Source organism: Natrinema sp. HArc-T2, from assembly GCF_041821085.1.
Classification (GTDB): Archaea; Halobacteriota; Halobacteria; order Halobacteriales; family Natrialbaceae; genus Natrinema.
Window position 1 is genome coordinate 453,788 of the sequence record NZ_JBGUAZ010000003.1, and the last position, 179,836, is coordinate 633,623.

A 179,836-nucleotide genomic window follows, 5' to 3' on the forward strand; every position below is an offset into this window, starting at 1 on the left:
CTGATCGAAGCCACGCCGACGAGAAACGCGAACGCATTGATGCCGACATCGACGAACGGAGAGGATGCGTCGACGAAAACGGCAGCCAGTGTGGCGAGTCCGGCTCCGACAGCCAGCGCGAACAGGATCGTATGGGTCGGCCCGCGGTGGTCGATCAGCGGGAGCCGATGATCGAAGTCGGGCAGCGTCGACAGCGCCACACAGACGAGACCGCCGACAGCGGCAATCTCGCCGTATCCCATCAGGGCGACGAAGGTGCCAAGAGGCGCGTACGCCGTGAGTGCACCACCGTAATGGCCCGTCTGATACATCTGCGACAGAAAACGGACGAACAAAACATAAACCCACCGCCGTTCGGTCTCTCGTCTGCGTTGCCTGCCTCGCTCGTTGGTCGCTCTCTGTCGAGTGTCGCCCAAACCGGTCCGATCCGACCGCTGTCGTTTTGCCTGCTCGTCTCCTTTTCCCGGTGTGCAAAACGTGACCGACAGGACGAGCAACCCGTTCGGACTCGAGCCACCCTTTGACCGCTCCGATCCCAACGATCGACCGGCGGTCTTCGGCTACGGTGACGCCAACGCCGATTTTCACGTGATCGGTGACTATCCCGGCGTCCACGGCGGCGAGTCCACCGGCGTTCCGTTTACCGAAACCGAGAGCGGACGTGCGATTCAGGACGTCCTGCGGGTAGTCGGGTTCGCCAGCGGCCCACGCGACGAACCCGTCCTCGAGAACTGTTTTCTGAGCTACATTCACATGTGCAGCCTGCCCGACGGGGAGGCGCCGACCGACGAGGACTACGCGACCCTCGAGCGCTTTTTCGACGCCGAGCTGCGCGCGATCAACGCACACATCCTTCTGCCCGTCGGTGCTCGCGCGACCGACCACGTCCTTCGAGAGTATACGACCCAGCGACGGCGGTTCGACCTCGAGATGGACGATCTCCACGCTACCGATATTCGCGGCCGCGGCTTTCTGGTCGTCCCGATCAAAGACCCAGTCGAGTGGTACGACGATGACCGTGAGGCAATTATTTCGCAACTCGAGGCGATTCTCGACAGCGATTACCGACAGACGAAAGGCGTCGCGACGACCGTCGGCTAAGAATCCGTCTTCGGCGCGAAAACGAGCAACGACGCGCATTCGGTGCGCGCGTGCGGCGAGATATCCTGATCCCCGTCGAAGCGGACGACGTCACCCGCCTCGAGCTCGTAGCTGTCGTCCCCGAGTGTGAGCGCGAGTGTCCCCTCCAGAACGTAGAGGACGACGTTCGACTCCGGATGGCGGTGTTTCGGCATGCGTTGGTCCGCCTCGAGCTGGAGGCGAACCGTCCGTGGTGCGTCGGTGTCGAATACCTCGGCATGTGGCGTCGACTCGAGTGCGTCTACTGACGTGATCTCTGGCATGGGTGCACTGTGGCGACTCGACTACTTGTATGTCCGGTCGAACACGTTCGAAGTAACTGATATCCACGGTCGTCTGCCTCGACCTGTCGTCGCGAATAGACCGTCCACACAGGCCGTGCCGGCCGATGAAGTGGCTTCCCAGCGAGTGTCGAACGAGCGACTCGAGGCTGCCGGCGAGAACGCGGGAAACACTAATCGGCTTCGATAGACACACTATCCGTGATGGACGTTATCAACCCTGCCACTGGCGAGCGAGCGGACACGATAGAAGAACAGACCGAATCCGACGTCGAGGAGGCCATCGAGCGGGCGTCGGCGGCGTTCGAGACGTGGCAAGACGAGCCGATCCGCAAGCGAGAGGAACTGCTCGCCGCAGCCGGCGACATCCTTCGCGAGAACAAACGCGAATACGCAGAGACGATGACCCGCGAGATGGGGAAGCCGATCTCGCAGGCGATCGCCGAGGTCGAGAAGTGTGCGTGGGTCTGCGACCACTACGCGGAACACGGAAGCGCCTATCTCGAGGCCGATTCCCACCCGAGTCCGCCGGGATCGGAGGTCAAGACGGTTTACGATCCGCTCGGCCCGATTCTGGCGGTGATGCCGTGGAACTTCCCGTTCTGGCAGGTGTTTCGCTTCGCAGCACCGCATCTCACGTCTGGCAACGTTGGACTGCTCAAGCACGCCTCGAACGTCCCCGGTTGTGCACAGACCATCGAGGACGTGTTCCGACAGGCCGGCTATCCCGATGGTGTCTTCCAGTCGCTGCTGATCTCCTCTGATCTGGTCGACGACATCATCGAGGACGAGCGCGTCAAAGCCGCGACCGTCACCGGAAGCGGTCCCGCAGGCCGCGCGGTCGCCTCGACGGCGGGCGACCAGCTCAAGAAGTCAGTCCTCGAACTCGGGGGCAGCGACCCTTTTATAGTCCTCGACGACGCCGACATCGACGATGCGGCCGAAACGGGCGCGTGGGCGCGCAACCAAAACGGCGGTCAGTCCTGCATCGCCGGCAAGCGCTTCCTCGTCCACACGGACGTCTACGACGAGTTCCTCGAGCGGTTCGTCAACGAGATCGAGTCACTCGTCGTCGGTGATCCGACCGACGAGGCGACCGACGTTGGCCCGCAGGCCAGAGCGGATCTCATGGACGACCTCCACGAGCAGGTCGAGGCGAGCGTCGAAGCCGGGGCCGACGTGCTCACGGGCGGCGAGCCGATGGACCGCGAGGGTGCGTACTACCCGCCGACCGTGCTGACCGACATCCCCGAAGGCTGTCCAGCCGACAGCGAGGAGACGTTCGGTCCCGTCGCCGCTGTCTACGAGCTCGACGACGAGGCAGCGATCGTCGAGAAGGCGAACGACACGGAATTCGGGCTCGGTGCGAGTATCTGGACGACCGACCGCGAGCGCGGCCAGCGGCTCGCACGCGAGATCGACGCCGGCTGTGTCTACGTGAATCAACTCGTCAAATCCGACCCACGAGTGCCGTTCGGTGGCGTCAAGGCGTCGGGCTACGGTCGCGAACTCGCACGAGAAGGAATGCTCGAGTTCGTCAATCGCAAGACCGTCTGGGTCGAGTAAGCGAGGGGCCAGCCACGAAACCGACTGTCGATCGAATCGGGTATCAGTCCGCCAGCCCGCTCATATCGGACCTGCCCGAACCGCTCGGCGTCGGTTCCGCGTCGGTGAGTTGTTGACGTCCTGATGCGACGAGTTCATACCGACGGCTGCCGACCGACCGGATGTCGCCCTGATCGCAGAGGCGATCGCACGCTTGCTCGACTGTCAACGGATGCTCGTCAAGCATCGCAGCGAGATCGACGACAGACAGCGGTCCCTCGTCGACGAGGGCCGCGAGGATCGCTTGCTCGAGCTGTCGTCCAAACATCTATCGGTCACGGGGTGTCTCGTCCGGCTCCAGTCGCGTTCGGGGGTCGTTTCGAACCGTGACTGTGCAGCCATCGGTCCCGTCACGCAGACTCGCCGGAGTACGTTGGTCGGTTCTCGCTCGTGGTGTAGCGTCGATCATCGTCCGAGTCATTGGGATGCGGTCGCCGGAGTCTCGCTCCGGTCGGATCCTGCTCTCGCTCGAAAGAGGGGGCAGCGACAGTATCAACGGCTGGCGGATTCTCACACCGTGGGAACCGTCAACGGCGTTCTTGCCGTGTGACTCCGTGGCTAGCTTCTCGAGGAAACACGTTTATTCGCGCCGAGATGAGACCACTGATAGATGGATCGCGACGAGGACCACACCGCGGACGGACGGACCAGAGACGCTACGATAACTGACGACCGCGTCGAACTCGGTCTGGCATTGCTCGCACGACTCGAGCACGAATCGCTCTCGCTCGCTGCAGTCATCGATCGAATCGAGACGATCACCAGCGACCCGACGGTCACGCGAACGATCCTCGATCAGGCTGAACTCCGCGGGCTGATCGAACGCGACGATGGGATCGTCCGTCCGAAAAGCCGCCAGTACGTCAGCTTCGAGCAGGACGTCATCACCAAAGAGGGCGACTTTACCTGCAAACGCTGTGGCTCCGGGCTCTCAACCGGCTACTTCATCGATCTCGAGGCCGGCGAACTCGGTCCCTTTGGCTCCTCGTGTATCCGAAAAGTGACTGGCCGGGAGTAATACGACTGGACAACAGTCAGTGAATACTCGATCGCGTCCCGATGGCTGTCGCTGTCGGCGACAGCAACTCGAGTGCGATCGATGTATGAATCGTTTTGTCCGGCAGTATAAGTCGAGGCCGTCGCCGGTCGCTGCCGCCGCGTGCTACCGACCCTGTCGAAGCTCTGCGATCAACTGTTCGATCGTCTCACCCTGTTGCTCGATGATCTCGTTTTGTCGCTCGACTGCTGTCTCGAGTGCTTCGAGGCGCTCGATGAGTTCGGAGTTGGGTTCGACTGTCGGAGTCACATGCTCGGTCGGCTGGTCCGTGGCATTGTCGACCTCGGTCGTTGTGTCCGCGTCGGTGGCTGTCTCGAACTGCGATTCGGTGTCGGAGCGAGTCGTCGCGACTGCACCACTGTGACCGTTGTCTGCCGATTCCGACACCGCGTGTGATTTCCGACCCTGCCGTCCATCGTTCGTAGTCGATTGGTGGCCCGGATCGGCAGTTGTGACGCCGTCTGAGTCACTGTCTGCGAGCGGGTCTGACTGGGCACCGGCTGTGTCGTCTGTCGTGTCAGTGGTGTCATCGTGATCGTCCGGCGCGGGTGGATCAGCATCGAGTGGATCGACGCCACTGCCGAAATCGACCGCGGAATCGCGACTGGGTTCGTCGTCGTCTTCGCCGACCGTCTCGTTGAGTTCCTCGAGCGAACTGACGTCGTGATATTCGAATAGCGCGCGTTTGAGCCGCTCTCGGAGGTCGTTCGCTTCTTCGTTGGGGGCTTTGATCCGCTCGGGTCGCCCGCCGACGGTGAGAACGATCTGGGTTGCGACGCTGCCGTCCTCGAAGGCCAGCTTCGTTACGTCGTCGAAGTGGTACTCCTCGTAATCGCCGTCCCAGACTGCACCCCCGATGTGTTTGACGAGGCGGTCACTCGTGATGATCAGGGTCAGCTCGCTAAAGCGATAGGTCTTGACGACCGTCTCGCCGGGCGTGGTGATCCCGTTGCCGCTCAACACGCCGGCGAGCACAGGATGAAGCACGTCGTCGGTCACGCTCGAGGGAACGGTAAACGCTTGCTCGCCCTCGAGGGCGTACTCGAGGACGAACTTCGTCTTGCGCCGACCGTCCGAAAGCGTCAGTCGGTCGGCATCGTGGGGGTAGTCGTCAGCCGATTCGTCGCTCAGGAGGCCGTCGGAACGGTAGACGATGGTCCGCGTCGGCGTGATGAAAAGCTCGTCGTCGCCGCCGAGTGAGACGCGCGCTGCGATCTCCTCGCCGTCGAGAGTGGCGGTGACGATACCAGGAACGCTCATGCCCCGGAGTTAGTAACACCGTATGATAAATCCGTGGGTCCGCGTTGCACGGCGGATTCGAATGAGAAGCTTAAAGAAATAGACGCCACTACTCCTAATTGAGCCCGGGTGGCTTAGCTGGACATAGCGCCGCACTCATAGGGTTCAGAGATTCGGTGCGGTTTCGCCTTGGAAGCCTCCGTGTCCCTCGAGGACTGCCGAGCCTCGAACCTGGGACATGCGGAGATCGAGGGTTCGGAGCCCTCCCCGGGCATTTTCCACAACGTTACAACTCGAGGGCAGTGACGACCCCGTCACTGCTCCCAAATCCCGCTACCTGCTGTGTGACCTGTCTGTCCGTGGTTGTCGAACCGCCGGGTGCGATTTCCGGCGAAGACGGCATTTGAGACTCAACACTGACTCCAAGCACGCGTTGACGGTTCGCCAACCGGATGTGAGAACGAATCGAACAGTCAGCTTCGCTCTTCTTCAGAGATGCGCCACCGACTCTCGACGTCAGTCGGGCTCTCGTCGGTCGCGAGGGGGACGGTCTCGTACAACTGCTCGAGATGGTCCATGGTGTAGTCGACCGCATACCGTTCGACGCCGGCTCTGGTGTCGCGGTCGGTTGCCAGACACGTCTCGATGGCCTCGACCATCGACTCGCGGTCGCCGTAGGTGAACCGTTCGCCGTTGTCGGGTCTGATGGTCCGGTCGAACGGCGCGACATCGGCGGCGGCGACGGGTGTCCCACAGGCGTTAGCCTCGAGCGTCGAGAGGCCGAGGGTGTCGGCAGTCGAAGCGGTGACGAACGTATCGATCGAGGAGTAGAAGACGGGGAGCTCTTCGCGGGGGAGAAAGCCCCGGATGTCGACGTTGTCCGGAGCGTTCTTCTCGAGACACTCGCGATAGGGGCCGTCACCGACGATGACGAAGTCGTACTGCGGCAGCGCCTCGGCGGCCCGCAGGATCTCGCTGACGTTTTTCTCCATGCTGAGCCGACCGCTGTAGCCGACGACCGTCCGATCGGGGTACCAGTCTTCTGCAGTTGGCTGGAAAAAGTCCATATCGATACCCACCGGCAACTGGACGTGTTCGACGTCGCGGTCGATCCGCTCGGTCGAGGCGGTGACGATATCGAAACTCCCGAGGAAGCTGTTCTCGACCGGCACGTAGAGATTCGAGAGTAGCCCCGCGACCGACTCGAGTTTGATGCTCTGGTGGAAGTACTCCTCGAGTGGCGTGTGGTGGGTGTAGATCGCCGGCAAGTCGTGTTTCCAGGCGTAGTACCGGCCGAGGATTCCGATGGGGGCGGGTCCGTGACAGTGGACGACATCGAGGTCGGGCAGCGTCGATGGCCGCCGGGTCAGCGGAATCCGATAGCCGGCATAGAAGGGGTTCGGCATCGAGGTCACCGGAACCTCGCGGTCGCCGGGTTCGTAGTCGCCATCGGGGTAGATGACGTACACCTCGTGCCCTTTCCGCTCCAATTCCTCGCGCCAGAGTTTGATCGTATACGTTACGCCATCGATCTCGGGAAAGTAGCTGTCCGTAAAGAATCCAATCTTCATTCAGACCACCTCCTCGTACAACGACTGATACTGGTTCGCGACCGCTTCGAGCGAAAATTCCTCGCTGCGGGCGACCGCGTTCGATCCGAGTTGCTCTCGAAGCGCCGGATCGCGGAGTCGCTCGAGGGCTGCCTCGAAGCCGTCGACGCCGTTTTCCGCGACTTTCAGGCAGTCCTCGCCGTCCTCGAGCCACGAGAACGTCTCGATGTCGCGGACGAGAAGCGGTTTGCCGGCGGCCATCGCCTCGAGCAATGCGATCCCCTCGTTTTCCTCGTGGGTCGGAAAACAGAAGATGTCGCCCGCGGCGTACGCACCGCGGATGTCGTCGACGTAGCCGGTGAACGTACAGTTCTCCGGGGCGTTCTCGATCAGCGCCGTCGTCTCTCGCCCCTTCAGGGAGAGATCCAGCGGCCCGAACCAGGCGAAATCTAGGTCCGGCAGCCGGCGGGCCAGTTCGACGAACGTTTTGAGTCCCTTGCGCTTGATGACGTGACCGACGAGGAAGACGGTCGGTGACTCGAGGTCGTACCGATCACGATACTCGTCTTCGAGCGATTCGAACCCCGCGAGTTTCGACCGGTCGACGCCGTTCGAGACGACCGTCGTCGGCACATCGGTGTACGTCTCGATCAGGTCCAGATTGTACTCCGAGGGGCAGACGAGCGCGTCGGCCAACCCGTAGGCCCACTCGAGATACGGCTTGAGCGGCTTCGCGAGGGCGTTCGTGAACCGAAAGCTGTCGCCGAAGTCCTCGGCGGTTACGTGTGTGTTCGCGACGACGGGCACTCCCTTCGATCGCGCCTGCCGTGCGTACCAGACCGAGCGCGGCCCCATGAGGTTACAGTGGAAGACGTCGGCCTCGAGCGTCGGCTCTGTCGTGTAGGTCAGGTCGAGCCGATCGAGCATCTTCCGCTGGTGGACGACCGACTCGTGGATGCCGCCAGTGACGTGGGATTCGAGTTCGAAGTAGTGACTGATTTTCATACCGGACCCCCTTCCTCAGTCGGACATGTTACTGCTGTCGCCGTGTGTTCGCAACGAGACAGTGGCGATCGGCGCGGTCGCTGCGGGTCGAGTGCAACAGTCTCACTCGACTTCGAGCCACGGCACTTCCATGAGCGCCGGGATGTACGTCTCGATGTGGTGTTCCCAGACACCCTCCTCGCCGAAGGCCTCGCCGTGGTCTGCAGTCACGATGACGGTGCCGTCGAGGTCGTCGACGAGGTCGGCGACAGACTCAAGGGCGATCCGCAGGTTCTCCTCGTAGAGGGCCATCGCCGCCTCCCGGGTGCCGTTCGTGACGACCTCGGTGGGATCGAGCTCGAGCCACAGCCCCGCCTTCTGTGCGAGTTCGCTGCCCTCGAGTTTGTCCTCGACTTTCGGGCGGATCGTATCGCCGAGTGATGCGAGTGCACCGCCGCCACCGTCCTCGCTTTGCTCGGCTTCCTCCTGTTTTCGAATTCCTTTCTGGATCTGTTTGAGCTTCTGGCCCTTGCCGCGTGCGAGATAAGGTGCGTGGGGCTGCATATAGTGGAGCACCGTCCGGTCGGCTTCCTCGACAGCGCCCTGATTGTTGTAGAACGCCTCCGCGATGCCGTCCGGCGGCACCGTGCCGAGATCGTCGTCCCAGCCCGATTTCCACACGTCGAAGACGTTGCTGATGTGATTCGAAGCCGACCACTCGTAGTCACAGCTGGCCCCCCACTTGAGTTCGTTCAACGGAATGCCGAGGTCGTTGATAAACGGGTTCCCCGAGAAGTACGCGAGATCGTGTTCCTCGGTGAAGGTTCGATAGGCCCACTCCGGCGTCGACGAGCCGACGCTCCGGCGCTTTTCCAGCGTCCCGTCGAGATACTCGTCGTAGACCTCGCTGAACACGTCGTACCGACACGCATCCAGCACGAGACAGTAGTCCCACTCCGACTCGAGGAAGTGCTGGTCGTCCATTAGTTGCGGCTATCTTTCGAGTCGACCTATGTATTCTTATTGGTTCCCGGAAAGTCACTCAAAACACGATTTTCGCGCCGGTCGCACCCTATACCGTCGGATGGCCCTCTTGCAGAATCGCCGTCGACGCGCTACTCGAGGTAGCCGAGTTCCCGAAGTCGGTCGCGAGTTTCTTCGTCGGCCTCCTCGAGAGCATCGGCCTCGTCGGCGTCGACGTCGGACGGATCGTCCCACGCGCCGCCGACGTTCGCTTCGAAGCGGGCGAGCGCTCGCTCGGTCGCGGCGACGACGTCGTCGTCTGCCGGATCGACCGGCGACTCCTCGTCGGGGTCCTCGTCGAGCCGATAGCCTTCGTCGGGAATCCGGTCCGCGCGGACGTATTTCGAATTCGTGCTCCGAGCGGCTCGCAGCCGCGAGTACGCGCGGTGGTCGTCGGGCAGGTCGATGCCGGCATCGCTGGCTTTCTCCTCTAAGTGGTGGAGTTCGATGACCGGCTGAGCGTACTCGACGAACGCGTAGTCGCCCGCGTCGTCGCCCTCGAGAACAGCCTGCTGACCGGCATCGGGATCGGCAGCCCCGTCGAAGGCGCGGTACTCGTCGGCGAGCAGCGAGCGTGTCGGATCACGAGCGACAGCACCGGCACCGTCGCCTGCCAGACCGACCGTCTCGGGATCGACGTCCAGTGTGTCCAACACGGTGTGATAGCAGTCGAGCAACTCGACGAGGTCGTCACGACGGTCGGCCTCGAGGTCGGGGTGTTTGACCAGCAGCGGGACGTTGATGAGTTGGTCGTAGAGGGCGAACTCGTGGCCGTAGAGGTCGTGTTCGCCGTGGAGTTCGCCGTGGTCGGCACAGACGACGACGGTGGTTTCTTCCCACTGACCAGTTTCACGCAGCCAGCCGAACAGCCGACCGAGTTCGGCGTCCATGTGGGCGATTTCGGCGTCGTAGAGGCTGCGGATGGCCTCCCACTCGTCGTCGTCGATGTCACGTGCGCCGGAGTTGAACTCCTTGGAGTTCTGGCAGACCTCAGAGGGGTCGACGCCGGGTGCGAACTCCTCGCGGTACTCCTCGGGCGGGTAGTAGGGCAGGTGGGCGTCCATCAGGTTGACGAACGCGAACCAGCCGTCGTCGCTGTCGCTGTCGTCGATGAAGGACTTCGTGCGGTCGATTACCGACGGCGTCTTCGAGTCGGCACCCTCGCCGCTGGCGAGTTTGGCGTGGGCCATCGCGCCGAGGTGGACGAGCTTCGACGCGAGTTCTCGGAGGTAGTCGTTGTCGTTGACCGCCTGCCACGCACTCGCCAGCGGCCCCGAGAGGACGTCACCGGGCAGCACCTCGAAAAACGAGTCCTGGGCATCGAACCCATCTGTGAGGCCCGTATAGGGGGTGATCCAGGCGTTCGAGGAGTAACACGCCGTGTCGTAGCCGGCCGCCGACAGAACCGACGCGAGCGTCGTATCGCCGTCAAGGTACGGACTTCCCTGATCCGCACCGTGCTGGCTCGGATACTGGCCGGTAAACAGTGAGGCGTGAACCGGCAGCGTCCACGGCGCGGGTGCGACCGCCGACTCGAAGACGGTCGCCTCCTCGGCGAACCGCGAGAGTGCCGGCGTCGTCGCCCGCTCGTATCCATATGGCTCGAGTCGATCCTTCCGGACCGTATCCAGAACGACGAAAAGGACGTTCGACTGGCGAGTCCTGTCCATTACTGGCCACACTTCGCTCCACGCAAATAAATCGATTGAAGGGTCCGACGCAACGTGTTCTATCGAGTCGGTGCCGATCAGATGTTTCAAGTTTACTGACGATTCATATCCGCCATGGACGAGCGAAATCGGCGGGCATTTCTCATCGGCATCGCCGGCGCGATCGCGGCCTTCGCGATCTTGTTTTTCCTCGTCGGTGCCCGTGACGTTCTCGACTCGTTGCTGTCGGCGACGCCCTCCTTAGTCGTTGCGACGTTTGCACTCGCGCTTGGCTGGCTGGCCGCCTGGAGTCTCATGTTGCGGACTGTGTTAGTCGCGCTCGACATCGAAATCCCGATCGGCAAGTCGTTTCTCGTCTATGCGGGGGCCGTCTTCGCGAACAACGTCACTCCGTTCGGGCAGGCCGGCGGCGAACCGATCGCCGCGTTGCTAATCTCGAAGACCTCCGACGCTCGCTACGAGACCAGCCTCGTCGGGATCGCGACCGTCGACGTCATCAACGTCGTCCCCTCGATCTCGCTGATCCTCGTGGGCGTCGGCTACTACGCGACCACCGCGGCGATCGGCCAGCGCCTCGAGACCGCCGTCGGCTCGGCAGTCGTATTGATCGGGGGAATCGTCATTGTGATGGCGCTCGTGTGGCGCTATCACCGGACGCTCGTCGATCGACTTCCCGCCATCGTCGCCCCCCGAATCGCACGGCTCGGATTCGACCGGTTCGATTCCGAGACGCTCGAGGAAGACATCGCCGACCGCCTGGGACGGTTTTTCGAGAACATCGAACGCGTCGCGACGGATCGGTGGCGACTGGCCGCCGTCATCGGCCTATCACTGTGTGGGTGGCTCTTTCAGACGGCTGCGCTTACGGTTGCGTTCGCCGCGATCGGGTACGATGTCTCGGCGTACGTTCTGCTCTTTGTCATCCCGCTTGCGAACCTCGCTGGTGCTGCGCCGCTGCCGGGTGGGCTCGGCAGTATCGAGGCCGCGTTCGTCACGTTGCTCGTGCCGACGACTGGTATCCCGGCGTCGGCAATCACCGCAGCCGTCCTCATCTTCCGTGGTGCGATCTACTGGATGCCGGTCCTGATCGGTGGCATGTCCGTGTCGGCGTTCGGCGTCCGAGCGGTACGATAATCGTCTGCTGGCCGACAGCGTCATTTTCGCCCGGCACTGATGGGTGGCCAACTGACCATGTACCGGGAGGGACACTCCGGCTTCAACGCCTTGCTCTATGCGCCGGTTCTTCCCATCGTGAGCCACGTCTGGTCGCTCAGGTTGGCACTGGTCGGCGCGCTCGTGTCTGTCGGGGTCGCCAACATCCCTGACCTCGATCAGCCACTGCCACACATACGCCATCGTGGACCGACCCATACCGTTTGGTTTGCGATCCTCGTCGGGCTGGCTGCCGGCATTGGGACCGCGCTTCTCGTCCCAGAGTCGCCGGTAGCGTTCCAGTTTGGATTCCTCGTCGGCACCGGCGGCATCCTTGCCCACCTCGCCGGCGACGTCGTGACGCCGATGGGAATCAGCCCGTTCGCCCCGATCTGGCGGTATCACGTTACACTCGAGTGGTTCAAATCCAAGAACAGCCGTATCAATCGGGCGTTGTTGCTCGTCGGTTCGGCGGCGCTGTTCGCGTCGCTGCTTGTGACGATTGGGCTGTCGGCGGTCGTTCCGGCGAGTTGATCGGTATCGGCCCCGTCGATCCGGAGTCACTCGGCTCTGGCTCCTCGAGGCTTAGACCGAACGCTGCTCGTTTGCGTCCCAGACGAGGAGCGCGAGCGACGCAGTCCAGAGTAAGACTGTCGCGGTCGGGCTATGGACCGGCAGTCCGGGGCTCCAACTCGTCCGAAGCGGGAACAGGAAGTCGATTCCCTTCGGCGAGAGTGAATCGATCGCGAGATGTGAACCGAGTGCCAGTCCGACGGCGAGCACGACGCGTCGACCGATCGTGGAAGTCTGCTGCCGCCCAACGGCGTACCCGCCAGCGACGACTGCCAGGGCGAACAGGGGCGTGTGGGTGATCCCGCGGTGAACGAACGGCCAGGCCCAGTCCGTTGGAAAGAGAAAGTCGGCGTCCGGAAGCAGTCCGAAGACGAGCCCGATCCACGGATCGGCGTCGGTGAGTCCGGCGACGAGGACGTAGCCGACGAATGCATGGGTCGCGAACGCACCGATCAGAAACACTGCACGCCCGATCTCCATCAGTAATCATTTCGGCTATTGGTACCACATAGCTTATGTTCTTCGAAGGCGGGAGCGACGGATAGACAAACGACCATACCGGCCTGTGATGCGCTCGAGTCGGCACGCCACGACATCGATTCGCGACTGAAACGGACTCCTGTCAGTCAGTGCCAGTGCACTCGCGACCCGCACTGCGGGCCCACCGAGACATCGTGGCAGCAGACCGTATGACGGCCTGCCGATCACCGGAAACGAATCAACAATGCTTACATTCGGGATGAACTACGCACAGGTTATGTATCCGTTGCAACTCGAGGGGACGCCGCCCTGGCTCGAGTCGATGCTAACGTCGGAGCTCGCGCTTGCAGTGTTCTTTGGTATCTGCGTCCTCGAGGGTGCGATGCTACTGCGATTTATGCCGAGCGAACTCGTCGTCCCGGCTGCACTGGCGCTGATCGGATCGTCGATGCCGAACGTGGTGGCGATCGTCGCCATTGCGGTCGCCGGCACGACGATCGGTCAGTTCGGCCTGTTCTGTCTCGTCCGCCGGGCTGGCCGGGAGTACGTCCTCCAAAAGCGCTGGTTTCCGGTCACCGAGTCACGACTCGAGCGGTTCGATGGCTGGTTTGATCGCTGGGGTGCGGTGGCCGTCGCGGTAAGCAATACGATGTTGTTCGTCCGCGGACTGTTGACCGTTCCGGCGGGACTCTCGGAGATGGACGGTCGCGCGTTCGTCGCGCTGTCGGCGATCGGCTCGCTCTCCTTTCAGTCGATTCTCGCGGCGCTGTACCTTCTCGGCGGGCACCTGCTGGCGTTGTAGCGCCCGTCTTCGAACCGAGGTATCCGGACCGCTGTTGGGCTGCCACCGCAGACTCATGATCAGTGACTTCGCACACGTTTCTACGGGTACTGGATCGAGTTACCGGCGCAACCGAACCGGCCTGCGGTTGCGTCGGCAACGACTGCAGGGATCGTCGAGTTCCTCCGAGATCAGAGAGTGAAAATACGGGAGCCTACTGAGGCGTGTCAATCCGGTTAGTTACTTCCCTTTCGGTAGACCGGCAGCCGGAACCTGACGCCGGCGTCGCGGAGTTGCCATCTGACCTCGAGGCCGGCCCACGAAAGCCCCGAAAGCAGTGCGACGCCGATCGCGGCGAACTCCGAGGACCCCATCCAGACCGGACTCACGAACAGCAGGGCGTTGTAGATCCGGTGTGGAAGGATCGATTCGATGAGGTCGCCGAGGAACGCAAGCGGGCTGACGTCGAAGCCGCCCCCGCCACTGCTACCGCCGCTGCTGGTCTCGGCTGCCGTTCGATTCTCGAGGTCGAGCGCCTGGGCGCTCTGGCCGCCCTCGCTTTCGTCACCGGTCTCGAGGCGTTCGGCTTCGTAGGGTAGCGACGAGCCGACCTCCCAGACGATGTCGCCGGACTCGTTGACCTCGATGACGCGATTGCCGTGGGTGTCTGCGATCAGCGTGTTGCCGTTTGGAAGCCGATCGGCGTCCCGTGGCCACTGGATCTGATCGTCTTCCCACAGCCAGGTCTGGTTCCACTCGCCGTCTTCGCGCTGGAACTCCTTGATCTGGGCGTTCTCGGAGTCAGCAACGAGAATCGCCGGCCCGCCCTGACTCTCGGGAATGTAATCGGGGTTGTGCTGTTCGTGGAGGACGTCGTACTCGTTTTCCGAGCCGAGCGTCCAGTCCTCGAGCAGTCCCTCTTCCCGATCGAGGAAGACGACCTGGTCTTGGTTGCGCAGACTGGCCATGATTCGGCCCTCCATCTGGCCCTCCTCGATGTACTCGACGTCGTTGATGTGTGCCCAGTCACGGGGCCAAGAGTGGCCTCCCTCGAGTGGGAAGTCGCTTTGGGCGTCCCAGAGCCACTCGACGACCTCTGTCTCGGTGTTGACGATGAAGACCTGATCGGCGACCATGTCGGCGACGACGAAGTGGGTCTCGTTGATGCGGTCGATGTCGTGCCACTCGCCGGCGTACTCCTTGTAGTCGTAGCGCTCGTAGAGCACCTCGACCTCACCCGTCTCGAGGTCGGCACGCTCGATGACGTTGCGGGTACACGGTGGAGCGCCACAGTTGGCTCCTTCGGTGTGAATCGTATCCGTCGCGGCGTACTCGACGGTTAACGGATCACCCTCGACGGGATCGGCGTCGAAGTACTTCGTCCGCGAGTTGTTGTAGTAGAGGACCTCACCGTTGGGCTGATAGGCGGTGATCGTGCCGGCACGGCCCGACTCGGTGACGACCGTGTGGTTCTCCGTCGCCGGTGCGTCAGGCACGTTTTCTTTCGAGGCCGTCGAGACGCCCCCGCCAGACGCGCTGGCGACGACGGCGGCAGACAGCAGGATCAGAACGACGAGCGCAGCTCGGACCCGGTTTCTCGTGATTTCAGACCGGACGCGCTCGAGCGACGGAAGCGATTGTTCGGTCACGGTATTCTCACCATCCCGTTTCGGTATGCCGTTTGGGGACTCATTGCCTTTTGTTTCCTGATCAAGATATTAGTACGTTGTTGAACGTTTTCTTCTCTCCGCCGGACGGGCAGTACATCGCGCCTGGCCCAACAGCGACTGGATCGGCGCTCGAGCGCTAATTTCGACGAGTAACGTGTATTACTCCTGCTCGTCCGCCCGTGTCGTCAGGACGGGCACCGGCGACGTGCGGATTACCCGTTCGGTGAAACTCCCGAGCAGGTGTCGGTCGAGACCGGTGTGGCCGTGTGTCCCCATTACGACGAGGTCGATCCCCTCCCCGTCGGCGTAGTTCGTGACTTCTTGCGGCATCGAACCCGTCGCAATAGTCGTCGTGACGTCGTCGACGCCCGCCTGCGTGGCGGTCGCCGCTGCCTCGTCGAGAACCGTCTGGACGTTCTCCTCGAGTTGCTCGGAGAGCTGTGTCGATTCCGCGTCGCCGACCTCCGGGAGTTCGTCGACGATAGACAGCAAGTGGAGTGTCGCACCGGTTCGCTCGGCGACCATCGATGCCAGGTCGAGCGCCGCCGTTGCGTGGCTGCTCCCGTCGGTCGGGACGAGCACGTCGGTGTAAGGATACGTCGGCGTCGCGCCGTCGGCTGCTCGAACTGTCATCACCGGCACTGGGCTGTGGTTTACGACATGATCTGTGACACTTCCGAGGACGTACTCTCCCAACCCGCGCCGACCGTGGGCACCCATCGCGACGAACTCGAACGTGCCGTCGCTGGCGTAGTCGACGATCGTCGGTCGGGGATCTCCCTGGACGACATCCGTGACCACGGAAACGCCGCGTTCCTCGGCGAGGGTGGCAGCTTCCGAGACGATCCCCTCGCCTTCCTCCTCGAGGACGTCGACGACCTCGGTGCCGAGTCGGGTGAGACTCGGCTGGTTCGTGTCCGCGACGTGGAGTAGATGGACGGTTGCGTCCCGTTCGCGGGCGATATCGAGCGTGTGCTCGAGGGCTGCGGTCGCGGGGTCACTCCCATCGACCGGGACGAGAACGTGAGGTGACATACCAACGCGTTCGTGCCGGTCCCGCATATATACTGGTGGACAACGGGCCGTGGCCAGCCGATTGCAGGATCGTCTGATACGGGCTCCTGTGAGACGGCCTGCTGTCACAAGTTCTCGGTGGGCCCGCGACCGTCCTTCGGGCCCACTGGCACCCACTGACAGGAGTCCGTATGAGCCATCGGCCACGAGTAGGTATTCAGTGGTGACTAACGGCACGTCGGTTCGCGATCTATCGAACGAAAACGGAGACGATACCGAGTCCGCAGACGGCGTCGTTGGCGTCGTTAGACGGCTTCGACGCGAATCTCGCCGTCTGCTGTGACGGTCACCTGACACTCGGTGTACTCGAAGGTCACTGAGCCGTTGGGCCGGAGACCATTCGCGCGCGGCTCGAACAGTCGCTCGAGCGCGTCGGCGTTGATCGAGTAATGAAGCGGCTCGAGCGCCGTGACGTCTTCGTTCAGGAATGTTGCGACGGCGTCCGCGACGGCGACGCTGAGCGGTTCGTCGCCGAGTCGATCGTAGTGTGCGGAATAGTGGTCCCCAATCTCGGTCGCCGATGATGGTGTACTCATCTTGCTCATAGCGTATTCGTACCCCCAGTACGGTGGTTGGAAGTCGTTTCCTGGTTCAAGAGTTGTTGTAAAGAACCTACTCGTTAACTGTGTAAGGGTCGCCACAGCAGGTGGTTAATCAGTTAACCCCGGTCGTGGCTGTGCCCTCGAACAGCACGGCGAAGAGTTTGCGCTCGACGGCTCGAACGTGCTTGTGGAAGGCAGGCGAGGAAATCTCGAGGGAGTCTGCGATCTCTTCGCCGTTTGCTTGCCGGGGCCACTCGAAGAATCCGCCGTGGTACGCCGTCTGGACGACCTCTCGCTGGCGATCGGTGAAGGTATCGAGCAACGCACTGCGGGCGCGGTTGGCCACCGTCGAACAGCCATCCGTCGCCACAGCACGGCGGGCGATCATGGACACGTCGGGACCGTTCCGGCTGATCCCGGTGACAAGGTCGCGAACTTCGACCGCGTCCGGGACACCGATGCGTGCGCGCCCACCCGACGCGTCGGCTACGAACTCGCGTAACTGCGCCCCGTGAGAGTCGGTAATCGCTCCCAGAGAGGGATTGGTTAACCGGAGTTGCAGCAACGTTTCGTCTTCGTGTTCGGCGACCGTGACGAGCTGCCTGACTCCCTCGACTGAGACGTGATCTTCGGCGTCGATCGACTCGTCGACCGGCCCATCGACGGCTGCGAACACGACCTGCGCCTCGCCGTCCCGAGCCGTCGCGCCCGCATAGCTCACGCGTTCGTCGAGAAACGCAGCCAGCCGACACAGCGTCGCATCCGCCACAACCTCGAGTTCTACTTCGGTGCGACCGTCGTCGACCAGCGCGTGCTTCCGATTGACGGCGTCGATCGCGTACGCGATCGTCTTGCCGAGGTCAGCGAGCATCGACCGAAACGGCTCATCGAACGCGTCACGCTGGTCGCCGTAGACCGACAGCACGCCGTAGAGAAACCCGTCGTAGACGAGCGGCACCGCGTACACACACTGTACGTTGCGCGAGAGTGCTTCACCGCGCCACGCGCCGTCGTGAACCGATGCCGCGACATTCTCGACGTAGACCGGCGCTTTCGTTCGCGCCGCCCGTCCCGCCGGTTCGGCAGCCGATTCGTCGACCGTCGTTACCGTCACTGCGTCGAGATACCCGCGGTCGCGTCCGGCATGTGATCGCGGCTCGAGGCAGTTCCCGTTCGCGTCGGGCTCGCCGAACCAGGCCAGCGAACACGCTTCGCGGTCGGCGAGACGAGCGGGCACGCCACGTTCGATCTCCGCCCGGGAATCGGCCATCAGGAGGAGCTGTTCGACGTCTCGGCGCATCTCGAGTGCGGCATCGAGCCGCTCGAGCCGGCGATCGTGCCGTTCAAGCTCGCGTTCGCAGTCGTGAAACTGCTGGCGCTGTCCGATCCGATCGAGCGCGGCTTCCGTCGCCACCGCGAACGGTTCGACGAGTTCGACGGCCCCGCTGACATCGGCGTAGGGCGTGCTCGAGACCGCAACGAACACGCCGTGTTCGCCAAGCGGGACCGTGAGTCCGCTGTGGGCGGCGGTTGCGTCGGGAGTTGCTGGCGACGGTCGGACGTCATCGGAAACTGATGGGGCACCGGTGACGAACGTCTCCCAGATGCTGCTGCCGTTTGGTTCGACCGCTGACGGCGACCCGAACGTCGATACGAAGGCCGACGACTGTGCTACCGGATGGAGTTCGTTGGCCCGATCGTCGAACCGATAGACGACGCCGTCGAGCTCGAGCACGTCGGCCACGATGTCGACGAGGTGTTCGCAGGCGGTCGTTTTCGAGTCGACAGCGAGCAAGTGACTGGTCGCCTTGGAGAGTGCCTCGAGTAGCTCCCTCTCCCTGACCCGGTCGGTCAGTGCTCGCTCGCGCTTGCTGTCGGCACATGTGAGCGTTCGCTGGAGCCGATGGGCAAGGAGCTGTGGCTTCTGGACCGACCGCTTGGCGACGATGTCGGTCGCGCCCTCGGCTCTGATATCGTCGACCGACTCGTCTGCAGTCGAATCGATCGCGTAGATGATCGGACATGCCCCGTCGACGGCTGCGAGGGCGGCACGTTCGTCCGTCAGGAGACACGTTGCTGTCTCGAGTCGGTCGTCCGTAATGTCGGACGCAGCCGAGACGGCTCCCGTGACTGTCACCGCCTCGTCTGCAAGTGCTGCCGTTGCCGTCCGAATCCACTCGGACGTGCCGACGAGGACGCACCCGGGCGTCGTCTCGGCATCCTCGAGACTGCGAGCCATACCCATGGTGGGGGCGGCGGTTATAAAAAGGTCGTGTCGATTCCCGTGTCCTTACTCGAGTGTGAGCGTGCCGTGTTCTGCCCGATAGCCGTCGTCGCACGACTCGATCGCACGTACGTCTCGGAGTCTGATCCCCTGTTCCATCTTGGTCACGACCGGTGTGTCGTAGTAGTCGGCTTCGTACTCGAACCCCTTGCCCTCTTGACGGCGACGTTCGACGAACTCCCGGTGGCGCTCGAGGCGGGCACGACCGACCGACCGTGACAGTGCCGGCACCTCGTCGACTCCCTCGTCGAACACCTCGAGAAACGCGTCCTCGAGTTCGATTCCGATCGAATTTCGACCGGCACACATCGCCGCGAGCGTCGTCGTCCCGGTCCCCCAGAAGGGATCGAGGACGGTGTCACCGTAGGCCGAGTACATACAGATCAGCCGGTAGGGAATCTCGAGGGGATAGGCCGCCGACCGCTCCCGGAGCTCGTCGTCGGTTTCGTGAAGCGTCTGTAACTCGCCGGTCACGTCAGTCCAGACGTCCGAGAACCAGCGGTTGCGTTCCTCCCAGAAGTAGGCAGCCTCGTAGCGCCGGTCGGCACCCGGCTTGAACTCCCGACGCCGGCCCCCCTTCCGGAAGATCAGGACGTACTCGTGCTCGAGGGTGACGTACGCGTTCGGCGGGATCATCCCGCTACCCATAAACTTGGCCGCGCTGTTTGCCGGTTTACGCCAGAGCACGTCCGGCAGCGGGTCGAACCCCCGGTCTTCGAACGCCGCGAGGACGCGCGCGTGGTTCGGGTAGACTCGAAAGCTGTCGTCGACCGACCGGGTCGCGTCGCCGACGTTGATACAGGCGATCCCGCCGTCGACCAGCACTCGCTCGAGTTCGTCCCAGACGGCCTCGAGTTGTGTGTGCATCGCCTCGAAGGCGGCCTGACCGTCGCCGGCGTCCAGTGCGTCGCCGATCGCAGGATCGAGCTCCGTAAACAGGTCGTCCCACATCTCGATCATCGGATACGGTGGCGATGTCACGACGAGTTCGACCGACTCGTCGGCCACGTCCGAGAGTGTGCGGGAGTCACCGACGACAACACGGTGAGTCGTCTCCATTGGCTTGACACTGTCGGCGTCTCTCCCTTAGCTTCTTCGTCAGCCGACGGTACAGGCCAGAAAATCAGCTGGTCGATCGCCCCCGCTCGAGCGGATCGTCCGTTACTCCTCGACGTCCTCGTCCGCTTCCTCGGCCTCGAATTCGGACTCGTCGGCCGTCTCGGGTTCGTCCTCGATGTCGGTCGCGGGCTCGAACTCCTCGATCGGTTCCCACTCCGCTTCCTCGTCCGATTTGAGCCGCTGGCGAAGGAACGCAGCCCCCGCGAGGACGCCCACTGCGAGCAGGAGTCGCGACAGCCGCGAGGGTGCGTCTGATTCGGTGTCGTCCGTCACCGTTTCCGTCACCTCCTCGGGTTCCTCAGCCGTTTCCCTGACGCTCTCGATGATCTCCGGTTGTTCGACGTCCTCGAGTGGCGTCTCCTCGAGCGTCGGCGACTGCCGACCGAGGAGAAAGCCGATGGCCGCACCGAGGCCAAACAACGCTCCTGCAAGCGGGAATCGCCCGCCTGAGCGTGCCCCCTCGGATTCCTCGACGGCCTCGAGGATCGTCTCGCGCATCGGAGACTCCATCCCTCGATTGACCGCTTCTTTTACGATGAGCTCGGATAGTGTGGCGTCCTGTTGTTCCGTCTCGGGCATAATCCGCTTCGACCACATCACTATACATAATTCTATCCCCCGTTTCCATCGAACGACCAACCCCGTCGTATCGTATGCATGAACTACTCGAGAAACCGGACGATATAACAGTCTGTTTACCGGTGACGATCGATCGTGCGTGAGCGAGTGAGACTGGCCAGCGCCAAGCAGCGACGCGATCGCCGTTCAGAAACCGGATCGAGAGCCGGTCAGCGATCCACGTTTCTGCTCGTGGCCGATTCCAAAGACGAGCATACGTGCGCGCGTGCGGGTACGAACAATTACTGAGCCAACGATGCGCCGCAATCGCTCGTCTGACCGTGTCAGTGATCGGTAAATCTGGCTCTTCGCACCCTATAAGACTCCCTCGGCACGCCGTCTCTGTGGCAATGGCTGGGAATGGCTTGCATAACGAAAGGGGACCCTGAGAGGAATCACACATGAGCGTCCTCCGCCAGCCCGAGGTGCTCGGCCGAACGGCCCGACAGCGCGTCGTCGGCGTCACCGCTGCACTCTCTGCGGCGGCTGTCGAAACGGTCGCAGTCGGGTGCTGGTTCAGCCTCGTCGTCGGCTCACGGACGACAGCGACTGCACTCGCAGGACTTGGCGTGCTCTTTTGTGGCTCGCTGCTCAGAATGGGGATCGTCGGTGTGGCGGTCGACGATCTCGGTGACCTCCTGCAGCCACAACAACTCGGCGTGACGGTCGCGCTCACGGCCAGCTGGATCGTCTGGCTGCTCGTTGCCGAACTGATCGGCGATTCTCTCGGTGTCGCCATCGCAGCGATCGTGTTCGCCGGCATACTCACCGGCCAGTTCGTCCTCGAGCGACGCATCTTCGAACAGCCAACCGATGGCTGGGCGTTCACACTGGCCGTTCCGGGACTGTTGCTCGCTGCTGGCGCATCGATACTGCTCGCTGCCGTCTGGTTTACTGACTGGGCGATCGCCTCGTCGCCGCACTCGCTTGGCCCGACGACGATCGTGGTTCGGATCGGTGCCCTCCATCTCGGCGTGTTCGTCTTCGGTCTCTTCGCGTTTCTCGCCCATCAGCGCCGATTCCAGCGCCTTCTCGGTCCCTGACGTGCGATCGCAACGTCCTCATACGACCGGCCGACCGTCAGCAGCCGACTCGAGCGCGCCCCAACGGCTGTCACCGCTGGTGTAGTGACAGCGTCTCGAGTCCGACCGCTGGCTGAGCCGGGTTGTCCGACAGTAGCAACCGTCGGTGGGTCGGTGACCTCACTTTCCCTGTGCACCCACGTTCTGGTCGCTCTCGAAAGAATCCGGATCCGGCTCGATTGTCGCGTACTGGACCGCCCGCCTGCCCAGCGTCGTCACCCGCGTCTCGAGTTTCGGATCGACGAACTCGCCGTCATCGATGGCGGCGCTGGCGTTCGGGATCGCCGCTTCGTGGGGAATGACCCACGCGTTCAGCGCTCGACAGACCGACCGCATATGCTCGAGTGCCGTCACAGGGAAGGCCCCGCCGGAGACGGCGAGCAAACCGACGGTCTTGTCCTCGAACTCGTCGAAGCCACAGTAGTCGAGCGCGGTCTTCAGCGGTGAGGAAAACGATCCGTGGTACATCGGCGACCCGAGCAGGATCGTGTCGGCTGCGCGGACGCGGGCTGCGAGTGCGTCTGCGTCGCCCGCATCCACACGATCGCGGTCCGCATCGAAGATCGGCAACTCGTACTCGCGGAGATCGAGCAGTTCGGTAGTCCCACCTGCCTGTTCGGCAGCCAAGAGTGCCTGCTCGAGTGCGATTCGCGTGTAGCTTCCCTCACGAAGACTGCCACAGAGTGCAGCCACGTGGACATCGCTGTCGCTCATACCTTCCTTGACGACTGGTTCGCACGAAAAGGTATCTGCCGGGATTGCGCGATTCGATGGCCCTTTCCCCTCGAAATTCGAACCGATTGTCGTGGTGTCGCTGCTTACCGTCTTACTCGAGGACGCACTGCCGCGCGTGCTGACGATCACGCTTCTGATCGGGGTGGGCGTCGGCCTGGCCAACCTCGCAGTGGAGTACGGCGTGGTCGAACTCGTCGCCCGCGTGGGCCGCTATCTTACGGAGCCAGCGAACCTGCCTCCGGAGGTCGGCACTGCCGTCCTCACGAACGCGGTCTCGGTGACCGCCGGCTATGGGATGCTCGCGGAGTTTCGCGAGGAGGGGCTGCTCGACGATCAGGCCACGCTGATCGCCATCGTCATCAACACCTTCTTCGGCTTCATCCAGCATATTTTCACCTACTACGGCCCCGTTCTCGTCCCGATCCTCGGGTTGCAGGTCGGCCTGATGTACGTCGGTGCCCGAGCTGGCATCTCGCTTGCTATTACGCTCATCGGCTTGCTCGCCGGGGCTGTCCTCTTGCGGGGAACCGACTACGACGGCGACGCCATCGAGCCCGATATGCCCGACGAGGACGAAGGCTCGCAGACGACCCGAGAGAAACTCTCCGCTGCCGGGCAGCGTACCTACGAGCGCCTGCGCTTGATCGTTCCCCGACTCGCGATCGTCTACTCGCTGGTCTTCGTCGCGCTCGAGTACTCGGATCAGATTCTCGAGTCCGTGGCCCCGGTCCTCGCCGTGTTCGCGTCCGTCGGCCTCGACGATCCGGGGGTGGTGCTCGAGTCAGTTGCCGGCCTGTTGGGGCTGCCGGGAGCCGCAGTGCCGGTGATCCTCGTCTCACTGGTCGATCCGACGACCGGCGCGATCACCGTTGCACCCATGATCGGTGACGTGTTGACGCCCGAGCAGGCGGTGATCACGCTGCTGGTCGGCAGCCTCGTCTCGCTGACGATCGGGACAGTCAAGCGCTCGATCCCGTTTCAGTTCGGCATCTGGGGGGCGTCGTTCGGGACGAAAGTGATCGTCGTCAACGTCTGTCTCAAGGCTGTGTTCATCCTCGTCGCGATCGGCGTGTTCTTCGTCGCCTGATACGGACCTCTGTCAGTCAGTTCCAGTGCAACCGCGACTGCACGGCGGTTACACTGGTACATTGGTACAGCAGACCGTATGACTGGGATGGTCGGGTGACGTGCTGTGCTGCTGTTCTGTATCTCGAGGGCCGAAAAAATCGATCCTATGCGCTCGCCGATGCAGTGGTCGACAACTGACGGCTGCCGTACGCCCCGGCGAGAGACAGGATCACGATGAGTACACCGGCGACACCGTTGACCCCGACCACCAGCGCGCGGTCAGCGCCGAGAACGAACGGTGCCGCGACGATCCAGATTCCCAGTACGGCGACGACGGCCGCGATGACGATACTCGGTGATCGGTGCTCGTTGGTTCGGTAGGCCTGAAACGCCGCGAGAAACGCCACCACCGCGCCAACGAGGACGTTCTGAATCCCCATGAAATCGGTAATCGTGAAGAAGACCGTCGACATCATGACGAACGCGCCGAGCACCGCCGTCAGCCCGGCGGTTCGCTGGACCAATACTGACGAATCGTCCGCGGATTGTGTTCGGCTCATACGTGGTTCTGCCATGTGCGCCGTATTTAAGGTGTATCTAGACCATCATGTATTTAATACATAATTGTATCTTACTAACCGGGATCTCCCGCAGCGATCACCCGTCACCGAGCGACCGGCGGGCGTGTCGCACGCGGACCCGGAAGGACGACAATCTTGCGCCCTTATCCAGTCGTGGGCCGCTGATGTGCACCATATTCTCGGGCAGGTAATAGCCTAATATAACGGCCCTCCAAGAAAGGGATGCGAGGGGCGGTCGATCTAACCAGATATCCTCGCTGCACCTGGGATCGTTCCACTGCCACCCATCCGGCGACGATCTCGGATCATATACAAGCAACCACCATTTGGGCAATGAGTGTGCTTGCGTCGGCCCTTAGCCGGCGTTTCTACGGTGACATCAGCCGCTTACTGGAGCCTGCAGCTATCGTCGCCACTGCGGGAGCGCTCGTCGCGCTCGAGGACCTGGCGACGGCCTAGACGACCGTCGGCCCAGCGTCGCAAGCACTCACCACTGCGGTCGTCGTGTTGCAGTCGGCGAGCTGCCCGTCGGTCGCGTCCCGTCGGCACGCGTACTCGCCGTCGGTCCTCATTTGCATGCTCGGACACACGGCCCTCGAACCCCGCGTTGGTTCGCCGCACTGAACGGCCCATCTCACCGATGACACGTGTCGATCAGCCAGCCACGACCGGGTGTTCAGACGATGGGTCGACTCGAGAGTTGCACACGACGAGTCATGGCTCGTGTGCAGATTCGGGAACCGGATTCTGTCGACGTGCGCAACCCTACTCGGTCAACCCAAGACTGGTAGTCCCCGATCTAAGGATTAGAAACCAGACAACACCCAACCGTAGTAGTCGGTGAAAATATCTATCGCCCCGTAGGCTACCGCCAAGACCATAGCTGCACAAATCAAGAGGAATATCAACACGATAGACACGATATACGTTAGAGTTTCAGAGTCCATAATACTCGATCAAAGGCTATCTGATAAAAAATGGTGGCAACTCATTTCTGGAATAACCCCCGTTTATCTGGATCAACTGGAACTCAATGGAGGCGGGGATGGGGCGCTGTAATTTTTTGGCACTGTCGCCTTGACGACCCCGTCCTTGTGCTGCGGGCCACAACCAAACCTGAACAGTCACCGATAGAATACAAAATGAATTGTTCGTCACTAACGAGGTGTGTCTCGGCAAGATACCTCCCTGCAGCAGCTACGTTATCGACGCAGACCCCCCTAATCGGGGCGGAAGCTCATTCAGATGGTTATAAACTAATCTAAGAAGAGGTTCGATTTGGTTCCACTCTGGGCCTTGGGTTATGGTGTGCTCATCACCATCCCAGCGTACGTACCCCTTCTCTTGAAGCTTCGGAAGGTGCACGTGATGCAGTTCGGCCTGTATGTTTTTCTCCTCAAACGCAAGACCTGAGACCTGTTGAAGCGGGAGTTCACCGTCATCTCGGCCCCGTTCATAGAGACTGAAAAGTAGCCGACGCCGAATAGGGTTACTTAATGCATCCAGTACTTCATCAGTTCCTTCATTACGAGAGTGACCAAGCATAGAGTGGTATAACTCAGTTATCCTATGTGAACTTTTCTGATGTTGTATAGAGTTTATCATAATTCGGTCGGTGTTAACGCTGATACCTGCAATTAGCGATAGATGAGTAGCCTGTAGTGAGCGTCCACTACTTTCGGAGATCGAGTTAGATCGCCTGTTGCATTCGCACCGTGTATTCAGCAGAGATCAACGAACGTTCTCTTTTTCAAGAGAATTATATTCAGTTAAATTACACGGGTCAATTCATCGAGACCGGGGTCTATCAGTTTCATTCACCTACCTGCAATAGAATCGCCAAACAGAGTTGCACATCGTAACCTGCACGACTGAAATATTAGACCCGACCGGGAGTGTTCTTTATAAGTAACACCCTTCAGTATGCGGGTTTGAAAGAAGTCGATGAGGAAGTGGGGTCGGAGGGATTTGAACCCCCGATCTACTGATATCTCCGGTGCGCCTCGGAACTCCAGAGGGTCATCACACGGACACTGATCAGGTGTCCGATCAGTATATCAGTCTGGAGTTTCGTCCCGGGCGCGTTGCCTCTGGAGTCAGCCGCCATGCCTGGCTTGGCCACGACCCCTCGACTCTCAGTTGGGGGATCTTACCTAAAGTGGTTTCGATTCGGACCGAAACCGCACTACAGCCACGGGGCCCGACCCGCGGTGTCCGTCGTCTCGTCGCCCGGATACGTCTCCGACTCGTCGTCGGCCTCCGCGACCGGGGCCTCGAGCTCGCTCGAGCCCTCGCCGTCCCCACCGTCGGGCACCGCACTGAGCTTGGCGGCGGCGTTCAGTTCCGCCTCCGGACTCGAGTCCGAGTCGCTCCCGCCGAGCGGCAGGTCGACGGCGAAGACAGCAGCGACGAGCAACGCGGCCAGCGGGGCCTGTCCGAAGGCCATCCCGAGCAGGGACAGCGGGAGCAGGCCCAGCGCGACGGCGCTGCCGAAGCGGAACCGGTCGATGTCCATGTAGGTCCGGAGGTAGGGCCCGGTGAGCGCGATCGTCAGCGCGAAGGCGACGCCGATGGCCGCGGCCAGCGTCGCGTTGGCGACGAGGACGGGGTCGGTCATCACCTGCACCGTCAGTCCGGACGGATCGACGCTGGCGACCAGCCCCAACCCGATGACGACGACGGGGTTGGGGAGGTAGTCACCGATGGTCGCGCTGGCGGTTTTGGCCGCGATGGCGGCAATCACCAGCGCTGCAAACCGTTCGAAGATGACGATGTCGACGAGACTCTCGAAAGTCGGCGCGAGCGCGGCCTGGACGGCTGCCAGCAGGATCAGCGGGACGCCGACGAGCATGACGACCGCCGCCTGCTCGCGGGGGGTGCCGTCCATCTCAGCGAGGATGACGGCGACGGTCGCGCTCCCGCCGAAGATCAACAGGCCGACCTGAATCGCGCCCAGCGGATCGTCGAGTGCGCCGGCTAAGATCAACGCGGGGAAGACACCGTCGACTAACGGGAGCATCATCACTAGCGCGAGCAGTCTCGCGTCACCGCCGACGATGCGCTCCATGCGGAGCGCGACCGGGTGCTGTGACGTACTCATCGGTCAGGGCCGATGGCCGTGACCCGAGGCCAGTGGGCGATAGGAGTGCCGATCCCATACCGATCGGTCCGCACACCGCTCGATCGAGTTGGGTTTCTGGCCATTCGCTGTGAGTTTCGATGTAAAATTCCCGAACGCAACGGTGGCGACGGAGTCGAAACTCGTCCGGCCAGCAGTTCGGGCGGTGGATGCACTCACAGCGTACATACCACAATTGAGGATGGGATCGTCAATAAACGTTGTGTGAGAGACGGTTTCACGACTTGGTAGTGTTCGGGCGGGATCGGACGGATCCGTACAGAAACGAACAGCGATGGCGTGGATGTGTGCACCTGTCGTGGTGATCGTCGTGAGTATCTCCGTCGGACTCGAGCATCGGCGAGGATCCACAACGGGGCACGATGACATACTACGTGAGCGGACGAATCGCCCACTGACGGCCTCGATAACCGTTCTCACCCGACTTTTATCTCGCAACGCTTTTCCCCCGGGACACCGGACAGTTTACATGGCGAACGACGTTCCTGAGCACGAGCCCTATTCTTCGAAACTACAGGTACCGGAAGCGCTAACGTTCGACGATGTCCTTCTTCGGCCGAAGGAGAGCCGCGTCGAACCCGACGACGCCGATCTCACCTCGCACGTCTCGAAAACCGTCGAGGTCTCCGTTCCGATCCTCTCGGCGGCGATGGACACTGTCACCGAGAGCGGCATGGCGATCGCGATGGCCCGCCACGGCGGGCTCGGCGTCCTCCACCGCAACATGAACGTTGACGAGATGGTCGAGGAAATCGAGCGCGTCAAAAGCGCCGACGAACTCATCATCCCCCTCGACGACGTCGTCACTGCCGATCCCGAGATGAGCGTCCGCGAGGTCGACAACCTGATGGCCCGCCAGGGCGTCGGCGGCGCACCCGTCGTCAACACCAACGGTGAGGTCCTGGGGATCATCTCGAGTACGGACATCCGGCCCCACCTCGAGGTCAACGAGGACGACCCGGTGACGGAAGCGATGACCGACGAAGTCATCACCGCGCCCGCTGACGTCGACGCTCGCGACGCGTTCGACCTGATGTACGAGCACAAGATCGAGCGCGTGCCGGTCGTCGACGACGAGAACCTGCTGGTCGGCCTGGTCACGATGCAGGGCATTCTCCAGCGTCGTGAGTATCAGGAGGCAGTTCGCGACGAGGAGGGCCGACTCCGGCTTGGCGTCGCCGTCAGCCCCTTCGAGCAAGACCGCGCGGAGGCTGCCGACGAGGCCGGCGCGGACGTTCTCTTTATCGACACCGCACACGCGCACAACCTGAACGTCATCGAGGGCGCTCGCGAGATCAAGGAGTCCGTCGACGCGGACGTCGTCGTCGGCAACGTCGGCACCCGCGAAGCGGCTGCGGATCTCGTCGACTTCGCAGACGGGATCAAAGTCGGCATCGGGCCGGGTTCGATCTGTACCACGCGCGTCGTCTCGGGAGCCGGGATGCCCCAGATCACCGCCGTCGCACAGGTCGCCGACGTGGCTGCCGAACACGACGTTCCGGTTATCGCAGACGGCGGCATTCGGTACTCCGGCGACGCCATCAAGGCGATCGCCGCCGGGGCTGACGCGGTCATGCTTGGCTCCTATTTCGCCGGCACCGACGAGGCACCCGGTCGCGTCGTCACGATGAACGGCAAGAAGTACAAGCAGTACCGCGGCATGGGCTCGGTCGGCGCGATGAAATCCGGCGACAGCGACCGCTACCTGAAAGACGAACCCGACGAGGACGACGAGTACGTCCCCGAGGGCGTCGAGGCCGCGACGCCGTACAAGGGCACCCTCAAGTCGGAACTCCACCAGCTCGCCGGCGGCATGCAGTCGGGAATGGGCTACGTCGGTGCTGAAACCATCCCCGAATTCAAGGAGCGCTCGGAGTTCGTCCGGATCTCCTCGGCCGGACAGGCGGAGAGCCACGCCCACGACGTCGTCATCACCGACGAAGCACCGAACTACTCGCCCGACGGCGAGTAACGACCTGGTCGTTCTGACACAGAGCGACACGAATTCCGTTCGGCAGATTCTTTCGATCGTCGACCCCCGTGAGCGGCTGGACGACTCGGTAGAACGACGGCGGAACAGCGACGCCGCGGCAGTGCTCGAGACCCTAGATATCTATCTCGGGCGTCGAAAACGCGCCTTCGTCCAGTTCGGCGTCGTACTCTTCCATCGCGGTTCGGACGATCGAGAACACACCCTGTTTGCTCCAGCGGGCGGTGTTGATCTCGAGATCGTAAAACGACCGGTCGGCGATGTCGAGGTCGTAGTACGACTGGTAGCGGCCGGCTTCGCTGACCTCGCGAACGCGCATCTCCGCCTCGGTCTCGGTGCGATCCTCGATGCGTTCGAGGCGGACTTCCTTGGGTGCGTCGAGCCAGATCCGCAGATCAGCGCGCTCGCCGGCCAGCCAGCCCGCTAGCCGGGACTCGAGGATGAAGGGTTTGTTAGCCGTGCCCCATTTCTCGGCGATCTGCTGGAGGCGCTGGTCTAACGCGCGGTCGATCTCGTCGGATTCGTCGGCTTTCGCTGTGAGTTGGTTTAAGCTCATGTCACGATCCTCGGCGAGTTCGCGGAAGATGTCGCCGCCGGAGACGTAGGGACAGCCCATCGCGTCGGCGAGGCGTTCACACAGCGTGGTCGCTCCACACCCCGGTGGGCCGGAGACGGTGATGAAGAGTGTCGTGTCGATTCGGTCGGTCGAACTGTCTGCTGTGGCCATACGTTGATCAACTCCATCCCCCGTGAAAAGGTTCTGCCTCAACCGACCACGAGAGCCAGTCCGGTTCGGTTCGAAGAGTAACGCCTACAGTCGTCCGCCCCCGAACGCCGGACGTGAACCGTCGGACGGTACTTCGAACTGCAGGCGTGACCGCAACTATCGGGCTCTCGGGCTGTGTCGAGGCGCTACAGGAACACTACGAGGGGAGCTTCCGGGGGGTGGTTCCGATCGAAATCTATAGCGAGGCCGAACGACCCTACGACATCACACTCGAGGCCTTCGAGCGGGAGACGAACCGCCAGACCTACGACGAGAGCTTCACGCTCACGGCCGGCCAGCGGGCGACGGCACCGCATCTCGACGCGACCGAGCAGCGCTTTCGTGTAACCAAGATCGATCGAGATGATCGCACTCGACAACTCACCAAAGAGGAGTCGATCACGCCGCAGACGAGCAGCGTGACCGTTCGGATTACCGACGACGATCTGATACTGGAACTCGACCGTGACGACGGGGGGACTGGATCGGCTGCTGAGTCCGACTCAGTCGACTCGAATTCGAGTGACACTGGAACGAGCACCAACGAGTCCGTCGCCGACCGATAACGGGTTCCTCGCCGCTATTGTATCGATCGCCATCCGACAGCCGCAGTGACCGATCAGGGGTACGGGTGAAACGCCCGCTCGAGACGCGGTTCGAAGCCCAGTTCGTCGGGCACCGTCCGCGCGCGCTCGCCGAAAAACGGCGCGTCGGTAAACAGCGGTTGCGCGCCCGGCACGACGACTCGGACGGCCTCGAAACCGAGTGCCTCGACGTCTCGAGTCGTCAGGCGTGCGGCGTAGGGTGTCAAGTTAGCGTCACGCACCCGTGAGCAGAGCTCCTCGAACCGATCGGCACCGGTCGGGACCGGATCTGGCCCGACACTTGCCGCGGGCACGGCCCGGTCGACATCGACGAACTCCTGTGCGCGCTCGGGGAACGCGGCGTACTCGCCGATCGCGCCGCCGGCATCGTCTGCCTCGTCGGGGCCGAGACTACGTAGCTCCATCCAGTTTTGCATGGCTTCCTCGAGCGCCGACGTCGCGGCTGCTTCGGCGTCGAGGCCGGCCGCCGAGCCGAGGGCGAACGCCGGCCACGCGTCGTCACCCGGCGAGATCGATCCGTCACCGTCGAGCGCGTCGGGCTCGCGATGGACGGCCACCACGACCACTGGCACGTCGATATCCTGGGTGACGAGCAGCGGCGTTACTGCAAGTCCCTCGCTCCGAGCGCGACGCTCGAGCGTGTCGAACGCCTCGGTTTCGACCGACAGACCAAGCGGCTCGAACGTCGAGTACCACGCGAGCATCGTCGCGTCGCGCTCGATCACTTCCGTCAGCCCGGAGACGAGCGCGTCGACAGTCGAGGAGCCCAGTCCCAGCCCGGTCGTGATCGCCGGGACCAGCGCCTCGCCGGGCTGGGGGAACTGGACCGCCGCGGCGGGCAGGTGTGTCTCCTCACCCGTCTCGAGGTTCTCTCCCGGAATCCAGCGGTGTTTGTCGCTTGAATCGTAGGTCGGCGCGTCCTCGGGTCGGACGAGTGCCGTCGGTGCGATCGCACGCTCGAGGTCGTCTTCGCTCGCGTGGACGAAGTCCGCCTCGAGATAGACGCCGGCACAGTAGCGCTCGAGGCCCTCGCCGACGGCTTTCATCAGTGCGGCGTTCCAGTCGTCGGCGACGCCGGCGGCCTGCCGGGGTGCGCTCGCATCGCTGTAGGCGGTCGTGTCCGCGACCGTCGACAGGTAGTAGGGTGCCGGGAAGGACTCGACTTCGGCGATGCTCGAGATGGGACCGACCCGATCGTCGATCGCTCCCTCGGCATGTTCGACCGCTGCCTCGAGGGCGAGCGTTTCGGCGTCGCGCTCGAGCGTGCGATCCCGTTCGTCGTCGGCACACGTACAGCCTGGGACGGGCAGTATCTGTCGGCGGGCGTGTGGGACCTCGCGTACCTGCCCAATGATCGACTCCTCGTCGCCGGAGAGGACGCGCACACACTCCCGGCCAGCGACCGCGCCGGCGAGTCGTGCTGCGGCGCGATCGGCCTGTGGATTTGCGGCGCGATCCTCGACGTTCGATGCGACGCGTGCGCGCAGACAGTCGAAACAGGCGGTGGCGGGTGCAAAGCCAGAGATGGCCGCGTCCACCCCCGGGAGTGGGTGGTTGCCGACCCCGCCGATCTCGACGGCGATCCAGGGCGTGCCGCCCTCGAGTGCGGCTTCGTTCGCCCGGTCGAACGTCGCCGAGCCGGCGACGTCGCTGACGACTGCAAAGCGAGCGTCGGCGAGCTCGCCGGGACGTGCCTCGCGGACGCCGACATCGACGTCATCGAGTGCGGTGACGACTGCTTCGCGGACCGGGTCGTCACCCACGACTGAGACTTGCATACCCCTATCTGCTGGGCCGGGCGGCAAAAACGCCCCGCTCGAACGTCGTCGGGGTCACCATGGACTCAGTCCTCGGATGGTGCCATCGAGTCGACGTAGACAAGTTCGTCCGCGTTCTCGAGCAACCGCACGCCCCAGGTGACGGTGACGGGGACGAGCGCGGTCGTAAAGACGGCGATGAAAACGAGGATCGAGAACAGCGACTGGTCGATGACGCCGGCCCCAAAGGCGACCTCGGCGATGATGATCTCGACGGTGCCGCGGCCGTTCATCCCGAAGCCGACGACCAGTCCCTCGCGTGAGGTCAGCGACGTCGGCAGCGCGAACAGCCAGGAACCGATGATCTTGCCGAGGAAGGCGATCGCGACGAGCCCAGCAAGCACGCCGATACTGTCGGAAAAGACGTCGAAGGTGATCTGGAACCCGACCGTGACGAAGAAGACAGGTGCGAAAAACCCCATCGCGAGGTCGTAGATGACTACGTGGATGTGTTCGTAGAGCCCGGGCTCGACATCGGACTGGCGGAGGAACATCCCAGCCATGAACCCGCCGATGATCATGTGCAACTCCGCGAGCGTCGCGAGCTGGGCGAACAGCAGGGAGACGAGCAATGCGAACGTAAAGGCGGTCGTCCGATCGACGAAGCCATAGCGCTCGCGCTCGCGCTCGATGTATTTCCAGGCGAGCGGCAGGAAACGATAGCCCAGCAGGAGCGTCACCGCGAAGAAGCCGATCGCCTGCAGGACGATCGTGCCGAGTTCGGTCGGGTCGAGCGCACCCGCGGTCACGTAGCTGTCGATACCGGCGAACACGATGAGCACCCCCACGTCCGAGGCGAGCGCACCGCCGAGTAACACGTTCGCGATCCGCGTCTCGAGCAAGTCGAGGTCCGCGAGAATGCGTGATTTCGTGGCCAGCGACGTGGCGGCCATCGCGAGGCCGAGAAACAGCGCCGCGCCGGCGGAGACGCCGAGCCAGACGCCGGCGATGTAGCCCAGGCCGAACGGGATGACGAAGGCCCCGAAGGCGATCAACAACGACGCAGGACCGAGTTCGAACAGTTCGCGGAGGTCGACCTCCATCCCAACGTAGACCATCAGGAGGAACACGCCGAGCTCGGACAGGACCGAGAGCAATTCCGAGGGGTGTAACACGCCGAGCAGTGCCGGACCGAACGCGATGCCGGCGAACAGCTCGCCCATCATCGTCGGATAGCCGACACGCTCGGCGAGCGCGCCGAACACCCACGCGACGGTGAGAACGAGCAGCAGGCTCAGCAGGTCGATGCTGACCGTCTCGACCATCCGCTACACCTCCGTGGTGGCTGTGGCTGGTGGGTGTTTCATCGACGCTCGACTCGGTCGAGCCAAACGACACACAGGTACTTTACTCGACCGGGCAGCAATTTGACTCCTGAAACTCGAGACGGCAGCCGTCTCATAGGGCTCTGCGTGGATATTCGGCGTTTCTCACGGGGAAAACGCCTACTTGGGAAACCGCACGACGAAAGAAACGATGAACTAGTCTGCTGATCCCTATCAGTCGTCAGTACTGGTCTCGAGTTCGGCGCCGGTCTCGAGGTCGTCGCCAAGCGCCGGTCCTGCCGGCCCGTCGGTCACGTCGGCGTCTCGCCAGGTGCCTCTGCGGTACCAGGCGTAGACGAGGGCGGCACCGAAGACGTTCGAGACGGCGAAGGCGATCCAGATCCCGCGGTAGTCGATCGCCTGGGAGAGGCCGTAGGCGATCGGGAGTCGGACCAGCGCGTAGGTCACGAGGACGATCGCCGCCGCGGTGAGCGTCTTGCCGGTGCCGCGGAAGCTGCCGTTGTAGGCCCGCATGACGCCGATGAACCCGAACGATGGAGCGACATACCGGAGGAACGTCACGCCGACGTCGATGACCTGTTGGTCGTCGGTAAAGGCGGTCGTGATCGGTTCTGCGGCGAGCCATGCCACGACGCCGAGCGCGCCGAGGACGACGAACATGGTGCGAGCGGCGAAGTTCGCGGCGGCTTCCGCACGCTCCGGTTTGTCCGCCCCGACGTTCTGGCCGGTCATCGTCTCGACGCCGCGGGCGACTGCGATCGCCGGAAGGAAGATCACCGAGAACACGCGCGTCCCGATCCCGTAGGCGGCGACGACGTAGGTGGGAAACAGACCGACGATCACCAACAGGAGGTTGATCGAGAGCGCACGGCCCATCCCCTCGATCGACGCCGGGAACCCGATGCTGACGAGTTTCTTCGCAAAGGTGAGATCGGGCCGCATCTGTCGGAGCCGAATCCGAACACCTCTCGCACCCTGAAACATGATCGCGAGGCCGACGACGAGCGCGAGCGCCCGCGAGAAGACCGTCGCGATCGCTGCCCCCTCGATTCCGAGTCGGGGGAACGGCCCCCAGCCGAAGATCAGGAAGGGGTCGAGGACGACGTTCAGCAGTACCGAACCGAACATCACCAGCATCGGCGTGATCGTGTCGCCGTAGCCCCGCATCAGCGCGATGAAGACGAAGAAACCGAACATAAACGGCATCCCGAGCGAGATGACCTGCATATAGTCGGTCGCAAGCGGCAATACGTCAGCCGATGCGCCCAGCAGCCCGAGCAATTCGTTGACGAAGCCGAATCCGACGAGTCCGAGGATCATCGCACCGAGCAACGACAGCGCCACGGTCTGTGAGGCAGCGTACTCCGCTTTCCGCTCCTCGTCAGCCCCGATATGCTGGGCGACGAGGACGCTCCCGGCGACTGACAATCCCATGCCGACGGAAATCAGCAGAAAGACCATCGGGAACGCGAAGCTGATCGCCGCCAGCGCCTCGGTGCTGTACTGGCCGAGCCAGAACGTGTCGATGAGGTTGTAGGCGGTCTGCAACAGGTTCGTCACGATGATCGGCAGGGACAGATAGAACAGCGGTCCTGCGATGTCGCCGGAGGTCAGATCGAACTCGTCGCGGCCCTTGAACAGCCCCGACAATCGATCGAGCAGGCTCATTTGCCGTCCCCCTCGTCTTCGACACTCGTCGTCGCTCCGTCACGCTTCACTGCCTCCTCCGGTCGCAGAACGTCGTCGATGTACTTGCGGACGTGGCGTTTCGTCTGTTCGGGCGACCGATCGACCGCTGCTGCCCGCATTTCAGCACCGTTGAAGACCGTAACGAGGAAATCAGCAATCTCGTCCGGATCGACGTCATCACTGAACTCACCCGCCTCGAGCCCGTCGGCGACGAGCGTCGCGATGCGATCCCGGAGTACGCGGTCGAACTCGCGCAGTCGCTCCCGGTAGGCCTCGTTGTACGGCGACTGGGCTTTGATCTCGAGGACCGCCGTCCGAAACTCCTCGGCGGAGTCGTCGGCAGATGGCGTCAACAGTTCGTCGACGAACTCGTGGAGCCGTTCGACCGGCGTCTCTCCGGGCACCGTTGCGGTCCGCTCCTCGAAGTTGTCGAGCAGATACTCGAGAAACGACTCGAGGAGGTCCTGTTTACTGTCGAAGTGGTAGTGGAGGGTGCCTTTGCTCTTTGTCGATTCCGCGGCGATGTCTTGCATCGTCAGCTCCGCGTACCCGTGTTTACAGAGGGCACAATATGTCGCCTCCATGAGGTCGTCGATCGTTTCGTCGGACATTCAGAACGGATCTATCCAAACTTACTGACTGGCCAGTCAAAAGGGCTTCGTCCATCGTCGCCGGTGGCTGAGAGCCACACGCAACCGATCTATGCGTCATCACCGGTGCCGAACGCTGATCCATTCGGGAAAACGAACACCGACCGGCTATCGACGAGGCTCCTCAGAAGCAGTTGACATCGCCAGCCAGTTCCAACCGGTCAGTGCTCGTCGCGCAATCGCTCGAGGACGTCTTCGGCGTTCTCGACCGCCTTCTCTTTCTTCGCGGGGTAGGCCTCGACTTTCCCGCGGAAAGTGATCCCGTCGCCGAGCCGGACCTCGCCCTGGAAGGCGGCCTGCTTATCGAGACGGAGGAACAGTTCGGTGTTCTCGGTGACCCGCTCGTCGAGTTCGTCGATCAGGTCGTCGAAGGACTCGAGGTCGGCCAGCCGCGAGAGGACGTGACGGACGTCGTCGGCGTTCTCGACGCGGGCCGAGAGCACGAGGATGCGGTCGCCGTAGTGGCCCTCGCTTTCGACGCGCTCGAGCTCGAAGGGCTCGTCGTCACCGTCAGGCAGGAAGGTTCGCAGGGCTTCCTCGACGCGTTTTTCGTCCTCGGTGGCGTAGCAGAACGTCCGTAAATCGACGTAGTGAAGCGGTATCTGTGGCATCTGCGGGTCGAATTTCGATATCGGCAGTGTAACGGGCTGAGCGAGCGCGGCTGGCTCGCGGTCGGTCTTACTCGTCGTCTTCGTCTTCGTCGGCGTCGTCGGCTGCCTCGAGGTCGTCCTCAGGGACGCCGGCTTCCTCGCCGTCCTCGAAGCTGACGGTGTAGGTGACGTCGCCGAACATCGACTCCATCGTCTGGATCACGGTGCCGGTTTCGCCGTCGAACTCGCTGTGCTCGTCGTTGAGAACCACGCGGTCGTCTTCCTCGAAGCTCATACCCGATGCTTCCCCGTCTGCGTGTAAAAAGGGACTGATTTGAAGTAAGACACAGATGTGATCAACCCTCTCCGAGTCAAACGTGGACATCGCCGTGACGTACCTCTCCCAAACGGATCGAGACAGATACTTCCACCCGTTCTGATTATACCGAATAAACACTTCAGTAAATTTCTTGTAGACTTCGGGGCGTAACAACATACCAGTAAATATATGTATTCTTAATTGGAAATTGGCGTATGCACCGCCGAAAATTCCTTACTACCGTCGGCACCACGGCTACCGTTGGTATTGCTGGCTGCACAGGCGATAGCTCGACGGACGAATCGAACGGCGAAAATAGCGATGGCGAAGATGGGTCCGACGAACCGTCGCTTGAGGACTTCTCGTTTCCGGAGCACGCGACGCGGGATGAACTCGAGGAGTCAGAGTTCGTTTCGGCACACTTCGATTACATCGAGAACGAGGGATCAGTGACGGTCAGACAGACGGAGGAGAACGTCTTTCGGGGGAATAGTTTCGAAACAGAGACCCAATCTCGAATCAGTTCTGACGGCATCATCTTTATCGAGGAGGATGAGGAAACGACGACGAAAGAGTGGACGGAGATCGGGAACTCTCGAGGCCTTATTCGGCGCGATATCGGCTTTCAGACGGTCTACCAGATTACCGACAACAGTCAAAATCAGCGAGCAGTCCTTTCCAAACGGAACCTGGACCTGGTCACAGGAATGTTCGACTTCGGTGAAGCCACATCGGCTACTGATATCGACGGAACGCTCGTCGCACGGTACGAGGCTGACTCCATTGCGGAGACACAGCTCGACGGATACAAGCCGTTCGGTGCTGACGAATTCACGAACGGAACCGCCTCGATTTTTATCACCGAACGCGGCGTCGTAAAACGGGCGACGTACGAAATCGAGTATCAGTCTCGCGGTAACGATGAAGCTCGCAATGTGGAAGTGACTTTCGCCAACATCGGAACGACGGACGTGTCCGAGCCGGAATGGGCGGAAACTGCCCGGAACGAGGGCCGAGCGTTCGAGGCGACGGTCACTGATGACGGATTTCTCAGTTTCACACTGGAGAGCGGCGACCCGGTCGCCGCCGGAACCCATCTCTTACTCAGCCCGCTGAGCGGAAGTCAGCATCTCTCGGTTCCGACGGAGATCAGTGTCGGCGACCGGCTCGTCGTAGCAACCACCAATGGAGACGTGTCGCTCGGCGTTAACGAAAAGCCGACCACGAGCAGCGACTTCACTGGACGGTTCGTATACTTCGAGATCCGTTCCGAGGCTGGCGTCACGCTGTATGAGGAAGACATCAACTTCGATCGAGATCGGTAATCCCGTCCATACGGATTCGATGCTGAAACGGCGGAGGAGATGAAACAGCGAGACTCGCCGGTTTCATCCGGACTCCTGTCAGTCAGTGTCGGAACACCCGAAGCCGGTCATGTGGGTGCGCCCGCGACCCACTGACAGCAGCCCGTCTCAGGCCTCGAGTTCGACGCCAAGTTCCTCGAGCAAGGTTTCGGCGGCTGCCTGCGAGGAGCCGGGGCCGCGACCGGTGATGAGATCGCCGTCGACGGTGACGCTGGTCTCCTGGTCGAGTTCGGCATCCCAGTACCCGCCGGCTGTTTTCACTTCGTCTTCGACCCAGTAGGGCAGTTTGCGACCGTCGGGCATGCGGTCGGCTTCGTCGATGATGCCCTCCTCCCACTCGTTGGGGAAGCCAGTCACGTCGCGGCCGTTGACGATGAACGCGCCGTGGCTGTCGCGGGCGAACGCGAGCAGGCCGACGGCGTGGCAGACGACCAGCGCCTTGCCATCGCCCTCGACGATGTCCCGGAGGAGTTCCCGTGCGTGTGTGTCCTGGTTGATGTCCCACTCGGTGCCGTGGCCGCCGGGGAAGACGACGGCGTCGTACCCTTCGGCGTCGGCCTGTGCGACCGAGATCGGATCGTTCAGTCGCTCGTCGGTCTCGTGGACCTCCCGGACGTGCTCGGCGGTCTCTTCGCCGACCTCGTCGGGGTCGATCGAGCGCTCGTCGATCACCGGTGGACTGCCAGAGGGCGTCGCGACCGTAATCTCGACGCCCGCATCCGAGAGCGTCTCGAGTGGCTCGACGCATTCTTCGCCCCAGTAGCCTTCCTCGCTGACAACGAACAGTGCATCCGTCATAGCCAGTGCTACACCGCGGAGCGTGAAAACTGCCAGCCCACCCGTCGGTTCTGCCGCAAGTCGGAGGGATAACATATCGAACTGGACGATCGTCTTCGCTGGTGAGGGTGGCTTTTTTCGCTCTCGGACACCTACTTGCGGTAGGTGAAACCATGGCAGATCGTCCCCGTCCGTTCGATGGCATCGAGGAACTACTCAACCGGTTGAATCGCCAACTCGAGACCGCTGCCCAGTCGTGGGAGAGCCAACTAGACAACCGGAGTCGACTCGACCTCTCGACGAGCGGTTCGGAGATGCAGCTTGACCTCGCAGACGAGGGCGACGCGTTCGTCGTCACCGTCGATGTCCCCGGCTACGAGAGCGACAATCTCGAGTTACGACTCACCGGGGAGACGCTGGCGATCTCGGGCACTCGAGAGCGAACCGAGGAGGTCGGCGGCGAGGACGAGACATACCTCCGTCGCGAGCGGGAGACGCAATCGTTCAGCCGCCAGGTTCGTCTGCCCGAATCGGTCGACGAAGACGCGATTGAGGCCAGCGTCAACAACGGCATCCTGACGGTTCGGCTCCCGAAGCGCGAGCCGAGCGAGGAGGCACACTCGATCGACATCGAGTAGCGGGCCACGTTCACGCTGATGGGCGTCTCGGGTTTGCCGGTCGTCGCATACGGACCGCTGGCAGTCAGTGCTGGCACAGTCACAACTCCGCTGCGGGCGCGCCGGGCACTCGAGACAGTAGTGTCCGTCTCACTCGTCGAGATGTAATGCATCGAAAAACCGCCGGGTGAGTCGATCGCCGATAAATGCGAGGAGTTCGTCGGTGTCGTCACCATCGTCGGCGAACAGTCCGAGTTCGATCCGACCGCCGGCCATGTCGTGATGACCGCCGACCGAACCCAGTTCGTCGAAGCCGTCTTGAAGCGTCTTCCCGAGGTTGACCCGCGGATCGACCGACCGACCGCTCAGACGGATCGCATCCTCGACGATGCCGTAGACGAGCACCGTGTCCACGCCCTCGAGATTGAGCAGGTAGTCGGCCGCCTGCGGCAGCGCGTCGGTTTCGCCGGTCGTGCCGACGCTCGCGACGAGCGCCGAGCCTCGTCGTTCGCGACTAGCGATCGCCTGACCGATCGCGTCGAGGGTCCCCGGCGAAAACGTGCTGCCGTACAGTTGTTCGAGGATCTCGAGGTCCGCATCGGGGTAGAGTGTCAGTGCGGCCTCGTACTCGCGTCGCGTCGGCTCCCGGACGAAGTCGAGGCGCTCGCGGTGGAGCGCAAAGAGGAGCGCCGACGCGAGCCGTTCGGTAATTTCGACCTCGAGCTCACGGAGGTACTCGACGAAGATCGTCGCCGTCGCGCCGTACTCGGTTCGTACGTCGACGAACGTCGCGTCAGCCGGCTCGCTGGGATGATGATCGACGATGATGTCCGGGACGACACTCGTCGGGACCTCAGTGTTTGCACCCGGTGTGCTGTGATCGACGAAGCTCAAACAGTCGTACTCCTCGAGGCTGGTCTTCGCGAGCGTCTGGAGGCTGATATCCAGCAGGTTGACGAACGCACGGTTTTGCTGGTGGGAGATCTCCCCGCCGTAGGTGATCGTCACGTCCGTGACGTCGTGATGGTGGGCGATCGTCTCGAGTGCGAGCGCGCTGGCGAGACAGTCCGGATCAGGGTTGTCATGACAGGCGATTGCCAGCGAGTCGGTCGCCTCGAGCACGGACACGAGTTCGGCCGCACGAGACATATCCGTAATACGCCGACGAGACGCTTGAAACCCGCGTCGGTCGTGGGCGACCGTGAGTCCCCGCCTCGCTATAGTAATAAAAACGATTCACACACTGATCGCACGATGACCCTGCGATCAGGTGTGCAGTGGCTTTCAGTTGTTACTCTAGTTCCCCGTCAGTGCCTCGCTCGCCGGCGCAAACTCGATTTCGGTGCCGCGTCCCTCCTCGAGTGCGCGATCGTAGAGCAGCGACGCCGCAGCAACCGTCTCGATGCCGGTGCCGCCGCTGTCGAAGACCGTAATCTCGTCGTCGCTTGCCCGCCCGGGGGCGGTCCCCGCGACGACACCTCCCAGTTCTGCGTGGACGTGCTCCTCCGTGATTGCTCCCTCCTCGAGCGCGTGGATGAACGAGCCGGCATCGAGCGTCGCTCGCTCCCGGAGGTCGGGGACGTACGTCGCTCGCTCGATGGTCGTCGTATCGAGTTCGCGCTTGTCCGGCGAGTACTGGCCCATCGCAGTGACGTGCGTGCCGGGCTCGAGGTCGTCACCGTCAAAGACCGGCTCGCTGGCCGTCGTCGCCGTGATCACGACGTCCGCCCCGGCGACGGCGGCTGCACTCGAGTCGACTGCGTGGACCGACGCCTCGAGCGCCTCGTCGAACTCGGCGGCGAACGCCTCGCGGTTCTCGGGGGTCGGCGAGTAGACGCGGACCTCGTCGAACGGTCGGACTGTCGTGGTCGCACGCAGTTGGCCCCGGGCCTGCGCGCCGGTGCCGATAACGGCGAGGGTTTCGGCGTCGGTGCGCGCGAGTTCGTCGACCGCGACAGCCCCAGCCGCGCCGGTCTTGAACGGGTTCATGCTCGCACCGTCAAGCAAGGCGAGTGGCGCGCCGCTGTCGGCGTCGAACAGCGGCGCCATAAACCAGGCGTCGCCGGCACCGAAGCCGGCGCTGTACATGTAGCCCCCCATCACGCCTGTCTCGGGGAGCACGGCGGCATAGCTGGTGAACATCCCCTCGGGATCGCTCCGGAGGAGTTTCGACCGCGGCTGTGCCGGTGCGCCTGCACCGCGCTGGCGATAGCCCTCGCGGACGGCATCGATGTACTCGGTCGGCGTCGCAAGGTCGGCAACGTCGGCGCTGGTCAAGAACAGAGCGTCGGTCATACGCAACCAGAGGAGACGAATCGAGGAAAAGCAATCGACCGCAGAGAGCAAAGAGCGGAAACGTGACTGGAGTTAGTCCGCGTTGAGCGGCGGACGTGCGGAGTTGGCCTCGTCGGAAACGTCTGCTGGCGTGTTAATGAACATCGCGTGTCCGATGATCGACATCGAGACGAGCGCGCCGACCGGAATTGCCGCCGTCAGCGAGACGCCGACGACGGTCAGGGCTGCGGTGATGCCGAGCAGTGCGACTGGGATGAGGCCAAGAACAATGTCGTAGTATCCAGTCATAATCTATCCTATAATAGGAGGAATAGCCATATAAGTATTTCCCATAATTAGCCCATGATAGACGTGTTTCCAACCCATAATCATTGGATTGTATCTTCATAACTTATGAAGTGGTTCCACATGATTGATTAGCTGATACAATACTCCCACTCGAATTTATGTATAATTCCTTTTGTATAAAAAGCGCGCTCAACAGCTTCCTAACGCTTGAAAAGCAGGCTATTTATCGCAGTATATTTGCGATCTGATGGTTCAGTGAGCGCCCGTAAAATCGAGTTCGCTCGAGGCTCGTAGGACTTACCGCGTTCGTGATATGAACAGGGCGTAGCCAAGCCGCCAGCCGAGCAAGGCAACGAGGACGGTGCCGGTAATGACGATGGGAAACGGCCAGGTCGTCCCGCCCTCGAACAGCGGCGAGCCGCGGATCATCAGCCCGACGTTCGCCGCTGCGATCCACGCAACGGTCGTCAGTCGGAGGTCGCCGATCCCGCTGGAATGGTCACGCGTGTAGACGCCTGCGAGCACTGCAACGGTGAGCCAGCCGATCACGAACGGGATGGCCGTCGCGAGCGATGCAAGCGGTTCGGCGATCGGGTTCCCGCCGTGTTCGACGTTGCCGAGGAGGACCAGCCCGACGACCACAGCGAGGTCCACGATGCCAGTGATGACCCGCTTCCGGTCGGGTGTGTTCTCCCGGGACCCGGTCTGAACTGCCGTATCCATACGACCGTGTGCGCACCGCGCACCTATTGGTCTCCCGGTTCGCCTCGGCAGAAACCGATCTGATACGGACTCCTATCAGTCAGTGCCGGGGAACCCGCGACCGCCCTGCGGTCGGGCCGGGAATTCGGGGCAGTAAACCGTATGACAGGATGGTGGCGCTCGGCGAGAGCCGATCGCCGAGTGCCGCCCACCGGACAGCGCATCATCGTGCGAGGTCTCCCCCGCACGATCGGAGCGTCAACGGACGGGTACTTTGTTAGCGGTGGCGTTCAGACATGGCCATCGTACCGTCTATCGCGGTTACACGGTAATACCGTATTACGACAGCCGAGGATACGGCCTGCTCACGATCGATCTCGCCCCACGTTAATCGATTCGTGACTATCTGCAAAAGAACTAATATAGGTCGACGCCGAATCGGTCTCGTGATGGCTGTGGTCGGCGACAAACGAGTCGGCTGTGACGGCTGTGGCCGAACAGTTGCGCTCGAGGAACTGACGACAGTGACGATGCCCGACGGCCAGCAGGTCGTCTGCTGTCCGGACTGTGAGCCCCACGCCAGAGCGGCCGCACAGAAGGGCGGGTCGCTCGATCAGCGTCGGGATACCTGTGATGGCTGTACCGGTACCTTCCTCGTGGCCGAACTCGAGGACGTGGTGCTCGATGATGGCACCGTCTTGACCTGTTGTCCGTCGTGTGCATCCGAGGCACCGACGGGAGACGATGACGACACGGCGTCGACCGACACTGACGGGCCCGCCGATGCCGGGACGGCGACCGGGCCCGAGTCAGCCGACGACGCTCAGTATCGCTGTACGCAGTGTCACGAACAGGTCTCCGAGGAGCCGTTCTGTGTGACGACGATCGACGACCGCACCGAGCGGCTGTGTGCCGAGTGCAAGGCCAACGCCGAAGATCGTGGCATCGTTGCGACCGTCGAGATGCGAAAGACCAAAGCGCGTGAGATACTCGGCGTGGAGCCGGACGTGACCGACGACGAACTCCGAGCTGTGTATCACGAACAGGTCAAACGTGCCCATCCCGATCGCAAAAGCGGTAGCAAATCCGCGTTTCAGCTCGTCACGGATGCGTACGAGCGACTTCAAGACGACGACTGACTATTCTTTGCGACCTCTGAACCCGACCGTCGCTGGATTAAAACAGTACGTCGAGTCGCAGGCTGCACACGACGCCGTCAGGTGTTTGCCATGTGTATACAGTTTCCAGAGCTTGGTCTGTCCCTGTTCGAGTTCGAGCGTGACCGGATGGCCACAGTCCGGGACCGTACACGGGAACCGAATGTACCAGTTCGGGACCGACAGCGCCCCAAGCGGTGCGAGCTCGCTTCGTAGCCGGGAGAGTAGATTGAAGATCGTCACTGTGAGGTCCGACCGATCGATCGTCACGCCGTCGACGTCACTGACGTAGCCGCGACGGCTCACTCCCTCTTCACGCAGCGGCAACACTGGAATCCCTTTCGCGACCGCATAGCCGATCTCCTGATCGATCCACGTGGTCTCGGCTGAGTCCTCAGTGAGGACTGCAACGACGACATCGCTGTTGGCAACGCGTCCCTCGAGTCGCGTCCGGGAGCGGACGGATTCGAGTTCCTCGAGCGCGATGTGGACGCCAAACGGGAAGTTCTTGACCGTCGAGAACAGGTCCTGGACGAGTGTGAGATCGCTCGGTGCGTGAGAGACGTACACCTGTTCCCCGGTCATGATGCCTAGGATAAGCAGTCGCCCGAACCGTTATTAAACTACGTCAGACTCGCATTTAACTGCTGTCGTGTTCAGGGCGGTAATTTTTGATCGTCGAGAGGACGCGTTTCGAAAACTCGAGTTGGGAGAGCTCCGACCCCAGCTGCTCGAACCACTCGCGTTCGACGTACCACCAGCCGCGGATGTCGTCGTCGGTCGTCAGTGACGTCACCTCCAGCCGACCCGGCGTCCACGAGCGTTCGTCACCGATCGTCAGCAACGTCCGCAATACCGCGCCGACCTCGTTGCGCGTAATTCTGGACGTCTCGGCGACGACTTCGTACTCGAGTTCGATCCCGGCACCGTCCTCGGCGGGCGGGTCGCCCTCGTCCTCGTCTTTCCACGCGAACGAGGTCAAGTAGATGCCGTGGCTCATCAGGCGATTCTCGAGCGTTACGGCGACGGGACGCTCTCCGGTTACCGAATCGTGCTCGGCGGTAGCCCGGTCGTCGGTCATACATGCTGTTCGACGGGCAGCGAGAAAAGTCGGTCGGCGACGCGCGTTCGCTGTTCGCTGCCGCTTGCGACCCGAATTACAACGGGGCGACGAGATCCTTGAGCGCCGCCGTTGGATCGTCGGCTTTCGCGACGCCGCTTGCGAGCAGGACACCTTCCGAGCCGAGGTCGCCCGCGGCGACGACATCGTCGCCCGTACTGATGCCCGCACCACAGAGAACCGAGACGTCGGCATCGACGCTCGCCGCAGCGTCGACGGCGTCCTCGACGACGTCGGGATCGGCCTGGCTGACCGGCGTGCCAGTCCCGATGAGTTCGGGGGGTTCGACGGCGACGGCGTCCGGTCCGAGCGCCGCGGCCGCGCCAATCTGGGCCGGGTTGTTCGCACAGACGACCGTCTCGAGCTCTGCTCGCTTGGCTGCCTGGACGGCACCGTCGATGTCGGCCAGTTTCAGCCGCTGCTCGGAGTGGTTGATCAGGGTGCCGACCGCTCCCGCGTCGGCGACGTGCTCGGCAAGGGTGTGGCCGGTGTTGCTGCCGTGCTCGATCGGATCGACGTGCTGGGCCCACGTCTCGGCGCCCGTCTCGGCGACGCGCTCGATGTGGGCGGTCGGCGGCGCGACGGCCAGCCGAGCGTCGGTGGTTTCGTTGACATCACGGACGGCCTCCGCGACGGCGACCGGATCACACGGATAGGTCTTCAGGTTGACTAGGACGAACATATCGGCAACCGCACCCGCACGGAAGAAATAGCTTGCGAGTCGGCGACGCGGGCTTCGAGACCGCTCCCGGGGTCAGTCTTTGCGCTTGACGACGTCGCCAAGCGTGTAACTGCCTGTCGCGGAGCCGCCGGACCACTCCGAATCCTCGCCAGAACTCCCCTGTGCGCTCAGGTTGATCTCGAGGAAGTTCTCGAGTTTGGACTGGACGCGGTCGCTCGGCAGCGTATCACCGCGCTCGATCTTGCGGATGAGGCTGGCTTTCTCGTTGAGTTCGTTTGCCAGCTCGGACTGGCTCAGCCCCTTGCTCTCGCGGGCGTTGCGGACGCGATCGTCGTAATCGGTCGCAAGCTCGTCCATGTCGTCGAACATGTCCGAGCGCCGCTGGCTCGAGCCACCGGAACTCGAGCTCGTCGACGTCGATGTCGACTGACTCCCACTGCTCGACGAAGACGAACTCGAGCCGGTCGAATATTTCGTCGACGTGCTCGAACTCGAGGTCTGTTTGACTTCAGTGCCGAAGTCCGTGCAGTTCGAACACACGTCTAGCTTCGCACCCTCGACTTTGATCGTCTTCGGGGACGACGTCTCGGCCCCACACATCTCGCACTGAACCATACCCAGTTCTATATCGTGCCGAGGGATAAAGCATGCGGCGTCGTTTCAGACCGAAGAACGGCCCAGGAAACGGCTCAAGACGCGCTCTCACTCGAGAGCGACCCAGGCGTAGTAAAAGCGCTGGAGTGCGGTCAGGTGGCCGACGACCGCCAGGAAGCCCAACAGCAGGCCGACGAGGGTAACGTCACCGACGACCGGTCCCGAGACCGGATAGGCCAGCAAGCCGACCAGTCCGATGATCGCCAGCCGGTCTGCACGACCGACGAGACCGCCATAAACCCGGTCGAGGCCGACGGCCTGTGCCTGCGTTCCGAGATAGGAGGTCATCACCACGCCGGTCACGGCGGCAAAGCCGAGCAAGTAGTTCTCGAGGCCCGCCGCCAGCCCGGCGATGACGACGATGTCCGCATAGCGATCGAGGACGTGATCCAGCAGGTCACCGGCGGCCGAGGCGACCTCCTGTTCGCGTGCGAGCGCGCCGTCGACGATGTCGAGCCACCCATTGAGAAAGACGAGCGCCGCAGCGACGGCGTACCAGACCGGATCCTCGAGGCCGCCGAGTGCGAACGCTCCAGCGGCGAGAATCGCCATCCCGAACGCGAGCACGCTCACACCGTTGGGAGTCATCCCGACGCGGTCGAATCCCTTCACGAACGGATTGAGGGCACCAGAGATGTACGGTCGGAACTTATCGAGCGTCATGTGAGATACTCCATGAAGTCGACCTCGCCGGCGCTTGGCTCACGCTCGCCCGCTACGACTGCGGCGAGTTCGTCCGCGACGGCCTCGGGGTCGCGGTCCGTCGTGTCGATCTCGTAGACTGATTCGAGGCCGTGTTCCTCGACTGCCTCCGAGAGGATCACGTCCAGCGCCTCGCTCTCGGCGTTTTCGCGCGCCTTCGCGTCTGTCTCGCCACGTTCGCGCAACCGCTCCTCGAGCGTTTCGGGGTGACACCGGAGCACGACGACCCGATCGGCGTCGAAGTGATGTGCGAGATGGGATTCGATCACGACGTCATCGCGGCCGTCGAGCCACGCCGCGAGTGCTTCGAGATCGGCGATCTTGCTTTCACGATCCGCGTCGACCTCGGTGTAGAGTGCCTCGTCTTCGAGGACCTGATTGAGATGGATCACGTCGAGGTCGGGCGTCGGCTCGTCCTCGCCGTCGCCGTTCAAGTCTGCCAGTTGGGACTCGAGCAGTTCCGTCGCGGTCGTCTTGCCGGTGCCGGGAGTGCCAGTGACGGCGACCCTCACGGATCGGCCACCTCCGCATCCGGGTCGTCGGCCACGTCCACGTCGAGGTCTTCGAGCACGTCGTTGAGCGTCGCGACCGCGCGCTCGGTCTCGGCTTCGGTGCCACAGGTGATACGGATACAGCCCGGGAGACCGAAACTCGAGCAGTCGCGAACGATGACCCCGCGCTCTTGCATCTCTGTGGCCACAGCTGAGGCGTCGCCGGCGTCGACGAGGACGAAATTGCCCTCGCTCTCCCAAACGTGAGCGTTGATATTGTCCTGCATGTACGCGCGAGACTCGCGGGTCGTCTCGACGGTGCGGACGACGTGTTCCTCGTCGTCGATGGCGGCGAGGCCGGCACGGCAGGCGAGTTCGCTCGCCGCGAAGGGCGTGTTCACGCGGGTATAGGCGTCGGCCCACTCACTGGGCACGACGGCGTATCCGAGTCGGACGCCGGCCAGCCCGTACGCTTTCGAGAACGTCCGCAGAACCGCCACGTCGTCGCGGGCTTCGAAGTCATCCCAGCCTTCGATCAGCGCGATTGCGCTCTCCCGGTCGGCGAACTCGCCGTAGGCTTCGTCGACGGCGATCAACGTTTCCTCGTCGGTTTCGTCGGCGAGTCGCTCGACTTCCGCAAGCGGCATCGTCGAGCCGGAGGGGTTGTGCGGGCTCGTCAGCCAGATCACGCGCTCGCCGTCGTAGGCCTCGAGGACGACATCGGCGTCCTGTCTGAAGTCGTTGGCCCGCGAGAGTTCGTACTCGCGGACGTCGCCGTGGTGGAACCGGGAACTCATCCCGTAATAAGCGAAGCCGGGTCTGGGGACGAGGATATCGTCGCCGGGTTCGAGTGTCGCCCGGTGGAGGTAATCGATCGCGCCGTCGCCGCCGTTTGCCAGCCAGACTTGCTCGTCGGCGACGTTCCGGCGGGCGGCGATGGCGGTCGTCAGATCGGCGTGGGCGGCTTTGGGGTAGGAACTCACGTTCGAGGCCGTCTCCCGGATGGCCACGGCGGCGGCCGGCGAGGGCCCGTGTGGGTTCTCGTTCGAGGCGAGTTTGATGAACTCCGAGGGGTCGCGCCCGAGTTCGCGGGCGACCTCCTCGATGCCTCGACCCGCCTCGTATGCGACGTGATCGGACAGGTCGCGCGGTTGCATACGGGAATCCAGTTTGTGACGGGTCTTAAGAGTGCTCACATATGGTCAACGTGGCCATCGTCGCCTGTCCGCGCTGCTGTGGTGTGTGCTGGTCGTGACGAACGACAGCTGTGTACTGACCGCTCAACGGAGACAGCAGTTGATTCCGTTACGGTGAAAAATATGGTGGCGCGGTCGGTCGTTCACTCACTGATGAGTTGGGTTTCGAGGGGCACGTCAGTGGTGATGACATCCATCAGGGGTGACGTCGCCTCGACGCGTTCGCGCAGTTCCTCGAGTTGTTCCTCGGGAGCATCGGTGGAGACGTACGTCGTACACCGGATCGTTTCGTAGCCGGGGCGAACGTCATCGGAAATTCCGAGGAAGCCACGGAGATCGACGTCTCCCTCCATCTCGAAGCGGAGGTCGTCGAGTTCGATATCCATGGCTGCGGCGTTCGCTGCGTAGCCGACACTGAGACACGATCCGAGTGCGCCGAGCAGGAGTTCGACGGCATTCGGCGCCGTTCGCTCTCCCAGAATCTGCTCGGGTTCGTCGCCCTGAAGCGTGAACTCACGGGTGTGGATCGTCTCGCCCGCCTGCTCGAACGCGTCGATCGTCGTTGTCGCCTTGAGGGCGTCCTCCCACTCGGTTTCAGCCCGGAATTGGAACCTGCCGACATCAGTGTCGTCGCTAACCGCTTCGACTGCCTCCTCGAGGGCGGACACGTCAACACCGTTGATTTCGGTCTTTTCAGTCGTTGCCATTACTGAATCACCATTGCACTCTACAACGAGCAAGAGCATAATCTAGCTAGGTACACTCACTCAAGCAGTCAGCTCTGTCCGTCGACTCTGTCTCTCAAGGTGTCACTCCGCTCGTAGCCGCTCTACGCGCTCGAGGCTATCGGCATCAGCCGGATCCTTGTCGTGGCGTACCCCCTGGAATCGCGGGAACCGCAGTGCATAGCCCGAGGAGTACGTCGGCGACGACTGAATCTCCTCGTAGCCGACCTCGAAGACGACTGCGGGCTCGATGTCGACGTCCTGCCCGTTTTCGGCAGCGATGTGGGGCTCGAGCAGCTCCGTTAGCTCCGCGAGTTTGTCGTCAGTGATGCCAGTCGCGACCTTGCCGACCGTCTCGAGGTCGTCGCCAGCCTGCACGGACAGTTCGAAGGTCCCGAGGAAGGTCGCACGCCGACCCTCGCCCCACTCTGCACCAGTGACGACGCAATCGAGCGTCTCCACGTCCGGCTTGCGCTTGCGCCAGTGTTTCCCGCGGCGGCCCGGCGAGTACGTCGAGTCGGGGTCTTTGAGCATGATGCCCTCGTGGCCCGCCTCGAGCGCGTCGGCGTCGATCGACTCGATCTCGTCGGGATCGTCGGTCAGCCAGAGCAGGGAGAGTCCCTCGACGTCCGCGTCGGCGGCGGTGCCGTCGCCGTCGGCGTGGCCCTCGGCGTCGGGGCCTCCCAACACCGACCGGAGCCGGTCGTGGCGGGTTGTCAGCGGCTCTGCGAGCAAGTCCTCGCCGTCGGCGTGCAGACAGTCGAAAAAGACCGGTCGAACCGTGACGTTCTCGCGGGCTTTCGCGACGTCGTGTTTACGGCGGAACCGCTTGAGGACCTCCTGAAACGGCAGCGGTGCGCCGCCCTCGTCGATCGCGACGACCTCACCGTCGAGGATCACGGGTTCCTCGAGCGTGTCGTCGGCGAACTCGACGACTTCCGGCAGGGCGTCGGTGATCTCTTCCATGTTTCGCGAGAAGACGCGGGTCTCCGCAGTCGTCTCGGCGTCGCCAGGATCGTAGTGTAACTGAATCCGTGCCCCATCGTACTTCCACTCGACAGCGGCTTTCTCCCACTCCTCGAGCGCGTCAGTGACCGTTCCAGCCTGTGCGAGCATCGCTTGGACGGGCCGACCGACCTCGAGATCCATCGCATCAAGTCCCTCGCGCCCCTTCTCGCGGGCGATTCGAGCAACCCGCCCGTAGTCGTTCGACACTTGTAGGGCGCGTTCGACGCGGTCTTCGGGCACGTCGAACGCCGCAGCGATGGCGTCGCGGACGGTCCCCTCGCCGACGCCGATGCGCATCTCTGAGAGGACGATGCGGGCGAGATAGCGCGCTTCCTCGCTCGAGCAGCGATTGAAGAGGCCAAAGAGCAGGTCGACCTTGCGGTCCTGGCTGCCCGATCCCTCGGCGTGGGCCAGATCCGCGAGCGTCTCGTAGACCTCGAGGACGGTGAGCCCGTCGCCACCGCCAGCGCCACCGCCGGTGAATGCATCGAGGCCCTGCTGGCCGCCGAAGTCGTAACTCGCCGCCACGTCGCCGATCTCGCCGACCTCGGCGAGTCGGTCTTCGACATCGTCTGCGCCCACGTTCGTTCCCGCCGCGCGGGCGATCGCCTCGTAACACGTACTCGGCCCGATATCGAGCGTCGTCGAGTCCCAGGCCGGAAACACCCGCCCCTGAGCGAAACGGGCGACGAGTTCGAGGGTCTCCGGATCGGCCCCCTCGTCAGCGTCGTCGCCGGCGTCGGCGAGCAGGTCCCGAACGTAGGCGACGATCTCGAGGTCGGCGGCTTCGGCGTCGATCGTCCCGGCGCGGTCGGCGAACGTGGCGAACTCCATCGGCGGTGTCTCTCTCCGGGAGGAGTAAAACGGTTCTGAGACGGGACCGTCCCGTGAACAGGCGCTCGAAACGTGGGCCAACGCCGAAGCGACCGGCGTCGCAGAGAAGCGGGCCGAAACGATCGGCTGGATACAGCCGCGTCCGAGGATGGGCTACTGGCTCGAGACGGTGATCTCGCCGTCGGCGGTTACGGTCACGTCGTAGCCGTCGTGGGTGAACGTTACGGACCCGGTTCGTGTGTCGCCGCTGTGGGTCGAACTGAACAGGGCATTGAGCGCGTCGGGATCGATCGTCTCGAAAAGCGGCGTGAGGACGCCGACGGTCTCCATGGCAGCACTCGCGTCCGAATCGGATGCGGATGCCACACCCTCTGCCTCCCGCAACGCCGCAATGACAGCGTCGCTCAGAGACTCGTCGTCAGCTGCGGTGTAGATGAGAGGGTCCTGACGAACATCGGCATCTGCGTGCATCGATCGATTTTGTCTCGTCGCCATCAGTATCCCAGTATGAATTGCTATTGATTGGTGACTCCCGGGGTTGAGTAATCAATGGTTTAAGTACCGATGTCGTTCGCGATCGTGCTCCGGACGAGCGCCTTCTGCCCGCGCCGAATGAGCGCCGAGAGCGCTTGGCTCGAGATTTCGAACTCCTCGGCCAACTCTTCTGCCGACGTCTCACGCGGCACCTCGAAGTAGCCACGTTCCAGCGCGCGAGATAACACATCACGCTGGCGAGCGGTGAGATCGTATTTGGCCGACGCTTCCGCATCGGTTCGATAGAGGCGATGCAGCGTAAACGAGAGGTCGGCCTCGTCACAGTGCTCACGATAGCTCGAGAGCGCCTCGCGGTTTGGGATCTGTGCGCGGTATTCCATCGTCGTCCCCGCCGCTTTGATCTCGAGAAACGTGATCCCGAGCTCGATCGCATCGGTATACGTCAGGCCACGCTCGCCCGTCGACGAGAGCGAGATCCGAAAGAGCCGTCGATCGGTCAGCGTCGCGAGCATCTCGAAATCGGTAATGGTCGGGTCGTGTGGAAGGACTCGGAAGAACCGATCGAGCTCGCTCTCCTGGCCACGTGCCCAGAGAGTCAGCCGCGAGTCGCTTTTCAGCGCCGGCTGCTCGTCTTCGACTTCGACGGTGACCCCGGGAGCCGCTTGCCGGGTCTCCAGCAGGATCGGATTCGAGAGCGTATACTCGGCAATGAAGCTCATACGAATCGCCCGTCGGGAGTTCTGGCAGTTCGTTCGGCGCCGTCAGATGACCACGGGGGCGGGTCATCGGCCACTGTCAGTCTCGACTCGCCGGTGTGAGTTCGAACTCGCATCCAGTTCGGATGGAGGATCGCAGAGAAAACATAATTTTTGTTGCTGTGTCGACATCTACCGCGTCGCCTTGATCCCGACGAACGAGCCGTCGCCGTACCCGTCCTCGATCGGCTCGGGACCGTCGATCTCCTCGAGCCAGTGATAGATCGTCTGGACGAACTCGAAGTCGGTAAAGCCAGCCGTCTCGAGTGCGCCGACGAGTTCATCCGTCGAGACGAACGTCGCGTCACGATAGAACGGATTCTGTGCTTTTTTCTCCTGGTATTTGCGACCGACGGGACTGTCCTTGTCGATGTAGCCAATCACGAGACTGCCCGACGGTGTGAGGATGCGGTCGGCTTCCGCGAGCGTTTGCGGGATGTCGTCGACGAAACAGATCGTCGTCACGATCAACGCGGTGTCGAAGCTCTCGTCTCGGAAGGGGAGCGATTCAGCGACCCCTCTGACCACATCGATGCCCCGTGCTTGGGCGTGCTCGAGCATCGCCCCGGCCGGATCGATGCCGACGTCTAACTCGAGAGGGGCGGCAAAGCGTGCGCTGCCGACGCCGATTTCGATCCCGCGCCCGAATTCCGGGATGAGTTGTCGCAGTGCGTTCAGTTCGGATCGGTAGGCGTCATCGTGAGCCTCGAACCAGTCTTCGTACCGGTCGGTGTGTGCCTCGAACGGGGCCGTTTTCGGCATACCTGTCCGTACGGCGCGTGGTACTACCAACATTGGGGCCGGAAACGCGACCGGAGATCGCGGAGATCGTAAGATCTCGAGGGGGTCGTGCCACGTACCGTTGGCGTCTCCATCTTCGTCTCCGGTGGGGTCGTGTGGAGTGAAGAGCAGTCTCTCAGCTAAGTCTGGTCCCAACGATGATTTATGCTCACAGCCGTCGTGGCCCTCTCTATGGCCGACTCCTCGGTTACCGTTCAGCACCTCGAGCGGCCCCCCATCTCGTCACGACCGACGGAGTTCGTCGAACGGAAAGGACTGGGCCATCCTGACACGCTCTGTGACGGGATCGCCGAAGCGATTTCACGGCAACTCTCACGGCACTACCTCGACGAGTTCGGTCGGATTCTCCATCACAACACCGACAGCGTACAGCTCGTCGCCGGAACGACCGACCCCGATTTTGGCGGCGGTGAAATCGTCGACCCGATCACCGTCATTCTCGGCGGACAGGCGACCAAAACCGTCGATGGACAACGGGTGCCGGTCGACGACCTCGCAGTCGACGCCGCACGGGAGTACGTCGACGCAACCATCGAGGAGCTGCCGACTGACGCGATCGAATTCGAGTCGCGTCTCGGCGAGACGTCCGCCGATTTGAAGGCGCTGTTCGACGAGCAGAGTGTGCCTCGAGCAAACGACACCAGTATCGGCGTCGGCTACGCGCCGCTGTCCGAAACGGAGCGTATCGTCCGCGAGCTCGAGGCGGCGATCCGCGAGGGCGTTCCGGCGGTCGGCGAGGACATCAAGGTGCTGGGCTGGCGCACGGACGCCGACCTGCGGCTCACCGTCGCTGCTGCCGTCATCTCCCGGTACGTCGCAACCGTCGAGGAGTACGTCGACGTCGTCGCACAGGTCGAGGATCTGGCCACCCGCTACGCAAGCGACCGCACCGAGCGCGATGTCCACGTCGATGTCAACGCCGCCGACGACATCGACGCGGGGACCGTCTATCTCACCGAAACCGGCCTCTCCGCCGAGATGGGAGACGACGGAAACGTCGGGCGTGGCAACCGTGTCAACGGGCTCATTACGCCCCACCGGTCGATGAGCCTCGAGGCAACAGCCGGCAAGAACCCGGTCAGCCACGTCGGTAAGCTCTACAACATCGTCGCGACGAACGCCGCAGAACGGATCCATCGAGAACTCGACGCCGAGTACACCGGGGTAAAACTCCTCTCTCAGATCGGCACACCGGTGACGGACCCCCAGGCCATCGACGTCGAGACGACAGTCCATGACGACGAGGCGATCCGACGGCTCGTCGCTGCTGAACTCGAGGGTGTCGACACACTGTCTCGTGACATCGTAGCCGGCGACGTGCAACTGTTTTAGCGCTGGTCGACGTTGGCTCCGTGAGGTGTCACAGTGACGGAACGCCGACTGCGAACCAGTCGATCACGGGACGACCCCCTGACTGACGGCGGCTTCGAGGGGGCCGGGACGCTCGTTGGGCTCGCGACGCGAGACGGCGTCCTTCTGGCAGCCGACACGCGCACGAGCCAGGACACCGTCGTCCGCAGCGAGCGCGTCCGAAAACTCGCGCAGGTCCACCCGACCGCCGCGATGGGATCGTCTGACGACCTCGGCGCCGTACAGTCGTTCGTCCGAACGGTTCGGCTCGAGGCCGACCGCTACGAGACCGAACGTGGCGAGCCGATGACGCTGTCGGCGCTTGCCGCGACTGCGGCCGAGGAACTCCGGTCGGAGTCCGCAACGGGGACGTTCGTCCTCGGTGGTGTCGACGACGACGGCTCACACCTCTTTGAACTGTCTCGAGATGGCGGCCTCTTCGAGGACGAGTCCGTCGTCGTCGGAAGCGGGCGGGAAATCGCCGCTGGCGTCCTCGAAGCCGACGCGACGGCAGCGCTCACGATGGCCGCGGGGCGACGGCTCGCCGGTCGTGCCCTCGCGAGCAGTGCCGAGCGTGACACACAGACCGGCGTCGAGGTGCACGTCGCCGAGATCACGAACGCCGGCGTCGAGACGACCGACTACGAGGCGGTCGCCGATCTCTTGTAAGGGCACCCAGACGGACCACTGTCAGTCATGTCCGGCGCACCCGCTGACGGTTGCAGGTCGCCGGTAAACAGTGACAGCAGATCGTCTCAGTCGCGTCGCTTGGCGTCCCGTCCCAGCTGTCGTTCGACGGCGTCGACCTTGTCGCTGGCGCGTTGCTCGACCGTTCGTTTGTCGTCGACTTTCAACGTCGTGATCACTCGGGCTTCGTCGACGGCCGCGTGTGCTGCCGCTGCGGCGTCGAACAACTCGCTCGCGTCGTCGGCTTCGATGATCGTCCCCATCGGATTGGTCTCGTAGGCGACATCGAACGACTCGAGCGCGTCGATTGCCTTCGCGACCTCTTCGGACAGACTGCCCTCCCGAACGGGGGTGACGTTGAGGTCGCCGATCGCGGTCATGGCTGACGGTACGGTGTCGGCGGATATAATGGCGCAACCTGCTCGAACGAGGGTTCTTTGCCGGCTTGCCCTCGACACCCCGCTATCCCTATGTATCTGCCCGGTGTCGACATTCCTACCCACGATGAACGATCAGGGTATGGGAGGCCGGTCATGGTAGCGGTCTCGGCGGATTTTTACTGGATCGCGGGGTTCGCCATCGTCGCAGCGCTCGTCAACAGCGCGGGGATCGTCGCCATCTTCCGCTATCGGGAGTGGGCGGAACGATATCTCACCTATTTCATGTGTTTTGCCGCAGGGGTCCTCCTTTCGACGCCGCTGTTGCTCGCGCTGCCGAACGCGATCGCGAACAACCCGAACGCGGGGTTCAGTGCCCTGGCCGGGTTCCTGTTCATGTTTTTCTCCAACAAACTGATCACGTATCGCACCAAGCAAGAGAGCCTCGCGTTCGGGGTGACGGCGGCGGAAGGTATCGGGATCCACTCGCTGGTCGACGGCGTCGTGTACACCGTCACGTTCAGCGTGTCCCTCCTGACCGGGATTCTGGCGGGCACCGGGTTAGTCGTCCACGAGTTCGCCGAAGGGGTCATCACGTATCTCGTCTTGCTGAAGGGGAACGTGACGGAACGAACGGCGGCGATGTACGCGTTTTTCATCGCCACGCTGACGACACCGATCGGCGCGTTCGTCGCGTATCCGCTGGTCACCAGACTGGGCCAGCGCCACCTGGGACTGCTGCTCGGGTTCGTCTCGGGTGTGCTGCTCTATGTCTCCGCATCTCACCTGCTCCCCGAAGCGAGCGCACACGAGCAGAAACACTCGACTGTCACCCTCATGGCCGGCGTCGGGTTGGCGCTGTTTATCGTGTTCTCGCGGACGATATGAGGAACTCGAGCCCCTGGTCAGTCACCGAACGTTCGTCGCCTCGAGAGACGTGCTTTCAAGTCACTCGCGCGCGCACTCGGAGCTATGCCAGAGGAGGAACTCGCCGCACGGGTCGCGGACGTGCTGGCGGTCGACGCTGCTGACTTCCGCCAGCGGGCCGAGGGGGATGCCGAGGTGATCAAAGACGCCGTCGAGGAAGGAGTCTTCGACAACCCGCAGGCGATCATCGGCCTCGAGTACGAGTTCTACGCGATCAAGGCCGACGACTGCACGCTGCGGCGGGTTCCACGCCGACTGCTCGAGCTGATCGGCTTCGAGAAGGAACTTGGCTTGCACAACGCGGAGATGACGACCAGCCCACAGCCGCTGAACGCACCCGGGCTGGCGGCTCAGGAGTCGGAAGTCAAAGCGCGCCTGCAGACGGCACTCGACGTGACCCAGTCCGAGCGGATGCGGCTGGTCAGCGACGGGCTGTGGACGATTCCGCCGGAGGGCGAAACGGCGGGCACGTACCTCGCCGACAGCATCGAGCGACCGGCGACGACACCGGACGGGGCCGAGCGCTCGATCCGCATCGCGACGAACATGAGTGGCTCCGCTCGGTATCACGCGATGGCCAACACCGACCAGGCCGACTCGGCGGGGATGCGTATCGAAGCCCCACACGTCTCGTTGCAGGCCAATACCGTCATGCCCGAGAGTCTGATCACGTCGATCCAGCCCCACTATCAGGTGGCCCACGCACCGGACCTTCCCGAATATTTCAACTACGCGCTCCGGGTCGCGGGTCCGTTGCTCGCACTCGGCGTCAACTCCCCGTTTTTCCCCGCCGATCTGTACGACGAGGACGCGACCGCCGACGAGATTCTCCGAGACGGCTGGATGGAACATCGCATCAGCGTCTTCGAGACCGTGCTCAACGACCCCACGACGGGCGAGGGGAAAGTCCGGTTCCCCCACGATCTCGAGAGCGTCGACGAGGCGATCGACCGAATCGTCGACGACGACACGATCGTGCCGATGCCGGTCGAACCCGGCGAGCGTTTCGACGATCAGTTTCCCCACTTCAGGCGCAAACACGGCACCTACTGGCGGTGGGTTCGTCCCGTCTTCGGCGGCCCGACGCGCTCGGCGGCCAACGCCCGCATCGAGTTTCGGCCGATCCCCGCCCAGCCGACGGTCCGCGATTCGGTGGCCTTCCTCGCCGCCTTTGCCGGCCTGATGGAGAGTCTCACTCGGCTCGAGCATCCCGTCCACGAACTCGACTGGCAGCTCGCTCGCGAAAACTTCTACGGGGCGATGACCGATGGCCTCGAGGCCGAGCTGACGTGGATCACCAACGACGGTCGGGAAATCACAGACGGGCTCGAGCTCTACGAGGATCTGCTCGCCCACGCCGAAGACGGGCTGGTCAACCGCGGGCTGAGCGAGGAAGACGCCGCCAAATATCTCTACCCGCTCCGGCGGCGGGTCCGCCAGAAAGTGACACCAGCCAGCTGGAAGCGCGAGCAGGTGCGGGCAGCCCTCGAGGACGGTGCCGACCTCGCCGACGCGATGGAGCGGATGCAACAGCGCTACGTGACCCGGCAGTCGGAGACGTTGCTCGAGGGAAGCTTCGCGGACTGGATCGGCGACTAGCGGTTCGTGACCGGTGCGATCGGCAAAAAGACGTTATTGGGCCGGTTCGACGTTCTGGTTCATCCGGAACAGGTTGTCCGGATCGTACGTGGCCTTGACCTCGGCCAGCCGTTGCTGGTTCGTCCCGTAGGCGAGGTCCTCCTCGCCCTCGTCCTCGCTGATGAAGTTCATGTAGACGCCGCCAGTCGCATACGAGGCCATCGCGTCGAAGAACTCCCGGGACCAGGCGATGCACTTGTCATCCATCGCAGGGTCCTCCCAGCGCGTGTGGACGTTCATCCCGTATTCGGCGTCCCGGTGGGGAAACGCCGTCGCGTCCGCTGGGACCCGTCCCATCGCGCCGCCGAGCTGTCCGAAGAAGATTTCGGACAGCGGGGTGGGGAGGTCTCGTGCGTATTCGACCACTGTATCGATGGCGTCGTCCGAGACCGTACTGAAGTTGTGTGACTTCCAGTAGTTCCGGGCACCCTCCTCGAGCAGTGGATCGAACGCTTGCTGGAACTCGGCGTACTGGTGTGGACCGACGACATCGGCGATCGGATCGCCGTACTCACGAATCGGAGCGAGCACGTCCTCACCCGCTGCCATGTCACCGGCGTAGAACGGAACGACGACGAGAACGTCCTCGCCGTGAACGTCCTCCGGGAGGAACGGGAGCGGTGGTGCCTTGCGCAGGACCATCCAGACGGTCGACTCGTCCGGTGCCGTTTCGTTGAAGTCCCGCACATGTCGGAGGACATCTGGTGCGTCCGCACCGTGGTAGACGACCATCCCGGTGAGTACCTCCGGTCCGACCTCGTGGAGGTCGAACTCGAACGACGTGACGACGCCGAAGTTGCCACCGCCGCCGCGGACCCCCCAGAAGAGATCCGGATTTTTGTCTTCGCTCGCGTGCCGCAGTTCGCCGTCCGCGGTGACGATATCGACCGATCGCAGGTTATCCACTGTCATTCCGTACCTGCGAGTCAGCCACCCGAACCCGCCGCCGAGCGTCAGTCCCGCGACGCCGGTCGTCGAGTTGATTCCCAGTGGCGTCGCCAGCCCGAACGCCTGTGCTTCGTGGTCGAAGTCGGCGAGGGTCGCACCCGGTTCGACTCGAGCCGTTTGTTCCTCCGGGTCTACGCGAACCGATCGCATCGCCGAGAGGTCGAGCATCAGACCGTCGTCACAGACCGCGTTCCCCGCGATGTTGTGTCCGGCACCGCGGATCGCGAGTACCATGTCCTGCTCGCGGGCGAAGTTCACCGCCGCGATCACGTCCGAGACACCCATCGCTCGAGCGATAAGTGCCGGTCGCCGGTCGATCATGCCGTTCCAGATCGCTCGCGTCTCGTCGTAGTTCGGATCCTCGGGGCGGAGCAATTCGCCGTGAAGCCCCTCGCCGAATCCGTCTATTGCACCGTCGTCTACGGGTGTGGTAGTAACTGCCATTATCACTCAGTATCCGTACGCTTCGCACGGGGATATAGTCACACATAATTAATAGTTAAGATAGGTTCGCCGACAGGAGTGACCCGAGAGCTGGCGTATCGACGGGCGATCGGGGATCGAATGCTATTTCTCCGCACAGTTAGCCGCCCGATTTGTATCCGCACGCAGAAATTTAATTCCAGCTTATCGGACATATCTATCCGATTGATGATCGTGTTAGATATACTACTGTTTTATTCCTGCTGAACGCATATCGTGAGATATGGGAACAGTGAACAAATCAGCAGGCGATGAGGCGATCGCAGCACTCCCGGACGAGGCCGTCCGGTCCTTCATCGACCGGTTCCACGGGGACCTCCTGCGTCCGTCAGACGACGAGTACGACGACGCTCGCGAGGTCTGGAACGGGATGATCGACAAATACCCGGCGCTCGTCGCGCGCTGTGTGGACGTCGACGACGTCGCCACAGCCGTCGACTTCGCCCGAAACCACGACCTGCCCCTCGCGGTCCGGGGTGGTGGGCACAACGCGGCCGGGACGGCTGTCTGCGATGGCGGGCTCGTCGTCGATCTGACGGAAATGAACGGTGTCCGTGTCGACCCCGAGGCGAAGACTGTCCGTGTCGACGGCGGGGCGACGCTGGGCGACGTCGACCTCGAGACACAACGCTTCGGCCTCGCGACGGCTCTCGGTGTGGTGTCAGAGACCGGCGTCGCCGGGTTGACGCTCAACGGCGGCTACGGACACCTGAGTCGCAAGTACGGACTGGCACTTGACAATCTGATCAGCGTCGACGTCGTGACGGCCGATGGCAAACTGCGCCACGCCAGCGCTGACGAGAACGAGGACCTGTTCTGGGCGATCCGCGGCGGCGGTGGTAACTTCGGCGTCGTCACCGCTCTCGAGTACGCGCTCCACGAGGTCGGCCCCGACGTGTACGCACTCTTCGTCTGGTTCCACGGCGACGACACCGCCGTCGCTATGGATGCCTTCCGCGAGTGGACCGAGACCGCACCGCGGGACGCGAGCGCCCTCGCGTTTACTGCCCACGTTCCCGACATAGCGGAGTTCCCCGAGGAATCGTGGGGCGAGCCGGCGATCGCGTTCCTCGGCTCGTACCTGGGAGACCCCGACGACGCCGAGGACGTCTTCGATTCGTTCCGGGAGCGTGCGACGCCGATCACCGACCTGAGCGGAGTGATGGCCTACGCCGACCTGCAGTCGATGCTCGACGAGGACTACCCGGACGGGCTGCGCTACTACTGGAAGTCGATCTTCCTCGAGGAACTCACTGACGACGTGATCGACCTCATGACTCGATACAACGAATCGGCGCCGTCGGCGCTCTCGACGATTGACGTCTGGCATCTCGGCGACGCGGTTGCTGACGTTCCCCAGGATGCGACCGCGTTCTGGCACCGCGACAAGCCGTACATGCTCAACTTCGAGGCGAACTGGGAGGACGCCGACGACGATGACGCAAACGTGGGGTGGGTTCGCGAGGGTTTTGCCGAGGCACAGACCCTTTCGATCGCTTCGGGCCGCTACGGTAACTTCCCGGGGCTGAACGAAGACCCCGCGAAACTGCTCTACGGCGAGAACTACGACCGGCTGGTCGACGTCAAGACGAAATACGACCCCGATAACCTATTCCGGTCGAACACGAACGTCCCGCCGCGCCCGACCGGTGCCTGACTGGGCGCGCGGATACCGGTCGCCAACATACGACCCGGATAGCGACATCACGAACGGCGTCCGATGGGATCGATCGTTTTTCGCCGCCGGAAGCGATTAAGTAACTTCGCTCGAGAGGTGTGCGTATGGTAACTTTCCTCTCTGGAGGCACCGGAACGCCGAAACTCTTAGACGGCGCCGGTGTCGCGTTCTCGCCAGAGGAGACCACGGTCATCGCCAATACGGGTGATGACATCGAACTCGGTGGACTGTTCGTCTCGCCGGATGTCGATACCCTACTGTTTCAGGGCGGTGGCATCCTCGACCGCGAGACGTGGTGGGGAATCGATGACGACACGCACCGAACCAACGCAGCGCTGTCTGAGATCGCGTCGACCGCTGGACTTCCCGACGGGCCGCAATACCTCCCCGAGGAAAAACAGACCACGGGCCGGCGACTCGCGAACTGGCGGCGCTTTTCGGGGGTCGCGGAGTTCATGACGATCGGCGACCGCGACCGGGCCGTCCACATCACGCGCACCAGTCTCCTCGATGAGGGCAAGACGTTGAGCGAGGCGACCCAGCGGCTGGCCGACGCGTTCGGCGTCACGATCGACCTGCTCCCGATGAGCGACGATCCCGTCGCCAGTCTCGTCCACACCGACGAGGGCATGATGCACTTTCAGGAGTACTGGGTCGCCCACCGCGGCGAGCCGACTGTCGAAACCGTCGAATTTCGGGGCTCGTCGGATGCCGAGCCCGCGCCGGGCGTTCTCGAGGCACTCGACGACACCGTCGTCATCGGCCCCTCGAACCCGGTCACCAGCATCGGGCCGATGCTCGCACTGCCGGGCGTCGCCGACGCGCTCGCCGAGACGACGGTCGTTGCCGTCTCGCCGTTTCTCGGCGACGACGCTTTCTCCGGGCCCGCGGGCGACCTCATGGCTGCGGTCCATGCAGAGCCCAGCACCGAGGGGCTGGCGACCGCCTATCCGTTCGTCGACGCCTTCGTGATCGACGAGGACGACGACGCCGACTTCGACCGACCGACGGTTCGGACGGACATCCGGATCGACGACTCCGAAGATGCCGCGCGCGTCACTCGAGCCGTCGACGACGCGATCGATCGCGTGCGCTAACATGTCCGGACGCGTCTCGTTTACGCCGCCGCTCGCACTCGCCAGCCTCAGCGGCGAGGCCGACGCTGACTGGGCGCGAGCCGGCGCTGACTACGCTGGCGCGGCGTTCCTCGGCGGGATCGCCCTCGATGCCGACGCGAGAGCGGCTGCACGCGACCTCGTCGCCCGCGACCGGTCCGAGTTCCTGCCCGACGATCCGCTCGCCTTTATCGACCGCCAGCTCGCAGCGCTCGAAGACGTCCCTCTCCAGCCAGCGTTCAACGTCCGGAGCGCGACTGTCGATCCGATGGCCGACGCGGCCCGCGTCTGTCGGGATCGGGACGCCTATCTCGAGATAAACGCCCACTGCCGGCAGGACGAACTCTGTGCCGTCGGCTGTGGCGAGACGCTCTTACAGGATGGCGACCGTCTCGCAAGCTACGTCAGCCGCGCAGCCGAGACCGGCGCGACCGTCGGCGTGAAGGTCCGCGCCGAAGTTCCCGGCGTCGATCTGTCGGCACTGGCCCGCGACCTCGAGCGCGCGGGGGCTGATTTCGCCCACATCGACGCGATGGACTCCGAGTCGATCATCGCGGACGTGGTCGATGCGACCGACCTGTTCGTGATCGCCAATAACGGCGTCCGCGACGACGCGACCGTCCGCGAGTACGCCGACTACGGGGCCGACGCGGTCAGCGTCGGTCGGCCCAGCGATAACCCCGTGGTGCTCGAACGCGTTCGCGCGGCTGTCGACCGCCACTTTGGCCTCGAGCAGGTTCGCTAGCAGTAGCTGATCACACGGCTTCTCCAGCAGTAAACGGGAAAACTCGTCGCACAAGTAACGACGATCGACGACAAGAGCAGTCGTTTGCTATAGTAGCCACTGAAAGGTAATGCACACCCGATCGCACGAGGACTGTGCGATCGGTGTGTCAATCGTTTCAGTTGTTACTATAGTGGTTAGCCGGCAGACATATATTGCGTGAGGGAACGCAGATCAACATCGAGAACTGCGAGGAGAAGCGCTCCGTATCCTCCGAGCAGGGGGAGCAATGGACGGTAGTAGTATGGGCACCCACAAATACATCCGACGGGCTCAGCAGTCACGCCAACGACTGGTCCGATTGGCGATGAGAACGTAAACTCTGCTCGAATATGCTGCCAGTAGACGAAATCCTCTGGGATGTGACAGACGCACCCCAAACAGCCGCCAACAAACTGAAGCGGGACGGTACTCAGAAACAGGAGGAGGAAGCCACTTACACTGAGTGCCCAGCGCTGTGTGACATAGCCCACGAACCCTGCCGCCGTCAGCAGGATTCCAACACCGAGAAAGAATCCGATGAGCGGAAATGGAACGGGAAGAATATCGGTGAGGATAATCAGACAGGTTCCCAGCGCGAGAATAGCGCTGACTTCCGCTGCTCGTCTTCGGACTGCTGCGTCCATGATTCTTGCTGTCACTCAGAAATCTAACAAATTTCATCCATTTCGGGATGCGATATTCTCCCTTCAGGCTTCGTTCGCTTCATCCTCGATGGTCGAGACCGTGTGGATTTCGTCGTACCGGACGCTCCTGTCGTCAAGTGGCTGGCCGTCGAGTTCGAGATACACGGGCTCGAAACCAGTCACGTCTCCGGTGACGACCGTTATTTGATCCATCGTCCGCTCTGCGCTTCGAACCTCGACCGTGTCGCCGATGTCGACGTGGTTCTGGACGAGCAATTTGGTTCGTTTCGTATCGGCGTCGGGAGGGACAGTCAAAGTAGTCATCGGCTGTCGGACCGAAGCGGGGCGACACCCGTAGTCGTTGACCCGGTATTCGCAACGCGAGCGGTGTCGTCCGGACGACCGTTTTTGTACGAACCGGTCGAACGAGGAGTAATGAAAGTCATCAAGGACAGCGTCCACGACCACATCCAGGTCGACGGCGTCGCGCGTGACCTGCTCGACACGCCCGAAGTACAGCGGCTTCGGCACGTCGGCCAGCTCGGAACCGTCTCTCTCGTGTATCCTTCTGCCAACCACACTCGCTTTGAACACAGCCTCGGCGTCTATCACCTCGCCTGCGAGGCCCTCGAGCACCTCGCTATCGAGGGACGACAGGCCGAACGGGTCCACGCCGCCGCCCTGCTTCACGACGTGGGCCACGGCCCTTTCAGTCACAACCTCGAGTCGCTGACCCACCGTCGCACCGGTCGATATCACGACGACGTCCACGAGTTGCTCGCGGACGGGGCGGTCGGCGAGGTGTTGCGCGACCACGACCTCGAGCCCGACCGGGTCGCCGAGTTGGTCGCCGGCGAGGGACGCTTCGGGCAGGTGGTCTCGGGGGAACTCGACGTCGACCGGATGGATTACCTGGTGCGGGATGCCCACCACACGGGCGTTCCCTACGGCACGATCGATCATGGCCGGCTCGTCCGCGAGCTGACGTTCGTCGACGGCGAACTCGTCCTCGACGAGGGGAACGTCCAGACTGCCGAAAGCCTGCTGGTCGCGCGGGCGCTGATGAACCCGACGGTCTACAGTCATAGCGTCGCCCGGATCAGCAAGGCGATGCTCCGACGGGCTGCCGAACGACTGTTGGACGCTCCTGAGACCGATGTCGACGCCGCGACCCTCCAGCGGATGGACGACCACGACCTGATCGTCGCCCTGCGCTCGTGTGATCGAACGGCGGCGTTCTCGAGGCGACTGGATCACCGCGACCTGTACAAGCGGGCGGTCTGGGCCGAACTCGACGACGTGCCCGACGAGATCATCGACGCCGATCACGAAACGATCTGCGACCTCGAGCACGAGATCGGCGATCGGGCGGATGTCGACCCTACCGACGTCATCCTCGACGTGCCGAGTCGGCCCTCGATGACGGAGTCGACGACGCGCGTGATGGTCAACGGCGAGATCCGACAGCTGGGCCAGCAGTCGCCGCTGGTCGCGGCGCTGCGGGCGGCCCAGCACTCTCAGTGGCGACTCGGCGTCTACTCGCCGCCCGAGTTGCGGGATCGGGTCGGTCGGGCCGCCGTCGATGTGCTCAGACTGGACATCGATGGTGCGCTCGTCAGCGAGGTCCGAAACGGGCTGGACGCGACGCTCGATCAGTTCGTCGACTGATACTGTTGGACAACAGGATCACACATCGATCGCACGCGAACCGCGATCGGGTGATCACGGACTGTTGTTCGACAGTGTACACCTGTCCGTTTCGGGGGTCGAACCGTTGAAGGCGCTGACGGCGAACTGACGCGTATGGAACGAACGGGAACGATTCTCCGCGGCCGCGAGTTCGAGCCTATCGGGGGACGGGTCGTCATCGACGACGAGGGTCGCATCGAGGCCATCGAGGAAACGTCGGTCGAGAGTGACGACATCATCCTCCCGGCCTTCGTCAACGCCCACACACACATCGGCGACTCGATCGCCAAGGAAGCCGGTGGCGGCCTCTCGCTCGAGGAACTGGTCGCGCCGCCGGACGGGCTGAAACATCGGTTGCTCCGGCAGGCCTCCCGCGACGAACTCGTGAGCGCGATGGCGCGCTCGCTGTCGTTCATGCAGCGGGCCGGGACGGCGGCCTGCCTGGACTTTCGCGAGGGCGACGTCGAGGGTGTTCGGATGCTCGCAGACGCCGCCGAGGGTCTCGAGATCGATGCACTGTCCTTTGCCCGCGGCTCTATCGATGCGATGCATGCCGGCGATGGCTTCGGTGCCAGCGGGACGAACGATGCGAATTTCGACCAGGAGCGGCGGGCGACCCGCGAGGCGGGCAAGCCCTTCGGCATCCACGCCGGCGAGGTTGACGAAAGCGATATCAACCCAGCGCTGGATCTCGAGCCCGACTTTCTGGTACACATGGTCCATCCCGAACCGCTGCACCTCGATCGGCTCGCAGACAGCGAGATTCCGGTCGTCGTCTGCCCCCGCTCGAATCTCGTGACTGGCGTCGGGCTGTCTCCTTACGAAGAACTAAACGAGCGCACGACGCTCGCACTCGGGACGGATAACGTGATGCTCAACTCGCCGTCGATGTTCCGCGAGATGGAGTTCCTCGCGAAACTGTCCGACTTGCCGGCCGACGAAATCCTTCGGATGGCAACCATCAACGGAGCCGAAATCGCCGATCTCGAGTACGGCCTCGTAGAGCCCGGCCGGGAGGCCCGGCTATTGGTGCTCGACGGCGACTCGGACAACCTCGCCGGCGCGCGCGATCCCGTCCGGGCCGTCGTCCGGCGCGCTGGCGTCGACGACGTTCGGGAAGTCGTCTACAGATAGTCTCAGTCGAGCCGTTCTGCTGTCTCGGCGTGTTCGTTCGCGAGTTCGACGTACCGGTCGGCGGTCGCCTCGAGATGTGGGTCGTCGATCTCCGTCTTCGGCTCGGCGGGTGACCCGGCGACGAGCGTCGACGGCGGGATCTCGGTGCCCTCGGTGACGACGCTGCCGGCGGCGACGTGGGCCCCGTCGAGGACGACGGCGTTCATGCCCACGAGCGCGCGCTCGGCAACGGTCGCGTCGTGGACGATGGCGCTGTGGCCGACCGTCGAGTAGGGTTTTAATTCTGCGTCCTCGTGGAGAACGGCGTTGTCCTGAACGTTTGCACCCTCGCCAACGACGATCCGACCGTGATCGCCGCGAAGCGTAGTGTTCGGCCAGACGCTCGCATCGTCTTCGATGACGACGTCGCCGATGACGACTGCGGCCTCGTCGACGTACGCGGAGTCGGCCACCTGCGGTTCGGTCCCATTGAACGAACGGAGCATGTGAGATCCTGTCTCGAGAACTGTCTTGAACCTGCCCATCACGGACGGGTGGCGTGTCGGTGCCGGTGTCTCTATGGGAAGATTGATCCGTGTGTTGGATCTTTGTTATAAGGGGTGCTATTATAAAACCAGCATATTTTGGTAGTACAGTTACGGCAGTCGCCGCAAAACTACCGGATGGCGGCACGCGATGGTCCAGACAACAGCACCCTGCCGCCACGCCAGCATCGCCGAACCAGCCGGTTCGGGCTTCACTCGTTCGTTTCTCTGCCGCTAGTTCTCGTCCCCTCGGTCCGACAGTCGCTCGGAGAGACGGTCGAATCGGTCCTGTAGGGACTCCCGGCGGTCCCGTTCGGTGTCGGCGCGATACGTCGCCTCGAGCAGGCGCCCCTCGTCGCGGTCGACGGTCACGGAGAGGACGGCACCCTCGTGGCGGCCAGCCGCCGGCAGCCGTTCGACTGCAACCGGGAGGTCGTCGACGACGTTGCCGTCGGCCTCGAGCAAGAGCACTGCCGTCTCCCCGTCGACGATTCGATCGAGGACGGCAGTGTAGGTCTCGCTCATCTCGCTACCCCCTCCCCCGAAGCACGAACGACAGCGCCGGCAACCGACGACCGACCGCTGTCGGGTGTCGGCAGTCCACGCGCGGCGGATAGCCCGCTGTGTGCCAGCGGAGCCACGAGTGCCGACTCGATCGCGTGTTTGCGCTCGAGCAGCGTCGCCGGGTCGGTCGATGCGTTCCGTTCCGTGGCGACCGAGGCAGCCGTCCCGTTGGTCGTCACGACAATATCGCCGTGGACGCCGGTCCAGTAGGTCTCGATCCCGCGGTCGGCGAAGGCCGCGAGCACTTCATCGTGTGGGTGGCCGTAGCGAGAGTCGACTGGACTCGAGACGACCGCGATATCGGGATCGACCCGGTCGAGAAACGGCGCGTTCGAGGAGGTCGACGAACCGTGGTGGCCCGCCTGGTAGGCATCTGACGCGAGATCGTCGCCGTACGTCTCGACCAGTCGCTGTTCCCCACTGGCGTCGAGGTCGCCGGTCGTCAGATACGAGAAGTCGCCGAAGGCAAGCGAGAGGACGACACCGTTAGTGTCGATGTCACCGCTCGCGTCGCCGTCAGGTGGGTTCAGGACGGTGGCCTCGAGGCCGTCGCCAGCCACCGGCAGCCGATCACCCGCGACGACCTCGTAGAACGAGACGTTGTATGCCTCGACGGCATCGAGGTAGTGCTCGTAGGTCGCGGTTGGATGAGGGACGCCGGAGTCGTAGATCGCGCCGATCCCGTCACCTGTTTCTTCGAAGTGTTCGATGAGTTCGGGGTGGCCGCCGATGTGGTCGGCGTGGCCGTGGGTCGCGATCAGGTGATCGATTCGGTCGATGTCGTGGGCCTCGAGATAGTCGATAACTGCCTGTCCGTCGTCGCGGTAGTCGCCCGTATCGATCAGGATCGTCTCGTTCGACGGCGTCACGATGAGAGTCGAATCGGCCTGTCCGACGTCGATGTGGTGGAGCTCGAGGGTGCCACTGACGTCGGCTGCCCCCTCACGCTCGATGCCGTCGCTGCCATCGATTGCGCTGCTACAGCCAGCGACAACGAGCAGTCCCGCGACGGCAACGACCAGCAGTTCTCGGCGCATCCGTGTGTCGAACCGACGCACTCGGCAGGGATGTGTGTTCGGACCGGTTCAGACACCTGGCTGTCACGAATATGGACGAATGACTGTGTCAGCGGGTCGAGGCCGGCGTCAGAACGCGTCGCCTTCGAAGGTCGTGTCGGCGTGGAGACTGTCTTTCAGCGCGTCGTGAACCTTACAGAGTTCGAAGGCGCGCTCGATGACTTCCTCGCCAGTATCGTTGTCGACGTCGCCCGCGACGCTGATATCGAAGTGAATCGACTCGAGTTTGTCGTCGTCGTTCAGTTCGCCAGTGATATCGATCTCGATCTTGCCGAGGTCGTCGGCCCCGCGTTGCTGGCCGCCGACGCGCAGCGCCGGCACGTAACAAGAGCCATACGCCGCCAGCAGCGCCTCGAGCGTGTCGGGTGCGTCCTCGCCGTTGGCGTCGATCGTGGTCTCGAACTCGCGGATGTCGTTGGTGGCGCTGTACCCCTCCTCGGAGACGGTGGTGACTGTTTTCGCCATGGCACTCGAGACGTCCACAGCCGGTGCTGTAAACGTTGTTCTCGTGGGGATGACGATCCGATCTGCCGAACAAAAACAGGAAATCGAGAGAACGCGACGGCGCGTCAGGGCTCGAGTTCGACCGGCTCGTCGGCTTCGAGCGTGTGGACCTCGGCGGTGCTGCCGGTCGCGCGCACTTCCCTGGCGAAGTCCTCGGGGTCCTGTTCGATCGGTGGGAACGTATCGTAGTGCTGTGGGAAGGCGTGATCGACGTCGAGCCAGTCGACGGCAACGGCAGCCTGCCACGGCCCCATAGTAAAGTGATCGCCGATCGGCACCGCGGCGGCGTCGGGCTCGAGATACGGGCCGACGACTTCACGCATCTCGGTCATGAGGCTGGTGTCGCCGGCGTGGTAGAACGTCGTCGCGTCCTCGTCTGCGACCTGCGTTGGCTTCGTATCGGAGACGACGAAGCCGGCGGGCATCCCGCCGCTCGCGTCGTTTTCGGTCATGATCCCGTTAGTGTGGTCGGCCCGGACCATGGTGACGTAGGCGTCGCCACACTCGACGGTACCGCCGAGGTTCATCCCCATCCCGCCAACGGCGTCCTCGAAACCGAACTCGTCCTGGCAGTAGGAGACGAGTTCCGGCGTCGCGACCAGCGTCGCCTCCGAAAACGCCCCGGCGTCGGCGATGTGGTCGGCGTGGCCGTGTGTCAACAGCACGTAATCGGGCGTGTCGACGTCGGCCGGCTCGAGGTCGGTCTTCGGGTTGTCGAAGAACGGATCGATCAACAGTTCCGTCTCTCCAACGGTGACGTGCCACGTCGAGTGGCCATGCCAGGTAACTTCCATAGCAGGTGACGCGTTCGTGCGAATCCACCATAAAAGTGGGCGGGGCCGACGTACTCGTCTCGCCCGGTGGCGATGCCGTGTGGTTTTGTATCCCCGGTTCGTACGGCGACTATGCTCGCACTCACGCTCGAGGAATTCATGGTGGAGTTGAACGACGGCGCGATCAAGAACGTCGGTCCGAACAACAAGGCAGTGACGGCCAAGATGTTCGACGTCGAGTCAGCCGAAGCCAGGGAGTTCGGCGACAAGCGCGTCAAGCTCGTCTTCGAGGACGAGGACGACAACGAGATCCAGATCTCGCTGTTCCCGGAGGACGTTCAGAAAATCGTGGACGATATCGACGCGCTCGAGGACGAGTCGGCGATTTTCGACTGACGGCGGCGCTGTGTCGCGGCTGTTTTCGTGAGTCGTGTCACGAACGCATTTCGACAACCGTTTTAGGGCGAAACCGCTTGGTTCGAATAGATGGGTAACTGTATCATCTGCGGCACACCCGTTGACGGCGAGATCTGCGAGAGTCACGAGGAGGATGCTGTTTTCGAATTTCGCGGCACGTCTCCCTCGCAGCTCACGCCCGGTCGCTACTACCGGGGGACCGTCGACGGCTACGCCGACTTCGGTGTCTTCATCGACATCGGAGACCACGTCACTGGCCTGTTGCACAGAAGCGAACTCGACCGCCGACTCGAAAGTCTCGACTGGGAACCGGGCGACGACGTGTTCGTCCAGGTACTCGACGTCCGCGACAACGGCAACGTCGACCTCGGCTGGTCGATCCGCCAGCGCGAACGTGAGTTCCGTGGCCACTTGATCGAGACCGCCGACGGCGAGTACCGACCGGAAGACCTTGAGGACGACACTGATGCGGAGCCGTCCGACGAGAGCGACGCCGAAACACCGGCAGCCGGCGAGTTGCAAGCTGGTGCCACTGAAGAGCCCGAACCCGCAGCCGCGGAGACGGGCGGTACCGTCGCAAGCAGCGGCTCCGTCGCGACCGAGACTGCTGCCGCGTCGACGCCGACGACCGACGACGCCGCCGAGTCCGACTCCGAGACCGAACAGGAGCCCGCACTCAAGCGGACCACCGTCGATGCTATCGAGAATCAGGTCGGCAGCGTCGTCCGCCTCGAGGGTGAGATCACCGGCGTCCGCCAGACCAGCGGTCCGACGGTCTTCGAACTGCGCGACGAAACCGCGACCGTCGAGTGTGCGGCGTTCAAGGAAGCCGGCGTTCGCGCCTACCCCGCCGTCGAACTCGATGACATCGTCGCCCTCGAAGGCGAGGTCGAACGCCACAACGGCGACCTGCAGATCGAGACCGAGTCCCTCGATATCCTCGAGGCCGAGGCCCGCGAAACGGTCGTCGACCGTCTCGAGAGCGCGCTCGAACAGGAGGCACGACCCGAAGACGTCGCGCTACTGGCCGACCACGACGCAGTCGCAGCCGTCGAAGACGGTATCGCCGACGCGGCGACCGCGATCCGCCGTGCGGTCATGGAGGCCCGCCCGGTCGTCGTCCGCCACGGCGCGACCGCAGACGGCTACGTTGCCGGCGCTGCCATCGAACGCGCCGTCCTCCCGCTGATCCGCGAGAAACACACCCGTGAGGACGCTGAGTATCACTACTTCGAGCGCCGCCCGCTCGACGGTCGCGTCTACGACATGGACGCCGCGACCAACGACGTTACCTCGATGCTCGAAGCCCGCGACCGCCACGGTGAACAGCTCCCGCTGGTCGTCCTGGTCGACGCCGGCTCGACTGTCGAATCCGTCGACGGCTACGACCTGCTCTCGCTGTACGACGCCGAGGCGCTCGTGATCGACGACAGCCGCGCCGACGACGAGATTACCGACGCCGTCTCCGTCGCCGTCGCCCCGTCGCTGGCCGGCGCTGACGTTGCCGACGTCACCTCGACCGCGCTGGCGACCAACGTCGCTGCCCACGTCAACGACGACGTCCGCGACGATCTCGAGCACCTTCCCGCAGTCAGCTACTGGGAGGACACGCCCGAGGCATACCTCGACCTCGCCAGCGAGGCCGGCTACGACGAGACTGGCGTCTCCGAACGCCGCGAAGCCGTCGCCCTCGAAGCCTACTACCAGTCCTACAAGGACAAGCGCGAACTCATCATCGACCTGCTGTTCGGCGATGGCGAGAACTCGGAGCGACCCCGGAACGGCGACCTCGCCGCCCACGTCTCCGAGCAGTTCCGCGACAAGCTCGAGACCGAACTCGAGACGGCTCGCGAGAACCTCACCGTCGAAGGCGTCGACGGTGTCACCGTCTCCGTCCTCGATACGGACGCGTTCACCCACCGGTACAACTTCCCGACGACGATCCTGCTGCTGGACGCGCTCCACCGCAGCGAGCGCGAGCAGGCAGACACCTACGTCACGCTCGGCGTCGGCGACGACGAACTCCACGTCCGCGCGACCGAAGACGTGAACGTCCGCGACCTCGGCGACGCGATCGCCGAGGCCGTGCCAAACGGCGGCGTCAGCGTCGTCGGCGGTGCCGACGGCCACGTCGAGTTCCTGCCCGGCGAACGCGATTCGGTTCGTGACGCCGCACTCGAGGCGCTCGGCGAGACGCTCGCGTAAGGCTCGTCTTCTCCATCGTCCACTCTCGTATTGAGCGGCAGCGCTGTTTGCGGTTGATGACTGATCGTCGGTGAGTAGTCGTGGCCGCGTACCGGTCAGGTGTCCGCACAGGATCGTTACTGCTCAGTATATCGTCCGGCCAGCCAGATCAGAAACAGAAGCGTCCCGAGACCCAGAGCCGTGACCGCAAGGGCGAATCGTGGGCTCGTAAGCGGCAGACCCGAAAGCGGCAGACTCGATAGATAACCAGTGATCTGCTTCAGTCCCCAGACCGCAGCCAGAACGCTGATGGCGAGTGCTGTAAGCAGGAGTTCGTAGTCAAACCACGTCTTTAGTCCTTCCAACGACGGCATAGTATCTGCTTGTGTTCGGTATTTTATAATCCTTCAGTCAAATTGTCATCTATACTCGTCTCCGCCTCTCGAGTACCGGACCGGCGGACGATCTCTCGAGCCACCAACCTCTTCCCGACCCCAATAGAATTGACACGTATGAACGGGAGCGAGCGAGTCGATCGCGGCGGGGCTGACGGGCCGTGGACTCGGTTGCGTGAGAACGCGACCGGGATCACCTCACTACTCGTGACGGCCTTCTGGCTCGGTGCGATGTTTACCGGACAGGACTGGTGGCTCGCGGCGTTGCTCGTCGGCTACATCGCCGTCGTCCCGCTGGTCGCGATCCTCTTCGGTGACGAAGACGATCGCCGCGAGTGGGCCGACGAATATCTCAGTACGGACACCGCCGAGACGGACGGGAAATCTGAGCCGACGGATTCCAAGACCGACGCCCTCGAGACGTTGCGCGAGCGCTACGCCGCCGGCGACCTCACTGACGAGCAGTTCGAGCGGAAACTCGAGCGACTGCTGGACACGGAGACGCTCGAGGAGGCTCAGGAGTGGGGCCAAAAGCGGGATCGGGAGCGAACGGACGATCGAGAGCGGGATCTCGAGTACGACCGATGATGGCCCTCAATCGTCGCTTGGCTCGGCATCGTCGGCTCGCTCGGTACCGCCGGGTCGTTCGACCGCGTTCGGGTCGGGCCAGGTGACGCTCCCAAGGAAGGGGACCCCGATGCGCTCGGCGGCGCGGGCGATCATGTGCGAGCCAGTCGGGATCGTCAGAAAGAGGAAGGCGATCCCGATGAGAGCAGTCAACCCCTCGCTGCCGGGGCCGAACTCGACGAAGCCGGCCAGGAAGATCGCCGCGGTGCCGAGCGTCGTCGGCTTACTGGTGGCGTGCATCCGATTGTAGACGTTCGGCAGGCGCAGCAGACCGATGGTGCCGACGGTGAGGAAAAAGGCCCCGACGACGACCAGCGCGATGACGATGGCAGTGTGAATCATTCGATCACCTCGCCGTCGGTGACGAACTTAGCGACAGCGACGGTTGCGATGAAGCCGATGATCGCGAGCACGAGGCTCACCGTGATAAAGAGGCCCCGGCCAGTCAGCAGTGCGAACAGCACCGCAATCGCGACGACGTTCGTCCCGATGGCGTCCAGTGCGACCACCCGATCCGGGTTCGTCGGCCCCCGAATGACGCGGTACCCACAGAGGACACAGAGGCCACTGACGAGGATTAGCGCGCCGTGGATCGCCGTCTCGAGCACGACCGGGTCGGCCTCAGTCATCGTCGACACCTCCGTTTTGGCGGTCCGTGGTACTGTCTCTTTCCCCACCGGAAACGACGATCTCCGGCGGCGGGTCGGATGGCGACGCGGCTTCGTTGAACAACTCGAGTGCGTAGTTTTCCCATGTGTGAATCGGCTCGGCGATCGCTTCTGGATCGCGACCGTTGACGCCGTGGACGTACAGCGCGTTGGTCTCGTCGTCGTAATCGAGCGTCACCGTCCCTGGTGTGATCGTGATGCTGTTGGCGATAATGGTGATCGCGAGGTCGGATTCGACCCGCAGCGGGACGAGGATCACTTCGGGCTCGATCGGCATCCCCGGCGAGAGCACTCGGTAGGCGACGTCGACGTTCGCCCGCAGGAGTTCCCAGGTGAACGCGCCCAGATAGAGTCCGGCGTAGGGCAAGGCACCTATTACACGGCTGAGATCGAGGTCCTTGCTGTAGAGCCGCCGGAAGACGAACGCGACCGGCAGTCCGACGAGCAATCCTGCGAGCAGCCCGCGGACGACCGAGACGGGTGTCAGCGGCAGCCCGCGGACGAATACCCACAGGACGGCGAAAACGACGCCGACGACGGGCCAGGTTCGAACCCGCATCAGTGCCCACCTCCGTTGGCGCTCGAGTCGATCAGGTCACTCGCATCCTGCGGAGCGACGGCGTCCACGTAGCTGTCGGTGTCGATGGCTGCGTCGGCGGCGAGCTCCGCGAACTCGTAGACGGGCTCGAAGCCGACGCCGACCGCGACGATCGTCACCGCGAGGACCGCGAGGACAGCTACCTGTACGGAATCGACCGTCGCCGCCTCCACGGCGTCCGTCTGTGCTCCCCAGAAGCTCCGATTCCACGCTCGAGTCGTGTAGGCGATCGTTAGCAGCGAGCCGACGAGCAAGACGACGAGCACGGGGCCAGCGCGGGCTCGAGCCGCGGCGTCGAAGACGAGGAACTTGCCGAAAAAGCCCGACAGCGGTGGAATGCCGACGAGCGCGAGCGAGGCGACGAACACCGCGATCGCGAGCGGCGGCGATCGCTTCGCCAGCCCGCCGAGATCGGCAAATTGGCTCGTCCCCGTCGCCGCCCGGACCGTGCCGACCGACAGGAAGAGCAGCCCCTTGGCCAGCGTGTGATTGAGGGCATACACTAGCGCGGCGACGATCGCCAGCTTGCGCAGGCCTGGCGCCGTCACCGTCGTCGCGATCGCGACCGGCATTGCGATGAAGCCGACCTGGCCGATGCTCGAGTAGGCGAACACGCCCTCGAGCGAGTCTCGCCCGATGGCCCCGATCCCGCCGACGAGGATGCTGGCGGTGGCCATCACGAACAGCGCTGCGCCGACGAACGGCAGTGGGGAGTCGCCAGCGATCGTCACCCCTGGCAGCGCGAGCTCGACGCCGACCTCGGCTCCGGCGAAGACGGTAAAGGAGAGTCGGATGATGGCGTAGATGCCGACCTTTTTCGTCGCGCCGGCGAGCAAGGCGGTGACCTGTGGCGGCGCGGCCCGGTAGGCCGTCGGGATCCAGAACTGGAAGGGAACGAGCCCCGCCTTGAGCGCGAACACTGACAGGAGCAAGCCGAACAGGCCGACGACTGGGGCCGGCTCGAGGCCATAGGCCGCCGGTTCGGCGAGCCGCCGTGCGAGATCGGCCATGTTGAGCGTCCCCGTGGTCGCGTAGATCCCGCCGACACCCAGCAGGAAGACGGCGCTGCCGACGAGGTTGAGCGTGACGTACCAGAACGCGGCGCGGGTGTGCTGGGGGCCGCCGCTGTAGGCGACGAAGACGTAGCTGGCCATCAGCATCACCTCGAACCAGACGAAGAGGTTGAACAGGTCGCCGGTGAGAAACGCACCGGTCACGCCCAGCGCGAGGAAGTGAAAGAGCGGGAAGTAGTAACTCCGTCCCTCACCGCCGGGGAGGTGGCGGGTCGAAAAGACCAGCGACGCGACCCCCAGGATCGCGACCATGGTTAGCATGAACGCCGACAGGCCGTCGGCGACGAGCGTGATCCCGAAGGGGGCCGGCCAGCCGCCGACCTGGTAGGTCGCGATCCCTGGCGCGTCCGGCGCGAGGACAATATACCAGTCGATCGCCGCCACTACGGTCGCGTAGGCTATGCCGCTGGCCAAGCTCACCGCGGCTCGAGCCCGCGGATAGCGGCCGAGCAACAGCGTTCCCGCGGCTGCGGCGAGGACGATCAGCATCGGCGCGATCACGAGCGGTGATTCTGTGCCGACCGGGGTGGCAGTTAGTGCCGTCATCGTCGATCACCACATGCTACGTGCGTCGTCGAAGGTTGCAGCGTCGTCATTTGCGATCACCCAGCTTCGTCACGTCTAACGTCCCGTGTTCTTCGTAGACCCGATACGACAGCACGAGCGCGAACGCGGTCATGCCGAAGCCGATGACGATGGCGGTCAACACGAGCGCCTGCACCACCGGGTCAGCCGTCTGGGGCGCACCCTCGCCGTGGCCGGCGAGGATCGGCACCGACTCGGCGACCGCCGGTGCGATCCCACCCATCGCCAGCAGGTAGACGTTCGCCGCCTGGCTGATAATCGCCAACCCCCAGACGACCCGGATCAGGTCCCGCTGCAAGAGCAGGAAGGTCCCGAGCGCGAACAGCGCCCCGACCGCGGCTGCGAGGGCGATCGCCGTCATTCTGCACCCACCACCGAGAGGATCGTCAGTAACCCACCGACAACGACACAGTAGACGCCGAAGTCGAACGCGATCGCGCTCGCGACCTCGAGGTGATCGTAGATCGGCACCCCCTCGAGCATGACGAACGTCTGCGTGAGAAACGGCTTCCCGAAGGCAAGCGGCGCGAGCCCGCTGACGACCGCGATCGCGAAGCCGGCAGCGAACAGCCGCCGATAGGCCACGACGACCCGGTCGCGCGAGGGTTCCTTGCCGGGGTCGACGTCGCGCCCGAGGATTCCCCGCTCTAAGAAATCCAGACCGAAGGCCATGTAAATGATCGCGAACGCCGTCGTCGTCAGCACGCCGCCGATGAACCCACCGCCGGGGAGGTTGTGACCCTCGATGAACAGCGAGATCGCGACGACCAGTACGATCGGGACGATCGCTCGCGCGGTTGTGCGCATGATGACCGTCGTCATTCGTCGCCACCTCCGGTGGTGTCGGCGTCGTCTCGAGCCTCGATCGCGTCGCCAGTGCGAGCGGTGGGTCGTTCGTCGTCGCCGCGACCGCGCATGACGATCAGCGTCAGGATCGAGATCGCAGCGAGTGCGATCACGGCAAGTTCGCCCAGCGTGTCGAACCCACGAAAGTCGACCAGCGTCACGTTGACGATGTTGGTGCCGCCGCCCTCCGGCACGGCCTGTGCTGCGAAGTAGCGGGCGATGTCGGTGCTGCCCTCGGGGCGGACGCCGCTCGAGACGAGCACCGTGACGAACGCGGTCACCCCGACGACGAGCGAGACGACGATGTCGCGGACGGTCGTCCCGACCGCGATCCGTTCGGTCGCCGGGATCTCCTCGATCACGAGCAAGAAGAGCACGAGAACCAGCGTCTCGACGACGAGCTGGGTCAGCGCGAGGTCGGGCGCGCTCGCGAGGATGTAGAAGATGGCGACCATGAAGCCGAGAATCGAGAGCGTGAGGACGCCCGCAACGTGGGTGTCGGAGAGGACGACAGCGAGCGCGCCGACAACTGCCACGAGCAAGACCAGGCCCATGGCCAGCGTGACCTCGAAGCCAACCGCGACCGATCCGATGGCATCCGCCGCGACGAAGCCAGCGAGTGCGAGCGCGCAGATCCCGCTCAGGACCCACGTCGCGTACGTCCGCAGGAGGCTGTTGTGAATCGTTTCCGCGAACCAGCGTCCCTCGTCGGTGAGCCCCTCAATGATGACGTCGTACCACCAGTTCGAACGGACCGGCGGCGTCGACCCCACGAACCGCCGGATGCTGTCGTGGAGTCGATCGTAGAACGGGAACGCGGCGACGCCGACGGCGATCGTCACTGCGCTCATTCCAACCGGCGTCGAGTACGATGTCGGGAGGCCGACGTGCATCTCGTGGGGATCGACCGCCGTCGCCTCGAGGCCGGACTGGACGATGACGTCGACCGCGAGTTGCGGATCGACGCTGACGACCGCCGCGAGCAGCGCCAGCACGGCCGGGGAGACGAGCATCGTCACGGGTGGGCTGTGAACGTGACCGAGCGCGTCGGGACGCTCGCCGAAAAACAGCGAGAGGAACCGCAACGAGTAGAGGACGGTGAAGATACTCCCGAAGACGGCGACGGCAGGGTAGAGCCAGCCGAGTAGGCCGATGTCGTGGTAGTGACTCGCCTCGACGGCGGCTTCGAAGAGTAGCTCCTTCGAGTAGAAGCCATTAAATGGCGGTATTCCGGCCATGCTGAGCGCGACGACGGTGGTGATCGCCGCCGTTACCGGCAACTCGTGGCGGAGCCCGCCGAGGTCGTCGATCTCTCGAGTGCCGGCCTCGTGAGCGATAATCCCAGCGACCAGAAACAGCGCGGCCTTGAACAGGGCGTGGTTGAGCAGGTGGAAAACGCCAGTCTCGGCGCCGTAGACGGATGTAAAGCCGAAACCGGCGACCATCAACCCGAGGTGACTCGCCGTGGAGTAGGCCAGCAGTTCCTTGATATCCGTCGCCGCAACGGCCATCATTGCACAGACGGTCATCGTCGTCAGGCCAAGCGTCGCAAAGAGGAACAGCCACTCGGGGCCGACGAGCATGGGCCGGACGCGGCCGACGAAGTAGACGCCGACTTTGACCATCGTCGCGGAGTGGAGAAACGCCGAGACCGGCGTAGGTGCGGCCATCGCGTTGGGCAGCCAGAAATGTAGCGGGACCTGTGCGGACTTCGTCCCCGCGCCAATCGCGAGCAGCCCCAATACGGGGAGAAACAGCCCCCGTCCTCGGAGGGCTGCGGTCATCGCGTCGGGTTCCTCGAGCATCGCGGCGAGATCGAACGCAGCGCCGGGACCGAGGATATCAGCCGCGACGATCGACAGCAACAGGAAGCCAACGAGCAAGAAGAGCCCGCCGCCGACGGTGATGAACATAGCCATCCGGGCGGCGTACTGCGAGGAGTCGTCGGCAGTGTAGAACCCGATCAGCACGAACGAGGCGAGGCTCGTGAGTTCCCAGAACAGAAAGATCGCGATTAGATCGGCCGCGAGCGCGACGCCGATGATCGAGCCCATGAACGCGAACAAGGCAGCGTAGTATCGCACGAGCCCCGACTGGCCGTGCATGTACGCCGGCGAGTAGGTAAAGATGAGCGCGCCGATACCGCTTGCCAGCAGCGCAAACAGTAGTGCCCACCCGTCCACGTAAAATCGGAGTGCGACGTTGAGTGAGGGAATCCACTCGAGCGCGACGGTCCCCTCGCTCCCGTATTGGGTTGCAAGCAGGCCGAACGAAAGCACGGCGACGACGGTCCCTGCGAACCCGGCTTCTTCGCCGAGGAGACGAAAGAACAGTGGCGTGAGTGCTGCGGCGACAAACGGCACGGCGACCGCGGCGACGACCACCGCAAGGTCGGGAGACATTCAGTTATCGGGAATAGGATGAGACCATCCTTAAAGAATTACCTTTTGGACACTTGACGACAGACCGCAGGTCGCGGACGATCGCCAGACAACGAGAGCCCGCTCGACCAGCGAGGCTGGGCAGTCGCAGAGTCCGACACGCTTATTCGCAAACGGCGACGAATCACGTCTAGTGAGTACCGAGACGCCCGAACCGACCGAAACCGAAGCGTTCGAGCGAGTCTGTGAGACACTCGTCGAGCGGATCTTAAACGGCGAGATCGAGCGCGACGAGGTCGAGAAAGCCAAACTCGAGGCCTGTTCGGAACACTCCGCGCCGAAAGTACCGAAAAACTCCGAACTGCTCGACTACGCGCCCGAGGAGCACCGCGAGACGCTCGAGACCGTGCTCCAGCGCAAACCGGTTCGCACGGCGTCGGGCGTCTCGCCGGTCGCGATCATGACCTCGCCCGAGCGGTGTCCCCACGGGAAGTGTCTCTACTGTCCCGGCGGCCCCGACTCCGAGTTCTCGTCCTCGCAGAGCTACACGGGCGAAGAACCCGCTGCCGCCCGCGGGGTACAAAACGACTACGACCCCTACGGGCAGGTGACGCTGCGCCTCGAGCAACTGCGCCAGATCGGCCACCCCGTCGACAAGGTCGAACTCATCCTGATGGGCGGAACGATGACTGCCCGGAGCCACGACTACCAGGAGTGGTTCGTCAAGCGCGCGCTCGAGGCGATGAACGATTACGACGTCGACAAGGAGCCCGAACCGGCCGAAGGCGTCAGTTTCGCACAGGACCCCGACGAGTACGACTGGAAGTACGTCGAGGACGTCATCACGGAAAACGAGACCGCCGACATCCGCAATATCGGGACGACCTTTGAGACCAAACCCGACTGGTGCGATCCCGAACAGATCGATCGGATGCTCGAACTCGGCGGGACGAAAGTCGAAGTCGGCGTCCAGACCACCTATGAGAGGATCAACCGGGAGATGCATCGGGGCCACGGCGTCCAAGAGTCGATCGACGCCAACCAGCGACTGCGGGATTCAGCGTTCAAGGTCGGCTTCCACATGATGCCGGGCCAGCCGGGAATGAGCAAAGAGATGTGTCTCGAGGACTTCCGGCGGCTCTTCGAACAGGAGCAGTGGAAGCCTGATTACCTGAAGATCTATCCGACGCTGATCGTCCGCGGGACGGCGACCTACGACTGGTGGCACAAAGGCGAGTACGACCCGCTCGACAACGACAAAGCCGCGGAGCTGGTCGCGGAGATCAAGGACATGATCCCGCGCTACACGCGCCTCCAGCGGGTCCAGCGCGACATTCCGGCGGACTTCATCGACGCCGGCGTCTGGAAGTCGAACCTCCGACAGCTCGCCCGCCAGCGCATGGACGAGCACGGCTGGGAGTGTGAGTGTATCCGCTGTCGCGAGGCCGGGATGAACGACGAGGACCCCGACAACGTCGAGCTCGACGTGATGACCTACGACGCCTGTGGTGGCACCGAACACTTCATTTCGTTCGAGGACTTCGAGAAGGACCTCCTCGTGGGCTTCTGTCGGCTTCGGTTCCCGAACGATCCGGTCCGTCCGGAACTCGAGAACACGGCACTGGTCCGCGAACTCCACGTCTACGGCTCGGAGGTCGCCGTCGGAAACGAAAGCGAGACCGACCAGCACCAGCATCAGGGCTACGGCCGCCGACTGATGGAGCGCGCCGAGGCCCTCGCCGCCGACGCCGGCTACGACAAGGTCAGCGTGATTTCGGGTATTGGCGCTCGAGAGTACTACCGGAACAAACTCGGCTACCATCAGGACGGGCCGTACGTGAGCAAACGGCTCTGAGCCGGTCTCGTTCGAGCTATTTTCCTGCCGCGTTCGACTCGAGTGCGGCAAGATAGAGGAAGTACGCCAGCGCCGCGACGACCAGCGACACCGCCAGCACGGTCACTCCGACGTACCCGTTGAGTGCCACAGCGGGATTGCGCCAGAGGTAGACGCTTCCCTCGATTGCGAACGCAGTGAGCCCGCCGTAGAACAGCGCCAGCACGGTCGCTCGAACCACTGCGATCGCCCCACGCTCGCGGCTCTGGAACAACTCGAGGACGAACAACAGCGCGAACACGAGGAGATAGAACGGGCCGGGAATCGCCTGCCCGAGCGTCTGCGGGCCGGTCACTGCGATGTAGCCGTAGTACGCCAGGGCGAGCAAGACACCGCCGACCAGCGTCAGTGAGAGCCCGTAACCGCTGGCGTCCTCGACGGTCGCCGGGACGACGCCGTCGCTCGTGCCCGACCCATCCGCGCGTGTGAGGTCGGTGCCGCTGGGACCCGCTCGCTCGTCCGACGGCCCGGTTCCGGAGTCCGAAGCCGTCGATGCGTCATCGTCGTCACCGGTGCTAGCCATAGCGGCTGTTTTCCGTCTCGCATAAGAAAAGTTAGCACATCAATGACAACTAACCAGTGTGGACCGTCATGATCGGCACGAGGTGGCTCGAGTCCGCGAGAGGGAGACACCTATTGCGTGCCAACACATACCACACACATGCTTTCGAACTCGCTGGGTACTGTGATCGCTCATGTGCGGTGGGCCGGCTCGAGAGCGATCGTCGCCTTGCTTGCGGCGATCGTCGCGGTCGCGGGCTCGTTTACCGTCTCGGGGAGGACGCCGTCGTTCGTCGTCGCGCCGGTCGATGCGTTCGTCGTCACGACGACGCCAGCGGTCGTGCTCACGGTTGCGATCGAACAACTGGGCCGGTTGGGTGAGACGCTAGCGTCGCTCGTCGCAGTCGCGCTGACGATCGGGCTCTTCGCCGTCGTCGCCCAGTTCGCACTGGTCGGTGGCAAGATGCTGTCGCCGCGCCTACCGGTCCCGGCGTGGGTGAGCCAGCCGGCAGTCGTCGGAGCCGCGATGGCGCTTCTCGCGTGGCTACTCGTGGGCGACATCGCGTCTGCCGTCGGGACAGCGGTTCCTGCGGCGATTTTGATTGCGCTCGTGAGTGGACGGCCCGGTGGACCGGTCCCGGAAGCGGGCGTCGACGCGAGCCGTCGGCAGCTGCTCGCCCTGACGGGAGGGGCGTTCGGATTCGGAATTATATCGTATGCGATCGGTTCGCGCCAATCGCCTGGTCTCGAGCGAGACCTCGAGGGGAATCTCGAAGCGGACGCGACAGCGCTCAGCCAGCAGGCAGCCGACATGGAACTCGAGATTGACGGGATTCCGGGCCTTGTCAGCGAGTCGTCGGCGTTTTTCACCGTCGACATCAACAACATCGATCCCGTCGTCAACGCCGACGACTGGACGCTCACGGTCACTGGGGAAGTCGACACCGACTACACGCTCACGTACGACGAACTCATCGATGGCGACGTGCGAACGGGCTACAACACGCTGCGCTGTGTCGGCGAACAACTGAACGCGGACTTACTCGATAACGCGATCTGGACGACCGTCCCCGTCGCGCCGATGCTCAAGCGCGCCGGCCCCGGCGGGGGCTGTGAGTGCGTGCGGGTCCAGGCAGCAGACGGATACTTTCAGCAGTTTCCCCTCGCCGCGATGGAGCGTGGCTATCTCGCATTCGGGATGAACGGGAAGGCGCTGCCGCGTGCCCACGGCCACCCCGTTCGGCTGCTGATTCCCGGCCACTGGGGCGAGATCAACGTCAAGTGGGTCACGGAATTCGAGGTGCTCGAGGAGGAAGTCGACGGCTACTGGGAGGAGCGCGGCTGGCACGGCACCGGTCCGGTGAACACGATCGCGAAGCTCTGGACGACCAACGAACTCGACAATGGACGAGTGCAGGTCGGCGGGCACGCCTACGCGGGCACCCGTGGGATCGAGACCGTCGAGGTGTCGACTGACGGCGGCGACAGTTGGGAACCTGCCGAGTTGAGCGAGGCGTTCGATCCGGCGGACGTACTCGGCGACCGCGACGCCTGGCGGCAGTGGCAGTACACCTGGGAGCCACCGGCGGGCGACAGCGAGGTGGTCGTCCGCGCGATCGACGGCACCGGCGACATCCAACCAGAAGAAAAATCGAGTCCGTTCCCCAGCGGCTCGAGCGGCTGGGTCCGCGAGACCGTGAGTGTCTAGATTTCCGCCCGGACCCGCTAAACGGGGGACGGGGCCGTCTCAGTCGATCGTGATCTCGAGCTCGAGCAAGCCGAGATGCGAGGGGGCACCACCGCCGTTTTGGCGGAACTCCTGTGGTGTGGAGTTGACGACGTTGTAGAAGTCGGCCTGATCGGTTGGCACCAGAACGCTGCCGTCGTCGCGCTGGAGGAACGCCGGTGTGTCGGTGTCCTCGATCAGTTCGCGCTGTTCGTCCCACTCCTCGCCGCCGTAGATGAACGTGCCAAAGGAAAACCGACCCGCGGCGAGCGCGTCGTGTTTCGACATGAACATCCCGGCCTCTTCGGCGTTGAACTCCTCGTCGCTCACCCAGGCGATCGCCGCGATGTCGTCGGTCTGGAGGAGATAGAAGTCCCAGGAGAGCGTCGCGTCGAACACCGCCCAGACGCTGCGGGGGCCGATCGTCTGCACCTCGACGCTGAACGCGGGGACGACCTGCGATCCCTCCGGTTCCGGGATGAACGTCGCGTCGTAGCCTGGCACGCGGATGCCGCGATCGTGGTATGCGATCCCGTCCATGTCGATGTCGGCCTCGATCCGGTCGACGATCCCGTGGACGGTCGCCCCGCCCTGGGCGTTGAGATGGTCGAGGAAGTCGGGAAAGCGCGAGACGTCCGTCCAGGGCTGGCCGTCGGCCCCGCTCATACGAGGGCACCCCCTCGAGCGGAGCGCGATCGGTCCCAGTCCCCGGCACGCGATACCGTAGCAGCGAGCTCGTGTGGCTGTCCACCGACGGCGTGGGTCATATCACGGACTGCGTGCCGGCGCGGATTAGGCGTTCCGACCTCGCCCGATGGGAGCCGGAGCGACACGTCTTTTTGACCGGGCCGGGCAGTGTGCAGTATGGATCCAAAGCGGGAACTCACCAGCGTCGACCTCGCCGCTCTCGTCGGGGAATGCGGTGCCTACGAGGGCGCGAAAGTCGACAAGGCCTATCTCTACGGCGACGATCTCGTCCGGCTCAAGATGCGCGATTTCGACCGGGGTCGCATCGAACTCATCCTCGAGGTCGGCGAGATCAAACGCGCGCACACGGTCGCTCCCGAGCGGGTGCCCGACGCCCCCGGCCGACCGCCGCAGTTCGCGATGATGCTGCGCAACCGCCTGTCGGGCGCTGACTTCGCCGGCGTCGAACAGTACGAGTTCGACCGCATCCTCGAGTTCACCTTCGAGCGCGAGGACGGCACGACCCGGATCATCGTCGAACTGTTCGGCCAGGGTAACGTCGCGGTCACCGACGGCGAGTACGAGGTGATCGACTGCCTCGAGACGGTCCGACTGAAATCCCGAACCGTCGTGCCGGGCTCGCGCTACGAGTTCCCCGAGTCCCGGATCAATCCGCTGACTGTCTCTCGAGAGGCGTTCGACCACGAGATGGACGACTCCGACACGGACGTCGTCCGGACGCTCGCGACCCAGCTCAACTTCGGCGGACTCTACGCCGAGGAGGTCTGTACCCGCGCCGGCGTCGAGAAGGGACTGGACATCGCCGATGCCGACGAGGCAGTGTACGACCGCGTCTACGAGGCCATCGAACGGCTCGCGCTCGACATTCGAAACGGGAACTTCGAGCCGCGACTCTACCGCGAGCGCGACGACGCGGACGACGGAGACGGCGACGCAAGCGAGGGTCCCGTCGTCGACGTCACCCCGTTCCCGCTCGAGGAACACGACGACCTCGTGGGCGAGTCCTACGACACGTTCCTCGAGGCGCTGGATGACTACTTCTTCCAGCTCGAGCTCGGCGAGGACGAAGAGCCGGAACCGACCGAACAGCGACCGGATTTCGACTCGGAGGTCGCCAAGTACGAGCGCATCATCGAGCAACAGCAGGGCGCGATCGAGGGGTTCGAACAGGAGGCCGACGCGTTGCGCGAGCAGGCCGAACTGCTCTATGCCGAGTACGGACTGGTCGACGAGATCCTCTCGACGATCCAGGACGCCCGCGCACAGGACCGACCGTGGGACGAGATCCGCGAGCGATTCGAGGCCGGTGCCGAGCAGGGCATCGAAGCCGCCGAGGCGGTCGTCGACGTCGACGGCAGCGACGGGACGGTCACGATCGACCTCGACGGCGACCGGATCGACCTCGTCGTCGATGAGGGCGTCGAGCAGAACGCCGATCGACTCTACACCGAGGCCAAGCGCGTCGAGGAAAAAAAGGAGGGCGCGCTCGCGGCCATCGAGGACACCCGCGAGGACTTAGAGGACGCCAAACGGCGCCGTGACGAGTGGGAAGCCGCCGACAGCGAAAGCGCAGCCGAGGACGGCGACGACGGCGCGGACGAACAGCGCGACTGGCTCGCCGAGCCGTCGATTCCCATTCGCGAGAACGAACCCTGGTTCGATCGCTTCCGCTGGTTCCACACGAGCGACGGCTACCTCGTAATCGGCGGGCGCAACGCCGACCAGAACGAGGAACTCGTCAAGAAGTATCTCGAGCCCGGCGACAAAGTCCTCCACACCCAGGCCCACGGCGGCCCCGTCACCGTCCTGAAGGCGACCGATCCCAGCGAGGCCTCCTCGAGCGACATCGAACTGCCCGACTCGAGCATCGAGGAAGCCGCCCAGTTCGCCGTCTCCTACTCGTCGGTCTGGAAAGACGGTCGCTACGCGGGCGACGTCTACGCCGTCGACGCCGATCAGGTCACGAAGACCCCAGAGAGCGGTGAATACCTGGAGAAAGGTGGGTTCGCGATCCGTGGCGACCGGACCTACTACCGGGATACGCCGGTCGGCGCAGCGGTCGGCATCCAGTGTGAGCCGTACACCCGCGTCATCGGCGGCCCGCCGTCGGCCATCGAGGATCGGGTGGAGACGACGATCGAACTCGAGCCCGGTCGGTACGCACAGGCCGATACGGCGAAACGGCTCTATCGCCGGTTCCGCGAGCGATTCGAAGACGAGTCGTTCGTCCGAAAGATCGCCAGTCCCGACCGAATTCAACACTTCATGCCGCCGGGCGGGAGCCGGATCAAGGGCGACTAAGACGCGGTGCTCTCCCGGGATCGTGAAGACTCCGGGGGGATCGACAGTGACCCCGACATAGACGGGTCAACGCTGATTGGCCATCATCGAGTAGGATAGTTGATGCCACTGCTCGAGGTGCTCGCCCCCGCCGTACTCGGCGGACTCGATGCCGTTACCATCGTCGGCTGGATCGCCGTCGCCGCGATGGCGGTCATAATTGGCTTCGTCGTGTTTCTGGCACTTGGCCCCAGCATGCAACCGCAGCGGGCGAAGCACGCCGAACCGACGCCGACCGACGGCGACGGTCGCGACGCCGGCACAGAGGAACGATCAGACGCGCCGACCGAGTCCGGCTCCCACTGACGGCTCGAGACGGCGTTCGAACGCGGCTGCTACTCGAGTTCCTCAGATCGAGCGTATCGCTCGGCGTTCTCGGTGGACTCGTCGCTGTCGGATGCGTCATGTGAGACGTCGTTTCGCTCTCGCGTGTCGAACGGCTCGGGCTCGATGACGCCCTCCTCGAGTCTGGCGAGGCAGTCCATGACGGTGTAGCTGCGGTCGCCGTCGGTACAGGGGGCGACACACTGGAGGTCGCCGTCGGCGTAGACGGCGACGCACGCGGTTGGGACGCGAACTTCGGCAGCCCGATGACCGATCACTGAGGGCGTTTCACGCCAGTCGAACGCCGGCTCGAGGTCGTAGCCTTCCTGGTCGGCCCACGACTGGAACGCCTCGACGGTTCCCGTTATCGACGGCCCGGAATCGCTGACCTCTTCGAGTGCGGGTCGCACCGCTGTCCAGGTCTCGATGTGGACGGCAGCGCCGATCGCGTCCTCGAGCCGACGTGCGCGCGCGACGAGCTCTTTGAGCGGCTCCACGACAGCCGCGGACGTGTGGGCGTGGACGAACACCTCGATCCGGATTGGCGCTGTGAACTCCGTGCTCGAGTCTGTCATTGTGTGTTTCGGCCTCGGTTCGGGCCTCACGTATCTGAGGCATCGGTCACCATCATAAAGCTAGCAACCTCCGGTCAGAATCGACTCTCTGGCTCTGCGCCACATCGATGCTCTACGCCGACGTCTCGACGATCGAATCTCATAACGGGGCCGCGGTATCGACTGGGGTCACCAACGCACTCGAGTGTCGCTCGAACGGACACCTCGGTTCGGACCGCGTTCCGAACCGGCTCGCTCGAGCGACGGCGTGGAGTGTCCCACCTGTCGGCTACCGGGACTCGGTCGCCGGTTCGTCGACGTGTGATTCACGAACCGAAATTTCGATGTCGGTTCCGTCCTCGAGTTCGATGGTCGGCTGCCCGGGCTCGCCGGTCTCGATGCGGTCGCGCTCGCGACCGACTGTCCGGGTCCGCTCGCGTTCGGACGCGTCGTAGGCCGAACTCATGGCGATCAGGAACCCGACCATCGCGGTCACGAGGGCGACGGCGGCGATCGCGACGGTCCCGACTGGAGCCAGGACGCCGGAGAGGACCTCCCCGGCGACGAACAGCGAAACCGACGTCACGAGCGCGATCAGCGTGAGCAGGCGGGCGAGCCGACCAGTATCGAGCCCGTGGTAGTGCTTCTCACCGCTTGTATCGGTCAGCACTGCCAGGACGCCCAGGATGCCGGTGTACGAATCGTCGGTCTGTGCGTTTCCGAGGGAATGTATCGACTGTGCGATCCACACACCGGCGGTGAAGTTGAGAAATGCGACGAACGAGACGAGTCCGATCTGTCCGTCGACGAACAGCCCCGCAACCATGGCCCCGAGAAACGTCAATGCCATGAGGGCATGTGTCACGAGCGAGCGCGTACCGAAGTCTTCGAGTCGCGCTGTGTATCCAGCGTTCATACTCACACGGATGCGTGCGACGTCAATAGTGTCATGCCCTACCTATGTCAACAGTTTGCAAATAAAGTGACTGTCGTGAATCGGTGATCGAGTGCTCGGTTCGCCTGATGACACAGGAGCAGCGAGCAGTTCGAGACCGCACTGGACGACCGATCGCAGTCCACTTACCGCGGCCCCGCAAAGCCACGGCCATGCAGATCAAAGACCGGGAGCAGGTCGAGGGTGGCCGCGAGCGGCTCACCGTCGTCCCGGAGAGCGTCGACGATCTCTGGCACCTGCAGTACGTCCTAGAGCCCGGCGACCGCGTCGCAGGCGATACGACCCGGCGAATCCAGCGCAACGACGACCAGATGCGCGATACCGGCGGCGAGCGCGAACACATGTGGGTCGCGATCGCCGTCGAGGACATCGAGTTCCACAAATTCGCCAACCGGCTGCGAGTGGGCGGCGAGATCGTCGCCTGCTCGCGCGAGGATCAACTGGGCTTTCACCACACGTTGAACGTCGAAACCCGCGAGGAGCTCTCGATCGAGAAACGATTCAAACCGGATCAAAAGGCCCGCCTCGAGGAGGCCGAGGAAGCGACCGAAAACCCCGACGTGGCGATCGCGACCGTCGAGGAGGGACAGGCCCACGTCCACACGGTCGCCCAGTACGGCACCGAAGAGCGAGCAGCGTTCACCGGCCCGACCGGGAAAGGCGAGTACGCCCGCGAGCGCTCGGAGCTGTTCGCGGAACTCGGCACGGTCCTCAAACGCCTCGAGGTCGACGCGATCATCCTCGCCGGCCCCGGCTTTACGAAACAGGACGCCTACAAGTATCTCGAGGACAACGAACCCGAGGTCGCCGAGCTGATTACGATGGTCGATACGGCGGCGGTCGGCGACCGCGGTGTCCACGAAGTCCTGAAACGCGGGGCCGTCGCCGACGTCCAGGAGGAGACTCGCATCGAGAGCGAGGCCGAATACATCGACGAACTCACCCGACGGATGGCAGAGGGCGCGAAGGCAGCCTACGGCCCCGAACAGGTCGCGAAAGCCGCCGAGTTCGGCGCGATCGATCGCCTGCTCGTCCTCGACGACCGCCTCCGGAAAGAACGCGGCCCCGACGGCGAGTGGGACATCGACATCGACCAGATCGTTCGGACGACCGAGCAGAAAGGCGGCGAGGTGACGGTCTTCTCGAGCGAGTTCCCACCGGGTCAGCAACTCGCCAACCTCGGCGGGGTCGCGGCGCTGTTGCGCTATCGGCTGGAGTGACGGTCGCCGTCGGTCAGCTGCTCTCGACTGCCAGCTCGTCGCTTGCCTCGATGAGTTGGATCAAGACGGAGGCAAACAGCGACCCCGAACTCCAGATCGCGGTTTCACTGCCTTCGTCGCCGACGACACTCAGGAGGATGCTATCGTCGTCAGCGATGGCGATCCGGCCCGATCGCTGGTCTTCCGTCCCGTGGGCTGGCGGGTTCTCGACGGTAATGACATCGTGATCGGCGAACCGGTCTCGGACTGCCGTCGTTCGACTGACGACGACGACCGTCACGCCGGCTTCGGCGCGCTCTACGAGAGTTCGTTCGATCGTGTCTGTGACGAGTTCCGGCAGCCGAGTCCCGAAGACGATCCGCTCGTCCGCCTGAGAGAGGATGTCGACGGTTCGATCGTCGACGCGGTCGCGGCCACGGACCGTCCAGATGTCTTCCTGGGTCTCCTCGCCCGCAGGTTCGCGTTTGACCGTTTCGACGTACTCGAACGCCCGGTCCTGTTCTCGTTCGAACCGTGCTCGGAGCGTCTCGCGCGCCTCGTCGACGCTGACCGGTCGGTACCGGATCGGGTTCGACTGCTGGACTTCGAGCAGACCCTGCGATTCCAAGCTCTCGGCGACGCTGTAGACCTGCGACCGCGGAACGTCGGTGATATCGGCGACGTCCCGTGCGGTCCCGGCACCGAGCCGGTGCAACGCGATGAACACCTTGGCCTCGTAGCTGGTCAGGCCGAGGTCCTCGAACGCGTCGACGGCTTCAGTTTCGCCGCCGCTCACTTGTCATCACCTCTCGCCGAGCGCGTGTCGTCTGTCGCGTTCGACGTGCCGCCGTCGCTTGCGGTCGGCGTGGGCTGGCCGGCACCAGACGGATCGAAGGAGACGTCGGGGCCGAAGTACCGCGTCCACAGCACCAGCAGCGCCGGCAGGACGATAACGCTCGCGAGGAACGCGTACGTGATCGTCAGCGCGGTGATGATACCGAACTGCTGGAGTGCCGGGAGGATCGCGACGGCGAGCGTCCCGAACCCGCCGACGGTCGTCGCCGCGCTGCCCAGCAACGCCCCGCCGGTACCTGTTACCGTGGTCCGGAGTGCCGTCCAGACGTTGCCCTGGCGCTCTAACTCGAGAGCGTAGCGGTCGCTGACGTGGATGCTGTAGGCGACACCGAGTCCGATCGTGAGGCTCGTGATCATCCCTGTGAGCACGTTAAACGGCATCTCGATGAGATACATCGTCCCCAAGATCCAGCTCACGGAGAACGCGACCGGGAGCAAGGTTACGACCCCAAGCGTCGCGCTGCTGCCTGTCAGCCGGTAGGCGACGGTCAGGAAGACGAAGACGGACACGAGCGTGATCAACAGACTCTCGAGGACGGTCTGGAGCAGGTCCTGTTCGACGATGTGGCTGACAATCGGATCGCCGGTTGCGACGGCGCTCCAGCGGTCGTCGCTGCCCTCCTCGATGGTGGTGGCGATATCACGCATTTCGTCGGTCGTCTCGGCACTCGAGGCATCACCCTCAACGGCGATAACCAGTCGTGCTGCCTGGTAGTCTCCGTCGTCAGTCTGGTGGAGAACCTGGTTTGCGGCCTCGTGGTCGATCTCGAAGAGTTGGTTGTACAGCCCCGAGACGTTCTCATCGGGGACGCCATCGTCGTCGGTGTCAGCTGCGGTGAACGACTTGTTGAACGATTCGTTCTGTGCAGCGACCGATCGCATCGTCGACAGTGGGTCCTGGACGTCCGCCTCGCCGGTCGCAAGCGTGTAGGCAACGTCACTGTTGGTGGCATCCGTTCGAGCGGTTTCGATTCGATCGAGGACGTCTGGATCGGTCACATTCCCTTCGACGAGGATCTGTGCCTGACTGTCCGCCCGCTGGAAGTGCTGGTTGACGTACTCGAGGTCGTTTTTGGCCTGATACTCGCCGGGCTGGAGCGGGCCGGGCAGGCTCTCGGTCCACTCGGGTGGGCTGTCCGCGATGAAGTCCTCCTGCTGGAAGCTGGTGTCGACCTGCGTCGCGCCGTAGGCACCCCCTGCACTTACCAGGAGGGCACCGATGAGGACGACCGCGGGCGCTTTGCGAGCGGCGACCGCGCCGACCGCGAGCGCGTCGCTGAATCGGCCCTGCCCGGTCCCGAACGCGCGCTTGCGCCGGTCGAGACCGACGGACTCGAGCAATTCGTCGAGTTCGATCTTGGCAGCCGGAATCAGCGCGCCGAAGACGATCAGGGCGGCGACGATACCGACGGAGCTGACGATCCCGAATTCCCGAATGGGTCCGATCGGGCTAACGAGATTCGAGAGGAAGCCGATGACGGTCGTGGCTGTCACCCAGACGAGGGCGACGCCGACGCCGCCGAGTGCGATCGACATCGAGCCGCGGACGCTGCCGGTGGTGCCGTCTTCTTCGCGCTGTTCGCGGTGGCGCATAAAGACGTGAATCGCGTAGTCGATCGAGAGTCCGATCAACAGGACGGGAACCGCGACGAACATCTGGTTGAACGCGATCCCGGCCCAGCCCATGAAGCCGAACGTCCAGACGAGGACGGCGACGATGCCGGCGACCCCGAGGACGATGTCGAGGATGTCGCGGTAGGCGACAATCAGTGCGACGACGACGAACAGCAAGGCGAGCGGGCCGACGATGGCGAGGCTATCGCCCATCGACCGCTCGATTTCGTCGGTCATGACGCCACCACCGAAGATGAGGTAGTCACCCGTCTGTTCGTTCGCGAGTTCTCGGATCTGCAGTTGACTCTCGACGATGCGGTCGCTGATGGAACCTTCCATCCCACCACTGCTGTCTGTGGCGGTCGCCTGCGTGATCGATGTCATCCGCGCGTCGGCCTGCGTACTGCCCGGTTCGTACGAGGTCGGCATCAGCGCGATCGCGAAGTTGTCGTCGGAGCTATCACTCGATAACGTCTGCTCGAGGACCCGCTCGTACTCGTCATTGTCGAGATCCTCGAGCGCCGCGATCTGTTCGTCGAGCGGCGGCAGTTCTTCGCGCTGGAGTGCAGCGTACTCGTCCTCGAGCACGCCGTAGGTTCCGGCCTGATAGACGCCCTGGAGCTGTTCGGACAGTTGCTGGTAGTCGGGATCAGCCTCGGGGTTCTCCGTCTCGGCGCGGATCGCAGCGCGCTGTGATTCGATCTCTCGAGCCTGCTGGACGACCGACACGTACTCGTCGGTCTGGCTTTCGTTCAGCTCGTCCGTTGCGTCGTCGATGACGTCGTCGAACTGCGTCTCGAGTTCGGCCGACCGTGCCTGATACGTGGATTCGTTGATCGCGCCACGCTCATAGGACGCGTTTAACTGCTCGTACTGGCGCTGGAGTCCGACGGTCTGATTGAGGCCGTCCTGAAGCTGCGATCGCGTGTCGTTCAGTTCGGCAGCCTGCTCGTTTCTGATCGCGCTCGTCGCAACGATGTTCTCGACGCCGGTGATCGACTGATTCTCGACGAGCGTCGAATTGATCGACTCGTTCGCTCGTAGTTCCTGCTGGAACTCGAGCGACGAGAGCAACGATTCTTTCGTGAGAACGTTGTCACCGCGTGCGATTACCTGTACCTGTGTCGTGTTCTCCCGTTGCTCGCTCGTGAAGTTGCCATCGATGCGCTCGAGGGCTTTTGCTTCCGGCGAGTCGCTCTCGAACTGCGAGAGCGACGAGTCGTCGTCGACTCGTGGCATTCCCGCGCCGATGAGCGCTGTCGAGAGCAAAAGGACCACGAGCACGATCCGTGTGTGCGTCGCGATGCCGTCCGCGAGCCGATCGGGGAGGCTCATTCGAACACCTCGCGAGTCGGCTGCGTGCAGTCGGTCGGGTACATCTGTTGTTATGATCCTACAAACTCGACGGTATATACCTGTTCGGTCTACGAGTGCAGCCCGTCGCCACTCAATAAACGGGCGTATTAACCGCTGTTGAGGCGAATTCACCAGGTAATGTCGAACGGCTGTAGAGAATCGATGTGGCGGCGTGAGCGTCGATCGTCCGACTACTCGACCGAAACCGTCTGGAGATCCTCGGCGAACCGGACGTCGCCGTCGTAATGAGCGGCGATCGACTCGAGCATCTCGTCGTGGTGGCCGTCGGTGTGTGGATAGAGGTGGGTCAGGTAAACGCGGCCGAGCTCCCGGCCGGCGAGTTCTCGACCGAGTGCGTCCGGTGTCGGATGGTTCGAGACGTCGACATCGTCGGGGAACGAACAGTCGTGGGCGAAGATCGCCGATCCTTCGGCGAAGTTCGCCAATCCGGCGAAGGCCTCGCTGTCGGCACTGAACGTGAAGAGATCGCCAAAGCGGTAGGCCAGACACGGCACCGAGTGGCGCGTCTCGTAGGCCGAGACGTCGAAGCCCGCGACGGTGAACTCGCCGGGGACGACCTCTCGTACCTGGACCTCGAGTTTGTCCTGCATGTACTCGTAGACAGAGAGCAAGTCGTCGACGAGCGCCTTGGTGCCCTGCGGGCCGACGATCTCGAGGTGGTCTTCGCCGGCGAGCCAGCGGGCTTTCATCAGCGGCAGCAGGTCGGCGACGTGGTCTAAGTGGTGGTGTGTCAAGAGGACCGTCGAGACGTTCTCGTAGCCGATGCCGGACTGCTGGAGCCGCTGGAGAACGCCGGCACCGCAGTCGATCAACAGCGTGCGACCGTCCTCCTGGACGAGAATTCCCGTCTGAAACCGTTCGCCTGTGGGCATGGCACTGCCCGTTCCGAGAAAGGTGATACGCATAGGCGGGTGTGGAACCCCTGGCCCGATAAGGGTACCTCTCGAGGACGTCTTCATACTACTGGACAGCAGTCAATACGAAGCCGGTCGCATACGTGCGGCCGTCACCTGTGGGGACGGCCGCGAATTCGCGACCGGCTTCACGTCGTTCTGTCCGGCAGTATCAGTCACGCCGAGAGGCCACGCGGCTGCGACGACCGGCACAAAGATTCAAGCGAGTCGGCAGCCCATCGTGTGGTATCGGTCCGATGGGTTCGTATTCGATTGGCAGCCACCATCAGCACTCGCGGAGTGACCGCCCGGTCGAGGCATGCAGTAGCCAGCGCCACGCCGGAGGGGAGATGCGGCGATGATCGGTCGACTCGAGACGGCGTTGCCGCCGCGGATCACGAAAACGACGCTGTACCGGGTCGCCGGCTTGCTCCTCCGGGTGTACGTCGTCAGTCTGGGACTCATCGGCATCTACAGTCTCCTGTGGGTGCTCGAGGTCGCCGGCATGCTTCCCGGTCGCGTGCTGTCGACGGTCTGGTTCGGCGTCGCCGCGGTCGGACTGCTCTTTCTCGTTCTTTTGATCCCGCTGTACTACCGGGCTCGAACGACCGAGTGCTAACACGATACTGCCGGACAAACGTCAGTAGACACTCGGGCGCGTGACAACGTCTGTCTCCGCTGGTGACAGCGTCTCGAGTGCGATCACTGTCTGAGCCGCGCTGTCCGGCAGTATACCAGATCGGCCTCGGGAGTAGCCTTGTCCGTACTTTCGGCGGATTTATCGCTGCGCCGTCCCGATTGGCGTGTACGTCCGAATATGACAGTCGTTCTCGCCGGCGTCGGTGCCGACAGCACGAACGTCGGCGCGCTGGCACCGCTGTACGATGACGACCGGTTCGAGTACGTCCCGATCCCAGAGAAAACCCGCGAGACGACGGAATCGGAGACGCTCGGGTCGTGGGAACTGCGAGCCGACGACGGCGTCGCCGCCGATCTCACGACCCGGATCACGCCCCAGCCGGTCGGCGACGGGGCCGAGACCGTTACCGGCGATGCCCTCGCGTCGTGGCCGCTTCATCGCGACCCTAACTTCGAGGCGCTGACCTACGGCGAACATCGGACCAGCGGCTACGTCTCACGGCTGCGCGCGCTCGAGCCCGGCGACGTCGTCGGCTTTTATGCCGGGCTGCGCCGACCGGACGGTGATCGCGCCCACCGTTACCTGATCGGCTATTTTACTGTCGACGACGTGGTCGTCGCCAGTCCCGACATGCCTCGAGCCGAGCGCGAAGCGATCCTCGCAGCACATCCTGACAATGCTCACGCAAAACGTGCACAGGACGGGGACCTCTTCCTCGAGAAACCGGTCGTCATCGTCGATGGACGCGAACCGGGCGGCCTCTTCGAGCGCGATCCGATCCGCATCAGCGACTACTACGTCGCCGAGGGCAACGAGCGACCACAGTACTACCTGCGCGAGGAGATCGAATCGGCGTGGAACGTGCAAGCTGGTGGGTCGAACATGATGTTCAAGCCGGCCTACCGCTGTGACCGCTCGGGGGCCGCGTTTCGGGAACTGGTCGGGATTCCGGGCGAGCGGCCAGTCGCGTAGTCGATGGTCACGTTCGTTGGTCGAACTGATCGAGAACCGACTCGAGGTCATCGAAATTCTCACCGGGTGTGATCACGCCATCCTGCTGCCGATAGTCGACGACATCGTGTGCGTCGAGCCGCGGGAGGTGGTTGTGGACTAACGCGATGGTAGTCGATCGTCGAGTCGTAGGGCCGGCATCGCCCGTCCCAGAGTTGTGCTCCGACGAGGTGAGCCGACGGCTCAGTTCGTCGGGTGTCGTTCGATCGACCGTGCGAAGGACCGTTATCACGGCCCTGACCGTTCCGCTCGAGAGGAGGGTATGAACCGTCTCGCTGTCGAGGGTGGTTGACTGTGATCGAGACACAGGTGGGTTACCGGTACGGGACGGGACATGGCTACTCCCATACTAGTTGGGTATCATCTGCCGACTCGTGTCGGCGTCATCCCGCCCGACGATCGATCGGTTTCATGTAGCGATCCATCAAAGCGTGTGGCAGTGACGGCTTCCGACGACACGACGCCACGACACGAGCGCGTCACACACCACGCGACGCCCGGGCCGCGCAACTCGCTGGCCCACTGGACCACTGCCCGCTCCCCGCTTCGGGTTGCGATCAACTACATCATCGTCTGGCTCGTCAGGATCTCGCCGAGTCTCCAGCTCAAACGCTGGCTGCTACGGCGTCTCGGTGCCACAGTTGGATCGGGCGTCTCGTGGGGTCTCGAGGCCACACCCGACGTCTTCTGGCCGGACCTGATCACACTCGAGGCGGACGCGATCGTCGGCTACGACGCGACGATCCTCTGTCACGAGTTCTTACAGGACGAGTACCGAACCGGCGAGGTCGTCGTCGGTGAGCGGGCGATGATCGGTGCGGGCGCGATCATCCTTCCCGGCGTCGAAATCGGGGCCGATGCTCGCATCGCGGCGAACTCACTGGTAACACGTGACGTGCCGCCGGGGACGACGGTCGCGGGTGTGCCGGCGGAGCCGATGGGCGAATCGAGTGCTGACGACCGAAACTGACCGGTTGCCGGCGCGTCGGTCGAAAAATGTGGCCTGTCAGTCGGTGCCGGTGGGCATGCGACCAACCCTGTGCTGGGCCGGGACCCAGTGACAGCAGTTCGTCTCAATCGTCGCTCGGTGCTGCGGCTTGCTGGTTTCTGACGTGCTCGACGATGGCAGCCGTCTCGTCGACGAACTCCTCGTGGTCGATTTCCGCCCCGTGGAGCGCCGTCGAGAGGTATCGGACCGCGCCAGCGACGGCGACTGCCTCAGCGAGTTCGGTGTCTGTCACTCCCTCGAGTTTCGCCTCCTCGCGATGGAAGTGGATACAGTACGGACACTGAATCGCCGCTGCTGCGCCGAGCGCGACGAGGGCTTTCTCTCGCTGCTCGAGGTCCGTCTCCGTCTCTTCGAACTGGAGGTCGCGGATGGTCTCCCAGGTGTGGTCTGCAGCCGGCTCCGGGAGGGCCGCGATCCAGGTCGGAACCTGTCCGAGAGCCGCTTCGATCTCCGCTTGTGTCTCTGTCGATACCATTGCGTTCTCGCCTCTGGATCTGGATTTCAGACCGAGTCGCTGCGCCGGATTCGACCGCGCTACGCACGGTAGAAATCCACCTCGTATTTCGACTCGCAACTGCATGATCCTCTCACACTAGTATCCGACAGCAACTGCTAGATGATTACGAGTGTCGTGTATCAACCGAGAACTGTTCGATCGGGTCGACGCAGCAAAGGAGAGTCGAGTGTCGTGTGAAACCGGTCTCGGAACGGCGTCTACAGCGACGACCAGGATTTGCGGGCTTCGTTCCAGGACGTGATGTCGGCGATCCAGCGGGCGGCGATCAGCTTCTTCAGGTTCTCTGCTGGGAGGCCGCCGAACGTGTCGACGGGCAAAGAAATCCCCTTCGCTGGCTTGACGTCGTGGGCGATGGCCTTGTCGCCGACGGAGATGACGGTCCCCTTGTCCTCGTGCTCCCAGGTCTTCAGCGGGCGGTTGGCGATCGCGCGAGCGATGTTCTCACCGGCGACCTCGGCAGCCTGCCAGGCGGCCTGTGCCGTCGGCGGTGCGGGCTGGTCGCCCTGGTCGATGATCGCCGAGTCGCCGACCGCGAACACGCGCCCGTCCGTGGTCTGGAAGTTTGCGCCGGTGGTCACGCGGTTGTGTTCGTTCTCGAGGTCGACGCCGTCCATCGCGTCCCGACCCGTGATCCCACCGGTCCAGATGAGGACATCGTGCTCGAGGGGTTCGCCCTCGTCGAACTCGATGTGGTCGTCGGTGGCCTGGGTGATCGGATCGTCCGTGTGAATGCGGACGCCGGCTTCTTCGAGCAGGTCGCGCAGGGCCTGCTGGCACTCCGGATCGTTACCGGGGAAGATCTCCTCGAGCGCTTCGACGAGGTGGATCTCGATTGGCGCGCGGTGTTGGTCGCGGAACTCGGCGATCTCGCCGGCGGTCTGGATGCCCGAGAGGCCAGCCCCGCCGATGACGACCTGTGCGGGATCGCTGCGGGTCGCGTCCTGACTGGCTTCGTTGACGGCCTCGTGGATCTCGAGGGCGTCGTCTAAGCTCTTGAGCGTCAGGGAGTGGTCCTCGAGGCCGGGGATGCCGTAGTAGGCGGTCTGGGTGCCCAGCGCGACGAGGACGTAGTCGTAGTCGACGTCCTCGCTGTCCGCGAGTTCGACGACCTGTTCGTCGACGTCCAGGCCCGTGACTTCGTCCTGGATGAATCGGGTCGCCGGGTCAGCGATCTGGTCGACCGGGAAGGTAATGTCCGAGCGGACGCTGGGGTCGCGGATCACGCGGTGTGATTCGTGCAACACGAGGTGATAATCGACATCGGCGATCCAGGTCAGCCGTACGTTACCGCCAAGCTCCGATTGGAGCTTTTTGATTGCGCCGGCGCCGGCATAGCCAGCCCCGAGCACGACAACGTTCTCAGTCATACAGCACAATGGGAAGCACTATGATACAAAGCTGTTGAAAGAGGAGTCGGTATGGTCACGCTTCACACGACGCCATACTGGCGATCGGGGACGATGCTCGAGTCGGGTCGTCGGCCGCCCGTGACCGACTTAGAGGATCCGCTCCCCGAACGTACTCGCGGTCAGTTCGGCTGCCAGCGTCGCCGTCTCGTTTGCCTCGTCCAGAATCGGATTCACTTCGACGACGTCCATCGATCGGAGGACGCCCTCGGCCTCGTCGCGCCGAGAGAGTGTCTCGAGTGCCGCGTGAGCCTCTCGGTAGGTGACGCCGCCGCGGACGGGGGTGCCGACACCGGGGGCAGTCTTCGGATCGAGCCAGTCTAAATCGAGACTGACGTGGACGCCGTCGGTGCCGTCGGTCGCGACCGCGAGTGCGTCTTCGACGACGGCGGAGACGCCACGTTGGTCGATGTCGGTCATCGTGTAGGCCGTCAGCTCGCTTTCTTCGAGCAGGTCGCGCTCGCGCTCGTCGATGCTCCGCAGGCCGACGTAGGCGATCGACGATTCCTGAAGCCCGGGTACGGGTGCCCACTCCGTCTGGCCGAACGCGCCGTATCCGAGGACGGCGGCCAGCGGCATGCCGTGGACGTTGCCGCTCGGCGAGGTTTCAGGCGTGTTCAGGTCGGCGTGGGCGTCGAACCAGATCGCGCCGAGGTCGGTCTCGCGCGCCGAGCCAGCAAGCGAACCGATCGCGACCGAGTGGTCCCCGCCCAGCACGAGTGGAAACTCGCCGTCGGCACGCGTCGCCGCGACGCGGTCGCTCAGCCGCCGACAGACGTCTTCGATCTCGCGGAGGAATTTCGCGTTTCCGCCGTGGGGCTGGTCGGCGTCCGGATCTCGCTCTTCGGCTCGAGGCATCGACAGGTCGCCGTCGTCGATCGGGTCGACGCCAGCCCGCTCGAGGCCGTCGGCTAGCCCCGCATACCGGATCGCCGACGGGCCCATGTCGACGCCGCGGCGGTTCGCCCCGTAGTCCATCGGCGCGCCGATGATCCTGACGGTCCGGTCCATAGACTCGCTACACCGCCGATCGGTTTGACCGTGGTGGTCAGTCACAGTCGCTGCGCGGACATTCGACAGCCTAGTCGATCACACACGGACGGTCTCGGTGGCGATAGCTTTAGGGTTAGACCTGTCTAAACTCGGGACAGCATGATGCTGAGCGACGTGATGGAGGACTACCTCAAAGCGATCTATCAGCTCCAGCGCGAGACCGACGAGCGGATCAAGACCTCCGAGATCGCCGCGGAGCTGGACGTCACGTCGCCGACCGTTACTAGCATGCTCGACAAACTCGAGGAGCGAGACCTCGTCGACCGCGAGAAGTATCGCGGCGTGACCTTGACCGACGAAGGCGAAACCGTCGCCCTCGAGATCGTCCGCCATCATCGGCTGCTCGAGGCCTACCTCACTGAACACTTAGATTACGACTGGTCGGAGGTCCACGCGGAAGCCGACCGCCTCGAACACCACATCAGCGAGAACTTCGAGGCCCGCGTCGCCGACGCGCTCGGCGAGCCGACGGTCGACCCACACGGCTCGCCGATCCCGAGTGCCGACCTCGAGCCGCCGGAACGCCCCGACGGCGAGGCCATCACCGAATTCGAGGAAGGGGCCGTCGTGACCGTCGCCGAGGTCGCCGACCACGACCCGGAGGTACTCTCGTATCTCGCCGACCACGGCGTCGAACCCGGTGTCGACCTCGAAATAGTCGAGATCGCCCCGTTCGGAATGGTGACGGCGTGCTCGAGCGAGGCCGACGAGCCGGTCTCACTGCCCGAATCAGTCGCCAGACACGTCCGCGTTGCACCACCCGCCGAACCCCAGCCGTCGTCGTAGCTGTCGCAGACGACGCACCGATCGCGATAGCACTGGAGCATGGGAACCACGGATGCACGCATCATCGTGGGCAGACGATACGAAACACCCCGGGATTCCCGATGCAAACGTCATAACGTTGGCGAAACCGTCGGCACACCCGCCGGGTTTAAGGAAACCAAATACGAATAAAACACTATGTCATCCATCGAACTCACCCCCAGTCAGAAGAAAATACTCCGCGCCCTGACGAACCTCCACAAAGAGTCCGAAGACGCCATCAAAGGCGAAGATATCGCCGAGCAGGTCGACCGCAATCCCGGGACGATCCGTAACCAGATGCAGAGTCTCAAAGCCCTCCAACTAGTAGAGGGTGTACCGGGACCGAAAGGCGGCTACAAACCAACCGCCGCCGCCTACGAAGCACTCGAGATCCAGCAGATGGACGAGCCCGCATCGGTTCCGCTGCAACACGAGGGCGAACCCGTCAGCGACACCATCATCGAGGAGATCGATCTCTCGAGCGTGCACCATCCGGAACTCTGCCGCGCAGAGATCCACGTGCAGGGACGACTCAGCGACATTCACGAGGGCGATTCCGTCACCGTCGGTCCGACGCCGCTCTCGAAACTCGTCATCGACGGCACCGTCGACGGCAAAGACGACACGAACAACATCCTCATTCTCCGGATCGACGACATGGTCGCACCCGCCGAAGAGCCGGCCCACTGAGCGGCAGTCGTCGGCTCTCATCTCGCTTCTCCTGCTATAGTCGCCACTGAACGTCTGCACACCTGATCACACGAGGTTGTGCGATCGGTGTGCCACTCGTTTCAGTTGTGACGATAGCGTCTGCGCTCTCGGTCGTCGAACGATCGGCAAAAACTGGTTCGAGTCGAGACGATGGGAGAACTGCAGCGTGATTACTCGAGCGCGTCTGCGTCTGCGTCCCCATCGGCGGTCGCCGCCGGAATTACGTCGACGCTCGCGACCGCGTCGCCGTCGTCGACGTCCATGACGATCACGCCCATCGTGTTGCGTCCGACAGTCGAGATTTCGTCGACACGCGTGCGGACGATCTGGCCGCGCTCGCTCATCAGCACGAGCCCGTCGTCCGCGTCGACTGCCTTGACTGCCGTCACGGGACCGTTGCGCTCGCCGGTCTTGATGTCGATCAGTCCCTTCCCGTATCGCGACTGGGTGCGATACTCCGAGAGGGGTGTCCGCTTGCCGTAGCCGTGTTCCGTGACCGTCAACAGCGACTGTCCGTCGTCTTCGTCGGCTGCGACCAGTCCCGCCACGGCGTCGTCGTCTTGCAGTTTGATGCCATTGACACCGCGGGCGTTGCGGCCCATCGCACGGACTTCGTCCTCGTCGAACCGGATCGTCATGCCACCCTCGGTCGCGATGACGAGGTCTTGCGAGCCGTCGGTGACTTCGACGTCGACGAGTTCGTCACCCTGCTCGAGATCGGCGGCGATGATCCCCGTCGAGAGGATGTTGTCGAACTCCGCGCCGGCGGTGCGTTTGACGTAGCCGTTGCGGGTGGCCATCGTCACGAACTCGTCGTCGTCGAAGGCGTCTGTGTCGACGATGGCCGTGATGTCCTCACCGGGGTCGAGATCGAGGATATTGACCGCGGATTTGCCGCGGGCAGTCCGGCCCATCTCGGGGATTTCGTACGTCTTGAGCCGGTAGACTTCGCCCTGATTCGTAAAGCACAGCAGGTAGTCGTGGGTGTTGGCCCGGAAGACCGTCGCGACGCGGTCGTCTTCCTTGACGTCCGCGCCGATGATGCCTTTCCCGCCCCGACCCTGGGGGTCGAACTGGTCGATCGGCATCCGCTTGACGTAGTCGTCTTCGGTCATGACCACGAACACCTCCTCTTCGGGAATGAGGTCCTCGTGGGTGACTGTGCCCTGATCCTCGATAATCGAGGTCCGTCGCTCGTCGCCGTACTCAGCTTTGATCTCGCGGAGTTCGTCTTTGATGACACCGAGGAGTTCCGACTCGCTCTCTAAGATCGTCGTCAGGCGCTCGATTTCGGCCTGGACCTCCTCGTACTCGGATTCGATCTCGGCGGCCTCCATCGAGGTGAGACTGCCGAGTTGCATCCGGACGATGTGATCAGCTTGGTCCGCAGAGAAGTCGTAGGCGTCCTGAAGTGCCGCTTTCGCAGCCGAGCGGTCCTCGCTGTCGCGGATCAGCTCGACGACGTCCTCGGCGTTCTCGACGGCCGTCAGCCGGCCCTCGAGGATGTGTGCACGATCTTCAGCCTCTTCGAGGTCGTACTCGCTGCGTCGGCGGACGACCTCGCGGCGGTGGGCGATGTACTCCTCTAAGGTCTCTTTGAGCGAGAGGACCTGCGGCTGGCCGTCGACCAGCGCGAGGTTGATGACGCCGAACGTTCGCTCGAGGTGATTCTCGAGCAGTTTGTTCTTGACGACCTCGACGTTTGCGCTGCGGTTGAGTTCGATGACGATACGGACGCCGTCACGGTCGGACTCGTCGCGCAGATCGGTGATACCCTCGATTTCGCCCTCGTTGACGTCGTCAGCGATGCGCTCGACGAGGCGGGCCTTGTTGGCCTGATAGGGGAGTTCGGTGACGACGATGCGCTCGCGACCGTTTTTCCACTCTTCGACCTCGAACTCGGCGCGGACGCGGATGCGGCCGCGACCGGTCTTGTACGCCGAATAGATGGCGTCTCGACCGACGATGTTCGCGCCCGTCGGGAAGTCCGGTCCCTTGACGTGGTCCATCAGGTCCTCGACGGTCGCATCGGGGTCGTCGATCAGTTCGATGGTCGCGTCGATGACTTCGCTTAGGTTATGCGGCGGGATGTTCGTCGACATCCCGACGGCGATCCCCGACGAGCCGTTGACCAGCAGGTTCGGGAACGCTGCCGGGAGCACGTCGGGTTCCTGCAAGCGGTCGTCGTAGTTCGAGGAGAAATCGACCGTGTCCTTATCGATGTCCTCGAGTAGCTCCTCGGCGACGGAGGCCATCCGAGCCTCGGTGTATCGGGGCGCGGCAGCCGGGTCGCCGTCCATCGAGCCGAAGTTCCCCTGGCCGTCGACCAGCGGATAGCGCATCGAGAAGTCCTGGGCCATCCGGACCAGGGTGTCGTAGATCGCGCTGTCGCCGTGAGGGTGGTAATCACCCATCGTCTCCCCGACGATCGAGGAGGACTTGCGGTGGCTCGAGCCACTCGAGACGCCCATCTCGTGCATCGCATACAGGATGCGCCGGTGGACGGGTTTGAGCCCGTCGCGGACGTCGGGGAGGGCCCGGCCTGCGATGACACTCATCGCGTAGTCGATGTAACTCTGCTCCATCTCGTCTTCGATACGGACGTTTTCGACCGCTCTGGCCTCTACGTCCGTCGGATCGGGTACGTCTGAACTCATGTAGTCACCTCAAACCTGCTATATGTCGATCCACTCGGCTTCCGGCGCGTGGTCCTTGATGAACTGCTTGCGAGGCTCGACAGCGTCGCCCATCAGGACGGAGAACATCTTGTCCGCCGCCGCCGCGTCCTCGATCGTGATCTGTTTGAGGATGCGGTTGTCGGGGTTCATCGTCGTCTCCCAGAGTTGCTCGGGGTTCATCTCGCCAAGCCCCTTGAACCGCTGGACCTGCGAGGGGTTACCGTCGCATTTCTCTTCGACGATCCGGTCGCGTTCGGCGTCGGTCATCGCGTCATAGGTCTCGCCGCGATACCGGATGCGATAGAGCGGCGGCTGGGTCGCGTAGACGTAGCCACCCTCGAGTAGCGGGCGCATATGCCGGTAGAAGAACGTCAACAGGAGCGTCCGAATGTGTGCGCCGTCGACGTCGGCGTCGGTCGCCATGATGATCTTCTTGTAGCGGACGTCCTCGACGTCGAACTCGTCGCCGATCCCCGCGCCGATCGCGGTGATCATGTTGCGAATCTCGTCGTTCTCTAAGATTCGATCGAGCCGGTGTTTCTCGACGTTCAGGATCTTCCCCTTGATGGGGAGAACTGCCTGGAACTCGGGGTTGCGGGCCTGTTTCGCGCTGCCGCCTGCGGAATCACCCTCCGCGATGAACAGTTCGGCTTTCTCGGGGTCTTTCGTCTGACAGTCAGCGAGTTTGCCTGGGAGGGAGGTGGACTCGAGGGCGGACTTGCGCCGCGTCAGTTCCTCGGCCTTCTGGGCGGCCATGCGGGCTTTCGCAGCCTCGACGGCCTTGGTGACGATCGCCTCGGCGGTGTCGGGGTGTTCCTCGAAGTAGGTGCCAAGGCCCTCGTGCATGGCGCTCTCGACAATCCCACGGACCTCGGAGTTGCCGAGTTTCGTCTTCGTCTGGCCCTCGAACTGGGGATCGGGGTGTTTGATCGAGATGACTGCCGTGAGCCCCTCGCGGATGTCCTCGCCTTTGAGGTTGTTCTCGAGATCGGAGAGGAGGTCGTTCTCGTTGGCGTAGTCGTTGACTGTCCGCGTCAGCGCGGTCTTGAACCCGGTGAGGTGGGTGCCGCCCTCGCGCGTGTTGATATTGTTCGCGAAGGCGTGAATCGAGCCCTGCAGCTCCTCGGTGGCCTGCATCGCGACTTCGACCTGGATGTTCTGGTCTTCGTCGTCGAAGTAGATGACGTCGTCGTGCATCGCCGAGCGCGTCTCGTTCAGATACTCGACGAACTCGCGGATGCCGCCGTCGTACTCGTAGGTCTCGGCGACGGGGCCGTCGTCGCTTTTCTCCTCGCGCTCGTCGCGGAGCGTAATGCGGACGCCCGAGTTGAGGAATGCCAGTTCCCGCAGGCGGTTCGACAGCGTCGAGAACGCGAATTCGCCCGTCTCGAAGATATCCGTGTCGGGCCAGAACCTGATCTCGGTGCCGGTCTCCTCGTCGGGCTCCATATCGCGGACCCGCTCCATGTCGCCGACGGGTTCGCCCGCCTCGAAGGCGTGGCGGAAGACACCGCCGTTACGTTTGACCTCGGCCTCGAGCCGTTCGGAGAGGGCGTTGACGACCGAGACGCCAACGCCGTGGAGGCCGCCGGAGACCTGATAGGACTTGTTGTCGAACTTGCCGCCGGCGTGGAGGACAGTGAGAATGACCTCGAGTGCGGGGCGGTCGTACTCCTCGTGTGTGTCGACGGGGATGCCACGACCGTCGTCTGCGACGGTCACCGACCCATCCTCGTTGATGGAGACGGTGATGTCGTCGCAGTAGCCGGCCAGTGCCTCGTCGATCGAGTTGTCGACCACTTCGTAGACGAGGTGGTGCAGTCCTCGAGAATCGGTAGAGCCGATGTACATCGCCGGTCGCTTTCGCACAGCCTCCAGGCCTTCTAAGACCTGAATCTGCCCGGCTCCGTACTCGCTTTCCTGGGACATGTAAAACCTGCTTTCGGGTAGTGGACCGGCCCTAATAAAAGTCACGTGTACGCGCGCGAGCGCGAGCCGTCATACGACGGCCTCCCAAGGGCCGACGACGGCTGGCCTGTTACAGGAACGCGTCGAACGCCTCGTGACCCTCGATCTCGACGCCTTCGTCGGTGATCTCCGCGAGGAAGACGCCGTTGCCGGAGCCGGTGTCGCGCTCGACGGCCGATTTGATCGCGCGGGCCGCGATGGACGTGGCGTCTTCGAGCGAGAGGTCGTCGTCGTACTCCTGCTCGAGGAGGCCGTAGGCCAGTTGCATCCCGGAGCCAGTGACGGTGTAGTCGTCTTCCATGACGCCGCCGGCGGGATCGATGCTGTAGACGTGGCTCCCCTCGTCGTCGACGCCGCCGAGGATGGGATTGATCGCCCGGAACGGACCACCGCGGGCGAAGTTGCCGGCCAGCGTCGCCAGCGCCTCGATGTCCATCGACTCGCCGCGGCGGGCCTCGTAGAGGTCGACTTCCGAGCGCAGCGTTCGGATGAACGACTGTGCGCCGCCGACCGAGCCGACGAGCGTTAACGCACCAGTCGGGTGGATCTGCTCGACCTTCTGAACGTTCTTGTTCGAGACGAACCGGCCGCCGAGGCTGGCGCGCATGTCCGTCGCGATGACGACACCCTCGTCGGTCGCGATGCCAATGGTTGTCGTCCCGGTCTTGTTGACGGTGTCCTCGTCGCCGGTCTGACTGCCGTTTGGAAGCGAGCCGAGTTCGGGCTCGTACGGCGACGGGTCGGTCCCCTGTGTCCAGTTACTCATCCGTCTCCTCCTGATCGATCTCCCCGATGATCGACTCGAGGCGGTCCGTGGCGACCGAACTGAACGCCTCGTCGTCGGTCGTGATCGTCGCGACGTCGACCTCCTCGGCGGCGACGACTTCCTCTTCGGGTTCGCTGAGCGCGCTCACGGCGAGTTCGATGCCGCCATCCACGTCGAGATCGGACTGGTAGTTGTCCTCGAGATAGCCCTGAATGACGTCACGGTCGCCGCCGATAGCGGCCGCCTTCCACTCGTAGTCCGTCCCCGAGGGGTCGGTCTCGAACAGTTTCGGCTCGCCGTCCTCGATCCCGCCGACGAGCAGTGCGACGCCGAACGGGCGTGCACCGCCAGTCTGTGTATACTCCTGAATGTGGTCGGTGATCGAGCGCGTCAGCGTCTCGACGCCGATCTGCTGGCCGTAGCGCAGCTGTTCGCCCTGTGCGCGTCGCCGCGCGAGGTCGACGAGCTGGCGCGCGTCGGCGACGTGGCCGGCGCTTGCGACGCCGACGTGGTCGTCGGCCTTGTGGATCTTTTCGACGCTCGAGCGTTCCATAAGCGGCGAGCTGACCCGGCGGTTGGCGGCGAGGACGACGCCATCGGGTGTGCAGAGCCCGACGCTTGCGGTGCCGCGTTTGACTGCCTCGCGTGCGTACTCGACCTGGTAGAGGCGTCCGTCCGGGGAGAAGATGGTGATTCCCCGATCGTAGGCCTGTTGTTGGGATTGTCCTTGCATAGGTTTTGGTCTTCACCTCGGGTAATGGATAGAAATGTATAGGCCTTCGTCTGAAGGCAACTTCGTCTGCCATGTGATATTCGATGAACTCGTGACACTCGGCAGCACCGATGAAGTGTCGGCGGTCGTAATCGGGTGTTCGAAGCTGGATTTATTGGATACTCACAGCCGGTAGTACCGTTGGTACCGTGCTACTCGAGTCATCGTCGCTGCCACTTCGGGTGCGTTTCCGGGGTAATACGATATTACTCACGCCAGCGATCTGACTGATCGTCTGCTATCTCAAGCTTTCCACTCAACGGGCTCCCGGCTGTTGCTTTCGGTGTCGCGTTCCCTGCTACAGGAAACAGATGCCAGCACGCTGTTCGGTCCTCCTCGAAATGCAGCGTCCGCAAACTCGGGGAGGCGAGACACCAGCAGCTTTCCAAAACACCCAGAGATGAAACCCCACAGTACCGCGGTGACCGTTCCTATCGAACCGGGAAAAGAGAAAATTCATCGATGCGGACCCGGTCCCCGCCTCGCAGCAGCTACTTCAGGGACCGGGTTCGCCTCACGTCCGATCCGACAGCTGTCCGCTGATGAAAACACCACTGGGATCGATGCAGGAGGTGAGCGCGTGTGAGCGAGCAGTCCGCGTCGGCGTCCACGTCGACATCAGCAGTCGTCGACGCAGTCCCGGGCGGCGAAGTGATCCACGGAGCTCTCTACAGGTACGGACTGGGCGTGCTGTTCGCTGCCAACGTCTTCGGTGCGGGATCGGTATACATCCTCGCTGACACGGGTGCGAACTTCGCGTACTCCTTGCTGTGGGTGCTACCGCTTGCCTTCCTCGTCGACATCGCGCTGCACGACATGAGCGCGCGACTCGCCGTGACCGACGAACCGCTCGCCGACTACATCGTCGACGTACTCCCGCTCGGCGGCTCGACGCTGCTGATCGGCATCTCACTGATGTCCGGACTGTGGGCCGTCTCGAACTACGCGGTCGCGGGTGCAGCCCTGGCCTGGCTGATCCCCGGTCTCGACAACGTCCTCGTCGGGATCGTCCTCGCGGCCGGGATCGGCATCGCCATCGTCCAGATGAAGGTCTACGACCGGATCGAAGCGGCGATCGCCGCGATGGTGTTCGCCGTGTTCAGCTCCTACGGCCTGTTGCTGCTCGGCCTCAATGTGCCGTGGCAATCGGTCGCGGCCGGCCTGCAGCCGATCCTGCAGACCGAAATCGGCTACCTTACTGCGGTCATCGCCCTGCTGGGAACGACGGTCTACTGGCCAAACTTCTTCATTCAGTCGAGCATCCAGCCGACCAAGGAATGGACCGACATCTGGGAGTACCGTCGGGACAACGCCGCCGGGATCGCGACGACGCTCGTCATCGGTAGCTTCGTGATGATCGTCTCGGCGGTCACACTCTCCGGCGGTGAGATGTCGTTGACGACGCCTGGAAAACCGCTCGCGTCGATCCTCGGCGAGTACGCGCTCGTGGTGTTCATCCTCGCGGCGTTTCTCGCCTCGATCTCTTCGGCTACCGGGACGCTGTTTGGAGCCGGCTTCATGGTGCCACAGGCGCTCGGACGAGACACGGTCTTCGGTGATGCCGCGTTCCGACGAACGGTTATCGCGCTGATCGTCCTCTCGGCGATCACTGCGCTTCCGATGCTCATCTACACCGGTTTCGGACCGGTCGAAATGGCGATCATCATGCCGGCCGTCAACGGCGCGATCGGCCTTCCGGTCACCGTCTTCGCGCTCATCGGTGCCGTCAACAGGTTTCACGACATCGACTGGTATGAAAACGCTGCGTTCATCGCGGCGGGACTCGTCCTGCTCGTCGGGAGCCTTCTGACCGTCCAGTCGCTCTACGAAACGATCCTGTCCATCCTCTAACGGCAGGCAACCCGTTTACTCGAGCGGCTTCGAGTGACGGACTCGTGCGCGATACCTGCGTGTCGTCTGACCGGAGGGAAGCAGAAAGGTAGAGTGAGACGGCCCGGAATGACAACACACGTCGTGCAAGAGATGATTGCACTCGATCTCGGTCTCTCGCTGATCCTGTTGCTCGTCTCGATCGCGTTCTTTTCGGGGATCGGCATCACCACCATCGGACCCGGCGGGATCTTCGTGACGATTGCACTCTACTCGCTGACGCCGCTTGCCTCGAGTCAGGTCGCCGGCACCGCCCACGCCACGTTCGTCGTCACGGGGCTCGTCGGCAGTGCGGCCTACCTCCACTCGGGGGAGATGAACACCGGCGAGAGTCGCGCGATTGCAGTCATTCTTAGCGGCGCGAGTGTCTTCGGCGCGCTCGCTGGGGCATCGGTCAACCAGTTCGTTCCGCGCTCCGTCTTCGGGCTCTTGCTTGGCGGCGTCGCGATGGCCGTCGGCGGGATCATCCTCTATCGCGAACGGCGGGGGTTTAGCCCGGTCTACGACCTCGAGCCGCTGACTCGCTTCGGGCAAGCGGTCCTTGCGGGGCTCGGGTTTGCCCTCGGGATTGCCAGCGGCCTGCTGGGGATCGGCGGACCAGTGCTCGCCGTCCCCGCGCTGGTGCTCGTCGGTGTTCCGATGTTGCTCGCCGTCGCCGTCGCGCAGGTCCAGTCGATCTTTATTGCGACGTTCGCGGCCTCGGGCTACTTCCTGCAGGGGAACGTCCTCGTCCCACTCGCGGTCGTCGTCGGCACGCCGCTGTTGCTCGGCGTCGTCATCGGCTGGCGCGTCGCCCATCTCGTCGACCCCGAGCGACTGAAAGTCGCGCTGGGGATCGTCCTCCTCGCCGTCGGACCCTACCTTGCGCTGTGACTGGCCACGGTGCAGGTGACGGACCCAGACTGAAGGCGACGCACGTGGACGTCGGACTGTCCTCATGCCACCGCGGATCCTCGTCCCGTTCGACGACTCCGAACCCGCTCGCGAGGCACTCGCGTACGCGCTCGAGCTGTTTCCCGACGGCGAGTTCGTCGTGGTGACCGTCGCCGATACGACCTCAGTGCCGTACATCCCGAACACCGCGGACGATGCCGACACGGCCCACGACCCCGAGGAGTTGCTCGACGACGCCATCGACCAGCTGGCCGCGGCCGAAGCCATCGCCGACGAGCACGGCGTCGATATCGACATCCGAACGCGAACGGGAACGCCGGCCCAGGAGATCCTTGCCGTCGCCGAGCGCGACGCCATCGACCACGTCGTCATCGGCAGCCACGGGCGCTCCGGCGTCGCGCGGCTCTTGCTCGGCAGCGTCGCCGAAGTCGTCGTTCGGCACTCGTCGGTCCCGGTCACCGTGGTTCGGTGACGGGCTCGAGGCGGTGAGCCGATCGGGGCTCGGGACTTTGCAATGACCGGCAGCGGATGCGCCCAGTCGCGTCGATGATATGGAGATGGCACATTCCGGCATAATCCCCTTCCCCGCCGTTCCAGTACGATGAGTCGATGCTTCCGTTCGTCGCGATAGCGATCGCTCTCGTCGGTGGCATAGTGGTCCTCGAGGTCGTGTCGTACCGAGCGCTCGAACGGCTCCCCTCGGTCGCCACCGAGGAGTTCCCCGAGATCGACCGGGAGTTGTTGGGAAAGTTCAGCAGTTTCGATCCGGAACTCGGGTGGGTTCCCCAGCCGAACCGTGAGAAACAGAAAGACACGGGCGACCACCTCCCCGGCGAGGAGGTCCGCAGCGTGGTGACCTACTCGACCGACGAGTATGCGAGTCGGGTCTGCCCCGCCAGAGACCGGGACGAGGACGCCGACGTTACAGTCTCGACCTACGGCGACTCCTACTGTTTCTGCCGGGAGGTCGACAACGACGAAACGTTCCAGCATTACCTCGCGGCGGAACTCGACACTCACGTCGCCAACTACGGCGGCGGCAACTACGGGCTCGATCAGGCGCTGATGCGCCTCAAGCGCACATATCCCGAGGATCCGACCGACTACGTCTTCATGGTCGTGACCGCCTCCTCGATCGCGCGCATCCTGAGCGTCTGGAAACACTACCAGGAGTTCGGCAATATTCTGGCGGTCAAACCCCGGTACGTCCTCGAGAACGGCGACCTCGAACGTGTCGAGAGCCCGGTCGACGAGAAAGAGGAGTTGCTCGACCTCGAGTCGAAGGCCGACTTCCTCCGTGAGAACGACTTCCACTACGACCACTGGTTCGAGCCCCACTTCGCGACACGGCCGTACACAGCGGATTTCCTCGAGAAGGGCGAACACCTCCGGTACGCCGGCTACACGGTCGGGAAGGAACTCGAGCGCCGCCTCGGTCGGTCGATCCCTGGGATCGACTTCGATCTGGCCCAGACGCAGTCAGCGCTGCGGCTGGAACGGCCTCGCGTCCGATATCACGAGCGGCTGTTCGAGACCCACGAACCCCTCTTCGACGCGCTCATTCGGGAGTTCGTCGACTACGCGGACGAGCAGGAGTTCGAACCGGTCTTCGTGATGGTCCAGCAACTCCGCTACGCGAAATACGAGGCCGAACACGGGCCGATCTACGGCGACCTGATGGGGCGCCTCGACGAGCGCTACGACGAGCTGACGACGATCGACATGGCGACGCACCTCTCACCCGACGACGGCGAGGTCGAATCGCTGTACGTCGAGCGCGGGGAGGGTGGCCACTACAGCCCCGAAACGAACGCGGAAATCGCGGCCGTGCTGGCCGACGCCGTCGAGCAGCGAGCGGTCGCCGAATGAACCCGGTCTATCTCGCCGTCGGAATCACGCTACTCGTCGGCGGGATTGTCGACATCCTCTGGACGACGCTATGGGTCGACGGTGGTTCGGGGCCGATCTCCGGTCGGTTCACGACCGCCGTCTGGAAGGGGCTCCGTCGTATGACGCGAGACAACGACCGGGCGCTCAGCCTCGCTGGTCCACTCATACTCACGCTGACACTCGTGTTGTGGATCGGCCTCCTCTGGGTCGGCTGGACGTTCGTCTTCGCTAGCTATCCGACCGCGCTGGTCGACACGCGCACTGGCGGGACCGCCGACTGGTGGGGGCGGTTCTACTACGTCGCCTACACGATGTTCACGGACGGAAACGGCGACTACACCCCGCTGTACGGCGGCGACCTCTGGGAAGTCGCCAGCGCGTTCACGACCGCCACGGGCATGGCCTTCGTCACGCTCGGCGTCTCCTACGTTCTCACCGTGCTTGGAGCCGTCTCCGACAAGCGCTCCTTTGCCAGCACCGTCACGGGACTAGGTGGGCGCAGCGAGGCGTTCGTCCGTGCGGGCTGGAACGGCCAGAATTTCGACGGCCTCGAGCGAATCCTCGAGACGCTCGGCTCGGATCTGAGCACGCTGGCCGAGCAACACAAATCATACCCAATCCTACACTATTACCACAGCGAGAAGGGCGAACGTGCCTCGGCCGTGGCCGTCCCTATCTTCGACGAGTCGCTCACGCTCTTTCGACACGCCATCCCGGACGAGGCAAGCCCCGATCCGGCGGTCGTCGAGAGCGCGCGCTCGAGCGCCCAGAGCTACCTCGAGACGCTCGACGAGTCCTTTATCGAGCCCGAGCCTGCGGTCCCCCGATCGCCGAACCTCGAGCGGCTCCGTGCGGACGACATCCCGACCGTCTCGGATCCGGCGTTCGCCGAGGCACTCTCGGAGCTAACCGACCGCCGCCGGCACTTACTCGGCGTGGTCGAAGCCGACGCCTGGGAGTGGCCGCCGCTCGAAGAGTGACGCCGTTCGCGACCACCGCGGCCGGGGTCGCAAGCCCCGATCACCCGCCGGCGACCTGTTACCGATTCACTTTCACTCCGGTAGCACACAGCTTTTAGCCCCGCCGTTAGTACAGGAAGACGATGACGTCGTTCCAGTCGACACTCGGTGACGAGCCGGGGATCGCCGAGGAGCTGGCCGAGAGCCAGCAGTCGATCTCCATCGCCGAGTTCTTCGAGAAGAACAAGCACATGCTCGGCTTCGACAGCGGCGCTCGAGGCCTCGTCACGGCCGTTAAAGAGGCCGTCGACAACGCCTTAGACGCCGCCGAGGAGGCCGGTATTCTCCCGGATATCTACGTTGAGATTCAGGAAGCCGGCGACTACTACCGCCTGATCGTCGAGGACAACGGGCCCGGGCTCACGAAAGAATCGCTCCCCAAGGTCTTCGGGAAGCTTCTCTACGGTTCTCGCTTTCACGCACGCGAACAGTCCCGTGGCCAGCAGGGGATCGGGATCTCTGCCGCCGTCCTCTATTCACAGCTCACGAGCGGCAAACCCGCCAAGATTACCAGCCGCACCCAGGGATCGGACGAGGCCGAATACTTCGAGCTTATCGTCGATACCGACAACAACGAGCCCGAGATCAGCGTCGAGGAGACGACCACCTGGGATCGGCCCCACGGCACTCGCATCGAACTCGAGATGGAAGCCAACATGCGCGCCCGCGGGCAGCTCCACGACTACATCAAGCATACGGCGGTCGTCAACCCCCACGCCCGCCTCGAGCTGCGCGAACCGCAGGAACATTTCAAGTTCGAGCGCGCGACCGACCAGCTTCCGGCGGAGACCGAGGAGATCCGCCCACACCCACACGGCGTCGAACTCGGCACCGTGATGAAGATGCTGGCGGCGACCGACTCCCAGACAGTTTCGGGGTTCGTCCAAGAGGAGTTCACCCGCGTCGGCAAGAAGACCGCCGACTCGATCATCGACGCGTTCCGGGATCGTTACTACGGCCGCGAGATGCGCTGGCGGCCACCGGCGAGCCACGAGGAGATCGACATCCAGGCTGCAGTCGAGGACGCGACGGCGAATAAAGGGCCCGACGCGACGACCGCCTTCGCCGACGCCATCGCCGACGCGGTCGCAGCCGAGGACCGCATCGCTCACCACGAACTGCTCGTGACCGTCGACTCGGCTGCCGCAGCGGTCGCAGACGACCACGGAACGACGTTCGGCGACACCGTCCGCGAAAACGCCGTCGAGGCCGTCTGGCTCGAGCTCATCGACGCTGCTGAGGCGGACGACGCTTCCCCTTCCGACGGCGACTCGCGGCTGGTCGTCGACCTCCACGACCTCGCGGACGACGCGACGAGCACGCGAAAAGACGACGAGACGATCCACGCCTTCGCAGATCGGCTCGCGGGGAAATTCGAGGATCTCGAGGACGATCGCCACCGACTCACGCGCGCGGCGCTTCGAGAGTTCGTCGACCGGGCCGCGGACCTGACCGAGGAGTACGACGACGTCTCCTTCGGCGAGACGGCCCGCGAGAACGTCGTCGAGGCCGTCTGGGGCGTGATGGCGACGGTCCCCGACGACCCGCCGCTCGTTCGCGAACTGAACGGCGACCGAGACGCGACGAGCGACCTCGTCGACGCGATGCGCGCGACCGACATCATGGCGCCGCCGACGCGGTGTCTCTCGCCGATCTCGGAGGAACTCATCACCGCCGGCCTGGAGAAAGAGTTCGACGCCGATTTCTACGCCTCGGCGACGCGTGACGCGGGCGTCTCCGGCGGCGATCCGTTCATCGTCGAGGCCGGCATCGCCTACGGTGGCGACCTTCCCGCCGAGGGAACCGGCGAAGTCATGCGCTTTGCGAACCGGGTCCCACTGGTCTACCAGCGCGGAGCCTGTGCAACGACGGACGTGGTCAAGTCGATCGGCTGGCGCAACTACGGGCTCGACCAACCCGGCGGCTCCGGCCTGCCAAACGGGCCGGTCGTGATCATGGTCCACGTCGCCTCGACGAACGTGCCCTTCACCAGCGAGTCGAAAGACGCCATCGCCAACGTCCCCGAAATCGAAGACGAGATCGAGCTCGCGATCCGCGAGGCGGCACGCGACCTCAAGAGTTATTTAAACAAGCGCCGGTCGATGCAAAAACGCCGGAAGAAACAGAACGTCCTCGGGAAGATCCTCCCCGAGATGGCCACGAAGGTCGCCGAAGTCACCGGTCGCGATGAACCCGACATCGACGACGCGATCGCCCGCATCATGAACAACGTGCTCGTCGAGCGGCAAACCAAAGCGAACGGCGATGGGCAAGCCGTCTCCGTAGTCGTCGAAAACAACTCGAGCACGAACGAATCGCTCGAGATCACCGACATCGTCTCGGCCGAGCCCACATCCCTCTCCGACGGCGCGACCGTCGTCGAGATGGACGGCGAGTGGTTCGTCAAGTGGGAACCCGAGGTTGGAAGCGACGACGAGGCCGCCCTCGAGTACGAGGTGCCGGACGACGCGACGTTCGATCTGGACGTGAAAGGCGTCGAAAGCGAGAAACTTACCGTGAAACAATGAGTGCAGACAACGACCAGCAGGCACGAGAGCAGCTGATCGATCTCGCAGCGCAGTTCTACGACCAGTTCGAACTCGGCGAGATCCCCCACATGTCCGTCCCGACGCGGACGAAGAACAACATCGAGTACGACGAGGACAAAGACGTCTGGGTCTACGGCGACCGCGAGTCGACCCGGTCGGCCAACTCCGTCCGCGGCGCGCGAAAGCTCCTGAAGGCGGTCTACACCATCGAGTTCCTCGCCGACCAGCTCGAGGAGGATCGCTCCTCGACCCTGCGTGAACTCTACTACCTCTCGGAGAGCTGGGACAACGAGGAGGCCCAGTTCTCGGATCAGGACGAATCGAACGGCCTCATCGAGGACTTGGAGATCGTCTCGGGAGTCACGCGCGAGGACTTCCACATGCGCCCCGAGGAGTCGGGCGCGACGATCATGGGGCCGCTGCACCTCCGCGAGCAGACCCGTCGCGGCGAACGCGAGATCCACTGTCAGAAAGACGTCGGTGAAGGTGGCTACCAGATCCCGAACAATCCGGATACGATCGACTTCCTCGACTGTGACGCCGACTTCATCCTCGCGGTCGAGACCGGTGGGATGCGCGACCGGCTCGTCGAGAACGGCTTCGACGACGAGTACAACGCCCTGATCGTCCACCTCAAGGGCCAGCCCGCGCGGGCGACCCGCCGGATCACCAGACGGCTCCACGACGAACTCGACCTGCCCGTCACCGTCTTTACTGACGGTGACCCGTGGTCGTACCGCATCTACGGCTCGGTCGCCTACGGCTCGATCAAGTCCGCTCACCTCTCGGAGTACCTTGCGACCCCCGCCGCACAGTTCATCGGCATCCAGCCCGCCGACATCGTCGAGTACGACCTGCCGACCGACCCGCTCTCGGATTCTGACATCAACGCCCTGGAGAGCGAACTCGAGGATCCGCGCTTCCAGACCGACTACTGGGAGGAACAGATCGAACTGCAACTCGAGCTCGGGAAGAAGTCCGAACAGCAGGCACTGGCGTCACACGGGCTTGATTTCGTGACGGAGACGTATCTCCCCGAGCGGCTCGGTGAGATGGGCGTCCTGTAGGTCCACAGCGAGTCGCGGTTCCACCGCTGATTTTCGACGGTCGCTGATACGGTTTGCTGTAACTGTGTGCCGGTGGGACCGCGACCGTCCTGCGGTCCCACCGGTAATGACTTACAGCAGACCGTATGAAAGGAGATTCGGCGTCGCCCTGTGTCTGCAGGTGCAACCGGTTCCAGTCTGCACGGCTTCGCATCGTCCAGAACCGTGCTATGGCGGACGACAAAGACAGCGAACGACCGATGCACAGCGATCCGAACGAGGAGGCGATAGACGAGCCGACGACCTCCGGCGCACAGGAGGCCGACGAGACGGCGTGGATGATGAAAGAGGGGGTCTCGGTCGGGCTGATCTCGATCGCGGCCGTCCTCGTGCTGGCGCTGGGACTGCTGCAGTGGACCGGTCTCGTCGACGTCTTCGCACCGGTGGCTGACACTGAACTCGGACAGTGGCTCGCGTTCGGTGTCTTGGTGCTGATCGTTCTCGCGGCGTTCGGCTGGTCGCGCGTCGGCGTCTGAAACTGGCGGCCAAAATCATTCGACGATCGACTCGCTCGAGCTCGGTCGTCGCCGCCGGAGACAGCTGCTTTTCGCGATCGAGGACTTCTCAGAGAGTACGAACGCCAGCGACGGGCGCGTGGCGTTACTCGTCGAGGACGACCGGTACGCCCCGGCGTGCGACGTCGACCACGAACGCGTCTGCGTCGGTTTCGATCGCCGCGAACGTACCGTAGTGCACTGGGAGCACGAGATCCGGCTCGATTCGGGCAGCCAACGCTGCCGCCTCGTGGCGATCCATCGTGAACGTACCACCGATCGGTGGGAGGAAGCAATCGACCGGAACGTCCTCGTGGACAGGCAGCACGTCGGTATCGCCGGGCCAGAACGCCGTGACGCCGTCGACGGTGACGCCGAAACCACAGCCCTCTCCCTCGGGATGGTAGGGTCGACCGTCGTCGTCAGTGTGTGGTCCATCCGGATCGTTGTACGCGGGCGTCGTGAACAGATCGAGCGGCCCGAGGACGAACGATTCGTCCGTGCCGACGCGTTCCACGTCGAACGGCAGGTCGTCGGGACCTTCCTCGACGCGGTCGATCTCGCTCGCGTCGATCGACTCGTGAACGACGACCAGCGCGTCCTCGCGGGCGACCCGTCGGATCGAGTCAGGATCGTAGTGGTGGTCGTGGCTGACAAGGATCAGATCTCCGTCACGGGGTTCGAGCCCGTCTAAGGCGCCGTACTCCTTGGGTCCGGGATCGATGTAGACGACGGCACCGGTCTGACCTTCGATCCGGACGGTCGCGAGGCCGAACCAGTCGACGGTCACGGCGTCGAAGCGGACGGTCATGCTCGGCTCGGCCTCAAGGGATTCGAACCGTGTGCTCGAGGGTGCCCACGCCCTCGACTTCGATCTCGATCTCGTCGCCGTCGGCGAGCGGCCCGACGCCTTCGGGCGTGCCGGTCGCGATCACGTCGCCAGGCTCTAAGGTGAGATAGGTCGTGATCTCGGCGATCAGCTCCGGAATGGGAAAGATGAGGTTCTCACGGGAGCCGTCCTGTTTCGTTTCGCCGTTGACACGGGTTCGGACGGCGGCGTCGGCGGGGACTTCGTCAGGGGTCGCGAGAACCGGCCCCATCGGTGCGGCACCGTCGAAGGCCTTGCCGCGGATCCAGTTCTGTTCCTGGCGCTGGTCGTCGCGATTCGAGAGGTCGTTGACGCAGGTAAAGCCCGCGACGACGTCCATCGCATCGGCTTCGGGGACGTGACGACATTGCTCGCCGATGACGATGCCGAGTTCGGCCTCGTGGTCGATGCGGTCTTTCCCCGCGGGCAGGGTGACGGTGTCGCCGTGGGCCGCGAGCGCGTTCGGCGGCTTCAGAAAGAGCATCGGCCGATCGGGGACCTCCGAGTCGAGTTCGGCGGCGTGGTCGGCGTAGTTTTTTCCGATGCAGACGATCTTCGAGGGCTCCGACGGCGGGAGGACGTCGATCTCGTCGCTCTCGAGGTCGTAGCTCTCGTTCGCGAAGTGCACGGTTCCGTTCTCGTACTCGCCACGGCGGACTGCGCCGGCTGGATCGCGAAAGCGAACGTATTTCATGGTCGGTGGAATGGGCACCGGGGATCAAAAGCGTTGAGGAGGCGGCCAGTGTGCGGTGACAGCAATACGTCTCGCGCTCACGTCCCCGCGATCGGCTGGTTCGGTCCAATCTGTTGAAAACCGAGCGTGATCTCGGGATGGGACTCGGCGGAATGTCACGCTCTCAACAGTGATTGCTGCCTTGATGGGTACGTGAGAGCGTGCCATCGTCGTCTCGGAACGGAACCCTTTTTACTAGCCCCCGGCAACGATGAGTTGCACACAAGGTGTGTGACGGATCGCTCCGTTGGTGTAGTCCGGCCAATCATTTCGGCCTTTCGAGCCGATGACCTGGGTTCAAATCCCAGACGGAGCATTTTACGACGAACAAACTCCTGAGTCGTCAATGCGGCCCTGTATTTGAAGGAGAGAAACGTGATCGATAGCGAGCGTTTCGCGTGATTCAAACACCATATAGCGCACTTCTACCGAGCTTTTGCGATCCGACAGCCGGTGACGGTGTCAGGGTCGGCGTTCACCGACGAGTCAGCAGTCGACTCGAGCCCGACTGGAGACAGCGTCACCGGTGACGGTCGCAAACCGAGAGACGATGACAGGATCCTCCTCTGGCAGACACGAACGCTGGCATCGGTCCCACTAATCTACACCTATGAAGGAGACTGCCGCTCACCGCGTGACATCGGCTCACTGACTCCGGATAGAACTGGATGTTCGTAAATCTCTAGTACATGGCGTACGTTGGACCAGCTAATGACGTATGAGAATTTGGACGCAGACCTGGTAAACGAACTTCTCGGCAACGGTCGGGCCAGTCTCCGGAGTCTGGCCGAAACACTCGACGTTTCGGTCACGACAGTCTCGAATCACCTCTCAGATCTCGAGGAGGAGGGCGTGATCGAAGGCTACACGCCGGTCGTCGACTACGACGCAGTCGGCTACGACGTCACGGCGGTCATGCAACTGAAAGCCGAGGGGAGCGCGCTGCCCGAAATCACACAGACGCTCAAAGACCATCGGCAGATGATCTCCGTCTACGAAGTCACAGGGAACTACGACGTCATCGCGATCGGGAAGTTCAAAGATACGGATGACATGAACGAAGAGATCAAGTCACTGATTACCGATCCCGACATCAAGCAGTCGAACACGAGCATCGTGCTCAACACCGTCTGCGAGAACGAACAGTTCGAACTCGAGACGGAGTAATCGACGCGACGGTCAGCGGTCGGTGCCGACCGCCACGGGCGTGACCGTCGCCGTTGATCGACCCCACCGTCGGCATCACAGGCAGTGGCCGCTCCCGTGAGTTCCATCGTCGGTCACGTGGTCAGTTGTGTGTTTTATGTCCACGTCTCTGCCCCGAAGTTTGGGGGTTGCGGTGTCATCCACCACCCGAGCCGTTCGCTCGATATGTTCTCGAGGCCGGTTTCGGACCGCTTGAGACCCGTTTTCTGGCGGTACTCAGGATCTATAATGGTTGTTAATAATAGATATTCCGAAAGCTACTAATGGTGCGGTGTGGCGGTAGCTCCCAATGGAGCAGACAATTGCGGTCGACACTGACGAGGTGTACGAACGAGTCGTTACTGGTGTCGCGGCACTCGAGGGAACCGAGCCGGTCGAGCTACCGCCGTTGTTCGAGGCGATCGATCCCGACGCACTCGCGGCAGCTTTTGCAACGACTGAGTCTGGGATACGCCGCTCTGGCACGGTTGAATTTACGTACGCAGACCATCAGATTCGCGTCTCGTTTGAGGAAGCCGGAAACACCGTCGTGACGATCGATTGATCAGGAGACAGCACCTGTCTGTCCTGCGTGGAGTTCTCCATTTCTTTCTCTCGAGTCGTGTCGGAAGCGACTCGCTCGCATGAGGGTAGCGACGGGCCGCGGACAGTCGCTACTGTAATGCAACAGCGGTCGATAGGTTCGTCAATGGCACGACTCGATCGGCTCAGGGCGTATCCGGTGAAGGGACTCGACGGCATCGATCTCGAGCGGGCGGCTGTCCTCGAGGGTGGAACCATCGAACACGACCGGGAGTTTGCCCTGTTCGACGCTGACGGGGAGGTGATCAACGGGAAACGAACCGTCCGCGTCCACGACCTCGACACCGGGTTCGATCCAGAGACGACCGAACTCACGGTCGCGACGCCCGACGGTGAGCACCGACAGTTCGACCTCGAGAGCGATCCGGTGACCGCTGCGGCCTGGTTCAGCGAGTATTTCGGCGTGGAGCTTTCGCTCGAGCGGGATCGAACGCTGGGGTTCGTCGACCGGCGCGAGCTGGGGTCGTCGGTGGTCAGCACGGCGACGCTTCGTGTCGTCGCCGACTGGTTCGAGGAGACGACGGTCGACGACGTGCGCCGGCGTCTTCGGACGAACATCGAAATCGGTGGCGTCGAGCCGTTCTGGGAGGATCGATTCGTCGGTGCGGACGCGCCAGCGTTCGAGATCGACGGCGTCCGGTTCGAGGGTGTCAAGCCTTGTGCCCGGTGTATCGTCCCTCAGCGCGATCCCGATACCGGCGAGGAGACTCCGGACTTTCGGGGCCGATTCGTTCGCCATCGCGAAGCGACGTTTCCCGACTGGGCGGATGCCGACGCGTTCGATCACTACTATTCACTGACGATCCTCACGCGCGTTCCCGACCGTGACCGCGGCGAGACGCTCTGCGTGGACGATCCGGTCGAAGTCGTGACGAACTGAGTCCGATAGCGGTTGGCCGCCGGTTCGTGCGGGCTGCTGTTAGTCACTGCCGGCGCACCCGCGACCCACCGTGGATGCGCCGGGAACCCATGACAGCAGTCCGTATCAGTGGTCGATTCCAGGATGCTCGAACGTTGTCTCGCCCCCCGATTGCTCGTCGTCTGACCCCTCGAGGGCCGTCTCGAGGTCCAACATTGCCAGCAGTTCGTTGCGCTCCGGTTCGCACGGTCGTCGGAAGTAGTACGTGTGTGCACAGCCGGCGATCAACTCGGAGAGCGGTCGCTCTTGGTCGTTGACGATCGAAACGAGATCCCCCGTCACCGCGATCAAGACGGCGTCGTCTGGCTTGGACAGGGCTGCCCGGAGTTCGCCAGCGGTACAGTCGACCGGTAGCTCGAGGTTGACGCCGTCGACGGTCGCCCATCGCGTCTCCATGCGTCAGTAGTCGGACACGCGCATCTATATGATTGTGCCCGCATGCACATGCCGACCGCATTCCAAGGACGCGATTCCAGCGCTCCGTTGCTGGCCTGCGGGGCCAGAGCGATAAAGTGGATTCACCGGGAGGGCCAATGTGTGATGGCCGATCGAAGGGGTGAGGTGATCGGGACACTCGAGTTCGTGGCCCGGTCTCCGAGTCGCGTTTCGATCCTCGAAACGCTCACAGAGGAGGGTGTTGCATCGAAAGATTCGCTGGCCGCCGAGGTCGACGTCGTCCGAACGACGCTGCAACGAAGTCTGCAGGGGTTAGCCGACCGGGGGTTGATCCGTGAACGGGATCGACAGTACGAGCTGACAGCTGCCGGCGCGCTCGTCACGAGTGGGCTGTCAGCGGCGCTCGATCGAGTCGGCGCGGCGACGCGTCTCGAGCCGGTTCTCGAGCGGCTTCCGGCTGAGACGTTCGAGTTCGACATCGAACGGCTCGCCGATGCGACCGTAGTCGAATCCACGACAAGCAATCCCTACGCACCGGTCGATCGCCACGCGGCCAGTCTCGCCGACGCGAAACATGCCCGACTGTTGCTGCCGGCGGTTGGAACCAAGCCGATCGAAACGACAGGGGACGCACTCGAGTCGGGCGCGACCGTCGAACTGATCGTCACGACGTCGATCGCAGAGACGCTTCGGACGGCGTCACCGATCGCAGAACAGTTCATGGCCGTCGCTGACAGCGATGGCTTCTCAATCTCAGTCGTCCCGGAGGAGATCGAATTCTATCTCGGGATCGTCGACGACACCGTCCAGATCGGCGTCCACGACGAAAGCGGCGTTCCGACGGCGCTGCTCGAGTCGACCGACGACCGGGTCAGGCAGTGGGCGACCGATCGGTTCGACGCGTTCCAGCGACGAGCGAGCCCGTTCGAACGCGAGTAGGGCACCCGTCGGCTTCGAGGGGAGCCGACGGTGTGCACGCCGTGCACACGCTGTGTGGGGTACACTGATATCGCCTCGGATCGCCGTTCTGAATGCGGTAGGTGGTGGTGGGTCGATGGCCGCACAGCGGCGTCCCCGTGCAGGCGTTGGATGGAACCCCCTCTCCGTTCGGCGGGCCACGTCGGTTCGACTGCTTCAACCCCGATCTCGGCTTCGGCCCGGCCCGACGCAGTCTTTCTCGAGGGGGTCAGGAAACGCTTTGAGCGTCCAGTCCGACACTGCGAGTGTGAGTGAAAATCGCGTCGTCGAAGGGCGAATGGTGACGGCTAGAAAACTCGCCGAGATCGTCGAGGGAGACTCCGTGATGGAGGTCGATTCGATCGAAGAGGCCGACCGGGAGTGCCCGGCGTGTGGTGGCTCCGTTCTGACGGTGACCTACATGCCGTCCGTGACCGAACTCGTCACGGGCCGCAAGTGCCAGGACTGCGACTGGAGCGAGACCGACCGGAACTGATCGGCTTCAAGACCGTTTCTCTCTGCGGCAAACTCACGAGAATACGGACGGCAATGTCGCCTCGTCGATCCAGAACTCCTCGATGGCTCGCCCGAGTTCGGCGAACGCAGCCGGATCACTCGGCTTCGTGAGATACGCGTTCGCACAGCGCTCGTAGCTTTTGCGGATATCTTCGGTCGCTTCCGAACTCGTCAGGACGATGACCGGCAGGGGCGCCAGTTCCCGTTCGTCGTTGATGGCTTCGAGCACCTCGAAGCCATCCGTTCTGGGGAGGTTCAGATCGAGTAACATGAGGTCGATCGTGGGGCCGGACGCAGTGTCTGCGTGCGCTCGCAGGAACTCGAGCGCCGCGCTACCGTCGCCGACCGTGTGAAACGTCGCTTCGAATCCTGCCGCTCCGAACGCTTCCTGTATCAGACGAACGTCACCAGGGTTGTCCTCGACGAGCAGGATGGACGCTGTTTCAGAGGCAGACTGTGGGGACACGGATCTGTCGTTCGAGTGGAGGGAAGTGGCGGACTTAAGACTGCGCACAAAGCATGTTGGCACCGCGCCCATCGCGCCGCTGCGCAGTTGCCACACGGCGGTCGCCTGCTACCGCTCAACGATCGTCCCGCCCGCCAGCCCGTCCCACTCGACGCGGTAGTCGAGCCGCGAGAGGACGGCGCTCGCGTCGGAGATGCCGTCTTCCTCGAGCACCGCCTCGGCGTCCGCAAGCGTCATCCCGGCCTCGAGATCGTCGGCGATCGCCTCGAGGACGGCAGGCCGAACCAGCGTCCGGCCGACCCGTTCGTGATCGGGCGTGGCTTTGTCTGCGAGGGCATCCGCGCTCACGCCGTGACGCTCGGCCAGCGCGTCTACCGTGATGACGTCGTCGTCGGGCCGGAGCGTGTCGGGAAGCCGTGCTGCATGGTCCGCGACGAGTTGGCGTTCGTACTCTCGGAGGACGTCAGCCACGTCTTTGACCCGCACCGTTCCCGAGTAGGGGATCGCCCGATGATCGCGAGCGGCGATCTCCTCGCCGACGCCCAGCGACTCGTTGACGGCGACTAGCATGGCGACGTCCTCGAGATCGGCGAGCTGGGAGAGTTTCTTTTGAATGTACTCGGGCGTCCAGAAACCCATAATTTCGAAGTAGATGCGGAAGTCTCCGTGGGCGTACTCGAAGGCGAAATCGGGGATCATCACCCGTGTACCCGTCGCGAGTGGCTCGGGTTCGCGAACGAGCTCCCAGTCGAGACCGAGATTCGAAAAGCGGGCTGCGAAGTCGGCCTCGACGCCGCTGTCGAAGCTGACCTCCGCGAGCGGCTCGGCGTCGGGCACCCGAATCGGGTCCGTGTCGGAGAGTGCGAGCGTGCGTTCGGCCCCCCGGTCGTCGATGGTTGCCTCGAGGTGCCACGCGTCGGCTTTCGCGACGGTCCGCAGGAGTCGCGCAAACCGGATGCCGTACCGTCGCGTCGCGCGAAAGAGGTGAGTCGGACCGGTGACGACGACCTCGCGCTCGGAAAGCCCATCCGTACTCTCGTCGTCGAGCCGACGTATCTCGTACATCAACCGCAGGCGCTTGATCGCCGAAATCAGCGCTTTCGGATCGCTCGAGCGCACCCGCAGTTCGGTCGCGTCGAACAGCGACGTCTGAGCTAACGAAAGGTTGTACTGAGCGAGCAGTCCGTCGGGATCCCAACGGGGCTCGACCGCGGACAGGACCTGTCGCTCCTCGAGATCGGCGTACAGCGCCGCCTCGAGGTCGTCAGCCGACACGTCGAGCGATTCGCTCGCCCGGATGTGTGCCATCGCGCGCTCGTCCTCGGTGACGACGTCGACCGCCTCGGCGGCCTCGAAGGCGGCCCGACGGGCGCGTTCGGGCTCGATCACCGCGTCGGTCTCGAACGTCGCCTCCCGTTCGACCAGCGCCGCGAGGCCACGGACGAGTTTGAAATCGTCGGCCTCGCGCTCGAGTCTAGTGAGTGCGTCCTCGAGTGTCGCCCGCGGCTCGCCGACGTGGCCCTGATAGGTCCCGATGACACGGGCAGCGAGCGGTCGATGCTCGCGACCGGCGAACTGGGGATGATAGCCGCCACCGGCCCGCGAGACGCGCAACAGGTCCTTCGTCAGCATCGGTCTCGAGTCGGGGCGGCGGCGGCAAAAGTGACCCGGACGGCGGCGTCTCGCAGCCGGTTCTCAGGGACGCGCCTCAGCCGCCGGGATTACGGTGACTCCGGTCCAACGGCTCGGTATGGACGATTCGGGCCTCCGGATCGCGTACGAAACCCACGACGGTGTCAGGGAACTGATCGAGCGGCTCGTATACACGCTCGAGGGGATCAGCCTCGCATTCGACTGGTGGGACGAGGAGTACGTCAGCGGGCCCGGCCTGTATTTCGCCGTCGTCACTGGGCCGTCAGTCGCCGACTTCGCGGATCCGATGGGACGCAACCGCTGGCCGACCGACCGCTGTCGGGAAGTCCATCGAGATTTAGACAGCTTCTTCGAGACGGCGCGAGAGGTGGCGATAACCTGTGATGGCGGGATCGTCGTCAGCGTCGACGGCGTCATCCAGGAACAGCTGGTCCGATTTCGCGATCTCACGCCCGACGAGCTCGCGGATGCAACCGAGTCGGTGGAGTACAAAGACTGGATGGGCGCCCGTCACATGAGTGCGCTGGACACCTCACGGCGACCAAACGTGGTCGCGACGGCGACGCTCAGCGAGGAGACCGGTCGCGTGACGCGCTTCCAGCGTGGGTCCTTTCAGACGTTCGAACGGGCCGCCCTCGGTGGAGAGTGGAACGTGGTGGGGTACGACTAGTCGTGGGCCGCTCGAGAAACCCTCTAGAAGCCACTGAATGTAAGTGTGTAAACCGTTTCAGTTGTTACTATATTAGCGCCGTCTGTCGGCGACACGCTCTTCCCCAGTCCCCTCGCTCACCACTTCGTAGAGCAGCGCACGGTTGCCATCTGTTGTCGGTCGCAAGATCCGCCCGAGTCGCTGCGTGAACTCCCGCTCGCTCCCGCTGCCCGAGAGGACGACCGCGACGTTCGCGTCGGGGACATCGACCCCCTCGTCCAACACGTTCGAGGTCGCGATCCGGGTGTACGTCCCCTCGCGAAAGCGCTCCAAGATTTCCCGTCGCTCCGTCGCGCCCGTCTGATGGGTGATCGTCGGAATCAAAAACCGCTCGCTGACCTCGTACGCGAGGTCGTTGTGGGCCGTAAAGACGATAATTCGCTCATCGCGATGATCGTCGAGGACATCGGCGAGCGCCTCGAGTTTGGCGTCACTACCGAGCATGATCTCGCGTGCGCGCTGGCGCGCGAGCAGCGCTTCGCGGGCGTCGGAGTCGTTGCCGGAGCGTTTGACCAACTCCTGATAATCCGATCCGCTCTGCATGTTGATGCCCGATTTCGCGAGATAGCTGGTGAACACGTCCTGATTTCGCTCGTATTCCTCGCGTTCCTCGGGCGTCAGCGACACTTCGAGTCGCTTGATATCGTACTCGGCGAGGTGGTCGCCGGCAAGCGAATCCACGTCGACACGGTTGACCAGCGGACCGACGACCTCCTCGAGTACCTCGTGTGCGCCGTCGGGGCGCTCGAAGGTCGCGGTCAGTCCCAACCGGGCGGGTGCGGCCAGCAGGCGTGCGATCTCGCGGTAGCCCTTGCCGCCGAGGTGATGGACCTCGTCGAAGACCACGAAGCCGAAGCGGTCGCCCACCGAATCGGCCTTGAGATACGCCGAGTCGTACGTCGAAACGGTGATCGGCTCGAGGCGTTGTTCGCCGCCGCCGAAGCGACCGATCTCTCCACCGAATTCGCGTTCGAGTTCGCGCTGCCACTGCTCGAGGAGGTCGATCGTCGGCACGACAACCAGTGTCGGGACCGCGAGCCGTTCGATCGCCTTCAGCGCGATGACGGTCTTGCCGCTGCCGGTCGGCAGTTCGAGAACGCCGGCAGGCGCTTGCCCGAGCGACTGGGGGATCGACCCGTCAGCCCAGCGGTCGGTCTCGAGCCAGGCCTCGAGCGCCGTCTGCTGATAGTCGCGGAGTTCGTACGCCGATGCGAGGGGAGCTATCGGCTCGAGTTCGAGGACGTGATCGTCGATCGAGGTCGTCGTCCCATCGGTCGTCGTCCCATCTAGTGCAGCCCGCACCTCGGCATAGTGGGCCGCAGGGAGCCGCCAGCCACCAGTTCGCCGGTCTGTCTCGAGATTGGGAACAGCCGCGCGGAGCGACGACGGCGATCGAGACGACTGCTCGAGTCCATCGATTCGGACTGTTCCGTCCTCGTAACGGAGTTCGATTGCCGTGGCATCGTCCGCCGAAGCCCGCGTCACGGAACACACTCGGGGCAGGAGACACATATACGGTCGGGTGTTCAGTGGCTGTGCTCCCGCCGTTTCGGTCACAAACTGGCTGCGTTGGGGGTTTCGATAGCTATAGAAACCGACGCCGTTGGACAGAACTCGTTTCCAATCGACGTTACACCGATCGCCACCCGGCAGAATATTAATGCAGACGGCGTTCGAATAGAGGTAGATAATATTGTATTTACAGTGGGTAGACAGTTCGTACTTATCAGAGTGATAGTTTTTGGTACAGTCTGTGATGCGGGGGGAAGGAAAAAACGCGCAGTCTGAGATCGAGTTCTCCTGGATCGACCCGGATGGGTTGTCATCGGCTGGTGGGCCACCGACACACTCACCGCACACGATCGATCTGGAGTTCGAGTGGTACCAACTCTGTCATGGCTGTGGGGAACGGAAGTGGTTCAGCGCGTTGATCTGTGACGAGTGTCGGGAGCAACACGACGTGTAGGCACGGACGGAACACGGTAATCGGGTACCTCAACCCTTTTATTACCGCTGTTCGTTGACTGCCATATGAGCGAAGACGAGGGCACGAATGCGTCAGCCCAGGGTGTCCCGTCCGAGGAGCAATCCGACGACGGCGAGACGGCCGACGTCGATCCCGAGACAGCGACCACTGGTGACTCGGAGTCGACAGCCGAATCGGTCGACTCGGAGTCGACATCGGCGACTGCAGGGGCCGACTCGAGCGCGGAGACGACCAATGGGACGACGCCAGCGGAGCCCGAGACCGAAACGACCGACGAAGACGGAATCGGTGGGGCTCCCGAGACGAGCGAGGATATCCAGCGCCTCCTCGACCGACTCACCGAATACGACGACGAGCTGGCCCACAAGGTCACCTCGATCGTCGACGAAGCCCGCGAGCTAAACGGGACGGTCTCGAACCAGCGCGAAGAACTCGAGGACCTCGCAGAACGCATCGAATCGCAGGCCGAAACGATCGACGAGCTTCAGGGCGAGCTCGAGGAGTACGAAGCAGCCATCGCGGAGCGCGACGAGCAGATTGAGGACCTGAAGAGTCGGCTCAAACGCAAGCAGGCGGACTTCCAGAACTACAAGAAACGGGCCAAAAAGCGCCAACAGCAGATCAAAGACCGCGCCACCGAGGACCTCGTCGAGCGACTCATCGGCGTCCGCGATAACCTCAAACGCGCCCTCGAGGAGGACAGCGGCGACGCCGAGAGCCTCCAGCAGGGCGTCGAGATGACGCTGCGGGAGTTCGATCGCATCCTCGAAGACGAGAACGTCTCCGAGATCGATCCCGAGCCCGGCACCGAGACCGATCCACAGCGCCACGAGGTCATGATGAAAATCGACAGCGCCCAGCCCGAAGGAACCATCGCCGACGTTTACACCCCCGGCTACGAGATGGGCGAGAAGGTCATCCAGAACGCCCAGGTGACCGTCTCGAACGGCGAACTCGAGGAGGAAGCGACCGACGAGTCGGCCAGTGACGGCGCTGCTGATGACGATGTCGACGCTGGCGCTGACGACGCGCAGTCCGACGCTGCCGACGCGGCCACGGACGAGGAGGACGACGACGCGATCGAGTTAGGCGGCGAGGTCGCCAGTGACGACCCCGATAAGGGAAGCGAGGACACGGCTGGCGCAGCCACCGCGGACGAGTAAGCCACGCACTGGACGACCGGGCATACGATCGTTCACATCCCTGTCGGCTCGAGACGACCGTTTTTACTGCAGCCAAACTACGGGAATTCGACGTGTGAGTGGCTACAGCCACGTTTTATTCGCAGCCCGCTCGTTCCTAGTAACCTTTAAAACAAAGTGCGCACAATAGCCGTCCACGATGGCGAGCAACAAGATTCTCGGAATCGACCTTGGGACGACGAACAGCGCGTTCGCGGTAATGGAAGGTGGCGATCCGGAGATCATCGTCAACGCTGAGGGTGAACGGACGACACCCTCGGTCGTCGCGTTTACCGACGACGACGAACGGCTCGTCGGCAAACCGGCGAAGAATCAGGCGATCCAGAACCCCGAAAAGACGATCGCCTCGATCAAGCGCCACATCGGCGAAGACGACTATACAGTCGAGATCGAGGGCGAAGAGTACACGCCCGAAGAGATTTCGGCGAAGATCCTCCAGAAGATCAAACGCGACGCCGAGGACTATCTGGGCGACGAGGTCGAAAAGGCCGTCATCACGGTCCCCGCGTACTTCTCGGACCGACAGCGCCAGGCGACCAAAGACGCCGGCGAGATCGCCGGCTTCGAGGTCGAGCGCATCATCAACGAGCCGACCGCCGCGTCGATGGCCTACGGCCTCGAGGACGACTCCGACCAGACTGTCCTCGTCTACGACCTCGGCGGTGGCACGTTCGACGTCTCGATTCTCGATCTCGGCGGCGGCGTCTACGAGGTCGTCGCGACCAACGGTGACAACGACCTCGGTGGCGACGACTGGGACGAAGCCATCATCGACTGGCTCGCCGACAACTTCGAGGACGAACACGGCATCGACCTCCGCGAGGACCGTCAGGCCCTCCAGCGGCTCAAAGACGCCGCCGAAGAGGCCAAGATCGAACTCTCCTCGCGCAAAGAGACCGAGATCAACCTGCCGTTCATCACGGCGACCGACGACGGCCCGATCCACCTCGAAGAATCGATGACGCGGGCCAAGTTCGAGTCGCTCACGCAGGACCTGATCGATCGCACGGTCGAACCGACCGAGCAGGCACTCGAGGACGCTGGCTACGACAAAGACGACATTGACGAAGTCCTCCTCGTTGGCGGATCGACCCGGATGCCACAGGTCTCCGACAAGGTCGAGGAACTCATCGGCGAGGAACCCCAGAAGAACGTCAACCCCGACGAAGCCGTCGCACTGGGCGCGGCGATTCAGGGCGGCGTCCTCGGCGGCGAGGTCGACGACATCGTCCTGCTCGACGTTACGCCACTCTCGCTTGGTATCGAGGTCAAGGGTGGTCTCTTCGAGCGGCTCATCGAGAAGAACACGACGATCCCGACCGAGGAGTCGAAGATCTTCACCACCGCGGCGGACAACCAGACGACGGTGCAGGTCCGCGTCTTCCAGGGCGAGCGCGAGTTGGCCGCCGAAAACGAACTGCTCGGCGAGTTCCACCTGACCGGCATTCCGCCAGCCCCTGCAGGGACGCCACAGATCGAAGTCACGTTCTCGATCGACGAGAACGGCATCGTCAACGTCTCGGCCGAAGACAAAGGCAGCGGCACCACCGAGGAGATCACCATCGAGGGCGGTGCCGGCCTCTCCGACGCCGAAATCGAGGAAATGCAGCGCGAAGCCGAGCAACACGCCGAGGAGGACCAGCAAAAGCGCCAGCGCATCGAGGCCCGCAACACCGCAGAGGCCACGATCCAGCGCGCCGAGACGCTGCTCGAGGAGAACGACGAGCAGGTCGACGACGACCTCCGTGCTGACATCGAGGCCGCGATCGAGGAACTCGAGGAGACGGTCGATGACAGCGACGCTGACGCTGAGGACATCGAGGCGGCGACCGAAACCCTGAGCAAGGAGCTACAGGAGATCGGCAAGCAGATCTATCAGGAAGCCGGTGCCGCGGGTGCTGGCGGCGCTGCCGGCGGTGCAGCAGGTGCAGGCGCTGGCGGTGCAGGCATGGGCGGCATGGGCGGCGGCCCGAACCCCGGCCCCGACGCCGGCGCGGGCGCTGCCGATGACGACGAGGAGTACGTCGACGCCGACTTCGAGGACGTCAGCTTCGACGAGGACGAAGACGACGAGTAACGAGAACGGCTCGCCGGCGGTTCCGTGAACCGCTATTTCTTGTTTTAGCCAGGCGCTCGTGGGAACGTTCGTTTCAAGTGTCTCAACCGACTATCGGTGGAACAACGAATGAGCGAGGACTTCTACGACGTTCTCGGCGTGAGCCCCGACGCGTCTGCCGAGGAAATCAAACAGGCGTATCGGACGAAGGCCACCGAGTATCATCCCGACGTCAGCGACGACCCTGACGCCGAGGAGAAGTTCAAGAAAATCCAGAAGGCAAAGCAAGTTTTGACCGACGAGGAAAAGCGCCAGGCCTACGACCAGATGGGCCACGACCGCTACGAGCAAGCCGAGAAACACGGCTTCGACGCCAGCGACGCGGGCGGTGCCGGCGGCATGGGCGGCGGCCCGTTCGGCGGCATGGGTGGTATGGGCGGTGGTGGCATGGGTGGCGGCGGCCTCGGCGACCTCTTCGAACAGGTCTTCGGCGGCGGTGGTGGCGGTCGCGGTCGCCGTCGCCCCCGGAAGGGTCGAGACCTGCGAACCGAACTCGAGATCGACCTTGAGGAGGCCTACCATGGGGCCGAAAAGCAGTTGACCGTCGAACGGCCCGAAGAGTGTGAGGTCTGTGACGGGGCGGGACATCCGCCGGAGGCCGACGCTGAGACCTGTCAGGAGTGTCAGGGCCGCGGGCAGGTGACGCAGGTTCAGCAGACGCCGCTGGGTCGCGTCCAGCAGGCGACGACCTGTCCCCGGTGTGACGGCGAGGGGACGATCTACTCCGAGACCTGCGATGAGTGTCGCGGCGAGGGCTACGTCCGCAGCGAGGCGACGCTGACCGTCGAGGTCCCGCCGGGCATCCAAGACGGCCAGACGCTGCGGATGGAAGGCGAGGGCGCGCCCAGTCCCGAAGGCGGTCGCCACGGTGACTTGCTGATCGACATTTCGATCCGTGAGCACGAACAGTTCGAACGCGAAGGCGACGACCTGCGCTACCGGCTGCCGATCTCGTTCCCGCAGGCGACCTTCGGTGACACCGTCTCCGTGCCGACGCTCGACGGTGCTGTCGAGTTCGAGATCCCCGAGGGCACCCAGAGCGGCGAGACGTTCCGTCTCGAGGGCAAGGGCATGCCCCGCCTGCGCGGTCGCGGGCAGGGTGACCTCTACGTGCAGGTGCAGGTCGTCACCCCTGACAGTCTGAACGAAGACCAGCGCGAGGCGCTCGAGGCCTTCGCGGAGGCTGGCGGTGACGAGATCGAGGTCAAGGAAGGGTTCTTCGAGAAGATCAAGCGGGCGTTCTAGATCGGTTTTGGGCCCGTACCCACGTTTTAGGTCCTGTTGTCGCTTCTCATACGGTCTGCTGTCAGTCGAATTAGCTGCTGGTGACTTTATATGTGTGAACTCGGTACACACGAACGAATGGGCGTCAGTGAGCGACGGGACGGTGCTGTGACTCGAGGGACGACATGACGTCGCTCGTCGATCTGTTCGTGCAGGTGGCCGGCAGCGACCCGGTTGTACAGGGGCTCGTCGGCGGAATCGTCATCGCGACGCTGAATCTGTTCGGCGCATTGTTAGTGCTCGTCTGGCGTGACCCCTCGAAGCGGGCGCTCGACGGCGCGCTCGGGTTCGCGGCCGGCGTCATGCTCGCTGCGGCGTTTACGAGTCTCATCCTCCCCGGGATCGAGCAATATGCCGACGGGAATCCGATCCCGACGCTCGTGGGCGTCGCACTCGGCGCGCTCTTTCTCGACCGGGCCGACGGACTCGTGCCGCACGCACACTTTCTCCTGACTGGTCGCACGCGGGCTGACGAAGCCAATCCGAGTACGTCGCTGCCGCTGGACAACGAACGACTGGTTCCTGTCGTCCTGTTTATCCTGGCGATTACGCTTCACAACATGCCCGAGGGGCTGGCCGTGGGCGTCGCCTTCGGCTCCGGTAACGTCGAGAACGGAATCGCGCTCATGCTCGCGATCGGCATTCAAAACATTCCCGAGGGGCTCGCCGTTTCGGTGGCGGCGATCAATGCCGGACTTGATCGGCGCTTCTACGCGGTATTAGCCGGGATCCGGTCCGGGATCGTCGAGATTCCGCTAGCGGTGCTCGGTGCGCTGGCAGTCAGCGTCGTCGAGCCATTACTTCCCTACGCGATGGGCTTCGCTGCGGGGGCGATGCTGTTCGTGATCTCCGACGAGATCATTCCCGAAACACACACCCGCGGATACGAGCGAATCGCCACGCTCGGGGTGATGGCTGGCGTGATCGTGATGCTGTATCTCGATATCAGCTTAGGATAACGAGTCTCGATCCCGCCGTATGATGGCGTTTGATGGCAGTGCCGGAAAACCGAGTCGGCGCGCTTTTTTCGCCGCGCTTCTCACGTTCGAGTATGAACGCCGCGACGGTCGACGACCTACTTACCCGGGAACTCCGCGACGATCGAACCGGGCTCGTCGACGTGACGGGCCGGGAGTACGACTATCACTGGCTGTGTACCACCGCCTGGAAGTCCGGCAACTTCCTGCGCCACGCGGGCGTCCGCGAGGGCGTCACCGTCGGCGTCGTCGGCGACGGCCCGCTGGCTCTGCTTGCCTTTCTGGGGACGACGCTGCTCGAGAGCCGGACCCGCTTCGAGCCACCGACTGACCTCGCCGACGATGAAGAGTTCCGGGCGCTCGTCGCGCCCGTCGACGAACTCGACGACTACGACCTCCCACGGGGCGCACAGCGAGTCGGCTACGGCGACAAGCCCGACGCGCCGGACGTCCACCACTTCGATGCCGGCGTCTGGACCGAGAACCCGTCGTTCCCGCCGCTGTCGATCGATCCCGACACCGCAATTCTGACTGACGGCGAGCAAACGGTGACCCACGAGGAGGTGCTGGACGCCGCCCGCGTGGTCGTCGACGACGTCGGCCCCGAGGCGGACGACCGCGTGGTCATCCGCGCGCCGCTATCGGACCCACGGACCGTCACGGCCGGCGTGATCGCGCCGTTGCTGGCCAGGAGCGTGATCGTCTTGCCCGCTGGGGACGAGGAGCCGACCGAACGGGGGACGTACGCTGTTGCGAGCGAGACTGCGTCGGTGCCGGAACCGAACCGCATCGCTCTCGAGTCGGTCACGCTATAGGGCGCCCGAATCGGGCGCCGTACGTCGTGATCGGCGCGGCAACTGCGCCGGAGCGACGGGACCGAGCGAATCAAGTCGCTGTTCTCTGAGGCTGGCTCGTGCTCCACGGCTTCCCGGCACTCGAGCCAAAAGAGGGCGCTCAGAGTGTCGGATCTTCCGGATGCTGAAGATGGTTGTCTCACGAGTCGGACACATCAGACAGGGTTATAGCCACGGAGTCGGTACGACCCGGTAGCAATGCAATACGACGCGGTCCTGTTCGATTTCGACGGGGTCGTGGTCGAGAACCCCTCGTCCCAGCGACTCTACGACGCACTCGGCCGAACCTACGAAAAATTCGGTCGCTCTGGGCCGGCCTCCGAGACGTTTCAGGAACTCATGTGCGGCGACTTCGAGTCGATCGCCACACGATGTCGCAGCCTCGGAATCAAAGCGGACTCGTTCTGTGCACAGGCTGCCCGAGAGATGGTCCGGACCCAGCGCGAAGAGGTCGAACGCGGACTCCGCTCGGCCTACGACGACGTCGCTGCGATGCGGTCGCTCGAGATACCGCTCGGAATCGTCAGCGACAACCATCCGACCGTCGTCTCAACGCTGCTCAATCGGTTCGGGCTCCGATCGCTGTTCGAAACCGTCTATGGCTGTCCGCTGACCCCCGACGGACTGGCTCGGCGCAAACCCGATCCGACGAACATCGAAGCCGCGATCGCTGACCTCGAGTCCGAGACCGCACTGTACGTCGGCGATCGGGCGGTCGACATTCGAGCAGCCGACAACGCCGGCATCGATTCGGCGCTTATCTCACGGACCGAAGCCGACGAACCCGACCGAGACGTGACCCCGACCTACCGGCTCTCGTCGCTGTCGCAGCTTCCGGCTGCGCTCCGATAGGTGGCCTGTTTCTCGATTCACGGTCTCCGGATTCCGGATCGCTGTCTCGAGCGTGGCACGTCCACTCCAAAACGACGAGTGTCGGGCCGATGCAATTCGTGGCCGCGCTTTTTGCGCCTCCGTGTCGTACACGACGTATGGACCCCGACGACACCTGGACGAGCCTGCGGAAACAGTGTGACTCCCTCGAGCCGGGTGCGGAACTGCTCACACCGGTCTCCGAGCGACCGTTCGGCATCGAACGAACCGCAGCAGATCGGATCGTCGTCCGGTTCGGGGACAGCGGCGAGCGCCAGTCGCTCTGGCGCGAGCAGTTCGTCGTCTTTCTCGAGCGACTCGAAGAGGAGGAGGCGATCGCTATCGAGCGGCTGCAGCCGGGAGTCGAACCGTATGCAAGCGTCGTAACTCTCAGCGACGAGTACGCGGTCGACGACGGAACGATCAGCTCCGACCCCGACGCAGTCGGCGGGGACAGCCCGTTTCTCGTTTCGGCGGCGGACGCACGAGCCCCGCGCGAACGCGTTCACGACGACGCGTTGCTTCTGGTGGCGCTGCTCGAGCGTCTCGACGCCGACGATCCCGCGGCGCTCGATACCGACTCGCTGACGGATCTGTACGTCCTCGCGTCCGACATCCAGCACGGGTCCGATCGATTGCGTCGATCGGCGCGCGAACCGCTGCTCGAGCGACTCGGGCCAGATCAGCGGCTTCACGGGCGATACGGGACCGTCAGGCGGACGACGCGGGAACGTCGTCGACCGAAAGACGCAGAGACCGTGTTCGCCGCGCTCGACGAGCACGGCATCCCTCGTGAGTGGGTCACCGGCATCGATCGGGACAAACTGGACGTCGTCCTCGCGGTGACCGACCTCGACGAAGCAGCGGTCTACGACATCGACGAGGACGTCTACGTCCAGAAAACGGGCGTCGACGAGGACGAGAAGTATTCGCGGCTGCAGGGACTCGCCGACCGGATCGACGACCTCGACGATGCCGAGGGTCGATCCCTGCGCGAGGATCTGGACGATATCGAGACGCGACTCGAGGAGGCGCTGTCGAACGGCTAGCCGTCCGTCTCGAGCGGGTGGCCCCGCCGACAGTCGTTTCAGGTAGCCGTTCCTTGATCGACGCGAGAACGATGTGCGCTCGTCGAGCGGGGACGGGAACCCGTCTCCTGATGGCCCTGGTCGGATTCCTGCTGCTGGTGTGGTATCTCTCGCTTGCTGCCGTCAGCTACTGGGCGCTGTCGGCGCTTCGTGCGTCCGCGCCGGATCTCGGGACGACCGTGGTGATGCTCGTCGGCGGCGGGCTCGTCGGCGGCTATCTGAGCTACCGGTTCGGCACCAGACAGCTGCTCTCGCGTCTCGAGGCGGTCGAACTGCCGCGATCACACGCACCTGCGTTCTACCGACGACTCGATGGGCTCGAGGCGCGTATGGATATCGACTCGCCGACGATTCTGATTGCGCGGTTGCCAACACCGAACGCCTTCGCGCTGGGTGGTGGTCGCAACGGCGTGATCGTCCTTGACCGCTCGCTCTTTCGACTGCTGTCGCTCGACGGGCTCGAGGCGCTGGTGGCCCACGAACTCGCCCATCTCGAGGGATACGATGCGTTATCCAGACGCTCGCTTACAGCGTCTTCCGGACGTTTTCTGGCGTCATCTTTCTGCTATTGCTGCCGGTTGTATTGCCGATCGCGGGGGCCGCGCGATCGATGGCGTGGCTGCGCGGGACACCCCAGTCGTGGTCGCAGACGGCGTTCGGGCGACTCCTGCGACGTATCGACGGCGGTGTGATGGCTGGCTTGCTGCTCGTAACGCTTGCCGTCCGGGCGCACTCGCGTCGCCGCGAGTACGCCGCTGACGAACGGGCGGCTGCGGTCACCGGCAAGCCCGTCGCGCTCGCTCGCGCGCTGCGGACGATCGAGCGCGCTGCAACGCCGCCACCGGGGCTGCTCTCGACGCTGTACGTTCACACCGAGACCGACGAGGATGCACTGACCCAACTGCTCTCGACACACCCCTCGACGGACGATCGGATCGAGCGATTGCTCGCGTCTGCACGAACCGCCGCCGGTCGGCCTCGAGACACGGTTCGGAAATCCTGAAGAGAGCGTCGTCTTGGGAACGGCTCGAGGCGGGAGCGTCCGTCCGGCGAGCGCGAGCATTGTGGCTGCCCTCAATCACTACCCGACGCACGTATACGAGACTGGAACGGGGCCGGCACTCCAGAACAGATCAGTCGCTTCCACCATCTGTGACGAGTGGTTCGGACGAGCGATCGGATCGGGCCGAGTCCGGAACTGCGGGATGGCACCTCGCGCAGACATCCTTCGTTCGGCGGTGTGTCATGGTTTCAGTCCGAATTCGCTCGGTAAAGAGCCGGGAGACGTCGTCACCACAGGCAGCGCATTCGACCATGGTGTGGCATATGTTGTCATATGAGAACAAAACTCTTTGCACCACACCCTCATCGTGAGATATCCGTACGAACTGCTTGGTTGGTCTCGGACTGACCGTCGAGGGTATGGCAACCCACAAACCCTTTTGGCTGCACGTCGCCTACGTCGAATCATGTACGTTCGGGACGCGAAAAACAGAGAGGAGGTCTGGTTGCTCGATCATATCGAGGCGATGGGACTCGACGAGACGGCGTTTCGCTCTCGCGACTACGTCGTTGCTATCGACGAGGAATCCGGCGAAAAGGCCGGCTTCGGTCGCATCCGCGTCCACAAGCCCGACGACTCGGACGACGTCTGTGAGTTGACCAGCATCGGCGTCCTCGAAAGCTGGCGCGGGCAGGGCGTCGGGGCTCACGTCATCGAACGGCTCGTGGAGTACGCCGGTGACGAGGGGTTCGACACCGTCTACGCCCTGACCGGCGAAGGTGCCTATCTCGCCCAGTTCGGCTTCCAGCGGGTTTCGGAGTCAGCCCTGCCGACTGTGTTACAGGAGCGACTCGAGGCCAAACGCGAGGGCACCGATCCGGACGCGGTACCGCTGTCGATCGACGTCGACGAGTTCCGGATGCTCGAGCGGCACCGCGAGGCGTTCAAGCGCGCGCCGGACGGGCGCGAGGACGTTAGCGACGAGGAGTTACCGGAGGACTTCGGGATCGATCCCGACTCGGCGACGTACAAGTACGATACGAGCCGGTAACGATCGGGGCCGCCCACAGCGGCGACGGTCCTGTTGGGTCGTCGACGCCACAACACATATGCGGATGCGGAAGTAGACTCAACAGTTATGACTGCGAACGGAGCCGAGGGGACGACCGGGACCGAACACGCCGACGGCAACGAGGAAGACGACGTTCGCGTCTGGCTCGTCGAGCGAACGTACGGTGACGACGAACTCAACATCGTTATCCTCGTGTACGCGACCGAAGACGGTCGGCAGTACCATCGCCGGGAGCGAGCGCTAACCAGTTTTACGGGCCCGAAACGCGAGACCAAAGCCGGATTACTCGTCTCGCCCGAATCGCTCGGAACCGTCGACGACCCGGACACACAGGCTCGCTATGCCGAGGAAGCCTCGCGGATGGCCGCCCGACACGAACCGGACGACAACGTCTAGATCCATACTGATCTATTCGGTGACACGATGGGTGCCCTGAGCGTGTTCATCAAAGTTCAAGCCCCGTGCCGTCCACGCTTCCGATAATGTTCGATCCCGACGAACTCGAGGAGATCCGTGCCAGCAAGGAGGAGTGGCACGAAGAGGAAGTAGAACCCGTCCTCGACCGTTTCGGCGAACGCAAAGAAACGTTTACGACCGATACCGGTGGGCAGGAGGTCGACCGGCTTTACACCCCTGCGGACGTCGATGACCTCGACTACGAGGAGGACCTCGGCAATCCCGGCGAGCCGCCGTACACGCGCGGTGTCTACTCGACGGGCTACCGCGGTCGGCTCTGGACGATGCGCCAGTACGCCGGCTTCTCGACGCCCGAAGACACCAACGAGCGCTATCACTATCTGCTCGATGAAGGCCAGACCGGGCTTTCGATGGCCTTCGACCTGCCGACCCAGATGGGCTACGACTCCGACGCCGACATGGCCGCCGGCGAAGTCGGCAAGGCCGGCGTCGCGATCGACTCGCTCGAGGACATGGAGACCGTCTTCGACGGCATTCCGCTCGACGAGGTCTCGACCTCGATGACCATAAACGCGCCGGCGTCGGTCCTGCTGGCGATGTACATCGCCGTCGGTGACCAGCAGGGTGTCGACCGCGAGGAACTCCGAGGGACGATCCAGAACGACATTCTGAAAGAATACATCGCACGCAACACCTACATCTACCCGCCGGAATCGTCGATGCGGATCATCACGGACATCTTCGAGTTCTGTGCCGAGGAGACGCCGAAGTTCAACACGATCTCGATCTCGGGCTATCATATCCGCGAGGCCGGCTCGACGGCCGCCCAGGAACTCGCCTTCACGCTCGGGAACGGCATCGAGTACGTCGAGACGGCGATCGAGGCCGGCCTTGACGTCGACGACTTCGCACCCCAGCTTTCCTTTTTCTTCAACGGCCACAACAACATCTTCGAGGAGGTCGCGAAGTTCCGCGCGGCCCGTCGGATGTGGCACGACATCATCGACGAGCGCTTCGACCCGGACGATCCCAAGTCCAAACAGCTCAAGTTCCACACCCAGACCGCCGGCTCGATGCTGACCGCCCAGCAGATCGAGAACAACGTCGTCCGCGTCGCCTATCAGGCGCTCGCGGCCGTCCTCGGCGGTACCCAGAGTCTCCACACCAACGGCAAGGACGAGGCACTCGCGCTGCCGACCGAAGAGTCCGTCCGCACGGCGCTGCGCACTCAGCAGATCCTCGGTCACGAGTCCGGCGCGGCCGACACCATCGACCCGCTTGCCGGCAGCTACTACGTCGAGTCCCTGACCGACGAGGTCGAGGAAGAGGCCTACGAGATTCTGGACGAGGTCGAAGAGCGCGGCGGTATGCTCGACGCCGTCGAGCAACAGTGGGTCCAGCGCCAGATCCAGGATACCGCCTTCGACCGCCAGCGCGAGATCGAGGAGAAAGACCGGATCATCGTCGGCGTCAACGAGTTCGAAATCGAAGACGAGGAGCCCGAGATGGACGTCGAAGAGGTCACCGAAGAAGACCAGCAACGCCAGATCGACAGTCTCGAGGGGACGCGCGCAGATCGCGACGACGAGGAAGTCGATGCGGCACTCGAGGCCCTGCGGGACGCCGCCCAGAGCGAACAGAACCTGATGCCCTACATCATCGACGCGGTCAAGACCTACGCGACGGTCGGCGAGATCTGTAACGTCCTGCGCGACGAGTTCGGCGAGTATCAGCCCGGCAGCGCGGTCTAACGGTCGCCCTCGAGACCCACGACCCGACTCGTCACAGACCCCGGCTGGCGGCTTCCATTCTCCGCTGAGTACACGCTCGCGCCAGTCGCGCTGACGTGAGCTGGCTTGTGAGCATCCCGTGGTAGCGTGCCACTGGTCGATCGTCACCCACGAATACGCTCTTGTGAACCACCAGTTCATAAGCCACCGAATATGTCGTAGCGGATACCGCAACGGTAATATCGTGATATTTCGTCACGCCAGCATAGTTCACTAATGTATACAATTGAACGGACGGAGTTCGGGTTTCAGATCACTTTTGCCGGGAAGATGGACGAGGAAGCGCTCCACGAGTGGATCGACGACTCGCGAGCGACGCTCCGGAGTTCGCCCGACGAGTTCGGCGTCCTCGTCGATATGCGGGACCTGAACCTGCTCAGCGACGACGAACAGCAACTCATGCGGGAGGGACAGCAACACTATCAGGACGCGGGCATGGTTCGCTCGAGCGTCATTCTCGATTCGGCGATTCTGACGCTGCAGTTTCGCCGGCTTGCCCAGGAATCGGGCATCTACGACTGGGAGCGGTACATCAACGCCGAGATGACCGACGGCTGGCACCAGCAGGCTGTCGACTGGCTGGTCGATGGAATTGATCCAGATTATCAATGACACCGGCAGAAACCGTGTCCCGCGGCAGTAATCGCTGATCGATTTACACGCTGTTTCTCTCGCTTTCGCAGACGCGCGCGAATCCAACAAAATGTGTTCGGCTCCGCTCGCCATCGGTTCTTCGAGGATAAATCACAACAATAACGCGGTCGCCGCGAGGAACTCAGCCTGATGCACTTCGACCACGCCGGTATCGCGACCGACGACGCACAGGCACTCGCTGAACTGTACGGCGATCTCTTCGGGCTCGAGGTCGTCCACGAAGAGGAGTTCGACGGCATGCGCGTCGTCTTTCTCGACTGTGGCAACGGCTACTTCGAGTTGCTCGAGCCACTCGAGGACGACGGCACGATCGCGCGCTATCTCGAGGACGGCGGTGCAGGGATCCACCACCTCGCGCTTGCAACCGACGACATCGAGGCCGCCCTCGAGACTGCACGCGACCACGACGTGACGCTCATCGACGAGGAGCCACGCCCGGGCGCATGGGGCCACTCGGTTGCGTTCCTCCATCCGAAAGACACCGGCGGGATTCTGGTGGAGTTCGTCGAGCACTGATACGATCCCCTCTCACGAGTGACCGGTGGGCCCGCAGGGCGGTCGTGGTCCCACCGACACTAACTGACAGGAGTTCGTCTGACGGTCATCGATCGTCCGTTTCGTTTTGCGACTCGGACGCCGAATACGTGGCTGTCGCCACCTGTCGGCTCTCACCGCGCGTCTCGTGGCGCACCTCGACACGGTCGGGATATCGACCCTCGAGGTCGATCGCGGCCTCGTACTCGACGACGCCGAGACAGCTGGCACAGGCGTCGTCCGTTTGCTCGCCGCTGTCGACGACGACCGTGAGCACGTCGCGCCCGTCCTCGTACACCGTGTCGGCGAGCGACGGCTCGTAACACGGCGTCGGTGTCGTAATCCGTCCGGTCACGACGACGGCCTCGTCCGCGAACGCGACGGTCGCATTCCCATCCGTCCTGTCCGTACAGTCTTGGGCTCCGATCTCGAGTGACGTCTCCGCAATTCGCGGTTCGGGACACGACGTCGAGCGCGAGGTTGATTCCGTTTCGGTTCCGGTCTCACGTAGCGTGACGGTCGTCCGCGACCGCGTACAGTCGAAGGGCTGTCGGTCGATACTGATGGCCGTGCGCGACTCGCTGCTATCGTCGGAAGCGCTCGTCGTTATCGAAACGGTGTACGAGCGCGGCTCGACGAGGAGAAACGTGATCGTCTCGCCCGCGGGTACCGCGACGTCGCGCTCGAGGAGCGTCTCGGTCCCGTCGGCCCTGATCTCGACGGCGGCCGTGCGCTCCGTGTCGCGTTCGGTCCGTAACTCGAGCTCATGTGGCGGCTGTGCCGACGGAAACGGAACGGCGTCGGGATCACCGACGGTGATCGGCTCGTCCGAGCCGGAGCCGTCACCAGTGCCGTTTCGTTCCGCCCCGCCGCGCTCGAGCGCCGAGTCCACACAGCCGGCCAGCCCGCCGAGCGTCCCGACCGTTCCGACGATGAGATGCCGCCGTCGCATAGTCGACGCCACCACGATGGGGACTAAACATCTTTGTCACAGTCGTTGATCGGTTTTGAGCGCGATTCTCGTCGCTCGATGACGGTATAGAAAACAGGAAAATCGCTGCTCGTACTCGGACGATCCTGCGGACCGGTCCTCGAGCCGAACACCGGACTGAGACCGTCAGCCGAAGTTCTCGATCAGTGCCTCGTCGGGGTCGCCACCAGCGTCGTCGACCGCATCGGCGACAAACGTCACGAAGTCATCGAAGCCGAATGCGTACAGTTGGCCGTCCTCGCGGTGGGTTGCGACAGCGTCTGCCAGGTCCTCGTCTGCGTCCTCGTCGAGGACGGCGACCGTCGCGCCCGCATCTTCGAGTGCCTCGAGCCGGGCTTCGTGGGCGGGGGCGTCGTCCTGATAGATCACGACGGCGTCGTGGCCCGCCTCGTGAGCCGCTTCGGCGATCGCGACCGCCGCGCCGATGCCCGGTCCTCCGGCGACGGCGACTACGTCGACCTCTCCGTCGTAGGTGCTCCGACCGAACGGCCCGTCGATAGCAACGGTTTCGCCACCCTCGAGGTCGGCAAGCCACGGCGAGAGATCGCCGTCGGGATCGATGCCAACAGTGAGTTCGAACGTCTCCCCGACGGACGACGACGAGAGCGTGTAGTGACGGGAAATTACCTCGTCGTCGGGCTCGGCCCGGAGCAAGACGAACTGTCCCGGCTGGGCGTCGAAGTCTGCGGGTGTTTCGAGCTCGAGTGCGACGGTTCCGGGACCGACTTCGCTGACCGATGCGACGGTGACTGGCGTCCCCTCCATATGAACCGGTTCAGTGGCCGATTGAAAAGACGTTCCGTTTCGACCACAGCGTCGTCCGATATCTATCATCGCCCCGGTATATTTGAATACACGCTATGGAACAAAATCTTACCCGGTTCGTTGGCCATTTCTTTCTCTTACTAGCTGTTTCGGCAATAGTATGAAACAATTAATTTAGTGCTATTGGATACCAAACGGTTCGAGCGCTATTGCGGTGGTTCTGCTGGGGTTTCAGAAGCCTTTTCATTTATGGGGGGTAAGGCTCAGGACAACATGGCTGAGGATCTCAACTGGGCGGTCGGTGGCGAAGCCGGAGACGGTATCGACTCCACCGGGAAAATCTTCGCTCAGGCACTTGCCCGAGCTGGACGGCACGTATTCACGTCGAAAGACTTCGCATCGCGAATTCGGGGCGGCTACACCGCCTACAAGATTCGCACGTCGGTCGACCAGGTGCAGAGCGTCGTCGACCGTCTCGACATCCTCGTCGCGCTGACACAGCGCACCATCGACGAGAATCTCGATGAACTCCACGAAGGCAGCGCCATCATCTACGACGGCGAGCGCTCGTGGGAGGCCGAGATTCCCGAGGAGATGACGGCAGTCGACGTCCCGCTGAAGTCGCTGGCCGAGGAAGCCGGCGGCGCGATCATGCGCAACATCGTCGCGCTCGGTGCTGCGTGTGAGATTACCGGCTTCGACGTCGAGTACTTAGACGAAGCACTCGAGAAGCGCTTCGGCGGCAAGGGCTCGAAGATCGTCGAGAACAACAAGGAAGCCGCTCGGGCGGGCCAGGAGTACGTCCAGGAGAACTACGACCTCTCTCACCTCGGCTACGACCTCGAGACGACGGACAACGACTACGTCCTGCTGAACGGGAACGAGGCAGTCGGCATGGGCGCACTCGCCGCCGGCTGCCGGTTCTACGCCGGCTATCCGATCACGCCCGCAACCTCCATCATGGAGTATCTGACGGGTCGGATCGAGGAATACGGCGGCCACGTCGTGCAGGCCGAAGACGAACTCTCAGCGATCAACATGGCACTCGGTGGCGCACGCGCCGGTGCCCGATCGATGACCGCGACGTCCGGTGCGGGGATCGACCTCATGACCGAGACGTTCGGACTGGTCGCGACCAGCGAGACGCCGCTCGTTATCGCCGACGTTCAGCGCTCGGGCCCCTCGACGGGGATGCCGACGAAACAGGAACAGGGCGACCTCAACATGGCCCTGTACGGTGGCCACGGCGAAGTCCCGCGCTTCGTCGTCGCCCCGACGTCGATCGACGAGTGTTTCTGGAAGACCGTCGAGGCGTTCAACCTCGCCGAAAAGTACCAGACGCCCGTGTTCCTGGTCTCCGACTTGGCGATGTCCGTCACCGAACAGACGTTCCCGCCGGAAGCCTTCGACATGAGCGAGGTCGAGATCGACCGCGGCAAACTCGTCGACGAGGACGAGGTCGACGAGTGGCTCGACGCACAGGGCCACTTCCGCGCCCACGCCGTCACCGACGACGGCGTCAGCCCGCGTGCCATCCCCGGCATGACCGACGGTGCCCACATGAGCACGGGTCTCGAGCACGACGAACTCGGTCGCCGGACCGAAGACGAGGACGAGCGCGTCCACCAGGTCGACAAGCGCAACCGCAAAGTCGAGACGGCCCGCGAGCGAGAGGACTGGGACTACCGCGAGTTCGGCGACGAAGACGCCGACAACCTCGTCATCTCCTGGGGCTCCAACGAGGGCGCACTCGCCGAAGCACTCGAGTATCTCGAGGACGACGGCATCGACGTCCGCGTCATCTCGGTGCCCTACATCTTCCCGCGGCCGGACCTCACAGAGGAGATCGAGGCCGCCGACGAGACGATCGTCGTCGAGTGTAACGCCAACGGGCAGTTCGCCGACCTGATCGAACACGACGTGCTTACCCGCGTGAAACGCATCAACAAGTACACCGGCGTCCGCTTCAAGGCGGACGAACTCGCAGACGACATCACCGCGAAACTCTCCGAAGAGGTGCCAGCACAATGAGCTCCGACGTACGATTCACCGACTTCAAATCCGACAAGCAGCCGACCTGGTGTCCCGGATGCGGCGACTTCGGGACGATGAACGGCATGATGAAAGCCCTCGCGAACACCGGCAACGACCCCGACAACACCTTCGTGGTGGCCGGGATCGGCTGTTCCGGCAAGATCGGGACCTACATGCACAGCTACGCCCTCCACGGGGTTCACGGCCGTGCGCTCCCAGTCGGCACCGGCGTCAAGATGGCCCGTCCCGACGTCGAAGTGATGGTCGCCGGCGGTGACGGTGACGGTTACTCGATCGGTGCCGGTCACTTCGTCCACGCCGTTCGCCGGAACGTCGACATGACCTACTGTGTCATGGACAACCGCATCTACGGGCTGACAAAGGGTCAGGCCTCGCCGACCTCGCGATCCGACTTCGAGACCTCGACGACCCCCGAAGGCACCAAACAATCGCCGGTCAACCCGCTTGCACTGGCGCTTGCCTCCGGTGCATCCTTCATCGCGCAGTCCTTTAGCTCCGATGCGATGCGCCACGCCGAGATCGTCCAGAAGGCCATCGAACACGACGGCTTCGGCTTCGTCAACGTCTTCAGCCCATGTGTCACGTTCAACGACGTCGACACCTACGACTACTTCCGCGACAACCTCGTTGACCTGCAGGACGAAGGCCACGACCCGACCGACTACGAGGCCGCCAAGGAAGTCATCCTCGACAGCGACAAAGAGTACCAGGGCGTCATGTACCAGGACGAAAACTCCGTCCCGTACCACGAGAAACACGGCGTCACTGAGAACATGTCCGAGATCCCCGACGGCGCACCCGACGACGCGATGGACCTCGTTCGCGAGTTCTACTGAGATCGCCGATCGCGTCCATCGGGACTGATTCGTTCAGCCGTTTTTTCGCGACGTACTCGAGCCGACGACAGCCAGTCGCTCGTCCAGTGGTCGAGCGACAGCGTGTCGCTACTGCCGGTCATTGTCACTGCACACTCGGAACCCATCGACCCAGACTTCAAAACCAGTGTCTCGCGGTGCCCTGTGACTACTCGAGACTGACGAGGTACTCGAGCATGTCGTCGAGTGGCGTGTTCGTGACGGCAAGCGAGTAGCCGTCGATCCGCGCGAGGTCGGCTGCGTGATCCCAGAGATCGGCTTCCTCGATGCCATGCAGGATGACCGCGTTAGGCGTCGGATTGACGACTCGCAGCGCCACGAGCGGCGACTCTCCACGGGTCACGCCGGTGAACACGAGCACGCGGTTCGTGCTCTGGCCGTAGAGGCGGAAGAACTCCTCACTCGAGAGGCGCGTGATCGCCTCGATGCTGTCGATGACGGTGTGACCGCTGACGCGATCGGTGCCGCTCGAGGCCACTTCGGTCGCCTCGAGGTCGTCGTACAGTCGTGCGAGGGGGATCGAAGTGGCGTACTCTCGGAGGTCGTAGACGACATCGCTCTCGAAGCCCGCCGAGAGGACCCGACCGTACTGCCGGATGCGCTCGCCGCCGCGTCGTTCGTCGATCGCGAGCAGTCCAGAGACGAGTCGCCCGACGACGCCGATGCCGGGGCTCTCTCGGCGGCCACTCTCGTAGTCGGAGATCACCGACGACGAGACGTCGAGTTCTGCCGCGAGGTCGGTCTGTGAGATGTCGAAGTCGGTGCGCCATTTGCGCAGCGTCGCGCCGGGGTCGTCGCTCAGCGTGATTTCGCCGGCAATCTTCTCCGCGAGCTCCCGTTTCGGTCCACGCCCGCTCATACCCGTCGGTCATCCGGTCGACTCAAGTAGCTACCGGAGACCGGTTGGGATTTCGCACCCGCCGACACGGTGACCGATCGCCCGGCGGTATCACCCGCCGGAGCACTGACGTATTTGTGTCTAGTGTTCGAACACGACGTATGGACGAGCGTCCGATCGGGGTGGCTGGTTCCGACGAGCGATGAGGGGATACTATCTTCGGTACGTTCAGGTCCTCCTTCGGTTCTTTCCCCTCGCGATCGCGTTTCTCAGGGATCGTCGGCGGTTTCTGTTGGTCGGACCGCCCCGGCAGGTCTCGACCGCAGTCCACCGCGATCGTGCCCAGCGGCTTACCGAAACGATGCTGGATCTCGGGCCGGCGTTCATCAAAGTCGGGCAGGTACTGTCGACACGACCGGACATCGTCCCGCCGACGTACGTCGAGGAGTTCGCGACGCTCCAAGACGAGGTGCCAGAAGGGGCAGGTGGTGACCCGCTGACCGTCGTCGACGCCGAACTCGGCGACGAGATCGACCGCGAGACGCTCGAGCCGGTCGCCGGCGGCTCGCTGGCGTTCGTCTACACCGCCGCATACGATGGCGAGCGGATCGCCCTGAAGGTCCGGCGGCCCGGAATCGGTGCGGTGATCGAACGCGACCTGCGGGTCATCAGGGGGTTCGTTCCGCTACTCTTGCTGATCGCCGACGAGCGCCAGCGCTACTCGATCGAGAACCTCGCCGGCGACTTCGAGGACATCATCCTCGAGGAACTCGACTTCGCCCGCGAGGCGTCGATCATGGCGGAGATCGACGACAACTTCGCAGACAACGACCGGATCGTCGTCCCGGAAACCTACCCCGATCTGTGTTCGGAGCGTGTCGTCGCGATGGAGTACATCGAGGGCAGGAAGATCACCGACGAGCGCGCGCTGGCCGAGGTCGGCATCGAACCCACCGAGATGGCGACGCTGATCGCCCGCACCTACCTGAAGATGGGACTCGTCGACGGCGTCTTCCACGCGGACCCCCATCCCGGTAATCTCTCGGTGACCGATGACGGCCGGCTCGTCATCTACGATTACGGGATGAGCCAGCGGCTCACGGACAAAGAGCAAGCCGACATCACCGCGCTCTATCGAACCCTCGTCCGTCGCGACGTCGACGGTCTCCTGAACACGCTCATCGCGCTCGAGGTGCTCGATCCGTCGGTCGATCGGGTCCAGGTCCGGCGGGTGCTCGAGCTGGTTATCGAGAGCCTCGAGGGCCGTTCGGAGATCACGTGGCGACAGATCATCACCGAACTGTTCGCGCGGCTCCACGAGTTCCCGTTTCGCATCCCGCCGAACGTGATGTTGCTCATGCGCGTCGGTACGGTCGGTGAGGGCGTCTGTCGCACACTCGACCCCGAGTTCGATTTTCTCGAGGTCACGCGCTCGTTTCTCGTCGACTACGGCTTTCTCGAGAGCGAACTCGAGACGCTGCTGTCGGACGTACGCGGCGATCTGCGCGAGTCACTGCCCGTCCTCGCGCGGGCCCCGGCCCGCTTTGACACCGTCTTCGGCCAGCTCGAGCGCGGTGACCTCGTCGTTAAAACCGATCCAGCCGAGTCGACCCGTGGCGGTGATCCGGCGGTCGGCTACGCTATCCTCGCCGGGTCGCTGTTCGTCGCCGCCTCCGTGTTGACTCTCCACGAGGGATCGCTCGCGATCGCGGTCGGGCTGTTCGGGCTCCTCGTTCTCGGACAGTACGTCCGTAAGCGACACCATCGCTGAATTGCAGACGCCAGCTCTCGGTCACGTGTCGCCGCCCCAAACAGTCAAGCCCTCACAGTTCGAGTCGGGGAACTGTGCCATCGACCGTCGTCCACGTCGCGTTCGCCGGCCTGCTCGGGGCTGCGTTGCTCGCCGACGCGTTCGATACCCGCGCGATTCTGGTCGTGATGGGCTCGAGCGCGCTCCTCGATCTCGATACGCTGCTCGGAATCGTCATGCTCGGAACGCATCGGGCGGCGTTACACAACATCTGGATCGTCCTCGTTCCCGCTGCCGTCTTGCTGTGGGACGGCGCGATCCGCGAGGAGTCGCTTGTCCGCAGGCGATGGGGCGACGCCGCCCCGCGCGTCGCGTGGGTTACGCTGGCGGCGCTGCTGTTCGCACACATCCTGTTCGACGCCTTCTTCAACGGGGTCAACCTCTTCTGGCCGCTTCACGACCGCTTTTACGACCTCTCCGGAACACTGCTCGTGACCGACCAGCGCGGGCTCGTCCAGACGTTCGTCGAACTCGACGCCGGCGACGTCGCCGCATCGACGGCTCGCGGCACGACCGAGAACACACACTATCGGACGGGGTTCGATCCAACCCGCGGTGAGCCCGCGGGTGGCGTCGAGCGGATCTTCCCCATCGCGGCGACCGGTGAGCGGTTCGTCCTCACTGTTGCTGGCTTCGCGGCGGTCCTCGTCCGCATCGTCGAAAACCGATAACCGGCGTGCGACCGCCAGCTGTCAGCGCTACCGTTTTGTAAGTGGTGTGCCAAGTGCGCGTATGATCGCGTCTGCTGGCGCGCGGACGACTGTGTCGGTCTCGCCGCCGAGCGCCGTCTCTCGCTCTGTCGAATCGGATGGTCGAAGCCAGCGGCTCGAGCACGGAATACGGCTCGCGACCGACCCAGCGATGGTATCGGGACGTATACGACCGACGGTGATCGGACGATGGTAGACCTCGCCTTCTCGTTCGGGCGGCTCCTCTTTGCCCTCTTTCTGGTCTTTCTCAACGGCTTTTTCGTCGCTGCGGAGTTCGCGTACGTCCGCATCCGATCGACACAGATCGAAACGCTCGTCGAGGAAGGCCGCTCGTCAGCGAAGCTCGTTCAAGAAGCCGAGGAGAACCTGGACGACTACCTCGCGACCACTCAGCTCGGAATTACGATCGCCTCGCTGGGGCTTGGCTGGGTCGGCGAACCGGCCATCGCCTCGCTGCTCGAGCCCGTGCTCGGCTCGCTCCTTCCCGCGGGCTCGATCCATCTAGTTTCGATCGCGATCGGGTTCAGCGTCATCACCTTCCTGCACGTCGTCTTCGGGGAACTCGCACCGAAGACGCTGGCTATCGCGGATGCCGAGCGGATCGCACTGCTCGTCGCCGCGCCGATGAAGTTCTTCTACTACATCTTCATCCCGGGGATCGTCGTCTTCAACGGCACGGCGAACTTCTTTACGCGGCTGATCGGCGTTGCGCCGGCCTCCGAGCGCGACGAAAGTCACAGTCAAGAGGAGATCATCCGCATCGTCTCGCAGTCGGGCGAGCAGGGGGCCGTCGACATGGACGAAGTCGAGATGATCGAGGCGATCTTCGAGTTGGGCGAGACGCCCGCCCGCGAGGTGATGGTTCCCCGGCCCGACGTCGTCACCGTCGGCGCCGACCTGCCGCTTTCGGAGCTGCGAGCCGTCGCCTCGAGCGGGAGCTACACTCGCTTCCCCGTCGTCGACGAGGACGCCGACGAGCCGGTGGTCGGATTCGTTCACGCGAAAGACGTACTCCACGCGATCGAAACGACGGCACACACTGGCGGCCCGTCGGACGGCGAACCCACCGCGCGAGACCTCGCTCGAGACGTGATCTTCGTCCCGGAAACTCGCCGAGTCGACGAAGTCCTGTCTGAGTTTCGCCGGCAGAACGTTCAGTTGGCCGTCGTCATCGACGAATGGGGTGCGTTCGAAGGCATCCTGACGATCGAAGACGTCATCGAGGTCGTCGTCGGCGAGATTCAAGACGAGTTCGACGTTGCCGAACTCGAGCCCTCGATCGACGATCTCGGGGACGACCGATACGCGATCGACGGCGGCGTTTCGCTGGCAGAGGTAAACGACACGCTCGAGACGGACTTCGAGAGCGAGGCGTTCGACACCATCGGTGGGCTGGTGTTGAGTCGCCTCGGTCGTGCCCCCGACGTCGGCGATACGATCGAGGTCGACGGCTACGAGGTTGCCGTCGAGGACGTGGAAGGAACGCGCATCTCGAGCGTCCTCGCCAGCCGCCCCGTCCCTGAGACCGAGGATCAGTCCGACTGATACGGACTCCTGTCGGTCAGTGCCGGTGGGACCGCGACCGCCCTGCGGGCCCACCGAGACATCGGTACAACAGATCGTATAAGCCGCCCACCGTCGTCTCGAACTGCTGGCGCAGTACGTTGAAATCGATGACTGTCTCCGAATATGTCTGATCTCACATGTTATGTGGTCGGAGACGGACTGGTCCTGATATGGATCGCCGGACGTTCATCACGACCACCGGACTTGGAATGGGCCTTGCAGGCTGTCTGAACACAGCTCGCAACGAATCGGGCGATACGACCGAACCGACCAACGAGACCGACTCCATGGATTCCGAACACGATTCGGCGACGAGCACCGACGAAACCGGGACTGGCAATGACAGTTCTTCCACCGAACCCACCGCGACGACCGACGGGACGAAACTGGACGTGACCTTCGACTCCTGTGGGCGAGCGACAGTGTCCGGCACGTTCGACGCTGGCGACGTCGCCTTCGCGAGCACGGGGTTTTATCAGGATGGACTCTACGGCGATACCCTTCTCGAGGATGGCGTCGTCTTCGGAGAGGACGTCACAGCCCCGTTTTCTGGAACGATTGTCTTCGAGATCGCTGAGGAGTCGAACGTCCGGGAGCACGATAGCGAGATCGTTATCGAAATTCCGGACTACGGCAGCGGCGGGACCGTCATCTCGTCACTGACCACCCGACAGGCGGATTACGAGCGGGTCATCCCGACACACGAAAATCCCGACGTAAGCGACTGTCTCAGCGAGTTCGCACCAGACGGACCTGATGGCGCGTCGGGATAACCGCGCATATGCTGCATAACGGCCTTTCATCGCCTTTACTGGCCTTTGAGCGTCTCATGGACAGCGAATATAGCTCCTATACAGCTGCTATAGTTGCTGCGGTTCACACAATCCATAATACCTATACTTCGCCTCTCGATGGTGGATAATAGTGAGTGACCGCAAGACGACGATACGGGTTGCAGAAAGTACGAAGGAGCGTCTGAAAGAACGAGGAGAGATGGGAAACGACGACGCGCTCACCCACGTGCTTGACCGGCTCGAAAAACTCGAACACGAAGTCGACGATGAGTAACGAAATGCGGGAGTTCGAGGATATTGCCCCTACCTCGGCGCTCGAGACGGGCATCCCGTTCCAAAAGATCAATCGGCTTGCTGAACTCGAGGCCTACAACAAACACCACTATCGCCCGACCAACTACCAGCACAAGTGGTGGGCGCGCAGACTCGGGAGCGTTTTCCGCACGTTGAACATCGCCGCGCTCAGTAGTCCAAGCACTACTGCCGACGAAATCTGGGAGAACGTAACCGACACCTGTAACTTCGAAGACGCTGTCGTGTTTGACCCCTTTATGGGCGGTGGGACGACCGGTCAAGAAGCAACACGCGTCGGTGCGAAATTCGTTGGATCCGACCTGAACCCCGTAGCTTGGTTCATCACGCGAATGGGGCTCGCACCACAAACGAGTCTGCTGGAAACGTACTTCCGCCAGGTGATGAATCGCTCTCGCGACGAAATCCGCCCGTACTATCGTACTCGCTGCCCGTCGTGTGGCGACGACGCCGGCGCACAGTTTTACCTCTGGGTACGTCTCGTCACCGACGGCGAACAGACAGTGCGAAAGTACGATACGCTGGTTGTCGATCACGACCGGAACGGCGGCGCCACGGTTGTCTGTCCGGAGTGTCACGGACTCAGTGAAGTCGACGATCCTGCCAACGCAGTTTGCGGGGAGTGCGAGCACTCGTTCGATGCCACCCGAGAAGACGTCCATGTCCCTGTTGATACTCCGAGCGTGGTGTTCAACGGCGGTGAGCGTCCGGCATACGAACCATACGCGGTGAAATATCACTGCAAAGACTGTGAAGAGAGTGCGTTCCGGACGTTCGGAGAATACGACATCGAACGCCTCAAAGCAGCTCGAGAGCGCTTTCGGGAGCGAGCGGAGTCACTGCCGCTTCCCGACCAGAAGATACCGGAAGGCGGTGAGAAGACTCGTGACCTGCACAACCGGAATTACACCGAATGGACGCAGCTGTTCAACGCTCGGCAACTGCTCGCGCTCGGAACGCTCCTCACCAACATCAAAGACGTTGATGACGACCTTTCCCGGCACTACCTCACGCTGACGTTCTCTGCGACGCTCGAGTTCAACAACATGTTCTGCTCCTACAAAGGTGCAGATCCGCGTGGACCGGGTGCGGTTCGGCACATCTTTAGCCACCATGCGTATGTCCATCCCGGTGAGCCGCTCGAGAACAACCCGCTCGGAACGAAAGGGCGACAGAGCGGAACGTTCCGGTATCTCTACGAGTATCGTCTGAAGAAGGCCCTCGACTACCAGCACAATCCCATCGAACGTGTATTGAACGACGATGGGACGGTAAAAGAGAAGAAGTCCATCAGCGGGGAGCAGATCGGTGGACGGCCAGCTGATTCTGTCTCGGAACTACTGGAGGGGGATAAGACTCACTACCTCAATTGTGGCGATAGCGCCGCTCTCCCATTCGTAGACGAACTCTCCGGTGAAGTTGATGCGGTCATTACCGATCCACCGTACTACGACTCGGTTCAGTACAGTGAGCTTGCCGATTTCTTCTACGTCTGGCAGAAGCAGAGTCTTGAGCAAGACTTCCCGGAGATTTTCTCACGCGACTCTGTCGTGTCCGACGCGGAAGCAGTCGGGAATCGGACACGTGAGAAGTCACTTGACGATTACCGACGACTCCTCCAGAACGTCTTCGAGTCCTCGTTCGACGTGCTGAAAGCGGATGGCCCGCTTGCATTTACGTTCCACCACAAACAGCCCAAAGCCTGGGGCGCTGTTCTCGAAGCGATTGACGGGGCAGGGTTCCGCGTCGTGACGACGTATCCTGTTCGTGGTGAGAATCGCCTTAGCGTACATATCAAAGGGCAGCGAGCCGTGCTGCTCGATAGCGTGATTGTGTGTCGCAAAGACCACAAGAAACCGGAGGGCGACTGGAGTGAAATCTACAATACAATCGAGGCGGTGACGCGTGACCGTATTCGGACGTTCCACGAGTCTGATGACGACGACCTCTCCCGGTTGGACGCCTCTGTCGTGGCGTACGGTACCTGCATGACTGAATACTCGAAATACGAGAGCATCACTGACGACGATGGCGACGAGGTGAGCGAGCGTGATGCGATGGCGAACATCCAACCACTGATTGACGAACTCAACGACGAAGCGTTCTAACGCCGCTTCAACTCTTATACCGAACACCAGTCAGTACAGACTCGAGCGCATCTCAACGGCGTCACCGCTGGTGCCAGCGTCTCGAGTCCGACCGCGGTCTGGCCCGTGTTGGCCGACACTCTTACTCGGCGCTGTCGAACACGAGTTCCTAACGGCGTTCACGGGAAAGACGGTCTTCGAGGCTGTTCGCGAACTCCTCGAGCGCCGGTGCCTTCGACGCACCGATGGCCGCTTCCATCGCCTCGTACGTCGTTGGGAATATCTGGTTCAGCTCCAATCGGTACTGCGGGGTGTCCTCGACGTAGTCGTACACGAACCAGTAGAACGTGGCTTCGTCTTCCGGGACGCGGTCGATGCGCTGTACGAACTGTGAATTCTCGAACGCAATCGTCTGTACAATCGCCCCGAGAGGCTTGCCCCACGCTTCGGTGACCTCGATTTTCTCCTCGATCTGCGGGAGGAGGCGCTTGTCGATACAGCTGCGGTAATCCATCTGCCGGGCGTCTTTTGGAGGGAGTGGCGGTTTTCCCTCGTTAATATCGTCCATGTACTCATTGAACTCGGGACGAATGCTGTCCCCTGAGAAGTATGAGGATTGGATTTCTATCGCTGCGAAGTCCTTGATGTCACCATCGTCGTGCACGACGGGGATGAGATCGACACGACCCGTGTTTCCAAGGCTCCGTTCTTCCAGCACGTGGAAGGAGTACTCCGTGTTGGGGAAGAGATAATCTTTCAGGTCCTGGTAGACCTTCGTCGATTTGAATCGGTCAGGACAGGTGATGACGGCGTGTCCGTCCGGCGATGATGCACTGCAGACGCCGAGTGGTCGTGTCATTCCGTGTTCGTCGTCTTTGCTCGTCGACTTCGTACAGCCGTACCCCAGGTATTCACAGGGACTCGACCAGATGTCACTGCCAGATTTCGTTTCTAGTACGCGCTCGTACCGGTCATCGACCCGTTCTTCGGAATGATAGGTATAGGCCTCGCGGAATAAGGGAGAATCCTGACTATCTGCCATAGCATACCCTACTATGGACGGCCCATAAATCCCAACGAGTTGATGGCTTGCCGGCGTCGAGAGAACCTTCGCATTTCGATTCGAGGAACGCTGCCGCACGAGAGTACCAACAGAAACGAGTGACACACTGATCGCACAACTATCGTGCGATCGGCTGTGCATGACGTTCTTGGTGGTCGCCTCCCGCGAGGAACGTGATACCGACCGCGTCGTTTCGAACGCCGCCAACCTCGTCGCGGTACGCGGTAACGTGGAGACGGTCGTTACGGTGGCGACATATGTGGAAGACCACGGGTGCGCACCGTTCGACGCACTTCACCTCGTTGAGTCGAATGGAGAGACCATCGACTCAAGCGACGAGACGTACGAGGACGTCACATCATGTTTGGACCTGAAGACGGTCGACGAGCACGAGGAGTGAGGCTCCGCAACCACTAAACGCGGCTCACCCTTACCACGATGCAATGAGCGACTGGACGGAGAAGTACCGCCCGACGACGCTGTCGGAGGTACGCGGCAACAACAAAGCCCGCGACAAACTCGAGGAGTGGGCCGAAACCTGGGACGAGCACCGGAAGTCGGTGATCGTCCACGGCAGCCCCGGTGTCGGGAAGACCTCCGCCGCCCACGCGCTGGCCGGTGACATGGGCTGGCCAGTGATGGAACTCAACGCCAGCGACAGTCGGGGGGCGGACGTCATCGAGCGGATCGCCGGCGAGGCCGCCAAAAGCGGCACGTTGACTGGCGGCGAAGCGGGCCGCCGACTGGTGATCTTAGACGAGGCAGACAACTTCCACGGTAACGCCGACTACGGCGGCTCGCGGGAGGTGACCCGCGTCGTCAAGGACGCCAATCAGCCGATCGTACTCGTGGCAAACGAGTTCTACGACATGAGCCAGTCGCTGCGCAACGCCTGCGAGACGATCGAGTTTCGCGACGTCTCGAAGCGCTCGATCGTGCCCGTCCTGCGGGACATCTGTCGGCGCGAAGGCGTCGAGTTCGAGGAGGAAGCCTTAGCGAAGATCGCCGAGTCGACCAGCGGCGACCTGCGCTCGGCAGTCAACGACCTGCAGGCGGTCGCCGAGGAGACCGAACGGCTGACCGTCGAAGACGTAGTCACGAGCGAGCGCGACACCACCGAGGGGATCTTCGACTTCCTCGACGACCTGATCAAGGAGAAAGACGCCGAAGGTGCGCTGCGTGCCTCATACGACGTCGACGAGACCCCCGACGAGCTGTTGAACTGGATCGAGGACAACGTCCCGAAGGATTACGCCGGCGCTGAACTGGCCGATGCCTACGAGTTCCTCTCGAACGCCGATCGCTGGTTGGGCCGTGTGCGGGCCACACAGGACTACTCGTACTGGCGGTACGCGACGGACAACATGACCGCCGGCGTCGCCGCCTCCAGACGCGGCAGCAAGGGCGGCTGGACCCGCTATAACCCACCGAGCTACTGGTCGAAGCTCGGTCGCACCAAGGGAACCCGGAACACCCGCGATGCGATCGCCGAACGCATCGCCGAGCGCGAAGGCGCAAGCGTCGCCACCGTCCGCCGCGAGATCCTCCCGTTCCTCTCGGCGATGACACACCACTGCCGAAATCGAGACCTGACCGTCCGGATGGCGGCAGCCTACGACCTCGACGAAGCTGAGGTCTCGTTTATCACTGGCAGCGGAAAAGACACCAACAAGGTCGAGTCGATCGTCGCGGACGCCGACGAACTGAAAACCGAGCAGGCGGTCGAACACTCGGGCAATGCCTTCTTCGAGGCCGAGGCCTCGAGCGAGGACACGACCGAGCAACGCGAGAGTGACGCCGAGGGAGAGCAGACGCAGGCGGGCTCGGCGGCTGCCGACTCAGCGGCAACCGACGAACCGGACGGCGACCAATCCGGCCTGAGCGACTTTATGTAGGCTAGTGGCCTCACTGCGACCGTTGAGCGTCGCTCAGGGGCTGATCGGCATGTTCAATTCGCTACAGAGTGCTAGGATATCTTACTGATCGACACTATTACGTCGATGAACGGTGAGAGTGGCTGTTGGTGACCGCCCGAATGACAGAACCACGTCGCTGCCCGCTTTGTACGGAAACGTACACCGACCGAACCGACCTCCGGGTTCACCTCGAGGTCGAACATCGGAAGTCCGAAGTAGTGTCACATCTCGTCGACGGCCACGTCGAGGATAGGCCACTACCATCGGAGAGCGAGCAGTCGACAGTCGACGAAGAGCGGCCAGCGCCGTCGGCCTGAGGGTGTAATTAGCTGCTTTCTACCGGCAGTAACTCACGGAACGCCGGCGACAGTGCATCCCCGACGCCACTAGCCATCTGACGCGGATCCGAAGGAGCATTGTCAGCCAGCGGCGGCACTGTCTCGACTTCGTAGCCGGTCATGCGCTCGAGTTCGGTGGGGTTGGTCCGTTCGGCGACCGTCTCGCCGGCGTACTCGTTGCAGACGATGCCGACGATGTCGATTCCGCGGGCCTCGAGTGCGTCGATCGAAAGCGCGGTGTGGTTGAGCGTTCCCAGTCCCGATCGCGTGACGACGACCGCCGTGGCCTCGAGGTCGGCGACAAGGTCGATCACCTCGCGGTCGCCGGCCAGTGGCACCCGCAAGCCGCCGATCCCCTCGACGAGCGGAACCGGCGTTGCGTCGATTTCGCGCTCGCAGGCGGTCCGGATCGTCTCGTACGTGAGTGATTCGTCGGCGACCTCGGCTGCGACCCGCGGGGCCAGCGCCGGCCCGAGATAGCGGGGACAGGTCGCAGCGTCGGGATCCTCACAGGCCGTGGCGACGAATTCCGCATCGTCGTCGGGCGGATGGCCCGTCTGGGCCGGCTTGATCGCTCGCGCGTCGTGGCCGGCCTCGCGAAGCGCGCGCGTGAGTCCGGCCGTGATGACCGTCTTCCCGACGCCGGTTCCGGTGCCGACGACGGCGATCGGCTGGGTCGCACTCACAGGATCCCGACCTCCTTACCCGCGGCGCGGAACGCCTCGAGACAGGCGATGACGTCGTCCTGATCGTGCGTTGCCATCGGGACGACGCGAATCCGACTGGTTCCCTCGGGAACCGTCGGCGGTCGAATCGCCGGCGCGACGACGTCCCGTTCGCGGATCCCGTCTGCGAGCGCGAGTGCGTCCTGTCGGTCGCCGATGACCACGGGCAGGATCTGGGAGTTGCCCCACACCTCGAAGCCCATCGTCTCGAGGCCATCACGGAGGTGGGCGACGTTCTCCCAGAGACGATCACGGACGTCGCTGTGACGGGCGATATGCAACGCCTCGCTCGCAGCGGCGGCCGCCGTCGGCGCAAGTCCCGTCGAGAAGACGAACGAACGTGCGTCGTTGATCAAACACTCGATCAGTTCGGTACTGCCGGCGACGTAACCGCCCTGACTGGCCAGCGCCTTCGAGAGCGTGCCCATCTGGATCTGAACCCGGTCCTCGAGTCCTTCGGCCTGAACGACTCCGCCGCCGTTCGCGTAGAGGCCGGTCGCGTGGGCCTCGTCGACCATTACCCACGCGCCGTACTCCTCGGCGGCGTCACAGATCGCCGCGAGCGGGGCGACGGTGCCGTCCATGCTGAACACCGAGTCGGTGACGATCAGCAAGGATTCGTCGGCTGGCGCTCTGCCGTCTTGTCTCGTCTGCTCGGCGCGTTCCGCGAGCTTCGATCGCAGACTCGCCGCGTCACAGTGATCGTAGACGACGGTCTCGGCGTCGGCGAGCCGACAGCCGTCGATGATGCTCGCGTGATTGAGTTCGTCGGAGAAGACGACATCCGGCTCGAGCGCCGTGATCGTCCCGACGTTCGCGGCGTAGCCCGACGAAAAGGCCAGCGCGCGCTCGGTTCCTTTCGTCTCGGCGAGCAGCCGCTCTAGGTCCCGGTGGACCATCGTGTCGCCCGTGACGAGCCGGCTCGCGCCGGCTCCCGTGCCCACGGTCGCGGCAGCCTGCCGTGCGGCGTCTTGGACCCGCTGGTCGTCCGTCAGCCCTAGATAGTTGTTCGAGGCAAACACAAGCGCCTCCGCCGAATCGAGCACGGGCAGGTCGCCGCCCGAGGGCTCGGCGAAGTAGCCGCGCTCGGCGACCCGATCGACGGGCGAAAGCGAGCGTTTCAAGTCGTGTTCCTCGAGAGTCTCGAGTCGCTTCTCGAGGTCGAACCCACGGTCGGCCATTCGGCTAAACGGACTCAGCGCCACGGTTTGACTCTCACGATTCGGATCGATCGGCGGGTTCGGCTCGGTTCGGTCGGCTCATCGCCGGGACGCAACGATTTCGTGCCATCGTGTGTATTCATCTCATAGAAAGGGCGAAGAAGCTCGTCCCGCTGTCGTCAGAAGCCGGGCATCAATTCGGCGGGGCCGAAGACGCCGTACTCACCGGCACGGTTCCGTCGCACGCCGGCTTTCAGATAGCCCAGCGCGGGCCCGTTGACGTTCGCTTCCATGCTCGTCTCATCGCCGAGCTGGAAGGTGTTCGTCGCGGTCTCGCCGTCGAATGTCCGGCCAGTAACACGCACTGTGGTCGTCGTCGGCTTCTCGTCGTTGTACACGTCGAGGATGCCGCCGACCGTGACGTCCTCGGCGTCGCAGATGCCCGCACGCTCGAGTAACACGTCGTCTGCGTGTTCCATGTCTTCGAACTCGATGACGCCATTGTGGTCGTCGATGATTTCTTCGATCTCGTCTTCGGAGAGGTCGCGCGCGGTCTCGATGTCGTACTCGGGGAGGTGAGCGATGTCCTCGCGGACGGTGCCGCGGTTGTCCTCGTAGCCGGATTTGAGGCCGACGCCCCAGTGGATGTCGACGTCGGTGACCTCGACGAACGACTGGGCAGCGAGTGCCGCCGCGCCGGTCAGCAGGCCGGGCGTCGCGCCCGCGCCACAGATGAAGGTGATGCCGGCGTCCTCGAACGCCTCGCGGCGGTCGTCGAGCATGTCAATCACGCGCGAGCGTTTGAGCACGTCGATCATGACCCCGGAGTAGTCTCCCTCGATGAACCGCTCGGCGGTCCGTGGGATGAAGTCGTGTTCGTAGTTGGGCAGCGCGAGCAGGACGGCGTCGATCTGGTCACCGTGGTCGATGATGTCCTGGATCGAATCCTCGCTGGGACGGGCCTGCTCGGAGGCGACGACACCGAGCTCTTCGCCGTGTTGTTTGACGCCGCCTTCGGCGGTCGCGGCGTCCGCTCCGCCGTCAGTTGCAACCTCGTTATCAATGTTGCCCTCGGTTGCCTCGAGCAGTTCGTCGACGTCGAGACCGTCGAAATCGATCGCGACCCCGTGGCGGTCACACGCCGCGACGGGTGTCAGGGCGTCTTTGTGCTGGCTCACTTCGAGTGCTCGTCGGCCGATACCACCGGTTCCGAGTACCGCAAACGTAACTTCGTCCATGATTGTCATGATCTGTCGTGTCTTGAATCAGTCGTCGCTCGGTTCTGCGCCTGTACTCGCTGCCGCCTCGGTCGACGACTCCGCGGCGTCGCTGTGGCGGGTCTTCACTTCCTCGGGATCGAACTCGTTGGTCTCCCGGTTGGGCTCGAGCCCCGCGCGTTCGATGATCTCGATGTCCTCGCCGGGCGACTGGCCCTCGGTCGTGAGGTAGTCGCCGGTGAGCAAGCCGTCCGCGCCGGCTTCCAGCGGCAGGTGCTGCTCGTCGGGTGCGAGGTTGACCTCGCGGCCACCGGTCAGGCGGACCCGCGATTCGGGATGCAGGAGTTTGTACACCGCGACCGTCTTGACGATCTCTTCGGTCGAGATGTCGGCCCCCTGTTCGTACAGCGGCGTTCCCTCGACCGGGTTGAGAACGTTGACCGGCAGCGAGGAGATACCGATATCCTGCAACGCGATGGCAGCCTCGACGCGGTCGGTCGGGGTCTCGCCCATGCCGAGGATGACGCCCGCACAGAGGTCCATGCCGGCCTCTTTGGCGACTTCGAGGGTCTTCACTCGATCCTCGAAGCTGTGGGTGTCGACGATCTCGGGGAAGTAGTTCGGCGAGGTCTCGATGTTGTGATTGTAGTGGTTGATCCCCTCGTCGGCAAGGATCGCGGCCTCTTCCTCGGTGAGGATCCCGAGGGAGGCGTCGACCTCGAGATCACACTCGTCGCGCACGAGGCGGATCGACTCGATGACCTCCGCCCACTCCTCGGGCCGGTGTTCCTTCGAGACGCCTTTCTCCGCGACGACGATCCCGAAGCGCTGGGCACCGTCGCGTTCGGCGCGTTTCGCGGCCTCGAGGACCTTCTCCGGGCCGAGGAAGCCGTAGGTTTCGATGCCGGTGTCGAAGTGGACCGACTGCGCACAGAACCCACAGTCCTCGGCGCAGTTGCCCGCTTTCGCGTTGACGATCGAGCAGGCGTCGACCGTGCCGTCACCGAAGTGATCGCGCACGGCCGCACCGGCTTCGGCGAGGACGTCGACCGGCTGGGCCATCAGCGCCAACCCGTCGGTCCGGTCGAGTCGCTCGCCGGCCACGACCCGCTCGAGTGCGTCGTCGACCGTCTCGTTTCCAGTCTCGTAAACCACACTCAGAATGGTGGTTAACGAGTATATAATGTTTTTGGACGGTCACGATCTCGTGATCGTTCGTCGCTTACAGGCCGGTTTCGACGCTCTGCTCGAACGCGTGCGCGCTCGAGAGCACCGTCGCGTCGTCGAACCGTTCCCCAATCAGCATGAGCCCGACCGGCAACCCGTCTGCCGTCCCAGCAGGCACCGACGTCGCCGGATGGCCGGTCACGTCGAACGGGGACGTGTTGTGAAGCATATTGAGCGCACGGTCGATCGCCTCGAGGCGTGAGATCGACTCGTCGACCTCGTGGGCGGTCTGTGGCGTCGTGGGCATCGCGAGGACGTCAACGTCAGCGAGCGCATCGTCATATTTTTCCGCCAGTTGTCGGCTGAGATTCTGTGCTTTCGCGTAGTAGTGGCCGCGGTACTCGTCCGCGAGGTACTCGCCGAGGACGAGCGTGAGCTTCAGCGTCGTGATGTAGTCGTCGGCCTGTGCGCGCCGCGCTCGCCCGAACGCATCGGCCAGTTGCGTATCGTAGAAGCCCTTCCCGTAGTGGCCGACGCCCTCGCTGTCGACCGTCGCGGCCGTCTCCTCGAGGGCGATAGCGTTCCAGATGGTTAGGCCATCGAGGTGCATCGGCACGGAGACCTCCGTCACCGTCGCGCCGGCGTCCTCGAACGCGGTGAGCGCGTCGCGAACGGTGTCGTCGACGCCCGACTCACTGACCTCGTGTCCGAACCCCTCCTCGAGAACACCGACGGTCACGTCCGACGGATCGTCCGAAAGCGCTTCGCGGTAGTCGTCGGTCGGCACGGCTCCCTGGCGAGGGTCGAGGCCGTCCGCTCCGGCGATCACGTTCAGTACTCGCGCGCAGTCGTCGACGGTCGAACAGATCGGTCCGGCGTGGTCGAACGAGCGACCGAGCCCGGCGATCCCGGTGTACGGAACCAGACTGTGGGTGGGCTTGTGTCCGACGAGGCCGCTCCACGCGGCGGGGATTCGAACCGAGCCGCCCTGATCGCCGCCGATAGCGACGTCGACATCGCCGTTGCCGACGGCTGCTGCCGACCCCGACGAGGACCCACCCGCGATGTAGTCCGAGTCGACGGGGTTCAGTACCGGCCCGGTCGCGGAGAGTTCGCCGCTTCCGGAAAACGCCATGTCTTCCATGTTGAGTTTCCCGGTGATGGTCGCACCGGCGTCGAGTAGCCGCGTCACGATCGTCGCGTCCGTCGACGGAACGTATCCCTCGAAGAGCTTCGAGCCGAGCGTCAGCTCGACGCCGGCCAGATTGACGTTGTCTTTGAGCCCGACCTCGTAGCCCTCGAGCGGGCCGTCGTCCGCGCCCCTTACTTCGCACTTCGTGACGAAGGCGTTGAGCGGATCTTCGTCGGGTCCCGGCCGGTAGCCGGGATCGCGGTCGGTGTATTCGAGGCGGGGTCGATAGTCAGGAAGTCGATCCAATCGCTCGTAGCCCAGAAGTGTCTCTGCGATGGCGGCTTCGAAGTCTTCGACCTCTTGATCGGTCAGATCGATGTGATGGCGTCGTGCGTACTCGCGGATCTCCGCCGGCGTCGGCGGCTGGACGTTCGGTGGTGATTCTGGCATACGATCACGGTAGTCGACAACAATGAACAAAAAGATTCGCCGGAGCGTCGACGCTCGAGGGTCGATTGGATCTCCCGCCGAGGGATGGAAGCCGTTTCCATCGGCGACCGCGATCAGCGTCGGTCGGCAAAGAACGTCCGAAGCAGCGGATACCACGCGCCGAAGACGGCCCCGAACGTCGACAGCCCGACGAAACTCCCCCAGTGGTCGACAGGAACCGGATACATACGTGATGTCGCGAGCCCGAGCAAAAGCGGGCCGCCGTAGGCGACGACGCCCACCCAGAGGATGACGCCGTAGGAAAGGCCCAGACAGGCCCCGAGAAACGGACTACGATAGCTCTCGGCGAGCGGTCGCGGGACGTATCGGCCCCGCGAAAGCCGGGTGACGAGCGCCACGAACGGCCCGCCCGCGATGAGGCTGTGACAGAAAACCAGCGTCCACTCGTTTACCACCCCCTCGAGTCCGTAGACGCCGGCCACCGATCGAAGACTGCCGGTCGCGTGTAACACGCCACCGAGCGCCGCCCCGGCGATCAGGGCAGCCGTCACCGTCGTGAGGACCGTCGTCGGCGACGGACTCCCACCACGCTGTGACTGTCTATATGCCATTACTGTATGTCTCAGCCACATTTATATGTATTTATCTGAATTCTATACGACTGTCTAGTTAAGTGAGTGTTTCCGGTCGGTAGCCGGGCATCCCAGCCACTCCGACTGCGTCACCGCGGCGTCTCTGCCCCCCACTTCTCGAGGGCTGTCGCCAGTTCCGTGTGGTCCTCGGCGTACGACTCGAGTGACTCGCCCGCCATCGACGCCTCGACGGACTGTCGGAGGGCTTTCGCGCCCGCGTGGGTGCCGTCGGGGTGGCCGTGGATCCCGCCGCCGGCCTGGACGATGATGTCGGTCCCGAGCGCCTCGAGGAGTTGGTCGACGACACCGGGATGGAGTCCGCCGGACGCAACCGGCAGCACTGGCTTCAGTCCGTGGCACTCGCCCGTAAGCCAGGCGTTGATCCCCGGCGTGTCCTCGTTTGCGAGTTTGCCGAGTCCTGCAGTGCCGGTGTGGATGTGATCGACGCCACAGAGCCGGGCGATCTGGGCGATGACCCGCATCGAGACGCCGTGGTGCTCGAGTCGATCGAAGGCGGCGTGCATCGCACGATGGGCGTGGATCGCCAGGCCGTGCGCCTCGCAGCGCTCGCGGACGCTCTGGACAGCCGCCCAGCCGGTAGTGATCACGTCGACCATGACGAAGCCGCCGCCGTGTTCGGCCACGAGATCGACGCGGTCTAACATTTCAGTGGTTTCTGCGGTGACGTTCACGAGGTAGTCCTTGCGCTCGCCGGTGTCCTCCTGTGCGCGGTCGCGAGCCGCGAGACTCTCCGTCAGGCGGTCTTCGAAGGGATTGAAGTCCTGATCAGTGAGGTTCTCGTCGTCTTTCAACAGGTCGATCCCGCCGCGCCAGGCTTCCTCGCCGACGCGGGCGTGGGCGTCGGTCGAGAGGCCGACCTTCGGTTTCGGGACCGTTGCCAGGACCGGTCGCTCGCCGGCGTCGAGTTTTTCGTGGGCAACGCTCGTGCCAAACTGCGGGCCTGGGAAGCCGTCGACGATCGATTCCGGCCAGTGGCAGTCCTCGAGCCGGATCGAGTCGACGGCTTTCATCCCCAGGATGTTCCCCGCGATACACGAGAGGATCTGGGGCATACTGCCGTCCTCGAACAGTGCATCGGGGTAGGCGACGGTGGTCTCATCACCGTCGATCTCACAGGCCACCGCGCCGAGGTCCGTCAGTTCGTCTTCGTCGACGTGTAAGGCTGCCCAGGTACCGTTCGAGGATTCGGAGGCGACCCGGCTCGCCGCGGCCTCCATCGACATGTCCGCGGCGGGTTCAATCGTGAACTCACAGGTCAGGTCCGCCGTCGCGGGCTCGTATGCGAGGTCCAGAAAGTCGTCGTACTCGATTCCAGTCATGGTACCGAATCGCATTCACCGTGTCGACTAATAGGGCTTGCGCCGATCGTCGGCTGGCTGGGATCGGGTAGCCTTCTTTCGGTCCCGCCGCGCGAAACGCGATTCGCTGGATCGACAGCTTCGATGCCGTTCGACTGGGCGTTTGTCAACCTTCAATCCGGTCGTCCCCCGACCACGGCCAGTAGAGTAATACGTCATCGATGTAATTCGACTGGACTGAAAAAATTCCAAAAGTTAAAGTCTCGTGATAATCCACTAGCATAGAACGAGCGCATGACAGATAGTACGACAGACAGGCGGTCGGGCGACGCCGGGTTCGACGTGGGCTCGAGCGCTGACCTGTTCGGGGAGATCGAATCGGATGGCGAGTCAGGAGACGACACGCGAGCCGAGACCGACAACGGAGACGAATCCGATGTCGGCGACGAGCAAACGGCCGCTGATGTCTTCGACCAGCTCCGGATAGATGCCGACGACGAGGACGGTACCGACGACATCCTCGCGGACGAGAGCCCGGACGACATCATCGCGAGTGCCGACGAACCCGATCCCGAACCCGAGGAGGCTGTCGATGCGGACCTGCTGGCCGACGACGACGAACTCGCAGACCTCCTGCTCACTGGTCGCTCGAAGGACGATGACGGTGAGTTTCTCTGGATCGATCCCGACGCGGATGATGCGGGAGAGCCCGAACCTGACAGCGACAGCGATGCGGACGACGACGCCCTCGAGACGGGTGAGTCGGTCTCGAGCGAGACAGAAGCCGACCCCACAGCTGACAGCGAGACGGAAGCCGACGATGCTGAGACGGCATCCGTTCCCGACGCTGTCGACGAATCTGCTGACGGCATGCAGGCCGAGACCGCTCCATCGACGTCAGATTCGGTTTCCGACGACACCCTTGAGCAGGGCCCGGACTCGAGCGAGGGAGTCGTCGAGGACGAACTCGCCGGTGCCGACTTGAGTGACGAGGCCGACGAGGACGACGATACAGCGCTCGAACTCGAGGATGACGACACAGCGCTCGAACCCGAAGTTGACGGCGCGTCCGAATCCGAGGCCGACGTCCCGGCGACAGAAACCGACGCGGAGCAATCTGACGACTCTGCCAGCCCACTCTCGAAACTCCGCGAGACGCTGGGCGGACTGTTCTAGCTGCCCTGTTCCAACAGCCAAGGTTCGACTGCTCTTTGCTCTCCGATCACGGATCGGGATGCCACGCAAGCCCCTCTCGCCGAACCGTAAACGGTCGCTCGCCACACACGGGACAGCGCGTGCCGCCGCTCGGTGCGTCGTCCCGGTCTGGAATCGTCTGCTCGTCGCCGCAGTTATCGCACTCGAGCCAGACTGGCATACCCGATACTGACGGCTGACACGGTTATGAATCGCCCTGCGGGCGAGCGACGGGCCGTCGTGACGCGCCGACGCCGTGGCTCGTGATGTGTGTGTTGTCAGACCGAGAGAACGGAGAGGCGATCAGTCCGATCCGTCGACCGCCTCGAGTGAATCGGCTGTGTTACGCGAGGAACTCTTCGATGTGGTCGGCGACTTCCTCGGGGGTGTCGCCGACGGGGACGCCGGCGTCGTTGAGCGCCGAGATCTTGCTCTCGGCGGTACCAGTACCGGAGCCCGAGACGATCGCACCGGCGTGGCCCATGCGCTTGCCCGGTGGCGCGGTGCGGCCAGCGATGAAGCCAGCGACCGGCGTGTCGACGTTTTCGTCGATGAACGCGGCAGCTTCCTCTTCGTCTTCGCCACCGATCTCACCGCACATGACGATCGCGTCGGTGTCGGGGTCGTTCTCGAACAGTTCGAGGGCGTCGACGAAGTTGGTGCCGATGATCGGGTCGCCACCGATACCGATGGCGGTGGTCTGGCCGATGCCACGGTTAGTCAGGTTGTCGACGACCTGGTAGGTCAGGGTGCCCGAGCGGGAGATGAGACCGACGTTACCCTCGGAGAAGATATTGCCGGGGAGAATGCCCAGTTTGGCCTCGCCGGGGGTGATGAGGCCGGGACAGTTGGGACCGATGAGTCGCGTGTCGGTCTCAGTCAGACGCTTGTTGACGCGCGCCATGTCCTGGGTCGGGATACCTTCCGTGATCGCGACCGCGAGGTCGAGACCGGAGTCGAGCGACTCGAAGATCGCGTCGCCAGCGAACGCCGGCGGGACGAAGATGACCGAGGTGTCGGCGTTTTTCTCCTCGACTGCTTCGTGGACCGTGTCGTAAACCGGCACGCCGCTGACCTCCTGGCCGCCCTTGCCGGGGACCGCACCGGCAACGACGTTGGTGCCGTACTCCATCATCTGTTCGGTGTGGAACTTACCTTCCCCACCGGTGATGCCCTGTACCACGACGCGCGTGTCGTCGTCGACTAGTACGCTCATTATTCGCTCACCTCCTCAGCGTACTCGACAGCACGCTGAACTGCATCCTCGAGGGTCTGTTCGACCGTCACGAGGTCCTCGTTGAGAATTTCCATGCCTTCCTCCCAGTTGGTACCGGCCAGACGGACGACGACCGGCTTGGGGATCTCGTCGAACTGCTCGAGTGCTTCGTTGATCCCTTTGGCGACCTCGTCGCCGCGGGTGATGCCGCCGAAGATGTTGAAGACGACGCTCTCGACGTTGTCGTCGGAGAAGACCATGTCGAGTGCGTTCGCGATTCGGTCGGCTTTCGCACCGCCACCGACGTCGAGGAAGTTGGCTGGCTCGCCGCCGTAGTAATCGACGAGGTCCAGCGTCGTCATCACGAGACCGGCACCGTTGCCGATGATCCCCGTGTTACCCTCGAGGCGGACGTAGTCGAAGCCGTACTCGTCGGCCTTCTGCTCGAGTTCGTCGCCGCCGGCGGCTTCCTCTTCCATCTCGGCGAGTTCGGGCTGGCGGAACAGCGCGTCCTCGTCGATGTTCATCACGGCGTCGGTCGCGATGACGTCGTCGTCGGAGGTGACCATCAGCGGGTTGATCTCGGCGTCGGCGCCGTCCTTGTCGTCCCAGAGCTGATAGAGCGTGGTGAGCACGCTCGAGACGTCACGGGCGACCGACTGGTCGACACCGGCGTCGTAGACGGCCTTGCGGGCCTGGTAGGGATGCATCCCGAAGGCGGGGTCGATGTGCTCGCGGGCGATCGCGTCGGGATCTTCCTCGGCGACCTCCTCGATGTTGACGCCACCCTTGGTCGAGACCATCGCGACGGGCTTGCCCTCGCCGCGGTCCATCGTGATGCCGACGTAGAGTTCGTCGGTAAAGTCGACCGCTTCCTCAACGAGGACGCGGTCCACGTGGTAGCCTTTGAGATCCATTCCGAGAATGGATTCGGCTGCCTCGCGGGCTTCGTCTTCGTCGTCGGCGAGTTTGATCCCGCCGGCTTTCCCTCGACCACCGACCTGTACCTGCGCCTTGACCGCGACTGGATAGCCGATCTCCTCGGCCGCGGTGACGACGCCATCGACGTCGGACGCGAGTTGCGAGTCCGGCGTCGGTACCCCGGCATCGGCGAAGACCTGCTTCGCCTGGTACTCGTGTAATTTCATACCATTCGAAGGGCCGTTCCGCCCTTGCTTAAATCCTGCCAGTTTCCGCTCGCTACTGACACGCATTCGGGGGCTCTTCCCGTGGATCGTTCACGATTTACCATCCACGACCGGCTGCGCGTGCCATCCACGCAGTCCGGCCCGCAAACGAGTCGGTGCCGATATGGGCCGGTCTGTCACAGCATTCAAAGTTCGGCTTCCCCTAGGCCCACTCGAGGCTCCCCCGTGACAAACCCTACCGCAACCTGTCGACCCTCGGGGTGGGTGTCGTCGATAACGACCGTGCTCCGGTTTGCGGTCCACAGCAACCTCTTTATCTCGCTGGCAACGCTCAGTGTCGTCGTCACCACCGCCGTCCTCGCGGAACTGCCACTCGAGGCCCTACCGCTGTTTATCGTCTTCGCGGCCACGATGTTCGTCTACACCGTCAACCGGTTTACCGACCTCGCGGAAGACGAACAAAACGTCCCGGATCGCGCGGCGTTTACAAAGCGCTACGGCCGCCTCTGGCTGACGGCGGGAACCGTCCTCTACGTCGCCGCGATCGGGATCGCCGTCGCGCTTGGGCTCTCAGGAGCCGCGTATCTGTTGCTCCCACTCGCGGTCGTGTTGCTGTACTCCGTCGGCGGCGTCAAGCAGATCTTTCTCCTCAAGAACCTCGTCGTCGGCCTCGCGTGGGGTGCGCTCCCGCTCGGCGTCGGCTACTACTACGATCAGCTCTGGTCGCTCGAGATTCAGTTCCTCGTCGTCTACGTGACCGTCATGATCACCATCGCCGCGGTGATCTTCGATGTGAAAGACATCGAGGGCGACCGCGAGGAAGGGATTCCGACGGTACCGAACCGGTTCGGCCCGCACGCGACGCGCGTCTGGTCGCTGGTCGCGACCGTCGCCGTCGCCGCGGTGGTCGTCGCGCTCGTACTGGCGGATGTGGTTCCACAGCGATTTCTCGTCGTGCTCGCGATGAACGCCTACGTTTGCGCATACATCCCGTTCGCGACACCCGACCGCGGCCCGCTGTACTACGGGTTCGTCGTCGACGGCGAACACGTCTTCCTCGCCGCAGTCGTGCTCGCACTCGAGTGGCTCGTCTGGTAACGTGGTCGCGCAGTCATTCGTCGTCGGCGACGCCAGTTGCCCGCAGGTACTCCTCGAGCAACGTCGGGAACTGCCCGCCGCGGACGTAGCGCAGGCCGAACTCGTCGGCCCACGAGATGATGCCTCGGTCCTCCGTGACGACGCCGGCGTCGAGTTCGCGCGCGAGGATCAGCAGGTCGAAATCCTCGCGGGAGTCGAGCACGCCCTGTCGGAGCGCCCGGCGGTACTTATCACGCAGATTCGACAGGACTCGATCAGCTTCGGTCATGTAGGCCTCCCGTTTGCCGTCATCGGAGTTACGTGTGAGATCGTCCGGATCGAGCTGTTCGACTTCGCGGATGGCTTCCTCCGAGACCCGCAGGCCGCGGTCGACCCGGTCGCTCATCTCGTCGATGAAGTTGTAGACGATGTTCGCGGGGATCGTGACGCCGTAGCGGTCGGGGCTCTTGCGGACGACCCAGGTATCGAGCCGCGAGAACACGGCGTCGTCGACGTCGCGCTCGCGCAACATCGTCCCCAGTTCGTCGTGGATCGACGGCGGCACGTAACAGGAGATGTTGAGCTCGAGGCGTGCGGTCGCCACCAGATCGAGCAGGCGGAGCACGGCTTCCTCGAGCGATTCGTCGTCACGGCGGATCTCCTCGGTGATAAACAGCGAGGTATCGAGGACGAACCGCTGGCGCGGGAGGTCGCCGGACATACGTTTCGATTGGACCGTGAGCTACATAGGCCTCACCCCGAATACCGACGATCCGAATGGGGACCGGCCCGGTGTTTTTGGCGCTCAACGGCGAGAGTCGACGTATGGACCGCGCAGCGTACCTCGAGCGTCTCGGGGCCACGACTGACGACCCTGTCGACCTCTTCGAGCACTTCGAGCAACGGTCGTTCGATGGTCGGCCCTACCACGTTCTGTCGGACGCGCGCCACGGTCTCGAGCGCGGGACCGTCATCGTCGAAGACGTCGATGCAGTCATCAGAGGGTATCCGAGCATTCCACGACTGCTCGTTCTCGAGCCGGGGGTCCAATCGTTCTTTGAGGGTCGCGAGACCGTCGCCGTCGAGGAGAAACTCGACGGGTTCAACGTCCGGATCGCCAACGTCGGCGAGCCGCTTGCGTTTACCAGAAGCGGCTACGTCTGTCCGTACACGACCGCGCGGGCGCGCAAACTACTGTCGCTCGAGGCCTTTTTCGACGAGCATCCGGAACAGGCCCTCTGTGCCGAACTCATCGGGCCGGAGACGCCCTACACGACAACCGACTACGAAGGGGTCGACACCCACGACTTCCGCGTCTTCGGCGTTCGCGACCGCGAGTCGGGCGAGGCGCTTCCCGTCGCCGATCGCCGCGCGATCTGTGAGACGTACGACTTCAACCAGCCGCGGCTGTTCGGACGGGCACCGCCGGAGACCGCCGCCGAGCTGGTCCACGATGCTATCGCCGAACTCGACGCAGCGGGTCGGGAAGGCGTCGTGATGAAATCGGAATCCGGAGACGCGATGGTCAAGTACACGACCGAAGCTCAGCACCACGGCGAACTCGCCTACGCGTTCTCGCTGCCGTTCGACCACGGCAGGGATTTCGTCTTCTCGCGGCTCATCCGGGAGGCGTTTCAGGCCGCCGAGTTCGACGAGGACGAGGAACGACTACAGGCGCGCGCACACGACCTCGGCGAGTCGATCCTCGTTCCGATGGTCGAGGCCATCCAGGACGTCGACGACGGTGAAACGATCGGCCACCGACATACGGTCAGAGGCGACGCCGACTCCATCGACGCACTCTTCGACCACCTGCACGACCAGTCGATGACGATCGAACTCGAGGCCGACCGTCACGAGCACGGCGAGCGCGTCATCGAGTTCGTCAAGGTGGCCGAATCCAGTCGAGACCGTATCACCTACTATCTCGAGGGCGGCACGCGAAACGAGTGACGCTGCGGTCACAGCGTCCTTGTGCTCGGTCGCGAACGAACCCTTTAGGCATCGGCCACCGGTACGGACGTGTATGCCCGTTCCCAAATCCGAGTTCGAGAACCTCCCGCCGTGTGATTTCTATACGCCGGCGGAACTGCTCGAGGACGACCAGATGTACACCGTCTACGAGATCGCACGACTGCTCCAGGGCCTCGAGCCAGACGCCGACATCGACCGCGAGACCGAGGACATCCTGCTCGACTGGGCGATCCCGTGGGTCATGACCAACGCTGACGACCTCGTGGTCGCCGAACCCCGCAACGAGGACGAACCCGGCTACTACGGCCTGAAAGAATGATCCTTCTCGTGGTCGGTGCCGACCGCGTCGACGCCGGCAAGACGACGTTTTCGACCGGCCTGCTCGAGCGCACCGGCGCGGTCGGCTACAAACCCCGCGCCGGCAACGACTTCTGGTTCGACCACGACGACTGTCGACGCGCCCTCGCCGACGGTCGACTCTACGGCAAGGACGCAGCACGGCTCTCGGCGGCAGCTAGCCGCGGTCGCGCGCCTGAACGACTCAATCCCGTCCACCGGCTCTGGCAGCCCAGTCCCGACGGCGGCAGCGGTCTCCTCGGTCGGAGCGACCGGGAGTTCGTTGTCGACCGGATCGGACGTGACCCAGAGGATGCGTTGTTCGTCCGCAACGCGACCGCCGAGGTTCCGGACGCAGTCGCCGACGCGCTCCCCCTTGCCGACGCCGTTTCCATCGAAACCGTCGCCGAATTCAACGACCTCACCGAGCGCGAGTACGTCCCCGCGTTCGACCGTCTCGCAGACGAGATCGAAGACACAGATGTCGCCGTCGTCGAATCATACAGCGACATCGCGCGTCCACTGTCGTCGCTCGATCCGGCACAGGTTGCCGCCGTCGCCGCCGTCGAACCCGGACGTGTTCGCATCTACAGCGGCGATCGCTACTGTCGGGCCTGCGAGATCGCCAGTTCGAGTCCACGAGACGGGGCCATCGAGAAACGCGTCCCCGACGTACTCGACTATCTCGACCCGCTCGAGCGCGTACGATTACCTCCTCTCGACAAAGAACAGCGAGACGATCCCGCACGGATCGCTCGCGCGTACGCGAACGCGTACGATGCATTCCTCGATGCCGCCGGACGCGTCTGACTGGACTCCTCGGACTCTCCGTCGGGCCGGGTCTCCTACGTCTGGCGAGCCATCTGCGCCGAGAGTTCGACGTGGCCGTAGGGATCGTTGGTCACGCTCGGCCCGTGGCCCGTGTGCATCTCTTCGAGGTCAGGATCGATCCACTCGAGCACGCGGTCGATGCTCTCGATTAGCGTCGGGCGGTCGCCTTCCTCGAGATCGGTGCGGCCGAAACTCCCGTTCTGGAAGATCAGATCGCCGGCGAACAACACGCTTGCCGCCTCCGAATAAAAGCAGAGGTGGTCGTTTTTGTGTCCGGGCGTATGCAGCGCGACGTAGTCGTGATCGCCCAACTGGACTGTCTCCTCGTCCGCGATTGCGTGGTCGACGCCGTCGACTGTGGTATCGTACCCCCACACGTCGACATCGAAGGTCGCTTTGACGGCCTCGAGGTTGCCGACGTGATCGCGGTGGGTATGGGTCAGGATGACGGCTTCGAGATCGTCGACGCGCTCGGCAACGGCTTCGGCGACGTCAAAGTTCGCACCCGTATCGACGAGGGCGGGGCGCTCGCCGGTCACGAGAAAGACGTTGCTAGTAAACGCCTGCACACCCTGTGCGAGATTCGAGATCATAGGGCCTACTATACGGGCGATTGATTTGTGGATATCGACACAGGTCGGTCGGACGGGGGACTGTCGCAAGCGAGTGAGACGCTACCCGACGGACGTTTGAGGCCTGCCCGGGTCGTTTCCGCCAGCCGTCTCGCTATTCACAAGCATTTTTAGCTCCGACACGTAGTGGATAGACGAATGAACCGGCTGGGCTCCGTCGGATTCGTCGTTCTCGTCGTCCTTACGCTCATCGCCGGGGGAAGCGGACCGATCGCGGTGGCCGACACCGGGCCAATCGCACCGCCGACCGCGGAGACACAACCCGCGGCGATGGCTCCCTCGCCGGGTGGAAGCCAGTTCGCCGTCCAAGAGACACAGGGGTTTGACAACACGACGTTCGAGATCATCGTTCACGAAAATGGCAGCGCGACGTGGACGTTCCGGTACGAACAGGTGTTCGCAACCGAAGACAACGCAACCGCTGCCAGAGAGAACTTCAACGCCTTCGCCGAAGAGTTCGAAACCAACGAGACCGAACTTTACGACCAATTTACTGTGCAGTCGCGTACGATGGTCGAATCCGGCCAACAGGAAACCGGTCGGGAGATGGCAGCGACGAACTTCCGCCGCTCCGCACAGATCGAAGAGCGATTTACGGCGACAGGCCTCTCCGAAAACCAGTCCACGACGACGGGTGTCGTCGAAATGTCGTTCACGTGGGAAGGATTCGCAGCCGTCGACGCCGACCGAATCATCGTCGGCGATGTCTTCGAAAATCTCCCGCTCGGCTCCTCTCAAGCGATCGTGATCGAAGCCGGCGGCGATCTCACGTTTCAATCGATCGAACCCGCCGATGGACAGTACGCCGGCAGCTCGCTCGAGGAGGCAGACTCCGTCCGGTGGAGCGGACAACGTGAATTCATCGACGGTCGTCCCCGGGCAGTGTTCGATCGGCCCGGGAGTACTGAGACGGGACTGATTGCGACGATGGATGGTATCGGCCCCGGCTTGTATCTCATCGGGGCTCTCTTCGGCATCGGTTTGGCCGTCGCAGCCGTACTCTGGTATCGACGGTACGGTCCTGGCGCTCGTGACTCTACCGCCGGAGAGACACCGGCTGCATCGCCACAGCCCGCACCAGCCACACCCGATGCGACTGGAGAGCCCTCCGAGGAAACCGACTCGATCGCCGACGAAGAACTACTGACGGACGAAGACCGCGTTGTCAACCTCATCCGCGAGAACGGCGGCCGGATGAAACAAGTCAACATCGTCGAGGAAACCGGCTGGTCGAAATCCAAGGTCAGCATGCTCCTCTCGGATATGGAAGACGACGGCACCATCAGCAAACTCCGCGTCGGTCGCGAAAACATCATCAGCCTCGAGGGCTTCGAACCCGAGGCCACGAAATCACCGTTCGAGGAGTGAAATCTGACTGTCGCTCTCGTGCGACAATTTCCCATCCCTGTGTCGAAACGGAATCCTTAAACATAACACCGCTCTACGATTGAGTGAAGACGAAGCCCGCTCCGATGGTGTAGTCCGGCCAATCATATTGCCCTCTCACGGCAATGACCAGGGTTCGAATCCCTGTCGGAGCACTCCTTTCTTCCCGCCGTCTTTCAGTTTTGTCTATAAATGAGTGTGAAATCAACGTATGTCCACGAGCAAGCCGATTCGATGGGGCTCTTCAACAGCAAACGAAACGTCGTCCATCGCCGTCACACTGCCGAATATCTTGGTCAATCAGCGGTCTCTATGGCAACCATCAGATCCAGTCATACGTACTATCCAGTCAGTGCAGAAATGCCCATTAGCGGTTTCCAACACTGTCTTGAGCTCGTCTTCTCGGCGTTGTTAGTTTTGAACTCTCACGACCGCCACCGGTGAGACAGGGTTAATTGACTGCGACACGAGAGTCGATGTACGCTGCCGAATCCTCATCCTATCTCGATCATGCTTACACCGACAGTCGTCACAGAGTTCGATAGCCAGGCATCGGAAAACACGGAGACGGCGACGTTCGGCCTCGGTTGTTTCTGGGGACCCGATGCGGCGTTCGGCGCCGTTGATGGTGTCGTGCGGACGCGCGTCGGGTATGCTGGTGGGACGAAATCTGACCCGTCCTATGAGATTCTTGGCGATCACACGGAAGTTGTCCAGGTCGAATACGATCTCGAACAGCTCTCGTTCACCGACCTTCTTGAGCGAGCGTTTTCCGAACACAACCCGTACCAGCAGCCTCAGAAGCGCCAGTATCAGAACATCATGTTCACCGAGACAGGTGACCAACACGACCAGCTGCTGGCGTTCCTGAACGAGAGCGATCTCGACCGTGACCGACTCGCAACGCATCTCGAATCACTCGATCAATTCTATCTGGCAGAGGCGTACCACCAGAAGTTCAACCTGCGCGGAAAGCGCTGGATCACCGACGTATTCACCGAGGCGGGCTATGACGAGGAGGCAGTCAGAGAGTCCCCGGCAGCGGCAAAACTGAACGCGCACGTTGCTGGCCACGATGTCAGTGCTCCATTTATCGATCAGGCGTCCGATCCGCGGTCGCGGTGATATCTTCCAGGCACCCGACACGTGGATCCAGCAGCTTAACTCAGTGGGTCCGAGTTGTTTTGTTTGCGTCGTCCGTAATTTCGATAATGCCGACCACATGTGCGCTCTGTCGGCGTATCATCCCTGTTGAGACAATTCGTGATCCACAGGTCGTCCAGGAGCACCACCTGCGACCAGAAGAGCGGGCGGAAAGTCCGACAGTGATGCTGTGTCGTCCATGCCACAAGCAGCTTCACGCAGTGTTCACGAACGGCGAACTCCGGGAAGACTACGACACGATTTCCGCCCTCCAAGCGGCGGATCGGCTTCAGGACTATCTCGACTGGATCCGCAATACCGAGAAGCTCGATATTCAGGTCTCGACCAGTAATCGCGTGCGTAAGCGGACGGGATAGCGTCTATTAAGTCTCTGTGAAGTTACGTTAGAGGTCAGGACGAACCGGTAAGCAAAGTGATTTCGATCGAAGCACCAAGTTCGGGGACGGATACACCGTCGGACCACGAGTCGAGGTTCGAATGCGGCTGTGACCCGGTCGTGGCTGGAAGTGTCTGAAGAATCGTCTGCTTCGGCGAGCGTTGTTTGATCTGTCGGCGTTTTCTCCAACTCAAAGTCATCGGGTGTTACTTCTCGTCGAAGTCCCTCACTAGAATTCGCTGATCGGTCACAGAGGCGATTAGACAGTGGTTCCGACGACTCACGAACTTGTTTGAGCCCGATCGTCGAGATCGACGGGAGGTCGTCGTCGACGAGATGACAGTCGAAGTCAATGGCGAAGAGGTCTCCGCCTGGTCGGCGGTCGATTGTGACACGCAGGAAGTGCTCGCTGTCGAGGTGTCTCCGGGCCGATCAAGCCTCGATGCGTTGCTGTTTCTTAGAAATATGTGAAACGGTGCCGCAGTCACCCGTTCGTGCGGGCAGACTGCGGCCCCTAGTACGACTAGCTGCTCGAGTTCCTCGAGTGCGAATCATGAGGGAATTGTTCGCTTATAAAGCCTGGTTCGATATTTTCAGATACCGAATCAGGCGCTTTCGGCATCGGTTCCTCCCATGAGAGTATAACTGAATTAACGAGCTCGTGGCTCGCAGCCTTCGCAACTCTCCACAATGCGACGATCTGCTCTCGACACCATCCCTAATAACTAGATGAAATTTATAATCACATCTCTATCTATTAGTCTGTGTGGTACTAACTACCTTTGAAGTGAAGCTTCGTAGGCCTTAAGTAGTGGTCGGCGATTGTGTATTAGTACGAAGAAGATGAGGACCCCGCCCCTGCGGTCCGCCGTACAGACGGGATCTGATGTTAGCCTTGGTAGTTCGGTGACGCCCGATCGGTTATTCGATCTGCGTCAGCGAACGTGTGGACCCATGTGTGAGTGTATTTACATTCACCGCCAACTCCCCCAGCTTCGCTGGGGAAGAGCATTTCATTCCGGTTGATCCTGCCGGAGGTCATTGCTATTGGAGTCCGATTTAGCCATGCTAGTTGCACGAGTTCAGACTCGTAGCAGATAGCTCAGTAACACGTGGCCAAACTACCCTATGGAC

At 63.3% G+C, this 179,836-nt stretch carries 176 protein-coding genes, 4 tRNA genes, 1 rRNA gene and 2 pseudogenes (1 of these 183 only partly in view); 86 read left to right on the plus strand and 97 right to left on the minus strand.

The window, feature by feature from the left end:
• Positions 1-311 carry the 5' portion of a metal-dependent hydrolase gene (locus ACERI1_RS09850; RefSeq protein ID WP_373617960.1) on the minus strand. 181 nt of this gene lie to the left of the window's left edge, so the window shows 311 of its 492 coding nt (coding positions 1-311); its start codon is at positions 309-311; its stop codon lies off the left edge, out of view.
• Positions 312-468: 157 nt separating this feature from the next.
• Here ACERI1_RS09850 and ACERI1_RS09855 point away from each other — a divergent pair, with 157 nt between their 5' ends.
• Positions 469-1,101 (plus strand): uracil-DNA glycosylase family protein, encoded by a 633-nt coding sequence (locus ACERI1_RS09855; protein WP_373617961.1) that lies wholly within the window; start codon positions 469-471, stop codon positions 1,099-1,101.
• Here the strand turns inward: ACERI1_RS09855 and ACERI1_RS09860 are convergent.
• The gene (locus tag ACERI1_RS09860) at positions 1,098-1,403 is read right to left on the minus strand and encodes a cupin domain-containing protein (protein ID WP_373617962.1); all 306 of its coding nucleotides are present in this window, start codon (positions 1,401-1,403) and stop codon (positions 1,098-1,100) included. The two genes, ACERI1_RS09855 and ACERI1_RS09860, sit on opposite strands and share 4 nt — an antisense overlap.
• Positions 1,404-1,625: 222 nt before the next feature.
• Here ACERI1_RS09860 and ACERI1_RS09865 point away from each other — a divergent pair, with 222 nt between their 5' ends.
• Positions 1,626-2,987 carry an NAD-dependent succinate-semialdehyde dehydrogenase gene (locus ACERI1_RS09865; protein WP_373617963.1) on the plus strand — a complete coding sequence of 454 codons (1,362 nt, stop codon included), beginning with the start codon at positions 1,626-1,628 and terminating at the stop codon, positions 2,985-2,987.
• Positions 2,988-3,030: 43 nt separating this feature from the next.
• Here the strand turns inward: ACERI1_RS09865 and ACERI1_RS09870 are convergent, their stop codons facing one another.
• Complete coding sequence (locus ACERI1_RS09870) at positions 3,031-3,294, minus strand: MarR family transcriptional regulator (protein WP_373617964.1); 264 nt, start codon at positions 3,292-3,294, stop codon at positions 3,031-3,033.
• A gap of 342 nt (positions 3,295-3,636) precedes the next feature.
• On the opposite strand from ACERI1_RS09870, the gene ACERI1_RS09875 reads away from it, so the two are divergent.
• Positions 3,637-4,044 (plus strand): DUF5830 family protein, encoded by a 408-nt coding sequence (locus ACERI1_RS09875; RefSeq protein WP_373617965.1) that lies wholly within the window; start codon positions 3,637-3,639, stop codon positions 4,042-4,044.
• Positions 4,045-4,188: 144 nt separating this feature from the next.
• Here the strand turns inward: ACERI1_RS09875 and ACERI1_RS09880 are convergent, their stop codons facing one another.
• Complete coding sequence (locus ACERI1_RS09880; protein ID WP_373617966.1) at positions 4,189-5,343, minus strand: hypothetical protein; 1,155 nt, start codon at positions 5,341-5,343, stop codon at positions 4,189-4,191.
• A gap of 102 nt (positions 5,344-5,445) precedes the next feature.
• Between ACERI1_RS09880 and ACERI1_RS09885 the strand changes: the two genes are divergently transcribed.
• Positions 5,446-5,596: transfer RNA gene (locus ACERI1_RS09885), tRNA-Met, on the plus strand.
• 199 nt (positions 5,597-5,795) lie between these two features.
• On the opposite strand, the gene ACERI1_RS09890 is transcribed toward ACERI1_RS09885, so the two are convergent.
• The 4 genes from ACERI1_RS09890 to ACERI1_RS09905 form a co-directional block, all read right to left on the minus strand.
• On the minus strand, positions 5,796-6,893 hold the full coding sequence (locus ACERI1_RS09890; RefSeq protein ID WP_373617967.1) for a glycosyltransferase: 1,098 nt from the start codon (positions 6,891-6,893) through the stop codon (positions 5,796-5,798).
• Positions 6,894-7,877, minus strand: coding sequence for a glycosyltransferase family 4 protein (locus ACERI1_RS09895; RefSeq protein ID WP_373617968.1), 984 nt, complete (start codon positions 7,875-7,877; stop codon positions 6,894-6,896).
• Positions 7,878-7,979: 102 nt separating this feature from the next.
• On the minus strand, positions 7,980-8,840 hold the full coding sequence (locus ACERI1_RS09900) for a hypothetical protein (protein WP_373617969.1): 861 nt from the start codon (positions 8,838-8,840) through the stop codon (positions 7,980-7,982).
• A gap of 131 nt (positions 8,841-8,971) precedes the next feature.
• Positions 8,972-10,549, minus strand: a complete 1,578-nt coding sequence (locus ACERI1_RS09905; protein ID WP_373617970.1) for a sulfatase — start codon at positions 10,547-10,549, stop codon at positions 8,972-8,974.
• A gap of 114 nt (positions 10,550-10,663) precedes the next feature.
• Here ACERI1_RS09905 and ACERI1_RS09910 point away from each other — a divergent pair, with 114 nt between their 5' ends.
• On the plus strand, positions 10,664-11,683 hold the full coding sequence (locus ACERI1_RS09910; protein WP_373617971.1) for a YbhN family protein: 1,020 nt from the start codon (positions 10,664-10,666) through the stop codon (positions 11,681-11,683).
• Positions 11,684-11,740: 57 nt separating this feature from the next.
• Positions 11,741-12,235 (plus strand): metal-dependent hydrolase, encoded by a 495-nt coding sequence (locus ACERI1_RS09915; RefSeq protein ID WP_373617972.1) that lies wholly within the window; start codon positions 11,741-11,743, stop codon positions 12,233-12,235.
• A gap of 51 nt (positions 12,236-12,286) precedes the next feature.
• Here ACERI1_RS09915 and ACERI1_RS09920 read toward each other — a convergent pair whose 3' ends face one another.
• Positions 12,287-12,754 (minus strand): metal-dependent hydrolase, encoded by a 468-nt coding sequence (locus ACERI1_RS09920; RefSeq protein WP_373617974.1) that lies wholly within the window; start codon positions 12,752-12,754, stop codon positions 12,287-12,289.
• 277 nt (positions 12,755-13,031) lie between these two features.
• Between ACERI1_RS09920 and ACERI1_RS09925 the strand changes: the two genes are divergently transcribed.
• A complete protein-coding gene (locus ACERI1_RS09925; RefSeq protein WP_373617976.1) occupies positions 13,032-13,556 on the plus strand; it encodes a DedA family protein in 525 nt (174 codons plus the stop codon).
• Positions 13,557-13,771: 215 nt separating this feature from the next.
• On the opposite strand, the gene ACERI1_RS09930 is transcribed toward ACERI1_RS09925, so the two are convergent.
• The 6 genes from ACERI1_RS09930 to ACERI1_RS09955 all read right to left on the minus strand — a co-directional run bounded on the left by ACERI1_RS09930 (position 13,772) and on the right by ACERI1_RS09955 (position 20,803).
• A complete protein-coding gene (locus ACERI1_RS09930) occupies positions 13,772-15,184 on the minus strand; it encodes an aryl-sulfate sulfotransferase (protein WP_373617977.1) in 1,413 nt (470 codons plus the stop codon).
• A gap of 180 nt (positions 15,185-15,364) precedes the next feature.
• Positions 15,365-16,240 (minus strand): universal stress protein, encoded by an 876-nt coding sequence (locus tag ACERI1_RS09935; RefSeq protein ID WP_373617978.1) that lies wholly within the window; start codon positions 16,238-16,240, stop codon positions 15,365-15,367.
• A 284-nt stretch (positions 16,241-16,524) separates the two neighbouring features.
• The gene (locus ACERI1_RS09940) at positions 16,525-16,824 is read right to left on the minus strand and encodes a HalOD1 output domain-containing protein (protein WP_373617979.1); all 300 of its coding nucleotides are present in this window, start codon (positions 16,822-16,824) and stop codon (positions 16,525-16,527) included.
• A 109-nt stretch (positions 16,825-16,933) separates the two neighbouring features.
• On the minus strand, positions 16,934-19,060 hold the full coding sequence (locus ACERI1_RS09945) for a bacterio-opsin activator domain-containing protein (protein ID WP_373617980.1): 2,127 nt from the start codon (positions 19,058-19,060) through the stop codon (positions 16,934-16,936).
• A 51-nt stretch (positions 19,061-19,111) separates the two neighbouring features.
• A complete protein-coding gene (locus tag ACERI1_RS09950; RefSeq protein WP_373617981.1) occupies positions 19,112-20,164 on the minus strand; it encodes a site-specific DNA-methyltransferase in 1,053 nt (350 codons plus the stop codon).
• Between the two features lie 102 nt (positions 20,165-20,266).
• Complete coding sequence (locus ACERI1_RS09955) at positions 20,267-20,803, minus strand: hypothetical protein (RefSeq protein ID WP_373617982.1); 537 nt, start codon at positions 20,801-20,803, stop codon at positions 20,267-20,269.
• Between the two features lie 440 nt (positions 20,804-21,243).
• Here ACERI1_RS09955 and ACERI1_RS09960 point away from each other — a divergent pair, with 440 nt between their 5' ends.
• Positions 21,244-21,885 (plus strand): hypothetical protein, encoded by a 642-nt coding sequence (locus tag ACERI1_RS09960; protein ID WP_373617983.1) that lies wholly within the window; start codon positions 21,244-21,246, stop codon positions 21,883-21,885.
• 159 nt (positions 21,886-22,044) lie between these two features.
• On the opposite strand, the gene ACERI1_RS09965 is transcribed toward ACERI1_RS09960, so the two are convergent.
• On the minus strand, positions 22,045-22,638 hold the full coding sequence (locus tag ACERI1_RS09965; protein ID WP_373617984.1) for an NADPH-dependent FMN reductase: 594 nt from the start codon (positions 22,636-22,638) through the stop codon (positions 22,045-22,047).
• 91 nt (positions 22,639-22,729) lie between these two features.
• On the opposite strand from ACERI1_RS09965, the gene ACERI1_RS09970 reads away from it, so the two are divergent.
• Positions 22,730-23,746: a nucleoside recognition protein gene (locus ACERI1_RS09970; RefSeq protein ID WP_373617985.1), complete on the plus strand. Its 1,017-nt coding sequence runs from the start codon at positions 22,730-22,732 to the stop codon at positions 23,744-23,746.
• A 145-nt stretch (positions 23,747-23,891) separates the two neighbouring features.
• Here the strand turns inward: ACERI1_RS09970 and ACERI1_RS09975 are convergent, their stop codons facing one another.
• Complete coding sequence (locus tag ACERI1_RS09975) at positions 23,892-24,287, minus strand: hypothetical protein (RefSeq protein ID WP_373617986.1); 396 nt, start codon at positions 24,285-24,287, stop codon at positions 23,892-23,894.
• 354 nt (positions 24,288-24,641) lie between these two features.
• On the opposite strand from ACERI1_RS09975, the gene ACERI1_RS09980 reads away from it, so the two are divergent.
• Positions 24,642-24,767, plus strand: a complete 126-nt coding sequence (locus ACERI1_RS09980) for a hypothetical protein (RefSeq protein ID WP_373617987.1) — start codon at positions 24,642-24,644, stop codon at positions 24,765-24,767.
• Here the strand turns inward: ACERI1_RS09980 and ACERI1_RS09985 are convergent.
• The 3 genes from ACERI1_RS09985 to ACERI1_RS09995 form a co-directional block, all read right to left on the minus strand.
• Positions 24,764-24,886, minus strand: coding sequence for a hypothetical protein (locus ACERI1_RS09985; protein ID WP_373617988.1), 123 nt, complete (start codon positions 24,884-24,886; stop codon positions 24,764-24,766). The genes ACERI1_RS09980 and ACERI1_RS09985 overlap by 4 nt on opposite strands.
• A gap of 1,375 nt (positions 24,887-26,261) precedes the next feature.
• A tRNA-Trp gene (locus ACERI1_RS09990) sits at positions 26,262-26,436 on the minus strand.
• Between the two features lie 57 nt (positions 26,437-26,493).
• A complete protein-coding gene (locus ACERI1_RS09995; protein ID WP_373617989.1) occupies positions 26,494-27,408 on the minus strand; it encodes a DUF5794 domain-containing protein in 915 nt (304 codons plus the stop codon).
• A 508-nt stretch (positions 27,409-27,916) separates the two neighbouring features.
• Here ACERI1_RS09995 and guaB point away from each other — a divergent pair.
• A complete protein-coding gene (gene guaB, locus ACERI1_RS10000) occupies positions 27,917-29,419 on the plus strand; it encodes an IMP dehydrogenase (RefSeq protein ID WP_373617990.1) in 1,503 nt (500 codons plus the stop codon).
• A 133-nt stretch (positions 29,420-29,552) separates the two neighbouring features.
• On the opposite strand, the gene cmk is transcribed toward guaB, so the two are convergent.
• Positions 29,553-30,164, minus strand: a complete 612-nt coding sequence (gene cmk / locus ACERI1_RS10005; protein ID WP_373617991.1) for a (d)CMP kinase — start codon at positions 30,162-30,164, stop codon at positions 29,553-29,555.
• Between the two features lie 113 nt (positions 30,165-30,277).
• Between cmk and ACERI1_RS10010 the strand changes: the two genes are divergently transcribed.
• Complete coding sequence (locus tag ACERI1_RS10010) at positions 30,278-30,769, plus strand: hypothetical protein (protein ID WP_373617992.1); 492 nt, start codon at positions 30,278-30,280, stop codon at positions 30,767-30,769.
• 53 nt (positions 30,770-30,822) lie between these two features.
• Here ACERI1_RS10010 and ACERI1_RS10015 read toward each other — a convergent pair whose 3' ends face one another.
• The 6 genes from ACERI1_RS10015 to ACERI1_RS10040 all read right to left on the minus strand — a co-directional run bounded on the left by ACERI1_RS10015 (position 30,823) and on the right by ACERI1_RS10040 (position 37,135).
• Positions 30,823-32,586: a YcaO-like family protein gene (locus tag ACERI1_RS10015; RefSeq protein ID WP_373617993.1), complete on the minus strand. Its 1,764-nt coding sequence runs from the start codon at positions 32,584-32,586 to the stop codon at positions 30,823-30,825.
• A gap of 65 nt (positions 32,587-32,651) precedes the next feature.
• Complete coding sequence (locus tag ACERI1_RS10020; protein WP_373617994.1) at positions 32,652-33,890, minus strand: cation:proton antiporter; 1,239 nt, start codon at positions 33,888-33,890, stop codon at positions 32,652-32,654.
• Between the two features lie 234 nt (positions 33,891-34,124).
• Positions 34,125-35,579: an MATE family efflux transporter gene (locus ACERI1_RS10025; protein WP_373617995.1), complete on the minus strand. Its 1,455-nt coding sequence runs from the start codon at positions 35,577-35,579 to the stop codon at positions 34,125-34,127.
• Positions 35,576-36,211: a TetR/AcrR family transcriptional regulator gene (locus ACERI1_RS10030; protein ID WP_373617997.1), complete on the minus strand. Its 636-nt coding sequence runs from the start codon at positions 36,209-36,211 to the stop codon at positions 35,576-35,578. The genes ACERI1_RS10025 and ACERI1_RS10030 overlap by 4 nt, the downstream gene beginning before the upstream one ends.
• A 200-nt stretch (positions 36,212-36,411) precedes the next feature.
• Positions 36,412-36,861, minus strand: coding sequence for an RNA-binding protein (locus ACERI1_RS10035; protein ID WP_373617998.1), 450 nt, complete (start codon positions 36,859-36,861; stop codon positions 36,412-36,414).
• Between the two features lie 67 nt (positions 36,862-36,928).
• Positions 36,929-37,135 (minus strand): DUF1918 domain-containing protein, encoded by a 207-nt coding sequence (locus ACERI1_RS10040; RefSeq protein ID WP_373617999.1) that lies wholly within the window; start codon positions 37,133-37,135, stop codon positions 36,929-36,931.
• Between the two features lie 239 nt (positions 37,136-37,374).
• Here ACERI1_RS10040 and ACERI1_RS10045 point away from each other — a divergent pair, with 239 nt between their 5' ends.
• Positions 37,375-38,484 carry a hypothetical protein gene (locus ACERI1_RS10045; protein ID WP_373618000.1) on the plus strand — a complete coding sequence of 370 codons (1,110 nt, stop codon included), beginning with the start codon at positions 37,375-37,377 and terminating at the stop codon, positions 38,482-38,484.
• Between the two features lie 147 nt (positions 38,485-38,631).
• Here ACERI1_RS10045 and ACERI1_RS10050 read toward each other — a convergent pair whose 3' ends face one another.
• Positions 38,632-39,321 (minus strand): type 1 glutamine amidotransferase domain-containing protein, encoded by a 690-nt coding sequence (locus ACERI1_RS10050; RefSeq protein ID WP_373618001.1) that lies wholly within the window; start codon positions 39,319-39,321, stop codon positions 38,632-38,634.
• Between the two features lie 152 nt (positions 39,322-39,473).
• Here ACERI1_RS10050 and ACERI1_RS10055 point away from each other — a divergent pair, with 152 nt between their 5' ends.
• Positions 39,474-39,938: an Hsp20/alpha crystallin family protein gene (locus tag ACERI1_RS10055; protein ID WP_373618002.1), complete on the plus strand. Its 465-nt coding sequence runs from the start codon at positions 39,474-39,476 to the stop codon at positions 39,936-39,938.
• A gap of 129 nt (positions 39,939-40,067) precedes the next feature.
• On the opposite strand, the gene ACERI1_RS10060 is transcribed toward ACERI1_RS10055, so the two are convergent.
• From ACERI1_RS10060 to ACERI1_RS10075, 4 genes are all read right to left on the minus strand, one after another.
• Complete coding sequence (locus ACERI1_RS10060; protein WP_373618004.1) at positions 40,068-41,066, minus strand: bifunctional oligoribonuclease/PAP phosphatase NrnA; 999 nt, start codon at positions 41,064-41,066, stop codon at positions 40,068-40,070.
• A gap of 147 nt (positions 41,067-41,213) precedes the next feature.
• Positions 41,214-42,212 (minus strand): ornithine cyclodeaminase family protein, encoded by a 999-nt coding sequence (locus tag ACERI1_RS10065; RefSeq protein ID WP_373618005.1) that lies wholly within the window; start codon positions 42,210-42,212, stop codon positions 41,214-41,216.
• Positions 42,213-42,284: 72 nt separating this feature from the next.
• Positions 42,285-42,500: a hypothetical protein gene (locus tag ACERI1_RS10070; protein WP_373618007.1), complete on the minus strand. Its 216-nt coding sequence runs from the start codon at positions 42,498-42,500 to the stop codon at positions 42,285-42,287.
• Positions 42,501-42,797: 297 nt separating this feature from the next.
• Positions 42,798-43,223 carry a DUF3054 domain-containing protein gene (locus tag ACERI1_RS10075; RefSeq protein ID WP_373618008.1) on the minus strand — a complete coding sequence of 142 codons (426 nt, stop codon included), beginning with the start codon at positions 43,221-43,223 and terminating at the stop codon, positions 42,798-42,800.
• A gap of 428 nt (positions 43,224-43,651) precedes the next feature.
• Here ACERI1_RS10075 and ACERI1_RS10080 point away from each other — a divergent pair, with 428 nt between their 5' ends.
• Entirely contained in the window at positions 43,652-44,341 is a 690-nt protein-coding gene (locus ACERI1_RS10080; RefSeq protein ID WP_373618009.1) for a J domain-containing protein, read from the plus strand.
• On the opposite strand, the gene ACERI1_RS10085 is transcribed toward ACERI1_RS10080, so the two are convergent.
• The 12 genes from ACERI1_RS10085 to ACERI1_RS10140 form a co-directional block, all read right to left on the minus strand.
• A complete protein-coding gene (locus ACERI1_RS10085; RefSeq protein ID WP_373618010.1) occupies positions 44,342-44,944 on the minus strand; it encodes a toll/interleukin-1 receptor domain-containing protein in 603 nt (200 codons plus the stop codon).
• Positions 44,945-44,999: 55 nt separating this feature from the next.
• On the minus strand, positions 45,000-45,440 hold the full coding sequence (locus tag ACERI1_RS10090; RefSeq protein ID WP_373618011.1) for a hypothetical protein: 441 nt from the start codon (positions 45,438-45,440) through the stop codon (positions 45,000-45,002).
• A 76-nt stretch (positions 45,441-45,516) separates the two neighbouring features.
• The gene (gene tpiA / locus ACERI1_RS10095) at positions 45,517-46,161 is read right to left on the minus strand and encodes a triose-phosphate isomerase (protein ID WP_373618012.1); all 645 of its coding nucleotides are present in this window, start codon (positions 46,159-46,161) and stop codon (positions 45,517-45,519) included.
• A 72-nt stretch (positions 46,162-46,233) separates the two neighbouring features.
• Positions 46,234-46,776, minus strand: a complete 543-nt coding sequence (locus tag ACERI1_RS10100) for a multiprotein bridging factor aMBF1 (protein ID WP_373618013.1) — start codon at positions 46,774-46,776, stop codon at positions 46,234-46,236.
• An 87-nt stretch (positions 46,777-46,863) separates the two neighbouring features.
• Positions 46,864-47,478 (minus strand): CDP-alcohol phosphatidyltransferase family protein, encoded by a 615-nt coding sequence (locus ACERI1_RS10105; RefSeq protein ID WP_373618014.1) that lies wholly within the window; start codon positions 47,476-47,478, stop codon positions 46,864-46,866.
• Complete coding sequence (locus ACERI1_RS10110) at positions 47,475-48,029, minus strand: adenylate kinase family protein (protein ID WP_373618015.1); 555 nt, start codon at positions 48,027-48,029, stop codon at positions 47,475-47,477. Before ACERI1_RS10110 ends, ACERI1_RS10105 begins: the two co-directional genes overlap by 4 nt.
• Complete coding sequence (hisC, locus tag ACERI1_RS10115) at positions 48,026-49,165, minus strand: histidinol-phosphate transaminase (RefSeq protein ID WP_373618016.1); 1,140 nt, start codon at positions 49,163-49,165, stop codon at positions 48,026-48,028. The genes ACERI1_RS10110 and hisC overlap by 4 nt, the downstream gene beginning before the upstream one ends.
• Before the next feature lie 182 nt (positions 49,166-49,347).
• Positions 49,348-49,911, minus strand: a complete 564-nt coding sequence (locus ACERI1_RS10120; protein WP_373618017.1) for an OsmC family protein — start codon at positions 49,909-49,911, stop codon at positions 49,348-49,350.
• Between the two features lie 102 nt (positions 49,912-50,013).
• Complete coding sequence (ligA, locus tag ACERI1_RS10125) at positions 50,014-51,771, minus strand: ATP-dependent DNA ligase LigA (protein WP_373618018.1); 1,758 nt, start codon at positions 51,769-51,771, stop codon at positions 50,014-50,016.
• A gap of 153 nt (positions 51,772-51,924) precedes the next feature.
• Entirely contained in the window at positions 51,925-52,242 is a 318-nt protein-coding gene (locus ACERI1_RS10130) for a HalOD1 output domain-containing protein (RefSeq protein WP_373618019.1), read from the minus strand.
• Positions 52,243-52,325: 83 nt separating this feature from the next.
• A complete protein-coding gene (locus tag ACERI1_RS10135; RefSeq protein ID WP_373618020.1) occupies positions 52,326-52,985 on the minus strand; it encodes a helix-turn-helix domain-containing protein in 660 nt (219 codons plus the stop codon).
• Between the two features lie 168 nt (positions 52,986-53,153).
• Positions 53,154-53,783, minus strand: a complete 630-nt coding sequence (locus tag ACERI1_RS10140; RefSeq protein WP_373618021.1) for a class I SAM-dependent methyltransferase — start codon at positions 53,781-53,783, stop codon at positions 53,154-53,156.
• A 210-nt stretch (positions 53,784-53,993) separates the two neighbouring features.
• On the opposite strand from ACERI1_RS10140, the gene ACERI1_RS10145 reads away from it, so the two are divergent.
• A complete protein-coding gene (locus ACERI1_RS10145; protein WP_373618022.1) occupies positions 53,994-55,154 on the plus strand; it encodes a methionine adenosyltransferase in 1,161 nt (386 codons plus the stop codon).
• A gap of 33 nt (positions 55,155-55,187) precedes the next feature.
• Complete coding sequence (locus ACERI1_RS10150) at positions 55,188-55,841, plus strand: proteasome subunit beta (RefSeq protein WP_373618023.1); 654 nt, start codon at positions 55,188-55,190, stop codon at positions 55,839-55,841.
• An 86-nt stretch (positions 55,842-55,927) separates the two neighbouring features.
• Here the strand turns inward: ACERI1_RS10150 and ACERI1_RS10155 are convergent, their stop codons facing one another.
• Positions 55,928-56,239 (minus strand): MTH1187 family thiamine-binding protein, encoded by a 312-nt coding sequence (locus ACERI1_RS10155; RefSeq protein ID WP_373618024.1) that lies wholly within the window; start codon positions 56,237-56,239, stop codon positions 55,928-55,930.
• A gap of 153 nt (positions 56,240-56,392) precedes the next feature.
• Between ACERI1_RS10155 and ACERI1_RS10160 the strand changes: the two genes are divergently transcribed.
• Positions 56,393-57,124 carry a ZIP family metal transporter gene (locus tag ACERI1_RS10160; RefSeq protein ID WP_373618025.1) on the plus strand — a complete coding sequence of 244 codons (732 nt, stop codon included), beginning with the start codon at positions 56,393-56,395 and terminating at the stop codon, positions 57,122-57,124.
• 84 nt (positions 57,125-57,208) lie between these two features.
• Positions 57,209-58,762: a hypothetical protein gene (locus ACERI1_RS10165; RefSeq protein WP_373618026.1), complete on the plus strand. Its 1,554-nt coding sequence runs from the start codon at positions 57,209-57,211 to the stop codon at positions 58,760-58,762.
• Positions 58,763-58,795: 33 nt separating this feature from the next.
• On the opposite strand, the gene ACERI1_RS10170 is transcribed toward ACERI1_RS10165, so the two are convergent.
• A complete protein-coding gene (locus tag ACERI1_RS10170; protein WP_373618027.1) occupies positions 58,796-60,193 on the minus strand; it encodes an FAD-binding oxidoreductase in 1,398 nt (465 codons plus the stop codon).
• Between the two features lie 262 nt (positions 60,194-60,455).
• Between ACERI1_RS10170 and ACERI1_RS10175 the strand changes: the two genes are divergently transcribed.
• The 3 genes from ACERI1_RS10175 to ACERI1_RS10185 all read left to right on the plus strand — a co-directional run bounded on the left by ACERI1_RS10175 (position 60,456) and on the right by ACERI1_RS10185 (position 63,770).
• Positions 60,456-61,889, plus strand: coding sequence for an FAD-binding oxidoreductase (locus tag ACERI1_RS10175; protein WP_373618028.1), 1,434 nt, complete (start codon positions 60,456-60,458; stop codon positions 61,887-61,889).
• A 125-nt stretch (positions 61,890-62,014) separates the two neighbouring features.
• Positions 62,015-63,007, plus strand: coding sequence for a 2-phospho-L-lactate transferase (cofD, locus tag ACERI1_RS10180; RefSeq protein ID WP_373618029.1), 993 nt, complete (start codon positions 62,015-62,017; stop codon positions 63,005-63,007).
• Position 63,008: 1 nt separating this feature from the next.
• The gene (locus ACERI1_RS10185; RefSeq protein WP_373618030.1) at positions 63,009-63,770 is read left to right on the plus strand and encodes a tRNA-dihydrouridine synthase; all 762 of its coding nucleotides are present in this window, start codon (positions 63,009-63,011) and stop codon (positions 63,768-63,770) included.
• A gap of 176 nt (positions 63,771-63,946) precedes the next feature.
• On the opposite strand, the gene ACERI1_RS10190 is transcribed toward ACERI1_RS10185, so the two are convergent.
• Both ACERI1_RS10190 and ACERI1_RS10195 read right to left on the minus strand, forming a co-directional pair.
• Complete coding sequence (locus tag ACERI1_RS10190; protein WP_373618032.1) at positions 63,947-64,435, minus strand: hypothetical protein; 489 nt, start codon at positions 64,433-64,435, stop codon at positions 63,947-63,949.
• A 63-nt stretch (positions 64,436-64,498) separates the two neighbouring features.
• Positions 64,499-64,759, minus strand: coding sequence for a hypothetical protein (locus ACERI1_RS10195; protein WP_373618033.1), 261 nt, complete (start codon positions 64,757-64,759; stop codon positions 64,499-64,501).
• A gap of 111 nt (positions 64,760-64,870) precedes the next feature.
• On the opposite strand from ACERI1_RS10195, the gene ACERI1_RS10200 reads away from it, so the two are divergent.
• Together ACERI1_RS10200 and ACERI1_RS10205 are read left to right on the plus strand one after the other, a co-directional pair.
• The gene (locus ACERI1_RS10200) at positions 64,871-66,103 is read left to right on the plus strand and encodes an HD domain-containing protein (protein WP_373618034.1); all 1,233 of its coding nucleotides are present in this window, start codon (positions 64,871-64,873) and stop codon (positions 66,101-66,103) included.
• 135 nt (positions 66,104-66,238) lie between these two features.
• Positions 66,239-67,258: an amidohydrolase family protein gene (locus ACERI1_RS10205; RefSeq protein ID WP_373618035.1), complete on the plus strand. Its 1,020-nt coding sequence runs from the start codon at positions 66,239-66,241 to the stop codon at positions 67,256-67,258.
• 2 nt (positions 67,259-67,260) lie between these two features.
• On the opposite strand, the gene ACERI1_RS10210 is transcribed toward ACERI1_RS10205, so the two are convergent.
• From ACERI1_RS10210 to ACERI1_RS10230, 5 genes are all read right to left on the minus strand, one after another.
• A complete protein-coding gene (locus ACERI1_RS10210) occupies positions 67,261-67,743 on the minus strand; it encodes a gamma carbonic anhydrase family protein (protein WP_373618037.1) in 483 nt (160 codons plus the stop codon).
• Positions 67,744-68,016: 273 nt separating this feature from the next.
• A complete protein-coding gene (locus ACERI1_RS10215; protein WP_373618038.1) occupies positions 68,017-68,307 on the minus strand; it encodes a DUF3006 domain-containing protein in 291 nt (96 codons plus the stop codon).
• Positions 68,304-69,383, minus strand: coding sequence for a ComEC/Rec2 family competence protein (locus tag ACERI1_RS10220; RefSeq protein ID WP_373618039.1), 1,080 nt, complete (start codon positions 69,381-69,383; stop codon positions 68,304-68,306). The genes ACERI1_RS10215 and ACERI1_RS10220 overlap by 4 nt, the downstream gene beginning before the upstream one ends.
• Before the next feature lie 108 nt (positions 69,384-69,491).
• Complete coding sequence (locus ACERI1_RS10225) at positions 69,492-69,887, minus strand: OsmC family protein (RefSeq protein WP_373618040.1); 396 nt, start codon at positions 69,885-69,887, stop codon at positions 69,492-69,494.
• A 104-nt stretch (positions 69,888-69,991) separates the two neighbouring features.
• On the minus strand, positions 69,992-70,720 hold the full coding sequence (locus tag ACERI1_RS10230; RefSeq protein WP_373618041.1) for a metal-dependent hydrolase: 729 nt from the start codon (positions 70,718-70,720) through the stop codon (positions 69,992-69,994).
• Positions 70,721-70,831: 111 nt separating this feature from the next.
• Between ACERI1_RS10230 and ACERI1_RS10235 the strand changes: the two genes are divergently transcribed.
• From ACERI1_RS10235 to ACERI1_RS10245, 3 genes are all read left to right on the plus strand, one after another.
• Positions 70,832-71,095 (plus strand): hypothetical protein, encoded by a 264-nt coding sequence (locus tag ACERI1_RS10235; RefSeq protein ID WP_373618042.1) that lies wholly within the window; start codon positions 70,832-70,834, stop codon positions 71,093-71,095.
• 90 nt (positions 71,096-71,185) lie between these two features.
• A complete protein-coding gene (locus ACERI1_RS10240) occupies positions 71,186-73,321 on the plus strand; it encodes an OB-fold nucleic acid binding domain-containing protein (protein WP_373618043.1) in 2,136 nt (711 codons plus the stop codon).
• Between the two features lie 491 nt (positions 73,322-73,812).
• Positions 73,813-74,283 (plus strand): SHOCT domain-containing protein, encoded by a 471-nt coding sequence (locus ACERI1_RS10245; RefSeq protein WP_373618044.1) that lies wholly within the window; start codon positions 73,813-73,815, stop codon positions 74,281-74,283.
• Positions 74,284-74,289: 6 nt separating this feature from the next.
• On the opposite strand, the gene mnhG is transcribed toward ACERI1_RS10245, so the two are convergent.
• The 7 genes from mnhG to mbhE are packed head-to-tail and all read right to left on the minus strand — an operon-like array spanning position 74,290 to position 80,494.
• Positions 74,290-74,664 carry a monovalent cation/H(+) antiporter subunit G gene (gene mnhG / locus ACERI1_RS10250; protein ID WP_373618045.1) on the minus strand — a complete coding sequence of 125 codons (375 nt, stop codon included), beginning with the start codon at positions 74,662-74,664 and terminating at the stop codon, positions 74,290-74,292.
• Complete coding sequence (locus ACERI1_RS10255) at positions 74,661-74,951, minus strand: monovalent cation/H+ antiporter complex subunit F (RefSeq protein WP_373618046.1); 291 nt, start codon at positions 74,949-74,951, stop codon at positions 74,661-74,663. The genes mnhG and ACERI1_RS10255 overlap by 4 nt, the downstream gene beginning before the upstream one ends.
• On the minus strand, positions 74,944-75,549 hold the full coding sequence (locus ACERI1_RS10260) for a Na+/H+ antiporter subunit E (protein ID WP_373618047.1): 606 nt from the start codon (positions 75,547-75,549) through the stop codon (positions 74,944-74,946). The genes ACERI1_RS10255 and ACERI1_RS10260 overlap by 8 nt, the downstream gene beginning before the upstream one ends.
• Positions 75,549-77,207: a complex I subunit 5 family protein gene (locus ACERI1_RS10265; RefSeq protein WP_373618049.1), complete on the minus strand. Its 1,659-nt coding sequence runs from the start codon at positions 77,205-77,207 to the stop codon at positions 75,549-75,551. Before ACERI1_RS10265 ends, ACERI1_RS10260 begins: the two co-directional genes overlap by 1 nt.
• 46 nt (positions 77,208-77,253) lie before the next feature.
• Positions 77,254-77,607: a sodium:proton antiporter gene (locus ACERI1_RS10270; protein WP_373618050.1), complete on the minus strand. Its 354-nt coding sequence runs from the start codon at positions 77,605-77,607 to the stop codon at positions 77,254-77,256.
• Positions 77,604-78,068: an MnhB domain-containing protein gene (locus ACERI1_RS10275; protein WP_373618052.1), complete on the minus strand. Its 465-nt coding sequence runs from the start codon at positions 78,066-78,068 to the stop codon at positions 77,604-77,606. The genes ACERI1_RS10270 and ACERI1_RS10275 overlap by 4 nt, the downstream gene beginning before the upstream one ends.
• Entirely contained in the window at positions 78,065-80,494 is a 2,430-nt protein-coding gene (mbhE, locus tag ACERI1_RS10280; protein ID WP_373618054.1) for a hydrogen gas-evolving membrane-bound hydrogenase subunit E, read from the minus strand. The genes ACERI1_RS10275 and mbhE overlap by 4 nt, the downstream gene beginning before the upstream one ends.
• A gap of 172 nt (positions 80,495-80,666) precedes the next feature.
• Between mbhE and ACERI1_RS10285 the strand changes: the two genes are divergently transcribed.
• Positions 80,667-82,328, plus strand: coding sequence for a tRNA uridine(34) 5-carboxymethylaminomethyl modification radical SAM/GNAT enzyme Elp3 (locus ACERI1_RS10285; RefSeq protein ID WP_373618055.1), 1,662 nt, complete (start codon positions 80,667-80,669; stop codon positions 82,326-82,328).
• 16 nt (positions 82,329-82,344) lie between these two features.
• Here the strand turns inward: ACERI1_RS10285 and ACERI1_RS10290 are convergent, their stop codons facing one another.
• Positions 82,345-82,890, minus strand: a complete 546-nt coding sequence (locus ACERI1_RS10290; RefSeq protein ID WP_373618056.1) for a hypothetical protein — start codon at positions 82,888-82,890, stop codon at positions 82,345-82,347.
• 138 nt (positions 82,891-83,028) lie between these two features.
• Here ACERI1_RS10290 and ACERI1_RS10295 point away from each other — a divergent pair, with 138 nt between their 5' ends.
• Entirely contained in the window at positions 83,029-84,576 is a 1,548-nt protein-coding gene (locus ACERI1_RS10295) for a molybdopterin-dependent oxidoreductase (RefSeq protein WP_373618057.1), read from the plus strand.
• Between the two features lie 39 nt (positions 84,577-84,615).
• On the opposite strand, the gene ACERI1_RS10300 is transcribed toward ACERI1_RS10295, so the two are convergent.
• Positions 84,616-85,260, minus strand: a complete 645-nt coding sequence (locus ACERI1_RS10300) for a hypothetical protein (protein WP_373618058.1) — start codon at positions 85,258-85,260, stop codon at positions 84,616-84,618.
• Positions 85,261-85,458: 198 nt separating this feature from the next.
• Between ACERI1_RS10300 and rqcH the strand changes: the two genes are divergently transcribed.
• A complete protein-coding gene (rqcH, locus tag ACERI1_RS10305; RefSeq protein ID WP_373618059.1) occupies positions 85,459-87,603 on the plus strand; it encodes a ribosome rescue protein RqcH in 2,145 nt (714 codons plus the stop codon).
• 102 nt (positions 87,604-87,705) lie between these two features.
• Positions 87,706-87,948, plus strand: a complete 243-nt coding sequence (locus ACERI1_RS10310; protein WP_373618060.1) for a hypothetical protein — start codon at positions 87,706-87,708, stop codon at positions 87,946-87,948.
• 29 nt (positions 87,949-87,977) lie between these two features.
• On the opposite strand, the gene ACERI1_RS10315 is transcribed toward ACERI1_RS10310, so the two are convergent.
• Together ACERI1_RS10315 and ACERI1_RS10320 are read right to left on the minus strand one after the other, a co-directional pair.
• The gene (locus ACERI1_RS10315; RefSeq protein WP_373618061.1) at positions 87,978-88,541 is read right to left on the minus strand and encodes an HTH domain-containing protein; all 564 of its coding nucleotides are present in this window, start codon (positions 88,539-88,541) and stop codon (positions 87,978-87,980) included.
• Between the two features lie 268 nt (positions 88,542-88,809).
• A complete protein-coding gene (locus ACERI1_RS10320; RefSeq protein WP_373618062.1) occupies positions 88,810-89,436 on the minus strand; it encodes a hypothetical protein in 627 nt (208 codons plus the stop codon).
• A gap of 191 nt (positions 89,437-89,627) precedes the next feature.
• Between ACERI1_RS10320 and ACERI1_RS10325 the strand changes: the two genes are divergently transcribed.
• Positions 89,628-90,695, plus strand: coding sequence for an mRNA surveillance protein pelota (locus ACERI1_RS10325; protein WP_373618063.1), 1,068 nt, complete (start codon positions 89,628-89,630; stop codon positions 90,693-90,695).
• Positions 90,696-90,708: 13 nt separating this feature from the next.
• Here the strand turns inward: ACERI1_RS10325 and ACERI1_RS10330 are convergent, their stop codons facing one another.
• The 3 genes from ACERI1_RS10330 to ACERI1_RS10340 all read right to left on the minus strand — a co-directional run bounded on the left by ACERI1_RS10330 (position 90,709) and on the right by ACERI1_RS10340 (position 95,425).
• Positions 90,709-91,470: a TrmB family transcriptional regulator gene (locus ACERI1_RS10330; protein WP_373618064.1), complete on the minus strand. Its 762-nt coding sequence runs from the start codon at positions 91,468-91,470 to the stop codon at positions 90,709-90,711.
• The gene (locus ACERI1_RS10335) at positions 91,467-94,478 is read right to left on the minus strand and encodes an MMPL family transporter (protein WP_373618065.1); all 3,012 of its coding nucleotides are present in this window, start codon (positions 94,476-94,478) and stop codon (positions 91,467-91,469) included. The genes ACERI1_RS10330 and ACERI1_RS10335 overlap by 4 nt, the downstream gene beginning before the upstream one ends.
• 212 nt (positions 94,479-94,690) lie before the next feature.
• Positions 94,691-95,425 (minus strand): MBL fold metallo-hydrolase, encoded by a 735-nt coding sequence (locus tag ACERI1_RS10340; RefSeq protein ID WP_373618066.1) that lies wholly within the window; start codon positions 95,423-95,425, stop codon positions 94,691-94,693.
• Between the two features lie 346 nt (positions 95,426-95,771).
• On the opposite strand from ACERI1_RS10340, the gene ACERI1_RS10345 reads away from it, so the two are divergent.
• Both ACERI1_RS10345 and ACERI1_RS10350 read left to right on the plus strand, forming a co-directional pair.
• A complete protein-coding gene (locus tag ACERI1_RS10345; RefSeq protein ID WP_373618067.1) occupies positions 95,772-96,032 on the plus strand; it encodes a hypothetical protein in 261 nt (86 codons plus the stop codon).
• A 198-nt stretch (positions 96,033-96,230) separates the two neighbouring features.
• The gene (locus ACERI1_RS10350) at positions 96,231-97,025 is read left to right on the plus strand and encodes a hypothetical protein (protein ID WP_373618068.1); all 795 of its coding nucleotides are present in this window, start codon (positions 96,231-96,233) and stop codon (positions 97,023-97,025) included.
• Positions 97,026-97,032: 7 nt separating this feature from the next.
• Here the strand turns inward: ACERI1_RS10350 and ACERI1_RS10355 are convergent, their stop codons facing one another.
• Positions 97,033-97,371, minus strand: coding sequence for a hypothetical protein (locus tag ACERI1_RS10355; RefSeq protein ID WP_373618069.1), 339 nt, complete (start codon positions 97,369-97,371; stop codon positions 97,033-97,035).
• A 132-nt stretch (positions 97,372-97,503) separates the two neighbouring features.
• Between ACERI1_RS10355 and ACERI1_RS10360 the strand changes: the two genes are divergently transcribed.
• Positions 97,504-98,034, plus strand: a complete 531-nt coding sequence (locus ACERI1_RS10360; RefSeq protein ID WP_373618159.1) for a DapH/DapD/GlmU-related protein — start codon at positions 97,504-97,506, stop codon at positions 98,032-98,034.
• Positions 98,035-98,137: 103 nt separating this feature from the next.
• Here the strand turns inward: ACERI1_RS10360 and ACERI1_RS10365 are convergent, their stop codons facing one another.
• The 3 genes from ACERI1_RS10365 to rocF form a co-directional block, all read right to left on the minus strand.
• Positions 98,138-98,548: a carboxymuconolactone decarboxylase family protein gene (locus ACERI1_RS10365; RefSeq protein ID WP_373618070.1), complete on the minus strand. Its 411-nt coding sequence runs from the start codon at positions 98,546-98,548 to the stop codon at positions 98,138-98,140.
• A gap of 239 nt (positions 98,549-98,787) precedes the next feature.
• On the minus strand, positions 98,788-99,957 hold the full coding sequence (locus tag ACERI1_RS10370) for an NAD(P)/FAD-dependent oxidoreductase (protein WP_373618071.1): 1,170 nt from the start codon (positions 99,955-99,957) through the stop codon (positions 98,788-98,790).
• Positions 99,958-100,086: 129 nt separating this feature from the next.
• On the minus strand, positions 100,087-101,007 hold the full coding sequence (rocF, locus tag ACERI1_RS10375; protein WP_373618072.1) for an arginase: 921 nt from the start codon (positions 101,005-101,007) through the stop codon (positions 100,087-100,089).
• A 141-nt stretch (positions 101,008-101,148) separates the two neighbouring features.
• Between rocF and ACERI1_RS10380 the strand changes: the two genes are divergently transcribed.
• Positions 101,149-101,835, plus strand: a complete 687-nt coding sequence (locus tag ACERI1_RS10380) for a metal-dependent transcriptional regulator (RefSeq protein WP_373618073.1) — start codon at positions 101,149-101,151, stop codon at positions 101,833-101,835.
• Between the two features lie 177 nt (positions 101,836-102,012).
• Positions 102,013-102,546, plus strand: a complete 534-nt coding sequence (locus ACERI1_RS10385) for an Rrf2 family transcriptional regulator (protein WP_373618074.1) — start codon at positions 102,013-102,015, stop codon at positions 102,544-102,546.
• 191 nt (positions 102,547-102,737) lie between these two features.
• On the opposite strand, the gene gyrA is transcribed toward ACERI1_RS10385, so the two are convergent.
• The 4 genes from gyrA to psmA all read right to left on the minus strand — a co-directional run bounded on the left by gyrA (position 102,738) and on the right by psmA (position 108,712).
• The gene (gyrA, locus tag ACERI1_RS10390; protein WP_373618075.1) at positions 102,738-105,224 is read right to left on the minus strand and encodes a DNA gyrase subunit A; all 2,487 of its coding nucleotides are present in this window, start codon (positions 105,222-105,224) and stop codon (positions 102,738-102,740) included.
• A gap of 18 nt (positions 105,225-105,242) precedes the next feature.
• Complete coding sequence (gene gyrB / locus ACERI1_RS10395; RefSeq protein ID WP_373618076.1) at positions 105,243-107,174, minus strand: DNA topoisomerase (ATP-hydrolyzing) subunit B; 1,932 nt, start codon at positions 107,172-107,174, stop codon at positions 105,243-105,245.
• A gap of 109 nt (positions 107,175-107,283) precedes the next feature.
• On the minus strand, positions 107,284-107,979 hold the full coding sequence (gene psmB, locus ACERI1_RS10400; protein WP_373618077.1) for an archaeal proteasome endopeptidase complex subunit beta: 696 nt from the start codon (positions 107,977-107,979) through the stop codon (positions 107,284-107,286).
• Positions 107,972-108,712, minus strand: coding sequence for an archaeal proteasome endopeptidase complex subunit alpha (gene psmA, locus ACERI1_RS10405; protein WP_373618078.1), 741 nt, complete (start codon positions 108,710-108,712; stop codon positions 107,972-107,974). Before psmA ends, psmB begins: the two co-directional genes overlap by 8 nt.
• A 621-nt stretch (positions 108,713-109,333) precedes the next feature.
• Between psmA and ACERI1_RS10410 the strand changes: the two genes are divergently transcribed.
• From ACERI1_RS10410 to ACERI1_RS10445, 8 genes are all read left to right on the plus strand, one after another.
• Entirely contained in the window at positions 109,334-110,602 is a 1,269-nt protein-coding gene (locus ACERI1_RS10410) for an NRAMP family divalent metal transporter (RefSeq protein WP_373618079.1), read from the plus strand.
• Positions 110,603-110,710: 108 nt separating this feature from the next.
• Positions 110,711-111,514 (plus strand): sulfite exporter TauE/SafE family protein, encoded by an 804-nt coding sequence (locus tag ACERI1_RS10415; protein ID WP_373618080.1) that lies wholly within the window; start codon positions 110,711-110,713, stop codon positions 111,512-111,514.
• A gap of 64 nt (positions 111,515-111,578) precedes the next feature.
• Positions 111,579-112,007, plus strand: coding sequence for a universal stress protein (locus ACERI1_RS10420; RefSeq protein ID WP_373618081.1), 429 nt, complete (start codon positions 111,579-111,581; stop codon positions 112,005-112,007).
• A gap of 137 nt (positions 112,008-112,144) precedes the next feature.
• Positions 112,145-113,404, plus strand: a complete 1,260-nt coding sequence (locus tag ACERI1_RS10425; RefSeq protein WP_373618082.1) for a hypothetical protein — start codon at positions 112,145-112,147, stop codon at positions 113,402-113,404.
• A complete protein-coding gene (locus ACERI1_RS10430) occupies positions 113,401-114,405 on the plus strand; it encodes a two pore domain potassium channel family protein (RefSeq protein ID WP_373618083.1) in 1,005 nt (334 codons plus the stop codon). Before ACERI1_RS10425 ends, ACERI1_RS10430 begins: the two co-directional genes overlap by 4 nt.
• A gap of 122 nt (positions 114,406-114,527) precedes the next feature.
• Positions 114,528-116,972: a DNA topoisomerase VI subunit B gene (locus ACERI1_RS10435; RefSeq protein ID WP_373618084.1), complete on the plus strand. Its 2,445-nt coding sequence runs from the start codon at positions 114,528-114,530 to the stop codon at positions 116,970-116,972.
• Positions 116,969-118,060, plus strand: a complete 1,092-nt coding sequence (locus ACERI1_RS10440) for a DNA topoisomerase IV subunit A (RefSeq protein WP_373618085.1) — start codon at positions 116,969-116,971, stop codon at positions 118,058-118,060. Before ACERI1_RS10435 ends, ACERI1_RS10440 begins: the two co-directional genes overlap by 4 nt.
• 209 nt (positions 118,061-118,269) lie before the next feature.
• Positions 118,270-118,575, plus strand: a complete 306-nt coding sequence (locus ACERI1_RS10445) for a hypothetical protein (protein WP_373618086.1) — start codon at positions 118,270-118,272, stop codon at positions 118,573-118,575.
• A 124-nt stretch (positions 118,576-118,699) separates the two neighbouring features.
• Here ACERI1_RS10445 and ACERI1_RS10450 read toward each other — a convergent pair whose 3' ends face one another.
• Both ACERI1_RS10450 and ACERI1_RS10455 read right to left on the minus strand, forming a co-directional pair.
• Positions 118,700-119,404, minus strand: coding sequence for an MBL fold metallo-hydrolase (locus ACERI1_RS10450; RefSeq protein WP_373618087.1), 705 nt, complete (start codon positions 119,402-119,404; stop codon positions 118,700-118,702).
• Between the two features lie 13 nt (positions 119,405-119,417).
• A complete protein-coding gene (locus ACERI1_RS10455) occupies positions 119,418-120,155 on the minus strand; it encodes a fumarylacetoacetate hydrolase family protein (RefSeq protein WP_373618088.1) in 738 nt (245 codons plus the stop codon).
• 280 nt (positions 120,156-120,435) lie between these two features.
• Between ACERI1_RS10455 and ACERI1_RS10460 the strand changes: the two genes are divergently transcribed.
• The 4 genes from ACERI1_RS10460 to ACERI1_RS10475 all read left to right on the plus strand — a co-directional run bounded on the left by ACERI1_RS10460 (position 120,436) and on the right by ACERI1_RS10475 (position 122,862).
• Positions 120,436-120,510: transfer RNA gene (locus ACERI1_RS10460), tRNA-Glu, on the plus strand.
• 395 nt (positions 120,511-120,905) lie between these two features.
• Positions 120,906-121,361 (plus strand): HTH-type transcriptional regulator Lrp, encoded by a 456-nt coding sequence (lrp, locus tag ACERI1_RS10465; RefSeq protein ID WP_373618089.1) that lies wholly within the window; start codon positions 120,906-120,908, stop codon positions 121,359-121,361.
• Between the two features lie 328 nt (positions 121,362-121,689).
• Entirely contained in the window at positions 121,690-121,944 is a 255-nt protein-coding gene (locus tag ACERI1_RS10470; protein WP_373618090.1) for a HalOD1 output domain-containing protein, read from the plus strand.
• Positions 121,945-122,088: 144 nt separating this feature from the next.
• Complete coding sequence (locus ACERI1_RS10475) at positions 122,089-122,862, plus strand: MOSC domain-containing protein (protein ID WP_373618091.1); 774 nt, start codon at positions 122,089-122,091, stop codon at positions 122,860-122,862.
• A gap of 105 nt (positions 122,863-122,967) precedes the next feature.
• Here the strand turns inward: ACERI1_RS10475 and ACERI1_RS10480 are convergent, their stop codons facing one another.
• Complete coding sequence (locus ACERI1_RS10480) at positions 122,968-123,297, minus strand: hypothetical protein (RefSeq protein WP_373618092.1); 330 nt, start codon at positions 123,295-123,297, stop codon at positions 122,968-122,970.
• Positions 123,298-123,441: 144 nt separating this feature from the next.
• Between ACERI1_RS10480 and ACERI1_RS10485 the strand changes: the two genes are divergently transcribed.
• Together ACERI1_RS10485 and ACERI1_RS10490 are read left to right on the plus strand one after the other, a co-directional pair.
• Positions 123,442-124,236, plus strand: coding sequence for a helix-turn-helix transcriptional regulator (locus ACERI1_RS10485; protein WP_373618093.1), 795 nt, complete (start codon positions 123,442-123,444; stop codon positions 124,234-124,236).
• A 286-nt stretch (positions 124,237-124,522) separates the two neighbouring features.
• Positions 124,523-124,750: a DUF5795 family protein gene (locus tag ACERI1_RS10490; protein ID WP_373618094.1), complete on the plus strand. Its 228-nt coding sequence runs from the start codon at positions 124,523-124,525 to the stop codon at positions 124,748-124,750.
• A 33-nt stretch (positions 124,751-124,783) separates the two neighbouring features.
• Here the strand turns inward: ACERI1_RS10490 and ACERI1_RS10495 are convergent, their stop codons facing one another.
• Together ACERI1_RS10495 and ACERI1_RS10500 are read right to left on the minus strand one after the other, a co-directional pair.
• Positions 124,784-125,236, minus strand: coding sequence for a response regulator (locus ACERI1_RS10495; RefSeq protein WP_373618095.1), 453 nt, complete (start codon positions 125,234-125,236; stop codon positions 124,784-124,786).
• Positions 125,237-125,344: 108 nt separating this feature from the next.
• Positions 125,345-126,868, minus strand: a complete 1,524-nt coding sequence (locus ACERI1_RS10500; RefSeq protein WP_373618096.1) for a DUF790 family protein — start codon at positions 126,866-126,868, stop codon at positions 125,345-125,347.
• A gap of 118 nt (positions 126,869-126,986) precedes the next feature.
• On the opposite strand from ACERI1_RS10500, the gene ACERI1_RS10505 reads away from it, so the two are divergent.
• Positions 126,987-127,559, plus strand: coding sequence for a hypothetical protein (locus ACERI1_RS10505; protein WP_373618097.1), 573 nt, complete (start codon positions 126,987-126,989; stop codon positions 127,557-127,559).
• Between the two features lie 72 nt (positions 127,560-127,631).
• On the opposite strand, the gene ACERI1_RS10510 is transcribed toward ACERI1_RS10505, so the two are convergent.
• Positions 127,632-129,110, minus strand: coding sequence for a DEAD/DEAH box helicase (locus ACERI1_RS10510; RefSeq protein WP_373618160.1), 1,479 nt, complete (start codon positions 129,108-129,110; stop codon positions 127,632-127,634).
• 519 nt (positions 129,111-129,629) lie between these two features.
• Between ACERI1_RS10510 and grpE the strand changes: the two genes are divergently transcribed.
• From grpE to mce, 13 genes and pseudogenes are all read left to right on the plus strand, one after another.
• Positions 129,630-130,748, plus strand: coding sequence for a nucleotide exchange factor GrpE (gene grpE, locus ACERI1_RS10515; RefSeq protein WP_373618098.1), 1,119 nt, complete (start codon positions 129,630-129,632; stop codon positions 130,746-130,748).
• A 178-nt stretch (positions 130,749-130,926) separates the two neighbouring features.
• Positions 130,927-132,864 (plus strand): molecular chaperone DnaK, encoded by a 1,938-nt coding sequence (dnaK, locus tag ACERI1_RS10520; protein WP_373618099.1) that lies wholly within the window; start codon positions 130,927-130,929, stop codon positions 132,862-132,864.
• Between the two features lie 108 nt (positions 132,865-132,972).
• The gene (dnaJ, locus tag ACERI1_RS10525) at positions 132,973-134,148 is read left to right on the plus strand and encodes a molecular chaperone DnaJ (RefSeq protein WP_373618100.1); all 1,176 of its coding nucleotides are present in this window, start codon (positions 132,973-132,975) and stop codon (positions 134,146-134,148) included.
• A 164-nt stretch (positions 134,149-134,312) separates the two neighbouring features.
• A complete protein-coding gene (locus tag ACERI1_RS10530; RefSeq protein WP_373618101.1) occupies positions 134,313-135,146 on the plus strand; it encodes a ZIP family metal transporter in 834 nt (277 codons plus the stop codon).
• 92 nt (positions 135,147-135,238) lie between these two features.
• A complete protein-coding gene (locus tag ACERI1_RS10535; RefSeq protein WP_373618102.1) occupies positions 135,239-135,979 on the plus strand; it encodes a hypothetical protein in 741 nt (246 codons plus the stop codon).
• Positions 135,980-136,216: 237 nt separating this feature from the next.
• On the plus strand, positions 136,217-136,870 hold the full coding sequence (locus tag ACERI1_RS10540; RefSeq protein ID WP_373618103.1) for an HAD family hydrolase: 654 nt from the start codon (positions 136,217-136,219) through the stop codon (positions 136,868-136,870).
• 137 nt (positions 136,871-137,007) lie between these two features.
• Entirely contained in the window at positions 137,008-137,937 is a 930-nt protein-coding gene (locus ACERI1_RS10545) for a hypothetical protein (protein ID WP_373618104.1), read from the plus strand.
• A gap of 110 nt (positions 137,938-138,047) precedes the next feature.
• Positions 138,048-138,979: pseudogene (locus ACERI1_RS10550) on the plus strand (M48 family metallopeptidase).
• 466 nt (positions 138,980-139,445) lie between these two features.
• A complete protein-coding gene (locus tag ACERI1_RS10555; RefSeq protein WP_373618105.1) occupies positions 139,446-140,030 on the plus strand; it encodes a GNAT family N-acetyltransferase in 585 nt (194 codons plus the stop codon).
• An 87-nt stretch (positions 140,031-140,117) separates the two neighbouring features.
• Positions 140,118-140,447: a hypothetical protein gene (locus tag ACERI1_RS10560; protein ID WP_373618106.1), complete on the plus strand. Its 330-nt coding sequence runs from the start codon at positions 140,118-140,120 to the stop codon at positions 140,445-140,447.
• A gap of 86 nt (positions 140,448-140,533) precedes the next feature.
• A complete protein-coding gene (locus ACERI1_RS10565; RefSeq protein WP_373618107.1) occupies positions 140,534-142,219 on the plus strand; it encodes a methylmalonyl-CoA mutase in 1,686 nt (561 codons plus the stop codon).
• A 255-nt stretch (positions 142,220-142,474) separates the two neighbouring features.
• Positions 142,475-142,870, plus strand: coding sequence for a hypothetical protein (locus ACERI1_RS10570; RefSeq protein ID WP_373618108.1), 396 nt, complete (start codon positions 142,475-142,477; stop codon positions 142,868-142,870).
• A 171-nt stretch (positions 142,871-143,041) separates the two neighbouring features.
• Positions 143,042-143,428, plus strand: coding sequence for a methylmalonyl-CoA epimerase (gene mce / locus ACERI1_RS10575; protein WP_373618109.1), 387 nt, complete (start codon positions 143,042-143,044; stop codon positions 143,426-143,428).
• Between the two features lie 85 nt (positions 143,429-143,513).
• Here mce and ACERI1_RS10580 read toward each other — a convergent pair whose 3' ends face one another.
• Entirely contained in the window at positions 143,514-144,398 is an 885-nt protein-coding gene (locus ACERI1_RS10580) for a hypothetical protein (protein ID WP_373618111.1), read from the minus strand.
• Positions 144,399-144,563: 165 nt separating this feature from the next.
• Positions 144,564-145,202: a ferredoxin--NADP reductase gene (locus ACERI1_RS10585; protein WP_373618112.1), complete on the minus strand. Its 639-nt coding sequence runs from the start codon at positions 145,200-145,202 to the stop codon at positions 144,564-144,566.
• Between the two features lie 273 nt (positions 145,203-145,475).
• On the opposite strand from ACERI1_RS10585, the gene ACERI1_RS10590 reads away from it, so the two are divergent.
• Both ACERI1_RS10590 and ACERI1_RS10595 read left to right on the plus strand, forming a co-directional pair.
• Positions 145,476-147,233 (plus strand): 2-oxoacid:acceptor oxidoreductase subunit alpha, encoded by a 1,758-nt coding sequence (locus tag ACERI1_RS10590; RefSeq protein WP_373618114.1) that lies wholly within the window; start codon positions 145,476-145,478, stop codon positions 147,231-147,233.
• A complete protein-coding gene (locus tag ACERI1_RS10595; protein ID WP_373618115.1) occupies positions 147,230-148,093 on the plus strand; it encodes a 2-oxoacid:ferredoxin oxidoreductase subunit beta in 864 nt (287 codons plus the stop codon). Before ACERI1_RS10590 ends, ACERI1_RS10595 begins: the two co-directional genes overlap by 4 nt.
• A gap of 187 nt (positions 148,094-148,280) precedes the next feature.
• Here the strand turns inward: ACERI1_RS10595 and ACERI1_RS10600 are convergent, their stop codons facing one another.
• Positions 148,281-148,991 (minus strand): helix-turn-helix domain-containing protein, encoded by a 711-nt coding sequence (locus ACERI1_RS10600; RefSeq protein ID WP_373618116.1) that lies wholly within the window; start codon positions 148,989-148,991, stop codon positions 148,281-148,283.
• Positions 148,992-149,172: 181 nt separating this feature from the next.
• Here ACERI1_RS10600 and ACERI1_RS10605 point away from each other — a divergent pair, with 181 nt between their 5' ends.
• The 6 genes from ACERI1_RS10605 to ACERI1_RS10630 all read left to right on the plus strand — a co-directional run bounded on the left by ACERI1_RS10605 (position 149,173) and on the right by ACERI1_RS10630 (position 156,270).
• On the plus strand, positions 149,173-150,741 hold the full coding sequence (locus tag ACERI1_RS10605; protein ID WP_373618117.1) for an ABC1 kinase family protein: 1,569 nt from the start codon (positions 149,173-149,175) through the stop codon (positions 150,739-150,741).
• Positions 150,742-150,815: 74 nt separating this feature from the next.
• On the plus strand, positions 150,816-151,451 hold the full coding sequence (locus ACERI1_RS10610) for a metal-dependent hydrolase (protein WP_373618118.1): 636 nt from the start codon (positions 150,816-150,818) through the stop codon (positions 151,449-151,451).
• Between the two features lie 228 nt (positions 151,452-151,679).
• Positions 151,680-153,035 (plus strand): hemolysin family protein, encoded by a 1,356-nt coding sequence (locus ACERI1_RS10615; protein WP_373618119.1) that lies wholly within the window; start codon positions 151,680-151,682, stop codon positions 153,033-153,035.
• A 191-nt stretch (positions 153,036-153,226) separates the two neighbouring features.
• Entirely contained in the window at positions 153,227-153,829 is a 603-nt protein-coding gene (locus tag ACERI1_RS10620; RefSeq protein ID WP_373618120.1) for a hypothetical protein, read from the plus strand.
• A 151-nt stretch (positions 153,830-153,980) separates the two neighbouring features.
• Positions 153,981-154,124 (plus strand): hypothetical protein, encoded by a 144-nt coding sequence (locus ACERI1_RS10625; RefSeq protein ID WP_373618121.1) that lies wholly within the window; start codon positions 153,981-153,983, stop codon positions 154,122-154,124.
• Positions 154,117-156,270, plus strand: a complete 2,154-nt coding sequence (locus ACERI1_RS10630) for a hypothetical protein (RefSeq protein ID WP_373618123.1) — start codon at positions 154,117-154,119, stop codon at positions 156,268-156,270. Before ACERI1_RS10625 ends, ACERI1_RS10630 begins: the two co-directional genes overlap by 8 nt.
• A gap of 148 nt (positions 156,271-156,418) precedes the next feature.
• Here ACERI1_RS10630 and ACERI1_RS10635 read toward each other — a convergent pair whose 3' ends face one another.
• Positions 156,419-157,291: a NotI family restriction endonuclease gene (locus ACERI1_RS10635; protein WP_373618124.1), complete on the minus strand. Its 873-nt coding sequence runs from the start codon at positions 157,289-157,291 to the stop codon at positions 156,419-156,421.
• Positions 157,292-157,460: 169 nt separating this feature from the next.
• Between ACERI1_RS10635 and ACERI1_RS10640 the strand changes: the two are divergent.
• The 3 genes and pseudogenes from ACERI1_RS10640 to ACERI1_RS10650 all read left to right on the plus strand — a co-directional run.
• Positions 157,461-157,712: pseudogene (locus tag ACERI1_RS10640) on the plus strand (hypothetical protein); the annotation flags it as partial.
• Between the two features lie 43 nt (positions 157,713-157,755).
• Positions 157,756-159,207 carry a replication factor C large subunit gene (locus ACERI1_RS10645; protein ID WP_373618126.1) on the plus strand — a complete coding sequence of 484 codons (1,452 nt, stop codon included), beginning with the start codon at positions 157,756-157,758 and terminating at the stop codon, positions 159,205-159,207.
• 140 nt (positions 159,208-159,347) lie between these two features.
• Positions 159,348-159,545: a hypothetical protein gene (locus ACERI1_RS10650; RefSeq protein WP_008012448.1), complete on the plus strand. Its 198-nt coding sequence runs from the start codon at positions 159,348-159,350 to the stop codon at positions 159,543-159,545.
• 8 nt (positions 159,546-159,553) lie between these two features.
• Here the strand turns inward: ACERI1_RS10650 and bioD are convergent, their stop codons facing one another.
• The 7 genes from bioD to rbcL all read right to left on the minus strand — a co-directional run bounded on the left by bioD (position 159,554) and on the right by rbcL (position 167,389).
• Positions 159,554-160,252 carry a dethiobiotin synthase gene (bioD, locus tag ACERI1_RS10655; RefSeq protein WP_373618127.1) on the minus strand — a complete coding sequence of 233 codons (699 nt, stop codon included), beginning with the start codon at positions 160,250-160,252 and terminating at the stop codon, positions 159,554-159,556.
• Positions 160,249-161,472, minus strand: coding sequence for an aminotransferase class I/II-fold pyridoxal phosphate-dependent enzyme (locus ACERI1_RS10660; RefSeq protein ID WP_373618128.1), 1,224 nt, complete (start codon positions 161,470-161,472; stop codon positions 160,249-160,251). The genes bioD and ACERI1_RS10660 overlap by 4 nt, the downstream gene beginning before the upstream one ends.
• Positions 161,473-161,630: 158 nt before the next feature.
• Positions 161,631-162,689, minus strand: a complete 1,059-nt coding sequence (locus ACERI1_RS10665) for a transcriptional regulator (RefSeq protein ID WP_373618129.1) — start codon at positions 162,687-162,689, stop codon at positions 161,631-161,633.
• A 27-nt stretch (positions 162,690-162,716) separates the two neighbouring features.
• Complete coding sequence (gene bioB / locus ACERI1_RS10670; RefSeq protein WP_373618130.1) at positions 162,717-163,823, minus strand: biotin synthase BioB; 1,107 nt, start codon at positions 163,821-163,823, stop codon at positions 162,717-162,719.
• A gap of 67 nt (positions 163,824-163,890) precedes the next feature.
• A complete protein-coding gene (locus ACERI1_RS10675; protein WP_373618131.1) occupies positions 163,891-165,417 on the minus strand; it encodes an amidase in 1,527 nt (508 codons plus the stop codon).
• Between the two features lie 113 nt (positions 165,418-165,530).
• Positions 165,531-166,028 (minus strand): hypothetical protein, encoded by a 498-nt coding sequence (locus ACERI1_RS10680; protein ID WP_373618132.1) that lies wholly within the window; start codon positions 166,026-166,028, stop codon positions 165,531-165,533.
• A gap of 110 nt (positions 166,029-166,138) precedes the next feature.
• Positions 166,139-167,389 carry a type III ribulose-bisphosphate carboxylase gene (rbcL, locus tag ACERI1_RS10685; RefSeq protein WP_373618133.1) on the minus strand — a complete coding sequence of 417 codons (1,251 nt, stop codon included), beginning with the start codon at positions 167,387-167,389 and terminating at the stop codon, positions 166,139-166,141.
• Positions 167,390-167,662: 273 nt separating this feature from the next.
• Between rbcL and ACERI1_RS10690 the strand changes: the two genes are divergently transcribed.
• Complete coding sequence (locus ACERI1_RS10690; protein ID WP_373618134.1) at positions 167,663-168,544, plus strand: hypothetical protein; 882 nt, start codon at positions 167,663-167,665, stop codon at positions 168,542-168,544.
• Positions 168,545-168,590: 46 nt separating this feature from the next.
• Here ACERI1_RS10690 and ACERI1_RS10695 read toward each other — a convergent pair whose 3' ends face one another.
• From ACERI1_RS10695 to sucC, 3 genes are all read right to left on the minus strand, one after another.
• Complete coding sequence (locus ACERI1_RS10695; RefSeq protein WP_373618135.1) at positions 168,591-168,743, minus strand: hypothetical protein; 153 nt, start codon at positions 168,741-168,743, stop codon at positions 168,591-168,593.
• A gap of 162 nt (positions 168,744-168,905) precedes the next feature.
• Positions 168,906-169,778, minus strand: coding sequence for a succinate--CoA ligase subunit alpha (gene sucD, locus ACERI1_RS10700; protein ID WP_373618136.1), 873 nt, complete (start codon positions 169,776-169,778; stop codon positions 168,906-168,908).
• The gene (gene sucC / locus ACERI1_RS10705; protein ID WP_373618137.1) at positions 169,778-170,926 is read right to left on the minus strand and encodes an ADP-forming succinate--CoA ligase subunit beta; all 1,149 of its coding nucleotides are present in this window, start codon (positions 170,924-170,926) and stop codon (positions 169,778-169,780) included. The genes sucD and sucC overlap by 1 nt, the downstream gene beginning before the upstream one ends.
• A 225-nt stretch (positions 170,927-171,151) precedes the next feature.
• On the opposite strand from sucC, the gene ACERI1_RS10710 reads away from it, so the two are divergent.
• Positions 171,152-172,024: a UbiA family prenyltransferase gene (locus ACERI1_RS10710; protein ID WP_373618138.1), complete on the plus strand. Its 873-nt coding sequence runs from the start codon at positions 171,152-171,154 to the stop codon at positions 172,022-172,024.
• A 13-nt stretch (positions 172,025-172,037) separates the two neighbouring features.
• Here the strand turns inward: ACERI1_RS10710 and ACERI1_RS10715 are convergent, their stop codons facing one another.
• A complete protein-coding gene (locus tag ACERI1_RS10715; protein WP_373618139.1) occupies positions 172,038-172,724 on the minus strand; it encodes an RNA ligase partner protein in 687 nt (228 codons plus the stop codon).
• A gap of 104 nt (positions 172,725-172,828) precedes the next feature.
• Here ACERI1_RS10715 and ACERI1_RS10720 point away from each other — a divergent pair, with 104 nt between their 5' ends.
• The 3 genes from ACERI1_RS10720 (at position 172,829) to ACERI1_RS10730 (ending at position 175,123) form a co-directional block, all read left to right on the plus strand.
• On the plus strand, positions 172,829-173,956 hold the full coding sequence (locus ACERI1_RS10720; RefSeq protein WP_373618140.1) for an RNA ligase: 1,128 nt from the start codon (positions 172,829-172,831) through the stop codon (positions 173,954-173,956).
• A gap of 73 nt (positions 173,957-174,029) precedes the next feature.
• Positions 174,030-174,296 carry a DUF5827 family protein gene (locus ACERI1_RS10725; RefSeq protein WP_373618142.1) on the plus strand — a complete coding sequence of 89 codons (267 nt, stop codon included), beginning with the start codon at positions 174,030-174,032 and terminating at the stop codon, positions 174,294-174,296.
• A complete protein-coding gene (locus tag ACERI1_RS10730) occupies positions 174,293-175,123 on the plus strand; it encodes an ATPase (protein ID WP_373618143.1) in 831 nt (276 codons plus the stop codon). The genes ACERI1_RS10725 and ACERI1_RS10730 overlap by 4 nt, the downstream gene beginning before the upstream one ends.
• A gap of 35 nt (positions 175,124-175,158) precedes the next feature.
• Here the strand turns inward: ACERI1_RS10730 and ACERI1_RS10735 are convergent, their stop codons facing one another.
• Complete coding sequence (locus tag ACERI1_RS10735; protein WP_373618144.1) at positions 175,159-175,737, minus strand: MBL fold metallo-hydrolase; 579 nt, start codon at positions 175,735-175,737, stop codon at positions 175,159-175,161.
• 177 nt (positions 175,738-175,914) lie between these two features.
• On the opposite strand from ACERI1_RS10735, the gene ACERI1_RS10740 reads away from it, so the two are divergent.
• The 5 genes from ACERI1_RS10740 to ACERI1_RS10760 form a co-directional block, all read left to right on the plus strand.
• Positions 175,915-177,144: a helix-turn-helix transcriptional regulator gene (locus ACERI1_RS10740; protein WP_373618145.1), complete on the plus strand. Its 1,230-nt coding sequence runs from the start codon at positions 175,915-175,917 to the stop codon at positions 177,142-177,144.
• A 98-nt stretch (positions 177,145-177,242) separates the two neighbouring features.
• A tRNA-Glu gene (locus ACERI1_RS10745) sits at positions 177,243-177,317 on the plus strand.
• A 352-nt stretch (positions 177,318-177,669) separates the two neighbouring features.
• Positions 177,670-178,287, plus strand: a complete 618-nt coding sequence (locus ACERI1_RS10750; protein WP_373618161.1) for a peptide-methionine (S)-S-oxide reductase MsrA — start codon at positions 177,670-177,672, stop codon at positions 178,285-178,287.
• Positions 178,288-178,373: 86 nt separating this feature from the next.
• Positions 178,374-178,682, plus strand: a complete 309-nt coding sequence (locus ACERI1_RS10755; RefSeq protein ID WP_373618146.1) for a hypothetical protein — start codon at positions 178,374-178,376, stop codon at positions 178,680-178,682.
• A gap of 1,035 nt (positions 178,683-179,717) precedes the next feature.
• Positions 179,718-179,836, plus strand: a 16S ribosomal RNA gene (locus ACERI1_RS10760); the annotation flags it as partial.

Excerpts from the sequence above, each read along its gene's own strand:
- ACERI1_RS09860 (WP_373617962.1), bottom strand. The coding sequence starts at position 1,403 with ATGCCAGAGATCACGTCAGTAGACGCACTCGAGTCGACGCCACATGCC.
- ACERI1_RS09865 (WP_373617963.1), top strand. The coding sequence starts at position 1,626 with ATGGACGTTATCAACCCTGCCACTGGCGAGCGAGCGGACACGATAGAA.
- ACERI1_RS09870 (WP_373617964.1), bottom strand. The coding sequence starts at position 3,294 with ATGTTTGGACGACAGCTCGAGCAAGCGATCCTCGCGGCCCTCGTCGAC.
- ACERI1_RS09875 (WP_373617965.1), top strand. The coding sequence starts at position 3,637 with ATGGATCGCGACGAGGACCACACCGCGGACGGACGGACCAGAGACGCT.
- ACERI1_RS09880 (WP_373617966.1), bottom strand. The coding sequence starts at position 5,343 with ATGAGCGTTCCTGGTATCGTCACCGCCACTCTCGACGGCGAGGAGATC.
- ACERI1_RS09890 (WP_373617967.1), bottom strand. The coding sequence starts at position 6,893 with ATGAAGATTGGATTCTTTACGGACAGCTACTTTCCCGAGATCGATGGC.
- ACERI1_RS09895 (WP_373617968.1), bottom strand. The coding sequence starts at position 7,877 with ATGAAAATCAGTCACTACTTCGAACTCGAATCCCACGTCACTGGCGGC.
- ACERI1_RS09900 (WP_373617969.1), bottom strand. The coding sequence starts at position 8,840 with ATGGACGACCAGCACTTCCTCGAGTCGGAGTGGGACTACTGTCTCGTG.
- ACERI1_RS09905 (WP_373617970.1), bottom strand. The coding sequence starts at position 10,549 with ATGGACAGGACTCGCCAGTCGAACGTCCTTTTCGTCGTTCTGGATACG.
- ACERI1_RS09910 (WP_373617971.1), top strand. The coding sequence starts at position 10,664 with ATGGACGAGCGAAATCGGCGGGCATTTCTCATCGGCATCGCCGGCGCG.
- ACERI1_RS09915 (WP_373617972.1), top strand. The coding sequence starts at position 11,741 with ATGTACCGGGAGGGACACTCCGGCTTCAACGCCTTGCTCTATGCGCCG.
- ACERI1_RS09920 (WP_373617974.1), bottom strand. The coding sequence starts at position 12,754 with ATGGAGATCGGGCGTGCAGTGTTTCTGATCGGTGCGTTCGCGACCCAT.
- ACERI1_RS09925 (WP_373617976.1), top strand. The coding sequence starts at position 13,032 with ATGTATCCGTTGCAACTCGAGGGGACGCCGCCCTGGCTCGAGTCGATG.
- ACERI1_RS09935 (WP_373617978.1), bottom strand. The coding sequence starts at position 16,240 with ATGTCACCTCACGTTCTCGTCCCGGTCGATGGGAGTGACCCCGCGACC.
- ACERI1_RS09940 (WP_373617979.1), bottom strand. The coding sequence starts at position 16,824 with ATGAGCAAGATGAGTACACCATCATCGGCGACCGAGATTGGGGACCAC.
- ACERI1_RS09945 (WP_373617980.1), bottom strand. The coding sequence starts at position 19,060 with ATGGCTCGCAGTCTCGAGGATGCCGAGACGACGCCCGGGTGCGTCCTC.
- ACERI1_RS09950 (WP_373617981.1), bottom strand. The coding sequence starts at position 20,164 with ATGGAGACGACTCACCGTGTTGTCGTCGGTGACTCCCGCACACTCTCG.
- ACERI1_RS09955 (WP_373617982.1), bottom strand. The coding sequence starts at position 20,803 with ATGCCCGAGACGGAACAACAGGACGCCACACTATCCGAGCTCATCGTA.
- ACERI1_RS09960 (WP_373617983.1), top strand. The coding sequence starts at position 21,244 with ATGAGCGTCCTCCGCCAGCCCGAGGTGCTCGGCCGAACGGCCCGACAG.
- ACERI1_RS09965 (WP_373617984.1), bottom strand. The coding sequence starts at position 22,638 with ATGAGCGACAGCGATGTCCACGTGGCTGCACTCTGTGGCAGTCTTCGT.
- ACERI1_RS09975 (WP_373617986.1), bottom strand. The coding sequence starts at position 24,287 with ATGAGCCGAACACAATCCGCGGACGATTCGTCAGTATTGGTCCAGCGA.
- ACERI1_RS09980 (WP_373617987.1), top strand. The coding sequence starts at position 24,642 with ATGAGTGTGCTTGCGTCGGCCCTTAGCCGGCGTTTCTACGGTGACATC.
- ACERI1_RS09985 (WP_373617988.1), bottom strand. The coding sequence starts at position 24,886 with ATGCAAATGAGGACCGACGGCGAGTACGCGTGCCGACGGGACGCGACC.
- ACERI1_RS09995 (WP_373617989.1), bottom strand. The coding sequence starts at position 27,408 with ATGAGTACGTCACAGCACCCGGTCGCGCTCCGCATGGAGCGCATCGTC.
- guaB (WP_373617990.1), top strand. The coding sequence starts at position 27,917 with ATGGCGAACGACGTTCCTGAGCACGAGCCCTATTCTTCGAAACTACAG.
- cmk (WP_373617991.1), bottom strand. The coding sequence starts at position 30,164 with ATGGCCACAGCAGACAGTTCGACCGACCGAATCGACACGACACTCTTC.
- ACERI1_RS10015 (WP_373617993.1), bottom strand. The coding sequence starts at position 32,586 with ATGCAAGTCTCAGTCGTGGGTGACGACCCGGTCCGCGAAGCAGTCGTC.
- ACERI1_RS10020 (WP_373617994.1), bottom strand. The coding sequence starts at position 33,890 with ATGGTCGAGACGGTCAGCATCGACCTGCTGAGCCTGCTGCTCGTTCTC.
- ACERI1_RS10025 (WP_373617995.1), bottom strand. The coding sequence starts at position 35,579 with ATGAGCCTGCTCGATCGATTGTCGGGGCTGTTCAAGGGCCGCGACGAG.
- ACERI1_RS10030 (WP_373617997.1), bottom strand. The coding sequence starts at position 36,211 with ATGTCCGACGAAACGATCGACGACCTCATGGAGGCGACATATTGTGCC.
- ACERI1_RS10035 (WP_373617998.1), bottom strand. The coding sequence starts at position 36,861 with ATGCCACAGATACCGCTTCACTACGTCGATTTACGGACGTTCTGCTAC.
- ACERI1_RS10040 (WP_373617999.1), bottom strand. The coding sequence starts at position 37,135 with ATGAGCTTCGAGGAAGACGACCGCGTGGTTCTCAACGACGAGCACAGC.
- ACERI1_RS10045 (WP_373618000.1), top strand. The coding sequence starts at position 37,375 with ATGCACCGCCGAAAATTCCTTACTACCGTCGGCACCACGGCTACCGTT.
- ACERI1_RS10050 (WP_373618001.1), bottom strand. The coding sequence starts at position 39,321 with ATGACGGATGCACTGTTCGTTGTCAGCGAGGAAGGCTACTGGGGCGAA.
- ACERI1_RS10055 (WP_373618002.1), top strand. The coding sequence starts at position 39,474 with ATGGCAGATCGTCCCCGTCCGTTCGATGGCATCGAGGAACTACTCAAC.
- ACERI1_RS10060 (WP_373618004.1), bottom strand. The coding sequence starts at position 41,066 with ATGTCTCGTGCGGCCGAACTCGTGTCCGTGCTCGAGGCGACCGACTCG.
- ACERI1_RS10065 (WP_373618005.1), bottom strand. The coding sequence starts at position 42,212 with ATGACCGACGCTCTGTTCTTGACCAGCGCCGACGTTGCCGACCTTGCG.
- ACERI1_RS10070 (WP_373618007.1), bottom strand. The coding sequence starts at position 42,500 with ATGACTGGATACTACGACATTGTTCTTGGCCTCATCCCAGTCGCACTG.
- ACERI1_RS10075 (WP_373618008.1), bottom strand. The coding sequence starts at position 43,223 with ATGGATACGGCAGTTCAGACCGGGTCCCGGGAGAACACACCCGACCGG.
- ACERI1_RS10080 (WP_373618009.1), top strand. The coding sequence starts at position 43,652 with ATGGCTGTGGTCGGCGACAAACGAGTCGGCTGTGACGGCTGTGGCCGA.
- ACERI1_RS10085 (WP_373618010.1), bottom strand. The coding sequence starts at position 44,944 with ATGACCGGGGAACAGGTGTACGTCTCTCACGCACCGAGCGATCTCACA.
- ACERI1_RS10090 (WP_373618011.1), bottom strand. The coding sequence starts at position 45,440 with ATGACCGACGACCGGGCTACCGCCGAGCACGATTCGGTAACCGGAGAG.
- tpiA (WP_373618012.1), bottom strand. The coding sequence starts at position 46,161 with ATGTTCGTCCTAGTCAACCTGAAGACCTATCCGTGTGATCCGGTCGCC.
- ACERI1_RS10100 (WP_373618013.1), bottom strand. The coding sequence starts at position 46,776 with ATGGTTCAGTGCGAGATGTGTGGGGCCGAGACGTCGTCCCCGAAGACG.
- ACERI1_RS10105 (WP_373618014.1), bottom strand. The coding sequence starts at position 47,478 with ATGACGCTCGATAAGTTCCGACCGTACATCTCTGGTGCCCTCAATCCG.
- hisC (WP_373618016.1), bottom strand. The coding sequence starts at position 49,165 with ATGCAACCGCGCGACCTGTCCGATCACGTCGCATACGAGGCGGGTCGA.
- ACERI1_RS10120 (WP_373618017.1), bottom strand. The coding sequence starts at position 49,911 with ATGGCAACGACTGAAAAGACCGAAATCAACGGTGTTGACGTGTCCGCC.
- ligA (WP_373618018.1), bottom strand. The coding sequence starts at position 51,771 with ATGGAGTTCGCCACGTTCGCCGACCGCGCCGGGACGATCGACGCCGAA.
- ACERI1_RS10130 (WP_373618019.1), bottom strand. The coding sequence starts at position 52,242 with ATGCACGCAGATGCCGATGTTCGTCAGGACCCTCTCATCTACACCGCA.
- ACERI1_RS10135 (WP_373618020.1), bottom strand. The coding sequence starts at position 52,985 with ATGAGCTTCATTGCCGAGTATACGCTCTCGAATCCGATCCTGCTGGAG.
- ACERI1_RS10140 (WP_373618021.1), bottom strand. The coding sequence starts at position 53,783 with ATGCCGAAAACGGCCCCGTTCGAGGCACACACCGACCGGTACGAAGAC.
- ACERI1_RS10145 (WP_373618022.1), top strand. The coding sequence starts at position 53,994 with ATGGCCGACTCCTCGGTTACCGTTCAGCACCTCGAGCGGCCCCCCATC.
- ACERI1_RS10155 (WP_373618024.1), bottom strand. The coding sequence starts at position 56,239 with ATGACCGCGATCGGCGACCTCAACGTCACCCCCGTTCGGGAGGGCAGT.
- ACERI1_RS10160 (WP_373618025.1), top strand. The coding sequence starts at position 56,393 with ATGGTAGCGGTCTCGGCGGATTTTTACTGGATCGCGGGGTTCGCCATC.
- ACERI1_RS10165 (WP_373618026.1), top strand. The coding sequence starts at position 57,209 with ATGCCAGAGGAGGAACTCGCCGCACGGGTCGCGGACGTGCTGGCGGTC.
- ACERI1_RS10170 (WP_373618027.1), bottom strand. The coding sequence starts at position 60,193 with ATGGCAGTTACTACCACACCCGTAGACGACGGTGCAATAGACGGATTC.
- ACERI1_RS10175 (WP_373618028.1), top strand. The coding sequence starts at position 60,456 with ATGGGAACAGTGAACAAATCAGCAGGCGATGAGGCGATCGCAGCACTC.
- cofD (WP_373618029.1), top strand. The coding sequence starts at position 62,015 with ATGGTAACTTTCCTCTCTGGAGGCACCGGAACGCCGAAACTCTTAGAC.
- ACERI1_RS10185 (WP_373618030.1), top strand. The coding sequence starts at position 63,009 with ATGTCCGGACGCGTCTCGTTTACGCCGCCGCTCGCACTCGCCAGCCTC.
- ACERI1_RS10190 (WP_373618032.1), bottom strand. The coding sequence starts at position 64,435 with ATGGACGCAGCAGTCCGAAGACGAGCAGCGGAAGTCAGCGCTATTCTC.
- ACERI1_RS10195 (WP_373618033.1), bottom strand. The coding sequence starts at position 64,759 with ATGACTACTTTGACTGTCCCTCCCGACGCCGATACGAAACGAACCAAA.
- ACERI1_RS10200 (WP_373618034.1), top strand. The coding sequence starts at position 64,871 with ATGAAAGTCATCAAGGACAGCGTCCACGACCACATCCAGGTCGACGGC.
- ACERI1_RS10205 (WP_373618035.1), top strand. The coding sequence starts at position 66,239 with ATGGAACGAACGGGAACGATTCTCCGCGGCCGCGAGTTCGAGCCTATC.
- ACERI1_RS10210 (WP_373618037.1), bottom strand. The coding sequence starts at position 67,743 with ATGCTCCGTTCGTTCAATGGGACCGAACCGCAGGTGGCCGACTCCGCG.
- ACERI1_RS10215 (WP_373618038.1), bottom strand. The coding sequence starts at position 68,307 with ATGAGCGAGACCTACACTGCCGTCCTCGATCGAATCGTCGACGGGGAG.
- ACERI1_RS10220 (WP_373618039.1), bottom strand. The coding sequence starts at position 69,383 with ATGCGCCGAGAACTGCTGGTCGTTGCCGTCGCGGGACTGCTCGTTGTC.
- ACERI1_RS10225 (WP_373618040.1), bottom strand. The coding sequence starts at position 69,887 with ATGGCGAAAACAGTCACCACCGTCTCCGAGGAGGGGTACAGCGCCACC.
- ACERI1_RS10230 (WP_373618041.1), bottom strand. The coding sequence starts at position 70,720 with ATGGAAGTTACCTGGCATGGCCACTCGACGTGGCACGTCACCGTTGGA.
- ACERI1_RS10235 (WP_373618042.1), top strand. The coding sequence starts at position 70,832 with ATGCTCGCACTCACGCTCGAGGAATTCATGGTGGAGTTGAACGACGGC.
- ACERI1_RS10240 (WP_373618043.1), top strand. The coding sequence starts at position 71,186 with ATGGGTAACTGTATCATCTGCGGCACACCCGTTGACGGCGAGATCTGC.
- ACERI1_RS10245 (WP_373618044.1), top strand. The coding sequence starts at position 73,813 with ATGAACGGGAGCGAGCGAGTCGATCGCGGCGGGGCTGACGGGCCGTGG.
- mnhG (WP_373618045.1), bottom strand. The coding sequence starts at position 74,664 with ATGATTCACACTGCCATCGTCATCGCGCTGGTCGTCGTCGGGGCCTTT.
- ACERI1_RS10255 (WP_373618046.1), bottom strand. The coding sequence starts at position 74,951 with ATGACTGAGGCCGACCCGGTCGTGCTCGAGACGGCGATCCACGGCGCG.
- ACERI1_RS10260 (WP_373618047.1), bottom strand. The coding sequence starts at position 75,549 with ATGCGGGTTCGAACCTGGCCCGTCGTCGGCGTCGTTTTCGCCGTCCTG.
- ACERI1_RS10265 (WP_373618049.1), bottom strand. The coding sequence starts at position 77,207 with ATGACGGCACTAACTGCCACCCCGGTCGGCACAGAATCACCGCTCGTG.
- ACERI1_RS10270 (WP_373618050.1), bottom strand. The coding sequence starts at position 77,607 with ATGACGGCGATCGCCCTCGCAGCCGCGGTCGGGGCGCTGTTCGCGCTC.
- ACERI1_RS10275 (WP_373618052.1), bottom strand. The coding sequence starts at position 78,068 with ATGACGACGGTCATCATGCGCACAACCGCGCGAGCGATCGTCCCGATC.
- mbhE (WP_373618054.1), bottom strand. The coding sequence starts at position 80,494 with ATGTCTCCCGACCTTGCGGTGGTCGTCGCCGCGGTCGCCGTGCCGTTT.
- ACERI1_RS10290 (WP_373618056.1), bottom strand. The coding sequence starts at position 82,890 with ATGGCTAGCACCGGTGACGACGATGACGCATCGACGGCTTCGGACTCC.
- ACERI1_RS10295 (WP_373618057.1), top strand. The coding sequence starts at position 83,029 with ATGCTTTCGAACTCGCTGGGTACTGTGATCGCTCATGTGCGGTGGGCC.
- ACERI1_RS10300 (WP_373618058.1), bottom strand. The coding sequence starts at position 85,260 with ATGAGCGGGGCCGACGGCCAGCCCTGGACGGACGTCTCGCGCTTTCCC.
- rqcH (WP_373618059.1), top strand. The coding sequence starts at position 85,459 with ATGGATCCAAAGCGGGAACTCACCAGCGTCGACCTCGCCGCTCTCGTC.
- ACERI1_RS10310 (WP_373618060.1), top strand. The coding sequence starts at position 87,706 with ATGCCACTGCTCGAGGTGCTCGCCCCCGCCGTACTCGGCGGACTCGAT.
- ACERI1_RS10315 (WP_373618061.1), bottom strand. The coding sequence starts at position 88,541 with ATGACAGACTCGAGCACGGAGTTCACAGCGCCAATCCGGATCGAGGTG.
- ACERI1_RS10320 (WP_373618062.1), bottom strand. The coding sequence starts at position 89,436 with ATGAACGCTGGATACACAGCGCGACTCGAAGACTTCGGTACGCGCTCG.
- ACERI1_RS10325 (WP_373618063.1), top strand. The coding sequence starts at position 89,628 with ATGCAGATCAAAGACCGGGAGCAGGTCGAGGGTGGCCGCGAGCGGCTC.
- ACERI1_RS10335 (WP_373618065.1), bottom strand. The coding sequence starts at position 94,478 with ATGAGCCTCCCCGATCGGCTCGCGGACGGCATCGCGACGCACACACGG.
- ACERI1_RS10340 (WP_373618066.1), bottom strand. The coding sequence starts at position 95,425 with ATGCGTATCACCTTTCTCGGAACGGGCAGTGCCATGCCCACAGGCGAA.
- ACERI1_RS10345 (WP_373618067.1), top strand. The coding sequence starts at position 95,772 with ATGATCGGTCGACTCGAGACGGCGTTGCCGCCGCGGATCACGAAAACG.
- ACERI1_RS10350 (WP_373618068.1), top strand. The coding sequence starts at position 96,231 with ATGACAGTCGTTCTCGCCGGCGTCGGTGCCGACAGCACGAACGTCGGC.
- ACERI1_RS10365 (WP_373618070.1), bottom strand. The coding sequence starts at position 98,548 with ATGGTATCGACAGAGACACAAGCGGAGATCGAAGCGGCTCTCGGACAG.
- ACERI1_RS10370 (WP_373618071.1), bottom strand. The coding sequence starts at position 99,957 with ATGACTGAGAACGTTGTCGTGCTCGGGGCTGGCTATGCCGGCGCCGGC.
- rocF (WP_373618072.1), bottom strand. The coding sequence starts at position 101,007 with ATGGACCGGACCGTCAGGATCATCGGCGCGCCGATGGACTACGGGGCG.
- ACERI1_RS10380 (WP_373618073.1), top strand. The coding sequence starts at position 101,149 with ATGATGCTGAGCGACGTGATGGAGGACTACCTCAAAGCGATCTATCAG.
- ACERI1_RS10385 (WP_373618074.1), top strand. The coding sequence starts at position 102,013 with ATGTCATCCATCGAACTCACCCCCAGTCAGAAGAAAATACTCCGCGCC.
- gyrA (WP_373618075.1), bottom strand. The coding sequence starts at position 105,224 with ATGAGTTCAGACGTACCCGATCCGACGGACGTAGAGGCCAGAGCGGTC.
- gyrB (WP_373618076.1), bottom strand. The coding sequence starts at position 107,174 with ATGTCCCAGGAAAGCGAGTACGGAGCCGGGCAGATTCAGGTCTTAGAA.
- psmB (WP_373618077.1), bottom strand. The coding sequence starts at position 107,979 with ATGAGTAACTGGACACAGGGGACCGACCCGTCGCCGTACGAGCCCGAA.
- psmA (WP_373618078.1), bottom strand. The coding sequence starts at position 108,712 with ATGCAAGGACAATCCCAACAACAGGCCTACGATCGGGGAATCACCATC.
- ACERI1_RS10415 (WP_373618080.1), top strand. The coding sequence starts at position 110,711 with ATGACAACACACGTCGTGCAAGAGATGATTGCACTCGATCTCGGTCTC.
- ACERI1_RS10420 (WP_373618081.1), top strand. The coding sequence starts at position 111,579 with ATGCCACCGCGGATCCTCGTCCCGTTCGACGACTCCGAACCCGCTCGC.
- ACERI1_RS10425 (WP_373618082.1), top strand. The coding sequence starts at position 112,145 with ATGCTTCCGTTCGTCGCGATAGCGATCGCTCTCGTCGGTGGCATAGTG.
- ACERI1_RS10430 (WP_373618083.1), top strand. The coding sequence starts at position 113,401 with ATGAACCCGGTCTATCTCGCCGTCGGAATCACGCTACTCGTCGGCGGG.
- ACERI1_RS10435 (WP_373618084.1), top strand. The coding sequence starts at position 114,528 with ATGACGTCGTTCCAGTCGACACTCGGTGACGAGCCGGGGATCGCCGAG.
- ACERI1_RS10440 (WP_373618085.1), top strand. The coding sequence starts at position 116,969 with ATGAGTGCAGACAACGACCAGCAGGCACGAGAGCAGCTGATCGATCTC.
- ACERI1_RS10445 (WP_373618086.1), top strand. The coding sequence starts at position 118,270 with ATGGCGGACGACAAAGACAGCGAACGACCGATGCACAGCGATCCGAAC.
- ACERI1_RS10450 (WP_373618087.1), bottom strand. The coding sequence starts at position 119,404 with ATGACCGTCCGCTTCGACGCCGTGACCGTCGACTGGTTCGGCCTCGCG.
- ACERI1_RS10455 (WP_373618088.1), bottom strand. The coding sequence starts at position 120,155 with ATGAAATACGTTCGCTTTCGCGATCCAGCCGGCGCAGTCCGCCGTGGC.
- lrp (WP_373618089.1), top strand. The coding sequence starts at position 120,906 with ATGACGTATGAGAATTTGGACGCAGACCTGGTAAACGAACTTCTCGGC.
- ACERI1_RS10470 (WP_373618090.1), top strand. The coding sequence starts at position 121,690 with ATGGAGCAGACAATTGCGGTCGACACTGACGAGGTGTACGAACGAGTC.
- ACERI1_RS10475 (WP_373618091.1), top strand. The coding sequence starts at position 122,089 with ATGGCACGACTCGATCGGCTCAGGGCGTATCCGGTGAAGGGACTCGAC.
- ACERI1_RS10480 (WP_373618092.1), bottom strand. The coding sequence starts at position 123,297 with ATGGAGACGCGATGGGCGACCGTCGACGGCGTCAACCTCGAGCTACCG.
- ACERI1_RS10485 (WP_373618093.1), top strand. The coding sequence starts at position 123,442 with ATGGCCGATCGAAGGGGTGAGGTGATCGGGACACTCGAGTTCGTGGCC.
- ACERI1_RS10500 (WP_373618096.1), bottom strand. The coding sequence starts at position 126,868 with ATGCTGACGAAGGACCTGTTGCGCGTCTCGCGGGCCGGTGGCGGCTAT.
- ACERI1_RS10505 (WP_373618097.1), top strand. The coding sequence starts at position 126,987 with ATGGACGATTCGGGCCTCCGGATCGCGTACGAAACCCACGACGGTGTC.
- ACERI1_RS10510 (WP_373618160.1), bottom strand. The coding sequence starts at position 129,110 with ATGTGTCTCCTGCCCCGAGTGTGTTCCGTGACGCGGGCTTCGGCGGAC.
- grpE (WP_373618098.1), top strand. The coding sequence starts at position 129,630 with ATGAGCGAAGACGAGGGCACGAATGCGTCAGCCCAGGGTGTCCCGTCC.
- dnaK (WP_373618099.1), top strand. The coding sequence starts at position 130,927 with ATGGCGAGCAACAAGATTCTCGGAATCGACCTTGGGACGACGAACAGC.
- dnaJ (WP_373618100.1), top strand. The coding sequence starts at position 132,973 with ATGAGCGAGGACTTCTACGACGTTCTCGGCGTGAGCCCCGACGCGTCT.
- ACERI1_RS10530 (WP_373618101.1), top strand. The coding sequence starts at position 134,313 with ATGACGTCGCTCGTCGATCTGTTCGTGCAGGTGGCCGGCAGCGACCCG.
- ACERI1_RS10535 (WP_373618102.1), top strand. The coding sequence starts at position 135,239 with ATGAACGCCGCGACGGTCGACGACCTACTTACCCGGGAACTCCGCGAC.
- ACERI1_RS10540 (WP_373618103.1), top strand. The coding sequence starts at position 136,217 with ATGCAATACGACGCGGTCCTGTTCGATTTCGACGGGGTCGTGGTCGAG.
- ACERI1_RS10545 (WP_373618104.1), top strand. The coding sequence starts at position 137,008 with ATGGACCCCGACGACACCTGGACGAGCCTGCGGAAACAGTGTGACTCC.
- ACERI1_RS10555 (WP_373618105.1), top strand. The coding sequence starts at position 139,446 with ATGTACGTTCGGGACGCGAAAAACAGAGAGGAGGTCTGGTTGCTCGAT.
- ACERI1_RS10560 (WP_373618106.1), top strand. The coding sequence starts at position 140,118 with ATGACTGCGAACGGAGCCGAGGGGACGACCGGGACCGAACACGCCGAC.
- ACERI1_RS10565 (WP_373618107.1), top strand. The coding sequence starts at position 140,534 with ATGTTCGATCCCGACGAACTCGAGGAGATCCGTGCCAGCAAGGAGGAG.
- ACERI1_RS10570 (WP_373618108.1), top strand. The coding sequence starts at position 142,475 with ATGTATACAATTGAACGGACGGAGTTCGGGTTTCAGATCACTTTTGCC.
- mce (WP_373618109.1), top strand. The coding sequence starts at position 143,042 with ATGCACTTCGACCACGCCGGTATCGCGACCGACGACGCACAGGCACTC.
- ACERI1_RS10580 (WP_373618111.1), bottom strand. The coding sequence starts at position 144,398 with ATGCGACGGCGGCATCTCATCGTCGGAACGGTCGGGACGCTCGGCGGG.
- ACERI1_RS10585 (WP_373618112.1), bottom strand. The coding sequence starts at position 145,202 with ATGGAGGGGACGCCAGTCACCGTCGCATCGGTCAGCGAAGTCGGTCCC.
- ACERI1_RS10590 (WP_373618114.1), top strand. The coding sequence starts at position 145,476 with ATGGCTGAGGATCTCAACTGGGCGGTCGGTGGCGAAGCCGGAGACGGT.
- ACERI1_RS10595 (WP_373618115.1), top strand. The coding sequence starts at position 147,230 with ATGAGCTCCGACGTACGATTCACCGACTTCAAATCCGACAAGCAGCCG.
- ACERI1_RS10600 (WP_373618116.1), bottom strand. The coding sequence starts at position 148,991 with ATGAGCGGGCGTGGACCGAAACGGGAGCTCGCGGAGAAGATTGCCGGC.
- ACERI1_RS10605 (WP_373618117.1), top strand. The coding sequence starts at position 149,173 with ATGAGGGGATACTATCTTCGGTACGTTCAGGTCCTCCTTCGGTTCTTT.
- ACERI1_RS10615 (WP_373618119.1), top strand. The coding sequence starts at position 151,680 with ATGGTAGACCTCGCCTTCTCGTTCGGGCGGCTCCTCTTTGCCCTCTTT.
- ACERI1_RS10620 (WP_373618120.1), top strand. The coding sequence starts at position 153,227 with ATGGATCGCCGGACGTTCATCACGACCACCGGACTTGGAATGGGCCTT.
- ACERI1_RS10630 (WP_373618123.1), top strand. The coding sequence starts at position 154,117 with ATGAGTAACGAAATGCGGGAGTTCGAGGATATTGCCCCTACCTCGGCG.
- ACERI1_RS10635 (WP_373618124.1), bottom strand. The coding sequence starts at position 157,291 with ATGGCAGATAGTCAGGATTCTCCCTTATTCCGCGAGGCCTATACCTAT.
- ACERI1_RS10645 (WP_373618126.1), top strand. The coding sequence starts at position 157,756 with ATGAGCGACTGGACGGAGAAGTACCGCCCGACGACGCTGTCGGAGGTA.
- ACERI1_RS10650 (WP_008012448.1), top strand. The coding sequence starts at position 159,348 with ATGACAGAACCACGTCGCTGCCCGCTTTGTACGGAAACGTACACCGAC.
- ACERI1_RS10660 (WP_373618128.1), bottom strand. The coding sequence starts at position 161,472 with ATGGCCGACCGTGGGTTCGACCTCGAGAAGCGACTCGAGACTCTCGAG.
- ACERI1_RS10665 (WP_373618129.1), bottom strand. The coding sequence starts at position 162,689 with ATGGACGAAGTTACGTTTGCGGTACTCGGAACCGGTGGTATCGGCCGA.
- ACERI1_RS10675 (WP_373618131.1), bottom strand. The coding sequence starts at position 165,417 with ATGCCAGAATCACCACCGAACGTCCAGCCGCCGACGCCGGCGGAGATC.
- ACERI1_RS10680 (WP_373618132.1), bottom strand. The coding sequence starts at position 166,028 with ATGGCATATAGACAGTCACAGCGTGGTGGGAGTCCGTCGCCGACGACG.
- rbcL (WP_373618133.1), bottom strand. The coding sequence starts at position 167,389 with ATGACTGGAATCGAGTACGACGACTTTCTGGACCTCGCATACGAGCCC.
- ACERI1_RS10690 (WP_373618134.1), top strand. The coding sequence starts at position 167,663 with ATGACAGATAGTACGACAGACAGGCGGTCGGGCGACGCCGGGTTCGAC.
- ACERI1_RS10695 (WP_373618135.1), bottom strand. The coding sequence starts at position 168,743 with ATGCCAGTCTGGCTCGAGTGCGATAACTGCGGCGACGAGCAGACGATT.
- sucD (WP_373618136.1), bottom strand. The coding sequence starts at position 169,778 with ATGAGCGTACTAGTCGACGACGACACGCGCGTCGTGGTACAGGGCATC.
- sucC (WP_373618137.1), bottom strand. The coding sequence starts at position 170,926 with ATGAAATTACACGAGTACCAGGCGAAGCAGGTCTTCGCCGATGCCGGG.
- ACERI1_RS10715 (WP_373618139.1), bottom strand. The coding sequence starts at position 172,724 with ATGTCCGGCGACCTCCCGCGCCAGCGGTTCGTCCTCGATACCTCGCTG.
- ACERI1_RS10720 (WP_373618140.1), top strand. The coding sequence starts at position 172,829 with ATGGACCGCGCAGCGTACCTCGAGCGTCTCGGGGCCACGACTGACGAC.
- ACERI1_RS10725 (WP_373618142.1), top strand. The coding sequence starts at position 174,030 with ATGCCCGTTCCCAAATCCGAGTTCGAGAACCTCCCGCCGTGTGATTTC.
- ACERI1_RS10730 (WP_373618143.1), top strand. The coding sequence starts at position 174,293 with ATGATCCTTCTCGTGGTCGGTGCCGACCGCGTCGACGCCGGCAAGACG.
- ACERI1_RS10735 (WP_373618144.1), bottom strand. The coding sequence starts at position 175,737 with ATGATCTCGAATCTCGCACAGGGTGTGCAGGCGTTTACTAGCAACGTC.
- ACERI1_RS10740 (WP_373618145.1), top strand. The coding sequence starts at position 175,915 with ATGAACCGGCTGGGCTCCGTCGGATTCGTCGTTCTCGTCGTCCTTACG.
- ACERI1_RS10755 (WP_373618146.1), top strand. The coding sequence starts at position 178,374 with ATGCCGACCACATGTGCGCTCTGTCGGCGTATCATCCCTGTTGAGACA.